215 protein-coding genes, 4 tRNA genes, 1 rRNA gene and 1 pseudogene (1 of these 221 running past the window's edge) are annotated in these 227819 nt (G+C 68.4%); 68 read left to right on the top strand and 153 right to left on the bottom strand.

Features of this window, described 5'->3' with window-relative positions:
• The 13 genes from leuA to lepA form a co-directional block, all read right to left on the bottom strand.
• Positions 1-411 carry the start of a 2-isopropylmalate synthase gene (leuA, locus tag ACQUSX_RS01105; RefSeq protein ID WP_428905137.1) on the bottom strand. 1350 nt of this gene lie to the left of the window's left edge, so only the first 411 of its 1761 coding nucleotides appear in the window; the start codon lies at positions 409-411; its stop codon lies off the left edge, out of view.
• A 167-nt stretch (positions 412-578) separates the two neighbouring features.
• Entirely contained in the window at positions 579-1511 is a 933-nt protein-coding gene (locus tag ACQUSX_RS01100; RefSeq protein ID WP_428905136.1) for an NADP-dependent oxidoreductase, read from the bottom strand.
• 15 nt (positions 1512-1526) lie between these two features.
• A complete protein-coding gene (gene era / locus ACQUSX_RS01095; RefSeq protein WP_428905135.1) occupies positions 1527-2495 on the bottom strand; it encodes a GTPase Era in 969 nt (322 codons plus the stop codon).
• The gene (locus ACQUSX_RS01090) at positions 2488-3783 is read right to left on the bottom strand and encodes a hemolysin family protein (RefSeq protein ID WP_428905134.1); all 1296 of its coding nucleotides are present in this window, start codon (positions 3781-3783) and stop codon (positions 2488-2490) included. The genes era and ACQUSX_RS01090 overlap by 8 nt, the downstream gene beginning before the upstream one ends.
• Entirely contained in the window at positions 3780-4241 is a 462-nt protein-coding gene (gene ybeY, locus ACQUSX_RS01085; RefSeq protein ID WP_428905133.1) for an rRNA maturation RNase YbeY, read from the bottom strand. The genes ACQUSX_RS01090 and ybeY overlap by 4 nt, the downstream gene beginning before the upstream one ends.
• Before the next feature lie 33 nt (positions 4242-4274).
• Entirely contained in the window at positions 4275-5300 is a 1026-nt protein-coding gene (locus tag ACQUSX_RS01080; RefSeq protein ID WP_428907565.1) for a PhoH family protein, read from the bottom strand.
• Positions 5301-5367: 67 nt separating this feature from the next.
• Entirely contained in the window at positions 5368-5715 is a 348-nt protein-coding gene (locus tag ACQUSX_RS01075) for an HIT domain-containing protein (RefSeq protein ID WP_428905132.1), read from the bottom strand.
• A 24-nt stretch (positions 5716-5739) separates the two neighbouring features.
• Positions 5740-6468, bottom strand: coding sequence for a 16S rRNA (uracil(1498)-N(3))-methyltransferase (locus ACQUSX_RS01070; RefSeq protein ID WP_428905131.1), 729 nt, complete (start codon positions 6466-6468; stop codon positions 5740-5742).
• Between the two features lie 31 nt (positions 6469-6499).
• A complete protein-coding gene (dnaJ, locus tag ACQUSX_RS01065; RefSeq protein ID WP_428905130.1) occupies positions 6500-7609 on the bottom strand; it encodes a molecular chaperone DnaJ in 1110 nt (369 codons plus the stop codon).
• 49 nt (positions 7610-7658) lie between these two features.
• A complete protein-coding gene (gene hrcA / locus ACQUSX_RS01060; protein ID WP_428905129.1) occupies positions 7659-8702 on the bottom strand; it encodes a heat-inducible transcriptional repressor HrcA in 1044 nt (347 codons plus the stop codon).
• Between the two features lie 104 nt (positions 8703-8806).
• On the bottom strand, positions 8807-10027 hold the full coding sequence (gene hemW, locus ACQUSX_RS01055) for a radical SAM family heme chaperone HemW (RefSeq protein ID WP_428905128.1): 1221 nt from the start codon (positions 10025-10027) through the stop codon (positions 8807-8809).
• Positions 10028-10040: 13 nt separating this feature from the next.
• Positions 10041-10691 (bottom strand): DUF1990 domain-containing protein, encoded by a 651-nt coding sequence (locus tag ACQUSX_RS01050; protein WP_428905127.1) that lies wholly within the window; start codon positions 10689-10691, stop codon positions 10041-10043.
• Between the two features lie 43 nt (positions 10692-10734).
• Entirely contained in the window at positions 10735-12585 is a 1851-nt protein-coding gene (lepA, locus tag ACQUSX_RS01045) for a translation elongation factor 4 (protein WP_428905126.1), read from the bottom strand.
• A gap of 251 nt (positions 12586-12836) precedes the next feature.
• Here lepA and ACQUSX_RS01040 point away from each other — a divergent pair, with 251 nt between their 5' ends.
• From ACQUSX_RS01040 to ACQUSX_RS01020, 5 genes are all read left to right on the top strand, one after another.
• On the top strand, positions 12837-13820 hold the full coding sequence (locus ACQUSX_RS01040) for an ABC transporter permease (RefSeq protein ID WP_428905125.1): 984 nt from the start codon (positions 12837-12839) through the stop codon (positions 13818-13820).
• A 1-nt stretch (position 13821) separates the two neighbouring features.
• On the top strand, positions 13822-14754 hold the full coding sequence (locus ACQUSX_RS01035; protein WP_428905124.1) for an ABC transporter permease: 933 nt from the start codon (positions 13822-13824) through the stop codon (positions 14752-14754).
• A complete protein-coding gene (locus ACQUSX_RS01030) occupies positions 14751-16709 on the top strand; it encodes an ABC transporter ATP-binding protein (protein ID WP_428905123.1) in 1959 nt (652 codons plus the stop codon). Before ACQUSX_RS01035 ends, ACQUSX_RS01030 begins: the two co-directional genes overlap by 4 nt.
• A 151-nt stretch (positions 16710-16860) precedes the next feature.
• Entirely contained in the window at positions 16861-18573 is a 1713-nt protein-coding gene (locus ACQUSX_RS01025; RefSeq protein WP_428905122.1) for an ABC transporter family substrate-binding protein, read from the top strand.
• Between the two features lie 65 nt (positions 18574-18638).
• Positions 18639-19361 (top strand): alpha/beta fold hydrolase, encoded by a 723-nt coding sequence (locus ACQUSX_RS01020; protein WP_428905121.1) that lies wholly within the window; start codon positions 18639-18641, stop codon positions 19359-19361.
• Here ACQUSX_RS01020 and ACQUSX_RS01015 read toward each other — a convergent pair.
• Positions 19312-20607 (bottom strand): MFS transporter, encoded by a 1296-nt coding sequence (locus tag ACQUSX_RS01015; RefSeq protein ID WP_428905120.1) that lies wholly within the window; start codon positions 20605-20607, stop codon positions 19312-19314. The genes ACQUSX_RS01020 and ACQUSX_RS01015 overlap by 50 nt on opposite strands.
• Before the next feature lie 129 nt (positions 20608-20736).
• Here ACQUSX_RS01015 and rpsT point away from each other — a divergent pair, with 129 nt between their 5' ends.
• Complete coding sequence (gene rpsT, locus ACQUSX_RS01010; RefSeq protein ID WP_428905119.1) at positions 20737-20997, top strand: 30S ribosomal protein S20; 261 nt, start codon at positions 20737-20739, stop codon at positions 20995-20997.
• A 74-nt stretch (positions 20998-21071) separates the two neighbouring features.
• On the opposite strand, the gene holA is transcribed toward rpsT, so the two are convergent.
• The 6 genes from holA to pabB all read right to left on the bottom strand — a co-directional run bounded on the left by holA (position 21072) and on the right by pabB (position 29717).
• On the bottom strand, positions 21072-22130 hold the full coding sequence (holA, locus tag ACQUSX_RS01005) for a DNA polymerase III subunit delta (RefSeq protein ID WP_428905118.1): 1059 nt from the start codon (positions 22128-22130) through the stop codon (positions 21072-21074).
• A 37-nt stretch (positions 22131-22167) separates the two neighbouring features.
• Entirely contained in the window at positions 22168-22641 is a 474-nt protein-coding gene (locus ACQUSX_RS01000; RefSeq protein ID WP_428905117.1) for a hypothetical protein, read from the bottom strand.
• Positions 22638-24902, bottom strand: a complete 2265-nt coding sequence (locus ACQUSX_RS00995) for a ComEC/Rec2 family competence protein (protein WP_428905116.1) — start codon at positions 24900-24902, stop codon at positions 22638-22640. Before ACQUSX_RS00995 ends, ACQUSX_RS01000 begins: the two co-directional genes overlap by 4 nt.
• Positions 24899-25555 carry a ComEA family DNA-binding protein gene (locus ACQUSX_RS00990; protein ID WP_428905115.1) on the bottom strand — a complete coding sequence of 219 codons (657 nt, stop codon included), beginning with the start codon at positions 25553-25555 and terminating at the stop codon, positions 24899-24901. Before ACQUSX_RS00990 ends, ACQUSX_RS00995 begins: the two co-directional genes overlap by 4 nt.
• 94 nt (positions 25556-25649) lie before the next feature.
• On the bottom strand, positions 25650-28175 hold the full coding sequence (gene leuS / locus ACQUSX_RS00985; protein WP_428905114.1) for a leucine--tRNA ligase: 2526 nt from the start codon (positions 28173-28175) through the stop codon (positions 25650-25652).
• 177 nt (positions 28176-28352) lie between these two features.
• Entirely contained in the window at positions 28353-29717 is a 1365-nt protein-coding gene (pabB, locus tag ACQUSX_RS00980) for an aminodeoxychorismate synthase component I (RefSeq protein ID WP_428905113.1), read from the bottom strand.
• 42 nt (positions 29718-29759) lie between these two features.
• On the opposite strand from pabB, the gene ACQUSX_RS00975 reads away from it, so the two are divergent.
• Genes ACQUSX_RS00975 through ACQUSX_RS00930 form a run of 10 tightly spaced genes read left to right on the top strand, consistent with a single transcriptional unit; the run spans position 29760 to position 37986 of the window.
• Entirely contained in the window at positions 29760-30446 is a 687-nt protein-coding gene (locus tag ACQUSX_RS00975) for a DedA family protein (protein ID WP_428905112.1), read from the top strand.
• 48 nt (positions 30447-30494) lie between these two features.
• Positions 30495-31523, top strand: coding sequence for an App1 family protein phosphatidate phosphatase (locus tag ACQUSX_RS00970; RefSeq protein WP_428905111.1), 1029 nt, complete (start codon positions 30495-30497; stop codon positions 31521-31523).
• Entirely contained in the window at positions 31520-32416 is an 897-nt protein-coding gene (locus ACQUSX_RS00965) for a 3-methyladenine DNA glycosylase (RefSeq protein ID WP_428905110.1), read from the top strand. The genes ACQUSX_RS00970 and ACQUSX_RS00965 overlap by 4 nt, the downstream gene beginning before the upstream one ends.
• A 23-nt stretch (positions 32417-32439) precedes the next feature.
• Complete coding sequence (locus ACQUSX_RS00960) at positions 32440-33270, top strand: hypothetical protein (RefSeq protein WP_428905109.1); 831 nt, start codon at positions 32440-32442, stop codon at positions 33268-33270.
• Entirely contained in the window at positions 33263-34048 is a 786-nt protein-coding gene (locus tag ACQUSX_RS00955) for a hypothetical protein (RefSeq protein WP_428905108.1), read from the top strand. Before ACQUSX_RS00960 ends, ACQUSX_RS00955 begins: the two co-directional genes overlap by 8 nt.
• A 10-nt stretch (positions 34049-34058) precedes the next feature.
• Complete coding sequence (locus ACQUSX_RS00950; protein WP_428905107.1) at positions 34059-35681, top strand: AAA family ATPase; 1623 nt, start codon at positions 34059-34061, stop codon at positions 35679-35681.
• A gap of 34 nt (positions 35682-35715) precedes the next feature.
• Positions 35716-35925 (top strand): DUF2997 domain-containing protein, encoded by a 210-nt coding sequence (locus tag ACQUSX_RS00945; protein WP_428905106.1) that lies wholly within the window; start codon positions 35716-35718, stop codon positions 35923-35925.
• Positions 35922-36647: a 4Fe-4S single cluster domain-containing protein gene (locus ACQUSX_RS00940; RefSeq protein ID WP_428905105.1), complete on the top strand. Its 726-nt coding sequence runs from the start codon at positions 35922-35924 to the stop codon at positions 36645-36647. The genes ACQUSX_RS00945 and ACQUSX_RS00940 overlap by 4 nt, the downstream gene beginning before the upstream one ends.
• Complete coding sequence (locus tag ACQUSX_RS00935) at positions 36644-37156, top strand: hypothetical protein (protein WP_428905104.1); 513 nt, start codon at positions 36644-36646, stop codon at positions 37154-37156. Before ACQUSX_RS00940 ends, ACQUSX_RS00935 begins: the two co-directional genes overlap by 4 nt.
• Positions 37156-37986 (top strand): ComEA family DNA-binding protein, encoded by an 831-nt coding sequence (locus ACQUSX_RS00930; protein ID WP_428905103.1) that lies wholly within the window; start codon positions 37156-37158, stop codon positions 37984-37986. The genes ACQUSX_RS00935 and ACQUSX_RS00930 overlap by 1 nt, the downstream gene beginning before the upstream one ends.
• A gap of 16 nt (positions 37987-38002) precedes the next feature.
• Here the strand turns inward: ACQUSX_RS00930 and ACQUSX_RS00925 are convergent, their stop codons facing one another.
• Both ACQUSX_RS00925 and ACQUSX_RS00920 read right to left on the bottom strand, forming a co-directional pair.
• Positions 38003-39160, bottom strand: a complete 1158-nt coding sequence (locus tag ACQUSX_RS00925) for a glycoside hydrolase family 3 N-terminal domain-containing protein (protein WP_428905102.1) — start codon at positions 39158-39160, stop codon at positions 38003-38005.
• 35 nt (positions 39161-39195) lie between these two features.
• Positions 39196-40305 (bottom strand): NAD(P)-binding domain-containing protein, encoded by a 1110-nt coding sequence (locus ACQUSX_RS00920; RefSeq protein WP_428907564.1) that lies wholly within the window; start codon positions 40303-40305, stop codon positions 39196-39198.
• 147 nt (positions 40306-40452) lie between these two features.
• Here ACQUSX_RS00920 and ACQUSX_RS00915 point away from each other — a divergent pair, with 147 nt between their 5' ends.
• Both ACQUSX_RS00915 and ACQUSX_RS00910 read left to right on the top strand, forming a co-directional pair.
• On the top strand, positions 40453-41589 hold the full coding sequence (locus ACQUSX_RS00915) for a calcium:cation antiporter (protein WP_428905101.1): 1137 nt from the start codon (positions 40453-40455) through the stop codon (positions 41587-41589).
• Positions 41590-41654: 65 nt separating this feature from the next.
• Positions 41655-42350: an alpha/beta fold hydrolase gene (locus ACQUSX_RS00910; protein WP_428905100.1), complete on the top strand. Its 696-nt coding sequence runs from the start codon at positions 41655-41657 to the stop codon at positions 42348-42350.
• Positions 42351-42372: 22 nt separating this feature from the next.
• Here the strand turns inward: ACQUSX_RS00910 and ACQUSX_RS00905 are convergent, their stop codons facing one another.
• From ACQUSX_RS00905 to ACQUSX_RS00885, 5 genes are all read right to left on the bottom strand, one after another.
• A complete protein-coding gene (locus ACQUSX_RS00905; RefSeq protein ID WP_428905099.1) occupies positions 42373-43056 on the bottom strand; it encodes an ABC transporter ATP-binding protein in 684 nt (227 codons plus the stop codon).
• Positions 43053-44012 (bottom strand): ABC transporter ATP-binding protein, encoded by a 960-nt coding sequence (locus ACQUSX_RS00900; protein ID WP_428905098.1) that lies wholly within the window; start codon positions 44010-44012, stop codon positions 43053-43055. The genes ACQUSX_RS00905 and ACQUSX_RS00900 overlap by 4 nt, the downstream gene beginning before the upstream one ends.
• Positions 44013-44034: 22 nt before the next feature.
• On the bottom strand, positions 44035-46752 hold the full coding sequence (locus ACQUSX_RS00895) for an FtsX-like permease family protein (RefSeq protein WP_428905097.1): 2718 nt from the start codon (positions 46750-46752) through the stop codon (positions 44035-44037).
• Positions 46749-49106: a hypothetical protein gene (locus tag ACQUSX_RS00890; protein ID WP_428905096.1), complete on the bottom strand. Its 2358-nt coding sequence runs from the start codon at positions 49104-49106 to the stop codon at positions 46749-46751. The genes ACQUSX_RS00895 and ACQUSX_RS00890 overlap by 4 nt, the downstream gene beginning before the upstream one ends.
• A gap of 97 nt (positions 49107-49203) precedes the next feature.
• A tRNA-Ala gene (locus ACQUSX_RS00885) sits at positions 49204-49276 on the bottom strand.
• A gap of 192 nt (positions 49277-49468) precedes the next feature.
• Here ACQUSX_RS00885 and ACQUSX_RS00880 point away from each other — a divergent pair.
• Positions 49469-49639 carry a hypothetical protein gene (locus ACQUSX_RS00880; RefSeq protein ID WP_428905095.1) on the top strand — a complete coding sequence of 57 codons (171 nt, stop codon included), beginning with the start codon at positions 49469-49471 and terminating at the stop codon, positions 49637-49639.
• Positions 49640-49651: 12 nt separating this feature from the next.
• Here the strand turns inward: ACQUSX_RS00880 and rsfS are convergent, their stop codons facing one another.
• The 9 genes from rsfS to rplU all read right to left on the bottom strand — a co-directional run bounded on the left by rsfS (position 49652) and on the right by rplU (position 56234).
• Positions 49652-50029 (bottom strand): ribosome silencing factor, encoded by a 378-nt coding sequence (gene rsfS, locus ACQUSX_RS00875; RefSeq protein WP_428905094.1) that lies wholly within the window; start codon positions 50027-50029, stop codon positions 49652-49654.
• Entirely contained in the window at positions 50029-51075 is a 1047-nt protein-coding gene (locus tag ACQUSX_RS00870; protein WP_428905093.1) for a hypothetical protein, read from the bottom strand. The genes rsfS and ACQUSX_RS00870 overlap by 1 nt, the downstream gene beginning before the upstream one ends.
• Positions 51072-51677 carry a nicotinate-nucleotide adenylyltransferase gene (gene nadD, locus ACQUSX_RS00865; RefSeq protein ID WP_428905092.1) on the bottom strand — a complete coding sequence of 202 codons (606 nt, stop codon included), beginning with the start codon at positions 51675-51677 and terminating at the stop codon, positions 51072-51074. Before nadD ends, ACQUSX_RS00870 begins: the two co-directional genes overlap by 4 nt.
• 6 nt (positions 51678-51683) lie before the next feature.
• Entirely contained in the window at positions 51684-51896 is a 213-nt protein-coding gene (locus ACQUSX_RS00860) for a hypothetical protein (protein WP_428905091.1), read from the bottom strand.
• A gap of 49 nt (positions 51897-51945) precedes the next feature.
• Positions 51946-53223 (bottom strand): glutamate-5-semialdehyde dehydrogenase, encoded by a 1278-nt coding sequence (locus ACQUSX_RS00855; RefSeq protein WP_428905090.1) that lies wholly within the window; start codon positions 53221-53223, stop codon positions 51946-51948.
• Between the two features lie 55 nt (positions 53224-53278).
• The gene (gene proB / locus ACQUSX_RS00850; RefSeq protein WP_428905089.1) at positions 53279-54067 is read right to left on the bottom strand and encodes a glutamate 5-kinase; all 789 of its coding nucleotides are present in this window, start codon (positions 54065-54067) and stop codon (positions 53279-53281) included.
• On the bottom strand, positions 54064-55563 hold the full coding sequence (obgE, locus tag ACQUSX_RS00845; protein ID WP_428905088.1) for a GTPase ObgE: 1500 nt from the start codon (positions 55561-55563) through the stop codon (positions 54064-54066). The genes proB and obgE overlap by 4 nt, the downstream gene beginning before the upstream one ends.
• Positions 55564-55648: 85 nt before the next feature.
• Positions 55649-55906 (bottom strand): 50S ribosomal protein L27, encoded by a 258-nt coding sequence (gene rpmA, locus ACQUSX_RS00840; protein ID WP_428905087.1) that lies wholly within the window; start codon positions 55904-55906, stop codon positions 55649-55651.
• 19 nt (positions 55907-55925) lie between these two features.
• Complete coding sequence (gene rplU / locus ACQUSX_RS00835) at positions 55926-56234, bottom strand: 50S ribosomal protein L21 (RefSeq protein ID WP_311255660.1); 309 nt, start codon at positions 56232-56234, stop codon at positions 55926-55928.
• Positions 56235-56448: 214 nt separating this feature from the next.
• On the opposite strand from rplU, the gene ACQUSX_RS00830 reads away from it, so the two are divergent.
• A complete protein-coding gene (locus ACQUSX_RS00830; protein ID WP_428905086.1) occupies positions 56449-56715 on the top strand; it encodes a DUF4031 domain-containing protein in 267 nt (88 codons plus the stop codon).
• Here ACQUSX_RS00830 and ACQUSX_RS00825 read toward each other — a convergent pair.
• On the bottom strand, positions 56680-59094 hold the full coding sequence (locus ACQUSX_RS00825) for an Rne/Rng family ribonuclease (RefSeq protein ID WP_428905085.1): 2415 nt from the start codon (positions 59092-59094) through the stop codon (positions 56680-56682). The genes ACQUSX_RS00830 and ACQUSX_RS00825 overlap by 36 nt on opposite strands.
• Positions 59095-59361: 267 nt before the next feature.
• Between ACQUSX_RS00825 and ACQUSX_RS00820 the strand changes: the two genes are divergently transcribed.
• Positions 59362-59973 carry a vitamin K epoxide reductase family protein gene (locus tag ACQUSX_RS00820; protein WP_428905084.1) on the top strand — a complete coding sequence of 204 codons (612 nt, stop codon included), beginning with the start codon at positions 59362-59364 and terminating at the stop codon, positions 59971-59973.
• A 140-nt stretch (positions 59974-60113) separates the two neighbouring features.
• Here the strand turns inward: ACQUSX_RS00820 and ndk are convergent, their stop codons facing one another.
• The 9 genes from ndk to ACQUSX_RS00775 form a co-directional block, all read right to left on the bottom strand.
• On the bottom strand, positions 60114-60527 hold the full coding sequence (gene ndk, locus ACQUSX_RS00815; RefSeq protein WP_428905083.1) for a nucleoside-diphosphate kinase: 414 nt from the start codon (positions 60525-60527) through the stop codon (positions 60114-60116).
• Position 60528: 1 nt separating this feature from the next.
• Positions 60529-60927: a DUF4233 domain-containing protein gene (locus ACQUSX_RS00810; protein WP_428905082.1), complete on the bottom strand. Its 399-nt coding sequence runs from the start codon at positions 60925-60927 to the stop codon at positions 60529-60531.
• Complete coding sequence (locus tag ACQUSX_RS00805; protein WP_428905081.1) at positions 60924-62279, bottom strand: bifunctional folylpolyglutamate synthase/dihydrofolate synthase; 1356 nt, start codon at positions 62277-62279, stop codon at positions 60924-60926. Before ACQUSX_RS00805 ends, ACQUSX_RS00810 begins: the two co-directional genes overlap by 4 nt.
• On the bottom strand, positions 62272-65631 hold the full coding sequence (ileS, locus tag ACQUSX_RS00800; protein ID WP_428905080.1) for an isoleucine--tRNA ligase: 3360 nt from the start codon (positions 65629-65631) through the stop codon (positions 62272-62274). The genes ACQUSX_RS00805 and ileS overlap by 8 nt, the downstream gene beginning before the upstream one ends.
• A gap of 244 nt (positions 65632-65875) precedes the next feature.
• Positions 65876-66601 (bottom strand): VOC family protein, encoded by a 726-nt coding sequence (locus ACQUSX_RS00795; protein WP_428905079.1) that lies wholly within the window; start codon positions 66599-66601, stop codon positions 65876-65878.
• Positions 66598-66750, bottom strand: coding sequence for a ribbon-helix-helix domain-containing protein (locus ACQUSX_RS00790; protein ID WP_428905078.1), 153 nt, complete (start codon positions 66748-66750; stop codon positions 66598-66600). Before ACQUSX_RS00790 ends, ACQUSX_RS00795 begins: the two co-directional genes overlap by 4 nt.
• 47 nt (positions 66751-66797) lie before the next feature.
• On the bottom strand, positions 66798-67739 hold the full coding sequence (locus ACQUSX_RS00785) for an ArsA family ATPase (RefSeq protein WP_428905077.1): 942 nt from the start codon (positions 67737-67739) through the stop codon (positions 66798-66800).
• A gap of 17 nt (positions 67740-67756) precedes the next feature.
• The gene (locus tag ACQUSX_RS00780) at positions 67757-68041 is read right to left on the bottom strand and encodes a cory-CC-star protein (RefSeq protein ID WP_428905076.1); all 285 of its coding nucleotides are present in this window, start codon (positions 68039-68041) and stop codon (positions 67757-67759) included.
• Positions 68042-68044: 3 nt separating this feature from the next.
• A complete protein-coding gene (locus ACQUSX_RS00775) occupies positions 68045-69772 on the bottom strand; it encodes a carbon starvation CstA family protein (RefSeq protein WP_428905075.1) in 1728 nt (575 codons plus the stop codon).
• Between the two features lie 111 nt (positions 69773-69883).
• Between ACQUSX_RS00775 and ACQUSX_RS00770 the strand changes: the two genes are divergently transcribed.
• The 3 genes from ACQUSX_RS00770 (at position 69884) to ACQUSX_RS00760 (ending at position 73447) form a co-directional block, all read left to right on the top strand.
• Positions 69884-70534 (top strand): pentapeptide repeat-containing protein, encoded by a 651-nt coding sequence (locus ACQUSX_RS00770; protein WP_428905074.1) that lies wholly within the window; start codon positions 69884-69886, stop codon positions 70532-70534.
• Positions 70535-70625: 91 nt separating this feature from the next.
• Positions 70626-73217 (top strand): valine--tRNA ligase, encoded by a 2592-nt coding sequence (gene valS, locus ACQUSX_RS00765; protein WP_428905073.1) that lies wholly within the window; start codon positions 70626-70628, stop codon positions 73215-73217.
• Complete coding sequence (locus tag ACQUSX_RS00760; protein ID WP_428905072.1) at positions 73217-73447, top strand: hypothetical protein; 231 nt, start codon at positions 73217-73219, stop codon at positions 73445-73447. The genes valS and ACQUSX_RS00760 overlap by 1 nt, the downstream gene beginning before the upstream one ends.
• Before the next feature lie 25 nt (positions 73448-73472).
• On the opposite strand, the gene ACQUSX_RS00755 is transcribed toward ACQUSX_RS00760, so the two are convergent.
• From ACQUSX_RS00755 to tdh, 4 genes are all read right to left on the bottom strand, one after another.
• Entirely contained in the window at positions 73473-73691 is a 219-nt protein-coding gene (locus ACQUSX_RS00755; RefSeq protein ID WP_428905071.1) for a hypothetical protein, read from the bottom strand.
• Positions 73688-74290, bottom strand: coding sequence for an ArsR/SmtB family transcription factor (locus ACQUSX_RS00750; protein WP_428905070.1), 603 nt, complete (start codon positions 74288-74290; stop codon positions 73688-73690). Before ACQUSX_RS00750 ends, ACQUSX_RS00755 begins: the two co-directional genes overlap by 4 nt.
• 66 nt (positions 74291-74356) lie before the next feature.
• Positions 74357-75535: a glycine C-acetyltransferase gene (locus ACQUSX_RS00745; RefSeq protein WP_428905069.1), complete on the bottom strand. Its 1179-nt coding sequence runs from the start codon at positions 75533-75535 to the stop codon at positions 74357-74359.
• Positions 75535-76578: an L-threonine 3-dehydrogenase gene (tdh, locus tag ACQUSX_RS00740; RefSeq protein ID WP_428905068.1), complete on the bottom strand. Its 1044-nt coding sequence runs from the start codon at positions 76576-76578 to the stop codon at positions 75535-75537. Before tdh ends, ACQUSX_RS00745 begins: the two co-directional genes overlap by 1 nt.
• Before the next feature lie 87 nt (positions 76579-76665).
• On the opposite strand from tdh, the gene ACQUSX_RS00735 reads away from it, so the two are divergent.
• Both ACQUSX_RS00735 and ACQUSX_RS00730 read left to right on the top strand, forming a co-directional pair.
• Positions 76666-77574: a LysR family transcriptional regulator gene (locus tag ACQUSX_RS00735; protein WP_428905067.1), complete on the top strand. Its 909-nt coding sequence runs from the start codon at positions 76666-76668 to the stop codon at positions 77572-77574.
• Between the two features lie 22 nt (positions 77575-77596).
• Positions 77597-79651 carry a M3 family metallopeptidase gene (locus tag ACQUSX_RS00730; RefSeq protein WP_428905066.1) on the top strand — a complete coding sequence of 685 codons (2055 nt, stop codon included), beginning with the start codon at positions 77597-77599 and terminating at the stop codon, positions 79649-79651.
• Positions 79652-79711: 60 nt separating this feature from the next.
• Here the strand turns inward: ACQUSX_RS00730 and clpX are convergent, their stop codons facing one another.
• From clpX to ACQUSX_RS00685, 9 genes are all read right to left on the bottom strand, one after another.
• Complete coding sequence (gene clpX, locus ACQUSX_RS00725; protein WP_428905065.1) at positions 79712-80980, bottom strand: ATP-dependent Clp protease ATP-binding subunit ClpX; 1269 nt, start codon at positions 80978-80980, stop codon at positions 79712-79714.
• 132 nt (positions 80981-81112) lie between these two features.
• A complete protein-coding gene (locus ACQUSX_RS00720) occupies positions 81113-81982 on the bottom strand; it encodes an aldehyde dehydrogenase family protein (protein WP_428905064.1) in 870 nt (289 codons plus the stop codon).
• Positions 81979-83421, bottom strand: a complete 1443-nt coding sequence (locus ACQUSX_RS00715) for an aldehyde dehydrogenase family protein (RefSeq protein WP_428905063.1) — start codon at positions 83419-83421, stop codon at positions 81979-81981. The genes ACQUSX_RS00720 and ACQUSX_RS00715 overlap by 4 nt, the downstream gene beginning before the upstream one ends.
• A gap of 36 nt (positions 83422-83457) precedes the next feature.
• Positions 83458-84444 (bottom strand): deoxyribose-phosphate aldolase, encoded by a 987-nt coding sequence (gene deoC / locus ACQUSX_RS00710; RefSeq protein ID WP_428907563.1) that lies wholly within the window; start codon positions 84442-84444, stop codon positions 83458-83460.
• A gap of 11 nt (positions 84445-84455) precedes the next feature.
• Entirely contained in the window at positions 84456-85391 is a 936-nt protein-coding gene (locus ACQUSX_RS00705; protein ID WP_428905062.1) for a sugar-binding transcriptional regulator, read from the bottom strand.
• A 277-nt stretch (positions 85392-85668) separates the two neighbouring features.
• A complete protein-coding gene (locus ACQUSX_RS00700; protein ID WP_428905061.1) occupies positions 85669-86331 on the bottom strand; it encodes an ATP-dependent Clp protease proteolytic subunit in 663 nt (220 codons plus the stop codon).
• Positions 86332-86344: 13 nt separating this feature from the next.
• Positions 86345-86935, bottom strand: a complete 591-nt coding sequence (locus ACQUSX_RS00695) for an ATP-dependent Clp protease proteolytic subunit (protein WP_428905060.1) — start codon at positions 86933-86935, stop codon at positions 86345-86347.
• 164 nt (positions 86936-87099) lie between these two features.
• Entirely contained in the window at positions 87100-88554 is a 1455-nt protein-coding gene (gene tig / locus ACQUSX_RS00690) for a trigger factor (protein ID WP_428905059.1), read from the bottom strand.
• Between the two features lie 59 nt (positions 88555-88613).
• Positions 88614-88690 (bottom strand) — tRNA-Pro (locus ACQUSX_RS00685).
• A 123-nt stretch (positions 88691-88813) separates the two neighbouring features.
• Here ACQUSX_RS00685 and ACQUSX_RS00680 point away from each other — a divergent pair.
• Both ACQUSX_RS00680 and ACQUSX_RS00675 read left to right on the top strand, forming a co-directional pair.
• A tRNA-Gly gene (locus ACQUSX_RS00680) sits at positions 88814-88887 on the top strand.
• Positions 88888-89025: 138 nt separating this feature from the next.
• Complete coding sequence (locus ACQUSX_RS00675) at positions 89026-90252, top strand: hypothetical protein (RefSeq protein ID WP_428905058.1); 1227 nt, start codon at positions 89026-89028, stop codon at positions 90250-90252.
• A gap of 48 nt (positions 90253-90300) precedes the next feature.
• Here the strand turns inward: ACQUSX_RS00675 and ACQUSX_RS00670 are convergent, their stop codons facing one another.
• The 16 genes from ACQUSX_RS00670 to ACQUSX_RS00595 all read right to left on the bottom strand — a co-directional run bounded on the left by ACQUSX_RS00670 (position 90301) and on the right by ACQUSX_RS00595 (position 106230).
• Positions 90301-90657 carry an RNA polymerase-binding protein RbpA gene (locus tag ACQUSX_RS00670; RefSeq protein WP_428905057.1) on the bottom strand — a complete coding sequence of 119 codons (357 nt, stop codon included), beginning with the start codon at positions 90655-90657 and terminating at the stop codon, positions 90301-90303.
• The gene (gene secG / locus ACQUSX_RS00665) at positions 90657-90905 is read right to left on the bottom strand and encodes a preprotein translocase subunit SecG (protein WP_428905056.1); all 249 of its coding nucleotides are present in this window, start codon (positions 90903-90905) and stop codon (positions 90657-90659) included. Before secG ends, ACQUSX_RS00670 begins: the two co-directional genes overlap by 1 nt.
• A 78-nt stretch (positions 90906-90983) precedes the next feature.
• On the bottom strand, positions 90984-91790 hold the full coding sequence (gene tpiA / locus ACQUSX_RS00660) for a triose-phosphate isomerase (RefSeq protein WP_428905055.1): 807 nt from the start codon (positions 91788-91790) through the stop codon (positions 90984-90986).
• Entirely contained in the window at positions 91787-93007 is a 1221-nt protein-coding gene (locus ACQUSX_RS00655; RefSeq protein WP_428905054.1) for a phosphoglycerate kinase, read from the bottom strand. The genes tpiA and ACQUSX_RS00655 overlap by 4 nt, the downstream gene beginning before the upstream one ends.
• A gap of 3 nt (positions 93008-93010) precedes the next feature.
• A complete protein-coding gene (gene gap / locus ACQUSX_RS00650; RefSeq protein ID WP_428905053.1) occupies positions 93011-94021 on the bottom strand; it encodes a type I glyceraldehyde-3-phosphate dehydrogenase in 1011 nt (336 codons plus the stop codon).
• 100 nt (positions 94022-94121) lie between these two features.
• Positions 94122-94748, bottom strand: a complete 627-nt coding sequence (locus ACQUSX_RS00645; protein WP_428905052.1) for a superoxide dismutase — start codon at positions 94746-94748, stop codon at positions 94122-94124.
• A gap of 131 nt (positions 94749-94879) precedes the next feature.
• The gene (gene whiA, locus ACQUSX_RS00640) at positions 94880-95872 is read right to left on the bottom strand and encodes a DNA-binding protein WhiA (protein ID WP_428905051.1); all 993 of its coding nucleotides are present in this window, start codon (positions 95870-95872) and stop codon (positions 94880-94882) included.
• Positions 95873-95960: 88 nt separating this feature from the next.
• A complete protein-coding gene (gene rapZ / locus ACQUSX_RS00635) occupies positions 95961-96833 on the bottom strand; it encodes an RNase adapter RapZ (protein ID WP_428905050.1) in 873 nt (290 codons plus the stop codon).
• Positions 96834-96862: 29 nt separating this feature from the next.
• Positions 96863-98773 (bottom strand): excinuclease ABC subunit UvrC, encoded by a 1911-nt coding sequence (gene uvrC / locus ACQUSX_RS00630; protein ID WP_428905049.1) that lies wholly within the window; start codon positions 98771-98773, stop codon positions 96863-96865.
• Entirely contained in the window at positions 98773-101667 is a 2895-nt protein-coding gene (uvrA, locus tag ACQUSX_RS00625) for an excinuclease ABC subunit UvrA (protein WP_428905048.1), read from the bottom strand. The genes uvrC and uvrA overlap by 1 nt, the downstream gene beginning before the upstream one ends.
• A 78-nt stretch (positions 101668-101745) precedes the next feature.
• Entirely contained in the window at positions 101746-102279 is a 534-nt protein-coding gene (locus tag ACQUSX_RS00620) for a hypothetical protein (protein WP_428905047.1), read from the bottom strand.
• Positions 102276-103568 carry a DUF58 domain-containing protein gene (locus ACQUSX_RS00615; protein WP_428905046.1) on the bottom strand — a complete coding sequence of 431 codons (1293 nt, stop codon included), beginning with the start codon at positions 103566-103568 and terminating at the stop codon, positions 102276-102278. Before ACQUSX_RS00615 ends, ACQUSX_RS00620 begins: the two co-directional genes overlap by 4 nt.
• Before the next feature lie 3 nt (positions 103569-103571).
• Entirely contained in the window at positions 103572-104537 is a 966-nt protein-coding gene (locus ACQUSX_RS00610; RefSeq protein WP_428905045.1) for an AAA family ATPase, read from the bottom strand.
• A complete protein-coding gene (locus ACQUSX_RS00605; RefSeq protein ID WP_428905044.1) occupies positions 104534-105043 on the bottom strand; it encodes a hypothetical protein in 510 nt (169 codons plus the stop codon). Before ACQUSX_RS00605 ends, ACQUSX_RS00610 begins: the two co-directional genes overlap by 4 nt.
• Positions 105040-105783 carry a DUF4129 domain-containing protein gene (locus ACQUSX_RS00600; RefSeq protein ID WP_428905043.1) on the bottom strand — a complete coding sequence of 248 codons (744 nt, stop codon included), beginning with the start codon at positions 105781-105783 and terminating at the stop codon, positions 105040-105042. The genes ACQUSX_RS00605 and ACQUSX_RS00600 overlap by 4 nt, the downstream gene beginning before the upstream one ends.
• Before the next feature lie 9 nt (positions 105784-105792).
• Entirely contained in the window at positions 105793-106230 is a 438-nt protein-coding gene (locus ACQUSX_RS00595; protein ID WP_428905042.1) for a MarR family winged helix-turn-helix transcriptional regulator, read from the bottom strand.
• Between the two features lie 44 nt (positions 106231-106274).
• On the opposite strand from ACQUSX_RS00595, the gene ACQUSX_RS00590 reads away from it, so the two are divergent.
• Positions 106275-106517: a hypothetical protein gene (locus tag ACQUSX_RS00590; RefSeq protein ID WP_428905041.1), complete on the top strand. Its 243-nt coding sequence runs from the start codon at positions 106275-106277 to the stop codon at positions 106515-106517.
• Between the two features lie 16 nt (positions 106518-106533).
• Here the strand turns inward: ACQUSX_RS00590 and uvrB are convergent, their stop codons facing one another.
• From uvrB to rpsA, 3 genes are all read right to left on the bottom strand, one after another.
• Positions 106534-108603, bottom strand: coding sequence for an excinuclease ABC subunit UvrB (uvrB, locus tag ACQUSX_RS00585; protein ID WP_428905040.1), 2070 nt, complete (start codon positions 108601-108603; stop codon positions 106534-106536).
• Positions 108604-108690: 87 nt separating this feature from the next.
• On the bottom strand, positions 108691-109290 hold the full coding sequence (gene coaE, locus ACQUSX_RS00580; RefSeq protein ID WP_428905039.1) for a dephospho-CoA kinase: 600 nt from the start codon (positions 109288-109290) through the stop codon (positions 108691-108693).
• 124 nt (positions 109291-109414) lie between these two features.
• Positions 109415-110869, bottom strand: a complete 1455-nt coding sequence (gene rpsA, locus ACQUSX_RS00575) for a 30S ribosomal protein S1 (RefSeq protein WP_428905038.1) — start codon at positions 110867-110869, stop codon at positions 109415-109417.
• Between the two features lie 180 nt (positions 110870-111049).
• Between rpsA and ACQUSX_RS00570 the strand changes: the two genes are divergently transcribed.
• Positions 111050-111973, top strand: a complete 924-nt coding sequence (locus ACQUSX_RS00570) for a 5'-3' exonuclease (RefSeq protein ID WP_428905037.1) — start codon at positions 111050-111052, stop codon at positions 111971-111973.
• Between the two features lie 10 nt (positions 111974-111983).
• Here the strand turns inward: ACQUSX_RS00570 and ACQUSX_RS00565 are convergent, their stop codons facing one another.
• Positions 111984-112973: a PHP domain-containing protein gene (locus ACQUSX_RS00565; RefSeq protein ID WP_428905036.1), complete on the bottom strand. Its 990-nt coding sequence runs from the start codon at positions 112971-112973 to the stop codon at positions 111984-111986.
• Between the two features lie 12 nt (positions 112974-112985).
• Entirely contained in the window at positions 112986-114050 is a 1065-nt protein-coding gene (gene trpD / locus ACQUSX_RS00560; protein ID WP_428905035.1) for an anthranilate phosphoribosyltransferase, read from the bottom strand.
• A gap of 213 nt (positions 114051-114263) precedes the next feature.
• Here trpD and ctaE point away from each other — a divergent pair, with 213 nt between their 5' ends.
• The 6 genes from ctaE (at position 114264) to ACQUSX_RS00530 (ending at position 120325) form a co-directional block, all read left to right on the top strand.
• A complete protein-coding gene (gene ctaE, locus ACQUSX_RS00555) occupies positions 114264-114917 on the top strand; it encodes an aa3-type cytochrome oxidase subunit III (protein ID WP_428905034.1) in 654 nt (217 codons plus the stop codon).
• Positions 114918-114937: 20 nt separating this feature from the next.
• Complete coding sequence (qcrC, locus tag ACQUSX_RS00550; RefSeq protein WP_428905033.1) at positions 114938-115771, top strand: cytochrome bc1 complex diheme cytochrome c subunit; 834 nt, start codon at positions 114938-114940, stop codon at positions 115769-115771.
• A gap of 36 nt (positions 115772-115807) precedes the next feature.
• Complete coding sequence (gene qcrA, locus ACQUSX_RS00545; RefSeq protein WP_428905032.1) at positions 115808-116884, top strand: cytochrome bc1 complex Rieske iron-sulfur subunit; 1077 nt, start codon at positions 115808-115810, stop codon at positions 116882-116884.
• Positions 116881-118692: a cytochrome bc1 complex cytochrome b subunit gene (qcrB, locus tag ACQUSX_RS00540; protein ID WP_428905031.1), complete on the top strand. Its 1812-nt coding sequence runs from the start codon at positions 116881-116883 to the stop codon at positions 118690-118692. The genes qcrA and qcrB overlap by 4 nt, the downstream gene beginning before the upstream one ends.
• Positions 118693-119581: 889 nt before the next feature.
• A complete protein-coding gene (locus ACQUSX_RS00535; protein WP_428905030.1) occupies positions 119582-119851 on the top strand; it encodes a hypothetical protein in 270 nt (89 codons plus the stop codon).
• A 54-nt stretch (positions 119852-119905) separates the two neighbouring features.
• Entirely contained in the window at positions 119906-120325 is a 420-nt protein-coding gene (locus ACQUSX_RS00530) for a rhodanese-like domain-containing protein (RefSeq protein ID WP_428905029.1), read from the top strand.
• Positions 120326-120397: 72 nt separating this feature from the next.
• Here the strand turns inward: ACQUSX_RS00530 and ACQUSX_RS00525 are convergent, their stop codons facing one another.
• The 5 genes from ACQUSX_RS00525 to ACQUSX_RS00505 all read right to left on the bottom strand — a co-directional run bounded on the left by ACQUSX_RS00525 (position 120398) and on the right by ACQUSX_RS00505 (position 125428).
• Positions 120398-120820, bottom strand: a complete 423-nt coding sequence (locus ACQUSX_RS00525; RefSeq protein ID WP_428905028.1) for a cytochrome c oxidase subunit 4 — start codon at positions 120818-120820, stop codon at positions 120398-120400.
• Positions 120821-120823: 3 nt separating this feature from the next.
• Positions 120824-122560, bottom strand: coding sequence for an aa3-type cytochrome oxidase subunit I (gene ctaD, locus ACQUSX_RS00520; protein WP_428905027.1), 1737 nt, complete (start codon positions 122558-122560; stop codon positions 120824-120826).
• Between the two features lie 3 nt (positions 122561-122563).
• The gene (gene ctaC, locus ACQUSX_RS00515; protein WP_428905026.1) at positions 122564-123463 is read right to left on the bottom strand and encodes an aa3-type cytochrome oxidase subunit II; all 900 of its coding nucleotides are present in this window, start codon (positions 123461-123463) and stop codon (positions 122564-122566) included.
• A gap of 89 nt (positions 123464-123552) precedes the next feature.
• Positions 123553-123915 carry an iron-sulfur cluster insertion protein ErpA gene (erpA, locus tag ACQUSX_RS00510; protein WP_428905025.1) on the bottom strand — a complete coding sequence of 121 codons (363 nt, stop codon included), beginning with the start codon at positions 123913-123915 and terminating at the stop codon, positions 123553-123555.
• A gap of 97 nt (positions 123916-124012) precedes the next feature.
• A complete protein-coding gene (locus ACQUSX_RS00505) occupies positions 124013-125428 on the bottom strand; it encodes a dipeptidase (RefSeq protein ID WP_428905024.1) in 1416 nt (471 codons plus the stop codon).
• Positions 125429-125473: 45 nt separating this feature from the next.
• On the opposite strand from ACQUSX_RS00505, the gene ACQUSX_RS00500 reads away from it, so the two are divergent.
• Entirely contained in the window at positions 125474-126037 is a 564-nt protein-coding gene (locus tag ACQUSX_RS00500) for a DUF3043 domain-containing protein (RefSeq protein ID WP_428905023.1), read from the top strand.
• Here ACQUSX_RS00500 and ACQUSX_RS00495 read toward each other — a convergent pair.
• The 7 genes from ACQUSX_RS00495 to ACQUSX_RS00465 form a co-directional block, all read right to left on the bottom strand.
• Complete coding sequence (locus tag ACQUSX_RS00495) at positions 126012-127061, bottom strand: quinone-dependent dihydroorotate dehydrogenase (protein WP_428905022.1); 1050 nt, start codon at positions 127059-127061, stop codon at positions 126012-126014. The two genes, ACQUSX_RS00500 and ACQUSX_RS00495, sit on opposite strands and share 26 nt — an antisense overlap.
• 10 nt (positions 127062-127071) lie before the next feature.
• Positions 127072-127548: a transcriptional regulator NrdR gene (gene nrdR, locus ACQUSX_RS00490; RefSeq protein ID WP_428905021.1), complete on the bottom strand. Its 477-nt coding sequence runs from the start codon at positions 127546-127548 to the stop codon at positions 127072-127074.
• A 24-nt stretch (positions 127549-127572) separates the two neighbouring features.
• Positions 127573-128892, bottom strand: a complete 1320-nt coding sequence (gene hisD / locus ACQUSX_RS00485; protein WP_428905020.1) for a histidinol dehydrogenase — start codon at positions 128890-128892, stop codon at positions 127573-127575.
• A 4-nt stretch (positions 128893-128896) separates the two neighbouring features.
• Positions 128897-130183, bottom strand: a complete 1287-nt coding sequence (locus ACQUSX_RS00480) for a hypothetical protein (protein ID WP_428905019.1) — start codon at positions 130181-130183, stop codon at positions 128897-128899.
• A 109-nt stretch (positions 130184-130292) separates the two neighbouring features.
• The gene (dnaE, locus tag ACQUSX_RS00475; protein WP_428905018.1) at positions 130293-133811 is read right to left on the bottom strand and encodes a DNA polymerase III subunit alpha; all 3519 of its coding nucleotides are present in this window, start codon (positions 133809-133811) and stop codon (positions 130293-130295) included.
• Between the two features lie 72 nt (positions 133812-133883).
• Entirely contained in the window at positions 133884-134909 is a 1026-nt protein-coding gene (locus ACQUSX_RS00470) for a hypothetical protein (RefSeq protein ID WP_428905017.1), read from the bottom strand.
• The gene (locus tag ACQUSX_RS00465) at positions 134884-135486 is read right to left on the bottom strand and encodes an RNA polymerase sigma factor (RefSeq protein WP_428905016.1); all 603 of its coding nucleotides are present in this window, start codon (positions 135484-135486) and stop codon (positions 134884-134886) included. The genes ACQUSX_RS00470 and ACQUSX_RS00465 overlap by 26 nt, the downstream gene beginning before the upstream one ends.
• A gap of 72 nt (positions 135487-135558) precedes the next feature.
• Here ACQUSX_RS00465 and ACQUSX_RS00460 point away from each other — a divergent pair, with 72 nt between their 5' ends.
• On the top strand, positions 135559-136041 hold the full coding sequence (locus ACQUSX_RS00460) for an NUDIX hydrolase (RefSeq protein WP_428905015.1): 483 nt from the start codon (positions 135559-135561) through the stop codon (positions 136039-136041).
• Between the two features lie 10 nt (positions 136042-136051).
• Here ACQUSX_RS00460 and ACQUSX_RS00455 read toward each other — a convergent pair whose 3' ends face one another.
• From ACQUSX_RS00455 to ACQUSX_RS00360, 20 genes are all read right to left on the bottom strand, one after another.
• Complete coding sequence (locus ACQUSX_RS00455) at positions 136052-136633, bottom strand: GNAT family N-acetyltransferase (protein ID WP_428905014.1); 582 nt, start codon at positions 136631-136633, stop codon at positions 136052-136054.
• Between the two features lie 46 nt (positions 136634-136679).
• Positions 136680-137603 (bottom strand): RluA family pseudouridine synthase, encoded by a 924-nt coding sequence (locus ACQUSX_RS00450; RefSeq protein WP_428905013.1) that lies wholly within the window; start codon positions 137601-137603, stop codon positions 136680-136682.
• Positions 137604-137605: 2 nt separating this feature from the next.
• Positions 137606-138163 carry a signal peptidase II gene (gene lspA / locus ACQUSX_RS00445; protein WP_428907562.1) on the bottom strand — a complete coding sequence of 186 codons (558 nt, stop codon included), beginning with the start codon at positions 138161-138163 and terminating at the stop codon, positions 137606-137608.
• Between the two features lie 67 nt (positions 138164-138230).
• Positions 138231-138809: a DivIVA domain-containing protein gene (locus tag ACQUSX_RS00440; protein ID WP_428905012.1), complete on the bottom strand. Its 579-nt coding sequence runs from the start codon at positions 138807-138809 to the stop codon at positions 138231-138233.
• 145 nt (positions 138810-138954) lie between these two features.
• Positions 138955-139254 (bottom strand): YggT family protein, encoded by a 300-nt coding sequence (locus ACQUSX_RS00435; RefSeq protein WP_428905011.1) that lies wholly within the window; start codon positions 139252-139254, stop codon positions 138955-138957.
• Between the two features lie 3 nt (positions 139255-139257).
• Positions 139258-139728, bottom strand: coding sequence for a cell division protein SepF (locus tag ACQUSX_RS00430; protein WP_428905010.1), 471 nt, complete (start codon positions 139726-139728; stop codon positions 139258-139260).
• Between the two features lie 43 nt (positions 139729-139771).
• Positions 139772-140467 carry a YggS family pyridoxal phosphate-dependent enzyme gene (locus ACQUSX_RS00425; protein ID WP_428905009.1) on the bottom strand — a complete coding sequence of 232 codons (696 nt, stop codon included), beginning with the start codon at positions 140465-140467 and terminating at the stop codon, positions 139772-139774.
• Positions 140464-141603 (bottom strand): cell division protein FtsZ, encoded by a 1140-nt coding sequence (gene ftsZ, locus ACQUSX_RS00420; RefSeq protein WP_428905008.1) that lies wholly within the window; start codon positions 141601-141603, stop codon positions 140464-140466. The genes ACQUSX_RS00425 and ftsZ overlap by 4 nt, the downstream gene beginning before the upstream one ends.
• A 150-nt stretch (positions 141604-141753) precedes the next feature.
• Entirely contained in the window at positions 141754-142749 is a 996-nt protein-coding gene (locus ACQUSX_RS00415; protein ID WP_428905007.1) for a cell division protein FtsQ/DivIB, read from the bottom strand.
• Position 142750: 1 nt separating this feature from the next.
• On the bottom strand, positions 142751-144151 hold the full coding sequence (murC, locus tag ACQUSX_RS00410) for a UDP-N-acetylmuramate--L-alanine ligase (protein ID WP_428905006.1): 1401 nt from the start codon (positions 144149-144151) through the stop codon (positions 142751-142753).
• 47 nt (positions 144152-144198) lie between these two features.
• Positions 144199-145278: a UDP-N-acetylglucosamine--N-acetylmuramyl-(pentapeptide) pyrophosphoryl-undecaprenol N-acetylglucosamine transferase gene (locus tag ACQUSX_RS00405; RefSeq protein WP_428905005.1), complete on the bottom strand. Its 1080-nt coding sequence runs from the start codon at positions 145276-145278 to the stop codon at positions 144199-144201.
• The gene (locus ACQUSX_RS00400; protein WP_428905004.1) at positions 145275-146489 is read right to left on the bottom strand and encodes a peptidoglycan glycosyltransferase FtsW; all 1215 of its coding nucleotides are present in this window, start codon (positions 146487-146489) and stop codon (positions 145275-145277) included. Before ACQUSX_RS00400 ends, ACQUSX_RS00405 begins: the two co-directional genes overlap by 4 nt.
• 16 nt (positions 146490-146505) lie before the next feature.
• Positions 146506-148008, bottom strand: coding sequence for a UDP-N-acetylmuramoyl-L-alanine--D-glutamate ligase (murD, locus tag ACQUSX_RS00395; RefSeq protein WP_428905003.1), 1503 nt, complete (start codon positions 148006-148008; stop codon positions 146506-146508).
• Positions 148005-149105 (bottom strand): phospho-N-acetylmuramoyl-pentapeptide-transferase, encoded by a 1101-nt coding sequence (gene mraY / locus ACQUSX_RS00390; RefSeq protein WP_428905002.1) that lies wholly within the window; start codon positions 149103-149105, stop codon positions 148005-148007. Before mraY ends, murD begins: the two co-directional genes overlap by 4 nt.
• Positions 149102-150514: a UDP-N-acetylmuramoyl-tripeptide--D-alanyl-D-alanine ligase gene (locus ACQUSX_RS00385; protein ID WP_428905001.1), complete on the bottom strand. Its 1413-nt coding sequence runs from the start codon at positions 150512-150514 to the stop codon at positions 149102-149104. The genes mraY and ACQUSX_RS00385 overlap by 4 nt, the downstream gene beginning before the upstream one ends.
• Positions 150515-150544: 30 nt before the next feature.
• Positions 150545-152344, bottom strand: a complete 1800-nt coding sequence (locus ACQUSX_RS00380) for a peptidoglycan D,D-transpeptidase FtsI family protein (protein WP_428905000.1) — start codon at positions 152342-152344, stop codon at positions 150545-150547.
• 18 nt (positions 152345-152362) lie between these two features.
• A complete protein-coding gene (gene ftsL / locus ACQUSX_RS00375) occupies positions 152363-152929 on the bottom strand; it encodes a cell division protein FtsL (RefSeq protein WP_428904999.1) in 567 nt (188 codons plus the stop codon).
• The gene (gene rsmH, locus ACQUSX_RS00370) at positions 152926-153864 is read right to left on the bottom strand and encodes a 16S rRNA (cytosine(1402)-N(4))-methyltransferase RsmH (RefSeq protein WP_428904998.1); all 939 of its coding nucleotides are present in this window, start codon (positions 153862-153864) and stop codon (positions 152926-152928) included. The genes ftsL and rsmH overlap by 4 nt, the downstream gene beginning before the upstream one ends.
• 99 nt (positions 153865-153963) lie before the next feature.
• Positions 153964-154395: a division/cell wall cluster transcriptional repressor MraZ gene (gene mraZ / locus ACQUSX_RS00365; protein WP_428904997.1), complete on the bottom strand. Its 432-nt coding sequence runs from the start codon at positions 154393-154395 to the stop codon at positions 153964-153966.
• 230 nt (positions 154396-154625) lie between these two features.
• Positions 154626-155012 carry a DUF3040 domain-containing protein gene (locus ACQUSX_RS00360; RefSeq protein ID WP_428904996.1) on the bottom strand — a complete coding sequence of 129 codons (387 nt, stop codon included), beginning with the start codon at positions 155010-155012 and terminating at the stop codon, positions 154626-154628.
• A 92-nt stretch (positions 155013-155104) separates the two neighbouring features.
• Between ACQUSX_RS00360 and ACQUSX_RS00355 the strand changes: the two genes are divergently transcribed.
• Positions 155105-156187, top strand: coding sequence for a polyprenyl synthetase family protein (locus ACQUSX_RS00355; RefSeq protein ID WP_428907561.1), 1083 nt, complete (start codon positions 155105-155107; stop codon positions 156185-156187).
• 30 nt (positions 156188-156217) lie between these two features.
• Here the strand turns inward: ACQUSX_RS00355 and ACQUSX_RS00350 are convergent, their stop codons facing one another.
• Positions 156218-156562, bottom strand: coding sequence for an Rv2175c family DNA-binding protein (locus ACQUSX_RS00350; RefSeq protein WP_428904995.1), 345 nt, complete (start codon positions 156560-156562; stop codon positions 156218-156220).
• A 137-nt stretch (positions 156563-156699) separates the two neighbouring features.
• Here ACQUSX_RS00350 and ACQUSX_RS00345 point away from each other — a divergent pair, with 137 nt between their 5' ends.
• From ACQUSX_RS00345 to sufU, 4 genes and pseudogenes are all read left to right on the top strand, one after another.
• Positions 156700-157896, top strand: a complete 1197-nt coding sequence (locus ACQUSX_RS00345; protein WP_428904994.1) for a LysM peptidoglycan-binding domain-containing protein — start codon at positions 156700-156702, stop codon at positions 157894-157896.
• A 100-nt stretch (positions 157897-157996) separates the two neighbouring features.
• On the top strand, positions 157997-159937 hold the full coding sequence (gene pknB / locus ACQUSX_RS00340; protein ID WP_428904993.1) for a Stk1 family PASTA domain-containing Ser/Thr kinase: 1941 nt from the start codon (positions 157997-157999) through the stop codon (positions 159935-159937).
• A 45-nt stretch (positions 159938-159982) separates the two neighbouring features.
• A pseudogene (locus ACQUSX_RS00335) lies at positions 159983-161248 on the top strand (aminotransferase class V-fold PLP-dependent enzyme); the annotation flags it as partial.
• A 31-nt stretch (positions 161249-161279) separates the two neighbouring features.
• The gene (gene sufU / locus ACQUSX_RS00330) at positions 161280-161720 is read left to right on the top strand and encodes a Fe-S cluster assembly sulfur transfer protein SufU (protein WP_428907560.1); all 441 of its coding nucleotides are present in this window, start codon (positions 161280-161282) and stop codon (positions 161718-161720) included.
• A gap of 13 nt (positions 161721-161733) precedes the next feature.
• Here sufU and ACQUSX_RS00325 read toward each other — a convergent pair whose 3' ends face one another.
• Positions 161734-163071, bottom strand: coding sequence for a class II 3-deoxy-7-phosphoheptulonate synthase (locus tag ACQUSX_RS00325; protein ID WP_428904992.1), 1338 nt, complete (start codon positions 163069-163071; stop codon positions 161734-161736).
• Between the two features lie 48 nt (positions 163072-163119).
• On the bottom strand, positions 163120-163818 hold the full coding sequence (locus ACQUSX_RS00320) for a lysophospholipid acyltransferase family protein (protein WP_428904991.1): 699 nt from the start codon (positions 163816-163818) through the stop codon (positions 163120-163122).
• Between the two features lie 117 nt (positions 163819-163935).
• Here ACQUSX_RS00320 and ACQUSX_RS00315 point away from each other — a divergent pair, with 117 nt between their 5' ends.
• Positions 163936-165762 carry an AMP-dependent synthetase/ligase gene (locus tag ACQUSX_RS00315; RefSeq protein ID WP_428904990.1) on the top strand — a complete coding sequence of 609 codons (1827 nt, stop codon included), beginning with the start codon at positions 163936-163938 and terminating at the stop codon, positions 165760-165762.
• A 128-nt stretch (positions 165763-165890) separates the two neighbouring features.
• On the opposite strand, the gene def is transcribed toward ACQUSX_RS00315, so the two are convergent.
• From def to ACQUSX_RS00300, 3 genes are read right to left on the bottom strand one after another with little or no spacing between them, the layout of a single operon-like run.
• Positions 165891-166382, bottom strand: coding sequence for a peptide deformylase (def, locus tag ACQUSX_RS00310; protein WP_428904989.1), 492 nt, complete (start codon positions 166380-166382; stop codon positions 165891-165893).
• Positions 166382-168337 carry a MinD/ParA family ATP-binding protein gene (locus ACQUSX_RS00305; protein ID WP_428904988.1) on the bottom strand — a complete coding sequence of 652 codons (1956 nt, stop codon included), beginning with the start codon at positions 168335-168337 and terminating at the stop codon, positions 166382-166384. Before ACQUSX_RS00305 ends, def begins: the two co-directional genes overlap by 1 nt.
• A gap of 43 nt (positions 168338-168380) precedes the next feature.
• Positions 168381-171788, bottom strand: coding sequence for a pyruvate carboxylase (locus ACQUSX_RS00300; RefSeq protein ID WP_428929941.1), 3408 nt, complete (start codon positions 171786-171788; stop codon positions 168381-168383).
• Positions 171789-171881: 93 nt separating this feature from the next.
• Here ACQUSX_RS00300 and ACQUSX_RS00295 point away from each other — a divergent pair, with 93 nt between their 5' ends.
• Positions 171882-172694, top strand: a complete 813-nt coding sequence (locus ACQUSX_RS00295) for a ParA family protein (protein ID WP_428904986.1) — start codon at positions 171882-171884, stop codon at positions 172692-172694.
• A 77-nt stretch (positions 172695-172771) separates the two neighbouring features.
• Here the strand turns inward: ACQUSX_RS00295 and ACQUSX_RS00290 are convergent, their stop codons facing one another.
• The 3 genes from ACQUSX_RS00290 to ACQUSX_RS00280 form a co-directional block, all read right to left on the bottom strand.
• Positions 172772-173317, bottom strand: coding sequence for a MerR family transcriptional regulator (locus ACQUSX_RS00290; RefSeq protein WP_428904985.1), 546 nt, complete (start codon positions 173315-173317; stop codon positions 172772-172774).
• A gap of 98 nt (positions 173318-173415) precedes the next feature.
• Positions 173416-174105: a transcriptional regulator FtsR gene (gene ftsR / locus ACQUSX_RS00285; protein ID WP_428904984.1), complete on the bottom strand. Its 690-nt coding sequence runs from the start codon at positions 174103-174105 to the stop codon at positions 173416-173418.
• Positions 174105-174581 (bottom strand): FHA domain-containing protein, encoded by a 477-nt coding sequence (locus tag ACQUSX_RS00280; protein WP_428904983.1) that lies wholly within the window; start codon positions 174579-174581, stop codon positions 174105-174107. The genes ftsR and ACQUSX_RS00280 overlap by 1 nt, the downstream gene beginning before the upstream one ends.
• Positions 174582-174709: 128 nt before the next feature.
• Here ACQUSX_RS00280 and lpdA point away from each other — a divergent pair, with 128 nt between their 5' ends.
• Complete coding sequence (gene lpdA, locus ACQUSX_RS00275; protein WP_428904982.1) at positions 174710-176107, top strand: dihydrolipoyl dehydrogenase; 1398 nt, start codon at positions 174710-174712, stop codon at positions 176105-176107.
• A 55-nt stretch (positions 176108-176162) separates the two neighbouring features.
• On the opposite strand, the gene ACQUSX_RS00270 is transcribed toward lpdA, so the two are convergent.
• The 6 genes from ACQUSX_RS00270 to ACQUSX_RS00245 all read right to left on the bottom strand — a co-directional run bounded on the left by ACQUSX_RS00270 (position 176163) and on the right by ACQUSX_RS00245 (position 180573).
• The gene (locus ACQUSX_RS00270; RefSeq protein WP_428904981.1) at positions 176163-177317 is read right to left on the bottom strand and encodes an FAD-dependent oxidoreductase; all 1155 of its coding nucleotides are present in this window, start codon (positions 177315-177317) and stop codon (positions 176163-176165) included.
• Positions 177304-178026: a methyltransferase domain-containing protein gene (locus tag ACQUSX_RS00265; protein WP_428904980.1), complete on the bottom strand. Its 723-nt coding sequence runs from the start codon at positions 178024-178026 to the stop codon at positions 177304-177306. The genes ACQUSX_RS00270 and ACQUSX_RS00265 overlap by 14 nt, the downstream gene beginning before the upstream one ends.
• Positions 178023-179180 (bottom strand): type III polyketide synthase, encoded by a 1158-nt coding sequence (locus ACQUSX_RS00260; protein WP_428904979.1) that lies wholly within the window; start codon positions 179178-179180, stop codon positions 178023-178025. Before ACQUSX_RS00260 ends, ACQUSX_RS00265 begins: the two co-directional genes overlap by 4 nt.
• A 77-nt stretch (positions 179181-179257) precedes the next feature.
• The gene (locus tag ACQUSX_RS00255; RefSeq protein ID WP_428904978.1) at positions 179258-179875 is read right to left on the bottom strand and encodes a CYTH domain-containing protein; all 618 of its coding nucleotides are present in this window, start codon (positions 179873-179875) and stop codon (positions 179258-179260) included.
• Positions 179865-180080, bottom strand: coding sequence for a response regulator (locus ACQUSX_RS00250; protein ID WP_428904977.1), 216 nt, complete (start codon positions 180078-180080; stop codon positions 179865-179867). The genes ACQUSX_RS00255 and ACQUSX_RS00250 overlap by 11 nt, the downstream gene beginning before the upstream one ends.
• A 4-nt stretch (positions 180081-180084) precedes the next feature.
• Positions 180085-180573, bottom strand: a complete 489-nt coding sequence (locus ACQUSX_RS00245) for a prepilin peptidase (RefSeq protein ID WP_428904976.1) — start codon at positions 180571-180573, stop codon at positions 180085-180087.
• A gap of 125 nt (positions 180574-180698) precedes the next feature.
• On the opposite strand from ACQUSX_RS00245, the gene ACQUSX_RS00240 reads away from it, so the two are divergent.
• From ACQUSX_RS00240 to ACQUSX_RS00190, 11 genes are all read left to right on the top strand, one after another.
• On the top strand, positions 180699-181412 hold the full coding sequence (locus ACQUSX_RS00240) for a hypothetical protein (RefSeq protein WP_428904975.1): 714 nt from the start codon (positions 180699-180701) through the stop codon (positions 181410-181412).
• On the top strand, positions 181412-182989 hold the full coding sequence (locus tag ACQUSX_RS00235) for a DNA polymerase Y family protein (protein WP_428904974.1): 1578 nt from the start codon (positions 181412-181414) through the stop codon (positions 182987-182989). Before ACQUSX_RS00240 ends, ACQUSX_RS00235 begins: the two co-directional genes overlap by 1 nt.
• Positions 182989-186420 (top strand): error-prone DNA polymerase, encoded by a 3432-nt coding sequence (locus ACQUSX_RS00230; protein WP_428904973.1) that lies wholly within the window; start codon positions 182989-182991, stop codon positions 186418-186420. The genes ACQUSX_RS00235 and ACQUSX_RS00230 overlap by 1 nt, the downstream gene beginning before the upstream one ends.
• Before the next feature lie 155 nt (positions 186421-186575).
• Positions 186576-188771, top strand: a complete 2196-nt coding sequence (locus ACQUSX_RS00225) for an MMPL family transporter (RefSeq protein ID WP_428907559.1) — start codon at positions 186576-186578, stop codon at positions 188769-188771.
• Positions 188768-189202, top strand: coding sequence for a pyridoxamine 5'-phosphate oxidase family protein (locus ACQUSX_RS00220; protein ID WP_428904972.1), 435 nt, complete (start codon positions 188768-188770; stop codon positions 189200-189202). Before ACQUSX_RS00225 ends, ACQUSX_RS00220 begins: the two co-directional genes overlap by 4 nt.
• A gap of 26 nt (positions 189203-189228) precedes the next feature.
• Positions 189229-190692, top strand: a complete 1464-nt coding sequence (locus ACQUSX_RS00215; protein ID WP_428904971.1) for a SulP family inorganic anion transporter — start codon at positions 189229-189231, stop codon at positions 190690-190692.
• Between the two features lie 22 nt (positions 190693-190714).
• Positions 190715-191422 carry an NADPH-dependent F420 reductase gene (locus tag ACQUSX_RS00210; RefSeq protein WP_428904970.1) on the top strand — a complete coding sequence of 236 codons (708 nt, stop codon included), beginning with the start codon at positions 190715-190717 and terminating at the stop codon, positions 191420-191422.
• Positions 191423-191512: 90 nt separating this feature from the next.
• On the top strand, positions 191513-192361 hold the full coding sequence (locus ACQUSX_RS00205) for a nitrilase-related carbon-nitrogen hydrolase (protein WP_428904969.1): 849 nt from the start codon (positions 191513-191515) through the stop codon (positions 192359-192361).
• Positions 192358-193794 (top strand): dihydropyrimidinase, encoded by a 1437-nt coding sequence (gene hydA / locus ACQUSX_RS00200; RefSeq protein WP_428904968.1) that lies wholly within the window; start codon positions 192358-192360, stop codon positions 193792-193794. Before ACQUSX_RS00205 ends, hydA begins: the two co-directional genes overlap by 4 nt.
• Before the next feature lie 4 nt (positions 193795-193798).
• Positions 193799-194833 (top strand): TIGR03842 family LLM class F420-dependent oxidoreductase, encoded by a 1035-nt coding sequence (locus ACQUSX_RS00195; RefSeq protein ID WP_428904967.1) that lies wholly within the window; start codon positions 193799-193801, stop codon positions 194831-194833.
• A gap of 69 nt (positions 194834-194902) precedes the next feature.
• Positions 194903-195136: a hypothetical protein gene (locus ACQUSX_RS00190; protein ID WP_428904966.1), complete on the top strand. Its 234-nt coding sequence runs from the start codon at positions 194903-194905 to the stop codon at positions 195134-195136.
• Positions 195137-195178: 42 nt separating this feature from the next.
• Here ACQUSX_RS00190 and msrA read toward each other — a convergent pair whose 3' ends face one another.
• The 4 genes from msrA to ACQUSX_RS00170 all read right to left on the bottom strand — a co-directional run bounded on the left by msrA (position 195179) and on the right by ACQUSX_RS00170 (position 197738).
• Positions 195179-195733, bottom strand: a complete 555-nt coding sequence (msrA, locus tag ACQUSX_RS00185; protein ID WP_428904965.1) for a peptide-methionine (S)-S-oxide reductase MsrA — start codon at positions 195731-195733, stop codon at positions 195179-195181.
• Positions 195734-195829: 96 nt separating this feature from the next.
• Positions 195830-196624, bottom strand: coding sequence for an ABC transporter permease (locus ACQUSX_RS00180; protein WP_428904964.1), 795 nt, complete (start codon positions 196622-196624; stop codon positions 195830-195832).
• Positions 196621-197382, bottom strand: coding sequence for an ABC transporter ATP-binding protein (locus tag ACQUSX_RS00175; protein ID WP_428904963.1), 762 nt, complete (start codon positions 197380-197382; stop codon positions 196621-196623). Before ACQUSX_RS00175 ends, ACQUSX_RS00180 begins: the two co-directional genes overlap by 4 nt.
• Entirely contained in the window at positions 197379-197738 is a 360-nt protein-coding gene (locus tag ACQUSX_RS00170) for a hypothetical protein (RefSeq protein ID WP_428904962.1), read from the bottom strand. Before ACQUSX_RS00170 ends, ACQUSX_RS00175 begins: the two co-directional genes overlap by 4 nt.
• A gap of 92 nt (positions 197739-197830) precedes the next feature.
• Here ACQUSX_RS00170 and ACQUSX_RS00165 point away from each other — a divergent pair, with 92 nt between their 5' ends.
• From ACQUSX_RS00165 to ACQUSX_RS00150, 4 genes are all read left to right on the top strand, one after another.
• Complete coding sequence (locus ACQUSX_RS00165; RefSeq protein WP_428904961.1) at positions 197831-198373, top strand: helix-turn-helix domain-containing protein; 543 nt, start codon at positions 197831-197833, stop codon at positions 198371-198373.
• A complete protein-coding gene (locus ACQUSX_RS00160; RefSeq protein WP_428904960.1) occupies positions 198370-199113 on the top strand; it encodes a phosphotransferase enzyme family protein in 744 nt (247 codons plus the stop codon). Before ACQUSX_RS00165 ends, ACQUSX_RS00160 begins: the two co-directional genes overlap by 4 nt.
• A complete protein-coding gene (locus tag ACQUSX_RS00155; RefSeq protein WP_428904959.1) occupies positions 199110-199532 on the top strand; it encodes a DUF3224 domain-containing protein in 423 nt (140 codons plus the stop codon). Before ACQUSX_RS00160 ends, ACQUSX_RS00155 begins: the two co-directional genes overlap by 4 nt.
• Before the next feature lie 71 nt (positions 199533-199603).
• Positions 199604-200002: a VOC family protein gene (locus ACQUSX_RS00150; protein WP_428907558.1), complete on the top strand. Its 399-nt coding sequence runs from the start codon at positions 199604-199606 to the stop codon at positions 200000-200002.
• Between the two features lie 49 nt (positions 200003-200051).
• Here ACQUSX_RS00150 and ACQUSX_RS00145 read toward each other — a convergent pair whose 3' ends face one another.
• Complete coding sequence (locus ACQUSX_RS00145; protein ID WP_428904958.1) at positions 200052-200561, bottom strand: hypothetical protein; 510 nt, start codon at positions 200559-200561, stop codon at positions 200052-200054.
• Positions 200562-201749: 1188 nt separating this feature from the next.
• On the opposite strand from ACQUSX_RS00145, the gene ACQUSX_RS00140 reads away from it, so the two are divergent.
• Positions 201750-203204, top strand: a complete 1455-nt coding sequence (locus ACQUSX_RS00140; protein WP_428904957.1) for an SIR2 family protein — start codon at positions 201750-201752, stop codon at positions 203202-203204.
• 207 nt (positions 203205-203411) lie between these two features.
• On the opposite strand, the gene ACQUSX_RS00135 is transcribed toward ACQUSX_RS00140, so the two are convergent.
• Positions 203412-204092 carry a hypothetical protein gene (locus ACQUSX_RS00135; RefSeq protein ID WP_428904956.1) on the bottom strand — a complete coding sequence of 227 codons (681 nt, stop codon included), beginning with the start codon at positions 204090-204092 and terminating at the stop codon, positions 203412-203414.
• Positions 204093-204180: 88 nt separating this feature from the next.
• Here ACQUSX_RS00135 and ACQUSX_RS00130 point away from each other — a divergent pair, with 88 nt between their 5' ends.
• Positions 204181-205020, top strand: a complete 840-nt coding sequence (locus ACQUSX_RS00130) for a hypothetical protein (protein WP_428904955.1) — start codon at positions 204181-204183, stop codon at positions 205018-205020.
• 51 nt (positions 205021-205071) lie between these two features.
• A complete protein-coding gene (locus tag ACQUSX_RS00125) occupies positions 205072-206253 on the top strand; it encodes a hypothetical protein (protein ID WP_428904954.1) in 1182 nt (393 codons plus the stop codon).
• 475 nt (positions 206254-206728) lie between these two features.
• Here the strand turns inward: ACQUSX_RS00125 and ACQUSX_RS00120 are convergent.
• Positions 206729-206802, bottom strand: a tRNA-Pro gene (locus ACQUSX_RS00120).
• Between the two features lie 145 nt (positions 206803-206947).
• On the opposite strand from ACQUSX_RS00120, the gene ACQUSX_RS00115 reads away from it, so the two are divergent.
• The 4 genes from ACQUSX_RS00115 to ACQUSX_RS00100 are packed head-to-tail and all read left to right on the top strand — an operon-like array spanning position 206948 to position 209075.
• Positions 206948-207532 carry a GNAT family N-acetyltransferase gene (locus ACQUSX_RS00115; RefSeq protein ID WP_428904953.1) on the top strand — a complete coding sequence of 195 codons (585 nt, stop codon included), beginning with the start codon at positions 206948-206950 and terminating at the stop codon, positions 207530-207532.
• 31 nt (positions 207533-207563) lie between these two features.
• Complete coding sequence (locus tag ACQUSX_RS00110) at positions 207564-208016, top strand: hypothetical protein (RefSeq protein WP_428904952.1); 453 nt, start codon at positions 207564-207566, stop codon at positions 208014-208016.
• Between the two features lie 13 nt (positions 208017-208029).
• Complete coding sequence (locus tag ACQUSX_RS00105; protein ID WP_428904951.1) at positions 208030-208695, top strand: lysoplasmalogenase; 666 nt, start codon at positions 208030-208032, stop codon at positions 208693-208695.
• Positions 208692-209075, top strand: a complete 384-nt coding sequence (locus ACQUSX_RS00100; protein ID WP_428904950.1) for an RNA-binding S4 domain-containing protein — start codon at positions 208692-208694, stop codon at positions 209073-209075. The genes ACQUSX_RS00105 and ACQUSX_RS00100 overlap by 4 nt, the downstream gene beginning before the upstream one ends.
• Positions 209076-209147: 72 nt before the next feature.
• Here the strand turns inward: ACQUSX_RS00100 and ACQUSX_RS00095 are convergent, their stop codons facing one another.
• The 19 genes from ACQUSX_RS00095 to rrf all read right to left on the bottom strand — a co-directional run bounded on the left by ACQUSX_RS00095 (position 209148) and on the right by rrf (position 227817).
• Positions 209148-210080, bottom strand: coding sequence for an NUDIX domain-containing protein (locus ACQUSX_RS00095; protein ID WP_428904949.1), 933 nt, complete (start codon positions 210078-210080; stop codon positions 209148-209150).
• 108 nt (positions 210081-210188) lie between these two features.
• A complete protein-coding gene (locus ACQUSX_RS00090) occupies positions 210189-211259 on the bottom strand; it encodes a Glu/Leu/Phe/Val dehydrogenase family protein (protein ID WP_428904948.1) in 1071 nt (356 codons plus the stop codon).
• Between the two features lie 99 nt (positions 211260-211358).
• Positions 211359-212882, bottom strand: a complete 1524-nt coding sequence (der, locus tag ACQUSX_RS00085; RefSeq protein ID WP_428904947.1) for a ribosome biogenesis GTPase Der — start codon at positions 212880-212882, stop codon at positions 211359-211361.
• A gap of 2 nt (positions 212883-212884) precedes the next feature.
• A complete protein-coding gene (gene cmk / locus ACQUSX_RS00080) occupies positions 212885-213571 on the bottom strand; it encodes a (d)CMP kinase (RefSeq protein WP_428904946.1) in 687 nt (228 codons plus the stop codon).
• A complete protein-coding gene (locus ACQUSX_RS00075; protein ID WP_428904945.1) occupies positions 213564-214688 on the bottom strand; it encodes a prephenate dehydrogenase in 1125 nt (374 codons plus the stop codon). The genes cmk and ACQUSX_RS00075 overlap by 8 nt, the downstream gene beginning before the upstream one ends.
• Positions 214685-215458, bottom strand: a complete 774-nt coding sequence (locus ACQUSX_RS00070) for a pseudouridine synthase (protein ID WP_428904944.1) — start codon at positions 215456-215458, stop codon at positions 214685-214687. Before ACQUSX_RS00070 ends, ACQUSX_RS00075 begins: the two co-directional genes overlap by 4 nt.
• A complete protein-coding gene (gene scpB, locus ACQUSX_RS00065; protein ID WP_428904943.1) occupies positions 215455-216063 on the bottom strand; it encodes an SMC-Scp complex subunit ScpB in 609 nt (202 codons plus the stop codon). Before scpB ends, ACQUSX_RS00070 begins: the two co-directional genes overlap by 4 nt.
• 28 nt (positions 216064-216091) lie before the next feature.
• Positions 216092-216916 carry a segregation and condensation protein A gene (locus ACQUSX_RS00060; RefSeq protein WP_428904942.1) on the bottom strand — a complete coding sequence of 275 codons (825 nt, stop codon included), beginning with the start codon at positions 216914-216916 and terminating at the stop codon, positions 216092-216094.
• On the bottom strand, positions 216900-217790 hold the full coding sequence (locus ACQUSX_RS00055) for a ParA family protein (protein WP_428904941.1): 891 nt from the start codon (positions 217788-217790) through the stop codon (positions 216900-216902). Before ACQUSX_RS00055 ends, ACQUSX_RS00060 begins: the two co-directional genes overlap by 17 nt.
• Positions 217791-217885: 95 nt before the next feature.
• On the bottom strand, positions 217886-218788 hold the full coding sequence (gene xerD / locus ACQUSX_RS00050) for a site-specific tyrosine recombinase XerD (protein WP_428904940.1): 903 nt from the start codon (positions 218786-218788) through the stop codon (positions 217886-217888).
• 1 nt (position 218789) lies between these two features.
• Entirely contained in the window at positions 218790-219446 is a 657-nt protein-coding gene (locus tag ACQUSX_RS00045; protein ID WP_428904939.1) for an NUDIX domain-containing protein, read from the bottom strand.
• Between the two features lie 5 nt (positions 219447-219451).
• Positions 219452-221149, bottom strand: a complete 1698-nt coding sequence (pyrG, locus tag ACQUSX_RS00040; protein WP_428904938.1) for a CTP synthase — start codon at positions 221147-221149, stop codon at positions 219452-219454.
• Between the two features lie 14 nt (positions 221150-221163).
• Positions 221164-222870 (bottom strand): DNA repair protein RecN, encoded by a 1707-nt coding sequence (gene recN / locus ACQUSX_RS00035; protein ID WP_428904937.1) that lies wholly within the window; start codon positions 222868-222870, stop codon positions 221164-221166.
• The gene (locus ACQUSX_RS00030) at positions 222852-223757 is read right to left on the bottom strand and encodes an NAD kinase (protein WP_428904936.1); all 906 of its coding nucleotides are present in this window, start codon (positions 223755-223757) and stop codon (positions 222852-222854) included. Before ACQUSX_RS00030 ends, recN begins: the two co-directional genes overlap by 19 nt.
• A complete protein-coding gene (locus ACQUSX_RS00025) occupies positions 223754-224551 on the bottom strand; it encodes a TlyA family RNA methyltransferase (protein WP_428904935.1) in 798 nt (265 codons plus the stop codon). The genes ACQUSX_RS00030 and ACQUSX_RS00025 overlap by 4 nt, the downstream gene beginning before the upstream one ends.
• Positions 224548-224742: a hypothetical protein gene (locus ACQUSX_RS00020; protein WP_428904934.1), complete on the bottom strand. Its 195-nt coding sequence runs from the start codon at positions 224740-224742 to the stop codon at positions 224548-224550. The genes ACQUSX_RS00025 and ACQUSX_RS00020 overlap by 4 nt, the downstream gene beginning before the upstream one ends.
• A gap of 43 nt (positions 224743-224785) precedes the next feature.
• A complete protein-coding gene (locus ACQUSX_RS00015) occupies positions 224786-225823 on the bottom strand; it encodes an HAD-IIA family hydrolase (protein ID WP_428904933.1) in 1038 nt (345 codons plus the stop codon).
• Complete coding sequence (locus ACQUSX_RS00010) at positions 225823-226671, bottom strand: hypothetical protein (protein ID WP_428929940.1); 849 nt, start codon at positions 226669-226671, stop codon at positions 225823-225825. The genes ACQUSX_RS00015 and ACQUSX_RS00010 overlap by 1 nt, the downstream gene beginning before the upstream one ends.
• Positions 226672-227700: 1029 nt before the next feature.
• Positions 227701-227817: ribosomal RNA gene (rrf, locus tag ACQUSX_RS00005) — 5S ribosomal RNA — on the bottom strand.
• Positions 227818-227819 lie beyond the last annotated feature (2 nt).

Here is a 227819-nt window from a genome sequence, read left to right as displayed (position 1 = left end):
GTAGAAGTGCACGATGGCCTGCTTGGCGCCGACGATCGACTCGTACGTGCGGGCGATCAGGTGCTCGCGCGCCTGCGTCAGCACCTGGATGGTCACGTCATCGGGGATCAGGTCCTCTTCGATCAGCTGGCGCACGAAGTCGAAGTCGGTCTGGCTCGCGGAGGGGAACCCGACCTCGATCTCCTTGTAGCCCATGCTGACGAGCAGCTCGAACATGACGCGCTTGCGCTCCGGCGACATCGGGTCGATGAGCGCCTGGTTTCCGTCGCGGAGGTCGACGGCACACCAGCGGGGCGCCTGGGTGATGCGCTTGGAGGGCCAGGTGCGGTCAGGCAGCTCGACGGCGATCTGCTCGTGATACGGGCGGTACTTGTGCACCGGCATCGACGAGGGCTTCTGAGTGTTCTTCATGATCAGGCTTCTTCTTCGTCAGGAGATGTGTCAGGCCAACACGAGCGCCGCGACGAGGAAGGCCCGGAGTGTCAGGCCTCGTCGCGGCAGCTAAGAAGAAGCACGGCGCCGAAAGGCATGGCTCGATGCTAACAGCATCCGCGCGTGTGTCGCACGCCGTTTCACTTTCACGGGACGAGCGCGAGCTTCCCACCCGGATGCCCGCCGGCGAGCAGCCGCAGCGCCTGCGGCGCCTGATCCAGCGGGAACTCCCCCGCCATCGGCACGACGAGCCGGCTGGTCTCGGCCAGCTCGACGAGTCCGGCGCGCGCTTCGTCGCGGAAGCGGGTGCTGTCGGGCTGTGAGCCGACGATCCACCGGAATCCCTCCGTCTGCGCGCGCGACGCGGCGGCGATCGTGACGATCCGCGATCGGTCGGCGACGAGTTCCAGCGACACGTCGACGGCCTCGTCGGTGCCGACGGCATCCAACGCGGCATCGATCCGCGAGACGCCCTCGGATGCCAGTGCCGCGGCGATTTTGGCATCCAGGCCTTCCCCGTACTCGACCGGCGTGCCGCCGAAACGGCGCACCTCGTCGAAGCGGGCGCGGCTCGCCGTCCCGATGACGCGGATGCCGCGCAGCGCCGCCTGCTGCAGGACACTCACCCCAACCGCGCCAGAGGCACCGTGCAGCAGCACCGTCTCGCCCTCACTCGCGTCCGTCACCGCCAGCATCTGCGTGGCGGTGGTCCCGGCGAGGAGCAGATTCGCCGCCTCGGGGTGTGTGAGCGTCGAGGGCTTGCGCAGCACCTTCTGCCGGGGCACGGTGAGCTCGGTCGCGTAGCCGCCGCGCACCCGGAAAGCGATCACCTCGTCGCCGACCTCGAATCCGGATTCACGACCCACCGCAGCGACCACACCGGACACCTCGTACCCGATCGGAACCGGAAGCTCCGTCGAGGGGCGCGGCGCCGCCACGTGCTTGGCGTCGGCGGGGTTCACGCCGGCTGCGAGCACCCGGATCGTGACCTCATCGACGTCCGGCGCGGGCACCTCGTACTGCTCGAAGCTCCAGCCCTCGGGCGGACCCCACTGCCTCGCCACCCAGCGCCATGCCATGTCGTCCCCCTCGCGTCAGAAGCCCAGTCGCCCGAGCTGCTTGGGGTCGCGCTGCCATTCCTTCGCGACCTTGACGTGCAGTTTGAGGAAGACGCGGGTGCCGAGCAGCTCTTCGATGCCGGCGCGTGCTACTGCGCCGACGTCGCGCAGTCGCGCGCCCTTGCGGCCGATGATGATCGCCTTCTGGCTGTCGCGCTCCACGACGATCGATGCGTACACGTCAGTGAGGTCGCTGTCCTCCCGCGGCGCGACGTCATCGATGACGACGGCGATCGAGTGCGGCAGCTCGTCGCGCACGCCCTCCAGTGCGGCCTCGCGGATCATCTCAGCGATGCGGTCCTCATCCGACTCGTCGGTGACGACGCCGTCCTCGTAGAGCCGCGGGCCCTCCGGGAGCAGCTTCAGGATCTCGCCGGCGAGCACGTCGAGCTGCTCGCTCGTGAGCGCCGACAGCGGGATGACCGCGGCCCAGTCCTCGCGCAGCGAGTCCACCTCCATCAGCCGCTCGGTGATCTCGTCGCGGGACGCGGCGTCCGTCTTGGTGACGATCGCGACCTTCTTCGCCCGGGGATAGCCGTCCAGCGATGCGGCGATGCGGCGGTCGCCCGGGCCGACCTTCTCCGTCGCCGGCACGCAGAAGCCGATCACGTCGACATCGCCGAGCACCTGCTCGACGAGGTCGTTCAGTCGCTCGCCGAGGAGCGTGCGCGGCTTGTGGATGCCAGGGGTGTCGACGATCACGATCTGGCCGTCCGGCCGGTTCAGGATGCCCCGGATCGCCCGCCTGGTCGTCTGCGGCTTCTCGCTGGTGATGGCGATCTTCTCCCCCACCAAGGCGTTCGTCAGCGTCGACTTGCCGACGTTCGGTCTGCCGACGAACGTCACGAAGCCGCTGCGTGTCTGCTCGCGCTCTTCGGATTGCTCGCGCTCTTCGGATTGCTCGCGCTCTTCGGATTGCTCGCGCTCTTCAGACTGCTCAGTCATCCTGTTCTCCTCCATCGCGAACTTCGATCTCGTACGTGAACGGCGCACGCTCTACGAACACCGTGGCGATGCCGCGCCCGCGGCCGCGGGATGCTCCGCCGGTGAGCACGAGACCGTCAACGGTCGCCGTGGCTCCCGGCTGCGGCACCTGACCCAGCGCCTTGCCCAGCAGTCCGCCGATCGAATCGACGTCCTCGTCGTCGAGCTCCAGCCCGAACAGGTCGCCGACGTCCTCGAGCGGAAGGCGGGAGTTGACCTTGAAGCGCCCGTCGCCGAGGTCGACGAAGTCCGCCGGCCCGCGATCGTACTCGTCGGCGATCTCGCCGACCAGCTCCTCAATCAGATCCTCCAGCGTCACGAGGCCCGAGACCCCGCCGTGCTCGTCGATCACCATGCACACGTGCACGGCGTCGCGCTTCATCTGCTGCAGCAGGCTCTCCGCGCGCATCGACTCCGGCACGAAGACGGCGGGGCGCGCGATCGGGCGCACCGGGCGGCCCCGCCACGCGCTCTCATCGCGGTAGGCGAACTGCACGAGGTCCTTGAGATACAGCACGCCGACGACGTCATCGGCATCGTCGTCGACGACGGGCATCCGCGACACCCCGGTGCGCAGGAACAGTGCCATCGCCTCGGTCGTGGTCGCCGCGGCATCCACCGTCATCATCTCGGTGCGCGGCACCATCACCGCACGCACGAACTGATCGGTGAAGTCGAACACCGAGTGGATCAGGTCGCGGTCGTCCGCTTCGATCAGCGCATTCGACGCCGCCTCGTCGACCATGCTCAGCAGCTGCTCCTCCGAGGCGAACGAGCTGCGTCCGACATCCGGCGTGACGCGCTGGCCCGCGTTGACCAGAGCCTGCGCGAGCGGTCCGAGCAGCATGCGCATGCCGCGCACGGTCGGCGCCCATGCGCGCAGCATGCGCGCCGCGTGCAGGCGCCCGAAGGAGCGCGGGCTCGCCCCGACCAGCACGAAGGTGATGCCGGTCATCAGCACCGCGGCAGCGAGCATCGCCCACCAGATGCTGGGCAGCAGCGAATCCAGCGCCACGGTGACGAGCACCGCCGACGTGGTCTCCGCCAGCACGCGCATGAAGGCGACGGCGTTGACGTGCGGTGCGGGGTCCTCGGCGATGCGCTGCAGGGCAGAGGCATTGCGGCCCTCGGATGCCATGGCCTCGATGTCGGAGGTTGAGCTGACCGAGAACGCGGCGTCCACGGCCGCCATCAGACCGCCGAATGCCACCAGCAGCACGGCGGCCGCGAGCAGTATGGCAGGTGTCATCGCCGTCGTTCGGCCAGCGCGAACGCCTCGATCAGCGACCGCTGAAGCCCGAACATCTCACGCTCCTCTTCGGGCTCGGCGTGATCGAATCCCAGCAGGTGCAGGAGCCCGTGTGTGGTGAGCAGGATGAGCTCGTCCATCAGCGAGTGACCCGCGGTCTGCGCCTGGCCCTCTGCAACCTGCGGGCACAGCACGATGTCGCCGAGCAGCCCGGGCGGCGTCGGGTGCTCGGGGGTGCCGGGGCGCAGCTCATCCATAGGGAAGCTGAGCACGTCGGTCGGGCCGGGCTCGTCCATCCACTGCACGTGCAGGGACTCCATGGCGCCCTCGTCGACCAGGACGATCGCCACTTCGGCGTCCGGGCTGACGTTCAGCTGCGCGAGATTGAAGTCGGTGAGCCGCTGCAGCACCGTCTCGTCGACGTCGATGGCCGATTCGTTGTTGATCTCGATCATCACAGCACCCGTTTCATCAGGAGAGAGCTCGTTTCATCAGGAGAGGCCTCGCTTCGGCATCCGGTCTCTGGGGTTCTGGCGCGCACCGCCGCGGCGGTCGGCGCGATTCGCGAACTGGTGCGCCTGCTCGCGCTCGGTGCGCGCGGCAGTGCGCTGCTCGTCGTACTCCGTGTACGCATCGACGATGCGACCGACCAGCGAGTGGCGCACCACGTCGTCGCTGGTGAGACGGGAGAAGTGGATGTCGTCGATGTCGTCGAGCACCCTCGTGACGAGCCGCAGACCGGACGCACCGGTCGGCAGGTCGACCTGGGTGATGTCACCGGTGACGACCATCTTCGTGCCGAATCCGAGCCTGGTCAGGAACATCTTCATCTGCTCGGGCGAGGTGTTCTGCGCCTCGTCGAGCACCACGAACGAATCGTTCAGGGTGCGGCCGCGCATGTACGCCAGCGGGGCGACCTCGATCGTCCCTGTGGCCATCAGCCGTGGCACGACCTCCGGATCCATCATCTCGTTGAGGGCGTCGTACAGCGGACGCAGGTACGGGTCGATCTTGTCGGTCAGGGAACCCGGCAGGAAGCCGAGGCGCTCTCCCGCTTCGACCGCGGGACGAGTGAGGATGATGCGCTGCACCTCTTTGCGCTGCAGCGCCTGCACGGCCTTCGCCATCGCCAGGTAGGTCTTGCCCGTTCCGGCAGGGCCGATGCCGAACACGATGGTGTTCTGCTCGATCGCGTCGACGTACTCCTTCTGTCCAAGTGTCTTGGGACGGATCACCCGACCTCGGGTCGCCAGGATCGCCTCGCCGAGCACCTCGCTCGGGCGAGGCCCGTCGTCGCGGCGCATGATGCGGGCAGACTGCTCGACGTCGCTCGGTGCGAGGTCGTGGCCGGAGCGGGTCATCTCGATCAGCTCGTCGACGAGCTTCCTGGCGTCGGCGACGTCGGCGCGCGAACCGCCGAGCATGATCTCGTTGCCTCGGACCATGACCTGCACCCGCGGATGCTGCTTCTCGAGCATCCGCAGCAGACGATCCTGCGGCCCGAGCAGCTGCACCATCGCGACTCCGTCGACCGAGATGCGCTCGGTGTGCTCCGGCTGCGCCGGGAACTGCGGTGTCTGTTCGTCAGAATCCAACGAGCTTGCCCTTCTCGATGTCGCCGAGCAGATGCGCGTGCACATGGAAGACCGACTGTCCGGCGCTCGCGCCGTTGTTGAAGATGAGCCGGTACTCGCCGTTGGCATGCTCTTCGGCGAGCTGCTTGGCCATGGCGACCATCTCAGCGAGCAGCGCGGGTTCTCCCGCCGCGAGCTCGGTGACATCGCGGTACTGCTCGGTCACCGGGATGATGAGCACGTGCAGCGGCGCCTGCGGATCGATGTCGCGGATCGCGAAGACCCGGTCGGTGCGGGCGAGGAACTCACCGGGGATCTCCCCGTTCAGGATGCGCGTGAAGATCGAGGGCTCGGTCATGGGTACCAGCTTACTTACCGGGGACTACCAGCGGCCGAGGATGCCGGAGAGCACCGCGATCGCCGCCGGTCCCGCCGTGGAGGTGCGCAGCACCGTGTCACCGAGGCGGACGCGCTCGGCGCCGGCATCCGACAACCTCTGCAGCTCCTCGGGGCTGATGCCGCCCTCCGGTCCCACCACGAGCAGGATGTCGCGGTCGTCGGCCTGGATGCCCGAGAGCCGATTCGTCGCGGTGGGATCGAGCACCAGCATCCGCTGCGTGCTGGTGCGCGTCGCGAGCTGGGCGGTGGTGACCACCTCGGTGACCGACGGCACCCAGGCACGATGCGACTGCTTGGCCGCCTCTCGAACGATCGTCGCCCAGCGCTCTCGGCCCTTCTCGGCCTTCGGACCCTCCCAGCGCGAGATGCTTCGCGCGGCCTGCCACGGCACGATCTCGTCGACCCCGAGCTCGCAGGCGGCCTGCACGGCGAGCTCATCGCGATCGCCCTTGGCCAGCGCCTGCGCGAGCACGATTCGGGTCCGCGGCTGCTCCTGCATCACCCGCTCGGTGACGCGCACCGAGACCTGCGCCGCCGAGACGTCCTCGACGGTGCCCTCCAGCCAGACGCCGGAGCCGTCGCCGATCGTCACCGCCTCGCCCACCCGCACCCGCCGCACGACGGAGGCGTGCTTCGCCTCGGCGCCGGTGAGCGTCAGCAGCTCGCCCGCCTCGAGGTCGGAGCAGGTCGGGACAATGAAGTGCAGGGCCATGGCGATCCGATCGACGGGTGCGGAGGATGTGTCAGTGGTTGCGGAAGCGGTCGCGCAGCTTCGAGAACAGCCCCTGCTGGAACTGCGCCAGCTTCGGAGCCGGGGCCTTCGCCTTCTTCGCGAAGTCTTCGATCAGCCTGCGCTGCGCGGAGTCGAGCTTGGTCGGGGTGACGACCTGCACGCCGACCCGCAGATCGCCGCGCTGGCTGCCGCGCAGCGGGGTGATTCCGCGCCCGCCGATCGTGAGCACGTCACCGGACTGCACGCCGGGTCGCAGCTCGAGGTCGACCGTGCCGTCGAGTCCGTCGATGGTCGTGGTTGTGCCGAGGATGGCATCCGTCATCGAGACGTCCAGCGTCGCGAGCAGGTCGTCCCCCTCGCGGCTGAACACGGGATGGGGCGCCACCGAGATCTCGACGTACAGGTCGCCGTTCGGTCCGCCTGCGCGGCCGACCTCGCCGGAGCCCGGCAGCTGCAGACGCAGTCCGGTCTCGACGCCGGCCGGGATGTCGAGCGCCACGGTGCGGCGAGAGCGCACGCGCCCCTGGCCGGCGCAGGTGCCGCACGGGTACGGAATCGTGGTGCCGAAGCCCTCGCAGCTGCCACAGGGCTGCGTCGTGACGACGTTGCCGAGCAGGCTGCGGACCTGACGCTGCACGTGCCCGCTTCCGCCGCACACGTCGCAGGTGACCGGAGAGGTTCCGGGCTGGCAGCAGCTGCCCTCGCAGGTCTCGCAGAGCACGGCCGTGTCGACCTCGATATCGCGGTGCACGCCGAAGACGACGTCGCCGAGGTCGAGGTTGATGCGGACCAGGGCATCCTGTCCGCGCTCTCGGCGCGAGCGCGGGCGCGCTCCGCGACCGCCGCCGGCGGCGCCGAAGAACGTCTCGAAGATGTCGCCGAAGCCGCCGAAACCGCCACCGAAGCCGCCGCCTGCGTCTCCGCCCATGTCGTAGCGGCGACGGGAGTCCTCGTCGCTGAGCACGTCATAGGCGTGCGTGACGAGCTTGAATCGCTCGGAGGCGTCCTCACCGGGGTTCACATCCGGATGCAGCTGGCGCGCCAGCTTGCGGTAGGCCTTCTTGATCTCGTCCTGCGAGGCGTCCCGGGACACCCCGAGAATCTCATAATGGTCCGCCACGATCACCTTTCTGCGTGTGCGTGCGTGATTGCAATTGCGTCGGCCGGCCTCAGCGGGCGGCCTCGTCCTCTTCGAGCATCCGCGACAGGTAGCGGGCGACGGCCCGCGCAGCTGCGAGGTTGCTCGGGTAGTCCATGCGCGTCGGGCCCATGACCCCGACCCGCGCTGTGCCGCCGGGCGCGGCGTAGTTGCTGGCGACGATGGAGGCCTCGCCGAGCCCGAACGGAGCGTTCTCGGTGCCGATGCTGGTGGCCAGCCCCTGCTCGTCGGTCACCATCTCGCTCATCAGCCGAAGCAGGGTCACCTGCTCCTCGATCGCCTCGAGCAGCGGATGGATGCTGCCGCGGAAGTCGTGTTCGCGACGGGCGAGTGTCGCAGCGCCCGCCATGACCAGGCGCTCCTGACGGAACTCGGCGAGCTCCTCGGCGATCACCCCGGCCAGCGCGCTGAGCGCAGGCTGCAGGCGGACCCCGGGCGGATCGGCCTCCGGCCCGCTCAGCGACTGCATCCGCTCCGAGGCGTCCCCCACCGCGCGCCCGACGATGAGCGACAGCAGCTGCGCACGGAGCACGGCGACGTCGGCCTCATCGAGGTCGATCGGAAGCGGCGCGATGCGCTGCGAGACACCGCCCGCGTCGGTGACCAGGATCACGAGCATCCGGTTGGGCGCGAGAGCGACGAGCTCGACGTGCGTGATGCTCGCACGGGCGAACGAGGGGTACTGGGCGAGCGCGACCTGTCCGGTGAGCTGGGTGAGCACCCGCACGGTCCGCGCCATCAGGTCGTCGAGATCGCTCGGTGCGCCCAGGAAGGACTCGATGGCGCTGCGCTGGCCGCTCGAGAGCGGGCGCAGCTGCGCGAGATGATTGACGAAGACGCGGTAGCCCTTGTCGGTCGGCACCCGGCCGGACGAGGTGTGCGGCGCGACGATGAGATCCTCGTCCTCGAGCAGCGCCATGTCGTTGCGGATGGTCGCGGCGGAGACGCCGAAGGCGTGCCGCTCGACGATCGACTTGCTGCCGACCGGCTCGCGGGTCGCGACGTAGTCCTGCACGATCGCGCGGAGCACCTCAAGCCCTCGCTCTGTGACCATCGTCCCTCCCGCTGGCACTCGTACCTGTCGAGTGCCAATCCTACCCGCTCGCCTTGACAGGGTGTCTCAGCAGAGCGGAGCGCCGATCAGTCCGTGAGCGCCGATCAGTCCGTGAGCGCGCGCACGACGGCATCCGCCAGCAGTCGCCCGCGCAGGGTGAGGCGCACGCGCTTGTCGCGCAGAGCGGATGCCGGGTCGACGAGCCCGTCCGAGATGAGCTCCGCGACGCGCGGGCGGTGGCTCTCGGCGATGTCGGCGATCGGCATGCCCTCGGCGACGCGTGTCTGCAGCAGCACCCGCTCGAGGGTGCGCGCCTCTTCGTCGGGCTGCTCGCGTCCGGCGGCGGGAGAATCGCCCGTGCTGAGGCGCTGCGCGTACGCCGCGGGGTGCTTGACGTTCCACCAGCGCAGGCCGGCGACGTGGCTGTGCGCGCCGGGGCCGAAGCCCCACCAGTCCGAGCCGCGCCAGTAGGCGAGGTTGTGCCGGGAGGCCTGCTCTGGCGAGCTGGCCCAGTTGCTGACCTCGTACCAGTCGAAGCCCGCGGCGGCGAGCCGCTCGTCGGCCAGCTCGTACATCTCGGCCTGAAGGTCGTCGTCTGGCGCCGGCACCTCGCCACGGCGGATCTGACGGGCGAGCTTCGTGCCGTCCTCGATGATGAGCGCGTAGGCCGAGATGTGATCCGGTTCCAGCTCGAGGGCCGCGTCGAGCGACTGCGCCCAGTCGGCGAGCGACTCCCCCGGCGCGCCGTAGATCAAGTCGACGCTGACATCGAGCCCCGCATCGCGCGCCGCGTGAACAGCCGTGCGGACGTTCTCCGGACGATGAGTTCGATCAAGCGCCGCGAGCACGTGCGGCACAGCGGACTGCATCCCGATCGACAGCCGGTTCACGCCGGCATCCACCAGCGTCCGCACGACCTCGTCGGTCACGGTGTCGGGGTTCGCCTCAACGGTCACCTCGGCGCCGTCGCGGATGCCGAAGGCAGCCACCGCGGCGTGGAGCATCCGCCCGAGCTCGCCTGCCGGCAGCAGTGTGGGAGTGCCGCCGCCGAAGAAGACCGTGTCGAGCGGACGCAGCGGCCCCTTCGCGGCGAGCACTTCGCGGGCGAGCTCGATCTCACGAATCAGCGTGTCGGCGTATTGATCCTGTCTGGCGCCGTGCAGCTCGGTCGCGGTGTACGTGTTGAAATCGCAGTACCCGCAGCGCACCCGGCAGAACGGCACGTGCAGGTACGCCGAGAACGGCACGGCCGGATCCACGCCGAGTTCGGAGGGAAGCCGGCCGTCGGCGGGCGCCGGATCACCCAGCGGGAGCGCTCCGGCCATCAGATCGCCGCCATCAGATGGGCGTCGCGTACAGCGGGGAGATCGCCCGCAGATAGCGGGCGAACAGCTCACGACGGCGACGGCGCACCATGCCGGGCAGACGGTAGGCCAACGACGCCGGCGCATCGAAGGCGCGCACGGTGAACCAGACCTCGTCGGTGTCCTCGCGCCACTGCACGTCGAACGACTCCTCGCCGCTGACGACGGATCCTCCCACGGTGCCGAGCACGAAGCCGACATGACGGCGCTCCTCGGTGACCGAGATGACCCGCAGCTCGCCGTCGGCGCGCATGCCCTTGACCCGCCCGCGAAGTCGCAGGGTCATGCCGGGTGCGGCGAAGGGGGTGCCCTCGGCGTCGAAGCGCTGTTCGGGCTCGCTGCGGTTCGGGGCGATCGGAGCGCCCTCCGCGTCGAAGCTGATGCCGGTGTACGCCGTGCCGGCCGCGGGGCGCACGTCCGAGAGCTCGAGACCGGCGGCACGCTGCGCCGTCCAGGACAGAAGCGCCTCGGCCGCCGTGCGGAACCGCTCCTCACCGCTGCCGATGCGCCAGGACTCCTCGGCGGGGATGCTGCGCTCCGGCGGATACTGCATCAGGTCCGGGGCATGGGTGGCCCCGACCGCTGCATAGTCGACCGTGCCTTCTCGGAATGTCCCGCGACGCATGATTTCCAGACTACCCAGGCGAACCTGGATGATCGCCTGCTCCCTACTTCTTTTCCTTGCCCTCGACATCACCCGACAGCGCGGCGATGAACGCCTCCTGCGGAACCTCGACGCGTCCGACCATCTTCATCCGCTTCTTGCCTTCCTTCTGCTTCTCAAGCAGCTTGCGCTTGCGGCTGATGTCACCGCCGTAGCACTTGGCGAGCACGTCCTTGCGGAGCGCGCGGATGGTCTCACGCGCGATGATGCGAGCGCCGATGGCGGCCTGGATCGGCACCTCGAAGTTCTGTCGAGGGATGAGCTTGCGCAGCCGCTCGGTCATCAGCGTGCCGTACGCGTACGCCTTCTCACGGTGCACGATGGCGCTGAACGCGTCGACCTTGTCGCCCTGCAGCAGCACGTCGACCTTCACCAGATCCGCGGTCTGCACGCCGGCCGGCTCGTAGTCCAGCGACGCGTATCCCTGCGTCTTCGACTTGAGGTGGTCGAAGAAGTCGAACACGATCTCGCCGAGCGGCATCATGTAGCGCAGCTCGACCCGCTCCTCGCTGAAGTACTCCATGCCCAGCAGCGATCCGCGGCGCGACTGGCACAGTTCCATGACCGCGCCGACGTAGTCCTTGGGCAGCAGGATCGCCGCCTTCACCATGGGTTCGGCAACGGATGCCACGCGACCGTCGGGGTACTCGCTCGGGTTCGTCACGGTGACCGTCTCGCCGGTGTCGGTGGTGACCTCGTAGATCACGCTCGGGGCCGTGGTGATGAGGTCCAGGCCGAATTCGCGTGAGAGCCGCTCGGTGATGATCTCGAGATGCAGCAGACCGAGGAAGCCACAGCGGAAGCCGAAGCCGAGTGCCACGGAGGTCTCCGGCTCGTACTGCAGCGAGGCATCCGAGAGCTTCAGCTTGTCGAGCGCCTCGCGAAGGTCGGCGTAGTCGCTGCCGTCGATCGGGTAGATGCCGGAGAACACCATCGGCTTGGGATCCGTGTAGCCCGGAAGGGCTTCGGACGCGGCGCCGCGGGCGGTCGTGATCGTATCGCCGACCTTCGACTGGCGCACATCCTTCACACCGGTGATCAGGTAGCCGACCTCGCCGACTCCCAGGCCCTTCGACGGAATGGGCTCCGGACTCGACACACCGATCTCGAGCAGGTCGTGCATGGCCTTCGTCGACATCATCTGAATCCGCTCACGCGGGCTGAGCCGACCGTCGACCATGCGCACGTACGTCACGACGCCGCGGTACGAGTCGTACACCGAGTCGAAGATCATTGCGCGGGCGGGAGCGTCGGGATCGCCCACAGGAGCGGGGATCTCCTCGACGATCCGATCGAGCAGGCCCTCCACGCCCAGGCCGGTCTTGCCCGACACGCGCAGCACGTCCTCGGGCTTGCCGCCGATGAGGTCGGCGAGCTCCTTGGCGAACTTGTCGGGGTCTGCCGCCGGCAGGTCGATCTTGTTCAGCACCGGGATGATGTGCAGGTCGTTCTCGAGTGCGAGATACAGGTTCGCGAGCGTCTGGGCCTCGATGCCCTGCGCGGCGTCGACCAGCAGGATGGCGCCCTCGCAGGCCGCGAGCGAGCGGGACACCTCGTAGGTGAAGTCGACGTGGCCAGGGGTGTCGATCATGTTGAGCGCGAAGGTCTCGTCGTCGATCGACCAGGGCATCCGCACCGCCTGGCTCTTGATCGTGATGCCGCGCTCGCGCTCGATGTCCATGCGGTCCAGGTACTGGGCCCGCATGTCACGATCGGACACCGATCCGGTGATCTGCAGCATCCGATCGGCAAGCGTCGACTTGCCGTGATCGATGTGGGCGATGATGCAGAAGTTACGGATCTGCGTGGCCGGTGTCGCGGCGGGAGACAGCGGAGTGAGAGCGCGGGGTGACATGTGGTCCTTGGTGCGTCCGAAAGGGTTCCGACAAGTCTACGTTCAGGGTGGCCTAATCCCCCATTCGCGTGGAGCGGTGATAGTCTCGCGAAGTTGCCTCGACAGTATTTCCCGACTGCGGGCGAACCACTCCGTCACAGCCACCGGCGCTGTCGGCGTGCGCTGTTCCGCGGATGATGATTGAATGTCTTCCCGACTCAGCGTTGCGTCGGAGATCCCGCGCGTGCTGTAGAAGAGAAAGAATCAACACCTTGATCAAGTATCTCGTGCGCCGGGCACTCGGCTGGCTGCTGATGATCGTGGTCGCGACCAATGTCACCTACTTCCTGGCCTGGTCCTTCCTCGATCCGCGCAGCAACTACGTCGCCCGAAAACCACCACTCTCCCCCGAGCAGATCGAAGGTCTGCTCGGGCCTCGAAACCTCAGCGAGTCCACTCCGCTGATCGAACGGTGGTGGAACTGGTTCTCGGGAATCATCTTCCGGTGGGACTGGGGTGTGAGCCCGACCGGCGGCTCGGTGAACGACGAGATCGCGTACCGCATGTGGGTCAGTGCCGAGCTCGTGCTCGGCGCCACGATCATCGCGACCGTCCTCGGAATCTGGGTCGGTGTTTACACGGCATCGCGCCAGTACAAGCTCGGCGACCGCATCTGGCAGGGTGTGTCGATCGTCACGATGAACATCAACATCATCGTGGCAGGCCTCGCCATCGTCATCCTGGCGATCAACTTCAACAACTGGGTCGGCACTCGCGTCTTCTACGTGACCGGTTCTTCGAGCCCTGGTGTCACCGGCTTCTTCCCGGTCCTGATCGACACTCTGCAGCACCTGATCCTCCCCACGATCGCGCTGGTCATCATCAGCTACGCAGGAACGCACTTCCTGCAGCGCTCGCTGCTGCTCGACAACATCAACGCCGACTACGTGCGCACTGCACGAGCCAAGGGCCTGACCAAGCAGCAGGCGATCCGCCGGCACGCACTGCGCACCTCGCTGATCCCGGTCGCGACGCAGGTGGCCTTCTCCATTCCCGCGATCTTCACCGGCGGCATCCTGACCGAGACGATCTTCGCGTGGCAGGGCATGGGCCGTTACTTCCTGACGACCATCAACACCAACGATGTGCACGGCGTCGTCGCCGTCGCGGCCTTCGGCGCCGTGCTGACCGCCATCGGCGCGATCCTCGCCGACATCGCCGTCGTGGTACTCGACCCGCGAGTGAGGGTGAGCTGATATGAGCACCGACACCATCGATCCGTCCGTGCAGCCCCCGGTCGGCCCCGACACCACCGCAGAGCGCATCCCCGCCAAGCAGCTGTCCAAGTGGACGCTGTACACGCGCCGGTTCATGCGCAACAAGCCGGCGGTGGGCGGCATCTTCATCTTCGTGATCCTGGCGGTGTGCTCGATCATCGTGCCGCTCATGTCGCCGTACTCCGCCACGGACATGGACTTCCTGAACCTCTCGACCGGCCCGTCTGCCGAGCACTGGTTCGGCACCAACGCCTCCGGCAATGACACCTTCACGCAGACCTTCATCGGTCTGCAGCGCTCGCTGATGATCGCCGTCATCGTCTCGGTCGGCGTCACGGTGATCTCCGCGATCGTCGGAACGGCGGCGGCGTACTTCGGTGGTCTCGTGGAACGCGTGACGCTGATCATCATCCACTTCTTCATGGTCGTCCCGACCTTCCTGATCCTCGCCCTGGTGTCGAACGACTCGGGTGGTGACTGGCGGGTCATCTCGCTCGCGCTGATCTTCGTCGGCTGGTTCTTCCCGGCGCGCGTGATCTGGACCATGGCGCTCTCGCTGCGCGAGCGCGAATACATCGACGCGGCCCGCTACATGGGCGTTCCCGGGATGAGGATCGTGATGCGTCACCTGCTGCCGAACATCGGCTCGCTGCTGGTGATCAACTTCACCCTCGGAGTCGTGGCGGCCGTGATGACCGAGACCGGCCTGTCGTTCATCGGCATGGGCGTGAAGATCCCGGACGTCTCGCTCGGCTCCCTGATCGGCGAGGGCGCGGCCAGCGTCACCAGCGCGCCGTGGCTGTTCTACTTCCCCGCCGCCGCTCTGACGCTCCTGACCGTCTCGATGGCCCTGGTCGCCGATGGTCTGCGCGATGCCCTCGATCCCACCTCATCGGCAGGAGGCCGCGCATGAGCACCTCAGCGAACACGAGCACCGACGCACGCACCGTCCTGTCCGTCCGCGATCTCAAGGTCAGCTTCGCCTCCGAAGCGGGCCGGGTGGATGCCGTCCGCGGCGTCTCCTTCGACCTCGAGGCAGGCAAGACGCTCGGCATCGTGGGCGAGTCCGGCTCGGGCAAGTCCGTCACGTCTCTCGCCATCATGGGCCTGCTCGACGAGAACGCGCGCATCACCGGGTCGATCCAGTTCGAGGGCCAGGAGCTGCTCGGCAAGAGCGACAAGCAGATGTCGGTGATCCGCGGCAACGGCATGGCCATGGTCTTCCAGGATCCGCTGACCTCGCTGACGCCCGTGTTCACGATCGGCGACCAGCTCATCGAAGCCCTCACCGCGCACCGCGGGCTGTCGAAGCAGGATGCGTGGAACCGCTCGCTCGAGCTGCTCACGCTGGTGGGCATCAGCGAGCCCGAGAAGCGCATGAAGTCCTTCCCGCACGAGTTCTCGGGCGGAATGCGCCAGCGCGTCGTGATCGCGATCGCGATGGCGAACAATCCGCGGCTGATCATCTGCGATGAGCCGACGACCGCGCTCGATGTGACCATCCAGGCGCAGATCCTCGATCTGATCGAGAAGGCGCAGCACGAGTCCGGCGCCGCCGTGATCATGATCACGCACGACATGGGAGTCGTCGCCCGCACCGCAGACGACGTCATGGTGATGTACGCCGGCAAGCCCGTCGAGCACGCCCCGGCGCACGAGCTGTTCCACCGCACCCGGATGCCGTACTCGATCGGCCTGCTCGGTGCGATCCCCCGGGTCGACAAGGCAGAGAAGGAGCCCCTGATCCCCATCAAGGGCAACCCGCCGCTGCTGATCGGCCTGCCGGACGCCTGCCCGTTCGCGCCGCGCTGCCCGATCGCGATCGCGGCGTGCACCGCACGCGAGCCCGATCTCGACCCGGTCGCCACCGGCAGCGGCGAGCCGCACCTCGCGGCCTGCATCCGCGCCGAGGAGATCGACGACGACGGCCGCATCGGCGGACTTCCCGTCTACCCGATCGAGAAGGCGCCGGAGAGCGAACTGACTCGCACGCCGCGCGAGGAGCGTCCCGTCACCCTCGAGGTGCGCAACATGGTCAAGACCTTCCCGCTGACCAAGGGCGCATTCTTCAAGCGCAAGGTCGGCGAGGTGCACGCCGTCAAGGGCATCAGCTTCGACGTCCGCGAGGGCGAGACCATGGCGATCGTCGGCGAGTCCGGATCGGGCAAGACCACGACGCTGCTGCAGATCATGGACTTCGAGAAGCAGCACGACGGTGACATCATCATCGCCGGCACCAGCGTCAACGGACTGAACGATCACAAGCTGGAGCGCACGCTCCGCCGCGACATCCAGATCGTCTTCCAGGACCCGATGGGCGCCCTCGATCCCCGCATGACGGTGACGGACGTCATCGCCGAGCCGATGCGCGCGATCGGGATGCCGAAGGCGCAGGTGCTCAGCCGCGTGCAGGAGCTGATGGATCTCGTCGGCCTGAACCCTGCGCACCGCGATCGCTTCCCCGGTGCGTTCTCGGGCGGTCAGCGTCAGCGCATCGGCATCGCACGTGCGCTGTCGACGAACCCCAAGATCGTCGTGCTCGACGAGCCGGTCTCGGCGCTCGACGTCTCGATCCAGGCGGGTGTCATCAATCTGCTCGACGAGCTGAAGGCGAAGCTCGGCCTGTCATACCTGTTCGTCGCGCACGACCTGTCGGTGATCCGTCACATCGCCGATCGCGTCGCCGTGATGTACCTCGGCGAGTTCGTGGAGCATGGTGACGTCGACGATGTCTTCGACAACCCCCAGCATCCGTACACTCAGGCTCTTCTGTCGGCGATCCCGGTGCCGGACCCGGACATCGAGCGCACCCGCCAGCGGGTCGTCTTCGACCCGGAGACCATGTCGACCAGGCCTGCCACCGTCTGACGGTCACCTTCGGGTAACGGTCGATCACCATCGCATAACGGTCGATCACCGTCCGATAACAGTTAGCCGTCATTCACTCGTGAGTGCCGCGGATGCGGTGAAACGAGAACTATCCTCCCCTTATGACACGCCGAAAGGCGAAAGGAGCACCATGAAGCAGCAGAAGCTGATGGGGGCACTCGCGATCAGCGGGGCCTTCGCACTCGTTCTCACCGGGTGTGCCACCGACTCCGGCAACACCGGTGACGGCGGCGACAATGGCGGCACGCCCACCGAGACCTCCGCGGCGGACTACAACCCCCAGCCGCGCGAGAACCTGAAGGAAGGCGGCACTGTCAACTTCCCGATCAACGAGATCCCGGAGCAGCTGAACGCGTTCCACGGCGACGGCAGCGCCGACACCGCACGCGTCGCCGCATGGTACATGCCCCAGATCCTCCTGCAGGAGCCGGACGGCACGCCGTACAAGCACGACGCATACCTCGACGCCTGGGACATCGACACGGTCGATGGCAACACGCAGATCACCTTCACCTTCACCGAAGAGGCCACCTGGAACGACGGCACCCCGATGGACTGGACCGCCATCGACGCCACGTGGAAGGCCAGCCGCTCGACTGAAGAGGGCTTCGTCCCGAACGCCACCGACGGCTACAAGGAGATCGAGAAGGTCGAGCAGGGCGACACGCCCAAGACCGCCATCGTGACCTTCAACGGCGAGTTCGCCTGGCCGCAGATGCCGTTCCTGACGGGCGTCATCCACCCGGCGCTGGCCGACCCGGACAAGTTCAACACCGCCATGATCGACAACCCGCACGCAGAGTGGGGCGCCGGTCCGTACACGATCGACGAGTTCGACGCCAACAAGGACTACGTCTCGTTCAAGCCGAACGAGAAGTGGTGGGGCGACAAGCCCATGCTCGACAAGGTCACCTTCACGGGCATGGACGCGCAGGCCTCGATCAACGCGTTCAAGAACGGCGAGGTCGACACCGTCGGCGTCGGCACCAAGGACCGTCTGGCGCAGGTCGCCGACATGGACGGCATCTCGATCTACCGCGCCCAGCAGACCGCGAACACCCTGCTCGAGGTCGACGCCGAGAAGCCGCAGTTCGCTGACGTCAAGGTGCGCGAGGCGTTCTTCAAGGCCATCGACATCGACCAGCAGAAGAAGATCGCCTGGAACGGTCTGGACTACGAGGAGGAGCCGGCCGGCTCGTTCACGCTGTTCGAGTTCCAGCCCGGCTACAGCAATTCGCTGGAGAAGGCCGGCTACGAGTTCGATGTCGAGGGTGCCAAGGCCCTCCTCGATGAGGCCGGATGGGCCGAGGGCGAGGACGGGATCCGCGAGAAGGACGGCGTGAAGCTCTCGGTCACGTACCCGATCCACAGCGACGACCCGACCCAGAAGGCGCTCGCGCAGTCGATCCAGGCCATGGAGAAGGCTGTCGGCATCGAGGTCAAGGTCGATGTGCGTCCGTCGAACAAGTTCGCCGAGGACTACAACACGAAGAACTGGGACATCTTCAGCCTGCGCTTCACCTCCTCCGACCCGTTCGGCGCGGCCTGGTTCTGCCAGCTCTACTGCCAGGACATGGGCCTGAACCTCTCGGGTGTGCAGACGCCTGAGATGGATCAGCGCATCAAGGATGAGGTCGAGTCGATCAAGGACCCCGAGAAGCAGACGGCTGCCGCCATGGAGCTCGAGGCCGAGATCTTCCAGGAGTGGGGCCTGATCCCGCTCTACAACGGCCCGTCGATGACCGCTGCCAAGGACGGTCTGGCGAACATGACGCCCGAGCCCTACGTGGGTCTCGACCTGTTCGGCGTCCAGCCGGTCGAGAACGTCGGCTGGGAGAAGTAAGCACTTCTGTCGCTGAGGCGGGGTCGGTGGTTCATCCACCGGCCCCGCCTTTCTATGCTGGAGTGATGACTGCACAGGTCGTCCTGGTCCATGGCATCCGCACCTCGGCGACGATGTGGCGCTCACAGCTCGCCTGGCTCGCTGAGCGCGACGTTCCCGCGCGAGCAGTCGATCTGCCCGGTCATGGCGCGCGCATCGACGAGACGTTCACCCTCGACGGCGCCTTCCGCACGATCGACGAGGCCGTGCAGGATGCCGCGACGCGCGGGCCGGTGCTGCTGGTCGGCCACTCCATGGGCGGACTGCTGAGCCTCGAGTACACCGGCGCGGAACAGGCGCCGCCGGTGGCCGGGCTCATCGCCGCGTCGTGCACGGCGCTCCCGCGTGGCGCCGCCCTGCGCACCTACCGCACGCTCGCCGGGGCGCTGGACCGGCTGCCCGATCGCGGACTGTGGCTCTCGGAGCGGATGCTGACGGCGACCATCCCGCTCGAGACTCGTGGTGACTTCGCTGCCGGCGGCTATGCGCTGGACGCGCAGGCTGTGGCCCTGAAGAGCCTGTCGTCACTGGATCTGATGAAGGCGGTCGCGCGCATCGAGACCCCGCTGTGGTTCGTGAACGGTCAGTTCGATCAGCTGCGCGCGCAGGAGGCACTGTTCACACGCCTGGCACCGCACTCCGAGCTGATCGTCGTGCCGCGGACCTCGCATCTGGTCACGGCGATGCGACCCCAGGTGTTCAATGCGGTGCTGCAGCTGGCTCTGGCTGTCGTGCACGACCGGTCATGACGCCTCCGGCGACCGAGAGGATCGCCGCCATCAGGAACACCAGCCAGAACCCGCCGACCACGGCGACGAGCAGCGCACCCAGCATCGGACCGATGAGCTGACCGAGTGCCGCCGTCACGTTGACGATGCCGAGGTCACGGCCGTGGTCCTGCTCGTCGGGAAGCAGGTCGGTCGCGAAGGCGAGTCCGGCCGTCGAGAATGCGCCGTAGCCGACGCCCATCAGCGCTGCGGCGACCATGGTCGTCTCGAACGTCGGCATCAGCACCACGACGATGCCGGACAGCGCCTGCACGAAGGCGGCGAGCACGGTGAGCCCGCGTCGCCGACCGGTGCGATCGGAGACGATGCCGACGAGCACCGACGCGATCACGACGAACACCGTATAGATGACGATCAGCAGCAGCAGGTTGTCCTGCGCCTGCGCGGTGGGTTGTCCGAGCCCATGCAGCAGGAAGAACAGGAACAGGGCTGTGCCGAGGGCGTTGCCGATGTTGGCGACCAAACGGCCGCCCAGCACCCACGCGAAGTCGCGATCGCGCAGTGACGCGAGTCGAGGTCGGCTCGAGGTGCGCTGCGGCGGGATCTCGCCCACGCCGGCGGGTGGATCCGGCAGCAGCAGGGCGGCCGAGGTTCCGAGGACGGCGAGGATCGCGGCGAGCAGCAGGTAGCCGGCGGGGACGCTGAGGCCGAGCAGCACGACGAGTCCCACGCCGAGCACGATGCCGACTGCCTGCGCCGAGCTGATCACCGACGAGGCGGCACCGCGCTGCGAGACCGGAAGCTGGTCGGCGATGAGGGCGGTGAAGGCGGCGGATGCCACGGCGATGCCGACCGATACCCCGACCCAGCACGCGCCGACCGCCCATGGACCCTCGGCGGAGCCGGTCAGCACCAGGCAGACCACGGCGAGCCAGACACCGCCCAGTGCCCACGGCCTGCGGCGTCCGCGGGCGCTCCTGGAGCGATCCGACAGCGCGCCGGCGGCTGGGGCGGCGAGCACGCCGGCCAGTCCCCCGACGCCGAGCACGAGACCCGATGAGACCACCCCGCGGATCCAGTCGTCTGCGGGTGTGTCGAGCTGCAGCGGCAGCAGCAGCTGCACCGGTGTCAATTGGACGGTCCAGATGGCGAGCCAGGCGAGGGTGAACACGATCATCCAGCGCGGGCTGACGCGATCCGTGATGGTGTGGGAGGTCATCGGGCTCCTATGACGTCGTCGTCGTTCGGGTACTGTCGATGCTGGCACAGGATCGCCCGTAGTGCTGGTAACATTGACTCTTGGCTTGCGTGTGGGTTCGTCCCTCACGACCGCTGTACGGCGCCCTCTCTCGTCTGCAGCATCCGATCACTCCATCCAGACAGAAAGCGTCCACACGTGGCAAACATCAAGTCGCAGATCAAGCGCAACAAGACCAACCTGAAGGCTCAGGAGCGCAACCGCGCCGTCAAGAGCGAGCTGAAGACCGTCGTCCGCAAGACCCGCGAGGCCGTCGTCGCCGGCGACAAGGAGGCCGCTGAGGCCGCCCTCAAGGTCGCGTCCGTCAAGCTCGACAAGGCCGTCAGCAAGGGCGTCGTGCACAAGAACCAGGCGAACAACCGCAAGTCGGCCATCGCCAAGCAGGTCGCCGCTCTCTGAGTCGCAGTTGTCAGGCCCGTCCCGTTCTCGGGGCGGGCCTTCTGCGTTTGCGGGCGTCGCGGGCCGTGCGCGGGTCAGCGGGACGGGGCGAAGGGCTCGCGGGTGGCGATGACGGTCACCATCCTCTCGAGGGCGAAGATCGGGTCGCGGGCGGCGCCCTTCACCTCCGCGTCGGCGCGGGCGGTCGCCTGGATCGCCATGCTGAGGGAGCGCTCGTTCCAGCCCGCGAGGTCGCGGCGGGCCCGATCGACCTGCCAGTCCTTCATCCCCAGTCGCTGCGCGAGCTGACGGCTCGGCTCCCGGTTGCCCGCGACGCGTGCCATGGTGCGCAGCTTCATGGCGAAGGCGGCGACCATCGGCACCGGGTCGGCTCCGGATGCCAGTGCGTGCCGCAGCGCCACGAGGGCCTCGCCGTAGCGCCCGGCGATCGCGGTGTCGGCGACGACGAAGGCCGAGACCTCGACGCGCCCGCCGTAGTACTTGGCGACGACGTCGTCGGTGATGTCCCCGGCCACATCGCCGATCAGCTGCTGACAGGCCGCGGCGAGCTCGGTGAGATCGTCGGCGAACGCCGAGACGAGCGAGCGCAGCGCCGACGGCTGGATGCGCTTGCGGGCGGCCTTGAACTCCCCCGCCGCGAAGTCGACGCGGTCACTGTCGCGCTTGACGGCGGCGCACGCGATCTCGATGCCGCCGCCGGTGCCGGCACGGATGCCGTCCAGCAGCTTCTTGCCGCGCATGCCGCTGCTGTGCCGCAGCACGACCGTCGCGCCCTCCTGAGGGTTCTCGATGTACTTCAGCGCCTCCTGCAGGAAGGCGTCGGAGCACTTCTCGACGCCGGAGACGCGCACCAGACGCGCCTCGCCGAACAGCGAGGGCGAGGTCACCGCGAACAGCGTGCCGGCTTCGTAGTCATCGGCCCGGATGTCGCTGACCTCGAGCCCGGGGTCCTCGGCTCGAAGGTACTCGCGCACGCCGGCGATGGCGCGCTCGGCGAGCACCTCCTCTGGACCCGAGACGAGCACGATCGGGGCAGGACGCGGCTCCCGCCAGGACACCTGTGCGATCTTCGCGCCCTTCACCGCGCTTGCGCGCGCACCGGAACCTCGTGCGGATGTACGGGCGGCAGGCATGGCATCCAGCCTACCGGCGGCCACCGACGGCGCCCGCTCACAGCCCGAGCAGCAGCGCGAACCGCGGCCCGATGGCCCACACGCATGCACGACGGTCATCCACCCGCACGATGACATCGGGCAGCGACACCCGCGCCCCCGCGCCGCCTCTGCTCGCCTGGCGAATCGAGGCGAGGTGGAACTCCGCCGCCGGATCCGGATCCGTGTACTGCGAATCCGACAGATCCAGCGGCTCGGCCTCGCCCATCTCGATCGAGAGCGGCAGCGAGACGGCCTCGTCGAGCTGGTCCTCGCGCGGCAGCTCGATGTATCGAGGCTCTTCGCACTGCAGCTCCTCGATCGCGGACGCATCGAACGACGCCACAGCGTCCGCCACCTGCGTCAGCTCCTCCTGCAGCGCGCCCGCCCGCAGCTCCGGAGTGTCGAGGGTCTGCACGGGCGTGCATCCGCTCAGCACCAGGGCGGTCACAGCGACGGCTGCCACGCACAGCATCTTCTCGGTCGTTGTCATCCTTCGTCCTCCTCGGTCCAGATGGCGATGCGGTCGTTCCGCTCGCCGAGCAGTATCAATCCGTGCCTGTCGGTGCGCAGCACCCGAGCGCCGTTCGTCTCGAGAAGCCGCAGGGTCTCGGCGGTCGGATGCCCGTAGTCGTTGTCCTCGCCGACGCCGATCAACGCGACCGGCGCCCGCACCTGCGCATACAGCGATGGCTCCTGATCATGGCTGCCGTGGTGCGAGACCTTGACGACGCCGTAGCCGCCGGCGATCCGGCCGCCGGCGAGCAGTCGACGCTGCGGCGCGGCCGAGAGGTCGCCGAGCATCAGCATCCGCGGCACTCCCCCGCCGCCGACCTCGAGCACGACGCTCGCGCCGTTGCCCTCCGGGAACGCGGCCGAATCCCGTTCGGGCCACAGCACGCGCCAGTCAGTCTCGCCCAGGGTCCCGTGCACGCCCACTGCGCCCTCGACGAGGCGCGCTCCCCCGGATGCCAGCTGCTGCAGCACCCGCTCGTCCTGTGCCTCGGCCGGCGGACCGTGCAGCACGGTGCCCACGCGCCCGAGCACGGCGGAGGCGCCGCCGACGTGATCGAGATCGAAGTGCGTCAGCACGAGCAGGTCGATGTGTCCGACGGCCGTGGTCGTGAGGCACTCCTGCAGCGCCGCCGGGTCGGGCCCGGTGTCGATCAATGCCGTCCGCTCCCCGGATCTGATGAGCACGGCATCGCCCTGCCCGACATCGCATGCGGCGATGGTCCACTCCCCTGGCGCCGTCATCGGCGCGAGCGGGCCGATGAGCAGCATCCGCCCGCCGGCGAGTCCGAGCGCGACGACCACGACGAGCTGCGATGCACATCGCAGGCGCCGCGAAGCGGGTTGCACCAGCACGATGGCGATCGCGGCGCTCAGCACGCCGACGACGAGGGCCGCGAGCGGTCCGGCGACGACGGGCATGGTCGCGCCGGGCAGCGCGGCGGTCACCGTCGCGGTCGTCTCGATCCAGGCGGCCGGCAGCCATGCCGCAGCCGCGAACAGGTCGGCGACCACGGGCAGCGGTGCCGAGAGGCACGCCAGCAGCCCGATCACCGTCGCGATGGGCGCTGCAGGAGCGGCGAGCAGGTTCGCGACGACACCGATGATGGACTGCTGATCCGAGAACAGCGCGACGATCGGCCCGCACACCACCTGGGCGGCCAGTGGCACCGAGAGCGCCAGGGCCAGCGGCGCAGGCATCCATCGGCCGAGGCCGCGCAGCAGCGGACGCGAGAGCACCAGCAAGGCCGCCGTAGCCGCCGCCGACAGCGCGAAGCCGGGAGTGGCCGCCAGCCATGGGTCGACGATCAGCAGCGCGCACACGGCGAGCGAGAGCATCGCCAGTCCCGCACTCGGGCGCCCGAGCAGCACCGTGAGCATCGCGAGCGCGGCCATCACGGATGCCCGGACGACGCTCGGCTCGGGTGTGACCAGCACCACGAAGGCGCCGAGCGCGAGCAGCGAGAGCACAACTCGCATTCCGCGACCCCCGCCGGCCAGCGACACCAGCCAGAACACCGCCGCGACCACGATCATGCAGTTGGCCCCGGACACGGCCGTCAGATGGCTGAGACCGGATGCCAGCATCGCCGCGTTGAGATCGGCGGACACCGCCCTGGTGTCTCCCACGGCGAGGCCGGGAAGCAGCCCGGCCCCGGGTTCGGGCAGCCGGGTGGCGCGGTCGATGAAGTCCGCGCGGGTCGTCGCGGCGACGGCGAAGACCCCCGATGCGGGGCGTGCGACCTCCGCGCGCTCTCCGAAGACGACGAGGGAGGCGCGCTCCCCGGCATCCGTCCTCTTCGCCTGGCCGGTGACGCGCACCTGCGCCCCGAGATCGGCGCCGTCTATCGGGTCGATGCCGACGCGGATCGGCGCGGAGACGCGCTGCTGCCGACCGGGTGGGCCGATGTCGACCGTCTGCGCATCGAACCAGAGCCGGCCGTCCGAGCCGATGGATGCCGACGAGGTGACCTCGGCGAGGGCTTCCACGACGTGCCCGTCGCTTGCGCCGACCAGGTCGCGCTGCGGCTGCGCCGCGGCGACGGTCGATCCCGCGGCCGCGCAGCACAGCAGCGTGAGCACGATGAGCCCGTGCCCGCCGCGGCGCCGCAGCGCCACGATCACCACCGCCACCGCGCCGAGCGCGATGCTGACCGGAGCCGCGAGTGCGGGGAGGAAGACGAGCAGCAGCGCGGCGCCCCACAGCGCCAGGGCCAGCAGACTCGTGCGAAGGTCGCTCATACGCGCACCTTCTCGCGAAGACCTGCGAGCAGCTTGTCGCCGATGCCCGGCACCGCCAGCAGGTCGTCGACCGAGCGGAACCGCCCGTTCTCGTCCCGCCACTCGAGAATGCGCTGCGCGAGGGCGGGTCCGATCCGCGGCAGCGTCTCCAGCGCGGCCTGATCCGCGGAGTTCAGATCGATCCTGCCGTCGACTGTGGTCCCCGTGCCGCCGGTGCCGCCGGCACCTGCGGCAGGCGGCTGCGCACCCGCCTCGGGAACGAGGATCTGCTCACCGTCGCTGAGCGGGCGCGCCAGATTGACCGCCTGCAGGTCTGCGGTCTCGAGCGTGCCGCCGGCCGCCGCCAGTGCGTCGACGAGACGGGCATCCGGTTCGAGGATGTACAGACCGGGGCTGGCCACCTCGCCCAGCACGTGCACGTAGAGCCCGTCGCCGCCGGAGACGTTCGCGTCGGCATCCGAACGCATCGCACCGTCAGACGACGACCCGCCCGCATCGAACGGGATGCTGTCGATCGGACCCGCCTGCCCGCGCAGGATCCCCCACCCCACGGCGGCCGACAGGACGACCAATCCCAGCGTCACCGCGACGCCGATGCCCATCCTCAGGCGAGGACGCGTCGGGGCTTCCTGCTCTGGGTCGGATGGTGGCACCCCGCCACGCTAGGCGCGCAGGCGCACGCGCACCACGGCCCCTTCGGCGAATGTGGATAACTCGCCGAAGGGGCCGCGATGTGAAGAAGCGGTTTCAGCCCTTGACGGCGAAGTTCACGATCTTCGGGGCGCGGACGATCACGCGGACGATCTCCTTGCCGTCCAGCGCACGCTGCACGCGCTCGTCGGCGCGGGCGAGCGCCTCGAGATCGGCCTCAGAGATCTTCGCCGGCACCTCGAGCGTGGCCCGGACCTTGCCGCCGACCTGCACGGCGCAGGTGATCGTGTCGTCCACCAGCAGCGCGGGATCGGCCGCGGCCCAGGTGACCAGGCCGACCGAGGGCTCGTGGCCCAGCATCTCCCACATCTCCTCCGCGGTGTGCGGGGCGATCAGGTCGAGCATCACGGCGACGGTCTCGGCCGCCTCGCGCACGGCAGGATCGGCTGCACCGTTGCCGGTGTCGATCGTCTTGCGGATCGCGTTGACGAGTTCCATCAGCCTGGCGACCAGCACGTTGAACTTCGTGTGCTCGACCAGCCCTGGTGCCTCGGCGAGCAGATGGTGCGTGATCCTGCGCAGCGCCGCGTCTCCGCCATCGAAGCCGATGCCGGCGGGGCTCTCGACGTCGGCGGCGACGCGCATGGCGCGTGAGAGGAACTTCTGCGCGCCGGTCATCGACACGTCCGCCCAGTCTTTGTCGTCCTCCACGGGGCCCGCGAACGCCATGCCCACACGCAGCGCGTCGGCGCCGTACGCCTTGAGCTCCTCCTCGAACAGCACCAGGTTGCCCTTCGACTTCGACATCTTGTTGCCGTTCAGGATCACCATGCCCTGGTTGATCAGGCTCGAGAACGGCTCGGTGAACTCCACCAGGCCCATGTCGAAGAGCACCTTCGTGATGAAGCGCGCGTACAGCAGGTGCAGGATCGCGTGCTCGACACCGCCGATGTACGAGTCGATCGGCGCCCAGCGCTTCGCCTCTGCCGGATCGAACGCGACGGTGTCGCTCTTCGGCGACAGGAAGCGCAGGTAGTACCACGAGCTGTCGACGAAGGTGTCCATCGTGTCCGGGTCGCGCAGCGCCGGCTCGCCGGTGCGCGTGTCGACGGTGCGCACCCACGATTCTGCGGCGCCGAGGGGCGAGGTTCCCTTGGGCGACAGATCAAGGCCCTCGACGCTGGGCAGCCGCACCGGCAGCTGCGACTCGTCGACGGGGACGACCTCGCCGTCCTCGGTGTGCAGCATCGGGATCGGCGTGCCCCAGAACCGCTGGCGCGAGATCAGCCAGTCGCGCAGGCGGTAGTTCTTCGCGGCGCGGCCGAGACCGTCCTTCTCGAGCTTGTCGATCTGCCGGGCGATGGCGTTGCGCTTGGAGAGTCCGTCCAGCTCGCCGGAGTTGATCATGCGGCCCTCGCCGGTGAGCGCGATGCCCGTCTTCGCCGGGTGCTGATCATCGAGCGTCTCGACCGGAACGCCGTCCTCATCCGTCTCGATCACCGGGATCGTGCCGGTGATCGGCGCGGTCACGTCGACGACGACCTTCACCGGCAGGTCGAAGGCGCGGGCGAAGTCGAGGTCGCGCTGATCGTGCGCGGGCACGGCCATCACAGCACCGTGACCGTAGTCGGCCAGGACGTAGTCGGCCGCCCAGATCGGCATCCGCTCGCCGTTGACCGGGTTGATCGCGTAGCGCTCCAGGAACACACCGGTCTTCGGGCGATCGGTGGACTGCCGGTCGATCTCGCTGGTGCGCTGCACCTGCTCGAGGTACTTCTGGAAGCGCGCACGCACCTCATCGGATGCGCCCTCGACGAGCTCGGCGGCGAGGTCGGCGTCGGGTGCGACGACGAAGAAGGTCGCGCCGTGCAGAGTGTCCGGCCTGGTCGAGAAGACGGTGACGGGTTCGTCGCGTCCCTCGATGCGGAAGTCGACGTCGGCGCCGACGGAGCGGCCGATCCAGTTGCGCTGCATCTGCAGCACCTTGTGCGGCCAGGTGCCCTCGAGCTGGTTCAGGTCATCGAGCAGCCGGTCGGCGTAGTCCGTGATGCGGAAGTACCACTGCGTCAGCTTCTTCTTGACGACCTCGGCGCCGCAGCGCTCGCAGCGCCCGTCGACGACCTGCTCGTTCGCCAGCACTGTCTGGTCGTTCGGGCACCAGTTGACCGGGCTCTTCTTGCGGTAGGCCAGCCCCCGCTCGTGCATCTTCAGGAACAGCCACTGGTTCCAGCGGTAGTACTCCGGGTCGGAGGTGTGCAGCACCCGCGACCAGTCGAACGAGACCCCGTACGACTTGAACGCGGCCTTCTGCTGGTCGATGTTCTGGTACGTCCACTCGCGCGGGTCGGCGCCGCGACGGATGGCGGCGTTCTCGGCCGGCAGACCGAACGAGTCCCACCCGATCGGGTTCAGCACGTTGTGTCCGCGGTGACGCCAGAAGCGCGCCACGACGTCGCTGTACAGGTAGTTCTCGGCGTGCCCCATGTGCAGATCGCCCGATGGGTACGGGAACATCGCCAGCACGTACTTGCGCGGGCGGTTGTCGTCGGCTCCGCCCGCAAGGAACGTCTCGTTCTCGGCCCAGTACTTCTGCCACTTGCGCTGGATGTCGTGTGCAGACATCGCCTCAGTGGGCTCGGCGTGTGATTCGGACGAATGCTCGGACAAGGAACGACCAATCTGACGGTGCGGGACAGCCCGGAGATCGGGCTCTTCCAGGTTATCGCGACTTGCCGCATTGCCCCGCCTCGCGGTCAGCTCGGATACTGTCTCGCGGTCAGCTCGCATGCCGCTCCGCGATCAGCGGATCAGCGCCGCCCATTCGTCCGGAAGGCGGGCTCCGAGCGCCGCCAGCGGCGCACGCGCCTTCGTCGACACCTCGGCGGCCTCAGCCGGCGCCTTCGACAGCCAGGTGATCCCGCCTCCCGCTCCCACCACGGCCTCGTCGTCGGAGACGACGATCGAGCGGATCACCATCGCGAGGTCCACTCGCCCGTCGAGCCCGACGTGCCCGAAGCACCCCGAGTACACCCCGCGCGCGCCCTGTTCGAGCCGATGCAGGATCGTCATCGCGGACAGCTTCGGCGCCCCCGTCATGCTCCCGGCCGGGAACGCGGCGTCGCACAGATCACCGAAGGTGATTCCATCGCGCAGGCGCGCGCTCACGGTGCTGACCAGCTGGTGCACAGCCGGGTACGTCTCGACCTGCCAGAGCCGCTCCACGCGCACGCTGCCCGGCACGCCGATGTGCGAGAGATCGTTGCGCATGAGGTCGACGATCATCACATTCTCGGCGCGCTCCTTGGCATCCGTCTGCAGTTCGGCGGCGAGGCGCGCGTCCTTTTCCGGCGTCGTCCCGCGCGGTCTGGTGCCCTTGATCGGACTGGTCGAGACGGAGCCGCTGCGGACTGTGATGAACTGCTCGGGACTCGCGCTGAGCAGATGCCGCTCGCCGATTCGGAGGTACCCGCCGTGGTGTGCGGGCGTCGCCATGCGCAGCCTGCGGTAGACGGCGAGCGGCTCGACGGGCCGCGCCACGGTGAACCGGGTCGTGAGGCACAGCTGGTACGCATCGCCGCGCTCGATCGCCGCGCGGCATTCCTCGACGAGAGCGATGTACTCCGCGACGCCGTGACGCGCACGAGCGGTGGTCGGGGCGATGGCATCCGGTTCCGTCGATCGGATGCCCGAGCCGAGCGCATCGCGCACGACGGCGCCCCACGCCTCGATCTCGTCCCGTCCTGCGAGTGCGACGATCCGTCCGTTCGCGTGATCCACGGCGACCGCGCGGGTGACCGCGATCCAGCTCGGTGCATGATCGGATGCCGCGATCGGCGCACCACAGGCGCCGGCTCCTGCTTCATAGGGAAGCCAGCCGACCCAGCCGCCATCGAACGGCACGTGCGGGTCGGCTGAAGCACCCGCGCCCTGCGCCGGGGCATCTGCGTCGCCCGCGAGCACCACGGCCCGCACGCGCGACGGATCCGTCTCGATCTCGCCGGCGCCGAGGATGCTCCATCCCGCCACGGCGTCCGCTCCGGCATCCAGCCAGAAGGCCGCCTGCTCACCTGCGAACAGCTGCAGGAATAGATCATCCGGCGCGATGTCGCCGTCCGAGGCGGCCTCGCGCACGGTCAGCGTCGTCAGCGGGAGCGGTGCAGGCACGTTCACAGCGTATGACCCTCGTGGACGCTTTACGCTCATGGGGTGGATGACTTCGTGCTCTGGGCCATCGAGATGGTGCAGTCCGTGGATCCGGTGCTGCGCACCGTGCTCGCTGGCGTCGCGGTCATGCTCGAGACGAGCGTCCTGATCGGGTTGATCGTGCCCGGAGACACCGTCGTGCTGGTGGCCTCGATCGGCGTGGCGTCATGGACGGAGGGCATCATCCTCGGCGTCGCGGTCGTGGTCGGCGCGCTGATCGGCGAATCGGTCGGCTTCTGGCTGGGGCGCTGGGTCGGGCCGCACATCCGCAGCTCCTGGCTGGGCAGGCGGATCGGAGAAGAGCACTGGGTCCGGGCTGAGCGCTATCTGCTGCGGCGCGGCGGTGTGGCCATCTTCCTGTCGCGCTTCCTGCCGGTGCTCCACTCGCTGGTGCCGCTGACGGTCGGCATGAGCGGCTACGCCTACCGTCGCTTCATCGCGTGGACGCTTCCCGCCTGTGTGCTCTGGACCTCCATCTACGTCGGCGTCGCCGCCACCGCCGCGGGCAACTACGAAGAGCTCGCTGACCGCGTGCACAACGCCGGTTACATCTTCGTGGGGATCATCGTGGCGCTGCTGGTGGCGATCGTCGTCGGCAAGAAGGTGCTCGCCCGCATCGAGGACCGGCACATGAGGCAGGATTCTGCTCGCGGAAGCGCCGCCGAGGACGCGAGCGATCCCGAAGCGTGACGCACCGGACGCGTTGGGCTCGGAGCCATCCGTGAAAGACTGGAGGCGATGTCTCCTGCCTCAGCGGCCAAGATCCACTGGTTCGCCCGCCTCGAACACCGCATCCATGTCGCACGCGAACGCCGTGCCCGCCGACGTGGTCGTTCGGCGACCGCGGTTCCGTTTCCAGGCTACGGAGGGACCGGCTGGGTGCGCGTCGTCGGCCGGGTGCTCATCGTCCCGCCGCAGCCGAAGCGTCCCCGCGATGAGAGCGCCGGTGTGCGCGGGTGGCGGTCGTTCGCGAGCATTCCCGTCAGCTTCGCGTCGGTGCGCGTCGACATCGGCGGCCGCTCCCACGATGTGGTGGCCGACCGCGGCGGCGTGATCGACACCGTCATCGAGGCCCAGCTCGCACCGGGCTGGCAGAGCTTCACCATGTCGGTGGAGGGTCAGGAGCCGGTCGAGGCCACCGTCTTCGTCGTCGCGGAGGACGTGCGCTTCGGCGTCATCAGCGACGTCGACGACACGGTCATGGTCACGGCGCTGCCGCGGCCGTTCATCGCCGCCTGGAACTCGTTCGTCGTCAACGAGCACGCCCGCACCCCTGTGCCGGGCATGGCCGTGCTGCTCGAGCAGCTGCGTCGCGACAACCCCGGCGCTCCGGTGATCTACCTCTCGACGGGGGCGTGGAACGTGGCCCCGACGCTGCGTCGATTCCTCGGTCGCCATCTCTTCCCGGACGGCGCCATGCTGCTCACCGACTGGGGTCCCACGCACGACCGCTGGTTCCGCAGCGGACGCGAGCACAAGGCGAGGAACCTGCGCAGGATCGCCGCCGAGTTCCCCGACGTGCGGTGGCTGCTCATCGGCGATGACGGCCAGCACGACGAGGCGATCTACTCCGAGTTCCAGCGGGAGCACCCCTCGTCGGTCGCCGGCGTCGCGATCCGCCGCCTGCTGCCGGCCGAGGCGGTGCTCGCCGGTGGTCGCGCCACGGCCGAGCACGAATCGAGCGATGTGCCGTGGGTGAGCGCCGAGGACGGCGCGGGCCTGCATGAGCGGCTCAGCGAAGTCGGCATCCTCAGCACACCGTCATGACCGCCCGTGCGCTCACCTCCACCGCGCGCCTGGAGCGCGAGGAATGGTCGGTGCGCGCAGCCGCGCACGCCGAGCGAGCGGATGCCCTCACCGCCGCCCATCGCGAGCGCGCGAAGCACGGCGAGAAGCACCCCGTGCACGACTTCCTGTTCACGTACTACTCGTACAAGCCCGCGCAGCTGCGGCGCTGGCACCCGGGCGCCGGGATCACTCTGAAGGATGCCCCGGAGCGTGCCGAGTGGCGCTGGTACTCCCCCGCAGCCGAACCCGGCGATGTCTTCCCGGACCCCGCGGCATTCCGCACGGAGAAGCCGCAGCTCGCCGACCTCATCGAGCGGATGCTGCGGCGAACCGCGTCCAGGCCCGCGCAGTTCGGCTGCTTCGGCCTGCACGAGTGGGCGATGGTCTACCGCACCGCGGAGCATCGGCATCCGATTCCGCTGCGACTCGGCACCGCGGGAACGGATGCCGTCGTCGAGACGAACGAACTGCGCTGCACGCACTTCGACGCGTTCCGCTTCTTCACCGACGACGCCGCGCCGCGCAATCGCCTGCCGCTGACGCGCGACTCCCAGCCTGACCTCGAGCAGCCCGGGTGCCTGCATGCCGGCATGGACGTGTACAAGTGGGCCGTCAAGCTAGGACCTCTGGCCCCCGGTGAGCTGCTGCTGGACGCATTCGAGCTGGCTCGCGACATCCGAATGCTCGACATGCAGGCCGCGCCGTACGACCTCTCGGCGTGGGATGTGCGCCCCGTCGCCATCGAGACGACCGAGGGCAAAGCGGAGTACGTGCGCCGCCAGCGCGCGTTCGCAGAACGCGGCAACGCTCTGCGTGCCGCGCTGCTGCAGGCCTGGCTCGGTGGGCCGGGCACCGTCCCACCTGCCAGCTAGGGTTGACGCGGAGGGATGGCGGAGTGAGTCGTGTGGAAGACGTGAGCGTGCGTGCGCGCACGCGCATGCGGGGCTTCAACGCTGCGGTCACCGTGTGCGGCCTCCTGCTGACGACCGCCATCGGCTGGTCGGCGCTGGCATCAGACGCCGTCGGGCAGATCTCCACCTCGGGCGGTGTCACCACGTCGGAGGATTTCTACGACCCGTGGGAGAACCCCGAAGCGACGGCCGCCACCTCAGACGGCGACACGTGGAGCGGCCGCGGTCAGCAGTACATCCCGCTGAGCGGCCTCACCCCGGGGCAGCCGCTCATGCTCACGCTGCTCGAGGACTCCGAGATCTCGGACGTCTTCCTCACCGAAGGCGCGGCCGGTGACAGTGAGGCCGCCGTGTCGTTCGACAGCTACAGCGATGTGGGGCACTATCTGATCCCGTCCGCATCGGAGACGACCCTGTGGCTGAGGGTGCGCACCGCGGACCCATGGTCGGTGCGCGTCAGGCCGGCCGGTCTCGAGGAGCGCTCCGGCACGGTCTCGGGCACCGCACCGCAGACCTTCGTGTACACCGGCCCCGCCACCACAGCGCGCGTGCGGGTGAGTGGACGCGTCGCCGTAGACATCATCACCGAGAACGGCATCGAGGACAGCTACCTGAGGTTCGAGGACGAGTCGAAGAGCATCGCCTGGGGCGACACCCGCGCCGCGGTCTTCACGATGGACTCCGCCGGTGATTCGAGCTGGTCGATCGAGTTCTTCGAGCCGGCACCCGAACCGACGGCGGATTCGACGCCCGACGCGACGCCGGCGCCGGACGCGACGCCGAATCCGACAACCGGTGAGGTCGCGGATGAGTGATCCGGCGCTGCGGCGCATCCGCGGGTTCTCGCGCGTCATGTGGACGATCGGTGCGGCCGCCATCATGGTGCTCGCCTTCTTCATCGTGCCGCGCATCATGCTGGAGGGCGACAGGATCATCGTCGTCGGCGGTGGCTCCGGCGGTGGTGGAGTCGCGGGCGAGCGCGTCTATCCGTACCTGGAGGACGATCCGGTGGCGCTCGAGCTCGTCGACGGCGTCGTCTCCGGAGGCCGCGATGGCGGCTGGATCCCGTTCGAGGCGGACGCAGAGCCGCTGATGATGCGCCGCCCGGCATCCCACGACGACGCCGACCACGTCGGCAACGACTACATCAACGTCTTCCACACCGCCGACGCGGCGTCCCTCGATGCGGACGGCGACTTCCCGGCCTCGCTGTCGGCACTGTGGGACAGCGACGACGTGGTGTACGCGACGCCTGCGCTCACGGACGGTCGGCTGTGGTTCTCTGCGATCGACGACGACTGGGAGGTGCTGGTGGAGCCGGTGGACGCGACCGCCGTCGTCGATGGAGCCGCGACGGGCTCCGACGACGCGCTGCTGTCGTATCGCGGCGACGCGCTCAGCGCCCGCTTCACGCACACCGGGTCCGGGTTCCTTCGGGTCACCGTCTACTCCCCCGAGTTCGAGTACCGGGGCACGCCGACGGTCAACGATGTGGACGACTTCACGACACGTGCATCCTGGCCGGTGCCCGGCACTGTGCTGTTCATGATCGAATCGAGCGGTGGCGAATGGTCTGTCGCCGTGGACGAATGAGAGAGATCGCATGACCTTCGCTGAGACGCTCGATGAAGCCTTCAAGGCCCGTCTGCCGCTGCTGTACCTGGAGACCGGCGAGGAGGTGCGCGCCATCGAAGCGGTGTCGCAGGCCGCCGCCGCACAGCGTCATCCCCGTCCGGTGTGGACCTGGACGAGCGCACTCGGTCTGATCGATCCGGCAGGCAAGAGCGTCGCGAACACCACCAATCCGGCGCGCGCGCTCTCGCACATCGCCGGCCTGCCGGATGCCGGCGTGTTCATCTTCTGCGACCTGCACGCCTACTTCGGCACCGAACACCGCCAGGGCGAGCCACTGGTCGTGCGCACAGCGCGCGAGACGGCGCTCGAGTTCCGGCACGGCGACGCCTCCCGCGTGCTCGTGCTGATCTCGCCGGTGCGCTCGATCCCGCCCGAGCTGAACGAGCTCACCCACCTGCTGGAGTTCCCCCTCCCGACGCCTGCCGAGGTGCGCGAGCTGCTCGACACGATGATCGAGCGCAACGCGCGGGGCGCGGGACGCATCCGCATCGACGCGGACGACGCCGTGCGCGAGCAGCTGGTGCACGCCGCGCTCGGACTGTCGATGGCCGAGGCCGAGAACGCGTTCGCGCGCGCCATGGTGAACGACGGCACCCTCGGCCAGGGGGACGTGCCGGTGATCCTCGACGAGAAGGCGCAGATCGTCCGCAAGTCCGGGCTGCTGGAGTTCATGGACTCCGACATCGACCTCGACGATGTCGGCGGCCTCAACAACATGAAGCGCTGGCTCTCGCGCCGCAACGGCTCGTGGATGGCCGGGGCGAAGCAATACGGACTTCCCGATCCGAAGGGCGTGCTGATCACCGGCGTCCCCGGCTGCGGAAAGTCCCTCACCGCCAAGGCGACCGCCGCATCGTGGGGCCTGCCGCTGCTGCGCCTGGACATCGGGCGGGTGTTCTCGGGACTCGTCGGCTCCAGCGAGCAGAACCTGCGCAACGCCATCGCCACGGCCGAGGCCGTCGCGCCGTGCATCCTGTGGGTCGACGAGATCGAGAAGGGCTTCTCGAACACCACCGGCGGCGGAGACTCGGGCACCTCGGCACGCGTATTCGGCACGTTCCTGACCTGGATGCAGGAGAAGCAGCGCGCCGTCTTCGTCGTCGCCACGGCGAACAACATCGATGCGCTCCCGCCGGAGTTCCTGCGCAAGGGGCGCTTCGACGAGATCTTCTTCGTCGATCTGCCCACCGCCGCCGAGCGCGAGGTGATCTGGCGCCTGCAGCTGAGCGCGCACGCCTCCGAGGCCAACGGCCTGTCTGCCCTGGCGGACGACGAGGCGGTCATCGACGAGCTCGTGCAGCGCAGCGAGAACCACTCCGGTGCGGAGATCGAGCAGGCTGTCGTCTCGGCGCTGTTCGAGGGATACAGCGCCGATCGGCCGGTCGACCGGGCGATGCTCGACCAGGTCGTAGACTCCACCATCCCGCTCGCCGTCACTCAGGCCGAAGAGGTGCGCCGCATCCGTGAGTGGGCGGCCGAGCGCGCCGTCCGCGCGACGGGCACCGAGGATCTGGATGCCGTCGAATCCGGCACCAGCGAGTCCACCGGGGCGCTGTCCGCGCGCCGCGGCGGCCGCACCGTGGACTACTGACCAGCGCCGTGGATCACTGACGAGAGGAGTCGCGATGACGAAGCAGCTGATCGTGAACCTGCGCCCCGACGGGTCGGTGGCCGCCGAGACGATCGGGATGACCGGTGATGAGTGCCTGAGCTACATCACCGCGCTCGAGGATCTTCTCGATGCGACCACGACGTCGTCCTCGTACACGCCGGAGCACGCCGGCGTGGCCGCCCAAGCGCAGGACACCGTGCTGGACGAGGACCGCGCGGGATGATCGTGCACGCCGAATCAGCGGGCGTCGCCGTGCAGACTCTGCTCGGCGCCGCCGAGCCGGCATACTCCGGCGAGCCGCTGCGCTGGGCACGATTCCTGCCAGCGACCGAAGCCGAGGGTCCCGGGCTCCGCGCCGCGGTGTGGGTGCAGGGATGCCGTGTGCACTGCCCCGACTGCTTCAATCCGCAGCTGTGGGCGCCCCGCGGCGGCGCGCTGGCCGACCCCGTAGAGATCGGCGCGCAGTGGCTGGCGGCCGCACGAGCCGCAGGCGCGACGGGGCTGACCCTGCTCGGCGGCGAGCCGTTCGAGCAGGCCGCGGCCCTGGCCCCGGTCGCGCAGGCATTCCGTGCAGCAGGCCTTTCGGTGATGGCCTTCAGCGGGCACTCCCTTCGCGACCTCACCCGCTGGGCGACCCGACGCGATGACATCGCCGCGCTGCTCGGGGCAACCGACCTCCTCTGCGACGGACCCTACCTGCGCGAGCACCCCGACACCCGTCGTCCGTGGATCGGATCCGCGAATCAGGGCATCCGAGCACTCTCGCCGCGCTACGCGGACGAGGTGCGGCGCATCGACGACAGCGGCCGGCCGGACACGCTCGAGGTGCGCATCGGCGCCGATGGGCTCGTGAGCGTCAACGGCTGGGCATCCGATGCTGCCCTCTCCGCACTTTTCCACGATCTCGGCGTGCGCGCCGACCGACCCCAGGAGCGTGTCGCGTGAGCGTCTCCCTGATCCTCGTCCCCGCAGCCCTCGCCGTCGCCGGGATCGTCGGCGGCATCGGCGTCGCCGGCGTGCAGTCGCAGACCGAGGCCGGTCAGACGGATGCCGCTCAGCGTCCCCGCGGAGGTGCGACCCCGCTGCAGGTGCAGACGCGCATGAGGGACGCGGATCTGCTGGCATCCGCACTGCGCGATCTCGGCGCCGCGAGCGTGCAGACGGTAGCTGGTGAGCTCACAGCAGTTGTCGGCGACCTGGCGCTGCGGATGACCCGTGACGAGGAGGGCATCTGGACGGCGCACGTCGCAGGCTCCGATGGACGAGACGCGGATGTCGCGGACGCGACGGCGCTGATCGAGCGGATGGATGCCGCGTATGCGCGCCGCGTGCAGCAGGAGGTCGCGGCGCGCATCCGCGCCCGCGCCGACGATGCCGGATTCGAGCTGCTCTCCGAGTCGCGCGAGCAGGACGACAGCGTCACGATGGTGCTCAGCGTGCGGGAGCAGCGCTGATGAGCACTGCACGCGCCGACCAGCCCACCGTCGGGTGGATGCTGCTGATGAGCACCTGGATGATCTCGGCCTTCATCCCCGGCTCGATCTTCGCCTGGCTGGGATTCCTCATCGTCGGCATCATCGGACGGATGATGCGCTGGACGGTCGTCGGCGTCGTGCTCGGTGCGCTGGCCATCGTGGTGGCCCTGCCGATCTGGGGTCAATGGCAGTCGCTGATCGCCGCGCTGCTGTACATCGCGGGGATGCTGATGGCGCTGATGGCCAACCCGGGGTGGCTGCGCGCGATGTGGGCCCGGCGCAGCGGCGATGCCGCGCGGCCCGCCATGACCTCGTCTCGATCGACGGCCGCAGCGACCGGCACCCGCGCCTCACGCCGCGCCAAGTCCAGGTCGAGGAGCCAGGCAGCCAAGTCGGAGGCACGCAAGGCCTCGCCGACCAGAACCGAGCCGGCCAGGGATCAGCGTGCCGGGCGGGCTCAGAGACCGGCGCCCGAGCCGACCGAGGCGGAGCAGCTCGCCCGGCGCGCCGGCGCGTCCAGCGCCGGGTTCTTCGCCTCGAGCGGGCAGCGCGACCAGCCCTCTTCCGCAGAGCCGATCGATGTGAACACGGCGGATGCCGACGCCCTCGCCGGCCTGCCGGGGATCACCGCGCGCAAGGCCCGCAAGCTCGTGAAGCAGCGCACCGAGCAGGGCGGTTTCGCCTCGCTGGACGCCTTCGCGACCGCCGCGGGCGTGCAGCCGCACGAGCTGGTGCGGCTTCGTGATGCGGCCACGTGCTCACGGCCGGCCCGCGGTCCGCGCAGGTTCGGGCGCCGCGTCGACTACTGAGCCGCCGGATGCCGGCTCACGCACCGGCGAGCTGCATCCGCAGCGCCATGACGTGCTCGGCGGCATCCTGAAGCCGCGCCGGCGACAGGCGCCCCTCGTCGACGGCGGCGACGATTCCGCTGACCGTCGCCGACGCCGTCTCGGGGGTGGATCCCGCCACCATCAACACCATGTCATTGCCGGCGATCAGCGCGTCCACCGCGTTCTTCACCGGGTCGCGGTACGCCGCGACACCTGACGAGGTCAGCATTCCGAGGTCGTCGGTGATCATCACGCCGTCGAAGCCGAGCTCGTCGCGCACGATGGCGTGCCACCTCGTCGACAGCGACGCCGGTGCCGCATCGACTGCGGTGAAGGCCAGGTGGCCGAACATGAGCAGCTCCGCGCCCGCGTCGATGCCGGCGACGAACGGCTTCGCGTCCGCGGCACGCCACGCGTCGAGTGTCATCGGAGTCGTCGGGATGCTGTGATGCGAATCGCCCGGCGCCGCGCCGTGACCCGGGAAGTGCTTCAGCGTCGACAGCACGACGCCGCTCTCGCCCTCGACCGCCGCGGCGACGCGCGCCGCGGCGGCATCCGGATCGGCGCCGAGAGCGCGGGAGGAGATGAACGATCCCGCATCGGCGGGGACGTCGGCGACGATTCCGAAGTTCACGTTCGCGCCGCCTTCGGCGACCAGCTTCGCCCGCTGGGCGAAGGCCTCACGCGTCTGCGCGGCGTCCGCCTGCTGCAGGGCGCGCCCTGCGGGCAGATCGTCCCAGGGCATCCGAGAGACCACGCCGCCCTCCTGATCGATGGCGATCAGCGGCGGCAGCGCGCGGTCGATCGTCAGCGCCGCGCTCAGCGCGCGAAGCTGCTGCGCGTCGCCCGCGACGTTCGCTCCCATCAGGATGAAGCCGCCGAGACCGGATGCCATGTACGCCCGCACCGCAGCCGGGTCGGTACTCGGGATGTGCCCCATCACGACGCTGGCCGCCCGCTCGGCTGTGCTCATCGCGGTGACGGCCGCCTCTACGGGATCCGTCGTGGTGGTGGGCGTGGGCGTGGCTGTGACGCGCGACGTCGCGGTCGAACCGGGGGCGGGAGTCGAGGTCGTTCCCGCGGGAGCGCACCCGAGCAGGACGGCGGCGGCCAGAAGCGCCGTCGCCGCGACTCGGGTGACGCGGTGACGCATGGGTCGAGGGTACCGGTCGCGGATGGATGCCCGTATCAGCGGGATAGTGCGATGTCGGATGCCGCTGCGAGGGCATCCGGGCCGTGCTGCGTCGCCAAGTATCGCCGCACGCCGTTCGCTGCCGTGCGGCCGGCGCGGTTGGCGCCGATCGTGCTGGCCGACGGTCCGTAGCCGACCAGCTGGATGCGCGGGTCGGCGACGGCAGTCGTGCCGCGGCCTCCTCGGTCGAGCTGGATGCCGCCGTGCGGACTGCGCAGCTTCAGCGGCGCGAGGTGCGTGATGGCGGGGCGGAATCCGGTCGCCCAGAGGATGACGTCGACGTTCTCGAAGCTGCCGTCGCCCCAGCGGACCCCGTCCGGTTCGATCGAGGAGAACATCGGCCGGCGTGCATCGTAGGCGCCGAGCCGCTCGGCCTCGCGCTCCTGCGGGCGCAGCATCAGCCCGGTGACGCTGACCACGCTCCGCGGCGGCAGTCCCTGCGCGACGCGCTGCTCGACGAGCGCGACCGCTGCCGCGCCCGCCTCGGGAGTGAACTCGTCGGTCCGCCAGATCGGCGGGTGACGGGTGACCCAGATGGTGTCGGTGAGCGGTGCGAGCGCGCCGAGGAACTGCACCGCTGAGGCGCCGCCGCCGACGATCAGCACTCGCTTTCCGCGGAAGTGCTCCGGGCCCGGGTAGTCGACGGTGTGCAGCTGTTCGCCGAGGAAGGTCTCCATGCCGGGATAGTGCGGCAGGAACGGCTTGCTCCAGGTTCCCGTGGCGTTCACGATCGTGCGGGCGCGCCACTGCCGATCGCCGTCGCGGGTATCGGCGTCGATGATGAGGATGCCGTCGTCGTCGGTCACGGTGCGCACACTCACCGGACGCATCACCGGGAGAGCGTGACGCCGCTCGTACTCGCTGAAGTAGGCCGGGATCACCTCGTTGGCACGTGCAGTCGAGTGCTGCGGAGGCTCGTCGGCGGGCAGCTCCGCGACGCGGTGCACGTCTTTCATCGTCAGCGCGTCCCAGCGGTGCTGCCAGGCTCCGCCGGGTCGCTCGTCGGCATCCAGCACGACGTGATCGATGCCGAGGCGCTGCAGGTGGTACGACGCTGAGAGGCCGGCCTGGCCGGCCCCGATCACGATGCTGGGAAGGATGTCCACATCTGCTGGAACGCGGAACACGCACAGGATGTTCCGTGGGCGAGGAGACGCGGTTCCGGGCGTTGATAGGATCGAGGCGAAAGCGACCCGCGGGACGACCCGGGGGCGACGTATTGCGCAGGGACGACCCCGCAGAACCGGTGCCTCATGCCCGCGTCCGCACTCCTTCGCGACACCTTCACCCCCGCGTCGATCTTCCGGCTCGCGCTCGGCTGGGGATCCTTCCTCGCGCTCGTCCTGCTGCGCCCGCTGCTGGCCGCACCGCTGGCGACCCCGGTCCTCTGGCTGGTGCTGGCCGCGATCGTCGTGGTCATCACGGTGAGCGCCTTCGGCGTCGTCACAGAGGCCGAGCACCTCGCCCGCCGACTCGGCGACCCCTACGGCACGCTCGTGCTGACACTGTCGATCGTGCTGATCGAGGTGATCCTCATATCCGCGGTGCTGCTGGGCCCAGGCGAGCATCCGACGATCGCGCGCGACTCCGTGATGGCGGTGTCGATGATCATCCTGAACCTCGTGATCGGCGTCGCGCTGATCGTCGGCGGTCTGCGACACGGTGCGCTGCGCGCCAACCGCACCGGCGTCTTCACGTACCTGGCCCTGCTGGTCGTGCTGCTTGCCACGGCGTTCGCGTTCCCTGCGCTTATCGGCGTCGACGGCGAGTACACGCCGGGGCAGGCGATTCCGATCGCGATCCTCACCTTGCTGCTGTACGCCTTCTTCCTGATCAGGCAGATGGGCGCGCAGCGGGAGGATTTCCAAGAGGTCTCCCCCGTCGCAGGCGGTGCCGCCGCAGCGCGTGTCGACATCCGCCTGGTGCTGGTGGAGCACCGTGGCGAGCTGATCGCACGCACCACTCTGCTGGTGGCGACGGTGACCCCGATCGTGCTGCTCTCGCACGACATGGCGGCGCTCCTCGACGATGCGCTCGACCGCGCGGGAGCCCCCGTGGCGCTCTCCGGCATCCTCATCGCGATGATCGTCTTCCTTCCCGAGACGATCACGACGATCCGCGCGGCGTACACCGGCGAGCTCCAGCGGGTCAGCAACCTCTGCCACGGCGCGCTGGTCTCGACGGTCGGGCTGACGATTCCTGCCGTGCTCGTGATCGGGATGCTGACCGGCCAGCCGATCGTCCTCGGGGAGAGCGCTGCGGCACTCACGCTGCTGGCGGTGACTCTGTTGCTGACCTTCGCGACGTTCGCGGGTCGCCGGGTGAGCGCACTGCACGGTGCCGCGCACCTGATGCTGTTCGCGATCTACGGGATCGTGGTGTTCGCCTGACCGGTCGGCGTACGCTGGGCACGGACTCGACGCGCGATGCGCGCGCTCGTCCAGAGAGGTCAGCGGTGGCGACTTTCGCGCTCATCCACGGCGGCGGTGACGTCGCATGGTCATGGCACCTCGTCGAGCGAGAGCTGCGCGCACTCGGCCACGACACCGTCGCGCCCGACCTGCCGGCGGATGATCCGAAGGCCACCCTCGACGACTACGCGGATGCCGTCGTCTCAGCACTCGGCGATCGTACGGAGCCGGTGGTCGTCGGTCACTCTTACGGCGGCTTCACCGCCCCGCTCGTCGCCGCGCGCACGCGGGCCAAGGCTCTCGTGATGCTCGCGGCGATGGTGCCTGCGCCCGGCGAGACCGCGGCGGAGTGGTGGGCGAACACCGGATACGGCGAGGCTGTGGGCGTGCAGTCCGAGCTCGACGGCGGCCTCACCGGCGCTCAAGACCCGTTCGTCGGGTTCTTCCACGATGTTCCGCGGCCTCTCGCTGAGGAGGCGCTTCGGAGGACCGCCGATCGCGGCGAGTCGGAGGCCGCGTACAGCCAGCCGTGGCCGCTTGCCGAGTGGCCGTCCGTGCCGACGACGTTCATCATCTGCACCGAGGATCGGTTCTTCCCGGCCCGGTTCCTGCGGCGGGTGGTCGCCGATCGGCTGGGCATCGTGCCTGACGAGATCGTCGGCAGCCATTGCGTCGCGCTGAGCAGACCTCGAGAGCTGGCGCTGATGCTGCATCGTCACGCGGAGTCAGCGGCCCAATAGGACCGCCTCCCGAAACCGCTCATCACCCTGCGACCCGGGTGCGAAGCATGCCGTCATGCAGCTCGAGCACGCGATCGGCGCGCTCGAGCACAGCCTGATCGTGGGTTGCGACGATCGCGGGCGTGCCGCGCTCGTGCACCAGACGCACGATGAGGTTCATGATCTGCGCTCCCGTCTCGCTGTCCAGTTGAGCGGTCGGCTCGTCTGCGAGCAGGATGCCCGGCGCCATCACCAGCGCACGCGCGATGCCCACCCGCTGCTGCTGCCCGCCCGACAGCTCGCCCGGTCGCTGACGGGCATGATCCTCCAATCCGACATCGCGCAGAGCCTCGGCGACCCGTCGGTCGCGCTCGGCCGGGTCGACGCGGCGGATGCGCAGCGGCACCTCGACGTTCTCGGCGGCGGAGAGCACGGAGATCAGCCCGGAGGTCTGAAAGATCGATGCGATGCGCGATCCCCGCAGCGCGGCGACGTCGGTCGCCGGATCGGCGAGGTCCGCTCCGTCCACGAGCACCCGGCCCGACGTGGGCCGATCCAGACCGCCGAGCATCGTGAGCAGCGTGGTCTTGCCGGCGCCGGAGCGGCCGGCGACGACGACCAGCTCGCCGGCCTCGATCGACAGCTCCGCCTCCCGGACTGCGGTGACGTCGCCCCCGGCACTGGGGAAGACCCGCGACAGCGCCTCTGCGCGCATCACCGCGCTCACGGCGTGTTCTCCGTCGAATCGGTCACATCGTCTCCTGTGTCATCCGCATTGGTGCGCCCCGTCGGTCCATCCAGTCGGTCTTTGTGTTCGCGGCCGGGTGCGACGCGCACGTGATCGGGTTCGAGGGTCAGCCGCACGCGTTCGCTCAGATCGAGCGCCGAGACGAAGTCCGCCGGAAGCTGCATGCGGCCCGCACGATCGAGCACGGCATACTCCTCGGCCGTGCGGATCGCCCGTCCGCCGTCATCTGTGGCAGTGCGTCGCAGCGTCTCTGTCGCCGTGCGCCCGTCCCGGATGCGCACCGTGCGCTCGACATGTTCGGTGACGCCGGCGTCATGCGTGACGATCAGCGTGGTCACGCCTCGCTCGCGGTTGACCGTCTCCATCGCGGCGAGCACTTCGGCACTGGTCTGCTCGTCCAGCTCGCCCGTCGGCTCGTCCGCGAGCAGAGCCCGAGGTCCGTTCGCCAGCGCGACCGCGATGGCCACGCGCTGACGCTGCCCGCCGGACATCTCCGACGGACGCTTGTCCGCAACGTCCGCGGCGCCCAGCAGCTCAAGCAGATCGGCGCCGGTTGCTGCGCGCTCGGAGCGCGGCACGACGCGCGCGACATCGTGGACCATCGCGATGTTCTCGCGCGCGGACAGGTACGGCAGCAGATTGCGTGCGGACTGCTGCCAGACGAATCCGACGCTGCGCCGGCGGTATTCGAGGCGCTCCGCGCCTTTCATGGCGACCAGGTCGTGTCCGGCGACGTGCGCAGAACCGGCGCTGGGACGATCGAGCCCGGCGAGGATGCCCAGCAGCGTGCTCTTGCCCGACCCGGACGCGCCCACCAGAGCGACGATCTCCCCGGCGGCCATCCGCAGATCCAGGCCCTGAAGCGCCTGCACCTCGACACCCTGCGCTGTGAAGATCCGCACGAGACCCTCGCAGACGATCGCGCCATCCGACATGTCAGCCATCCTCTCCCGCCGCTCACCCATCTCGATCGTCACCCGCACGGATCACGTCCGCCGACTCGAGGCGCGACGCCAAGGCGGACGCCATGGTCACCGCGACGGCGGCGACCACGGCGAATCCGATCACGACGACGACGGGCCACATCCCGCCCAGTTCTACCGTCGGCTGCATCGGTCCGCCGACGAAGCCGCGCAGATCGAGCTGCGGGATCATCAGCAAGGCCATCGCGACACCCGTCCCCCAGCCGAACGGCAGGGCGAGCGTCAGCGCCGGTGCGACCTCCCATGCCACCAGGCGCCTGGCGCCGCGCTGCGGATATCCCAGTGTGCGCAGAAGCGCGAGCACGCGCGCTCGCGCCGGCGCGCCGAGCACCAGCGTCGCGATGAGCGCCACTCCCAGCAGCATCACCACGATGGCGCTCGCCATCAGCAGCGCGCCCTGCACGACGCCGAAACCGGGATCCTCCGCATACACGGCAGCCACTCCCGACGGGGTCCGGAACGAGGCGTCGCCACCGATCGCCTCCACTGCTGCCGCTCCGATGTCGTCGGCGTCCGCGCCCGAATCGATGGCCAGGTAGAGCTGTTCGAGGCCGGAGCCGCGCTGCCCGAGAGCCTCGGCATTGGCGCGATCGACGATCACCCACTGCTCGGCGGCGCCGAAGGGGACCTGCGGCGCTGCGGAGCCCACCACGTGCACCGGCACGCCCGAGACCTCCATCTCCTGCGCGTCGGTCGCGTCGACGCCGAGTCGAGCGAGAAGCTTCTCGGATGCCACCACGGGAACGGCATCACCAGCGCTGTCCGTGAGCGCCGGGGGAAGCGGCAGCGCTGTGTCCGCGTCGTGCTGGATGGCGACGAAGTCGTTCCGATCGACGGAGTAGACATGCGTCCGCGTCGCCCGCCCACCGACCGTCGCCTCGACCGATGAGTCGCCGTGCAGCGCGGCCATCGCGATCACGCCGTCGATTGCGGCGACGCTCTCCGCAGCCGACTCGGTGATGTACGCGGCCTCGACGCGCACGTCAGCCCCGACGCTGGCCGTCGCCGAGCGAACGATGCCGCTGGACACCGTCGCGGCGAACGCGACGGAGAACACTGCGACGCCGAGTCCGACCACGACCGCCAGCACAGGTGCCGTCCGCACCACCGGGTCGCGTCGCGCCCGTGCCGGTCCCAGCAGCCCCGCGAGCGACGCTCGACGCGCACCGCGAGCCTCGGCGAACCGCAGCAGCGGGGGAAGCAGACGGAGCACGAGGATGCTGCCTGCGGCGCCCAGCAGGACGGGCAGCGCGAGCAGCAGCGGGTCAGCACCACCGGTGCCGCCGCGCACGAGAACGAGGAACGCCAGCACCCCGGTGACCGCCAGGATCAGAGCCTGCAGCCCCGCACGCCCGACCCCCGCACGCCCGACGCCCGCACGCCCGAAACCCGCGCGACCGCTGTTGCCCAGATCGCGACGTCCGCGACGCTCCGCGTCGGTCAGCGCTCCCCACGGCAGCGCCACCGCGGGCACCCCTCCCAGTGCGGCAGGGAACAGCAGCACCCACCATGCGACCCAGCCCGGCTGCACGGCGGCGACAGCCACCCCGATCGTCACCCCGATCGCTCCGAGCACGGCGCCCTCGCCGGCAAGCAGCGCGATCAGTCGAGGCATGGACGCGCCTCGCGCCCGCAGCACTCGCGCGGATGCTACGCGCCGGACGGCGATCAGCCTGCTGACCAGTGCGAGCACGACCAAAGCGACCGTGATCGGACCAACTGCCGCGACCGTGATCACGGCGGTCATCGCGTCAGCGCGTGCGGCTCCCGTGTCGATCGCGGTCGGCAGCGACGACGAGAACGACATGCCCCGGTCGTAGAAGCCACTGGCGTACATGGGGACGTCCACCGGATCGGCGGAGAGCAGCCGCAGCTGCGCCGCGGCTGCCTCTGCCGAGTCGGCATCCAGCGCGGTTGGGTGGAACGGCATCCATGAGCTGGTCTTGATTCCGTTGAAACGATCGACGAGCACCGCGGCCTGGTCGACGTGCATGAACGCGGCCGCGATGAGCGTGCGATCACCGCTCGCATCGACCTCGACGATGGGGTCGATCGAACCGCCGATGAACGCCCAATCGCCGGCATCGTCCCCGTTCGGCGTCACAATCCCGGTGAGCGTCAGGGTCGAGTCGTCCCATCGGCGCTCACTGCCGAGTGGCCAGGACAGCTGCTCGGCGACCGTGCTGGTGAGCACGATCTCGATGCCGTCGGCCGGATCGGTGATCTCGGGCATCCGACCTTCGACGACGTCGACACGACCGGCGAGGCCGGGGTCGGAGACGAGCGCGACACGGTTGCGCGGCACGGGCGTGGCGCGGGCGGGATCTGCGTCCATCGTGGCGAGCGGGTCCACGGTCATCGCGATCCGCGGGTTTCCCAGCAGACTTCTCAGCGGCTCAGGCTGCTCCTGCCGGTTCCGCTCCAGGACGGCCAGGGCACCACCCCAGACGCCGACGTCGGCGGCCGGAGCACCATCGGGTCGCGGCAGGCCGGGCACCAGCGCTGCAGGCCACGCGGCGAGCTCTGGCAGCGAGGCGATCGCACGCTGGACCGTGGCGGTGCGACCGTCGGCGAGAAGTGCAGGAGCCGCGGCGGCCAGGTAGGACAGCACCGCGATCACGACGACGAGGAAGAGGGACAGCAGCGGGGTCGTCGCTGCTCCCTTGATCATGAGCGAAGGTCTGCGGTTCATGAGCCCGCCCCGAGGACGATCGGCAGCACGGCCGCTGCCACGCCGATACCCACCGCAGCCCCGGCGAGCACCGCATAGCCTGCGAGCCCGGCGCTCTCTCCGATCCGCGATGCGCGCTGATGCGCCGCCCGAAGTCCAAGGGCACGGAGCACGAGCGGCTCGTCGCGGCGCGCCCTTGCCGTCGCCGAGAATGCGGCGAGGAAGCCGATCACGCCGAGTGCAGCGGCCATCAGGGCGCCGACGACCAGCAGTGTTGGAGCGATGGAGGTGACCGGCGCGGCGCTCACCTGCGCGGCGGTGAGGATGCGGACCGGATGCGTTGCTGCTGCGCGCAGCTGCGCCGCCGTCGCATCCGGTGTGCGAGTGCGGACCCAGAGCTCGTTGGCGGGCGTGTCGACGCCGGCATCCTGAAGCGCCGCGGGATCCGCGGCGACTCCCAGCGCGTCGCCCACTCCCGGCAGCGCGTCGACGACGCGGAGGACCTCGAACGAGACCGGCCGCGCGACGGAGCGAACGCGCGCTGTGAACACCGTGCCCTCAGCGGCATCGATACGCTCTGCGAAGGCGCGGGTGATCGCGGCGCCGACCGTCTCGGCAGATCCCAGCGGGATCGGCTCGGCGAAGCCGAGGGCATCCGGAGCGCCGGAGACGAGCCGGACCGCGTCCGAACCCACAGCGAGCGGCGTGCTCAGCACGTCATACGCACTCGCAACGCCCGTCCAAGTCTCGACAGCGACCGCTGTCGTGTCCAGTGGGTCGTCGGAGGCCACCCGGACGTCTCCACCGAGAGCTGCGGCGAGGGTGCGCTGCTCGGCGGTCTGGGCGGCGGAGGGCGCCGCGATCGCGAGCGCGGCGGCGGATGCTGCGAGGGCCAGGCAGAGGATCGCGACGGCGATGCCGCCCATCCTGCGCGCGATCTGCCGGAGGGACAGTATCCCGATGCCACGCGTCCCGCGCAGCAGCCGTTCCAGGAGGGCGGCGAGCGGACCCGCCGCGACCGGCGCGAGCGCACACCCCGCGATGAGCATCAGGGCCGGAGCCGCAGCGGCGAGTGGCTCGGGCGCACCATCCGCCTGTACGACCGTTCCGGTGCTGAACAGCTGCCAGGCGGACAGAGCCGCCAGAGCGACGGCGACTCCAGCGGGCAGCAGCAGCGAGGGAAGCGTGCGCGCGCCCGCATCACTGCGCCGCGCGTCTGCGCGCACGACATCGGCACGGCGGGCGATCATGACCGCGGAGAACGCGGCAGCGAAGACCACCGCGCCGGCACCCGCCGTCATGGCAGCAGAATCGATCCCGACCGTGACCGCGAGCACGAGCGTCGCCGCCAGCACACCCGCGAGGCTGAACACTGCCGCTTCGCCCGCCGCACCGGCTGCGAGCCGTCGCCCGGACGCACCTCTGGCCCGGAGGACCTCGATCTCTTCGCCGCGCGTCGTCGTGACGCTGGTGAGCACGATGCCGAGTACGAGCGCGCCGAGCAGTCCGATGATGAGCAGCGGCGCGACGAGCAGGCCGCGCGTCGCGGAGACGGCGGCCGCCTGTCGGTGCAGAGTGGTGTCGAGTTCGCCGAGAACGCGGGTGTTGTGCTGACGCTGCGGGTCGACGGCTTCTGGCAGGCCGCCGAGTCGATTCAGCGCGCGCTGCAGGACCGCGATGTCTGTCATGGTCTGCCCGACGGGCGCGATCTCCCAGGTGATCGTCGGAGTGCTGACCAGTTGGGCCAGCGCTCCGTGCGCGACGATCGCCGGACCGATGGCGCCGTCGCTCTCACCGGATGCGATCGCGGGGTCGCCGTACCACGCGGGGTCTGTCGGGTCATCGGCGATCCAGGTGCCCACGAGAGTGAGACGAGTGCCGTCACGCGAGAGCACGACAGCGTCGCCGATGGCGAGCTGCTTTCGCTGCGCCGCAGCGTCGGTCAATGCGATCTCGCCCGCGGCCAGCGGCCATCGTCCGCCGGTGAGCGAGGCGATGCCTGGTACACGCTGATCGTCGAGAAGCCGGATGCTCGGCGCATCATCCTTCGCGGCCTGGCCTGCTCCCGACTGCAGTGCGGTCACCGTGGCGAGGCGCGTGACGGCGATCTCGCTTCCTCCGAAGGAGGTCGCGATCGCATCGCGGATCGAAGCGTCCTGAGCGCGCTGGCCGTCACCGGACGCCTCGCTGGCGACGACGCGAACGGTGCGCGCGCCCGGCTCGGCGCCGGTGAGGATGCGTGCTGCGCCCTCGGCGAGCATCCGCTCGGAGACGGCGTGGATTCCGCCGATGCCTGCGACGACCAGAGCCACGACGAGGGCGAGCAGCGACAGCCGGGCGAGGTGCACTCCGGCCCGTCTGGTCGCAAACGTCATCGTTCCCCATTCAGTGGACACACTGCAGAACATCTTCGTCCGACTGGGGCGCGCACGCAACGTCAGAAAAGCCCCCGGTTTCCCGGGGGCTTGTGCGTGGACCTGAGGGGACTCGAACCCCTGACCCCCTGCATGCCATGCAGGTGCGCTACCAGCTGCGCCACAGGCCCATCTGCGTCCGGCGGCTTCCGCCCCGGCAACCTGTTCAGCATACTACGGACCGCGCACGGCTCGCCAATCGCCCCGGGACGCCGGGAGTGTCGCCGACATGCCTAGCGTGCTGGGCATGCCACCGTCAACCCACTGATCGTGCGCGGACACCGGGACGTACATTCGCAGCATCCCAGCGAAAGGATCCGACGATGTCGAACCCCACCCCCAACTTCATTCCGGACGACCCCGACTTCGAGCCGGAGGACGACCTGGCCACTCGCGAGATCGACGGCGAGACCGAGCTCGATCCGGATGCTGATCCCGACCTCATCGACAGTGCAGACGCGGATCGGCTAGCCGCCGAAGGCGACGAGGACTGACCCTCAGCGGTCTTACTCCCCCGCGACGGGTGCGGTGCGCTCGATGGGGACGACCGGGCAGTCCTTCCACAACCGCTCGAGGCCGTAGTAGACGCGCTCCTCCGAGTGGAAGACGTGCACGATCAGGTCACCGAAGTCGAGCAGCACCCAGCGCGCCTCAGCACGGCCCTCTCGGCGAACGCGCTTGTGACCGGCTTCGATGAGCTTGTCCTCGATCTCGTCGGCGATCGCGGCAACGTTGCGCTCGCTGTTTCCGGTCACAAGCAGGAAGATGTCGACGAGCGGGAGGGGACCGGAGACGTTGAGCGCGAGGAGGTCCTCGCCGCCCTTCGAATCCGCCGCGTTCGCGGCGATCTGGAGCATTTCGACAGCAGATTCAGATGATTGCATTATCCAAAGACGTTCGTGGTGAAGGCGAAGATCAGGGCAGCGGCCAACGCGAGCGCGAGACCACCGGCGACGATCGCCAGAGTGAGCATGAGCTTGTTGCCCGAGTCGGGCGCCGGCGGGCGGATGACCTCACCTGCAGGTTTGGAGGTGGCGACCGCCGAACTGGCGGCGATCGGAGTCGGCGAGGATGCCGGCGCGAGCTCACCGTCGATGAGCACCGCGTCAGCGTCCTTTCCGTCCGCGAATCCGATCGCGTGACCCTGCGAGCCGATGCCGGCGGGCAGGGAGTAGCTGCCGGTGACGAGCATCTCGCCCGTGGAGGCGATCGGTCCTGACAGCGAACCGACGCCGGGAGACGGGGTGAAGATCAGGGCACTGCCGCCCCGGTGCGATCCGTGCGCGTCGCCCCCGAGAAGATCGTCGAACGCTGCGGGGATTTTCGGCTGCACGTTCGTCACGCCGATGCCGAACGCTGCGCCGACCATGGGGCGGTCGGCGTCAGCTTCCTGGGGGGCAGGTGCGTCAGCAGACGACGTCGGTTCGGTGGGCGTCGAACCGACGGATGCGGATTCGATGCGCGGATGCTCGGACTTCGAGGGCGGGCGTGTGAACGTCGGGATGCCGGACACGAGCTCAGAGCCCTCGTCGTCAGCCGGAGTCGCGGACGCGGGCTCGGACGGCACGGGCTCGGCGGCAGGGAGTGGTGCGGTGCGAAGCCTCTCCTGCTCGCGCATCTCGCGACGCGTCAGGGGCACCTCACCCGTGGGCACGGGTCCTACGCCGGAATCGGGTGCAGCCGTCTGCTCGGCCGGATCCTCTGCCGCGGGCTCTGCCGTCGCGAGGTCGGTCTCGGTTGCGAGGTCGGCCTCCGTCGAGGAGTCTGCCTCTGTCGAGGGCTCTGCCGGCGCCTGCGGGGCCACCTCGGACTCACTCGCGGCGTCAGCAGCGTCCTGCTCGGTGATGACCGGCGTCGAACCGGTCAGACGGATCTCACGCAGCTGCTTGCGCGTGAGCCGTGCGTGTCCGTCCTGGTCCGATGTGCTCATGTCCTGCTACTCCGATACAGATGATGCTTGGCGATGTACTGGACGACACCATCCGGCACGAGATACCAGACGGGCTGCCCTTCGGCGACTCGCTCACGGCACGCTGTCGACGAGATCGTCAGTGCCGGCACCTCCAGCTGACTCACATCATCAGTGGGCAGTCCATCGGTGCTGAGCACGTGTCCTGGTCGAGAGACCGCGACGAAGTGAGCGAGGTCCCACAGTTCATCATGGTCCCTCCAACTGAGAATCTGCGCCACGGCGTCGGCTCCGGTGATGAAGAACAGCTCGGCATCCGGGCGCTCGCGCTTCAGATCGCGCAGTGTGTCGATCGTGTAGGTCGGGCCGTCGCGGTCGACATCCACACGGCTCACGGTGAAATCCGGGTTCGATGCCGTGGCGATCACCGTCATCAGATAGCGGTGCTCGCTCGGCGATACGTCCTGCTTGTGCCAGGGCTCGCCGGTCGGCACGAACACGACCTCATCGAGATCGAACGAGTGCGCGACCTCGCTCGCCGCCACCAGGTGACCGTGGTGGATGGGGTCGAACGTGCCACCCATCACGCCGATGCGCGGTGCCCGAGCGGAGGAATCGTGCATGAAGTCCTAGTGGCCGTGGCCATCCTTGCCGTGCTTCTGGGCGTATGCCTCGGCCTTGGCCGAATGACGGTTGGCGACGTGACGGTACGACAGAGCGACAACACCCATCGCGGCGAACACGAGCGCTGCGAGCACGCCGAAGATGAAAGTTTCGGCGGCCACGTTCCCGTGGTGCTCCGTCTCGGCCGCAGCCATCGCAATCTGAGCGACGAGGTTCATCCTGACTCCGTTTCTGACCTGACAAGCGAACGCCTGTCCAGTCTAGTCCTCAGCCGCGGGTCTGACCGGACCCGCGCGCCAGCCATTTCGTGCTGGTCAGCTCTGTCAGCCCCATCGGACCGCGGCTGTGCAGCTTCTGAGTCGAGATGCCCACCTCCGCACCGAACCCGAACTCGGCGCCGTCAGTGAAGCGCGTAGACGCATTCGCCATCACCACCGCCGAGTCCACCTCGGCGAGGAAGCGCTCGGCGTTTCGGGAGTCGGTGGTCACGATCGACTCCGTGTGCCCGGTGCTGTAGCGGCGGATGTGCGCGAGTGCGTCGTCGAGCGTGTCGACCACCTTGATCGCGATGTCGAGGCTGAGGTACTCCGTCGCCCAATCCTCTTCGGTCGCCGGGATGACCTGAGTGACAAGACCCTGGACCATGTCGTCGCCATGGATGGCCACCCCTTCGCTCTGCAGGGCGCTGGCGACCACGGGGATCAGCTGCGGAGCGGCCTGGCGCAGCACGAGCACCGTCTCGACGGCGTTGCAGACGCTGGGACGCTGCACCTTGGCGTTCACGACGATGTCGCGCGCCCAGTCGATCGGCGCCGACTCGTCAAGCACGATGTGGACCACGCCGGCCCCGGTCTCGATGACCGGCACCGTGGACTCGGTGACGACGGTCTCGATCAGCGCCGCGCTGCCGCGGGGCACGAGCACGTCGACGAAGCCCCGGCCGTGCATCAGCGCTTTGGCACCTTCGCGTCCGAAGTCGTCCACGGTCTGGATCGCCTCGCGGTCGATGCCCACTGCCTGCAATGCGTCGCGCATGATCTCGACGAGCACCGTGTTGGACTCGCGTGCGGCGCTGCCGCCGCGCAGCACGACGGCGTTCCCGGCGCGCAGCGCGAGAGCGGCGATGTCGACGGTCACATTGGGCCGAGCCTCGTAGATCGCTCCGACCACGCCGAACGGCACGCGCACCTGCTCCAAGGCGACGCCGTTGGGCATCCGATGACCGCCGATGACCTGACCGATCGGGTCTGACAGGGAGGCGACGTCGCGCACTGCGGATGCCAGCGAGGCGACGCGGGCCTCGTCCAACCGCAGCCTGTCGATGAGCGCATCGCCGATCCCGGTCTCACGCCCCCGGTCGATGTCGAGCCGGTTGGCGGCGATGATGCGCGCGGACGAGTTCTCGATCGCCTGTGCGATCGATTCCAGGGCGTCCGCCTTCTCACTGCTGGTGAGCCTGGCGATCGACCGCGAGGCCTCCTTCGCGCGCGCCAGACGATCCTGGGCGGTGTCAACGGGGGCGTCGGATACCGGCACAGTGCTCATCCGGTCAGTGTATCCAGGCCGCAGAGGTCGTGAGGCCGTCGTGACGACCTGGCGGTCAGCCCTGGGCGGCGGGCTCGAACCAGGTGCCGATGTGGGCGCCGTCGAGCGCCTTGCCGACGAGGTCGGCGCTCGTGACGAGCACGCCGATGCCCGTGCCGGCAGCCATGCGCGCCGCGGAGACCTTGGTCGCCGCTCCCCCGGTGCCGACGCTGTTGACGACGGATGCCCCGAACTCGAGGCCCGCCAGATCCGCGTCCGCGGGGACGACGTCGATGGGCTGGGCATCCGGGTCGGTCGGCGGCTTGGTGTACAGCGATTCGACGTCGCTCAGCAGCACGAGCGCGTCCGCATGCACGAGCTGTGCGACGAGCGCCGCCAGGCGGTCGTTGTCGCCGAAGCGGATCTCCTGCGTGGCGACGGTGTCGTTCTCGTTCACGATCGGCAGGATGCGCAGCGCGAGCAGGCGGTCCATGGCGCGACGCGCGTTGCTGCGCGACGTCGGATTCTCTAGGTCACCCGTGGTCAGCAGCACCTGGCCGGCGACGATGCCGAACGGCCGAAGCGCCTCCTGGTAGCGGAACACGAGCACGTTCTGACCGACGGCCGCGGCGGCCTGCTGCGTCGCGAGGTCGTTGGGTCGCGCTTCGAGTGCCAGGTACGGGATGCCGGTGGCGATCGCACCCGACGAGACCAGGATGACCTCGGTGCCGCGCCGGTGCGCGGCGGAGAGCGCCTGCACGATCATCGGAATCCGCCACGACGATTCGCCGCTGATCGACGACGAGCCGACCTTGACCACGATGCGAGTGGCGGACGCGAGGTCCGCTCTGGTCTGGGTCGTCATTCCTCGCCCTCGCGGGAGGCTCGACGCTGGATCTCGAGCTCCTCGCGGGCGGCAGCCTTGGCATCCATTCGCTCGTGGTAGCGCTCACGACGCTCGCTGGTCGTGCGCCGGCTGCCACCGCCGATGCGGACGTCCGTGCCTCGCGGCGAGGTCATCAGCTCTGCGGTGGATGCGATCGAGGGCTCCCAGTCGAAGACGACGCTGTTGTCGCCGGTGCCGATGACGACGGTCGACCCGGGCGTGGCGCCCGCCTTGAACAGTGCGTCCTCGACGCCCAGGCGCTCGAGTCGGTCACCGAGGTAGCCGACGGCTTCCTCGTTCTGGAAGTCGGTCTGCTGCACCCAGCGCACGGGCTTCTCGCCGAGCACGCGGTAGATGTTGCCGTACGTGCCACCCTCGACCTTGATCGTGAACTCGGTCCTGGAGCCCTTCGGGCGGATGACGATCCGCTCCGCGGGAACCTCGACGGCGGCCTCGGCACGGTGGGTGTCGACGAGCTCACCGAGTGCGAAGCTGAGGGGACGCAGACCTTCGCGCGAGACGGTGGAGATCTCGAACACGCGGAAGCCGCGCGCCTCGATGTCGGCGCGCACCATCTCGGCCAACTCGCGCGCTTCGGGAACGTCGATCTTGTTCAGCGCGACCAGCTGCGGGCGCTCGAGCAGAGGCGTCTGGCCCTCAGGCACCTCGTAGGCGGCGAGCTCGGCGAGGATCACATCGAGATCGGAGAGCGGATCGCGCCCAGGCTCGAGGGTCGCGCAGTCCAGCACGTGCAGCAGCGCGCTGCAGCGCTCGACGTGGCGGAGGAACTCGAGTCCGAGCCCGCGGCCCTCACTGGCGCCCTCGATGAGACCGGGCACGTCCGCGACCGTGTACCGGCTGTCGCCGGCCTGGACGACGCCCAGGTTCGGGTGCAGCGTCGTGAACGGGTAGTCGGCGATCTTCGGCCGTGCCGCCGACATCGCGGCGATCAGACTCGACTTGCCGGCGGACGGGTAGCCGACCAGCGCCACGTCGGCGACGGTCTTCAGCTCGAGGACGATGGATCCCTCGTCGCCGGGCGTGCCCAGCAGCGCGAACCCCGGGGCCTTGCGCTTCGGCGAGGCGAGAGCCGCGTTGCCGAGTCCGCCGCGGCCGCCTGCGGCGATCACGTAGCGTTCACCCGGCGTGATCATGTCGTGCAGGACTTCGCCGTCGGTGGATTTCACGACGGTTCCGAGCGGCACGGGAAGGTCGAGTGTCTCGCCGGCGGCGCCGGCACGCAGGTCGCCCATGCCGAACCCGCCGTTGCCACCGGTGCGGTGCGGCGAGTGGTGGTACGACAGCAGCGTCGTGACCTGTGGGTCGGCGACAAGGACGATGTCCCCGCCGTCTCCGCCGTTGCCGCCGTCCGGACCCCCGAGGGGCTTGAACTTCTCACGGCGCACTGAGACGCAGCCGTTGCCGCCCTTGCCCGCGCGCAGATGCAGAGTGACGGTGTCTACGAAAGTGACCATGACTCTCCTCCTCGGGTCCTGTCGAACGTGGTTATACGCGGAAAGGGCGAGCCGAAGCCCGCCCCGTCCGTGAAGTCTGCTGTGCTTACTGCGCGGCAGCGACGATGTTGACGACCTTGCGGCCGCCCTTCGTGCCGAACTGCACTGCGCCCGACTCGAGCGCGAACAGCGTGTCGTCGCCTCCACGGCCGACACCCGCACCGGGGTGGAAGTGCGTGCCGCGCTGACGGACGAGGATCTCGCCGGCGTTGACGGTCTGACCGCCGAAGCGCTTCACGCCGAGTCGCTGTGCGTTGGAGTCACGACCGTTGCGGGTCGAGCTCGCGCCCTTCTTATGTGCCATGTCTGAGCCTCTTCCGTGCTTACTTGATGCCGGTGATCTTGACGCGCGTGAGCTCCTGACGGTGGCCCTGACGCTTCTTGTAACCGGTCTTGTTCTTGTACTTCTGGATGACGATCTTCGGGCCGCGGAGGTCGCCGAGGACCTCTGCCGTGACCTTGACCTTCGCCAGCTTGTCTGCGTCGGTGGTCACCGTGGCGCCGTCGACGAGAAGCACGGCGGGAAGCTCGATCTTCTCACCCTGGTCAGCCTGAACACGGTCGAGCTGAACGATCGTACCGACCTCGACCTTCTCCTGCCGGCCACCGGCGCGCACTACTGCGTAAACCACTTCATACCTGTTTCGTTGGGGAGCGGATCGCTCCGGGAATCTCACGGGAAGACTGTTGCTTGCGTACGTCGCCCGAGCGACGGGTGCGGACGCAAGACTTCTCCTGCAACCGTAGAACGCCGACAGGGGTCTCGCACCAAAGGACAACTTTACCGGATGCTGCCCGATGCCGCAAAGTGAGCCGGGAGGTGTGTCTCACGCCTAGGCTCGCCTCATGACCGTTCTCGTCGATGACGCCGTCTGGCCCGCCCACGGGCGTCTGTGGGCGCACCTCATCAGCGACGACAGCCTGGAGGAGCTGCACGCCTTCGCTGCCGCCCAGGGCATCTCCCGGCGCGCGTTCGACCGAGATCACTACGACGTCCCCGCGGACATCCTCCCGGCGCTCCTCGCCGCCGGTGCTGAGCACGTGGGCGGCAAGGAGCTCACCAGAAGGCTGATCAGATCAGGACTCCGAGTTCGCGCCCGAGACCGGCGCTGAGTCGGACGTCTGCGACGAGCTGCTCGCCTGCCCTGCGCCCGCGGCCTGCTCTGAGCCTGTGGAAGGTTCGGATGCCGTCGGCGTGAGCATGGCCGTCGTCACCCGACGACGGTTGCGGCCCTGACCGGGCGCCTTGGGCTCCGGAAGCGCGTCGAGCACGGAGTCGAGCAGCTGCTCGGCCTCACTCTTCGGTCCCTTGCGCTCGGCGCTGCGCTTCTTGCGCGACTTCTTCGGACGGTCGTGGGCCTGCGGCGCCTCGACCGGCTCAGCGGCGGCCTCCGGTGCCGGGGCATCCCCGACCGGTGCGATGGTGGACGCCGCGATCGCCGCGAGGGCGGACTTGGCCCCCTCGGTGATGCTGTGCGTGCCGCCGTTGGCCGTGGTGGGCTGCGACGAGTTCTGACCCGACTGCTGCTGCGACTGCGAGGACCCGCCGCGCGAGCGTCGGCCCTGGTTGCCGGACTGCCCGTTGCCGCGGTGCTTGACCACCGGGTCGTGGTGCACGATCACACCGCGTCCTGCGCAGACCTCGCACGCCTCGCTGAAGGTCTCGAGCAGACCGAGGCCCAGCTTCTTGCGTGTCATCTGCACGAGACCGAGCGAGGTGACCTCGGCGACCTGGTGCTTGGTGCGGTCGCGGCTCAGGCACTCCACCAGACGGCGCAGCACCAGATCGCGGTTCGACTCGAGCACCATGTCGATGAAGTCGACGACGATGATGCCGCCGATGTCGCGCAGACGCAGCTGACGGACGATCTCCTCGGCCGCCTCGAGGTTGTTCTTGGTGACCGTCTCCTCGAGGTTGCCGCCGGAGCCGACGAACTTGCCGGTGTTGACGTCGACGACCGTCATCGCCTCGGTGCGGTCGATCACGAGCGATCCGCCGGAGGGCAGCCAGACCTTGCGGTCCAGAGCCTTCTCGATCTGCTCGGTGATGCGGTACGCGTCGAAGGGGTCGACTTCGTCGGTGTACGTCTCGACGCGCTCGAGCAGATCGGGCGCAACGCTTTCGAGGTACGCGCGGATGGTGCTGTGCGCGTCGTCGCCCTGGATCGTCATCCGCGTGAAGTCCTCGTTGAAGACGTCGCGGACGATCTTCACGAGGAGGTCGGGCTCGGCGTGCAGCAGGGCGGGAGCCTGCTGGGACTCGACCTGCTTCTGGATGTGCTCCCACTGCGAGGTGAGTCGCTGCACGTCGCGCGTCAGCTGCTCCTCGGTGGCGCCCTCTGCCGCCGTGCGCACGATCACGCCGGACGACTCGGGCAGCACCTCCTTGAGAATGCGCTTGAGTCGAGCGCGCTCGTTGTCAGGCAGCTTGCGGGAGATGCCGTTCATGGATCCACCGGGCACGTACACCAGGTAGCGGCCTGGCAGGGAGATCTGGCTGGTGAGGCGTGCGCCCTTGTGACCGACCGGATCCTTGGTCACCTGCACGAGCACGCGGTCGCCCGGCTTGAGCGCCAATTCGATGCGACGTGGCTGATTGCCGGTGGCGACGCCGTCCCAGTCGACCTCGCCGGAGTACAGCACGGCGTTGCGGCCGCGACCGATGTCGACGAACGCCGCCTCCATGCTGGGCAGCACGTTCTGCACGCGCCCCAGGTAGACGTTGCCAATCAGAGAGGCATCCTGGTTGCGGGCGACGTAGTGCTCGACGAGCACCTTGTCCTCGAGCACTCCGATCTGCGTGCGGCCGTTCTTGGCGCGCACGACCATCATGCGATCGACCGACTCGCGTCGGGCGAGGAACTCCGCCTCGGTCACGACCGCGCGGCGGCGACCGGCGTCGCGGCCGTCCCGGCGACGCTGCTTCTTGGCCTCCAAGCGGGTCGAGCCCTTGATCGCCTTCGGCTCGGTGATGTACTCGACAGTGCGCTGGCGCTGACGAGGCTCGTCCTGGCCGTCGCCGTCGGAACCGCGTCGGCGCCGGCCTCCGCGACGCGAACCGGGGCCGCGGTCGTCATCATCGTCGTCGTCATCGCGCCGCGAGTGCGCCGGGAGCGGCACGATCTCGGGCGCGTAGAAGTGCAGCTGCGTGGATACCTTCGAGACGAACACCTCGGGAAGCAGACCGAGGCTCACTGCGGTGACCGGTTTCGGCTCTTCGGGCTCGACCGGGGCCTCGGGCTTAGCCGGGGTCTCAGGTTCGACCGGGGCTTCAGGCTCAGCCGGGGCCTCGGGCTCGACCGGGGCTTCAGGCTCGGCCGCGGCCTCCGCGGCCGCGTCCTCCTGCGGAGCGTCCGCAACCGCGGCATCCGGATCAGCCGGGGCTTCCTGCGTCTGGTCGACGGGCTCCGTGACCGGAGCGTCCTCGACTACCGGCGGCGCCGGCGTCGTGTCGAGGGTAGGGGTGGTCTTGTCATCGTTCTCATCGGCCATCTCTGGCTTACTCCCTGCGCGGGCACTGGTGCTCCGCGGAAACTCGAGCGGCGAAACTGCGGCCGCGAACTCAATCGGCTTGCGATCCGCACTGTGGCCGGACCGCTAGGGGCATTCGGCCCCGAAGTCTTGTCGATTCGATCACGATTGCTCATGACGTCGTCTTCAGTCATTATCGCACCTCGAGGGCCCGTCCGCGGCATCCGACCTCAGGCGCGCGGGTCGCACTGATACGCAACCCATAGACGCCACTGCCATAATCACGCCATGAACACGCAGCGCCCCCGGCACCTCGGCTACGGAATCTGGCTCGTCGTCGCGAGCGTTCTGGGGTGGTGGGCCGCCTTTCAGCTGACCCTGGAGAAGTTCTTCCTGCTGGAGAATCCCGGCGGCCAGACCAGCTGCTACGTCAGCGTGATGCTGCAGTGCGACAAGAACCTCGGCTCGTGGCAGGGCGAGGTCTTCGGCTTCTCGAATCCGATCATCGGGCTCACGGGCTGGATGGCGGTGCTCGTGATGGGCGTGGCGGTTCTGGGCGGCGTGCGGTTCCCGCGGTGGTTCTGGGGCTTGTTCGGGCTCGGCGTGACCGGCGCGTTCGTTTTCGTGTGCTGGCTGATCTTCCAGAGCATCTACAGCCTCTCGGTGCTGTGTCCCTGGTGCATGGCCACGTGGGCCGTGACCATCCCGACCTTCTTCGCCACCGTGGTGCATCTGCTCCGCAACGGAACCCTCACGAAGTCCGCCGCGGTCCGCCGGCGTGCCGATCGGACGATGGTGTGGGTGCCGCTGGCGACCATCGTCGCTTATGCGATCATCGTCGCAATGGCGCAGCTGGCCGGCCTCGACCTGCTCGGCGAGGTCATGGACATGCTGTTCTGAGCCCATCCCGTCAACAGGAAGGGGGGCGTCCCGCAGGACGCCCCCTTCTGTCACGGGTTCAGGTTTCGACTCGCTGACGCTCGCTCAACCTTGACACGAGCCCGCATCAACGCGGCTTCGCCGCATTGCTCCGGGCCGTGTCAAAACCAGATGCCGAGTTCGCGCGCGGCGGACTCGGGGCTGTCCGAGCCGTGCACGAGGTTCTGCTGCACCGCCAGACCCCAGTCTCGCCCGAGGTCGCCGCGGATCGTGCCGGGGGCGGCCGACGTCGGGTCGGTCGTGCCGGCCAGCGAGCGGAACCCCTCGATGACGCGGTTGCCGGCGAGGCGGATCGCCACGGACGGCCCCGACATCATGAACTCGAGCAGCGGCTCGTAGAACGGCTTGCCCTCGTGCTCGGCGTAGTGGGCGGCAAGACGGTCGCGGTCGGGCTCGACGAGGCGCAGGTCGACGAGGGCATACCCCTTCGCCTCGATGCGGGCGAGGATCTGTCCGGTCAGGCCGCGGGCGACGCCGTCGGGCTTGACGAGGACGAGGGTTTCTTCAGTGGCCATGTCATTCGCTCTCTGTGTGAGGTTCTGCCGGCGAGCCCGCCGGACCGTTTCGGTCGATGCGGGCCCCACCGATCGTCGCATACCCCCACATGGCTCCGAAAATCAGCGCGACGGCGATGATGGCGGGCACCAGGAACGCGGCCAGGGCGATCACGCCCTGAAGCGCCCATCCGGCGGCGAAGGCCCATGGCTTGGTGATGGAGCCGGCGACGACGATCAGTGCGAGCGCGACGACCGCGCCGCCGACGATGCCCCACCACGGCGGGATGCTCTCGGGAACCGCACGGAGTCCGTAGACCGTGAGACCGGCGAGAATGACGACGATCGCCTCCGAGCCGAGCACGATCGAGCCGAGCTTCTGTGCCAGGGTGCGCGCGGGTCGGGCCGTGCGGGCGCTCATGCGCGCCACCCCGACTTCCAGTCCTCGTCTTCGGAGAGCAGCAGCGCCTCACCGGCCAAGACGATCGATCCGGCGATCACGACCGCACGGCGATCCGACGATGCCGCCCATTCGCGTGCGGCATCCGCGGCCTCGGCGAGGGTCGGATGCACGGTGGCACGGCGCCCCTGCGCCTCGACGATGTCAGCGATGGCATCCGCCGACTCGGAGCGGTCGGAGTCGGGAGCCGTAGCGAACACCTCGGTCACGGCCGGCAGCAGCTGGTCGACGATTCCCGCGGCGTCCTTGTCGGCGAACACGCCGAGCACCAGACCCCATTCGTCGAAGTCGAAGCTGTCGTCCAGCGAGCGGGCGAGCGCTGCGGCCCCGTGCGGGTTGTGCGCGGCATCCACCACAACGGTCGGAGCGATGCCGACCAGCTGAAGGCGACCTGGCGATGTGGCGTTCTGCAGACCGTCGGCGAGGATGTCGCCGGCGATGCGCTGAGAGCCGCCGCCGATCAGCGACTCGACGGCGGCGACGGCGAGCGCCGCGTTGTGCCCCTGGTGGGCGCCGTACTGCGGCACGTACTCGTCGGCGTACTCGCCGGCGATGCCCTTGATCGTCAGCAGCTGACCGCCGACCGCGAGCTTCTGCGCCGCGAGGCCGAAGTCCTGGCCTTCGAACGCGATGCTCGCGCCCCTGTCTGCTGCGACCCGGCGCAGCACCTCGGCGACCTCGGCCTGCTGCTCGGACGACACGACGGCCGCGCCGTCCTTGATGATGCCGGCCTTGACCTCGGCGATCTCTGCGAGGGTCTCCCCCAGTCGGTCTGCGTGATCCATGTCGATCGGGGCGAACACCGCCACATCGCCGTCGGCGGTGTTGGTCGAATCCCAGGACCCGCCCATGCCGACCTCGAGCACCAGCACGTCGACTGGGGCATCCGACGCCGCGACGAACGCGAGCACGGTCAGGAGCTCGAAGAAGGTCAGCGGCGCATCGCCCGCAGCCTCCAGCTCGGCGTCGACAATGCCGACGAACGGCTCGATCTCATCCCAGGCGTCGGCGACAGCCGCATCCGCGATCGGCTCGCCGTCGATCATGATGCGCTCGGTGAAGCGCTTCAGGTGCGGGCTGGTGAACAGTCCCGTTCGCAGCCCGTGCGAGCGCAGCAGGCTCTCGATCATCCGGGCGGTGGAGGTCTTGCCGTTCGTGCCCGTGATGTGCACGACCCGATAGGTGCGCTGCGGGTCGTCGAGCAGCGTCAGGATGCGCGCGGTGCGCTCCTTGCGGGGCTGCACCCAGCGCTCCCCCGCCCGAGAGAGCAGCTTCTCGTAGACAGCGTCGGCGCGCTGGACGTCGTCACTCATCGTTCTCTCCGATCCGGCTGACGCCGACGGTGATGGCGCCGGTGTTCGCGTACGTCCCCGCAGCGACCACCGACTCGAACTCCGGCTCGCCGGTGATGTCACCCGACGCTGCATGCTCCGCGACTCCCGAGCGCACAGCGTAGGCGAGGGCGAGCGTCTCATCCGCGACGCCGGCGGCACCGAAGGCGGATGCGACGGCTGCCGCCTCGACGTCGTCGGCAAAGGTGAGCGCGAGTCGGATGCGATCGCTGACGTCGAAGCCGGCGTTCTTCCTGGTGTCCTGCACAGCGCGGATCACGTCTCGCGCGAGACCCTCGGCCTCGAGGTCAGGCGTTGTGGCGGTGTCGAGCAGCATGAATCCGCCGGATGGCACGAGCGCGAGCGCCTCGCCCTCGGGGCGACCGGAGGTCTCGAGCACGAGCTCGTACTCCTGCGGCTCCAGAGCGATGCCGTCGGCGGTGACCACGCCGTCCTGCTCGGTCCAGAATCCTTCCTTGGCGGCGCGGATGACCTTCTGCACCTCCTTGCCCAGGCGCGGTCCCGCGGCGCGGGCGTTCACGCTGAGCCGGTGGCTGATGCCGTACTCGGCAGCGGCCGTGTCGGTCAGCTGCACCAGTTCTACAGCCTTGACGTTGAGCTCCTCGCGCAGGATGCCCTCGAACTGGGCGAGATCCGCCGCGAGCGGCGACACCACGGTGAGGCGTGCCAACGGCAGGCGCACCCGCAGCTTCTCCTTCTTGCGCAGCGCGTTGCCCACGCTGCTGAGCTCGCGCACGGCATCCATGGCGCCGCGCACATCATCGGCGGACGGGAATGCGTCGGCATCCGGCCAGTCCGTCAGGTGCACGCTGCGCCCACCCGTCAGCCCCTGCCAGATGCGCTCGCTGATCAGCGGCACCAGCGGCGCCGCGACCCGCGTGAGGGTCTCGAGCACCGTGTAGAGCGTGTCGAACGCGTTAGTGCTTGTGCCCTCCCAGAACCGGTCACGGGAGCGCCGGATGTACCAGTTGGTGAGCACCTCGGCGAACTCGCGAAGACGAGCGGATGCCGTCGTCGAGTCCAGACCTTCGAGGTCTGCGCGCACCTCGCGGACGAGATCGCCGAGACGGGCCAGGATGTACCTGTCGAGCACGTCGGTGGAGTCCGTGCGCCACGTCGCCTCATAGCCGTCGGACGCATTGGCGTAGGTGGCGAAGAAGTACCAGGAGTTCCACAGCGGGAGCAGGAACTCGCGCACGCCGGCGCGGATCCCCTCCTCTGTCACGGCGAGGTTGCCGCCGCGCAGCACCGAGCTCGACATGAGGAACCAGCGCATGGCATCCGATCCGTCTCGGTCGAGCACCTCGCTGACGTCCGGGTAGTTGCGCAGCGACTTCGACATCTTGTAGCCGTCGGAGCCCAGCACGATGCCGTGGCAGCTGACGCCGGTGAACGCCGGGCGGTCGAACAGTGCCGTGGAGAGCACGTGCATGACGTAGAACCAGCCGCGGGTCTGCCCGATGTACTCGACGATGAAGTCCGCCGGCGAATGCGAGTCGAACCACTCCTGGTTCTCGAACGGGTAGTGCACCTGGGCGTAGGGCATGGAGCCCGAGTCGAACCAGACGTCGAAGACGTCCTCGATGCGGCGCATGGTGCTCTTGCCGGTCGGGTCGTCAGGGTTCGGCCGGGTCAGGTCATCGATGTACGGGCGGTGCAGGTCGACCTCGCCCTCGGGGTTGCGCGGCAGCGTGCCGAAGTCGCGCTCGAGCTCCTCGAGTGAGCCGTACGCGTCCACGCGCGGGTGCTCGGGGTCGTCGCTCTTCCAGATCGGGATCGGCGAGCCCCAGTAGCGGTTGCGACTGATCGACCAGTCGCGGGCGCCTTCGAGCCACTTGCCGAACTGTCCGTGCTTGACGTTCTCCGGTACCCAGGTGATCTGCTCGTTGTTCGCGAGCAGGTCGTCCTTGATGTCGGTGACCCGGATGAACCAGCTCGACACGGCCTTGTAGATCAGAGGGTTGCGGCAGCGCCAGCAATGGGGGTACGAGTGCTCATAGCTCTGCTCTCGCAGCATCCGACCGGCGGCGCGCAGCAGCCGCACCAGCGGCGTGTTCGCCTCCATCCACAGTTCGCCCGCGACATCGGTCACGGCCTGCAGGAACCGGCCGCCGTCGTCGAGGGAGATGATCGTCGGGATACCCGCGGCGTTCGTGACCCGCTGGTCGTCCTCACCATACGCTGGCGCCTGGTGCACGATGCCGGTGCCGTCCGAGGTCGTGACGTAGTCGTCGACGAGGATGCGCCAGGCGTTCTCGGTGCCCCACGTCTCGGCATCCGCGTAGTAGTCGAACAGGCGATCGTAGGTGACGTCCTCGAGCTCGGCACCGCGCAGGGTCTGCTCAACGGCGGCGAGCGCGTCGTCGGGCGACTCGTAGCCGAGGTCCTTGGCATAACCGCCCAGCAGCTCACGCGCGAGCAGATAGCGGTGCGCGGCGCTCTCGGCGACGTCGTCTCCCGCGACGATGTCGGCGGCACCGTTCGGGCCCGCCGGGACGACGACGTACTCGATCGCAGGTCCCACGACGAGCGCGAGGTTGGTCGGCAGCGTCCAGGGCGTGGTCGTCCAGGCGAGCGCGCGCACGGCCGTGAGGCCGAGCGATTCGGCCTTGGCGCCCGTGAGCGGGAAGGTGACGGTGACGGAGGGATCCTGACGCATCTGGTAGACGTCGTCGTCCATGCGCAGCTCGTGCGCGCTCAGCGGGGTCTCATCGCGCCAGCAGTACGGCAGCACGCGGTAGCCCTCATAGGCCAGACCCTTGTCGTACAGGGTCTTGAACGCCCACAGCACGCTCTCCATGTAGCCGAGATCGAGTGTCTTGTAGCCGCGATCGAAATCGACCCAGCGCGCCTGACGGGTGACGTAATCCTGCCATTCGCGCGTGTAGGTCAGCACCGAATCGCGCGCCTTCGTGTTGAAGACATCGATGCCCATAGCCTCGATCTCGCTCTTCTCGGTGATGCCGAGCTGCTTCATCGCCTCGAGCTCGGCAGGCAGTCCGTGCGTATCCCACCCGAACACGCGATCGACCTTCTTGCCGATCATGGTCTGGAAGCGCGGGAAGACGTCCTTGGCGTACCCGGTGAGCAGATGACCGTAGTGCGGCAGGCCGTTGGCGAAGGGCGGACCGTCGTAGAAGACCCACTCGTCGGCACCCTCACGCTGCGAGATCGACGCGCGGAAGGTGTCGTCGTTCTTCCAGAACTCGAGGATCTCCTGCTCGATCTCGGGGAAACGCGGACTCGGGGTGACGGCAGCCGGGCCGAAGGCGCTCTGGCTTCCTGAGGCGGCGGAGGTGCGCGGGTAGGTCATCGTCTCTCGCAGTGTTCGTTGGCGGATGCTGCTGCAGGGACGATCTGCTCGTGCGCGGACCGCGGTACCACCCTGCGTGCTCGGGCATGAAACCTGCCGGTCACGAGCCGAACCACTCTCACTGCGGCGATGACGGGCCTGCCCCGCTCGGTTCTAGTTCCTCTGACGCGCTCGCCCTGAGCTTGTCGAAGGGTTCTTCCGAGAGCTCCCCGGTGATGGCCGGATCACAGCTGGTCGCACCAGTCTACGCGCCTTCTTCGTGCTCTGCGGCGACCCTGCGGTAGCCGTACAGGTCTTCCTGTACGCCGTTGATCCAGACCTCGGGTTCCGTGATGTGAACGGTGCGACCATAGGCCTCGTCGATGACGGATGCTGCGAAGCCGGCATCCGTCAATCGCGCGGCGAGCGCGTCGAGGTCGCCGTGCGCGAGCAGGCTCAGGCCGATGCCCGCTTCTGCTCCTTCGCTGCGACCGGATGCCGTGTGGACGCCGACCGATCCTCCGCCGTCCGCGTGCATCTCGACCCATCCGCTTCGGTCCGCCACGATCTCGGCGCGGAGTCCGAGCGCTTCGAGTAACTCTCGTGCTTCCGCGATATCGTCCTGGAACCAGATCGGCTGCATCACGATGTCGCCTGCACTGCGGCGAGCGCCGGCGGAGACGGTGAGGGCGACTCCGGATGCAGCCCGCACGGTGAGCATGTCCCCCACGCCCGCCATCGCGCTGCGTATCACGTCGCGGCCGATCAGTGCGCGCTCGGCGGCATCCAGGTCGTCGACGAGCAGGTGCAGGTCGGTCGTGCCCTCGCGCTGCTCCGCGGTCTCGGCGTGGACGGCGAGCACTCCGCCGCCTTCGAACTCTGCCCACTCCGGCTCTGGCGGGAACGGTGCGAACAGCCCGAGCGCCTCGGCCAGCGCGTGCCAGCGCTGCGGATGCCCCGCGTAGACGATCTGCTGCACGGTCACATTCATGACGCCGCTCCGTCCAGATACTCCCGCAGGGCGCGCTCGACGAGCGATGAGAGGCTGGATTCCTCGTCGATTGCGCGGTGCTTCACAGCGCGCACCAGCTCCTGGGGCAGGTAGACGTTGAACTGCACCTTCGACTCGCTTGACGGCATGCTAGCAATCTACCATGCCTGCCTTGGCGCTGACAGAATCGTCTTCGTCAGAGGGCTGGGACCAGGACATCGGCCAGGCGCTCGAGAGCATCCGATCCGGTCAGCTCCCCTGGCATGAGAGGCACTTCGACCAGGCCGACGCCGCGCACTCGATCGCGCACGATCGACATCTGAGCATCTTCGTCGGCTCGCCGTGCGCGCAGCACATCGCCGTCGTCTGCGGGCGACCGGCGGTTCGCGATCAGAGCCGCCACGTCGACATGCATGGCGCGGAGGCTCTCGACGACCTCGAGCGTCTCTGCGACCGGCAGCGCCTCCGCGGTGAACACCACGACGAAGCCGGTCTGCTTCGGGTCGACGATCGCCTGCTGCAACGCGTCGAATCGATCCCGGCGCAGCTGCAGCGCGCGCTTCAGGTCCCCCTGCGCCGCTGCCTCCGGATCATCGCGTCCGGTCAGGCCGCGCATCGCGGCCGAGAAGCGCTCCGAGCGGTCGCGATTGCGCAGCAGCGTGTCGGTCCATCCGGCGAGCTGCCCGGGCAGCGCCAGCAGTCGCAGCGTATGACCAGACGGAGCCGTGTCGAAGATGACTGCGTCGTACTCGCCCCTACCCCGTTCGGCGAGCTCAGCGATCCGTTCCAGCACAGCCGATTCGTGACTGCCGGGGGCGTCGCGTGCACGATCCAGGTGCGCTCTCGCTGGGGCGTGCTGACGCTCTGGCAGCAGCCGCAGCATCGTCCGCTCCACGGCCGCCAGGTGACGCTCGATCGTCGCCTGCGGATCGATCTCCACGCCGTCGAGGTGCCCGTGCTCGAACTCGATGAGCCGTCGCGGCTCGTCACCGACCTCGCGACGCCACAGGTGACCGAGGTTGTGCGCCGGGTCGGTCGAGACCACGAGCACCTTCTCGCCGGCGCGCGCCCGCGAGAGAGCGATGGCGGATGCCAGTGACGTCTTGCCCACACCGCCCTTCCCCCCGACGAACAGCATCCGATGACGAAGGGCGTCTAGCAGCATGTCACGTGGTCCAGTGGGGAACGGGGCATGCCCATGCGGCGATGCCAGTCGTGGAAGTCGGTTGCGAGCAGCGGCATCAGCTCGGCACTGTAATACGCGGCAGGATCCGGCACGCCCAGCGCCTCGCCGAGCACGATCATGGCGAACAGGTCGTCCTCATCTCGCCGCTCCCGTGCGAGGGTCTGCCGGTAGGGGCCCGCGTAGTACTCCTCGAGCCCCTGCCGGATGGCGGTCCAGCGCCGTCGCAGACGCTGGACCGCCTCGGTGTCGAACATCGATCAGACCTCTTCGCGAACCGCCTGCAGTTCGGCGTCCTCGTTCTCGTGCTCCGGCGGAGCCGTCGCCGCCTTGCGCATCGCGATGACCGCCTCGACCGCCACCCACACGCTGGAGGCGATGATGATGACATCGAGCGCGAACAGCAGCCAATCCGGCTGTGCGGGGTTGGCGAATGCGGCGAGCTGCTCGATCGCCGCCCAGAACGAAAGCGCGAACACCAGCACCAGCGGGATCATCGCCGGGAGCGGGTTGCGACGCTTGCGGATCAGCATCACCGCGATGATCGACAGCGTCAGGGATGCCATCAACTGGTTGGTCGTGCCGAACAGCGGCCAGATGCGAAGACCACCGTCGCCGCCGAGCCCCTGCGAGAACGTCAGTCCGAGCCCGACGACCACGACGATGATCGTCGCCGGGAGCTTGGTGATGCGCAGCTTGACCGAGTCGCCGATCTCCTGCACGACGAACCGCAGCAGGCGCATGCCGGTGTCCATGGTGGTCGCTGCGAACAGCACCGCCATCGTGGCCAGCACCGTGGCGCTCAGCGACGCCGGCAGTCCGAGACCGGCCTCCATGATCGCGCCGCCGCCCTGCACGAATGCCGTCACACCGCCGGCGCCGAATGCGCTGTACACGCTCTCCCACTCGGCTACCGTGCGGAAGCCCGCGATGACGGCGAGGATCGTGCCGAGCGAGAGCAGGCCCTCACCGACGGCTCCGAAGTAGCCCACGAAGCGGGCGTCGGGCTCCTTGTCGAGCTGCTTCGAGCTGGTGCCGGACGACACCATGCCGTGGAAGCCCGAGATCGCGCCGCAGGCGATGGTCACGAACAGCAGCGGCACCATGCTCGGCGTGCCCTCGGGCACGGCCGTGTTGATCGCCGGCGCCACGATCTCGAGCCCGTCCGCCGAGAACAGCGTCGCGGTGAGCACCGACCCGAACAGCAGGATGAGACCCACGAACAGCTGGACGCCGTTGATGTAGTCGCGCGGCTGCAGCAGCACCCACACCGGCAGCAGCGAGGCGATCGCGCCGTAGATGAACAGGGCGAGGATCCAGAAGGTCGCAGGTCCCATACCCAGGAAGTCATCCGGCAGCACGACCGGAACCTGATCCCCGAGCACGATCAGTCCGTACAGCGCCGTGACGCCGACGATGGTCACCCACAGCAGCGGCCAGCGCAGCCGGTACACCGCGACGCCCACCAGCAGCGCCACGAGGATCGCACCCCACGTGGGGATCACCGCGCTCGGCGTGCTGATCAGCAGGTTCTTGATCACCACGGCGAAAGCCGCGATCACCATCAGCAGCAGCAGGAAGATGACCACCAGGAACAGGCTGGCACCGCGCTTGCCGATGTAGCGCTCCGAGAGCGCGCCGATCGAACGACCCTTGTTGCGGTTCGACGCCCAGAGCGCGCCGAGGTCGTGCATGCCCGCGAAGAACACGGTTCCGATCGTGACCCACAGGAAGGCGGGCACCCAGCCCCAGATCACGGCGATCGCGGGACCTACGATCGGAGCAGCGCCGGCCACCGACGTGAAGTGGTGTCCCCAAAGGATGAATTTGTTGGTGGGGACGTAGTCGACGCCGTCGTTCAGCTCGTGGGCGGGGGTCTTGAACGCGGGATCGAGTTTGAACACGCGCCTGGACAGATATCGGGAGTAGAAGATGTACCCGGCGGCGAAGATGGCCAGCCCAATGAGCATCAGAAGGACAGGGGACATGGGAGCTCTTCCTTTCCTGCGGCGACGTCATCGTCACCGCCGCCTCCACGCTAGCAAGTCTGAGAGATCGCTGATAGTTTCCACGTCGGCGGGTGGCGATATTCTCACCGCATGGCTCGCACCGCGGACTCGCTCATCGCCCCTCGCATCTCGCCGCCGGATCTGCCGGATGTCCTCGGCACGGCCGCCCCGACGCGCGCGGCCGACCTGCTGGCCGTCGAGCTCGCGCTGCACGGAGACGCCGATCTGGCGCACTCGTCGCTCGAGCAGTGCCGGATGAGCGCCGACGCCGACTCCGTCGACCTCACCGGTTCGACGCTGATGGATGTCGAGATGGACGCGCCACGCGTCGCGTCGATGACGATGCGGGATGCGACGATCCGCCGTCTTCGAATCATCGGCGGCCGGATCGGGACGCTCGATCTGAGCAGTGCGCGCATCGCCGAACTCGAACTCGCCGACGTCCGCATCGACTACCTCTCCTTCGGCGGAGCACGCGGCGAGGACGTCCTGGTGCGCGACTGCGCACTGCGCAGCCTCGACATGCCGCAGGCCGAGCTCACGCGCCTGCGCTTCGAGAACTGCCGCGCCGGCGAGGTCGACCCGCGCGGCATGCGCGCGACGCACGTCGACCTGCGCGGCCTGGATGCGGAGGCGTTCCTCGATGTGAACAGCCTTCGCGGCGTGACCATGTCGCCGTTCCAGGTGCAGCTGCTCGCTCCCGTGATGGCGGCCGGCCTCGGCATCCGACTGCTCGACTGAGCGGGCGATCGCCCGCGCCGGTAGACTGGGCCGACACACCACACTCAGGCACGCTCACACAGTGCCGCACACATCGCTCGAGGAGACCTTCATGTCCAGCATTCCTGACAAGCCCGCACTCGAAGGTCTCGAAGCGAAGTGGGGTGAGCGCTGGTCCGAACAGGGGACGTTCCTGTTCGATCGCACAGGCGCCGCGGCATCCGGACGCGACGGTGTCTACTCGATCGACACTCCTCCGCCGACGGCCTCCGGCAGCCTGCACATCGGCCATGTGTTCTCGTACACGCACACCGACGTCAAGGCGCGCTTCGAGCGCATGCGCGGAAAGAGCGTCTTCTACCCGATGGGCTGGGACGACAACGGCCTGCCCACCGAGCGCCGCGTGCAGAACTACTACGGCGTCCGCTGCGACCCCTCTCTCCCGTACGACCCGGAGTTCACTCCCCCGTTCGAGGGCGGCAGCAACAAGTCGTCCCGGGCTGCGGACCAGCTGCCGATCAGCCGCCGCAACTTCATCGAGCTGTGCGAGAAGCTCACCGTCGAGGACGAGAAGCAGTTCGAGGCGCTGTTTCGTCAGCTCGGGCTGAGCGTCGACTGGACGCAGACGTATCGCACGATCTCCGACGACACGATCCGTCAGAGCCAGCTCGCCTTCCTGCGCGGGCTGGAGCGCGGCGAGGCGTATCAGTCGCTCGCGCCGACGCTGTGGGACATCGACTTCCGCTCCGCGATCGCGCAGGCCGAGCTCGAGGATCGCGAGCAGCAGGCGGCGTACCACACCATCGAGTTCCCGTTCGCGGACGGCTCAGGCTCGATCGCGGTCGACACGACCCGTCCCGAGCTGCTCCCGGCGTGCATCGCGATCGTGACGCATCCCGACGGGCCGCACAAGCACCTGATCGGCACGAAGGTGCGCACGCCGTTCTTCGGCGCCGAGATCGAGATCCACGGTCACCACCTCGCGCAGCCTGACAAGGGCACCGGCGCCGCGATGGTCTGCACCTTCGGCGACGTGACCGACATCGTGTGGTGGCGCGAGCTGCGCACGACGGCCGGCGACTCCCTGCCGAACATGACGACCATCGGACTCGACGGCCGGTTCCTGCCCGACGCCCCCGAGATGGTGGCAGACGCGCACGCGCGCGACTGGTACGCGGAGAGCGTCGGCGGCAAGACCGTGTTCAGTGCGCGCAAGGCGATCGTCGAGAAGCTGCAGGAGACCGGCGACATGACGGCGGTCGGCAAGCCGTTCAACCACGCGGTGAAGTTCTTCGAGAAGGGCGACCGCCCGCTCGAGATCGTCTCGACGCGGCAATGGTACATCCGCAACGGCGCGCGTGATCAGGATCTGCGCGACGAGCTGCTGAAGAACGGACGCGACGTCGCCTGGCATCCCGAGTTCATGCGCGTGCGCTACGAGAACTGGGTGGGCGGGCTGACCGGCGATTGGCTGGTTTCGCGCCAGCGCTTCTTCGGCGTGCCGATCCCCGTCTGGTACGGGCTGGACGAGAACGGCGAGCGCGACTACGACCGCGTGATCACTCCTTCGCACGACGTTCTGCCGATCGACCCGACCAGCGACGTGCCGGCCGGCTACACGGCGGAGCAGCGCGGCGTGCCCGGCGGGTTCGAGGCCGAGCAGGACATCTTCGACACCTGGGCCACCTCGTCGCTCACGCCCCAGCTGGCCGGCGGATGGCAGCGCGACGAGGAGCTGTGGAACCTCGTCGCACCGTTCGACGTGCGCCCGCAGGGCCAGGACATCATCCGCACCTGGCTGTTCTCGACCATGCTGCGCTCGACCCTCGAGGACTCCCGCGCTCCGTGGCGCAACGCCGCGATCTCGGGCTTCATCGTGGATCCCGACCGCAAGAAGATGTCGAAGTCGAAGGGCAACGTCGTCACCCCCGCGGACATCCTCGACAAGCACGGCTCGGACGCGGTGCGCTACTGGTCGGCTTCCAGCCGCCTTGGCATGGATGCCGCCTTCGACCCGCAGAACCCGACGCAGGTGAAGATCGGCCGCCGCCTGGCGATCAAGATCCTCAACGCCGCGAAGTTCGTGCTGTCCTTCCCCGTTCCCGAGGGCGCGCACGTGACCCACGCGCTGGATGCCTCGATGCTCACCGCCCTCGACGCGGTTGTGCGCGAAGCGACCAAGGCGTTCGAGAACTACGACCAGGCGAAGGCGCTCGAGGTGACGGAGGCCTTCTTCTGGACGTTCTGCGACGACTACCTCGAACTCGTCAAGGAGCGCGCCTACGATCAGACCGACCTCGGGCAGGCATCCGCCGCGCTCGCACTGCGTCTCGCGCTTTCCACTCTGCTGCGCCTGCTCGCGCCGATCGTGTCGTTCGCGACCGAAGAGGCCTGGTCGTGGTTCGAGGAGGGCTCGATCCACACGGCATCGTGGCCGGTGCCCCTCGGCATCGAGGGCGACACCGCCGTGCTGGCCGCCGCCAGCGAGGCGCTGATCGGCATCCGCCGGGCGAAGACCGAGGCCAAGGCCTCGCAGAAGACGCCGGTGGCCCGCGCGACGATTGCCGCTCCGGCGCAGAAGGTCGAGGCGCTGCGCGCGGCAGCCGATGATCTGCGCGCAGTCGGCCGCATCGCCGAGCTCGATTTCGCGGATGCCGACGAGCTGAGCGTCACGGCGATCGAGCTCGTCCCGGTGGAGAGCTGATGCAGCTCGGCACGCGGTGGGCGAAAGGCGCGCGTCCGCCGGCATCCGTGCCGGCGGAGCTTCACGCCGCGATCTCCGAGGTTGAGGCGGATGAGTCCGTCAGCACATCGCAGGGCGGACACTGGACGCTCACCTGGCTCGAGGGCCGCCCTCTCGCAGAACTGGATCTCGGCTGGGAGGTGCTGATCACCGCATCCGGTGACGTCATCGCCCGCCCCTTCGAGGACTGACTCTCGCGCCACGCGGAACGTGCGATCAGCGCCGAGGCAGACCGAGCTGCGCCAGGGCGTGCTCGATCGCGCGAGGGTCGTGCTTGCGTGCTTGCTGCTCGCGGAGCATGTCGAGGGCGATCTCACGACGCTCGGCGCGCACGGCACTGCGGCGTGCGACGAACGCGGTGATCGCGTCGGCGATGCGCAGCAGCGAGCGCTCGATGATCGTCGGTGCGGCGATGTGCAGTGTGGCGGCGGTCATGAATCCTCCTCGGGGGTGTTGGCGGTCGTCGGGAGATCGAACAGGTCGAGGCGCAGTGTGACGCGACGGGTGCTCGCGGACTTCTGCCCGCGGTAGCGCTCGACCGCGGCATCGACGACGTCGAGCACTTCCTGCCTGAGTGCGGTCATCTGCTCGATGGTGATGTCGAAGTTCGTCGAGACGATGAGGCTCGCGTCGCGCCAGGGATCGGATGCGGCATCGTTCGGCCGGTTCAGATACTCGAGCAGCGTCTCATGCCTGCGTGCGAAGAACTCGGCGTTCACGATCTGCGAGGCGGCGCGCTCTGCGGCGGATGTCGCGTCGCTCGGTGCCGGCAGATTGACCCGACCCTTTGGACGCTCCCACCAGCGCTCTCGTCCCGTGCCCTTGCCGGGAACCTCGCGGATGAGATCGTGCGCGGCGAGCGCTCGCAGGTGATAGCTGGTGGAGCCAGAGGTCTCGCCGATCAGCGATGCGAGCGTGCTTGCCGTCTGAGCGCCTCGCTCACTGAGCAGGTCATAGATGCGCACCCGCAGCGGGTGCGCGAGTGCCTTCAGCGCGCCTGCGTCGAGGGTGCGTCCCGCTTCGTGGTTCGTCATGCATGCAAAGATACCCTTGCAAAGAAATCTTTGCAAGCAGTCCTTTGCAAAAAGATCTCTGCGGTTTCAGCTCACTGCGGCGCGGGCCGCGACGAAGGCCGCGACGCACCGCTCGACCTGCTCGGGCGTGTGTGCCGCCGACAGCTGCACGCGGATGCGCGCACGTCCGCGCGGCACGACGGGGAAGCTGAACGCGGTCACGTAGACGCCCTCCCGTTGCATCTCGTCGGCGATCCGCGCGGTCAGTGCTGCGTCGCCGAACATGACGGGCACGATGGGGTGCTCCCCCGGCAGCAGTTCGAATCCCTCTGCCGCCATCAGATCGCGGAACAGCGCGGCGTTCGCGCGCAGTCGTGCACGCAGCGCGCCGGACCCCTCGACCAGGTCGAGCGCCGTCAGCGTGCCGGCGACGATCGATGGTGCGAGAGTGTTCGAGAAGAGGTAGGGGCGCGAGCGCTGACGCAGCAGCGCGACGATGTCGCGGTGCGCGGCCACGTACCCGCCGGACGCCCCGCCGAGCGCCTTCCCGAATGTGCCGGTGTAGATGTCGACGCGCCCTTCCACGCCGCACAGCTCGGGCGTGCCCCGCCCGTTCTCCCCCACGAAGCCGACCGCGTGCGAGTCATCGACGAAGACGAGCGCGCCATAGCGCTCGGCGAGGTCGCAGATCTTCTGCAGGGGCGCGATGTACCCGTCCATGGAGAAGACGCCGTCGGTGACGATGACGCGAAATCGCGCGTCGGATGCCGACTTCAGCTGCTCCTCGAGATCGGACATGTCGCGATTGCGGTAGCGAAGGCGGCGGGCCTTCGACAGTCGGATGCCGTCGATGATGGATGCGTGGTTCAGCTCATCCGAGATGATGGCGTCCTCGGCCGAGAACAGCGTCTCGAACACCCCGCCGTTCGCGTCGAAGCAGGAGGAGTACAGGATGGCGTCTTCCGTGCCGAGGAAGGCGGCGAGGCGTCGCTCAAGTTCGAGGTGCTGGTCCTGCGTGCCGCAGATGAACCGGACGCTCGCGAGACCGTAGCCCCAGTCGTCGAGAGCACGCTTCGCGGCCGCCAGGATGCGCGGGTCGTCGGCGAGGCCCAGGTAGTTGTTCGCGCAGAAGTTCAGCACCCGGGTGCCGCCCGTGGTGATCTCGGCCTGCTGAGGACCGGCGATTCCGCGCTCGCGCTTGGTGAGCCCGGCCTTCTCGATCTCGGCGAGCTCGTCAGCGAGGTGGTCTTTGAATGTCGTGTACATCAGAGTTCCGTCCAGTCGAGGATGATCTTTCCCGTGCCTGCCGATTCCGCGGCCTCGAAGCCGCGCTCCCAGTCCCGGGCGGGGATGCAGTCGGCGATGACGCGGCCGATCGCGTCGCGCAGCGTCGCGCTGGTGTGCAGCATGGCCCCCATCGCGTTCCACGTCTCGAACATCTCGCGTCCGTAGATGCCCTTGATGGTGAGCATGTGGGTGACGAGCTTGCCCCAGTCGATGTCGAAACCGCTGCTGGGCAAGCCGAGCATGGCGATCTGCCCGCCGTGCTTCATGTTGTCGATCATCGCCGGCAGCGCCGTGGGCGCCCCGCTCATCTCGAAGCCGATGTCGAAGCCCTCGCGCATACCCAGGGACCTCTGCGCCTCGTGGATGTCGTGCTGCGAGACGTCGACGACCTCGTCGGCGCCCATGAGCCCCGCCATCTCGAGCCGCGGCGCGCTGACATCGGTGGCCACGATGTACCGAGCGCCCGCATGTCGTGCGACGGCGATCGACATGAGGCCGATGGGCCCGCAGCCGGTGACGAGCACGTCTTCGCCGACGACGCGATAGGTGAGCGCGGTGTGCACGGCGTTGCCGAGCGGGTCGAAGATCGCGCCGAGCTCGGGAGTGACGTCGTCATGGTGCACCCAGACGTTGGTCGCGGGCAGCGACAGGTACTCGGCGAACGCTCCATCGCGCTGCAGCCCGAGCCCGATCGTGCGGATGCACATCTGCCGACGCCCCGCGCGACAGTTGCGGCACGTGCCGCAGACGATGTGCCCCTCGCCTGAGACCCGATCGCCCACGGAGATGTCGTGCACGAGGGGGCCCACCTCGACGACCTCGCCGTAGAACTCGTGTCCGGGGATCAGCGGCGTCGAGATGGCGGAGGCAGCCCAATCGTCCCATCGACGGATGTGCAGGTCGGTGCCGCAGATGCCGGTGCGCATCACCCGGATGACCACCTCGCCGGTGCCGGCTGCCGGATCCGGCCGATCGACCAGTTCGAGACCGGCGCGCGGACCGTCTTTGAACAGCGCTTTCATACTTCGATCACACTCCACTCGATGATGAAGATCAATGCCTACATTCTGCAGCAACACTTCAGATCTGCTTCATGGTTGGATGAGAGAGTGAACCTCCAGCAGCTGCAGCTCCTGCGCGAACTCGCCGCCCTCGGCAGCGTCACCGCCGTCGCCGAGGCCCTGCGCATCTCACCCTCGGCCGTGTCGCAGCAGCTTGCCGCACTGCAGCGCGGGATCGCCACCCCGCTCACCCGCAAGCAGGGGCGCACGCTCGTGCTGACGCCCGCCGGCGAGGTGCTTGCCGAAGCAGGCGCCGATGCGCTCGACGCCATGGCGGCCGCCCGCAGCGCCGTGGACAGATTCGAGACCGCGCCCTCGGGCGTCGTCACAGTCAGCGGGTTTCTCAGCGCCGCGCAGGCGCTGTTCGGACCGCTGATCCGAGAACTCGGCACCGGTGACCACGTACCGACCGTCAGATTCACCGATGAGGACGTCGCGCAGAGCGAGTTCCCCGCTCTCACCGGACGTTACGACCTGGTCCTCGCGCACCGCATGGAGCACAGCGCCCGGTGGCCGCAGAACGGCATCCGCTCCGTGCCGCTCGCGACCGAGCCGCTCGACATCGCACTCGCGCCATCGCATCCGCTCGCGCCGCTCGCCGTGCTCACTCCTGAACAGGTCGTCGGCGAGCGCTGGGTCACGAGCCGCGCAGGCTACTCCCCCGACGACGTGCTGCGCACCATCGCCGCCGTGACGAACTCGCCGGTCGAGATCGTGCACCGGATCAACGACTACGGTGTCGCGGCGACGGTCATCGCCGCCGGCGGCGTGATCGGGATGCTGCCGCGGTACACCTCGGTCGTCGCCGACGCGACCGGCGTGGTGCGCCGCCCGCTGCTGGGTGTGAGCACGAACCGGATGATCGACGTGCTCACCAGGCCCGAGAACCTGCGCCGCCGCTCGGTGCGGCTCGTCGCAGAGGCTCTCGAGCGCGTCATGGCGACTCTGACCGGATGAAGCCGGCCCATAAACTCGGAGCATGACTGTGGACGCCAACCCGCTCTTGTCCCCCTCATCGCTCCCGTACGCGCTGCCCGACTTTGCGGCGATCCGCCCGGTGCACTACCTGCCCGCGTTCCGGCAGGCGTTCGACGATCACCTCGCCGAGATCCGCGCGATCACGATGGTGCGGTCGATGCCGACGTTCGAGAACACAATCGAGGCGCTCGAACGCAGCGGCGAGCTGCTCGACCGGATCGCTCACACGTTCTACACGGTCAGCTCGGCGGATGCGACACCCGAGATCCAGGCTGTGGAAGAAGAGCTCGCGCCGCTGATGTCCGCTCACCATGACGCGATCCAGCTCGACTCACAGCTGTACTGGCGGGTCTCGCAGGTGCACGAGCGCCTCGGCGATCGCCCCGACCTCACCGACGAGCAGCGCTACCTCGTGCGCCGGCACTTCCGTGAGATGACCCACGCAGGCGCTGCCCTCGACGCCGAGGACAAGCAGAGGCTGAAGGCGCTGAATCAGCGCCTGTCGACGCTGAGCACGACGTTCGAGAAGAACCTGCTCGGCGACACGAACGACCTCGCCGTCGTCTTCGGGGACGTGGCGGAGCTCAACGGCCTTGCCGCGGGTGAGGTGAGCGCCACCGCACGCGCCGCCGCCGAGCGAGGAATGGAGGGCAAGTACCTGGTCTCGCTGCCGTTGTTCAGCGGGCATCCGTACCTCGCATCTCTCACGGTGCGCGAGAGCCGGCAGCGCATCATGGCGGCGTCACTGTCCCGCGCTTCCCGCGGAGAGGAACACGACAACCGCGCCGTGCTCACCGAGATCGTGACCCTGCGCGCCGAGCGCGCGGCACTGCTCGGCTACGACTCGCATGCCGCGTACGTCACCGATGACGAGACGGCCGGCTCCCCCGAGGCAGTGGAGCGGATGCTGCGCGAGCTCGCCGCCCCGGCTGCTCGCAACGCGGAAAGTGAGCGCGCCGCGCTGCAGGAGATCATCGATGCCACCGAGCCGGAGCCGTTCAGCCTTGAGGCGCACGACTGGGCGTTCTACACCGAGAAGGTTCGACGCGCACGCTACGACATCGACGCTGCTGCCCTGCGCGCGTACTTCGAGGCGGAGCGCGTTCTGCGGGACGGTGTGTTCTTCGCGGCGACGCAGCTTTACGGCATCCGATTCACCGAGCGCACCGACCTGCCCTCGTACCACCCCGGCGCGCGCATCTTCGAGGTGCACGACGAGGACGGCGCACCCGTCGGACTGTACGTGCTCGATCTGTACACGCGCGACTCCAAACGCGGCGGCGCCTGGATGAACCCGATCGTCAGCCAATCCGCGCTGCGCGGCCAGCTTCCGGTGGTCGTCAACAATCTCAACGTCTCGCAGCCCGGTGACGGCGAGCCGACCCTCCTCACCCTCGACGAGGTGACGACGCTCTTCCACGAGTTCGGCCATGCGCTGCACGGGCTGTTCGCGCGGGTCGGCTACCCGCACTTCGCGGGCACCAACGTGTTCCGTGACTTCGTCGAGTTCCCCAGCCAGGTGAACGAGATGTGGATCCTCTGGGACGAGGTCCTTGAGAATTACGCGCGCCACCACGAGACGGACGAACCGCTGGATGGCGCGATCGTCGATCGACTGCGCTCGTCCGAGACATTCAACCAGGGGCATGCGACGAGCGAGTACCTGGCTGCGGCATGGCTGGATCAGGCCTGGCACAGGATCGGCGCTGAGACGGAGATCGCCGACGTCGCCGAGTTCGAGAGGGCGGCCCTGGCCGATCTCGGGCTGCTGAACCCCGTAATTCCCACCCGGTACTCGTCGGCCTACTTCGCACACGTGTTCTCGGGCGGCTACAGCGCCGGTTACTACTCGTACATCTGGAGCGAGGTGCTCGACGCCGACGCCGTCGAGTGGTTCCGCTCGAACGGCGGCCTCACCCGCAGGAACGGCGACCGCTTCCGACAGCGCCTGCTGGGCGTCGGCGGATCGAAGGATCCGCTGGACGCCTACCGAGACTTCCGCGGGCGGGATGCCGAGATCGCACCGCTGCTGAAGCGGCGCGGACTCGAATCCTGACTCGCGGGCAGCGATCCGCGCAGCGTTCGACGAACGCTGGGCGCTAGCCTCTTCGCAGGGTCAGGCGCTCTTGCGCTTGCGAGCCATGACGATCGTGGGGGCGGCGCCGTCTTCGACGGCGGCCTTGGTGACGACGACCTTGGAGACGTCCTCAGCCGAGGGGATCTCGAACATGATCGGCCCCAGCACGTCCTCGAGAATCGCTCGGAGGCCACGGGCGCCGGTCTTGCGTTCCACTGCGAGATCCGCGATAGAACGCAGGGCATCCTCGTCGAACTCCAGCTGGACGCCGTCCAGCTCGAACATGCGCTGATACTGCTTGACCAGTGCGTTGCGAGGTCCGGTGAGGATTTCGATCAGCGCTTCCTGATCGAGCGGTGAGACCGAGGTCACGACAGGCAGACGGCCGATGAACTCGGGGATCAGTCCGAACTTGTGGAGATCCTCGGGCAGCACCTCGCTGAACAGATCGAGGTCTTTGCCCTTGTCATGCAGCGGGGCGCCGAAGCCCACACCGTGCTTGCCGACGCGCGCCGAGATGATGTCCTCAAGGCCCGCGAACGCACCGGCCACGATGAAGAGCACATTGGTGGTGTCGATCTGCAGGAACTCCTGATGAGGGTGCTTTCTGCCGCCCTGCGGTGGCACGGAGGCGACCGTTCCCTCGAGGATCTTCAGCAGCGCCTGCTGAACGCCCTCACCGGAGACATCCCTGGTGATCGAGGGGTTCTCCGCCTTGCGCGCGATCTTGTCGATCTCATCGATGTAGATGATGCCGGTCTCGGCGCGCTTGGTGTCGTAGTCGGCGGCCTGCAGCAGCTTCAGCAGGATGTTCTCGACGTCTTCGCCGACGTAGCCGGCCTCAGTGAGCGCCGTGGCGTCGGCGACGGCGAACGGCACGTTGAGTCGCTTGGCGAGTGTCTGCGCGAGATAGGTCTTGCCGCATCCGGTGGGACCGAGCATGAGGATATTGCTCTTGGCGACCTCGACCTCTTCGGCCTTCTGCTCGGCCGGCTGGAGGGTGCCCCGGGCACGCACCCGCTTGTAGTGGTTGTAGACAGCAACTGCGAGGGCCTTCTTCGCCGGATCCTGCCCGACGACGTACTCCTCGAGGAATGCGAAGATCTCGCGAGGCTTGGGCAGCTCGAAGTCGACGACGGGACCGCCTCCGGCTTCGGCCATGCGCTCTTCGATGATCTCGTTGCACAGCTCGACGCATTCATCGCAGATGTACACGCCGGGACCAGCGATCAGCTGCTGGACCTGCTTCTGGCTCTTTCCGCAGAATGAGCATTTGAACAGATCAGCGCTTTCACCGATGCGTGCCATGCGCGTCCTCCTCGGGGGATCAAGAGATCGTCTTCCGAGCCTAACCTCCAGCGCCGACACCGGGCCGCATTGGCACGCAGACATGAGAAAGGTCCGGGCGCACGACGCGCGCCCGGACCCCTCCGCTGCAGATCACACCATCGACTTGGTGTGCCAGACGGTCTTCGTCTCGGTGAACGCCGCGATCCGATCGAGGCTCGGCTCGGAGGCGCCCGGACGCAGCACGCGCTTGAGCGTGTCGGCCGCGGCGATCTCCAGTTCGATCCAGTCGACCTGAGCCGCGCCGGTGAGATCGAGCGCGTTGACGTCCGCGTGGGATGCCAGCCACGGGCCCATCTCGGCAGGCGAGCCGGTCAGCACGTTCACCACTCCCCCGGGAACGTCGCTGGTGGCGAGAACCTCCGCGAGGGTGATCGCCGAGAGCGGGAAGCGCTCGCTGGCGATGACGACCACCGCGTTCCCGGTGACCAGCGCAGGTGCGATGACCGACACGAGCCCGAGCAGCGCGGAATCCTGCGGAGCGATGGTCGCGACGACGCCCGTGGGCTCGGGGACCGAGATGTTGAAGTACGGTCCGGACACCGGGTTGGCGTTTCCGGCGACCTGCGCATATTTGTCGCACCATCCGGCGTACCAGACCCACAGGTCGATGGCGGCATCCACCTGCGCACCCGCGGCGGCGGCGCTCACGCCCTCCTGCAGGGCGATCTCGTCGATGAACTGCGCGCGACGACCCTCGAGGATCTCCGCCACGCGGTACAGCACCTGCCCGCGGTTGTACGCGGTGGCACCGGACCAGCCCTTCACCGCCGCGCGCGCGGCGACGACGGCATCCCTGGCATCCTTGCGCGACGCCTTTGCTGCGTTCGCGATGAACGCGCCCTTCGCGGAGACGACCTCATAGGTGCGACCGGACTCGCTGCGAGGGAACGCCCCGCCGATGGCGAGCTTGTACGTCTTCGGAATGCTGAGCCGGTTGGAGTCAGTCTGTCGCTTGCTCATGCCGAAGCTCCCTTCAGGTATGCGGTGAGGCCGTGGCGTCCGCCCTCGCGGCCGTAGCCGGATTCCTTGTAGCCGCCGAACGGGCTGGCCGGGTCGAAGCGGTTGAATGTGTTCGCCCACACCACACCGGCACGCAGCCGGTCTGCAACCGCGAGGATGCGGGAGCCCTTGTCGCTCCAGATGCCGGCCGACAGCCCGTACGGGGTGTTGTTCGCCTTCGCGATGGCCTCGGCCGGGGTGCGGAAGGTCAGCACCGACAGCACAGGTCCGAACACCTCGTCGCGTGCGATGCGGTGCGATGCCTCGACGCCGGTGAAGATCGTCGGGGCGAACCAGAAGCCCTTCTCCGGGATGGCGCAGTCCGCAGTCCAGCGCTCGGCACCTTCGGCTTCGCCGATGTCGCTCAGCTCGCGGATGCGCTCGAGCTGAGCGGCGGAGTTGATGGCGCCGATGTCGGTGTTCTTGTCGAGCGGGTCGCCGAGGCGCAGCGTCGACAGCCGGTGCTTGAGCCGATCGATGACCTCGTCATGGATCGACTCCTGCACCAGCAGGCGGCTGCCTGCGCAGCACACATGTCCCTGGTTGAAGAAGATGCCGTTGACGATCCCCTCGACGGCCTGATCGATCGGCGCGTCGTCGAAGACGATGTTCGCGGCCTTGCCGCCCAGTTCGAGGGTGACCTTCTTATCGGTGCCGGCGATGGCCTTGGCGATGTTGCGCCCGACGCCTGTGGAGCCGGTGAAGGCGACCTTGTCGACGTCCGCGTGCCGCACGAGCGTGGCGCCCGTGGAACCGGCGCCGGTGACGATGTTGACGACGCCGGCGGGCAGATCGGCCTGCTGGACGATCTCGGCGAAGATCAGAGCAGTCAGCGGAGTGGTCTCGGCGGGCTTGAGCACCACGGTGTTGCCCGCAGCGAGAGCGGGCGCGATCTTCCATGCCAGCATCAGCAGCGGGAAGTTCCACGGGATGATCTGGCCGGCGACTCCCAGTGCCTTCGGGTTCGCGCCGAGTCCGGCGTAGTCGAGCTTGTCGGCCCACCCGGCGTAGTAGAAGAACCAGGATGCCACCAGCGGCACATCCACGTCGCGGCTCTCCTTGATCGGCTTGCCGTTGTCGAGGCTCTCGGCCACCGCGAGCTCGCGGGCCCGCTCCTGAACGAGGCGCGCGATGCGGAACAGGTACTTGCCGCGGTCGCGTCCGCTCATCTTCGACCACACCTTGTCGTGTGCGCGGCGAGCTGCGGCGACGGCGCGGTCGATGTCCTCGTCCGATGCCGAGGCGACCTCGGCGATGCGGCTCTCGTCGGCCGGGGAGATGGTGTGGAAGCTCGACCCCGTCCCGTCGACGAACTCGCCGTCGATGAACAGCCCGTAGCTGTCCTTGAGGTTGAGGATCGCCTTCGACTCGGGGGCCGGTGCGTATTCCAGGAATGACATGTTCTTTGTCCTTGGTCTGCTGAGCTTGTCGAAGTGTCAGTCGATGGTGACGTAGTCGGCGCCGGAGTAGTGCCCGGTGTTGAGCTTCTGTCGCTGCAGGAGCACGTCGTTGAGCAGGCTCGAGGCACCGAAGCGGAACAGGTGCGGCTGCAGCCACTCCTCGCCCGCCGTCTCGGCGACGGTCACGAGGTACTTGATGGCGTCCTTGGAGGATCGGATGCCACCGGCCGGCTTCACACCGATCTTCTCGCCCGTCGCGCGATGCCAGTCGCGCACCGTCTCGAGCATGAGCAGCGTGGTCGGCAGGGTCGCCGCGGGCGACACCTTGCCCGTCGAGGTCTTGATGAAGTCTCCGCCGGCGAGGATCGACAGCCACGACGCGCGCTTGATGTTGTCGTAGGTGTTCAGCTCGCCGGTCTCCATGATGACCTTCAGCGAGGCGTACGTGCCGTCCTCACGACGGCAGGCCTCCTTGACGCGGGCGATCTGGTCGAAGACGAGCCCGTAGCGTCCCTCGAGGAACGCGCCGCGGTCGATGACCATGTCGATCTCGTCGGCACCGGCCGCGACGGCATCGGCCGTGTCCGCGAGCTTGATCTCGAGCGACGAGCGCCCCGATGGGAATGCAGTCGCCACCGCGGCGACGGCGATGCGGCCGTCATCGGGATCGCCGTGCATGGCGCCGAGCGCCTCCACCGCGTGGCCGACCATGTCGCCGTACACGCAGACGGCGGCGACCAGCGGGGTGCTGGGGTCCGCGGCATCCGGAGTCTTCGCCTTCGCGACGAGCGAGCGGACCTTGCCCGCCGTGTCGGAGCCCTCGAGCGTGGTCAGGTCGATGAGCGAGATGATCTTGTCGAGCGCCCATGCCTTGGACGTCGTCTTGATCGAGCGGGTGCCGAGACCGGCCGCCCGCTGCTCCAGGCCGACGGCGTCGACGCCGGGCAGACCGTGCAGGAAGCGCCGCAGCGTCTGATCGTCGGGGTCACCGCCGAGCACGTCAACCGCCGTGCGGCGGACCATTTCCGTGGTCGTCACATCTCCTCCAAGAGTGCTTGTGCTGTGGATTCATCGGTCACCAGGACGCTGCACAGCCCGTTGCTGACGACTGTACGCGCGATGTCATGCTTGGGGGCACCCGCGGTGACGTAGATGGAGCGAGGCGCATCGCGCACCTGCTTCAGTGCGACGCCGACCGTGCGGGCGTCGAGTTGGGGGTCGACGATGTTGCCGTCGGCGTCGATGTAGCGGCCGAGCACGTCGCCGACGGCGCCGCGACCGGCGAGTTCGGCGATGTCGTCGGTGCTGAGGTAGCCGTTCTCGACATGAGCGGATGCCGGATCGCACGGGCCCGCCGTGAACAGAAAGGTGTTCGCGCTGGCCGCCTGATCGAGGATCGCCGCGATGGTGCGGTCGGACTCGATGGCCTGCTTCGTCTCGATGCGCTCGAGGATGGCGGGGCTCGGCAGCAGGACCGCCTGTCCGCTGCCACGCTGCGCCATGGTGACGGCAACTGAAGCGGCCCCGCCGGAGCGGCGGTTGAGGCTCACTCCCCCGTTGGCCTGCACGACGGTGACGCCGGTCGCCCACCCCTGGGGCAGCGCATCGGCGACGGCAGTGAGGGTGCGCCCCCAGCTGACCGCCAGCACGCGCGGGACGGGTCGCAGCGCCGTGAGCAGATCGGCGGCTGCGGCGGCGACCCGGTGCAGCAGGGCATCCGGCTCGTCGGCAGTCGGGACCACGACGGCATCCGTCAGTCCGAATCGCTCGATGAGTGCTCGCTCGACGCCGAGCCTGCGGGCTCGGGGATGCACGATCTCGATGCGGACGATGCCCCGCTCGCGAGCCTGCACCAGCAGCCTGCCGACCTTCCAGCGGGAGATGCCGAGCAGCGCGCCGATCTCGTCCTGTGTCCTGTTCTCGTCGTACGAGAGCTCAGCGACACGCACCATCAGCAGTTCGTCGTCCACGGCATCCTCCTCTCGGATTCAGCCTACGTCGCGACCGACGTGCGCGCATTACTCTGCTCACATGAGCAGCGCAGCGTGGTTGCAGTGCACATCTGCGGGCGGGTTCGGGGTTTCAGCATCCGCCGTCCGCGCGCTTCGCGCGGATTTGTGCGCTTCGCGCGGACGGATCCGCCCCTTCGATCCGCGCGAAGCGCGCATTCCCGCGGCAGGTGCCGGCGCGCACACGCACGAGGGGCGGCCCGGCAGATGCCGGACCGCCCCTCGGGACGCGACTGACTCAGCTGCTGCGCTTGCGCGAGCTGAGCACCTGGTCGACGATGCCGTACTCGAGCGCTTCCTGCGCCGAGAGGATCTTGTCGCGGTCGATGTCCTTGTTGATCTGCTCCACCGGCTTGCCGGTGTGCTTGGCCATGGTCTCCTCGAGCCAGGTGCGCATGCGCAGGATCTCGGCAGCCTGGATCTCGATGTCGGACGCCTGGCCGTGGCCGGCCTCGCCCATCGCCGGCTGGTGCATCAGCACGCGAGCGTTGGGCAGCGCGAGGCGCTTGCCGGGCGCGCCGGCGGCGAGCAGCACGGATGCCGCGGATGCCGCCTGGCCGAGCACGACGGTCTGGATGTGCGGCGCGACGTACTGCATGGTGTCGTAGATCGCCGTCATCGCCGTGAACGAGCCACCGGGCGAGTTGATGTACATCGTGATGTCACGCTCGGCGTCCTGACTCTCCAGGACGAGCAGCTGCGCCATGACGTCGTCGGCCGACGCGTCGTCGACCTGCACGCCGAGGAAGATCACGCGGTCCTCGAACAGCTTGTTGTAGGGGTCCTGGCGCTTGAAGCCGTAGGCGGTGCGCTCCTCGAACTGCGGGAGGACGTAACGGCTGGAGGGCATCTGCTCATTGGCCAGCAGAGAGCCGGCGGCACGGAAGGTGGGGGTGTGCATGTGTGTTCCTGCCTTACTTGTCCGCGCCGGTGCCGCCGCCGCCGTGCACGTCACTGGCGTGCTCGCGGATGTGGTCGACGAAACCGTACTCGAGGGCCTCATCAGCGGTGAACCAGCGGTCGCGGTCACCGTCCTCGTTGATCTGCTCGACACTCTTGCCCGTCTGACCGGCCGTGATCTCGGCGAGACGGCGCTTCATCGAGAGGATGAGCTGCGCCTGGGTCTGGATGTCGCTCGAGGTTCCGCCGAAGCCGCCGTGCGGCTGGTGCAGCAGCACGCGGGCGTTCGGGGTGATGTAGCGCTTGCCCTTGGTGCCGCTGGTCAGCAGGAGCTGACCCATCGACGCGGCCATGCCGATGCCGACGGTGACGATGTCATTCGGGACGAACTGCATGGTGTCGTAGATCGCCATGCCCGCGGTGATCGAGCCGCCGGGCGAGTTGATGTAGAGGTAGATGTCCTTCTCGGCGTCCTCGGCGGCGAGAAGGAGGATCTTCGCGCAGATCTCGTTCGCGTTCTCATCGCGCACCTCAGAGCCCAGCCAGATGATGCGATCCTTCAGCAGCCTGTCGAAGACGCTCGTCGCCATCAGAGGTTCAGCCATGTCAGCTCCTGTTTCCGTGTTTCGGTGATTCGAATCTACCGGCGGGCGGATGAGGCTTCGCCCGTGTTCGCCGTCGGCATATCAGCGTGGCGGGCGCAGCGGCGCCCGCAGACCGAAGAGGGGCGGATGCCAGCGGCATCCACCCCTCTGTCAGCGATGTGCGATCACTCGGCCTTGTCGGCGTCGTCCTTCTTCTTCGCCGGAGCCTTCTTCTTGGCCGGAGCCTTCTTGGCGGGCTTCTCCTCGGCGGCTGCCTCCTCGGCGGGCGCCTCGTCGGCGGGCGCCTCGTCGGCCGGAGTCTCGTCGGCGGCGGAAGCCTCGTCGGCGGCGTCGTCGTCCTCGGCGTCGCCGATGAACTCGGACAGATCAACGGCCTTGCCGTTGCTGTCGACGATGTTCACCTTGCCGAGCGTGGCGGCAAGAGCCTTGTTGCGGGCGACCTCACCGACGAGAGCCTGCAGCTGTCCTGCACCCTGCAGCGCCTCGACGAACTCCTGCGGCTGCATGCCGTACTGGGCTGCCGACTGGATGAGGTACTGGCTGAGCTCCTCCTGCGAGACCTGCACGTTCGCGTTCTCGGCGATCGTGTCGAGCAGCACCTGCGTGCGGAACTGCTTCTCGCTGGCCTCGGTGACCTCGGCGCGGTGCTCGTCGTCCTCGAGACGGTTCTCGGACTCGAGGTGGTTGTGCACCTCGTCCTCGATGAGCTTGGCCGGAACGGGGATCTCGATCTTCTCGAGAAGAGTGTCGATCAGCTGGTCGCGCGCGGCGGCGCCCTGCGTGAATACCCCCTGCTGGCCGACGCGCTCGGCGAGGCTGTCGCGCAGCTCGGCGATGGTGTCGAACTCGGATGCCATCTGTGCGAAATCGTCGTCCGCCTCCGGCAGCTCGCGCTCCTTGACGGACTTCAGGGTGACGGACACCTCGGCCTCTTCACCGGCGTGGTCGCCGCCGACCAGCGTCGATCGGAAGGTGGTCTCCTCGCCGGCGGTCAGCGACTCGAGTGCCTCGTCGATGCCCTCGAGCAGCTGGCCGGAGCCGATCTCGTACGAGACGCCGTCGGCGCGGTCGATCTCAGCGCCGTCGATGCTGGCGACGAGGTCGAGGTCGACGAAGTCGCCCTTCGATGCGGGACGGTCGACGGGGATCAAGGTGCCGAAGCGAGCACGCAGCTCGTCGAGCTCGCTGTCGAGAGCGGCGTCATCGACCTCGACGGCGTCGACGGTGACCGTGATGTCCTCGAGCTTCGGCAGCTCGATCTCGGGCCGCACGTCGACCTCGATGTCGACCAGCAGGTCGCCGGAGAAGTCCTTCTCGTTCGGCCACTGGGTGATCTCGGCGGCCGGGCGACCGACGACGCGCACGCTGTGCTCAGCGGCAGCCTCACGGAAGAAGCGGTCGAGCGCCTCGTTGACGGCGTGCTCGATGACTGCGGTGCGACCGACGCGCTGGTCGATGATCGGAGCCGGGACCTTGCCCTTGCGGAAGCCAGGGATCTGCACGTCCTGAGCGATGTGCTCGTACGCGTGGTCGATGCTGGGCTTGAGGTCCTCAGGGGAGACCGTGATGGTGAGCTTGACCCGGGTCGGGGAAAGCTTCTCGACGGTACTGTTGGCCATGCTGGTGTTTCTCCTTGTGGTTTCCGCACGAACGGCGCGGTCGTGAAGTCTGGATGCCGTGGTCGGGGCGACAGGATTTGAACCTGCGACCTCCCGCTCCCAAAGCGGGCGCTCTACCAAGCTGAGCTACGCCCCGGCTTGAACCCGCGCGCGGGAACGGCCTCCACGAGTCTAACGGACGAGAAGGCCCCGACTGTCCGCTATGCTTTACGAGGCGCTCCGCTCAACGGACGTCCGAGAGGGCGAGAGCCTCGCTTGCGGGGATGTAGCTTAATGGTAAAGCCTTAGTCTTCCAAACTAATGACGCGGGTTCGATTCCCGTCATCCCCTCCATCGAGAAGGCCCCCACCGTCTGGTGGGGGCCTTCTCTCCTTCCGGTCGAATCGAAGGCCACGCGAATACGATTCGACGTATTCTCCCTCGCCATGCGCCTCCGATATGCCAGTATCCCAGCACGCTGACGATGGTCGAGTGCGCCACCTGCGAACCATCGAGACGTGGGATGATCTCGCCATGGATCAGATCGCGCCGGAGCACGCGACCGCGTCGGAGACCGAACCACGGGTGGAGCCCACAGTCCTCGTCCGCCGACGTCGCCGCTGGCCGTGGATCGTCGGCGCGATCGTGCTCATCGGCCTCCTCTGCGGCGCCGCGCAGGTGTGGGCGAATCTGTCCTACGACGACGCGGCTGACGCGTTCGGCCAGGCGCGCACTTCCTCCGAGCCCGCCACGACGACACTGATCGCGACGCTGGATCACGCGGATGAGACAGCCGCGGCCGCGAAGTCCGTCGAGGCCGTGACGACGCCGGAGCTCTTCAGCGACGAGAACCGCACGGCGCTCGCGGCTGCGACGGACGATCTGACGGAGGCGCGTGCGGACGCGGACGGGATCGGAGTCACTCCCCCACCCGCAGCCGGAGACAAGCCGGTCGTGCCGTGGGAGCTGTTCCTGCAGGCATCCGATCTGCAGCAGCGGACGGCAGAGCTCCACGCCCGCACCGACGACCAGGAGGCTGCGGCACGATCGCTGAGCACGGCGATCGCCGACATCGATGCCCTGGGCGGTGACATCCTCCGCACTGCGCGCGAGGCTGTGCCGGCGATCGAGGCAGCGGCGGTCCACGCCCGGGTCGCTCCCATCCTCGCGCTGCGCAAGGCCGCGGACACGGTGAAGCGCACGGAGTCCGACTTCGACGGCGAGGCCGCGACGAGCCTCCTGGAACTCGACGAGGCGGTCGCGGCAGTTCGCGCATCGGCGAAGTCCGAGCTGGCAGCGAAAGCCGGGCCGCTCTACGATGCGCGCCTCAAAGCGGAGGACTATGCGCGATCCATCTCTGGCGGTGTGCTCCTCGAGTTCGACTGGACGGACCGGCTCCTCGGCCAGGGCGCCGGTCAGTCCGGAGCCGGCACGGCCACCTGGAACAGCGAGGACGGCGGAACCTCGCTGATCACGCTCACGGACTCGATCGCGAGCTACTGGCCCGCCGACTGGACCCGATCACTCGTCGCACACGAGGTGGGCCACTCCATCTCGGCCAAGTGCTACGAGATGTTCGACTGGGAGGACGAGCACGCCAACGAGCAGTGGGCGACGGCCTGGGCCATGAGCTGGGGGTACTCCGCATTCGACTCCGGTGCGGATCAGTACGGCGTGCCCTCCGCCGAGATGCAGAAGGCCGCGGCGTCCTGCCGCTGAATGCACGAGGGGCCCGGGACGTGTCGTTCCGGGCCCCTTCGCACGATCTCAGCTGCCGCCGCGCCGCTCGCGCAGCTGGGTGAGCGCATCCTCAAGAAGCTGCTCGGCCTCTTCATCGGTGCGACGCTCCTTCACATAGGCGAGGTGCGTCTTGTACGGCTCGGCTTTCGCGAGCGCCGGCGGATTGTTCTGATCGCGCCCCGCGGGCAGACCGCTCTGCGGGTGATCGATCGTCTCGGGGATCTCCTCGTCCGGGAGCCCCGCGGCGAAGTATCGAACGGTCTCGTTGCCGAGCCCGTCCCAGTACGACACGGCGATGCGGTCGGCGTGGTACCCGTGATCCTGCTCGCCCATCGGGCCCGATCCGACACGCGTGCCGCGGATCGCGTTTCCTCCGGTAGCCATCAGATCACCTGGAACTTCGTGATCAGGCCGAGGGCGACGATCGACACGAACCACACCAGCGCAAGCACGATCGTGAACCTGTTGAGGTTCCGCTCGGCGAGCCCGGAGGATCCGACGGCAGCGGACATGCCGCCGCCGAACATGTCGGAGAGGCCGCCACCGCGACCTTTGTGAAGAAGGATGAGGAGCGTCAGCAGCACGCTGGTGATACCCATCAGCACCTGCAGAACGAACTCGAGAACCAGCACTAAGAAGCCTTTCGCCGGGGCCGACAGGCCCACCTAGCGGTCAATTATAGGATGAGGCGCTCGCGGAGCCCGCCCAGGTCACACGCCGACGTGCTTCTCGAACCGGACGATTGCTGCGAACTCATCCACGACGAGGCTAGCACCGCCCACGAGAGCGCCATCGACGTCCGGCTCGCGCAGGAAGCTCGCGATGTTGCCGGACTTGACCGATCCGCCGTACAGCACGCGGGTGCGTGCGGCGGCATCCTCGTCGAGAACGCGACCGAGCACACCGCGCAGCGCGGCGCAGACATCCTGAGCCTGTGTCGGCGTCGCGGCCTGTCCGGAGCCGATGGCCCAGACCGGCTCGTAGGCGACGACGATGTCGGCGGACGCCGGCACGCCTTCGAGCGCCTTCTCGAGCTGACCGGCCGGTACGGCGCTGGCACCGAACTTCTCCAGGTCCTCCGCGGTCTCGCCGACGCAGATGACAGGCACCAGTCCGTGCTTGAGAGCGGCCTTCACCTTCGCATTCACGAGCTCATCGCTCTCGCTGTGGTATTCGCGGCGCTCCGAGTGGCCGATGATGACATACCCGACATTGAGCTTCGACAGGAACGCGCCTGACACCTCTCCGGTGTAAGCACCCGAGTCGTGCGCCGACAGGTCCTGCGCGCCGAGCGCGAACGGGATCTTGTCTGCGTCGATCAGCGTCTGAACGCTGCGGATGTCGGTGAACGGCGGGAACACGGCGACTTCGACCGTGTCGCCCTCGTGGCCGGCGTCCTTGAGAGTCCAGTGCAGCTTCTGCACCGTCGCGACCGCCTGCAGGTGGTCGAGGTTCATCTTCCAGTTTCCCGCGATCAGCGGGGTGCGCTTTCTGCTCTGCGCAGCAGGCGAATTCATTGAGCTTGCCATCCGAGTACCTCCAGACCTGGGAGCTTCTTGCCCTCGAGGAACTCGAGGCTTGCGCCTCCGCCCGTCGAGATGTGTCCGAACTGATCATCGTCGAAGCCGAGCTGACGCACGGCGGCCGCCGAGTCTCCGCCGCCGACCACGCCGAGACCGTCGACGTCGGTGAGCGCCTCGGCGACGGCCTTGGTGCCCGCCGCGAACGCGGGGAACTCGAACACGCCCATCGGGCCGTTCCAGAACACGGTCTTCGAGCCGCGGACCACCTCGGCGAACGCCGCCGCGGTCTCCGGCCCGATGTCGAGGCCGATGCCGGAGGCGCCGAAGGAGCTCTGCTCGATGGCATCCGCTGCGACGATCTCGTGTGCGGCGTCGGCGGCGAATCCCGACGCCACGACGACGTCGGTCGGCAGCACGAGGTCGACGCCACGCTCCTTCGCCTCGGCAATGTACCCGCGCACGGTGTCGAGCTGGTCCTTCTCCAGCAGGCTGGATGCCACGCCGTGGCCCTCCGCCGCGAGGAAGGTGAACAGCATCCCACCGCCGACGAGCAGCCGGTCCACGCGCGGCAGCAGGTGCGAGATCACGCCCAGCTTGTCGCTGACCTTCGATCCGCCGAGCACCACGGTGTACGGCCGCTCAGGGTTCTCGGTGAGGCGGTCGAGCACGTCGAGCTCGGTGGCGATGAGCAGTCCGGCCGCGGACGGCAGCAGCTCGGCCAGGTCGTAGACGCTGGCCTGCTTGCGATGCACCACTCCGAAGCCGTCGGACACCATGGCATCGCCGAGGGCCGCGAGCTCGGTGGCGAAGGCGCGGCGCACTTCGTCGTCCTTGGAGGTCTCCCCCGCGTTGAAGCGAAGGTTCTCGAGCACGACGACATCGCCGTCCGAGAGGGCCGCGACCGCCTGCTGAGCGGATGCGCCGACGGCGTCGGACGCGAACGCGACCGGCGCGTCGAGCAGCTCGGACAGCCGGTCGGCGACCGGCTCAAGGCTGTACTGCGGGTCGGGGGCGCCGTCCGGGCGGCCGAGGTGCGAGCACACGATGACTCGTGCGCCCGCGCCTACAAGCGCCTTGATGGTCGGAACCGAGGCCCGCACGCGACCGTCGTCGGTGATCTCGCCGTCCCGCAGCGGGACGTTCAGATCACACCGGACGATGACGCGCTTGCCGTCGAGCGGCCCCAGTGAATCGAGGGTGCGCAGGCTCATCGATCAGAGACGCTCGGCGACGTACTCGGTCAGGTCGACGAGGCGGTTGGAGTAGCCCCACTCGTTGTCATACCAGCTGGACACCTTGACCAGGTTGCCGCTGACGTTGGTCAGCTCGGCGTCGAAGATCGACGAGTGCGGGTTGAGCTGGATGTCGCTCGAGACGATCGGGTCCTCGGTGTACTCGAGGATGCCCTGCAGACGACCATCTGCGGCGGCCTCGCGGTACGCGGCGTTGATCTCGTCGACGGTGAGGTCCTCACGGTCGGAGATGATGGTGAGGTCGACGATCGAGCCGGTGGGGACGGGCACGCGGTACGACGAGCCGCTCAGCTTGCCGTTGAGCTCGGGCAGCACGAGGCCGATCGCCTTGGCGGCGCCGGTCGAGGCGGGGACGATGTTGATCGCTGCGGCGCGTGCGCGGCGCAGGTCGCTGTGCGGGCCGTCCTGCAGGTTCTGGTCGGCGGTGTAGGCGTGCGCGGTCATCATGAAGCCGCGCTGGATGCCGAACTTGTCGTTGAAGACCTTCGCCAGCGGGGCGAGGCAGTTCGTGGTGCACGACGCGTTCGAGATGATGTTCATGCTGGTCGCGTCGTAGGTGTCCTCGTTCACTCCCATGACGAAGGTGCCGTCGACGTCGGTGCCCGGTGCCGAGATGATGACCTTCTTGGCGCCGCCGGCGATGTGCTTGCCCGCGTCGGCCGCCTTCGTGAAGCGTCCGGTCGACTCGATGACGATGTCGACGCCGAGCTCGCCCCAGGGAAGAGCTGCGGGGTCGCGCTCTTCGAAGACCTTGATGGCCTTGCCGTCAACGGTGATGACGTCGCCTTCGTGCGAGACCTCGACGCCCAGCGGGCCGCCGACCGAGTCGTACTTCAGCAGGTGCGCGAGCGCCGCGTTGTCGGTGAGGTCGTTGACCGCGACGATCTCGAGGTCCGCGTTCTGTGCGAGAGCCGCACGAAGGAAGTTTCGTCCGATACGACCGAAGCCGTTGATACCGATCTTGACAGACACGAAAGTCTCCTGGTTCTTAATCGAGGAAATGCGGAAATATCGCAGATTACGCGGACAACGGCGTCCTGACGGGCATTTCGCCCATCAGGACGCCCATCTTTTACGACAGTACCAGCAGTCCGGAGGTCTTCTCACGCGCTGTTTCAAAGCGCTGCGCGACGTTCTGCCAGTTGGCGATGTTCCACGCGGCCTTGATGTAATCGGCCTTCACGTTGAGGTAGTCCAGGTAGAAGGCGTGCTCCCACATGTCCAGCTGGAACAGCGGCACGGTGCCCTGCGCCGTGTTGGAGTGTTGGTCGAACATCTGCTGGATGATCAGGCGGGCGCCGATCGGGTCCCAGCTGAGCACCGCCCAGCCCGAACCCTGAATGCCCGCCGCCGCAGCGGCGAAGTGGGCCTGGAACTTCTCGAACGAGCCGAAGAACTCGTCGATGGCGGCCTTCAGCTCGCCCTCGGGCTGTCCGCCGCCCTCGGGCGACAGATTGGTCCAGAAGATGGAGTGGTTGACATGTCCGCCGAGATTGAACGCCAGGTCCTTCTCGAGCTTGTTCACGTTGGCGAGGTTGCCGCTCTCACGGGCCTCTGCGAGCCCGTCGAGGGCGGCGTTCGCACCGGCGACATAGGCCGCATGGTGCTTATCGTGGTGCAGCTCCATGATCTTGCCGCTGATGTGCGGCTCGAGCGCTGCGAAGTCGTAAGGAAGGTCGGGGAGCGTATAGGTCGCCATGTCGAATTCATCCAATCCGCGCCGCGCCGCGGCGCTTTCCGGTCCCCTGCGATGCCGAAGTGCATCGCAGGGCAGACTTAACTCATCCTACTGACGGCAACGCCCTATGCGGAGGGATCCTTCCGCGGGGATCATTCGTCGAGGCCGGCGGGCACCGCCGCCTCGGTCCCGGGGATCCCCTCCTGCTGGGCGCGCTTGTCAGCCATCGCGAGCAGACGTCGGATGCGGCCGGCGACGGCATCCTTGGTCAGGGGAGGATCTGCGTGGTGTCCGAGTTCGTCGAGGCTCGCGTCGCGGTGGGCAAGGCGCAGGCTGCCCGCGGTGCGCAGGTGGTCGGGGACGTCGTCACCGAGGATCTCCAGTGCGCGCTCGACGCGCGCGCATGCAGCCACCGCAGCCTGTGCGGAACGACGCAGGTTCGCGTCGTCGAAGTTGACGAGGCGGTTCACGCCGGCACGCACTTCCCGGCGCTGACGCATCTCCTCCCAGGCGATCGCCGTGCGACGGGCGCCCATGTTCGTCAGGATCTTCTGGATCGCCTCGCCCTCGCGCACCACGACGCGCGGCAGGCCGCGCACCTCACGGGCCTTCGCCGTGACACCGAGTCGATGTGCGGCGCCGACGAGCGCCATCGCGGCCTCGCCGGACGGGCAGGCCACCTCGAGCATGGCCGAGCGTCCCGGCTCGCTGAGCGACCCGGCCGCCAGGAAGGCACCGCGCCAGATGCCGGCGAGCTCCTCGGGCGAGCCCGTGGTCAGACGGTTCGGCAGACCGCGCACCGGACGACGACGAGCGTCCAGCAGACCTGTCTGGCGGGCGAGCGTCTCGCCTGCGGAGATGACGCGCACGGCCCAGCGGGCACCGTCGCCTGCCCCGCCGGTCTGCGCGGAGCTCGACTTGACCTGCGCGATCTCAGGGCGCACCCCGTAGATCTCGGCGAGGTCGCGGCTGACGCGGCGTGCCAGCGTCTCAGCGTCCACCTCGGCCTCGACGGCCACACGACCGGCGATGGAGTGCAGCCCACCCGCGAAACGCAGGATGGTCGTCACCTCCGCCACGCGCACCGTCGGGGGTGCGTTGCGAACGCTGACGAGCTCAGCCTTGACGTCGGTGGTTAGTGCCACGGGACTCCTTAACGATCCGTGCGTCGGATCGCGACGCGAAGGACAAGCCTACAAGGCCGACGGCTCCCGCACCGCCCGCCTCCGAGTCTCATTCGCGTCCGAGATCGCGGTGTCGGACGTTCACTGCGACGCCCGGCACGTCTGCGAGGCGCCGAGCGAGTTCTTCGGAAAGTGCGACGGACCGGTGCTTTCCTCCGGTGCAGCCGATCGCGATCGTCGAGTGGCTCTTGTTCTCGCGCTGGTAGCCCTCCAGGACAGGCCTGAGGGTCTGCGCGTAGGCGTCGAGGAATTCGGTGGCTCCGGGGCGGGAGAGGACGTAATCGCGGACGTCATCGTCCTGCCCCGTGTGCGGGCGCAGCTCGGGCTGCCAGAACGGATTCGGCAGGAAGCGCATGTCGGCGACGTGATCGACGTCGGTGGGCAGGCCGTACTTGAAGCCGAAACTGAGGATGGTGAGGCGATGACGGGCCGCCCCCTCCTCGGAGAACATCTCGGACACCTGCATGGCGAGCTGGTGGATGTTCAGCGCCGACGTGTCGATGAGCAGGTCGGCAGCCTCGCGGATCGGCGCGAGGCGCCCGCGCTCGGTGCGGATGCCGTCGAGCAGCGTGCCGTCCCCCTGCAGCGGGTGCGGTCGACGGACCGACTCGAAGCGCCGGACGAGCACGTCGTCGGAGGCGTCCAGGTAGAGCACCTTCACGCCGCCGCGGGCGCGGAGCGCACGCGCCACCCCGGGAAAATCGTCGAACAGACCGCGACCGCGCACGTCCACGACGGCGGCGACCTTCGGCAGGTTTCCCGCGCCCATGTCGGTCAGCTCGAGCAGCGGTCGCAGGATCTGCGGCGGCAGGTTGTCCACGACGTACCAGCCGAGATCCTCGAGGGCGTTCGCGGCTGTCGTCCGTCCCGCCCCCGACATACCGGTGACGATCAGGAACTCGCCCTCTTGTGCGGCCGCCATTCTGGGACTCCCTTCCGCTGGCGTCCAGCCTATCGACTCGAGAGGGCCCGATCGTTCGTCAGGTGCGCGTGGATGTTCGCGGCGAGCGTCGGACCGATGCCGCTGACCTCACCGATCTGCTCGGGCGTGGCGGCGCGCAGCCGCGTGACGGAGCCGAAATGGGTCAGCAGCGCTTTGATGCGCGCCGCGCCGAGACCGGGGATCTCGCTGAGGATCGAATTGATGTCGCGGCGACGGCGGCGACGCTGATGCGTGATCGCGAAGCGGTGCGCCTCGTCGCGGAGCCGCTGCACCAGGTACAGCGCCTCGCTCGTGCGGGGCAGGATCACGGGGTAGTCGTCGTCCGGAACCCAGATCTCTTCGAGTCGCTTCGCGATGCCGCACAGCGCGATCTCGGTGCGCCCGCTGTCGCGCAGGGCCCGCGCCGCGGCCTGCACCTGCGGCTGCCCTCCGTCGACGATCAGCAGCTGCGGCCGGTAGGCGAACCGGGGCTTGCGCCGCGGAGCGCCATCCTCCTGCGCCTCGTCGTCCTCGCCGTCCGACTGCTCCGAGCCTCTCGAGGAGTCCACCCGCGCCAGGCGTCGCATCAGCACCTGATACATCGAGTCGGTGTCGTCAGTGGTCTCCGAGATGTTGAACGAGCGGTACTGATCCTTGCGCGGCAGGCCGTCCTCGAACACGACCATCGACGCGACGACGTTCGTGCCGCCCAGATGCGAGATGTCGAAGCACTCGATGCGCAGGGGCGCCTCGTCCATGCCGAGCGCCTCCTGCAGGTCGGTGAGCGCCTGTGTGCGCGCCACGTAGTCGCTCGTGCGCCGTGTCTTGTGCCGCAGCAGAGCCTGCTGCGCGTTCAGCGTCGCCGTGCGCATCAGCTCGGCTCGCTGCCCGCGCTGCGCGACCGCGATCTCCACCCGGCGGCCGCGTCTCTCGCGCAGCCACAGCTCCAGTTCGGCGGCGTCGTCGGGCAGCGTGGGCACCAGCACGCGGCGCGGGATGTCGGATGAGTCGCCGTACACCCGCTGCAGAACCTGATCGACCAGTTCGCCGCCGGTGATGTCGAGTTCCTTGTCGAGGGCGATCGATCGCACACCGCGCACGCGTCCGCCGCGGATCACGAAGTGGTGCACGGCGGCCGACAGCTCGTCCTCGGCGATGCCGAACAGGTCGGCGTCCTCTTCGGCGGGCAGCACCAGCGCGCTCTTGCCGAGCACTGCCTCGATCGCCGCGAGCTTGTCGCGGTGCTTGGCGGCGGCCTCGTAGTCCATGGCTGCGGATGCTGCGTGCATCCGCTTCGTCAGTTCACGGGTGAAGCGCTCGTCACCGCCGGCCATGAAGGCGACGAAGTCGTCGACGACGGCGCGGTGCTCCTCGATCGTGACGGTCATCGAGCACGGGCCACCGCACTTGCCGATCTGGCCGGGAAAGCAGGGCCGGCCGGTCTGCATCGCCCGTCGATAACTGGCATCACTGCACGTGCGGATCGGGAACGCCTTGACCATCAGATCGATGGTCTCGTGCACCGCCCACACCTTCGGATAGGGACCGAAGTACCGCGCGCCCGGGATCTTGCGGTTGCGGGTGACCATCACCCGCGGCGCCTCGTCCGCGAGCGTGATCGCCATGAACGGGTAGGACTTGTCGTCCTTGTAGCGCACGTTGAACGGCGGATCGTATTCCTTGATCCACATGTACTCGAGCTGCAGCGAGTCGACGTCGGTGGCGACGACCGTCCATTCCACGGATGCCGCGGTCGTGACCATCCGGCGGGTGCGCTCGTGCAGCGTGCGCAGCGGTGCGAAGTAGTTCGACAGCCGCTGGCGCAGGTTCTTCGCCTTGCCGACGTACAGCACACGCCCTTCGGCATCACGGAAGCGGTACACACCCGGGTCGGTGGGTATCTCACCCGCCCGCGGCTTGTAGGGCAGGACGTCGGCCATCAGCCCGCCTTGCGGATTGCCGCGTCACCGCGCCCGTCGAGGATCTCGGCGAGGAAGCGCCCCGTGTGGCTCTCCTGCACGCGGGCGATCTGCTCCGGCGTTCCCGTCGCGAGGATCTCACCGCCGCCGGATCCGCCCTCCGGACCGAGGTCGATCACCCAGTCAGCCGACTTGATGACGTCGAGGTTGTGCTCGATCACGATCACGGTGTTGCCCTTGTCGACCAGGCCGTTCAGCACTTCGAGGAGCTTGCGCACGTCTTCGAAGTGCAGTCCGGTGGTCGGCTCGTCGAGCACGTAGATGCTGCGGCCGTTGCTGCGCCGCTGCAGCTCAGTGGCGAGCTTGACGCGCTGCGCCTCGCCGCCGGAGAGCGTGGTCGCGGCCTGCCCGAGTCGGACGTAGCCGAGGCCCACGTCGACGAGGGTCTTCATGTACCGGTGGATCGCCTGGATCGGCTCGAAGAACTCGGCGGCCTCGGCGATCGGCATCTCGAGCACCTCGGCGATGTTCTTGCCCTTGTAGTGCACGGCCAGGGTGTCGCGGTTGTACCGCTTTCCGTGGCAGACCTCGCAGTCGACGTACACGTCGGGCAGGAAGTTCATCTCGATCTTGATCGTGCCGTCGCCGGAGCATGCGTCGCAGCGGCCGCCCTTGACGTTGAAGCTGAAGCGTCCGGGCAGATAGCCGCGCACCTTGGCCTCAGGCGTCTCGCTGAAAAGCGTGCGGATGCGGTCGAACACACCGGTGTAGGTCGCGGGGTTCGAGCGCGGCGTGCGCCCGATCGGCGCCTGGTCGACGTGCACCACCTTGTCGAGGTTGTCGAGACCCGTGACGCGGGTGTGCTTGCCCGGCACGGTGCGGGCACCGTTCAGTCGCCCGGCGAGCACCTGGTAGAGGATGTCGTTGACCAGCGACGACTTGCCCGAGCCGCTGACACCGGTGACGGCGGTCAGCACTCCCAGCGGAAAGTCCGCCGTGACGTTCTTGAGGTTGTTCGCCCTGGCGCCCACGACGCTCAGCATCCGCGTCTTGTCGATCTTGCGCCGCTTCTTCGGCGTCGCGATCTCGCGACGTCCGGCGAGGTAGTCGCCGGTCATCGAGGCGGTCTCATCGAGCAGCGCGGAATACGGCCCGGAATGCACCACTGCTCCCCCGCCGACACCCGCGCCGGGGCCGATGTCGACGACCCAGTCTGCCGCCTCGATCGTCTCTTCATCGTGCTCGACGACGATCAGCGTGTTGCCGAGATCGCGCAGCTTGAGCAGCGTCTCGATGAGGCGCCGGTTGTCGCGCTGGTGCAGGCCGATCGACGGCTCGTCCAGCACGTACAGCACGCCCGTCAGACCGGATCCGATCTGGGTGGCGAGCCGGATCCGCTGCGCCTCACCGCCGGAGAGCGAGCCCGCGGAGCGACCGAGGTTGAGGTATGAGAGGCCGACCTGAAGGAGGAAATCGAGTCGCAGCCGGATCTCACGCAGCACTTGAGCTGCGATCTTCGCCTCGCGGTCGGTCAGCTCGAGCGTGTGCATGAACGCACTCGCGTCGGCGAGACTCAGGCCGGAGACCTCGGCGATCGAGTGCCCGTGCACCTGCACGGCGAGCACCTCGGGCTTCAGTCGCGCTCCGTCGCAGACCGGGCATGGCACCTCTCGCAGGTACTCGCCCCACCGGCTGCGCTGCGTGTCCGACTCGGCCTGCAGGTACTGGCGCTCGATGTACGGCACCACGCCCTCGAAACCGGAGGTGTAGCGCATCTCGCGTCCGTAGCGGTTCTTCCACTTGACGCTGACCTTGTAGTTGTCGCCGCGCAGCACGGCCTCGCGCACATCCGAGTGCAGCTGGTTCCACGGGGTGTCCAGCGAGAAGTCCAGGTCGCGGGCGAGTCCCTCGAGCAGCCGCTCGTAGTACTGGAACAGCCCCTTGCCCTGCGTGGTCCAGGGCAGGATGACGCCCTCGCGGATCGAGAGATCCTCATCGCCGAGCATGAGATCGACGTCGACGGACATCCGGGTGCCGAGGCCGGCGCAGGCGGGACACGCGCCGAACGGCGCGTTGAACGAGAAGGTGCGCGGCTCGATCTCGGTGAGCGTGATCGGGTGTCCGTTCGGGCACGCCAGCTTCTCTGAGAACGACTGCCAGGCGTCGTCTCCCTCCGCGTCCACGAAGTTGACCTGCATGATGCCGCCGGCCAGACCGAGCGCCGTCTCGACCGAGTCGGTGACGCGACCGAGGATGTCGCCGGATGCCACGAGCCGGTCTACGACCACTGCGATGTCGTGCTTGTAGCTCTTCTTCAGCTTCGGCGGCTCGGCGAGCTGGATGAGCTCGCCGTCGACGATGGCGCGGGAGTACCCCTTCGCGCCGAGCTCTTTGAAGAGGTCGACGAACTCGCCCTTCTTCTGGGTGACGACCGGGGCGACGATCTGGTAGCGCGTGCGCTCGGGCAGGTCGATGAGCTGATCGGCGATCTGCTGCACCGTCTGACGCTGGATGCGCTCACCGCACTCCGGACAGTGCGGAATGCCGATCCGCGCCCACAGCAGGCGCATGTAGTCGTGGATCTCGGTGATCGTGCCGACAGTCGATCGCGGGTTGCGGTTGGTCGACTTCTGATCGATCGAGACCGCGGGACTCAGCCCCTCGATGAAATCGACGTCGGGACGATCGACCTGGCCGAGGAACTGGCGCGCGTAGGCGCTCAGCGATTCGACGTAGCGGCGCTGGCCCTCGGCGAAGATCGTGTCGAACGCCAGGCTGGACTTGCCCGATCCGGAGAGGCCGGTGAAGACGACGAGTGAGTCGCGTGGGATGTCGATGTCGACGTTCTTGAGATTGTGCACGCGGGCACCGCGAACGCTGAGCGTGGCGGACGAGACGACGGGGACGATAGGCACCAGACAAGTCTAAGAGCGGCCACCGACACTGGCTCTCAGGTCCGCTCTCAGCGGACCTCGGCGGGGTCAGGGTCGCATTCAGCGGCGGATCGCTGAAGGGAATGCGCTCTGGCGGCGCAGCCGCAGCATCCGGACGCCGACGGCCGCGATCAGGAGGACGGCAGCAGCACCCTCGATGACCGCGAACGGCACCTGGCCCGCGCCGGCGAGGCCGGCGACGGCCAGCGCAGCGAGCTGTCCCGCGGTCTGGCAGAGGAGGAATCGGATGCCAGTGGGCCGAAGCGCGCGCAGTGCCACCCTGCCGCGCGGCGGCACGACCAGGAGCAGCGATGCGAGGACATGCAGCAGGTGGACGGCCGCGATGGCGACCGCTGCCCTCCAGGGCTCGGCCGGTTCGATCGCCAGCACGACGACGATCGCCCCCGCCGCCGCCCACAGACCGCCGAGGTGGGGCAGAGCGGCGCCGAAGAGGGCGGCGACCGCGATGACGATCAGCCATCCGGTCGGCGCGTCGAGCAGCACCCCGGCGCCGGTGGCGGTCAGCACGGCGAACGCGAGCAGCGCGAGGCCGGAGATGCTCGCACCGATCGAGAGCCGATCCTCGCGCGTCATCGGCCGTCGCCGATCACTCCGCGTGCACCGATCCTGCGCAGAGCGGTCAGCTCCGCGTCGGGGTCTTGCGTCCAGTGGACGATCTCGACGCCGGACTCCCTGAGTCCGTGCAGCATGTCCTGCCGCTCGGCGAGCAGCACCCGCAGCGCGAGGCGGCGCTCTTCGCTGAGGCGGTGCCGGTCCAGGGCCGGAAGGGTGTCGACGGCGACGACACGGTGTCCGCCCGCCCTCCATCGCACGGCGATCTCGGCGGCGGCCCCGTCGAAGAACGTGGACAGCACGTAGATGATCGAGCCGTGCGGCACCGGCGGTGTGCGCCGGAAGCGCGAGTCGTCGCCGGCGCGGCCGCTCGCGGCGATCTCGGCGACCACTCGGGCGAGGTGCCGGGTGCCGCCGCCGCTGCGCACCGAGCGGCCGCCCTGCGCCAGCGTGTGGAACGCGACGCGGTCGCCCTGCGCTGTCGTCGCCTCCGCGATCGAGCGAGCCGCGCTTCGGGCCTGATCGAGCGACGTGATGCCGCTGCGCTCGAGATCGGTCGCGCCCCAGGTCGCGACCACGGCGCCCAGGTCGTCGGCGGTATCCATCATGATGACGGCGGATGCGTCGCTGAGCGTGTTCGTCCGGCGGATCAGCAGCTCGCCAGGGCGCCTGGCCGCTCGCGCGGTGGCCTTCCAGTCCACCCGGCGCAGCTCGTCTCCCGGCGCGAACGGATGGATGTCACGGAAGTCGCCGCCCTGGCCTGGGCGGATGCCCTCGTGCGCCCCGTGCAGGCCGGTGAGCCGCGGTGCCAGCGGCATCCTCGGCAGCCTGCGGGCGACCGGTGGCACCGCTCTCTCCATCACGACCGGCCGATCAGGGGCTCCGAGTGCGCCTGCGTCGGCGTCGATCGCCCTCGCCGCCGCCTCGACGGTGCGGAGCGGTCCGGAATGCAGCGGTCGCGTGACGGCGTGCAGTCGAGCACGGCCGGGAACGAACACTCGTCGGCGGAAGCGCTCGGCCTGATTCACGGCGACTTCGACCATCTCGGCATCCGATCGCACCACGATGTCGTCGTGCAGCGCGCCGTCGGGCGCATCGGGCATCCGCTCGATCTCGACGCCAACGTGTGCGTCCGCACGACGCGCGACCAGCGCGGACGCGAGCCACAGCGCCACCGGCAGCGCGACGGCGATCACGTCGGGACGCGACAGCATCGTGCCGAGCACGAGGAGCCCGATCACGCAGACGAGCCCGAAGAACACCGAAGGGCTCGGCCGCCGGTGGACGGTGCGCGCTGGCGAGGACGACATGAGTCAGCTCCGAGCTGCGGCGACACTCGGCGGCACGGCGACCGTCGTCACGAGCGCGCGAATCAGATCGGCCGGGTCGACTCCCTGCGCCCATGCCTGCGGGGTGAGGGTCAGACGGTGGGCGAGCACCGGAACGGCGATGCGCTTGACGTCGTCGGGGCGCAGATAGTCCCTGCCGTCGAGTGCCGCGAGCGCTCGACCGACCAGCAGCAGCCCCTGCGAGCCGCGCGGAGACGCGCCGACAGCCACGTGCTGCGCGGTGCGGGTGGCGGCGGCGAGCGCGACACAGTACGCGGCGACGTCCGGGTCGACGTGGATCTCTTCGATCGCCTTCTGCAGGGCGATCAGCTCCCCCGCCGCGAGCACCGGCTCGACGCGAGTGGCCTCCTCCCGACGGCGCACGCGCCCGAGCAGGATCTCCGTCTCGCCCCGGCTGTCCGGGTAGCCGACCGACAGACGCACCATGAAGCGGTCGAGCTGAGCCTCGGGAAGCGCGTAGGTGCCCTCGTACTCGATCGGGTTCGCGGTCGCGATGACGTGGAACGGCGCCTCGAGCGGGAAGCTGTTGCCCTCCACCGTGACCTGGCGCTCGGCCATCGCCTCCAGCATCGCGGACTGCGTCTTGGGCGTGGTGCGATTGATCTCGTCGGCGAGCAGCAGGCCGGTGAAGATCGGACCGGGACGGAACACGAACTCGCCGCTGTCCGGGGCGTACACGTACGATCCCGTGACGTCCCCCGGCAGCATGTCGGGCGTGCACTGCAGGCGGCGGAACGACAGTCCGAGGGCGGATGCCAGGCTGCGCGCCGCGAGGGTCTTGCCGAGTCCCGGCACGTCCTCGAAGAGCACGTGACCGCCGGCGAGGATCGTCGCGAGGGCGATCTCCAGCGGGTCGTCCATGCCGACGACGACCGTGGCGACGGCCGCCCGGATGCGACGCCCGGTCTCGGCGATGTCCTCGAAGTTCATGGTGTCTGCTCCCTCTGGATCGCGTCCCTCTGGATTGCGTCGTGCGTGTCGGGCGGCACGAGGCGCTCAGCGGCGGCGAGTGCCTCGCGGATGTCCCGGATGCTGGTGACGCGACCGTTCAGGCGTGCCCAGACGCCTGACCCGAGTCGCTCTTCGACGGCCTCGGCCTGTGTCGCATCGTCGAGATCGATGCCGTGGCGTGCGAGCCTGCGCCGCAGTGTCGCACGCACGCGGCGCGTCACCGCCTCGCTGACCGAGTCGCCGTGCAGGTTGATCGCCCAGGCGAGTCGCGACACGTCCGAGCCGACGTACGACCTCTCCAGCGCGCGACCCGGCGCGTCGGCGCGCGCGTCGTCGGGCATCTGCAGGCTGAAGATCGGAGTTGCGGCTGCGACCAGCACACCCCACCCCCACGCGAACTCGGTCTGCACGCCGAGCACCGACAGCAGAAGTGCCGCGATCAGGCCCGCGCCTGCAGGCATCGCGAGCCTGCGGAGAACGCTCATCGCCAGCCCTCCTCGATGTCGGCGAGGGCGCGCGCCGCGTCCTCGCGCATGGCCTCGTCGGCGCGATGGCCACCGAATCGGACACTCTCGTACAGCCGCAGCAGTCGCCGCGCCGGGTCCTCGATGCCGGGACGGTGCAGCAGAATGCGGAGCGTGAACTCACCCGGCGTCTCGCTGCGGCCACGCCCGACGCCGGAGTCGACGGCGGTCTCCTCCAGCCCGATCCATGCCGCGATGATCGCGTCACCGGCATCCGACGGCAGATCGATCGTCGCACGGGCGGCGGCGATCCCGCGGCGCACGGTCGATGCGTCAGGGATGGACTCGGCAACCGTCTCGGCGTTCATCGCGACGTCCGTGGCGACGCCCGCGGTTCGCCGCAGCGGGCGGGAGCGCCAGTACACGAGCACGGCGCGGATCACCAGAACGAGCGCGGCCAGGGCTGCTGCGACGACGAGGACCACCATGACGATGCTGATGATCAGCAGCAGAGTGTCGTCAGCTTGCTGCCGCTGCGGGTCGCCGAGGCCGATCGGCGGCAGCGTCTGCTGCTCGGTCGGCTGTGGCAGAGGCTCCGGGGCCGCTTCGCCCGGTGCGAAGACGGGGTGGCCGGCCACCGCGGAGGCGAGCATGGCGATCACGAACAGGAGGATCACGCCCGAGGGGAGAGCCCATCGGCTCACCCGGGAGGGGATGACGGATGCCGGCGCAGCGCTCTCCTGGTCAGCATCCACCGGCATGCATACAGCCTAGGGGCGGGCAGCGCCCGCGAACGGCTTCAGCGCTTCACGCAGCGCGATCACCGACGAGATGTCGGCGCCGACCTCGGCCATCACCGCGCGCGGCACGTCGACCGCGCGCTCGCGCAGAGCACGGCCGGCGTCGGTCAGCCCGATCTCCAGCCGGCGCTCGTCGGCGGCGCTGCGGGTCCGCTGGACGAGCCCGTCCTTCTCGAGTCGTTTGACCAGCGGGGACGCACTCGCCGGTTCCAGCGAGAGTTCGGCGGCGAGGTCGTTGAGCGCACGCGGCTCCCGTTCCCAGAGCGCGAGCATGACGAGGTACTGGGGGTGTGTGAGACCGAGTGGTTCGAGGATCGGCCGGTACACCGCCACCACGTTGCGCGCGGCGGTCACCATCGCGAAGCAGAGCTGGTTCTCGAGCAGCAGCAGCTCGTCGTCGGTCGTCATGCCCCGATTATACGCATGCACAAATAGTTAGTACACTAAGGAATATGGCGAAGAACCCCGACCGCGTCCCCCTGCGCACCCGCATCCGCGAAGCCGGAGGACTCTACGCATGGTTCAACACGAATCTGATCCGTTTCGCAGGCCCCGCCTCGGTGGGTCCATACGAGAGCACCCTGCCGCCGAGCGCTGAGGAGCGCGCCGAGCGCGCCTGCCCACTGTGCGGCAAGCCGATGAACCAGCACGCCATCGACCGCACGGGCCCCAAGCCGCTGATGTACTGCCCCTGACATTCGTTCTGCACGCTCATGCGTGGCCGGCGCGTTCCATCGCGCGCAGCTCCTTCTTGAGGTCCTGCACCTCGTCGCGCAGGCGCGCAGCCAGCTCGAACTTCAGCTCGGATGCTGCAGCCAGCATCTGGTCGGAGAGGTCTGAGATCGTCTCCTCCAGCTGCTGTGCGCCTTCTGCGGCGATGCCGGTGCGGCGCAGGTTCGGCGTCGGCGACTTGCCCTTGCCGGTGCGATTGCGCGCGGCTCGCATGTCGGCGGTGTCCGCGGCCTCGCGCGCGAGCACCTCGGTGATGTCGGCGATCCGCTTGCGCAGCGGCTGAGGGTCGACGCCGTTGGCCTTGTTGTATGCGATCTGCTTCTCGCGGCGCCGATCCGTCTCCTCGATCGCCTTCGTCATCGAGTCGGTCATGTTGTCGGCGTACATGTGCACCTCGCCGGACACATTTCGCGCCGCGCGGCCGATCGTCTGGATCAGCGAAGTGCCCGATCGCAGGAACCCCTCCTTGTCGGCATCCAGGATCGCCACCAGCGACACCTCGGGAAGGTCGAGGCCCTCGCGCAGCAGGTTGATGCCGACGAGCACGTCGTACACGCCTGCGCGCAGCTCGGTGAGCAGCTCGACGCGTCGCAGCGTGTCCACGTCGGAGTGCAGGTACCGCACACGGACGCCGTGCTCGCCGAGGAAGTCGGTGAGCTCTTCTGCCATCTTCTTGGTGAGAGTCGTCACCAGGACGCGCTCATCGCGCTCGACGCGCAGACGGATCTCCTCGAGGAGGTCGTCGATCTGCCCCTTCGACGGCTTGACGATGATCTCCGGATCGACCAGGCCGGTCGGTCGGATGATCTGCTCGACGACGCCCTCCGCGATCCCCATCTCGTACTTGCCGGGCGTCGCCGAGAGGTAGACCGTCTGCCCGATCCGGTTCTTGAACTCGTCGAACCGCAGCGGCCTGTTGTCCATGGCGCTGGGCAGGCGGAAGCCGTGCTCGACGAGGGTCCGCTTGCGCGAGGCATCACCTTCGTACATCGCGCCGATCTGCGGCACGGTGACGTGCGACTCGTCGATGACCAGCAGGAAGTCATCGGGGAAGAAGTCCAGCAGGGTGTGCGGCGGCTCGCCCGCGGCACGTCCGTCCATGTGGCGGGAGTAGTTCTCGATGCCCGAGCAGAATCCGAGCTGCTGCAGCATCTCGAGGTCGAACGTCGTGCGCATGCGCAGTCGCTGGGCCTCGAGCAGCTTCCCCTGTCGCTCGAGCTCGGCCAGCCGCTCTTCGAGCTCGGCCTCGATCGTGCCGATGGCCCGCTGCACGACGTCGGTTCCGGCGACGTAGTGGGATGCCGGGAAGATCGGCACCGAGTCGAGCTTCTCGATCACCTCGCCGGTGAGCGGATGCAGCGAGTAGAGCGCCTCGATCTCGTCGCCGAAGAGCTCGATGCGGATGGCGTGCTCTTCGTACACCGGGATGATCTCGATCGTGTCGCCGCGCACCCGGAAGTTGCCTCGGGAGAAGTCGACGTCGTTGCGGTTGTACTGCATAGCGATGAACTGCCTGATCAGGGCGTCGCGGTCGTACCGCTCCCCCACCTGCAAGGCGACCATGGCACGCAGGTACTCTTCGGGCGCGCCGAGGCCGTAGATGCACGACACGGTCGAGACCACCACCACGTCGCGGCGGCTCAGCAGGGAGTTGGTCGTCGAGTGGCGGAGCCGCTCGACCTCGGCGTTGACCGAGGAGTCCTTCTCGATGAACGTGTCCGTCTGCGGCACGTACGCCTCAGGCTGGTAGTAGTCGTAGTACGACACGAAGTACTCGACAGCGTTGTTCGGCAGCAACTCGCGGAACTCGTTCGCGAGCTGCGCGGCGAGCGTCTTGTTGTGCGCCATCACGAGGGTGGGGCGCTGCACCTGTTCGACGAGCCACGCGGTGGTCGCCGACTTTCCCGTTCCCGTCGCACCGAGCAGGACGACATCGGTCTCGCCGGCGTTGATGCGCGCGGCGAGCTCGGCGATGGCCTGCGGCTGATCGCCGGCGGGCATGTACTCGCTGACGACCTCGAAGGGACGAACGCTGCGTGTGGGTTGCATCCGTCAAGCCTACGAGCCCCCACCGACGTTGTGCTGCCGGCAGCAGCTGACCCCGCGCGCGGCTCCACCAGCGATATGCGGGTCGGATCAGACTCTGCTGATCCGCGGCCAGACCTCGTCCACCTGCCGGAGGGTGTCCGCAAGGGGGCCGGAGGTGTCGATCACGACGTCCGCGACGGCCCGGCGCGCAGCGTCCGACACCTGCGATGCGACGCGCGCCCGCGCTTCGTCCGCGCTCATCCCGCGCAGCTCGATCAGACGCTGCTCGCGGATCTCGGCCGGTGAATCAGCGACGACGATGACGTCCCACCGGTCTCCGACGCGCGCCTCGACCAGCAGCGGCACGTCATACACGACCACGGCCTCGGCATCCGATGCGAAAGCCGCCGCGAAGCGGCGGGCCGACTCCTCGCGCACGGCAGGATGCACGATCTCATTGAGCCGCGCGAGGGCATCCGCGTCACCGAACACGCGCGCACCGAGAGCCCCGCGGTCCAGGGTGCCGTCGGCGAGGATCAGCTCATCTCCGAACTCTGCGGCGATCCGATCCAGCACCGGCATCCCGGGCCCCTGCACTTCGCGAACGATGGCGTCCGCGTCGACGATGACAGCGCCGTGCTCTGCCAAGCGCCGGGCGATGGTCGACTTGCCGGATGCGATGCCGCCGGTGAGCGCGATGAGAGGCATCCCCCAATCCTGCCACGAGCACTCGCGCGTCCCGGAGCGGCCGGGCGCCCGCACAGGCGGACCCCCGCAGACGCGGAACGGGCCGCCACCCGAAGGTGACGACCCGTTCCGTTCAGCGTGATGCTTACGCGTTGCCGCCCGAGAGCTTCTCGCGCAGAGCGGCGAGAGCCTCGTCGTCGGCGAGCGTGCCGGCGCCGGTGTCGGTCGTGAAGGACTGCGATGCGGCGAAGTCGTCGCCCGCAGCGGCCTCGGCCTCGGCGGCCTTGACGACGGCGGCCTTGTGCGCCTCCCAGCGAGCCTGGGCTGCAGCGTACTCCTGCTCCCATGCCTCGCGCTGAGCGTCGAAACCTTCCTTCCAGGCACCCGTCTCGGCGTCGAAGCCCTCGGGGTACTTGTACTCGCCGTTCTCGTCGTACTCGGCGAGCATGCCGTACAGCGCCGGGTCGAACTCGGTGCCGTTGGGGTCGACCGACTCGTTGGCCTGCTTGAGCGACAGCGAGATGCGACGACGCTCCAGGTCGATGTCGATGACCTTGACGAAGACCTCTTCGCCGACGGAGACGACCTGCTCAGCCAGCTCGACGTGCTTGCTGGAGAGCTCGGAGATGTGCACGAGGCCCTCGATGCCGTCTGCGACGCGGACGAACGCACCGAACGGGACGAGCTTGGTGACCTTGCCCGGTGCGATCTGGCCGATCGCGTGGGTGCGGGCGAAGACCTGCCACGGGTCCTCCTGCGTCGCCTTCAGCGACAGGGAGACGCGCTCGCGGTCCAGGTCCACCTCGAGGATCTCGACGGTGACCTCCTGGCCGACCTCGACGACCTCGGATGCGTGCTCGATGTGCTTCCAGGACAGCTCGGAGACGTGCACGAGGCCGTCCACGCCGCCCAGGTCGACGAACGCGCCGAAGTTGACGATCGACGAGACGACGCCCTTGCGGACCTGACCCTTGTGCAGGTTGTTCAGGAACGTGGTGCGCGACTCCGACTGCGTCTGCTCGAGCAGCGCACGGCGGCTGAGAACCACGTTGTTGCGGTTCTTGTCGAGCTCGAGGATCTTCGCCTCGATCTCCTGGCCGAGGTACGGGGTGAGGTCGCGGACGCGGCGCAGCTCGATGAGCGATGCGGGCAGGAAGCCGCGCAGGCCGATGTCGACGATGAGGCCGCCCTTGACGACCTCGATGACGGTGCCGGTGACGACGCCGTCGTTCTCCTTGATCTTCTCGACGTCTCCCCACGCGCGCTCGTACTGCGCACGCTTCTTGGAGAGGATCAGACGGCCTTCCTTGTCCTCCTTCTGGAGGACGAGGGCCTCGACCTGGTCGCCGACGGCGACGACCTCGTTGGGGTCGACGTCGTGCTTGATGGAGAGCTCACGGGAGGGGATGACGCCCTCGGTCTTGAAACCGACGTCGAGCAGAACCTCATCGCGGTCGATCTTGACGATCGTCCCCTCGATGATGTCGCCGTCGTTGAAAGACTTGATGGTCAGTTCGACCGCGGCCAGGAAGTCCTCGGCAGATCCGATGTCGTTGATCGCGACCTGCTTGGTGGCCGGGGCGGTCGTTGCGCTAGTCATGTAGTGGGTTGTCCTTGTGAATGGATAGTCAGGCCTCGGCGCTCGGCATGCCAGCATGGAGCTCGAAGCAGTTGGATGTGGGATTGCGAGTCACGAGGGCACGCGGGTGCCTGCCACGAGTGACACTTCAGATTATCAGAACCCGGGCGCGTCGCGCGCCCCCTGTTCTAGGCTGATCCCGTGACGGACCGACTGATGCTTCTCGACACCGCCTCGCTGTACTTCCGGGCATTCTTCGGCGTCCCTGACAAGGTGAAGGCCCCGGACGGCTCTTCGGTGAACGCGGTGCGCGGACTACTCGACATCGTCGCGAAGCTGATCACGCTGTATCAGCCGACTCAGGTGATCGCGTGCTGGGACGACGACTGGCGCCCTCAGTGGCGGGTCGACCTGATCCCGAGCTACAAGGCGCACCGGGTCGTCGAGGTCGTTCCCGCGGGTCCCGATGTCGAAGAGGTGCCAGATCCGCTGGAGCAGCAGATCCCGCTGATTCGCGAGGCGCTCGGTGCGATCGGCATCCCGATCATCGGCGTCGCCGAGCACGAGGCCGACGACGTGATCGGCACACTGGCCACCCGATCGACGATGCCGGTGGATATCGTCACCGGCGACCGAGACCTGTTCCAGCTGGTCGACGACGCTCGCGGCGTGCGCCTGATCTACACCGCCCGCGGCATGAGCAACCTCGAGATCGTCACGGATGCGTCCATCGTGAGCAGGTACGGAGTGCTCCCCTCGCAGTACGTCGACTTCGCGACGATGCGCGGGGACGTCTCGGACGGCCTGCCCGGGGTCAAGGGCGTCGGCGAGAAGAGCGCCGCGACACTACTGCAGGCGCACGGCGATCTCGATGCCATCCGCGCGGCCGCCGCGGACGGGCGGCTCACGGCTGCTGCATCGGCTCGCTTCGCCGCGGCATCCGATTATCTCGACGTCGCCCCGACCGTCGTGCGCGTCGCGACCGACCTCGACATCTCAGCCCCCGGGACCGTGCTGCGCGCGCGCGACGAGACGGAGTCGGATGCTGCGCACGACCTCGCGGAGAGGTGGAATCTCGGCACGTCGATGACACGCGCGCTCACCGCAGTCGCCTCGGCCGGCTGACGCTGACGGGTCAGCCGCCCGCCCAGGCACGCAGCCGGTCGATCCCCCACGTGGTCACGATGCGCTCCGCAGGCACCCCTGCTGTCTCGGCCCGCTCGGCGCCGTGATCCAGCAGCGAGAGCTGCCCGGGCGCATGAGCGTCGGAGTCGATGGCGAAGAGGCACCCCTCGTCCATCGCGATCGCGATCAGCTCATCGGGCGGATCCTGACGCTCGGGACGCGAGTTGATCTCGACGGCGACGCCGTGCTCGGCGCAGGCTGCGAACACCGCCCGTGCGTCGAACTCCGACGGGGGCCGCGTGCCGCGCTCGCCCTGCACGAGACGACCGGTGCAGTGGCCGAGCACGTCGACGTGGGGGTTGCGGACCGCAGCCAGCATCCGACGCGTCATGGGGCCGGCGTCCATGCGCAGCTTGGAATGGACGGATGCCACGACGATGTCGAGCTGCGCGAGCAGCTCCGGTGTCTGATCGAGCGCGCCGTCCTCGAGGATGTCGACCTCGATGCCGGCGAGCACGGTCAGCGGATCGTCCGACTGCCGGCGCACGAGCGGGATCTGCTCACGCAGCCGCTCCGCCGACAGCCCGCGTGCGACGCGCAGTCGCGGCGAGTGATCCGTGATCGCGAGGTACTCGTGACCGAGCGCACGGGCCGCTGCCGCCATCGTCTCGATCGGGGTCGTGCCGTCCGACCAGTCCGTGTGACTGTGCAGGTCGCCGCGCAGCCGCGCGCGCAGCGCAGACATGCGCTCGGGCTCCACGTCACCGCGCAGCTCGACGAGATACTCCGGCACTTCGCCCTGCTGGGCCTGTCGGATGACCTCGAACGTCGACGCGCCGATGCCCTTCTGCGCACGAAGGCGCGTCGGATCCTGCAGGATCTCCTCGGACAGCCCTTCCACCACGGCCGCCGCCTGACGGAATGCCTTCGCGCGATAGCGCGACGCCCGCTCCCGCTCCAGAAGCGAGGCGATCTCGAGCAGAGCTGCGGCGGCATCCATGACGACCTCCGGTCAGGCCGGGAGCGGCTCCTGCGTCGCGCGCACCCACGCATCGAGCTTGGTGGCCGCGCGGCCGTCGTCGACGGCTTCGGATGCCCGCGCGTACGCATCGCGGAGGCGGTCGACGATCGGCACCTGCGTGAGGGTCGAATCGTGCGAGAGCTCGAAGGCGACGATGCCTGCGGCCGCGTTCAGGAGCACGATGTCGCGCACGGCGCCCTTGTCGCCGGCGAGCGTCTGACGCAGGATGCGCGCATTGTGCTCTGGAGGACCGCCTAGCAGGTCGGACAGGTCCGCGATCGGGATGCCGAGGTCGCGAGGGTCGAGATCGTGCTCATGGATGTCGCCGCGCGCGACCTCCCAGATGCGGCTGTGGCCGGTGGTGGTCAGCTCATCGAGTCCGTCGTCGCCGCGGAACACCAGCGCGGTCGCTCCGCGCGTGCGGAAGACGCCGGCGATCAGCGGCACGCGGTCGAGCTGTGCGACGCCGACCGCGTTCGCCTCGGCACGCGCCGGGTTGCAGAGCGGGCCGAGCATGTTGAACACCGTCGGAACGGCCAGTTCCGACCGCGCGGCACCGGCATGCTTGAAACCCGGGTGGAAGGCCGCCGCCCACGCGAAGGTGATGCCGGTGCGATCGAGGACCGCCGCCACGCGCTCCGGATCGAGGGAGATGTCGAGGCCGAGCGCGGCGAGCACATCCGACGAACCGGAGGACGAGCTTGCCGCGCGATTGCCGTGCTTGACGACCGGAATGCCTGTCGCGCCGATGATGATCGCCGCGGTGGTGGAGACGTTGACGGTCCCGATGCGGTCACCTCCCGTGCCGACGATGTCCAGCACGTCCGAGGAGACCGGCAGCGGCACCGCTGCCTCGAGGATGGCATCGCGGAAGCCGACGACCTCGTCGATCGTCTCGCCTTTCGCCCGCAGCGCGACGAGGAAGCCGGCCAGCTGAGCGTCGGAGACCTTCCCGTTCATCACCTGGCGCATCGCCCACGTGGATTCCCAGACGCTGAGATCACGTCGCTCCAGCAGAGTGGCGAGCAGATCGGGCCAGGTGAGGGAGTCGGGCATGACAGCGATCCTAATGGCGCGAAGAAAGATGCTGTTTCGAGATGACGAGCCAGGCGGATGCCCTTTGCGCGCGGGAGCGGCGTGCCACCTGGGAGATTCACAGGCGATCCAGGCAGATTCGCAGGTGCTTCTTAGGTTCCCCTAAGTGCGGGAACAGCGAAACGGGTGCCGCCGGTGCGAGAATCGGCGCGCGGAATCGGCCATAATGGTCAGGTGACCACCTCAGCGACGTATGCCCCGGCGGCAAGAACCATCAAGCGCCCCAATCCGGTCGCTGTCGGCACCATCGTGTGGCTCGGCAGCGAGGTGATGTTCTTCGCGGGACTCTTCGCGATCTACTTCACCCTCCGCAGCACCTCCCCCGAGCTGTGGGCCGACCGCACCGAACTGCTGAACGTGACGTTCGCCGCAGTGAACACCGCGATCCTCGTCGCGTCGTCGTTCACCTGCCAGATGGGCGTCTTCGCAGCAGAGGACCTGCAGCCCTATCGCATCCCCAAGGGCCAGGTGAACCCGCTCGGTCGCCGCCGCCTGTTCGGCTGGGGCATGGTCGAGTGGTTCTGGCTCACGTTCATCCTCGGCGCGATCTTCGTCAGCGGTCAGGTCTGGGAGTACGCCCAGCTCGTCGCAGAGGGTCTGCCGATCTCCGCGGACTCCTACGCATCGGCGTTCTACATCACCACCGGCTTCCACGCACTGCACGTCACCGGCGGGCTCATCGCCTTCGTACTGGTCATCGGCCGCGCGTACGCCGTGAAGAACTTCGGCCACAAGGAGGCGACCTCCTCGATCGTCGTGTCTTACTACTGGCACTTCGTCGACGTCGTCTGGGTGGCTCTGTTCTTCGTCATCTACTTCCTGAAATAAGAGCGGAGCGATTTTTCGAAATGGCACGAGAGAAGAAGCACCGCTCGCGCGGTCGTCGCAGTCCCCTCGCCGCAGCCGCACTGATCGGTGCCGGTCTGCTGCTCACGGGCGGCGCGTACGCCGGCGCCTCGGCAGCGATGGCGTCGACCACCGACACGCAGTCCGCCGCGACGGCTGAGCTGACCGTCGAGGACGGCCAGAAGCTGTTCACCGCCAACTGCGCCACCTGTCATGGCTTGAACCTCGAGGGCTCCCCCGAGGGCCCCAGCCTCATCGGCGTCGGCGAGCTGTCGGTGGAGTTCCAGCTGGCCACCGGTCGCATGCCGCTGCAGATGCAGGGACCGCAGGCTCCGCAGAAGCCCGCGCAGTTCACCGAGGCGCAGATCCGAGCGATGGCCGCCTACGTGCAGTCGGTGGCGCCCGGCCCCGGCTACCCCGAGGACTGGGTGACCAGCGGCGAGACCAACCCTGACAACGCGCAGGACGAGGTCAGCCTCGCGCACGGCGCGGAGCTGTTCCGCATCAACTGCGCGATGTGCCACAACGTCGCCGCCGCCGGTGGCGCCCTGACCGAGGGCAAGTACGCTCCGGCGCTGACGTCGACGAGTGCTCTGCACATGTACGCCGCCATGGTCACCGGCCCGCAGAACATGCCGGTCTTCGGCGACATGAACCTGAGCACCGAGGACAAGCGCGACATCATCGCCGCCCTCGTCTGGCAGCAGGAGACGGTGCAGATCGGCGGCTTCACGCTCGGATCGCTGGGTCCCGTCTCAGAGGGCCTGTTCATCTGGATCTTCGGAATCGGCGCGCTGGTCGCCCTCACCGTGTGGATCACGGCGAAGTCCAACTGACGCACTTTCATCGAAGAGTTACGTACGAGGAGCACCATGGCACACGACGACGACACGCAGGCTCTTGAAAGGGCCTACCAGCCCTCACCGGGGCTGGGCGTCGCAGTCAGCGATCCTGCGGAGAATCCGGGTCTGCCACCGCATCGCGAGCGGATGACCGACAAGGACCCGCGCGTCGAGAAGACGGCGGAGCGCACCGTCTACACCCTCTTCTACCTGTCGCTGGCAGGAAGCATCTGGGCAGTGGCCGCGTACATGCTGTTCCCGATCGAGAGCGGCATGCCGATCGACATCCGGCAGAACAACATGTACATCGGCATCGGCATCGCGCTGGCGCTGCTGGCCATCGGCCTCGGAGCCATCCACTGGTCCAAGGCGCTGATGTCCGACAAGGAATACATCGAGCACCGCCACCCCACCCGTGGCCGTGACGCAACGCGTGAGGCATCTGTGCAGGCCTTCGCGGACGCCGACCAGGACTCGGGCTTCGGTCGCCGCAAGATGATCCGCAACTCGCTGATCGTCGCCGTCGTGGCATCCGTCGTTCCCGGCATCACGCTCTTCCGCGGTCTCGCACCGCACAACACCCCGGAGAACCCGATCGCCGGCGAGCCCGTCGCACTCCTGAGCCACACCATGTGGAAGGAGGGCATGCGCCTTGCCCGTGACCCCGAGGGCACGCCGATCCGCGCAGCCGACGTCACGCTCGGCTCGGCCTTCCACGTGATCCCCGAGCCGATCAAGGAGCTCGGTCACAGCGACGGTTACCTCGAGGAGAAGGCCAAGGCCATCGTGCTCCTGATGCGCCTGCGTCCCGAGCAGCTGATCGAGTCGGAAGAGCGCAAGACGTGGTCGTACGACGGCATCGTCGCCTACTCCAAGGTCTGCACGCACGTCGGCTGCCCCGTCGCACTCTACGAGCAGCAGACGCACCACCTGCTCTGCCCCTGCCACCAGTCGCAGTTCGACGTCACCGACCACGCGAAGGTCATCTTCGGCCCGGCAGCTCGTCCGCTGCCGCAGCTGCCCATCGCCGTCGACGATGAGGGCTACCTCATCGCGCAGAGCGACTTCACCGAACCCGTCGGCCCGAGCTTCTGGGAGCGTCATTGAGCACCGCAACTCTTAAAGAGGAAACCAAGCAGAAGCCACTCGGCGGACGCTTCATCGGAGCGACGGCGAACTACATCGACGAGCGCACCAGCCTGTCGGGCCTCGTCAAGGAGCTCGGCCGCAAGATCTTCCCCGACCACTGGTCGTTCATGCTGGGTGAGATCGCGCTGTGGAGTTTCGTGGCGGTGTTCCTGTCCGGAACGTTCCTCACGTTCTTCTTCCAGGCGTCGATGGTTCCCACGCACTACACCGGTGCCTACGCCCCGATGCGCGGCGTGGAGATGTCGGCCGCGTTCGAGTCGGCTCTGAACATCTCGTGGGATGTCCGCGGTGGTCTTCTGGTTCGCCAGATCCACCACTGGGCTGCGCTGGTGTTCATCGCCGGAATCGGCATCCACATGCTCCGCGTGTTCTTCACCGGCGCCTTCCGCAAGCCGCGCGAGCTCAACTGGGTGATCGGCTACGTGCTGTTCATCCTCGCTCTCGCCGAGGGCTTCACGGGATACTCCCTTCCGGACGACCTGCTCTCGGGCAACGGCCTGCGCATCATCGACGGCATGATCAAGGGCATCCCGCTGATCGGCACCTGGACCTCGTTCCTGCTCTTCGGCGGCGAGTTCCCCGGCACCGACATCGTCGGCCGCCTGTACACGCTGCACATCCTGCTGCTGCCGCTGATCCTGATCGGTCTGCTGGTCGTGCACCTGATGCTGATGGTGATCAACAAGCACACCCAGTTCGCGGGCCCCGGCCGCACGAACGACAACGTCGTCGGCTACCCGATGATGCCGGTGTACATGTCGAAGATGGGTGGATTCTTCTTCATCGTCTTCGGTGTGATCGTGCTGATCGCCTCGTTCTTCCAGATCCTGCCCTTCTGGGATTACGGCCCCTACGACCCGTCCCCGATCTCCGCAGGAACGCAGCCCGACTGGTACATCGGCTTCGCCGACGGCGCGCTGCGCCTGGCGCCGCCGCACCTGGACGTCGTGTTCCTCGACCGCACCTGGTCGTTCGGAATCCTCATCCCGGTGGCTGTCCTCGGACTGTTCATCGTCGTCGTCGCCCTGTACCCGTTCATCGAGGCGTGGATCACCGGCGACAAGCGCGAGCACCACATCGCGGACCGTCCCCGCAACGCCCCGACCCGCACCGCGATCGGCGCAGCCGGCGTCATCTTCTACGCCGTGCTGTGGGCCGCGGCATCGTCCGACCTCATCGCGACCCACTTCATGCTCACGATGGAAGGCGTCATCCACGCCCTCCAGGCGCTGCTGTTCGTCGGTCCCGTGCTCGGTTACTTCATCACCAAGCGCATCTGCATCGCGCTGCAGAAGAAGGACCGCGAGATTGTGCTGCACGGATACGAGTCCGGTCGCATCGTGCGTCTTCCCGGTGGCGAGTTCGTCGAGGTGCACCAGCCGGTCGATGTGTACGACCGCTGGAAGCTGATCGACTACGAGGTCTACGAGCCGCTCGTCGTGCGTCCGAACGCCAAGGGACGCATCCCGTGGCACCAGAACCTGCGCTCGTCGCTGTCGCGCTGGTTCTACGAGGACCGCCTGCTGCCGCTGACCCAGGCTCAGATCGAAGAGGCCGATGCGCACCAGCACCACACGCTGGCGCACAACGAGGAGATCGAGGCCCAGGAGATCGCCGGTGCGCACGAGCGTGCAGGTGTCACCTCGGACGAGCAGATCGCCCCGGCCGACCCGGCCATCGAAGAGACGCCGAACACCCCGAGCTCGGTGATCGCCCAGGAGCCGGTCAAGAAGCCGCGCAGGAAGAAGTCGGAGGACGGCGAGTAACACCGCCCCTCCCCCACGCAGAAGGTCCCGTCCATCTCGGACGGGACCTTCTGCGTTCCGCGCCGAGCGGGTTATCCACAGCCATCTCCGGCCTCCTTCCGCCTTCATTAGAGTCGTCGCGTGCTCTCCTCTTCTCGCCCTGGCGCTCATCGCCCGCTTGCTGCCGTCACTGTGCTGCTGGCCGCGCTCGCTGTGCTCAGCGCGTGCGCTGTCGCACCCCGGGACGATTGGCAGACGACTCACGAAGCCGTATGGACCGTGCAATCCGAGCTGCTCAGCGAACCGGTGATCGCCGGTGATGTGGTGCTCGCCTACGTCGCGGCCGGCTCGGGCACTGAAGCGATCGTCGCCTGGGACATCGAGAGCGGTACGCAGCTGTGGCGTCGCAACACGCTTCCCGGGCGCAACCCTCGGGGCGTCGCTCATCGTGTGGCCGCCCTCAAGGCGTCAGACGGCTGGCAGGTGTCGGTGCCTGGACATATCGCCCCTCGGTGTGCGGCAGCGACTCGGATCGCTTCTGCCTGGAAGGCATTCTGCGGCCCGAGACCGACAATGCAAACGATCGGGTGTACGAATACTCGACCGCCGCACCCGAGCTCGCAGAGCTGTCGGGCATGGACTCCGGATACATCGACGGTGGATTCTCGCTCACCCGACGCGTGTCGATCAGTGATGAGGGACAGCTGCGCTATGGGGAGCACGGGGAGATGATGTGGTCGCGTCCATACGAGGAGGTGCTCGGTGAGGGCAGCGGCACCGGCGGCGGATGGGCTTGGCACGATCGGTCGGCAGACGGAGCGCTCCTGCTCGGCATGGGTTTCCAGAGATCGAGGATCTCGATCTCTCCAGTCCGCAGGAGGTCGTCCGTGCTCTCAACCGCGGACGAACCGTGCGACTGGATCGCGAGACCGGCCGCACGATCTGGTCGGTCGTGCGCTGCGCTCGCCCTCTCGGCAATGTCGAGCTCGACTCGATCTGGGAGAACCAGATCTATCCGCTTGCTCCGGCGTATGAGCTGTGCGGTCCGGACGGCGAGGTCGTGCCTGGTGCGCTTCCCCAAAGCGCCACGCTCGCGATCGCCGGCTACGACACAGCCGAAACCGTCGCGATCAACACCGCAGACGCACTCACGCTGTTCGAAGCGCACGCGGGCGAATAGCGACACCAGACACATTCGGCTCGGGGCCACCGCACGCGAGAGTAGCCTGAACGCATGATCGATCGCCAGGACTTCTTCGCCGCAAAGCTCGCCTACGAAACGGATGCCAGCGACCTGTACGCCGCTCGACGGTCCGGCACCGAAGTCGTGGTCATCGATGTGCGCTCCGACGAGGCGTGGGCGCAGGGACGTGTTCCGGGCGCCGTGCACATGCGCTACAGCGAGATCGCAGAGCGCGCCCCTCAGGAGATCCCTGCGGACAGCGAGGTCGTGGTCTACTGCTGGAGCCCCGGATGCAACGCTGGCGCCAAGGGTGCCCTGGAGTTCGCGAAGCTCGGCTACTCGGTGCGTGAGCTGATCGGGGGCTTCGAGTACTGGGTGCGCGAAGGCTACCCGGTCGAAGACTATGACGGCGCGCACCGTCGACCCGTCGATCCGCTGACCGGTATCCCCCGCATCCGCAGTCGCGCCTGACGAACCCTTCTGTCTTTACGCAGAAAAGGACCCCTGCAGCGAGTGCTGCAGGGGTCCTCGAACTCTGTGTGATCAGCGGGCGAAGTGCCCGCGGTAGTACTCGTACACCCAGCCGACGATCGCCACGACGAACAGCGCGACACCGATCGGGAGCAGGAAGTGACCGACCGCCAGTCCCGTGAGGAAGACCATCGCCGAGCCGGCCAGAACGATGGGCCACCACGACCACGGGCTGAACTCGCCCAGCTCGGGATCACCGTCATCGATGTCGGCCGTGAGCACGTCCTCAGGCAGCTCGCCACCCTGCGCGCGGTAGGTCTTGCGCAGGTAGATGGCGATCATGGCGCCCATGAAGGCGACGAAAAGCAGTGCGACGGTGCCGACCCACTCGACGTACCCGTGGAACGGGTCTGTCAGGCTCCATCCCGTGTAGATCACCGCCACGACGGCGAAGAAGACGGTGATGATCCACCAGAGGACGATATTGCTGCGCATGGCTTACTTGGCCTCTCCTGCTGCGGCGTGGCTCGGTGCTGCCACCGGGTGCTCCGCGGCCTCGGGGTGGTTCAGATCGAATGCGGGCCGCTCGCTGCGGATGCGCGGGATCGACGTGAAGTTGTGACGCGGCGGCGGGCAGCTGGTCGCCCACTCGAGCGACGAGCCGTAGCCCCACGGGTCGTCGACGGTGACCTTCGGCGCCTTGCGCGCCGTGATCCAGACGTTCAGGAAGAACGGCAGCATCGAAGCACCGAGCAGGACGGCGCCGATGGTCGAGACCTGGTTGCCCCACTCCCAATTGTCATAGCTCGCGTAGTCCGCGTAGCGGCGCGGCATGCCGTCCACTCCCAGCCAGTGCTGGACGAGGAACGTCATGTGGAACCCGATGAACAGCATCCAGAAGTGGATGTAGCCGAGACGCTCGTTGAGCATCCGTCCGGTCCACTTCGGCCACCAGAAGTAGAAGCCGGCGAACATCGCGAACACGACCGTGCCGAACACCACGTAGTGGAAGTGGGCGACCACGAAGTACGTGTCACTGATGTGGAAGTCCAGCGGCGGCGCCGCGAGGATCACACCGGTCAGCCCACCGAAGACGAACGACACGAGGAATCCGAGCGAGAACACCATGGGCGTCTCGAACGTGATCGATCCGCGCCACATCGTGCCGATCCAGTTGAAGATCTTCACGCCGGTCGGCACTGCGATGAGCATCGTCATCAGTGCGAAGAACGGAAGCAGGACGCCACCGGTGACGTACATGTGGTGGGCCCACACCGACACCGACAGGGCCGCGATGGCGATCGTCGCGTAGACGAGGGTCTTGTAGCCGAAGATCGGCTTGCGGCTGAACACCGGGAAGATCTCCGACACGATGCCGAAGAACGGCAGCGCGATGATGTAGACCTCAGGGTGTCCGAAGAACCAGAACAGGTGCTGCCACAGCAGCACGCCTCCGTTGGCGACGTCGTAGACGTGCGCTCCGAGCACACGGTCGGCGGCGGCGGCCAGGATCGCGGCGGCGAGCACAGGGAACGCCATCAGGATGAGCAGGCTGGTGATCAGCGTGTTCCACGAGAAGATCGGCATGCGCCACATCGTCATGCCGGGCGCGCGCATCGTGATGACGGTGGTGATGAAGTTGACCGCACCGAGGATGGTTCCGAAACCGGACATGCCGAGTCCGAGCATCCACAGGTTGCCGCCGACACCCGGCGAGAACGAGGCGTTCGCGAGCGGCTGGTACGCGAACCATCCGAACGATGCCGCGCCCTGCGGGGTGAGGAATCCGGCCACGGCCATGATCGAGCCGAAGGTGAACAGCCAGAAGGCGAACGCGTTCAGTCGCGGGAAGGCGACGTCCGGTGCGCCGAGCTGCAGCGGCAGGATCGCGTTGGCGAATCCGGCGAACAGCGGCGTCGCGAACATCAGCAGCATGATCGTGCCGTGCATCGTGAACAGCTGGTTGTACTGCTCCTTCGTGGGCACGATCTGCATGCCCGGCGCGAAGAGCTCTGCGCGGATGATGAGGGCCATCACGCCGCCGAGCAGGAAGAACAGCACGGAGGCGATCAGATACATGTATCCGATCGTCTTGTGGTCGGTGGACGTGAGCCACTTCACCACGATGTTGCCCTTCTGCTCCACGCGGGTGGAGGAGAGCAGCGCAGCCTGACGCGGCGGGATCGTGTTGGGACGAGAGCCCTGCGTCGTGGTGGGTTCAGCAGTGGTGGTCATGGCTTACTCCTCTTCCTCGGCACCCGTGCTCGCGCCGGTGCCGGGGAGGTTGCTGAGTCGGTCGTAGGCGTCGTTGATGTCGCCCGTGTTGCCCTTCTCGCGGAGGGACTCGAGGTAGGCGTCGTACTCGTCCTGCTCGACGACCTTGACGTTGAAGAGCATCATCGAGTGGTACTCGCCGCAGAGCTCGGCGCACTTGCCGTCGTACTCGCCCACGCGGGTCGGCGTGAAGGACCAGGTGTTGTCCTTGCCGATGTACATGTCCTTCTTGTAAAGGAAGTCGATGATCCAGAACGAGTGGATGACGTCGCGCGACTGCAGGTGGATCGTGACGTCCTGGTCGACGGGCAGCACAAGCGTCGGGAGCTTCTCGCGGTCGATGTCGCCCTGCTCGTCGGGGTGAGCCTGGACGCCCATCGTCCAGACGGCGTCGGAGTTGTCCTCCTCTTCGCCGTCGTACTGGAAGTCCCACGCCCACTGCTTGGCGATCGCGGTGATCTCGACGTCGGGGTCGTCCCACTGGGTCTCGATGGACGTCTGGTCACGCGCCGTGAAGAAGAACATGCCGAGCACGAGGATCAGCGGGATCACCGTGTAGAGGATCTCGATCGGCATGTTGTAGCGAAGCTGGACCGGCAGTCCGGTCTGGCCCTTGCGCCGGCGGTACATGACGACCGCCCAGCCCATCAGACCCCACGTGATGAGGCCGACGACGAGAAGCACCAGCCACGACGTGACCCAGAGGCCGGCGACTCGCTCGGTCTGGTTCGTGGCGGCCGTGCCGTCTTCTACGAAGCCCGGAAGGAACCCATGAAGTTCGGTGGGAGTACATCCCGCCAGAACCACAGCTGCCGCGACTCCCAACGGGAGTGCGGCCCAACGAAGGCGGCGTTTCGAGGGCACGATGCACCTTTCAGATCTCGGACAGGAGCAAACTCAAGTCTAGGGCAACCTCACACCTGATTCATGCCAACCACGCAGGTTGGCCGGGCTCAGTGGAAGCTGTCTCCGCATGCGCAACTGCCCGCAGCCTGGGGATTGTCGATCGTGAAGCCCTGCTCCGAGATCGTGTCCTTGAAGTCGATCGACGCGCCGTCGAGGTAGGGGACGCTCATGTTGTCGATGATGACCTCGACACCGTCGAAGTCGACGGTCTCGTCGCCCTCGAGGAAGCGCTCGTCGAAGTAGAGCTGGTAGATCAGGCCGGAGCAGCCTCCGGGCTGGACGGCGACGCGCAGACGCAGGTCGTCGCGTCCCTCCTGCTCGAGCAGGCTCTTCACCTTCTGCGCGGCGGCGGCGGTCAGGGACACGCCGTGCGCGGCGGTCTTCTCCGGGGTCAGGGTGGTGTCGCTCATCTCAACTCCTTGCACGTGCAGCACGGACTGCTGCTCATGCTCGATCCTACCGCCGGTCGCGCGCGCGGGGGCAGATCCTGCGCGCGCGGCGATGGCCTCAGGATGCTGCGTCGCGACCGTTCATGCGGGCGAGCAGCAGCGCCTCGGTGCGCACGGCGTTGCGGAACGTCTCGAGGTGCAGCGACTCGTTCGGGCTGTGCGCGCGCGAGTGCGGATCCTCGACGCCGGTGACGAGGATCTGCGCGCCGGGGAACTCGCGGACGAGATCCGCGATGAACGGGATGGATCCGCCGACACCGAGATCGACGGGGTCAGCACCGTAGCCGTCCGCCATCGCGCCGCGGGTCATCTCCACGGCCCAGCCCGAGGTGTCGACGAGGAACCCGTCGCCGAGATCGACATCGGCGAAGGTCAGCTCGGAGCCGAATGGCGCGTGCGCTCGGAGGTGTGCCTCCAGCGCCGCATAGGCGTCGGCGGCGCTCTGCCCAGGCGCGACGCGTGCGCTGATGACGACGCTGACCTCGGGCAGCAGGGTGTTGGACGCCTGTGCGACGCTGGTCGCGTCGATGCCTGTGATGGTGATTGCGGGCTTGTTCCAGATCCGGCCGAGGATGTCGTCGCGCCCGATGGGCGACGTGCCTTCGAGCAGGCCGGTCTCCTCGCGCAGCGTCTGCTCGCTGTAGTCCGGCGTCTGTCCTTCGCGAGAGATCATGCCCTCCACCGCCACGGCGCCGTCCGAGTCCCACAGGGTGGCCAGGAGTGTGACGGTCGCCATCATGGCATCCGGAACGGCTCCGCCGAACATGCCGGAGTGCGAAGCGTGCTCCAGCGTGCGCACCGTGAGCGTGAAGCGGGCGTTGCCGCGCAGCGACACGGTGAGCCCCGGAGTACGGGAGTCGAGGTTGCCGGAGTCGGCGACGACGATGGCATCCGCGCGCAGCGCATCCGCGTTGTCGCGCAGGAACCGGGCGAACGAGCGGGAGCCGTACTCCTCCTCCCCCTCGATGAACAGCGCGACGCCGAGGTCGAAGTCGTCGCCGAGCACCTCCGCGACCGCGCGCAGCGCGGCGATGTGCGCCATCACGCCCGCCTTGTCATCGGCTGCGCCTCGCCCGTACATGCGTCCGTCGCGCACAGTCGGCTCGAACGGTGGCGTCGACCAGAGCTCGTCGTCGCCAGGAGGCTGCACGTCGTGGTGCGCATAGAGCAGGATCGTGGGCCGTCCGCCGCGTGCAGCGCGCGTGGCGAGCACGGCGGGCTGGCCGAATTCGTCGGTGTCGTCGACGTGCGCGCGCAGCACCCGCACCTCGTCGAAGACGCCGGTGTCGCGGGCGAGCTCGGCGATGGCATCCGCACTGCGCTCCAACTGCGTCTGGTCGAAGGCCGGCCACGCGATGCCGGGTATGCGGACCAGCCGGCCCAGATCGGACAGCGCCGCGGGGATGCCGAGGGCGACCGCCTCGACGACGGCGGATTCGGATGCGGACAGTGCCGACGATGCTGACGAGGTCATGCGAGTAATCTTAAGGGTGAACCCGAATCCGAACTGAGGTCGAACGTGTCCAACCACACCCCCGCAGCCAACGACGACGCCTCCCAGACGCCCGCCGTGGGCAAGGGACGCGCGACGCCGACTCGCGCCGAGCGCGAGGCCGCGAACCGCCGCCCGCTCGTCGCCAACACGAAGGAGGCCCGCGCCGCCGCGAAGGCCGATCTTCAGGCTCGTCGCGAGCGCGCCCGTGTGGGCATGGAGAATGGCGAGGACAAGTACCTTCCCGCCCGCGACAAGGGTCCCCAGCGCCGCTGGGTGCGGGACTACGTGGATGCCGGATGGCACATCTCGGAGTGGCTGATGGCCGCCATGCTGCTGGTCATCCTGCTCAACCTGGTGCCGATCCCCTCGGTGCAGCTGTGGGCCATGGTCGCCCTGTGGGGTTACATGCTCCTGACCATCGGCGACATGGTGCTGCTGAACTTCCGCGTCAAGCGCAAGATCGACGCCAAGTTCGGCGCGGAGCGCCGCGAGAAGGGTCTGGGCTGGTACGCGGCGATGCGCGCGCTGCAGATGCGCTTCATGCGTCTGCCCAAGCCGCAGATCAAGCGCGGCCAGTACCCCGAGTGAGGCTCTGCCGCGACAGACCGCGGTTGATCTGACGCGCCCACAGCGGGCCGCGGTAGAGGAACCCGGTGTAGCCCTGCACGAGGGTCGCACCGGCATCGAGACGCAGCTGCACGTCCTCAGCGTCTTCCACTCCCCCGACGGCGATCACGCAGAAGTCGGCCGGAACGGCCGATCGCACGACGGCGAGAACCTCCAGCGAGCGATCCTTCAACGGTGCGCCGGACAGACCACCTGCGCCCGCAGCATCGACGACGGCCGGGTCGGTGCGCAGGCCATCGCGGCTGATGGTGGTGTTGTGCGCGATGATGCCGGCCAGTCCCTCGTCCACGGCGAGGCGGGCGATCGCGGCGATCTCCTCATCCGGCAGGTCCGGGGCGATCTTCACCAGCAGGGGCGTCGCACCTGCTGCATCCTTCACCGCTCGCAGCAGCGGAGCGAGCGTCTCGACCGCCTGCAGGCCGCGAAGACCGGGGGTGTTCGGCGATGACACGTTCACCGCGAGGTAATCGGCGAGCGGAGCGAGCCTCGTCGCAGACGAGACGTAATCGCCGATCGCGTCCTCGACGGCGACCACACGGCTCTTGCCGATGTTGACGCCGATCACCGCGCGGGGCGCGCGACGTCGCAGCGCCTCGAGGCGTCGGGCCGCGGCATCCGCACCGTCGTTGTTGAAGCCCATCCGGTTGATGACGGCGCGATCGGGTACGAGGCGGAACAGCCGCGGCTTCGGATTGCCCTCCTGGGCGATCGCGGTGATCGTGCCGATCTCGACGTGACCGAATCCGAGTGCATCCAGACCACGCACGCCGACGGCGTTCTTGTCGAATCCGGCGGCGACGCCGAATGGCGAGGGGAACGTGAGTCCGAGCGCATGCACCTGCTGCTCCGGACGGGCCGCGGTCAGCGGACGCACCGCCCAGGAGAGCGGCCGGACGCCGAGGACGCGGATGACTGCCATGGCGGCGTGGTGCGCGAACTCGGGATCGAAGCGCGTCAGGACGTGGCGAAAGAGCAGTGAGTACATCACTGCCAGGCTACCGGTCGGCGCGTTCCGCTTCCGCCGCGGCGTGATCCGCCCGGAGGTCGCCGATGGCCTGCTCGAAGTCCTCGAGCGAGTCGAACTCCTGATAGACGCTCGCGAAACGCAGGTAGGCGACTTCGTCCAGTTCGCGCAGCGGTCCCAGGATCGCCAGCCCGATCTCGTTGGTGTCGAGCTGCGAGACGCCGGTCTGACGCACGGCCTCTTCCACCTTCTGCGCGAGCACGGCGAGATCGGCCTCAGTCACGGGCCGTCCCTGGCACGCCTTGCGGACGCCGGAGATGACCTTCTCGCGGCTGAACGACTCCAGCACGCCGGAGCGCTTGATCACCATGAGGCTCGCCGTCTCCGTCGTCGAGAAGCGTCCTCCGCATTCAGGGCACTGCCTGCGGCGACGGATCGACAGTCCGTCGTCGCTCGTGCGCGAATCGATGACGCGTGAGTCAGGGTGACGGCAGAAAGGGCAATGCATGATCCCTCAGCGTACCCGTTCGCCTCAGAGCGAGCCGGGAGTCGGCCGGAAGCGCGCTTCGACGGCGTCGCCGTGCGCCGGCAGCACCTCGGCGGCCGAGAGGGAGACCACCCCGGCGCGCACTCGCGCGAGTGCGTCGCGGTCGTACTCGATGACCTGCTGCGGGCGCAGGAACGTGTATGCGCCGAGTCCGGGCGCGTAGCGCGCCTGTCCTCCGGTGGGCAGCACGTGATTGCTGCCGGCCATGTAGTCGCCGAGGCTGACCGGCGTCTGATCTCCGACGAACACGGCACCAGCGCTCGTGAAGCGCTCCGCGGCCTCAGCCGCGTCTTCGAGATGCAGTTCCAGGTGCTCGGGCGCGTAGGCGTTGCTGAAGGCCTCGGCCATCGAACGGTCATCGACCAGCACGATCGCGGACTGCGGACCGGCGAGGGCCGTCGCGACGCGCTCGGCGTGCGTCGTGGACTCCGCACGGGCAGCGACCTCGGCAGCCACGCGCTCGGCGAGTTCAGGCGCATCGGTGACGAGCACGGCGGATGCCTGCTCGTCGTGCTCCGCCTGGCTGATCAGATCGGCGGCGATGAGCACCGGATCGGCCGCGGCGTCGGCGACGATGAGGATCTCGGTGGCGCCGGCCTCGGAGTCGGTGCCGACGACACCGGCGACGGCGCGCTTCGCCGAGGCGACGTAGTTGTTCCCGGGGCCGGTGACGACGTCCACCGGGTCGAGGCAGATCTCGGCGACGCCGTATGCGAGGGCGCCGATCGCTCCGGCGCCGCCGATGGCGTACACCTCGTCGATGTCCAGCAGCGCCGCGGCCGCCAGAATGGTCGGGTGCACCCGGCCGCCGTGCGCGGCCTGCGGCGGCGAGGCCAGCGCGATGGCGGTGACGCCGGCGACCTGGGCGGGGACGACGTTCATGACGACGCTGGATGCCAGGGGGGCCTTGCCGCCCGGGATGTAGACACCCGCGCGTGTGACCGGCTGCCAGCGCTGGGTGATGCGCGCACCGGGACCGATCTCGGTGGTCTGCCCCGCCGGCACCTGCGCCTCCGATCCACGGCGAACGCGCTCGATCGCCTCGACGAGGGCGGCGCGGACATCCGGATCAACGGATGCCGCGGCCTCGTCGATGTGCTCAACGGGCACGCGGATGGCGTGGTCGCTGACTCGGTCGAACTTCTCGGCCTGCTCGCGCAGTGCGGCCTCGCCCTGCGTGCGCACGGCATCGACGATGCGCGCGGCGGTCTCGAGCGCCTCGGCGCGTGCCTGAGTGGCCCGCGGCACTGCGGCCAGCATGTCAGCCGGTGCGGGGCTCTGCCCGCGGAGATCGATGGTGCGCACGCACTCAGCCCTTCGTGATGTCGGTGATGTCGTGGAGATAGCCGATGCGTCCGTCCTCATGGCGGACGACGTATGCGCCGCCGCGGTCCTCGATGACCAGCGTCCACGCGTGCGGTCCGATGCGGAACAGCGGCTGGCCGTGCTCGTCCAGCACGTCGCGCTCGGTCATCGCGAGAATCCAGAACGGCTGCGGAGCGATGTCATGCCGCGGCCGTGTCCGGTCGGGGTCGTCATCCGGGGCGTGAGGCTGCTCACCCACGACGGGGAGTCGAGTGGTGGCGTCGCTGTCGTCCGCGAAGATCTCCTCGAGCACGCCGACCGGATCGGTGTGGTGATCCTTCTCCGGTGCGGCGCCCGCGGCATCGGGCTCCGCCCCCGCCTGCACCTCGCCGGTCACAGCGGGAAGGTCCGACTCGACGATCGGCATCGCGCGAGCGTCGTCGGCAGAATCGACCGCCTCGGCCCTGGGCGCGCTCGCATCGGCACCCGCTTCGGCATCCGCAGCGCCTGCCGTTTCGGCATCCGCAGCGGGATCCGCGACGGCGCCGCGATCCGGGGCGGGTCGGGCGGGGCGCGGCCGCGCGATGACGGGTCGCACCGGATTCGCGTTGCGGTGCGCGAGCGTCTCCATGCGCCCCTCGAAGTCGTCGCGCAGACGAGGGATCAGCGGGGCCGCCACTGTCGCGGCGACGAGCACCAGCGTCGCCAGCAACGAGACGATCGTCACCCACGTGATCAGGAACATCCCCGTCTCGATGGTGGCTGCGGTCTGCGACCAGAGCACCTGCGCCCAGCTGACAGCAGCCACTGCGGCCGCGACGGAGGCGAACTGGTCGATGCCGAGCGAGCCCACCCGGCGGATGCCCTCCGGCGAGAATCTGCGGAGGACGACGAGGAAGGTGGCGGCCGTCGGCACGCCGACCGGGAGGATCCAGCCGATTCCGCTCGTCCAGATCGAGCCGCCCACGACGCCGACGGGGAAGAAGGACACGATGAACGCGACGAGCCATGCCCCCACGATCACGAGCTCGCGGAGTGTGAACCCGAGGATGCCGGTCTCGGGCTGAACCTGATCCTCGTAGAACACCGCATCGTCGGCTGCGTCGAACACCGATGGCGCGGATGCCGGGGCATCCGAGGTCTCGTTCGACGAAACACCGGCGGAGCCGAACGGCGACGGCTTCGCACCGGCGCTCCCGAGCCAGCCGAGTTCGCGATCGATGCGACCGGCATCCGGGACGTCGGTGTGCGGCTGCTCACCGGGGGTGGCGTTCGCGTTGTCGAAGCTCATCGAGCGGGTCCTTTCGTCGCTGTCATGTCGTCGTCACGGTCAGATCGCGCGAGTCACGATCCTACCGATCCGGCCCGAGTAATCCGTGGGACGCCTCTCCTCGTGCCGATCAGCCGAGGCAGGTGGGCCCCAGCAGCGATTTCAGATCACCGAACAGGTCCGCTGAGACCCTGACCGGCATCGGCACCTCGAAGACCTTCGCGGAGCCGCCGCGATGCACCCTCAGCAGCACCTCCGTCTCACCGGCGTGGCGCCGCAGCACCTCGGCGAGCTCGTTCATCACGCGCTCGGTGGCGCGCTGCTCCGCCACCAGAAGCGCCAGCGGCCCTGAGGCGTCGAAGGAGCCCACGTCGGGAGCGAACGTCGACTGCGCATGGAGGTTCAGCCCGTCATCGCGCCGAGAGACGCGCCCGCGCACAGCCAGGATGGCATCCTGCTGCAGCGTGTGCTGGAACTCGGTGTAGGTCTTGCCCATGAACATGACCGTCACCTCGCCGTTGAAGTCCTCGACGGTGATCATGCCGTAGGGGTTGCCGCTGGCCTTCGCCACACGATGCTGCACACTCGTCACGAGCCCGGCGACGGTGACCTGATCGCCGTCCTGAAGATCCTCGGAGGTCAGCAGATCGTTGATCGAGATCGAGGCGTGCTTCGCCAGCGGCACCTCGAGCCCGGCGAGGGGGTGGTCGGAGACGTACAGCCCCAGCATCTCTCGCTCGAAGGCGAGCTTGTCCTTCTTGATCCACTCCGGACGATCGGGAACCTTCGCCGGCGGCGCCTCCTCCGTCCCGTCGTAGAGGCTGTCGAAGTCGAATCCGATGGCGCCCTGTGCCTCGTTGCGCTTGCGATCCACCGACGCCTCGACGGCATCCTCATGGATCTCCATCAGCGCACGTCGCGTGTCACCCATCGAGTCGAAGGCGCCTGCCTTGATGAGCGACTCCACGGTGCGCTTGTTGGCCACGTGCAGCGGCACCTTGGTCAGGAAGTCGTGGAACGACGTGAACTTGTCGTCCTCGCGGGCGGCGATGATGCCGTCGACGACGTTGCTGCCGACGTTGCGCACCGCTCCGAGGCCGAAGCGGACGTCCTCGCCGACTGCGGCGAAGAAGTTGATCGACTCCGAGACATCCGGCGGCAGCACCCGGATGCCCATCCGGCGGCACTCGTTCAGGTACAGCGCCATCTTGTCCTTGGAGTCGCCGACGCTGGTGAGGAGGGCCGCCATGTACTCGGCCGGGTAGTGGGCCTTCAGGTAGGCCGTCCAGTACGAGACCATGCCATAGGCGGCGGAGTGCGCTTTGTTGAACGCGTAGTCCGAGAAGGGCAGCAGGATGTCCCACAGCGCCTTGACCGCGCCTTCACCGTAGCCGCGCTCCTTCATGCCTCCCGAGAAGCCCTCGTACTGCTTGTCGAGCTCGGACTTCTTCTTCTTGCCCATCGCGCGTCGCAGGATGTCGGCTTGGCCGAGACTGAAGCCGGCGACCTTCTGAGCGATCGCCATGACCTGCTCCTGGTAGATGATCAGTCCGTAAGACTCTTCCAGGATCTCGGCAAGCGGTTCTTCCAGTTCGGGGTGGATCGGCGTGATCGGCTGCTGGCCGTTCTTGCGCAGCGCGTAGTTGGTGTGCGAGTTCGCCCCCATCGGGCCCGGGCGGTACAGGGCGATCAGTGCCGAGATGTCGCCGAAGTTGTCTGGTTTCATCAGACGCATCAATGAGCGCAGCGGCGGGCTGTCGAGCTGGAAGACGCCGAGCGTGTCGCCGCGGGCGAGCAGGTCGTACACCCCCCGGTCGTCGAGTTCCAGGTGCTCGAGGTCGAGCTCCTGACCGCGGTTCGTCCGGATGTTGTCGAGCGCGTCCGAGATGATCGTGAGGTTTCGCAGCCCCAGGAAGTCCATCTTGATCAGGCCGAGCGACTCACAGGACGGGTAGTCGAACTGCGTGACGATCTGGCCGTCCTGCTCGCGCTTCATGATGGGGATGATGTCGAGCAGCGGCTCGGACGACATGATCACGCCCGCTGCGTGCACACCCCACTGCCGCTTCAGGCCTTCGAGTCCGAGTGCTCGGTCGAAGACCGTCTTCGCCTCCGGGTCCGTATCGATCAGCGCGCGGAACTCGCTGGCCTCCTTGTACCGCGGATGGGCGCTGTCGTACATGCCGCTGAGCGGCATGTCCTTGCCCATCACGGCCGGCGGCATGGCCTTGGTCAGCCGGTCTCCCATGCTGAACGGGAAGCCCAGGACGCGCCCGGCGTCCTTCAGCGCCTGCTTGGACTTGATCGTGCCGTAGGTGACGATCTGCGCGACGCGCTCGGAGCCGTACTTCTCGGTGACGTACTCGATCACCTCGCCACGGCGCCGGTCGTCGAAGTCGACGTCGAAGTCGGGCATCGAGACGCGATCGGGGTTGAGGAAGCGCTCGAAGATGAGTCCGTGCTCGAGCGGGTCGAGGTCGGTGATCTTCATGGCGTACGCCACCATCGACCCAGCGCCGGAACCGCGCCCCGGACCGACCCGGATGCCGTTGTCCTTGGCCCAGTTGATGAAGTCCGCGACGACCAGGAAGTACCCGGGGAAGCCCATCTGCAGGATGATCCCGGTCTCGTACTCGGCCTGCTTGCGCACCTTGTCGGGGATGCCGTTCGGGTAGCGGTAGTGCAGCCCTGCCTCGACCTCCTTGACCAGCCAGCTGTCCTCGGTCTCGCCCTCAGGCACCGGGAAGCGCGGCATGTAGTTGGCGGAGGTGTCGAACTCGACGTTGCAGCGCTCGGCGATAAGCAGCGTGTTGTCGCACGCCTCAGGGTGGTCGCGGAACAGCTGGCGCATCTCCTGCGCGGTCTTGATGTAGTAGCCGTCGCCGTCGAACTTGAATCGGTTCGGGTCGTCCATGGTCGAGCCGGACTGCACGCACAGCAGCGCCTCGTGGGCATCGGCCTCGTGCTGATGGGTGTAGTGCGAGTCGTTCGTGGCGACCAGCGGAATGTTCAGGTCCTTCGACAGCCGCAGCAGATCGCTGATGACCCGTCTCTCGATAGACAAGCCGTGATCCATGATCTCGGCGAAGTAGTTCTCCTTGCCGAAGATGTCCTGGAACTCGGCTGCGGCCGCGCGCGCCGCGTCGTACTGCCCCAGTCGCAGGCGGGTCTGGATCTCGCCCGACGGGCATCCGGTCGTGGCGATGAGCCCCTTGCCGTAGGTCTGCAGCAACTCGCGATCCATGCGCGGCTTGAAGTAATAGCCCTCGATGCTGGAGAGCGAGCTCAGCCGGAACAGGTTGTGCATGCCCGCGGTGGTCTCGCTCCACATCGTCGTGTGGGTGTAGGCGCCGGAGCCCGAGACGTCATCGCTCTTCTGGTCGGGTGATCCCCACGCGACGCGCGAGCGGTCGCTGCGGTGAGTTCCGGGCGTGACGTAGGCCTCGAGACCGATGATCGGCTTGACCCCGGCGGATCTGGCCGCGTTGTAGAACTCGAAGGCGGCGAAGGTGTTCCCGTGGTCGGTGACGGCGATCGCCGGCATCTCGTAGTCGGCGGCGGCCTTGGTCATCGACGCGAGCTTCGCGGCTCCGTCCAGCATCGAGTATTCGCTGTGGACATGCAGATGCACGAAGGAGTCGGATGCCATGTCCTCGAGTCTACGAGGCGGCCCCGACACCGGAGGCCGGTGCGGGGGCCGCTGAGGAATCGGGTGGCGTGGTCACGGCCTCCGGACTGAGGCCGGGATCTCATCGATGACCGTGACGAAGACGCGGCTGGACCAGAGATCGTCGTCCGGGCCGCCGCGACCGACGATGAGCCCCTGAGAGGTGTCGACGTCGACGGTCTGCATCCAGGTGCTCTCCCCGCCCTCCGGGAACGCGATCGTCGTGATGTCCCCATCGACGCGCTCGACGCGTGCACCATCGACTCTGGCCAACGCTTTGAACATCGCCGCACGAAGCTCCGCGGGCGCGAGGTTGAATTCGATCGGCTCCCCCAGTCGCGGCGGAGCGCAGGTCGATTGCGGCGCGTCCTGGTTGTCCTCGAGCCAAGTCACGAGCTCTGCCGGGTCTCTGGGCATCCGGTCGTAATAGCACTCAAGTGCGTTCCGATGAAACTGTGCGTCCGGATCGACGGCGTCCGGCTCGCGGTACAGCCCACCCTCATACACCTGGACGCCGAGACGGTCCGGCTCGAGGGCAACGCGGGTAGCTGCCTGCACGTCAGGTCCGGATGCAGCGAGCACCTTCTTCGACTCGGCATAGTCCTCGATCCAGTCGTCTGAACGATCAGCAGGAACATACAGCGACCGCGAGATCTGAAGAGTCAGTTCGGTCTCCTGTCGCGTGCTGTCCAGAACGCCGCCGTCGGGAGCGGTCGAATCAGGCTTCCAGCCGAGCTTCTGCGTCGACACCTCCTGGATCCTGATGTACTGCCCGGGCGCCGGATCGAGCACGGCCGCCTTGAGGGTTGTCTCGGCGGCAGACTCCAGCACCTGGGCTGCGGACGCACTCGGCGCCGTGGCCGGTGCCAGCACCGACCCCACGACGATCGCAGTCACCGCAGTGCCCGCGACGAGCCCGCCGATGCCGATGCCCGCCCATCTCGGCATCCGTCGACGGCGACCGGGCGGGGCGCTGCGCGCGATCTCGCCGCGCAGAGCGCCCCGCGCCGCCGCGACTGTCCGTTCCTCGACCACCGTCTGATCAGCGCCCAGCTCACGCACCTGTTCCATAAGCGACATCGCTCTCCTCCTTCGCCATCCAGGTCAGTCGGGCCGCGGAGTGCGATCCCGGGGGTGCGAGCTTTCGACGAACGCGGTTCAGGCGCGATCGCACCGTGCCGACGGGCACGTCCAGGGCGAGCGCGATCTGCTCGTAGGTCAGATCCGCCCAGGCGTACAGCAGCAGCGTGTCGCGATCCTTCGCCGACAGCGCGGCGATCCGCGGAGCCAGCGCGCGCAGCGCAGCATCCGCATCCATCCGGTCATCGGCGGCGCCGTGCCCGCCCTCGGCGACCGTGGCAGCCCCGGACGCCGCCTCGAACGAGCGCCACTGACGCGCCTCGTCGGCACGGTGCCGCTTCACGATCCGCGTCGCGATGCCGAGGAGCCACGGCAGCGCCGATCCGGTGCTGCGGTCGAACGACGTGCGCCGCCGGAACGCCACGAGAAACGTCTCGCTGAGGGCGTCGTCCACGGCGTCCGCGCCCACGCGGCGACGGATGTACCCGCCGACTGGCCGGACGTGCCGCTCGAAGATGCCCGAGAAGGCCTCGGGTTCGTCGATCGATCGTTCGATGATCTCGCTGCCTGTGCTCACACCCGGTATTGCCTCTGTGCGCGGATCCGGTTCACGCTTTCTTCCTACCAGCCGCCTTATACGCTGAACGGCATGGCAACTCCTGACTTCGTCCTCGCGCTTCGCGAGCGCATCGGCACCGATCCCCTCTCACTCGTCGGCACGACGGCGATCGTCTTCCGCGATGAGAAGGTCCTGCTCGGCAAGCGCGCCGACAACGGCGAGTGGCAGGCGATCGCAGGGATCGTCGAACCGGGCGAGGAGCCGGCGGATGCCGCGGTGCGCGAGTGCCTCGAAGAGGCCGGCATCGTCGTGCAGGTGGACCGGCTGGCCCTCGTGCAGCAGCTGCCGCGCGTGACCTACGCCAACGGGGATCAGGTCGATTACCTCGATTTGGTCTTCCGCTGCTCGTGGATCTCCGGTGACCCGCATCCGGCCGACGGCGAGCTCACCGAGGTCGGGTTCTACGATCTCGCAGCCATGGGCGACGTCGACCACGCGCACGTGCGCAAGATCGCGCTCGCGATGGCCGAGGACGACCCTGCGCATTTCCGCGGGGGTCGCGTGAAGCGCTGAGCGGGCGACTTCACGCGCTCTCGCGCAGATCCAGTCGCATGAGCACTCGGGGATGACCGTCGAGCACCGAACCGGTCTCGGCCGCCGCCTCGAAGCCGGCGCTCTCGAACAGCGCGCGGGTGCCGACGTACGCCATTGTCAGGTTGACCTTCTCACCGGCGTTGTCGACGGGATATCCCTCGATGGCCGGCGCGCCGGTGCGGCGCGCGTGCTCCACCGCGCCGTCGATCAGCGTGTGCATGATCCCCTGCATGCGATGCCCCGGTCGCACCCGGAAGCACCACAGCGACCAGACGTCGAGATCATCCACGTGCGGGATCAGCCGGTTGCGGGCGAAGCTCGTGTCGCGCCGCGGATGCACCGCCGCCCAGCCGACCGGCTCATCGTCGAGGTACGCGATGACGCCTGGCGCGGGCTCATGCGCGCACAGCTCGCGCACGCGGTCGGCGCGCGCCGGTCCGCGCAGCGCCAGGTTCTCCTTGCTACCGATCCGATAGCTCAGACAGAAGCACACGTTCGACGTCGGCTTCTTCGGACCCACCAGCACGGCGACGTCTTCGAACTCCGTCGCGGCCCGTACGTGCATGCTCATACGGGCAGTCTGACACCGGCATCCGACGTCCGGTGCGGAGCCTGCCTCAGCTGTGCGGATCGAGCACCTGGAGCGCGTGCTGGAAGTCGGCAGGATACGGCGACTCGAACTGCACCCACTCCCCCGTCGCGGGGTGCGCGAAGGCGAGACGGTGCGCGTGCAGCCACTGCCGCGTCAGACCGAGCCGAGCCGACATCGTCGGGTCGGCTCCGTACAGTGGATCGCCGACGCAGGGATGGCGGTGCGCGGCCATGTGCACGCGGATCTGGTGCGTGCGCCCGGTCTCGAGGTGGATCTCGAGCAGGGATGCACCCGGGAACGCCTCCAGTGTCTCGTAGTGCGTCACGGAGGGCTTGCCGTCGGGGACGACGGCGAATTTCCAGGAGTGGTTCGGATGCCGGCCGATGGGGGCGTCGATGGTCCCGGCGAGCGGATCCGGATGCCCTTGCACGACCGCATGGTAGATCTTCTCCACCGTGCGCTCCTTGAACGCGCGCTTGAGGGCGGTGTAGGCGCCCTCGGTCTTCGCGACGACCATCAGACCGCTCGTGCCGACATCGAGGCGATGCACGACGCCCTGGCGTTCCGCGGCACCGCTGGTGGCGATCCGGAACCCGGCGGCGGCGAGGGCGCCGACCACGGTGGGTCCCTCCCACCCGACCGAGGGGTGAGCTGCGACGCCGGTGGGCTTGTCGATCACCACGATGTCTTCATCGTCGTACACGATGCCGAGCTCCGGCACCGCGATCGGCACGATCCGCGGCTCTTCCCTGGGTGCCCAGCTGACATCGAGCCAGGCGCCGGCGCGCAGTCGATCGGACTTCCCCATCGTCGCGCCGTCGAGGGTCACGCCGCCCGCCTCGGCGACTTCGGCCGCGAAAGTTCGCGAGAAGCCGAGCATCTTGGCCAGCGCCGCATCGACGCGCGTGCCGTCGAGGCCGTCGGGGACGGGAAGACTGCGGGACTGCATGTTCAGCTCTCGGGCGTCGACGGCGATGCGGGCGCGGGAGCTTCCGCGCGCTCAGCCTCGGCAGTGCGCTCGGCCTCGGCAGCGCGCTCGGCCTCAGCACGCTCATGGTCGCGCTCGCGCGTGCCGTCGAAGCGCAGGCCGAGGACGACCAGCAGCGCGACCGTGATCATCCCGCAGACGATGAAGATGTCGGCGACGTTGAAGATCGCAGGCATCATCCACGGCATCGAGATCATGTCGACCACCTCGCCGACCGGGAATCCCGGTGCGCGCAGCAGCCGATCGGTCAGATTCCCGAGCACGCCGCCGAGGAGCAGCCCGAGGACCACCGCCCACAGGCGCGAGCGGAGTCCGAAGGCCTTCCAGACGATGACGCACGCCACCACCGCGAGGGCGATCGTGAAGATCCAGGTGTGGTCCTTGCCGAGCGAGAACGCGGCGCCGGGATTGCGCACGTAGATCAGCTCGAGGAACTCGCCGATGACCGGAACCCGCTCACCCTCGGTGAGGTTCTGGACGGTGAGGTGCTTCACAAACTGATCGGCGGCCAGCACGAGAATCGCGAGTATCGCGACTATCGCACCGGCCGCCGACCGACGAAGGGGACGACGTCCTGCCAAGAGTGACCTACAGGCCGATGGCGGAGACGGGCGTAGAGTCCGAGGCCGACTTCTGGTCGAGGTCGCGGAGCTGGCCCTCGATCATCGCCCGCAGCTTGCCGCGGTAGTCGCGCTCGAACTCGCGGAGCTCGGTGATGCGACCCTCGAGAGTGTTGCGCTCGCGCTCGAGACGTGCCGATTCCTCGCGCTGCTTGGCCTGAGCCTCGGTGCGGATGCGCGCGACCTCGGTCTCGGCCTCGGAGATCAGCTGACGGCGCTTGGCCTCGCCCTCGGCGATGTGCTCGTCGTGCAGGCGCTGGGCAAGTTCGATGATGCCCGCCGAGGTGCCCGTGGGCGAGCTGCTCGCTGCGGTGGCCTCTGCCGGCGCCGCTGCGGGAGCTGTTTCGCCTGTCGCGGCGACCGGAGCGTTCGCGCCGGATTCGAACGCCGCGAGCTTCGCCTTGAGGTCGTTGTTCTCCTCGATGGTCTTGCGCCACTCAACGACGATCTCGTCGAGGTAGTCGTCGACCTCTTCGGGGTCGAAGCCGTCCTTGAATCGGACGTGCTGGAACTCCTTGTGAACGACGTCATCAGGGGTCAGTGCCATGTGTGGCTCCTCTTTCGATGAGTTCGGCTGCCAGTCGTTGAGAGCCGGCCCGGTGGTTCTTCCGACGTGCATCCGAAGCGCGCGTCTGGGAGCCAAGCATAGCCCCCCAGGCTGAGCGACGCGACGCAGCGACGTCAGATTCGTCTCAGGTCAGGGCGCGCACGATCGCCATCAGGATGAGCACGGACAGCATGGTCAGCATGAAGCCGAAATCGAGCGAGATCGTGCCGAGACGCAGCGGGGGCACGAGTCTGCGGAAGAAGCGGATCGGCGGATCGGTGACCGTGTAGATCAGCTCAGCGGCGACCAGTCCCGCGCCCTTCGGGCGCCACTGCCTGTTGAACAGCGGAATGTATTCCAGCACCAGCCGTGCGATCAGGACGAGCACGTAGAGAGTCAGCACCAGCTCGACGATGCCGCCGACGATGCTGAGAGCGGTTCCCACGGATCAGGCGTGGTCGAACGCGGCGGACTCCGCCTGCGCGATCCCACCCTGCCCGGAGACGGCGATGTTCTCCGGCGAGAGCAGGAAGACCTTGCTCGTGACGCGTTCGATGCGGCCGTACAGCCCCAGCGACAGACCGCTCGCGAAGTCGATCAGCCGGCGTGCGTCGGCGTCGCTCATCTGCGAGAGGTTGATGATCACCGGAACGCCGTCGCGGAAGTTCTCGGCGATGATCTGCGCATCGCGGTACTGCTTGGGGTGCACGGTGAGAATCTCGTTCACCGCGCCGGCAGCAGGCTGACGCACCGCGGTCGGGCGACGCAACGGCGTGACGGGAGCCGGTGCCGGCTCCTCGCGCTCGCGCTCACGCTCGCGCGTGGCACGGACGGGAGTCTGCGCAGGCTCTTCCTCGTAGACCTCTTCCTCATCGGCGAGGCCGAGATACACCATGGTCTTCTTCAGCGGGTTACCCATCGTGTCCTCCGGTTCGAACGTGTCGGGCTGGTCTGGTCAAAGGTTAACCCCGGTCGGGGCGGGGCCCTGTGATTGCCGAGCCGATCCGCAGGTGTGTCGCGCCCGCGTCGATCGCCTCGACGAAGTCTCCGGTCATGCCGGCTGATATCCATGTTGCGTCCGGCGCCAGGCGAAGGACGCCGTCTGAGACCGCGCGCAGCCGAGCGAACGCGGCGGCGGGCTCCTCATCGAGTGGGGCGACCGCCATCACGCCGCGCAGACGCAGCGTGTCCAGGCCCAGCACGTGCTCAGCAAGTCGCTCTGCGTCGGCGGCGGACGTGCCGCCGCGCCCTTGGTCCTCGGTGAGGTTCACCTGCACGAGAACGTCGAGCACGTCGGGGTCATCCGCTGCCCGGTGCAAGGCGTCGGCCAGGCGCTCACGGTCGACGGAGTGGACGACGTCAGCATCGCGACGGATCGCCGCTGCCTTGTTCGTCTGAGCCTGACCGATGAAATGCCACCTCAGCTCGTCCAGGGCGGGTTCGCGACCTTCTCGAAGAAGCGCGCGCTTGGCGGTCAGCTCCTGCTGCCTGTTCTCGCCGACCTCGCGCACGCCGAGCGCGTGGAGTTCGCGCACGAGAGACGCCGGGTGGAACTTGGTGACCACGATCCGGGTGATCTCACCCGGATCGCGGCCTGCTGCGCGCGCGGCATCGGCGATCTGCTCATCGATCGCCGACAGCCGCGCCCCGAGGGTCACTTGAGGAACTCGGGAATGTCGATGTCGTCGTCAGAGAAGGCCGGCTCGAGGCTGGAGGCGATGGGAGCGGATGCCGTCGGCTTCACGGGCTCGGGCTTCACCTCTTCTTCGGACTCCTCCAGACGAACCTCGGGCAGAGGCGATGCCGCGGGGCGCTCGACGATCATCGGCTCGAGGCGGGCCGAGGGCTCTCCTCCGTCGAAGCCTGCCGCGATCACGGTCACGCGCACCTCGTCGCCGAGAGTGTCGTCGATGACGGTGCCGAAGATGATGTTGGCCTCGGGGTGCGCCGCCTCCTTGACGAGATCCGCTGCGTCATGGATCTCGAAGATGCCGAGGTTCGAGCCACCCTGGATCGAGAGCAGCACGCCGTGCGCACCCTCGATGGAGGCCTCGAGCAGGGGCGACTCGACGGCGAGCTCCGCAGCCTTGATGGCACGATCGGCGCCGCGAGCGGAGCCGATGCCCATGAGAGCGGAGCCGGCACCCTGCATGACGGATTTCACGTCCGCGAAGTCGAGGTTGATCAGTCCGGGGGTCGTGATCAGGTCGGTGATGCCCTGCACACCGGCGAGAAGCACCTGGTCTGCGGTCGCGAACGCCTCGATCATCGAGATGCCGCGATCGCTGATCTCGAGCAGACGGTCGTTCGGCACCACGATGAGGGTGTCGACCTCTTCCTTCAGCTTGGCGACGCCCGCCTCGGCCTGGCTCTGGCGCCGGCGACCCTCGAACGAGAACGGCTTGGTCACGACGCCGATGGTCAGAGCGCCGATGGACTTCGCGATGCGGGCCACGACGGGCGCGCCGCCGGTGCCGGTGCCGCCGCCCTCTCCGGCGGTGACGAAGACCATGTCCGCGCCGGTCAGCGCCTGCTCGATCTCCTCTGCGTGGTCTTCAGCGGCGCGACGGCCGACTTCGGGGTCGGCACCTGCGCCCAGACCCCTGGTCAGCTCGCGTCCGACATCGAGCTTGATGTCGGCGTCGCTCATCAGCAGCGCCTGCGCATCGGTGTTGACTGCGATGAACTCGACTCCGCGGAGCCCGAGATCGATCATCCGGTTGACGGCGTTGACGCCGCCACCGCCGACGCCGACGACCTTGATCACGGCGAGGTAGTTCTGGTTCTGGCTCATGGCCGGCCTCCGTTATTCGAGCCTGACGTGGGGTAAACCTTAAACCTCAACGAGAGGGTTAAACTATTTCCCGGTATTGCGTTCTCGACATCGACGGTATGCGCAAGCGGCGTCCGCGAGCGCAACGACACGGCGTGTCGCCGCGATCTCTCAGCGCACCACCGGAACGGTCGGAGAGGATACATCGAACGTGGTCGAACCAGGTGAAGTGGCGATGAGCCTGACGAGCACGGCCGCCTTGCGCACCGAGTCGCTCTCACTCCCCCAGACCACCGTCTTCCCGTCCGCGAGCTTCAGGGTGACGTCGTCGGCCGACGTCGCGCGCACCTCGGTCACGCCCGTGCGGAAATCGGCCGGCAGCGAGCGCATCACGAGGCCGGCGCTGCGGAACGCGGGAGAGTCGATGCCCCCCGCGATGTCCAGCAGCGGGCTGCCTTCCGGCGGCTGCGGCGTCGTCGACAGCACCACGCCCGCCGCGTCGACCAGCGAGTAGCCCGCATCCGAGCCGATGACGCCGATGGGAGTGCGCTCGACGATGCGCACCAGAAGCTCATGCGGCGGACGCGCTTCGAGAGCGTACGTCTCGATCATCGGGAACTCCGTGAGTGCGGATTTCACGCCGCTGGCATCCACCAGCGCGAGCGGCTTGCCGATCTGACTCTGCAGCGCCTGCTGCACGGCGGCGGTGTCGACGCGCGATGCGCCGGCCACGGTGATCTCCCTCACCGCGAACAGCGGGCTGTAGGCGGCGATCACGCTGCCGAGGATCAGCGCCGCGATTGCGCCGACCGATCCCCACAGGATGATGCGACGCCGTCGAGAACGCTGTGTGAAGCGACGGATCTCCGCCCGCAGCGCCTTGCGCCGGGCTCGGGCCGCTCGCCAGACCTCGCTGGTGCGCACTGCCGACGCGGGCAGGTCGGCATCGTCGATCGCCGCGGTGATCGAGTCCGCCTCCGGCGAACCCGCGGACGAATCCCACATGGACGGGACCGCGGCATCCGATGCGACCGCGGCGCCCGATCCGACCGCGTCCAGGGCATCGGACTCCGGCGCATCCGTCCCGGCTCGTCGGGCAACGCGCCGCTCCCGCGTGCTGCGGGCAGGTTCATCCGCCGCAGCCGGAAGCGGTGCCGGACGTCGCATCTCAGGCCTCGGGCGCGCGCCGCAGCGACTCGAGGACCTGCGGGATCATCTGGTAGACGTTGCCGCAGCCGAGCGTCACGACGTAATCGCCGTCCCGGGCGATCCGCGCGGTGTAGTCGGCGGCGTCCTGCCAGTCCGGCACGTAGTGCACGTTCGCCTGGTCGGCGAATGCTCCACTGACCAGCTCGCCCGTGACCCCCGGAACCGGATCCTCGCGGGCGCCGTACACGTCGAGCACGACGGTGTGGTCGGCGAGCTCCTCGAGCACCTCGGCGAACTCGCGGTACATCTGCTGGGTGCGCGAGTACGTGTGCGGCTGCTGGATCGCGATGACCCGGCCGCCCCCGGCGATGCCGCGCATCGCTTCGAGAGCGGCGCGCACCTCCGTGGGATGGTGCGAGTAGTCGTCATAGACGTGCACGCCGCGGGCCTCGCCATGCAGCTCCAGTCGGCGCACGGTGCCCGCGAACCCCTCGACAGCGCGCACGGACGCCGCGAAGTCGTGGCCGAGCGTGACCAGCACTGCGACGACGCCCGCCGCGTTGACCGCGTTGTGCGCTCCGGGAACGGCGAGCTGCATGCGCTCGGATCGCCCCTCGTGAACCAGGGTCGCCGCAGCGCCGCCGGAGGTCGAGATGTCGTCGATGCGCAGGTCGGCATCTGCCGCCTGACCGAACGTGATCACGTTCCGGTGGCTGAGCCCGGCGTGCACCCGCTGGGCGCCGGGGTCGTCGCTGGAGATGACCACGGCTTCGCGCGCCTCGTCGCCGAAGCGCACGAAGGCGTCGTAGAAGGCGTCCTCGGAGCTGAAGAAGTCCAGGTGGTCGGGATCGACGTTCGTGATCAGCGCTATCGACGTCTCATACAGCAGGAAGGTGCCGTCCGACTCATCCGCTTCGATGACGAAGAGCTCGTCGGCACCGGACGAGCTCGAGGTGCCGAGCTGCTCGATCACGCCGCCGTTGACGAAGTTGGGGTCGGCGCCCAGCGCCTGAAGCGCCGTCACCAGCATCCCGGTCGAGCTGGTCTTGCCGTGCGCACCGGCGACCGACACCAGACGACGCCCGCCGATCAGCCAGAACAGCGCCTGCGAGCGGTGGATCACGTGCAGGCCGCGTTCCTTCGCCGTGACGAACTCGGGGTTCTCCGGCCAGATGGCTCCGGTGTGGATCACGGTGTCGGCGTCGCCGAGGTGCGCGGCGTCGTGGCCGACGTGCACCGTCGCTCCCGCGGCCGCGAGGGCGCGCAGGTTGTCGCTGTCGGCGCGGTCGGAGCCGGATACGCGGATGCCCGCATCGAGGAACATCCTGGCGAGTCCGCTCATGCCCGAGCCGCCGATGCCGATGAAGTGGGCGGAGGTGATGGACTCGGGAATGGGAAGGGTGAGGTCGGGTCTGATCATTTGGGCTCCAGTTTAGGCGGTGGCATTTCGACTCGCCTGCGGCTCGCTCAACGACCGGAGGTGCCCAGCGCCCGATCGATGAGCGCGGCGACGTTCTCCGTGCCGGTCCGGGTCCCGACCTGCTGTGCGGCATCGGCCATCGCGGCGATGCGCCCGGCGTCGGCCAGCAGCGGGATGATGTTCGCGCGCACGGCGTCGCCGTCGAAGGTCTCGTCATCGAGCAGCAGCGCGGCACCCGCCGCGACCGCTGAGGCCGCGTTGAGTCGCTGCTCGCCGTTTCCGACCGAGTACGGCACGTACACGGCCGGGATGCCGAGGGCGCTGACCTCGCTGACCGTCGCCGACCCGGATCGCGAGACGATCAGGTCGGCCAGCGCGAAGGCGAGGTCCATCCGGTCGATGTAGCGGCGCTGCACGTATCCCGGAGCACCGGGGTCGGTGAGGTCGCTCCGGTCGCCGGTGGCGTGCAGCAGCTGCCATCCCGCGGCCAGGACGTCGCTCCAGGCGTCGCCGAACGCCCTGTTCAGCCGCAGAGCGCCGAGGGATCCGCCGAAGACGAGCAGCACGGGCTTGTCTGGGTCGAGCCCGAACGCCTCCGCAGCCTCGCCGCGCGAGGCTGCGCGGTCGAGTTCGACGATCTCGCGTCGCAGCGGCATCCCGACGACCTCACTCCGCTTGAGCGGGGTGCCCTCGAAGGCGACCCCCACTCCGGCCGCCCGACGCGCGCCGAGCACGTTGGCCAGACCAGGCTTCGCGTTCGCCTCGTGCACCACGAACGGCACCTTCTCGCGACGCGCGGCGACGTATGCGGGGGCTGCGGCATAGCCGCCGAAGCCGACCACGACGTCCACCGAGTTGTCGCGGATGTGCGCGCGCACCTGGTTCACCGCACGTCGGAACCGCACGGGAAAAGCAGCGGCGGCGCGATTCGGGCGACGCGGGAACGGCGCCTTGTCCACGATCAGCAGCTCGTAGCCGCGCTCAGGCACCAGACGCGCTTCCAGCCCCTCCTTCGTGCCCAGCACGAGGACCTCGGCGTGGTCGCGCTGACCGAGGAGATCGGCGACGGCGAGCAGGGGGTTGACGTGGCCGGCGGTGCCTCCGCCGGCGAGCAGGTACGTGGTCACTTCGCGACCCTACCCCCTGCGGGTGAAAGGTGTCGCGAGGCCGGCATGGTACGCGCGAAGGCCAGCAGCACGCCGCACGCCAGCAGCACCGACAGCAGCGCGGTGCCGCCCTGGGACATGAACGGCAAGGGAACGCCCATCACCGGGAACACCCGCAGCACGACGCCGATGTTGATCAGCGCCTGACCGATGACCCAGACGACGATGCCGCCGGTGGCGACTCGGATGAAGGGGTCGTCGGTCTTGCGGATGATGTGGAACGCGCCGACCGCGAAGAACGCGAACAGTGCCAGCACCAGCAGGCAGCCGATCAGCCCGAGCTCCTCGCCGACGATCGCGAAGATGTAGTCGTTCGCCGCGGCCGGCAGCCAGCCGTACTTCTCCTGTGAGTTGCCGAGCCCGACACCGAAGATGCCGCCGTTGGCCATGCCCCACACGCCGTGTGCGGCCTGGTAGCACTCATCGGTGATGTCGCAGGCATCGGGATTGAGGGCGGCGAGGATGCGCTTCATGCGGTTCTCGCTCGAGAGCGCGTACACCAGCACGCCGACGATGCCGGCGATCACCGGGAGGAGGAACAGTCGCAGCTTCACGCCCGAGAAGAACAGGCAGCCGAGCACGATCATGACGATCACCATTGCGGTGCCGAGGTCATGACCGCCGATCACCGTGCCGGTCACCAGGATCGAGACCGGCACCACCGGGATGAACACATGATGCCAGATACCCAGTCGAGCCTGCTTGCGTAGCAGCACGAACGCGATCCACAGGGCGAGGGCCAGCTTGAGGAACTCCGAGGGCTGCAACTGGAATCCGGCGATCCTGATCCAGTTGGTGTTGCCGTCCGACGACACCCTCAGGCCCGGCACGAAGATCAGCAGCTGCAGCGCGGTCGCCGCGATCAGCGCGGGCCAGGCGATCCTGCCGAGGAACCGCACTGGCAGTCTGCTCACCAGCAGCATCATCGGGATGCCGATGAGCGCGAACACACCCTGCTTCAGCGCATCGTCGTAGGGCACGTCCGGGTTGGCGCTCGTCGCCGAGAGGACCATCACCAGCCCGAACAGCGTCAGCAGGATCGCCGTCGAGGCGATCATCACGAACTCCGTCGACGGGGGCGTGAACAGGCGTCCGAGCGAGACCCGCGCGGCCAGACCCCGGCCTGTCGAGGCCGCGGTGTCAGCGCTGGGTGGGCGAGCCGTCTGCGTCATCCGCCCACTCCTTCGCCTAAGACCCGTCCCGCTCGATCCATGCGCGCACCGCCTGTGCGAAGCGCTCTCCCCGGTCCGCGTAGCTGGCGAACTGGTCGAAGGATGCCGCGGCGGGAGCCAGCAGCACCGTCCCCTCGCCATCGACGATTCCCGCCGCCAGTTCCACGACGCGATCCATGACATCTCCAGTGTCACCGGGGGTGACCTCGAAGACCGGCACGAGCGACGCGTGTCGTCGGAATGCCGTGAGAACCGGCTCGCGGTCCACGCCGATCACGATCGCCGCGCCGGCCGTGGTGCCGGCCCCCGCGACCAGCTCGGCGAGATCGACGCCCTTCAGGTCGCCGCCGACCACCCAGACGGCACCCGGGTGCGCGCGAAGCGACGACGCCGCGGCGTGCGGGTTGGTCGCCTTCGAGTCGTCGATCCAGCGGATGCCCGCGTACTCGGCGATCAGCTGGATGCGGTGTGCATCCAGCGTGAAGCCCTGCAGCGCCTCATGGATCGCCGCCGGCTCGACGCCGATCGATCGCGCCAGCGCCGATGCGGCGAGGATGTTCTGCACGATGTGCGGAGCCGACAGCCCGACCGAGCGCAGCTCGTCGACGGTCGTGAGCTCGAGCGCGCTGTTGCGCCGATCGTCGTGGAATGCCCGGTCGACGAGGATGCCGTCGACGGCGCCGAGATCGCTGGGGCCTGGCGTGCCCAGGTCGAAGCCGATCGCGCGGGCGCCTTCGATGACGTCCGCCTCCTCGACCATCTGCCGGGTGGCGACATCGGCCTTGTTGTACACGCACGCGACCTTCGTATTGCGGTACACGACGGCCTTCGCCGCACGGTAGGCGTCGGCGCTGCCATGCCAGACCAGGTGGTCGTCGGCGAGGTTCAGGCAGGTCGAGGCATACGGGACCAGCTGCCCTGCCGCCTCCGAGCGGCCGATGTACCAGAGCTGATGGCTGGAGAGCTCCACGACCAGCACATCGAATCCGCCGGGGTCACGGACGGCGTCGAGCACCGGCACGCCGATGTTGCCGCATGGCGCTGCGCGCAGGCCGCCGGCGGTGAGCAGCGTGGCGGTGAGCTGGGTGGTGGTCGTCTTGCCGTTCGTGCCGGTGATCAGCATCCACTCGGCGGGGGTGCCGTCCGCTCGCACGACCTTGTCGCGCACGCGCCAGGCCAGCTCGATGTCGCCCCACAGGGCGACATCGGCTTCCTGCGCCCATCGGATGACCGGATGCGAGGGCGCGAACCCCGGCGAGGCGATAATCACCTCGGGGGCGAACTTCGTCAGCGCCGTCGGGACCTCATCGAGCGGGCCGAGCTCGAGCCGTGCGCCGACGACGGGCACCAGGCGGGCGTACTCCTCCGAGGCGCTCTCCGAGAGCACGAGCACCTCGGCGCCCAGCTCGGTGAGCGTGTCGGCGGCCGAGAAGCCGGTGACCGACAGCCCGAGCACCGCTGCACGCAGTCCGGACCAGTCCGCGTGCCAGCTGGTCAGGGCATCCAGCCGTCCGCTCATACCTGGATCAGCCAGTCGACGTAGAAGAGCCCCACCGCCGACACCGCGAGCAGCCCCGCGATGATCCACAGGCGCACGACGATCGTGACCTCAGCCCATCCGCGCATCTCGAGATGGTGATGGAACGGGCTCATCAGGAACAGCCGCTTGCCGCGCGTGATCTTGAAGTAGGCGCGCTGCAGGATGACGGATCCCGACGACAGGACGAAGATGCCGGCGATCACCAGCAGCAGCAGCTCGGTGCGGGTCAGGATCGCCATCGCCGTGATCACGCCGCCGATGGCCATCGAGCCGACGTCGCCCATGAACACCTTCGCCTTGGGCGCGTTCCACCACAGGAATCCGATCAGACCGCCGGCGAAAGCCGCGGACACGGTGGCGAGGTTGAGCGGTTCGCGCACCTCGTAGCATCCGGCGAGAGCCATCGCCTCGCCGACACAGGACTGCTTGAACTGCCAGAACGCGATGAGGCTGTATGCGCCGACGACGAACACGCCGGCGCCGGCCGCAAGGCCGTCAAGACCATCCGTCAGGTTCACGCTGTTGGAGGTGGCGACGCCGATGACCGAGATCCAGATCAGGTAGAGGATCCAGCCCAGCACCGCGCCGAAGGCGAACAGGTTCAGCCAGGAGATGTCGCGGAACAGCGAGACGTATCCGCTCGCGGGATACTGACCGAGCCGGTTGGGGAAGTTCAGCGCGACGATCCCGAACGGGATGAGCACGAGCAGCTGGCCAACCACCTTGCGCCAGCCGGACAGGCCGAGGCTGCGCTGACTGCGCACCTTCATGTAGTCGTCGATGAAGCCGACGACACCGAAGCCGACCATCAGCCACAGCACCAGCACGGCGGAGAGCGCTGGCGTGGTGCCGCCGAAGTAGGTTCCCGCGAAGTAGCCGACGACGGTGCCGATGATGAAGATCACGCCGCCCATGGTGGGGGTGCCGCGTTTGGCCTCGTGGCTGGGGTTGGCGATGTCTTCCGGGGTGCGGATGACCTGCCCCCAGCCGATCCTGCGGAACACCTTCAGGAAGACGGGGGTCAGGAAGAGCGAGAAGGCGAGCGATATCGCCGTCGCCATTAGCAAGGACCTCACGAGAACAATTCTCCCAGACGATCGCCGAGATGCCGGAGCCCTGCGGAATTGGACGACTTCACCAGCACGCGGTCTCCCTCGCGCAGCTCGGTCTTGAGGTATTCGAAGGCGGCGTCCTGATCCGGCAGGTGCACCGCTTCGCTGTCCCACGAGCCCTCGCCCACGGCGGCGAGGTACAGGCGCCGAGCCTCTGGGCCGACGACCACGATGCGCTGGATGTTCAGCCGCACGGCGAGCAGGCCGATCCGGTCGTGCTCCTCCCCCGCGGTCTCGCCGAGTTCGCTCATCGCGCCGAGGACGGCGACCGTGCGCTCACCCGGGCCGGTGATCTGCGCGAGGGTGCGCAGGGCTGCAGCCATGGAGTCCGGGCTGGCGTTGTAGGCGTCGTTGATGATGCGCACCCGGTCGTCGCCCATGGGCTGCATGCGCCAGCGCTCGGCGATCTCCACAGACTCGAGACGCTGGATGGCCGCCGGCGCCGACACGCCGAGCACGCCCGCTGCGGCGATCGCCGCCAGCGCGTTGCTGACGTGGTGGGCGCCGAGGACGCGCAGGTGCAGCGGCATGCGCTCACCACCGACGATGACGGTGCACTTCGTGCCGGATGCCGAGACATCGAGGTCCTCGGCGCGCACCGTGGCATCCGAGTTCTGTCCGAAGCCGGCGACGGACATTCCGCGCTCCTGAGCGATCTCGCGCATCGCCCAGACTCGCGGATCGTCGGTGTTGAGCACGGCGGTGCCGTCGGAGCGAGCGGCGGTGACCAGCTCGGACTTCGCGCGTGCCGTCGCCTCGATGCCGCCGAAGCCGCCCGCGTGGGCGAGCCCGACCATGAGTACAACGGAGACATCCGGATTCACCAGGCCGGCCAGGTGCGCGATGCTGCCGGCGCCGGCAGCGCCGAACTCGCTCACCAGGTACTGCGTGCTGTCGGTGACTCGGAGCATCGTGAGCGGTGCGCCGACCTCGTTGTTGTACGAGCGCACGGGCGCCACCGTCTCGCCCTCGTCCGACAGGATGCGGGCGAGGAAGTTCTTCGTGGTCGTCTTGCCGTTCGAGCCGGTGATTCCGACGATCTTCAGCCGGCCGCCGGCGCGCACGCGCGCCACGACCTCGCGAGCGAGATCCGCGAGCGCCGCGACGGCGTCGGCGACGACGATCTGGCTGATCTCCGCGTCGACGGTGTGCTCTACGATCGCGAGCACCGCGCCCGCCGCTGCCGCGGCACCCACGAAGCGGTGCCCGTCCGTGCTCTCCCCCGGTTTCGCGACGAAGATCGACCCCGCCGTCATCTCCCGCGAGTCGGTGTCGACGGTTCCGTCGATGACGGTGTCCGGGGAGTGCGCGCCCGAGGGGCGCAGCTCTCCCTGCAGGATCTCTGCGATCTCAGCAAGCGACAGGGCGATCATGTGGCATCTCCATGCGCGGCGAGTCGCCGGCTAGTCGAATTTGGGGAGCAGCGCGTCCATGGGCTGCGACGAGGGTACGACCCGGTAGGTCTTCAGCACCTGGGTCATCGCCTTCTGGAAGGCGTCGGCGGTGGCCGCGGAAGTCCTAATCTTAGTCGGCTCGTCGAGAGTGACCACCACGACGTACTGCGGATCCTCGATGGGCGCGATGCCCGCCATGTTCGTGAAGAAGATGCCGGACTTGTAGCCGCCCTTGCCGTTCGGCTTCTGGGCGGTGCCGGTCTTCATGCCGATCCGGTACCCCGGCACCTCGACGGCGTCGGCCAGGCCGCCCTGCACGGCCACGTTCTCCAGCATCCGACGCACCTCCGTCGCCGTCTTCTCGGTGACGACCTGCTCGCCCTTCGGCTTCGCCGCTTCGGTGACCGTGCCGTCGGCCGAGGTGCAGGACTCCACCAGCGAGAGGTCGAGCTTCTGCCCGTCGTTGGCGAGCGCCTGATACGCGCCGGCGATCTGCGCGGGGGTCACGGTGAAGGCCTGGCCGAAGGTGGTCGTGTAGAGCGTCTGGTTGTCCCATGTGGCGGGGTCGTGGATCACACCCGCCTGCTCGGCGGGGAACTGCACCGCGGTGTCCTGGCCCACACCGAACTTCTTCAGGTAGTCGTAGCGCACCTCGGGCGCGATCTTGGTGCCGAACTTCGACAGCGACACGTTGGACGAGTCGATGAGCGCACCGGCGAACGTGTACTGGTACACCGGGTGGGAGAATGGGTCGTTGACCTCCGCGCCGTTGGGGAAGTGCTCCCGCGACGGCGCCGTGACCGAGGTGAGCGGCGTGGCCGCCCCTTCGTTGAGCACGGCTGCCGCGGTGATGGGCTTGAACGTCGACCCGGGCTCGTAGGCGTCCGCGAAGATCTGCGACCGCCAGTACGTGGACTTCACGCCGTCGATGTCGTTGGGGTCCACCGTCGGATACTCGGCCATCGCGCGGATCTTGCCGGTGGCCACCTCGACGACCGTCACCGACCCCGCCTGCGCCCCCTGCTTCTTCGCCTCTTCGGCGATCATCTGCTGCAGGTACCAGTTCAGATCGCTGTTGATCGTCAGCTGCACCGTGCCGCCGTCGACCGCCGGAGTGCTGCGCTCGCTGCCCGGAATGGTGATCCCGCCCTGACCGCGAAGATAGGTGATCTCGCCGTTCTCGGCTGACAGGCACTGGTTCTGCATCTTCTCGATGCCGTACTGCGCCTCGCCCGCTCCGTTCAGGAAGCCGAGCGCACTGCCGGCGACCGCGCCGTTCGGATAGACGCGCACGGAGCGCGGAGTCATGTGGATGTACGCCAGCCCTTCGCGCTGCAGGTCGCGCAGCTCGAGATACTGCTCGGTCGAGAGTCCCTTGGCCAGCTCGACGTACTGCGAGTTCCTGTCCTCCGCCAGCTTGGCGGCCACGAGTTCGCGGACTTCGTCGCCGCTCTTGCCGACGATGGCGGCGATCCGCTCACTGGCGTCGGTCCACGGCAGGTCCGGCTTGCGCTTCGGGTCGGTCTGGTCCTCGAAGTCCTGAATCAGCTTCGGATCGAGGATCGAGTCGTACACCAGCACGCTCGAGGCGAGCACGGTGCCGTTGTCATCGACGATGTCGCCCCGGGAGCCGGCGATGGTCTCGGTGGTGCCAAGGTTGCCGTCGTTGACCCCCTCGGCGACGTGGTCGTCGGCATGCACGATCTGGATGTCGACGAGGCGGAAGACGAAGGCTGCCAGCACGGCGAGGATGACGGCGAGGGCCGCGACGGTGCGCCGCCTCGGCCCTCGTGTTGCGCGTGTCGTCATTTCTGCTTCTCCGTCCGGCTATCGAGTCGTGGGCGAGGGCAGTCCGTCGGAGACGGTCGGCGGGAGGGCGGGAGCGGTGCTTCCCTGCGCGTCATCGGCGGGTGTCGCGGTCTGCTCGGCGGTCTTCGCCGCAGGCGGGACCAGCAGGGCGTTGCCTACCGAGGTCGAGCCGTTCGGGTTGACCGTCGAGGCCCAGTCGGCCCCGTTGCCGGCGCCGAGCACCTTGCTGTCGCTCAGCCGCAGGTATGAGACGGAGCCTGCGACGACCAGCCCGAGCCTGTCGGCCTTGGTCGCCAGCGACTGCGGCGAGCTCAAGCCGACGACGTTCTCGTGCAGTGCCTGCTTCTCGAGGCCGAGGTCGCGCTGCTGCACGGTGAGGTCGGCGAGCACGAATGCGTCCTGGGTGGTCGCGAGCGAGATTCCCAGCTGCGCGGCGCCGATGACCAGTGCCCCGCCGACCGCGAGGGCGGCGTACGCGAGCTTGGGGCGACGTCGCGGAGCGGGCATCTCGAGCGGCCGCAGACGCCGTGCCGGTGCGGGTTCTGGCGAGGGGTGCGGCTGCACCCGTGCCGACTGCAGGCTCATGCCTTCTCCCTCAGCTTCTCAGCGGCACGCAGCCGCACCGGGATGGCGCGGGGATTGCGAGCCTTCTCTTCTTCGTCCGCCAGTTCGGCGCCCTTCGTGAGCAGCCGGAAGCGCGGCGCATGCTCCGGCAGCTCCACTGGCAGGCCGGCAGGCGCCGTGGAGGCGGATGCTGCGGCGAACGCCTGCTTGACCAGGCGGTCCTCCAGCGACTGGTACGACATCACGGCGATACGGCCGCCGACGTCGAGTGCATCCATCGCCGAGGGAATCGCATCGGCCAGCACGCTCAGCTCGGAGTTGACCTCGATGCGCAGCGCCTGGAACACGCGCTTCGCCGGGTGACCGGCGCGCTTGGCCGCCGCCGGCGTCGCTTCGATGAGCAGGTCGACCAGCTCACCGGAGCGCACCAGCGGCTGGCGGCTACGCGCCTCGACGATGAACCGGGCATAGCGTCCGGCGAGCTTCTCCTCGCCGTACCTCTCGAAGATGCGCCGCAGCTGACCCTCGCTGTACTCGGCGAGGATCGTCGCCGCCGTGCGGCCCTTGGACTGATCCATCCGCATGTCGAGCGGAGCATCCTTCGAGTAGGCGAAGCCACGGTCGGCCTCATCCAGCTGCAGCGACGAGACGCCGAGGTCGAACAGGATCGCCGAGGCGCCCTGGGCGTGCAGCCCGATCTCGTCGTAGACGGTGTGCACGAGGGTGACGCGGTCGCCGAACGGCGCCAGCCGCTCTCCCGCGATGCGCAGCGCGTCGGTGTCGCGGTCGAGGCCGATCAGGCGGATTCCGTCGAAGCGCTCGAGGAAGGCCTCGGAGTGCCCTCCCATGCCGAGCGTCGCGTCGACGAGCACGGCGCCGTCGTGCTGCAGCGCCGGAGCGAGCAGCTCGATGCAGCGCTCGAGGAGCACTGGGGTGTGGATGTCGCGGAGACTCATGATCTTCTTTCCCGTGCCCTCCGACTCTGATTCCTCTCCGCTCGACCCGGCACCGGGGAAGTGTGTCGGGGCTGAGCGGCGAGGCATCACAGCCGGAGGTCAGAACAGTCCGGGAATCACCTCCTGTTCCAGATCTGCGTAGGACTCTTCGTTGCTTTCCAGGTACGCGTTCCATGCGGACGCGTCCCAGATCTCGGCGTGCGCACCGACTCCGGTGACCACCAGCTCCTTCTCGAGACCCGCGTACTGACGCAGGTGGGCGGGAAGGGTGATGCGGTTCTGGCTGTCGGGCATCTCGGCGCTCGCGCCGGAGAGGAACATGCGCAGGAAGTCACGTGCCTGCTTGTTGCTGAGCGGCGCCTGTCGGATCCGCTCGTGCAGGGACTCGAACTCGGCGGTGCTGAACACGTACAGGCAGCGCTCCTGTCCGCGTGTGACGACGATGCCGCCGGCGAGATCCTCGCGGAACTTCGCGGGCAGGATGACCCGGCCCTTGTCGTCGAGCTTCGGCGTATGCGTCCCCAACAGCACCGGTGATCACCCCCCTCCGGGTCCGGCCAACCGAGGTAGGCACCACTTTACTCCACAACCCTCCACTTTCCTACGATCGCGCGCCACCTTTCCCAGGCACCTCACGGCTCGAGCAAGAAAAACCCCCGTGATCGTGCGGATTCACGGGGGTGGAGGACGGTGGAGGAAAAATGGATGCAGAAAGCAAAAAGCCCGGATGCATGGCATCCGGGCTCTGTCAGCGGGTCAGATCAGCGTTCTTCCTGTCGCCGATCCCAGCGATCGCTCATGCGATCCATGAATGAGGCGTCTCGAGGTTTCGTCCCCCGCGGGGACTGGGACGATGCGCCCGCGGAGTCGCGTCGGACGGGGGTGAAGGCGAGGATCACACCGCCGAGCATCGCAAGGAATGCGATCACGCCGATGATGATGCTGCCGACGGAGCCCAGGTTCGAGCCCAGCGCGACCGCGGCGATGAGACCGCCGACACCGACGAGCAGCAGAACGGCTCCGTAGACGAGGTTTCGGTAGCTGAGCGCGCGGTCGCCGGACGGCGCGGTGACGACGTCTGCGTCGTGCTGGAGGAGATGGCGTTCCATCTCATCGAGCATCCGCTGCTCTTGTTCGGAAAGAGGCATGTCCAACCCCCTCGGTTCGGTCGCTCCAGTCTACCCGCGCACGGGGCGGTCGGCTAGCCGGACGAGGACGCAATCCTGCATCTAGGCTGGGAATCGTGTCCCCTTCGCCCGCAGTCGATCCGGTGGCCGCACGCCTCGACCGCTTTCTCGACGACATCCGCATCCGCAGCGCAGAGTACGGCCCTGATGCCGTGCTCTTCCTCGACGCCGCCATCGCCACCCTCAGCGGTGGCAAGCGCCTCCGTGCGCGCTTCTGCCACACGGGCGCTCTGGCGGCATCCGGCGTGGACGACTTCCCCGACGCGGATGCACTCTGGGGCCTCGGCGCCGCGCTGGAGATCTTCCAGTCCGCGGCGCTCGTGCACGACGATCTGATCGACAACTCCGACACCCGCCGAGGCCGCCCGGCCTCGCACCGTGCACTCGAGGCCGCGCATCGCGCCGCCGGCTGGAGCGGTGACGCCGAGGCCTTCGGCCGCTCCGCGGCCGTGCTGCTGGGCGACCTGCTGGTGGCATGGAGCGATGATCTGCTCGAGGAGACCCTCGTCGGGCATCCGCGTGCCGCCGCGGTCCGGAGCGAATACGCGCGCATGCGACGCGACGTGACGGTCGGCCAGATGCTCGACATCGCCGAGGAGTCAGCGTGGAGCGTGAGCGCGCCGGAGGCCCTGCTGGAGCGGGCGCTGCGTGTGGCCGCGCTGAAATCCGCCCGGTACAGCGTCGAGGAGCCCATCGTGCTCGGCGCGATCCTCGCCGGCGCGGATGCCGGTCTCGTCGCAGCGCTGCGCGCATTCGGGCATCCGGTCGGCATGGCGTTCCAGCTGCGCGACGATGTGCTCGGCGTCTTCGGCGACCCGGCCGCCACCGGCAAGCCCGCCGGTGACGACCTGCGCGAGGGCAAGCGCACCGCGCTCATCGCGATCGCGCGCGAGAACCTCGGTATCGAGGAGAGGGCGTGGGTGGATGCCGGGATCGGCGACCCTCAGCTCTCGGACGACGACATCGCGCGGATGCAGGAGCTCATCCGCTCCAGCGGCGCGCTCGCCCGAGTCGAGGAGATGATCGCGGGCTACACCGCCGACGCTGCAGCGGCTCTCGCTGCGGCGGGCCTGAGCGCCGAGGCGACGCAGTCGCTGAGAGCTCTGGCTGAGGCTGCCATCGCGCGCTCGGCCTGAGCGCGGCGATTCAGCGAGGGCAGGCGCGACTCAGGCGAGGGCGCGTGCGACGCGGCGGACCTCGCTCTTGTGCCCGGCCAGCAGCGCTTCGATGGGCGAGCGGCCGAGGGACTCCTCTTCGGCGAGCAGCCAGTCGATGATCTCGTCGTCACTGAACGCGGCGTCCTGCAGCACCATCACGGTGCCGCGCAGCGAAGACAGCGGGCGCGCGTCGACGATGAACACCGCGGGAACCGCGAAGGCGCCGTTGCGACGGGATCCGACGAGATAGTGCTCGTCGAGCAGCCGGCGGACCCGGCCGGGCGTCTCGTCGAGGACTTCGACGAGCTCGGGGATCGTCAGCCAGACAGAGGTTTCAGGGGCGTTCTCAGACACCCCTCCACTATCTCACCCGCGATGCGCCCTCCCTGCCGATGCACGTGAACAACATCAGTCACATCCGTCACTCCAGTTGACATCGGTTTACAACCGTGTCAGCGTGTCTGGAGCGAATCAGGGGAGAACTGATCTATATGCGCACACACAGCAGCAGCAGTGCGGCGGTGCGAATCGGCGCACCGGCGGTGGTCATCGGAACGCTCGCGGCGGTGCTCACCGTCGCTCCTGCCGAGGCCGAGACGCCCGTGAAGGCGACCGCGAACACGGCCGACCTGCATCCGATCCTCGCGCCGGCCACGGCGAAGCCGGCATCGGCAGCGAAACCCGCAGCGGTCGCGCATCCGACAGCCGCACGCGCCACCACCTACACGATCAAGCCCGGCGACACCGTCGGCGCGATCGCGTCCAGGCACGGTCTGCGCACGGCCGACGTGCTGGCCTGGAACGGCTTGAGCTGGCGCTCGGTGATCTACCCCGGCCAGAAGCTGCGCCTGTCCGCACCGGCCGCGCAGCCTTCGAAGCCCGCGGCCGGATCCCCCGCGGCTGCGACGCATGTCGTCGTGCGCGGCGACACCGTGTACGGCATCGCCAAGCGGTACAAGACCTCGGTCGCCGCCATCATCGCCGCGAACGGTCTGAAGAGCTCGGCAGTCATCTACCCGGGCCAGAAGCTGAAGGTCAGCGGCACCGCGGCCGCTGCGAAGCCCAGCGCCTCCGCCGCCACGCCGGCCGCACCGAGCACGAAGCCCGCCGCGGCGCCGGGAACGCACAAGGTGGTCGCCGGCGACACGCTGTTCGGCATCGCGAAGAAGTACTCCACCACTGTCGCGGTGCTGCTGAACGCGAACGGTCTCGGAAGCGGGAGCATCATCTATCCCGGCCAGACGCTGCGGCTCACTCCCCCGGCGAACGCACAGCGCTTCGCATCGCTCGACGCAACGCAGAAGGCGCATGCCGTGCAGATCATCCGGGTGGGGCGCGAGCTCGGCGTCCCCGATCGCGGCATCGCCATCGCGCTGGCGACGGCGATGGTCGAGTCGTCCATGCGCAACCTGGACTACGGCGACCGCGACTCGCTGGGTCTGTTCCAGCAGCGCCCGAGCCAAGGGTGGGGCACCGCCGCGCAGATCGTCGACGCCGATCGCAGCATCCGGGTGTTCTACGGCGGCGCGAAGGACCCCAACGGCCGCACCACGCGCGGCCTGCTGGACATCTCCGGCTGGCAGGGCATGGCGTTCACCGACGCGGCTCAGACGGTGCAGATCTCGGCGTATCCCGACCGGTACGGTCAGTGGGAGCAGCAGGCGCACCGCTGGCTCGCGACCCTGTGATCGCCGGAACCACGACGACACGCCAGTCGTCACCGGATCGAAACGTCCCGACGGTGCGCCGTTGCCCTGGCTCACAGTCGGTTATTCATAGACTTCACCTGTGAGCACTCCACAGGCCGACCCCCTCATCGGGCGGCTTGTCGATGGCAGATACCGGGTGCGCGCCCGCATCGCTCGAGGCGGGATGGCGACGGTGTACGTCGCGACCGACATGCGCCTGGAGCGGCGCATCGCCCTCAAGGTGATGCACGCCCACCTCAGCGACGACTCGGCCTTCCAGAGCCGATTCATCCAGGAGGCGCGTGCGGCGGCGAGGCTCGCCGATCCGCATGTGGTCAACGTGTTCGACCAGGGCCAGGACGGCGAGCTCGCGTACCTGGTGATGGAGTACCTTCCCGGCATCACCCTTCGCGAGCTGATGCGCGAGCAGAAGCGCCTGACGATCGCGCAGACCGTCACGATCATGGACGCCATCCTCTCCGGGCTCGCCGCCGCGCACGGCGCCGGCATCGTGCATCGGGATGTGAAGCCCGAGAATGTGCTGCTCGCCGAGGACGGCCGCATCAAGATCGGCGACTTCGGCCTGGCACGCGCCACGACGGCGAACACCGCGACCGGCGCGCAGCTGCTGGGAACGATCGCGTACCTGGCCCCTGAACTGGTGACTCGCGGCACGGCGGACGCCCGCAGCGACATCTACGCGCTGGGCATCATGCTGTACGAGATGCTCGTCGGCGAGCAGCCGTACAAGGGCGAGCAGCCCATGCAGATCGCCTTCCAGCACGCCACCGAGCAGGTGCCGCGCCCGAGCGTCCGCAACCCCGGTGTGCCCGAGCAGCTCGACGAGCTGGTGCTGTGGGCCACCGAGAAGTCCCCGGACGAGCGTCCGCTGGATGCCAGGGCCATGCTCGACCGGCTGCGTGAGATCGAGCGCGAGCTCGGCGTGACGCCTGTCGTGACGGCGACCACCGCGGCCACCGAAGAGCACGATTCCGGCGCCGTCACCAAGATCCTGCCCGGGGCCGCGCTGACAGCGCAGCCGACGGAGAACGTGGCCGCCGGTGCGGACAACGCGACCAGGCTGCGCCGGCGGACGTCTCGCCGCCGCGCTCGCGGGACGCTGCTGCTTTCGCTCGTGCTGCTGCTGGCAGTGATCGCCGGAGGAGTCGGCTGGTGGTTCGGCTCCGGACCCGGGTCGCTGATCACGGTGCCCGCGGTCGCGGGCATGACCTACGAGGAGGCCGCCGCCGCCATCACCGCGGAAGGGCTCGTGCCGAAGGCCGGCGAACGGGCATCCGTCGATGTCGACAAGGGCGACGTGATCGAGTCCGCCCCCGGCGAGGGCGAGAAGGTCGAACAGGACAGCACCGTCACGCTGGTGGTGTCCACCGGTCCCGCACAGCACACGCTCCCCCATCTCGGCGGCAAGACCGAGCAGGAGGTGCGCGACCTTCTGGCCTCGAACGGCGTGAACGTCGAGAACGACACGCAGAGCTACTTCGCCGACCTCGACAGGGACCTCGTCCTCAACGTGCGGATCACCCCGCGAGGCAGCGACGAGAGCTACCCGTGCGGCACCGGCTGCGAGGTGTTCGAGGATGACACGGCGCTGATCCAGATGTCTCTCGGCCCGGTGCCCGTCGTCACCGGCAAACCGCTCGACGAGGCCACGAAGGCGCTGACGGATGTCGGCCTGCAGGTGGCGGACCACAAGCCCGAGGAGTGGAGCGACTCGGTCGCCAAGGGCAGCGTGATCAGCCAGACGGCCGAGCGCGAGGGCGGCGGCAGCTGGCGCCCCGGCGACACGGTCACGCTCACGGTGTCGAAGGGACCGCAGCTGTTCAAAGTCCCGGAGGTGGCCGGCCTCACGCGTGACGAGGCCGTGAGCACGCTCGAGGAAGCCGGTTTCACCGTTGATTTCGCACCGTTCTGGGGCGGAGTCCCGAACGGCCTGACGAAGGCGCAGGGCACCGACCCCGAGGCCGGCGCGATGCGGACCAAGGGCACCGAGATCTACATCGTCATCAACGTCGTCGGCTGACGTGCTCAGCGCCTGTGGCGTCCTCCGGAGTGAGAGGCTGGAGGCATGAGCATCGGCACCACGACCTCCTCCGGCCTGACAGAAGCCGAGGTCCTCCGCCTGCGTGCGGACTTCCCCATCCTGCAGACCACAGTGAACGGGCATCCGCTCGTCTATCTCGACTCGGGGGCGACCTCGCAGCGGCCGCTGGCCGTGCTGGATGCCGAGCGCGCGTTCGCCACCACGCTGAACGCCGCCGTGCATCGCGGCGCGCACACTCTGGCGGCCGACGCGACCGAGGCCTTCGAGGACGCGCGCGCAGCGCTGGCGGCCTTCATCGGCGCCGACGAGGACGAGGTCGTGTGGACCTCGAACGCCACGGAGGCGGTGAACCTCGTCGCGTACTCGCTCTCGAACGCCTCGACAGGACGCGGCGGCGTCGAGGCGGATCGGCTCCGGCTCGGCCCCGGCGACGAGATCGTCACCACCGAGATGGAGCACCACGCGAACCTCATCCCCTGGCAGGAGCTCGCCGCGCGAACCGGCGCCGCGCTGCGGATCGTGCCGCTGGACGATGACGGCGCACTCCGCCTGGACGAGGCGCAGCGGATCATCGGGCCCCGTACGCGTCTGGTGGCAGTCACCCACGTGTCGAACGTGCTCGGCGTCGTGAACCCGATCGAGGAGCTCGTGAAGGCGGCGCGCGACGTCGGCGCGCTGGTGCTGCTGGATGCCTGCCAGTCGGCGCCGCACCTCCCCCTCGACGTGCACGCGCTCGATGTCGACTTCGCCGTGATCTCCGGGCACAAGATGCTCGGTCCGACGGGCATCGGTGCGCTGTACGGGCGTCGCGAGCTGCTCGAGATCATGCCGCCGTTCCTCACCGGCGGGTCGATGATCACCACCGTCACCACGACGGAGGCCGAGTACCTGCCCCCGCCGCAGCGCTTCGAGGCGGGCACGCAGAAGGTGTCACAGGCCGTCGCCCTCGCCGCAGCCGTACGCTATCTGCAGGAGATCGGGATGCCGCGCATCGCCGCACACGAAGCGGAACTCGGCGCGAGGGCCGTGGAGGGACTCTCCGCGATCGAGGGCGTGCGCGTGCTCGGCGCGGGCATCGACCTGCCGCGGGTGGGCGTGGCGAGCTTCGACGTCGCCGGCATCCACGCGCACGACGTCGGGCAATTCCTCGACGACGCCGGCATCGCCGTGCGCGTCGGGCACCACTGCGCCCAGCCGCTGCATCGCCGTCTCGGGGTCTTCGCCTCGACGCGGATCAGCACCTACCTGTACACCACGAGCAGCGAGGTGGATGCCGCGATCGACGGCGTCGACGCTGCATCGACTTCTTCCGGAGAGCATGATGGCCTCGTCCGACCTGCAGGGGCTCTACCAGGAGCTCATCCTCGACCACTCCCGCACTCCGCACGGCTACGGCCTGCGCGGCGAGGTGGCGGCGCAGTCGCACCAGCTCAATCCCACCTGCGGCGACGAGATCACGCTGCAGGTGCACGCCGCCGACGACGGCACAATCGAAGCGATCGCCTGGGAGGGGCACGGGTGCGCTATCTCGCAGGCATCCGCCTCGCTGTTCGCCGAGCTCGTCGAAGGGCTCCCGGTCGCCGATGCCGAGCACCGGATCGCCGTGTTCCGCGAGGCGATGCGCTCACGAGGGAGGATCGAGCCCGACGCCGAGCTGCTCGGCGACGCGGCGGCTCTCGGCGGGGTGTCGAGGTACGTCGCCAGAGTGAAATGCGCGATGCTCGCCTGGGTCGCGGCGGAGGATGCCCTGCGCAAGCTCTAGCGCTTCTCCAGCTCTAGCGCTTCTCCAATTCCTCCGCCACCAGGAAGGCCAGTTCGAGGCTCTGCATGTGGTTGAGGCGCGGATCGCACAGGCTCTCGTACCGGGTCGCGAGACCGGCCTCATCGATCCGCTCAGATCCGCCGAGGCACTCGGTGACGTCGTCGCCGGTGAGTTCGACGTGGATGCCGCCGGGGAAGGTGCCGACGGCGCGGTGCGCCTCGAAGAAGCCGCGCACCTCGTCCACGACGTCGTCGAAGCGGCGCGTCTTGTAGCCGTTCGGCGTGGTGATTCCGTTGCCGTGCATGGGGTCGGTGACCCACAGCGGCGTCGCACCGGAGTCCTTCACCGCCTCCAGCAGCGGCGGCAGCGCATCACGGATCTTGCCCGCGCCCATGCGAGTGATGAACGTGAGGCGACCGGGCTCGCGGTTCGGGTCAAGCTTGTCGATGAGCGCGAGTGCGGTCTCGGGGGTGGTCGTGGGCCCGAGCTTCACGCCGATCGGGTTGCGGATGCGCGAGAAGTAGTCGACGTGCGCGCCGTCGGGTTCACGAGTGCGCTCCCCGATCCACAGGAAGTGCGCCGACGTGTTGTACGGGGTGTCGGTGCGCGAGTCGATGCGCGTCATCGGCCGCTCGTAGTCCATCAGCAGGCCCTCGTGGCCGGTGAAGAACTCCACCCGCTTGAGCTCTTCGAAGTCGGCGCCGGCCGCCTCCATGAACTTGATGGCGCGGTCGATGTCGGCCGCCATGCGCTCGTAGCGCTGGTTGGCCGGGTTCTGCGCGAAGCCCTTGTTCCAGGAGTGCACCTCGCGCAGGTCGGCGAATCCACCCTGCGTGAACGCGCGGATGAGGTTCAGCGTGGATGCTGCCATGTGGTAGCCCTGGAGCAGGCGCCCTGGGTCGGCCTGACGGGACTTCTCGGTGAAGTCGTAGCCGTTCACGATGTCGCCGCGGTACGCCGGCAGGGTGACGTCGCCGCGCGTCTCGGTGTCGCTGGAGCGCGGCTTGGCGAACTGACCCGCCATGCGACCCATCTTGACCACGGGCATCGAGGCGCCGTAGGTCAGCACGACCGCCATCTGCAGCACCGTCTTGATGCGGTTGCGGATCTGATCGGCCGTCGCCCCCGCGAAGGTCTCGGCGCAGTCACCGCCCTGCAGCAGGAAGGCCTTGCCGGATGCCGCTCGCGCCAGTCGCGTGCGCAGATTGTCGACCTCGCCGGCGAACACCAGCGGCGGCAGCGCGGCGATCTGCGTCGAGACATCGGCCACGTGCTCGGCGTCCGGCCACTGCGGCTGCTGCTTGATCGGAAGAGAGCGCCACACGTCGAGGTCAGAGTGCGAGGGAAGCATCGTCCCAGCTTAGTCGGGCGACCGCCGACTCGATGGCTTCGTGACGGGTCAGCGGCGGCGTCCGGACGGCGCGGGCAGCCGGTCCTTCACCGTCGAGGCGTACACGTCGTCGTACTGCTGAGCGCCGAGCCTCTGCAGCGCGATCATGATCTCATCCGTGACGGCGCGCAGGATGTACCGGTCGTTCTCCATGCCTGCGTAGCGCGAGAAATCCAGCGGCTCGCCGATGACAGCGCCGACGCGCATCACGTTCGGGATCCGCTTGCCGATCGGCATGGCGGTGTCGGTGTCGACCATGACCACGGGGATCACCGGGACTCTCGCCTCGAGCGCCATGCGCGCTATGCCGGTGCGACCCCGGTACAGGCGACCGTCCGGACTGCGGGTGCCCTCGGGGTAGATGCCCAGCAGGTCACCGCGGCCAAGGATCTGCAGGCCGGTGTTCAGCGACGCCTCGGAGGCCTTCCCGCCGGAGCGGTCGATCGGGATCTGACCGGTGCCCTTCATGAACACCTTGGTGAACCAGCCCTTGAGCCCGCGCCCGGTGAAGTAATCGCTCTTGGCCAGGAACGACATCGGGCGCTCGATCAGCAGCGGCAGGAAGATGGAGTCCGCGAAGGACAGATGATTGCTCGCCAGAATGGCCGCACCGCTGGTGGGGACATTGTCCTGCCCCACGATCCAGGGTCGGAAGATCGCCTTGACCAGCGGACCGATCGCGACATACTTCATCAGCCAGTAGAACATCGTCTCGCAGTCTAGCGCCGACGGGGCCGGAGCGACCCAGTTTCACCGTCGTCGCGACTCGATGCCATGCCATAGACTCGGAGGAAAACCCGCCCATCCGGTACCGAAGGAGCTGCCGTGGTTCAGTTCGAAGTCCCCGCGATCATCCCCGCCGACCCCGAGGGGAACGTCGCCGACCTGCTTGTGCAGCGTGTGCAGAAGACCCCCGATCTCGCCCTGTTCGGCGTGCCCGACGGCGACGGATGGCGAGACATCTCGGCGAAGGACTTCGAGACCGCGGTCATCGCCCTGGCCAAGGGCTTCGTCGCCGCCGGCATCCAGCCCGGCGAAAAGGTCGGCTTCGTCGCCCGCACGACCTACGAGTGGACCCTCATCGACTTCGCGCTGTTCTACGCCGGCGCCGTGATGGTTCCGATCTATGAGACCAGCTCCCCCGCGCAGATCCAGTGGATCATGGAGGACTCCGGGGCAACGGCGCTCATCGTCGAGTCCCCCGATCACTTCGCCCGCGTCGACGAGGTGCGCAGCGACCTTCCGCTGGTGCGCGAGATCTGGCAGCTGCACCTCGGCGCGATCGACACGCTGACTGCGCAGGGCGCGGACGTCGAGGACTCCGAGATCGAGCGCCGCCGCAGCATCGCCACAGGCGGAGACATCGCCACGCTGATCTACACCTCCGGTTCGACCGGCCGCCCGAAGGGCTGCGTCCTGACGCACAGCAACTTCGTCGAGCTCTCCCGCAACTCGGCCAAGGCGCTGGATGCCGTCGTGTCGATGCCCGGCGCGTCGACGCTTCTGTTCATCACGACCGCGCACGTGTTCGCGCGCTTCATCTCGATCCTCGCCGTGCACTCCGGCGTGCGCACGGGGCACCAGCCCGACACCAAGCAGCTGCTGCCCGCCCTCGGCTCCTTCAAGCCGACCTTCCTGCTCGCCGTTCCGCGAGTTTTCGAGAAGGTCTACAACTCCGCCGAGCAGAAGGCCGAGGCCGGCGGCAAGGGCAAGATCTTCCGGGCGGCGGCGGCAGCAGCGGTCGAGCACTCCAAGCTCCTCGAAGAGGGCAAGAAGGTGCCGTTCGGTCTGCGCATGAAGTTCGGCATGTTCGACAAGCTCGTCTACGGCAAGCTGCGCGCGGCGATGGGCGGCAAGGTCGTCTACGCCGTATCCGGTTCAGCGCCGCTCGGCCCGCGCCTCGGCCACTTCTTCCACAGCCTCGGCGTCGTGATCCTGGAAGGCTACGGCCTCACCGAGACCACAGCCCCGGCCACGGTGAACCTCGCGGACAAGTCCAAGATCGGAACTGTCGGCCCCGCGCTCCCCGGTGTGGGGGTGCGCCTGGCCGAGGACGGCGAGATCGAGGTCAAGGGCATCAACGTCTTCAAGGAGTACTGGAACAACCCGGAGGCCACCGCCGCCGCATTCGACGACGGCTGGTTCCGCACGGGCGACCTCGGCAGCTTCGACTCCGAGGGATTCCTGACGATCACGGGACGCAAGAAGGAGATCATCGTCACCGCCGGTGGCAAGAACGTCGCTCCCGCAGCGCTCGAGGATCCGATCCGCTCGAACCCGATCGTCGGCCAGGTGGTCGTCGTGGGCGATCAGAAGCCGTTCATCTCGGCGCTCATCACTCTCGACACCGAGATGCTGCCGACGTGGCTTGCCAACAACGGACTGCCCACCGACATGTCGCTGTCCGAGGCCAGCCGCAACGCCGCCGTGCGCGAAGAGGTGCAGCGGGCGATCGACCGGGCGAACAAGACCGTCTCGCGCGCCGAGTCGATCCGCAAGTTCACGATCCTGCCCACCGAGTGGACCGAGGCCAGCGGACACCTGACTCCGAAGATGTCGATCAAGCGCAACGTCATCCTGGAGGACTTCGCCGGCGACATCTCGGCGATCTACGACGAGCCGGTGCAGACGACGACCACGCCGCTGGGCTGATCCCCCTGCGCAAGAGAACGGCCCCGCTCAGCGGGGCCGTTCTTGTTCTCACCACATTTCGACTCGCATAGCGGATCCTGAGCGAGCGAAGCGAGACGAAGAGCGCTCAATGTTGATACGCGACCGCATCAAAACCAGTCGCTCTCGCGCACCTGCCGCATCGCCGTCTTACGGGTCTCGCCCTGCAGCCGGCTCAGGTACACGCGTCCGTCGAGGTGATCGGTCTCGTGCTGCAGCGCCTGAGCGAGCAGCCCCTCCCCCTCGAGGACGACGGGCCGGCCGTCGAGGTCGATGCCCTCGACACGCGCCCACGGATGCCGTGGCGTGTCGTGCCACAGCCCCGGCACCGAAAGGCACCCCTCGCCGATGGGCTCGGCCTCGCCGCGAACCTCGGTCAGCACCGGGTTGATGACGTAGCCGATGTCGCCGTCGATGTTGTAGCTGAAGGCGCGCAGCGCGAAACCGATCTGGTTCGCCGCGACACCGGCGCGTCCGGGCAGTTCGACCGTGTCGACGAGATCGGCGATGAGGGCGCGCACGCCGTCATCGATCTGCTCGATGGGCTCGCACACCGTGCGCAGCACCGGGTCGCCGTACAGGCGGATCTCGCGGACCGTCATCAGGCGGCCTGAGAGCGCAGACCCTCGACGAGGGTCGCGGCGATCTCGCGTGCGGCCTGTCGCGTCGCAGCCTGGAGACTGCTGAAGTCGATGGCGCCGCCACCGGCGATCTGCGGGTCGTACGGAATGCGCAGCACGTGCTTGGCTCGCGTGGAGAAGTGCGCCTCGAGCTCGCTCAGCCGCACCATCGGCGCGCCGGGTGTCGACTGGTTCAGCACCACGATCGCTTCGCGGGCGAGCTCGGCGTAGCCGTTCGTCTCGAGCCAGGTGAGCGTCTCGGATGCCAGTCGCGCCTCGTCGACGCTGAGGCCGGACACGATGACGATCTGATCGGCGAGATCCAGCGTCGCGCCCATCACGGAGTGCACGATTCCCGTTCCGGAATCGGTGAGCACCAGCGAGTAGTACTGCGCTGCGACCGTGGCGACGTCGCGGTAGTCGGCGTCGCCGAAGGCCTCGGACACGCGCGGATCAGCATCCGACGCCAGCACGTCCAGGCGCGTCTCGTCGCGCGCGACGAGCGCGGAGATGTCGTGGAATCCGCGGATGTCGTGCTGCGCCCGCACCATGTCGCGCACCGACTTGGTGTGGCCGCCCACGATGCGCTCGGCGAGCGTGCCGCGGTCCGGGTTCGCGTCGACGGCGATGACGCGGTCTTCACGCGCGTCGGCAAGAGCCATTCCGAGCAGAGCGGTGACCGTCGTCTTGCCGACGCCGCCCTTGCGCGAGAGCACCGGCACGAAGCGCGCCGTACCCGACATCGGAGCGGCGATGCGTGCGCTGAGCTCCTTGCGAGCGCGGGCCCTGCGGCTGTCCCCGACGTTGATGCGCCCGCCCGAGATGGAGTAGAGCAGATGGCTCCAGGTGCCCTCGGGCTCCGGCTTCGAGACCCGAGAGGGCTCGAGCAGACGGTCGGCCGTGAGCAGATCAGCGCTCTCACGCTGCGCGGCCCCCAGGTCGTCCAGTCGCTTCGAGGTGAGCGCGATCTCCGGCGCCGGGCGGGCCGGCTCGACCGAGGTGCGCGCGGGTTCTGCTGCGGGGCGTGCCGCCGGCACGCGGTCGTTCGTCGGCACGGTTGCTGCCTCCTGCGTGGGCTCGGCCGCGGGGGGCCGGGAGTCGGTCTGCTTCTTGGGCGTGGGTGACATCGCATCGCGCAGCTCGGCCTTGGCCGCGGCCACGACCGATTCCAGGTGCGACAGCGCGCTGGCATCCATCTCGGGCTGCGCGGCAGGTTCTGCCGCACGCGCCTCGGAGCCATCGGATCCGTCCTCGACGATGTCCTCGACCGGCTCGACGACCTCGACCGGCTCGACGTCCTCGACCGGCTCGTCGACGCTGCCAGCGTCGAGTTCGGCATCGCCCTCAAGCGGCGCGTCAGTCTCGATCTCCGCGTCGGTCTCGATCTCCGCGTCGGTCTCCACCTCGGCGTCAGCCTCGATCTCCGCGGCATCGTCGACCTGAACAGCGTCGACGTCCACCTCGCGTGCCCCGTCTTCAGGCTGCTGGGCGTGGGCATCCGCCGCGACGGGCTCGCGCTCGTCGGCATCCGACTCGATGACGATCTCGGCATCCGGCTCGGATGCTGCGGGCTCAGAAGCTTCGGCCTCGTCGACCGTGTCGACCTCGGCCGTTGCCGGCTCTTCCTCGGCCGGTGCCCGATCGGGCATCTGGTCCGCAGGCAGCTCGATGATGATCTCGGGCGACTGCTGCTCGATCCGGGCGACGGTATCGGCGTCGGCGACGGACGAGGTGTCGATGATGAGGTCTGAGACGACCTCGCCGTCCACGATCTCGGCGTCGACGAGTTCGTCGTCGTCATCGCCCTTCGGCATTGCGACGTTCACCTGCGCGGTGCCGCCGAGCAGGCTCAGTCCGGTGGTATCCGACGACGGCGAGTCGTCGAGCACTCCCAGCGAATCGTCCCCTTCGGGATCGACGTTGTTCTTCGGGGTCACGGTTCAACTCCAAGCTCGGGCGCAGACATGCGCCCGCCCAAGATTAGTGCTCCACCCTGACGACGACCAAAAGGTCGCCTGCGTCGACCTGCTGCGTCTCGCCGATCGCGAGCCGTTCCACGACGCCCCCGACGGACGTGGTGATGGCCGCTTCCATCTTCATCGCCTCGATCGATGCGACCGGATCTCCGGCGCGCACCGTGTCGCCGACCGCGACCTTCAGGGTCACCGCTCCCGAGAACGGGGCGGCGATCTGACCTGCCTTGGACGTGTCGGCCTTCTCCACCTGGTGGCTGTCGACAGCCACCGAGCGGTCGCGCACCGACACCGGACGAAGCTGACCGTTCAAGGTCGTCATCACCGTGCGCATGCCCTTCGGGTCGGCCTCGCCGATCGCCTCGAGGCCGACGTACAGCCGGACACCGCGCTCGATGTCGACGGCGTGCTCGGCACCGGGCACCAGTCCGTAGAGGTAGTCGCCGGTCTCCAGCGCCGACAGGTCGCCGTAGTCCTCGCGCCGCTGACGGAACGCCGCGGTCGGCGCGGGGAACAGCAGCTCGTTCAGCATGTCGCGACGCTCCTCGGACGAGCCGTCCAGCGCTGTGCGCTGCGCGGCGGTGATCGGCGTGATTCCGGCCTTGGCCGCGCGACCCGCGAGCACCTTGCTGCGGAACGGCTCCGGCCAGCCGCCGGGCAGATCGCCCAGCTCGCCGGACATGAAGCCGACGACCGAGTCCGGGATGTCGTACTTCTCAGGGTTGGCCTCGAAGTCGGCGGGATCCGCCTTGACCGCCGCGAGATGCAGCGCGAGGTCTCCCACGACCTTCGACGATGGCGTCACCTTCGGCACGCGACCGAGGATGCTGTCGGCGGCGGCGTACATGTCCTCGATGAGCTCGAAGTCATCGGCGAGCCCCAGCGCGATCGCCTGCTGGCGCAGGTTGGAGAGCTGGCCGCCGGGGATCTCGTGGTGGTACACGCGGCCGGTGGGGCCGGGCAGGCCCGACTCGAACGGACGATACAGGTGGCGCATCGCCTCCCAGTAGGGCTCGAGATCGGATGCCGCCTGCAGGTCGATCCCGGTGTCGCGCTCGGTGTGCGCGAGCGCCGCGATCAGCGCCGACAGCGACGGCTGACTGGTGGTGCCGGACATCGGCGCGGATGCCACATCGACGGCATCCGCCCCGGCGGCACTCGCCGCGAGCAGCGTCGCCAGCTGACCGCCCGCGGTGTCGTGCGTGTGCACGTGCACCGGCTGGTCGAAGCGCTCGCGCAGCGCGGTGACGAGCTTCACGGCGGCGGCCGGGCGCAGCAGGCCCGCCATGTCCTTGATGCCGATCACGTGCGCCCCGGCGTCCACGATCTGCTCGGCGAGGCGCAGGTAGTAGTCCAGCGTGTACAGATCCTCCGCCGGGCTCAGCAGATCGCCCGTGTAGCACAGCGCTCCCTCGGCGACGGCGGTGCCGGTGGCGAGGACGGCGTCGATCGCCGGGCGCATCTGCGAGACGTCGTTGAGGGCGTCGAAGATGCGGAAGATGTCGACGCCGGTCTCTGCAGCCTCTCGCACGAAGGCATCCGTCACCTCGGTCGGGTACGGCGTGTACCCGACGGTGTTGCGTCCGCGCAACAGCATCTGGATGTTGACGTTCGGCAGCGCTTCGCGCAGCGCCGCGAGCCGCTCCCACGGGTCCTCGCCGAGGAAGCGCAGCGCGACGTCGTATGTGGCGCCGCCCCAGGCCTCCACCGACAGCAGCTGGGGTGTCATCCGTGCGACGTACGGAGCGACCGCGACGAGATCGCGCGTGCGCACGCGCGTCGCCAGCAGCGACTGGTGCGCGTCTCGGAAGGTCGTCTCGGTGACGGCCAGTGGTCCCTGTGCGCGCAGGGCGGCCGCGAAGCCGGCGGGGCCGAGTTGCTGCAGCTGCTGGCGCGAGCCGTCCGGCGCAGGCTCCGACAGGTCGATCGGCGGCAGCTTGTGCGCGGGCGGGATCGTCAGCGGGCTGTCGCCGTGCGGCTTGTTGACGGTCACGTCGACGAGCCAGTTCAGGATCTTCGATCCGCGGTCCTTCGACACCCGTCCGCGCAGCAGCTCCGGGCGCTCGTCGATGAACGAGGTCGACAGGTCGCCCGCGGCGAACGCCGGGTCGTCGAGCACGGCCTGCAGGAACGGGATGTTCGTCGACACGCCGCGGATGCGGAACTCAGCCAGTGCCCGGCGCGCGCGAGAGACGGCGCTGTCGAACGAGCGCCCACGGCAGGTGAGCTTGGAGAGCATCGAGTCGAAGTAGGGGCTGATCTGCGCGCCCGCGGCGGTAGTGCCGCCATCGAGCCGGATGCCCGCGCCGCCCGGCGAGCGGTACGTGGTGATCTTGCCGGTGTCCGGACGGAAGCCCTGGGTCGGGTCCTCGGTGGTGATGCGGCACTGCAGCGTGGCGCCGCGCAACCGGATGTCGTCCTGCTCGAGGTGCAGCTCGGCCAGCGTCGCGCCATCCGCGATCTGCATCTGCGCACGGACGAGGTCGACGTCGGTGACCTCCTCCGTGACGGTGTGCTCGACCTGGATGCGCGGGTTCATCTCGATGAAGACGACCTCGCCGGTGCGGGGACCCGCGGTCTCGAGCAGGAACTCGACGGTGCCGGCGTTCTGGTAGCCGATCGACTCGGCGAACGCGATGGCGTGGCGGTGCAGATCGGCGCGGATGCCGTCGTCCAGGTTCGGCGCAGGCGCGATCTCGATCACCTTCTGGTGACGACGCTGCACCGAGCAGTCGCGCTCGAACAGGTGCACAGTGCTGCCGTGGGCGTCTGCAAGGATCTGCACCTCGATGTGACGCGGTCGCAGCACGGCCTGCTCGAGGAACATGCGGGCGTCGCCGAAGGCAGCTCCGGCTTCGCGCATCGCCTCGGCCAGAGCCGGGGCGAGCTCGTCCTTCGTCTCCACTCGACGCATGCCTCGCCCGCCGCCGCCGGCGACGGCCTTGGCGAACAGCGGGAAGCCGATGTCGTCGGCCTGTGCGACCAGCGCGTCGACATCATCGGATGCCTCGGTCGAGCGCAGCACGGGAACGCCGGCCTCGATGGCGTGCCGCTTGGCCTCGACCTTGTTGCCAGCCATCTCCAGCACCGATGCCGGCGGGCCGATGAACGTGATGCCCGCGGCCGCGGCCTTCTCCGCCAGCTCCGGGTTCTCGGAGAGGAATCCGTATCCGGGATAGATCGCGTCCGCTCCGGCGTCCAGCGCCGTCCTGATGATCTGGTCGACGTCGAGATACGCCTGCACGGGATGCCCGCGCGCGCCGATCTCGTAGGCCTCGTCGGCCTTCAGCCTGTGCAGCGAGCCCCTGTCCTCCCAAGGGAACACGGCGACTGTGCGCGCACCCACCTCGTATGCCGCGCGGAACGCTCGGATGGCGATCTCACCGCGGTTGGCCACCAGGATCTTCTGAAACATGCACACCTCTGCGGAGGTCAAAGCACGCAGTTATGTGCGCGCTGGGCGGGGGCTGAGTGTCCCCCCAGACTAGGGCACGGTAACGTGTAGCTCGTGCACGTACTCAGCGTCAGCTCCCTCAAAGGAGGCGTCGGAAAGACGACCGTGACCCTCGGTCTCGCTTCCGCGGCCTTCGCCCGCGGCATCCGGACCCTCGTCGTCGACCTCGACCCGCAGTCCGATGTCTCCACCGGCATGGACATCCAGATCGCCGGCCGACTCAACATCGCCGACGTGCTCGGGAACCCGAAGGAGAAGGTGGTCCGCCAGGCGATCACCACCAGCGGCTGGGCGAAGGTGCACCCCGGAACCATCGACGTGCTCATCGGCAGCCCCTCGGCCATCAACTTCGACGGACCGCACCCGAGCGTGCGCGACGTGTGGAAGCTCGAGGAGGCGCTGGCGACCGTCGAAGGCGAGTACGACCTCGTGCTGATCGACTGCGCCCCGTCGCTGAACGCGCTCACGCGCACCGCCTGGGCCGCCAGCGACCGCGTCATGGTCGTCACCGAACCCGGTCTGTTCTCCGTCGCCGCCGCCGACCGCGCGCTGCGTGCGATCGAGGAGATCCGTCGCGGTCTCTCCCCCCGTCTTCAGCCCCTCGGCATCGTCGTGAACCGGGTGCGGCCGCAGTCGATCGAGCACCAGTTCCGCATCAAGGAGCTGCGCGACATGTTCGGCCCGCTGGTGCTGAGCCCCCAGCTGCCCGAGCGCACGTCGCTGCAGCAGGCTCAGGGCGCGGCGAAGCCGCTGCACATCTGGCCCGGCGACTCCGCGCAGGAGCTGGCATCCGACTTCGACCTGCTGCTGGACCGCATCATCCGCGCCGGTCGCGTCCCCGTTCCGGAGACCGGCGCTCAGGTCTGATCGCGCCGATCGCCAGCCGGTCGCGAGCACAGCGAAAAAGAGCCGCACCTTCGGGTGCGGCTCTCTTTGTCGAAGGATCAGGCGGTGCGCTTGGAACGTCGCGCAGCGAGCTCGTCGACGGGATCCGGCGCGGTCGGGTCGAACTCCACGAGCGTGGACTCCACCTCGCGCAGCACCTTGCCCACGGCGATGCCGAAGACGCCCTGCCCGCGGCTCACGAGGTCGATGACCTCGTCGTTCGAGGTACACAGGTAGACCGATGCGCCGTCGCTCATGAGCGTGGTGCCGGCCAGATCGCGGATGCCGGCAGCCCGCAGCTGCTCGACCGCCGTGCGGATCTGCTGCAGCGAGATGCCGGTGTCGAGGAGGCGCTTGACGAGCTTGAGCACGAGGATGTCACGGAAGCCGTAGAGCCGCTGCGATCCGGAGCCGCTCGCACCGCGCACCGTCGGCACGACCAGCTCGGTGCGCGCCCAGTAGTCGAGCTGTCGGTAGGTGATCCCGGCGGCGCGTGCGGCGACGGCGCCGCGGTAGCCGACCTCGTCATCCATAGCCGGGAGCCCGTCGGTGAAGAGGAGCTCGGTCACGAACCGCGGGTCACCCGCAAGCCCATTCGCATCCATCTCTGTCCCCTCCTGATCGACTACTTCAACGCTAGAGCAGACCCCGCGCCCCGGCAATCACATCCGACTCACCGCGAAGGTGTGTCGCAACCGGTTCGTTACGAAAGCACTCGCTCGATCGACTGCTTCACCAGCAGGCGCCGCACCTCGTCGATGCGCGTGGCCAGCTCTGGTGCGAGCTCGGCCGCGCGCTCGCGCGATGCGGCATCCGTGCGGCGCAGCAGGGTCGACAGCGCGGACTCGATCAGCGCCGCCTCTCGCTCTGCGTTCTGCCGCATGCTGCGCAGATGGCGCGGCTCGATGCCGTGCCGTGCGAGCGTGACGAGTCCCGACAGCAGCGACGAGACGTGCTCGGGATAGGCATCGGATGCGTTGATGAGACCAGCGCTGATCGCGTCGTTGAGCAGCTGCGGGGTGGCACCGGTGCGCAGCAGCAGCTCGTCACGGCGGTGGCGACGTGCCGGCGGCGAGATCGAGGGCGGAGCGACCACGCTCCATCCCTCCCCCTTCGCCTCAGCTTCGTCGAGCTGCTCGCGGATGACGCTGAGCGGCAGGTAGTGATCGCGCTGCAGAGTCAGCGCTGCGCGCAGCCGCTCCACATCCGACGATGAGAACTTGCGGTACCCGGACTCGGTGCGCGACGGCGTGACGATGCCCTGGACCTCGAGGAAGCGCAGCTTGCTCGAGGTGAGCTGGGGGAACTCCGGGGTGAGTCGGGCCAGGACCTGGCCGATGCTGAGAAGACCCGCCGGCGCAGAGCGCTCTCTGGCGGCGCCGGCCGCCGCCATCAGTTGTTCGCCGCGAGATCGGTCGGGGACGCGAAGAAGTTCATCCGGAACTTGCCGACGCGCAGTTCGTAGCCGTTGGCCAGCTCGGAGCGGTCGACGCGCTCACCGTTGACGTAGGTGCCGTTCAGCGAGCGCTGGTCGATGATCTCGAACACCGAGCCGGTGCGGGTGATCTCGGCGTGACGACGCGAGACCGTCACGTCGTCGAAGAAGATGTCTGCCTCGGGGTGCCGGCCTACCGTGGTGACGTCGGCATCGAGCAGGTAGCGCGCACCGGCCAGAGCTCCTGCGCGCACCAGCAGGATCGCGGAGCCCGCCGGCAGTGCGGCGATCGCGGCGGCCTCGACCTCGGTGAGATCGGCCCCGAAGGGCACGAAAGAGAGGTCCGACTCGTGGCCGAACGTCTGCGTCACATCGTGGCGCTGCTCGCCGCTGCGGTGAATCGCGCCTCCGGCGCCGTTCGTGTCGTCTGTCACGGTGCTCCCTCCTCCGGCACTCCAGCCTATCGGATGCGGTCGGTCGCACGGGAGGCCGATATCGATCTTCTCGGCATCCTGGCACCCGACGGGGAGACCCTGTGCGGCGCAGGCGATAGGCTGAATCCATGCCACATTACGATGTCGTCATCCTCGGTGCGGGCCCTGGCGGATACGTCGCCGCCGTCCGCAGCGCTCAGCTCGGACTGTCCACCGCGATCATCGAGGAGAAGTACTGGGGCGGTGTGTGTCTGAACGTCGGATGCATCCCCTCCAAGGCTCTCCTGAAGAACGCCGAGCTCGCGCACACGCTGAAGCACAAGGCCGACTTCTTCGGCATCTCCGGCGAGGTCACCATGGACTTCGGCCGCGCCTGGGACCGCTCGCGCGAGGTCGCGGACGGCCGCGTCAAGGGCATCCACTTCCTGATGAAGAAGAACAAGGTGACCGAGTACAACGGTCGCGGCACCTTCACCGGCCCGAAGGCCATCTCGGTCGCGAAGGCCGACGGCCAGGTCGAAGAGGTCACGTTCGACAACGTCATCATCGCCACCGGCTCGAAGGTGCGCCTGCTGCCGGGGGTGACCCTGAGCGAGAACGTCGTCACCTACGAGGAGCAGATCCTCTCGCGCGAGCTGCCCGAGTCGATCGTCATCGTCGGCGCCGGAGCGATCGGCATGGAGTTCGCCTACGTGCTGACGAACTACGGCGTGAAGGTCACCATCATCGAGTTCCTCGACCGCGCACTCCCCAACGAGGATGCGGACGTGTCGAAGGAGATCACCAAGCAGTACAAGAACTACGGCGTCGACATCCTCACCTCGACCAAGGTCGAGACGGTCGTCGACAACGGCTCCTCGGTCACGGTCACCTACACCGGCAAGGACGGCAACAAGGCGTCGATCGAGGCCGGCAAGGTGCTCATGTCGGTCGGCTTCGCCCCGAACGTCGAAGGCTTCGGTCTCGACAAGACCGGTGTGAAGCTCACCGAGCGCGGCGCGATCGAGATCGACGACCACATGAAGACCAACGTCGACGGCATCTACGCGATCGGCGACGTCACGATGAAGCTGCAGCTCGCGCACGTCGCCGAGGCGCAGGGCGTCGTGGCGGCCGAGACCATCGGTGGCGCCGAGACGCAGACGCTGGGCGATTACCGCATGATGCCGCGCGCGACCTTCTGCTCGCCGCAGGTGGCCTCGTTCGGTCTCACCGAGCAGCAGGCCAAGGACGAAGGGCACGACGTCAAGGTCGTCACCTTCCCGTTCATGGCCAACGGCAAGGCGCACGGATTGGGCGAGCCGGTCGGCTTCGTCAAGATGATCGCGGACACCGAGCACCTCGAGCTGCTCGGCGCGCACATGATCGGCCCGGATGTGTCCGAGCTTCTGCCCGAGCTGACTCTCGCGCAGAAGTGGGACCTCACGGCTCTGGAGCTGGCGCGCAACGTGCACACGCACCCGACGCTGTCGGAGGCACTGCAGGAGGGCTTCCACGGCCTCGCAGGGCACATGATCAACTTCTGACATACCTGAACGATGAAGGTCCGATGCGCGCGCAGCGCCTCGGACCTTCGTCGTCTCAGATCCCGCGCATGGTGATCAGGCCGGCGGCGGACCCGCGCAGCGGTGCGAGACCGAGAACCCGGATGACCGCGTTGCGCGCGTGCAGCGGCAGCCCGTGCGACGGGCGTCCCATCGACATGTAGAAGCGCGACCGTCGCTGTGCCGCTGACGCTGCACGCCGCGTGCGCCCCTCGATCCCCCTGAGGTCCGCACGGCCGCCGCGCAGCATCCGATCGATCGCCGACGCGACCCGCAGCGCATCCGACCACCCGAGATTCATGCCCTGCCCGCCGATCGGGCTGACCTCGTGGGCGGCATCGCCGAGCAGGATGACCCGTCCCTGGACCGTCCGCGCGGCCAGATGCTGCCGAGCCCGGAAGGCGACGGGTCGTTCGCCGTCCGGGATGTCCGGTGTGATCCCGGTGCGCGCGCGGATCGCATCCCGGAACATCTCAGCTGCAGGCGCGCTCCGATCGCGTTCCTCCCGGCCGTCCAGCGCCACCCAGCGCCGTCTTCCGCCCGGCAGCGGGAAGGACTCGACGAGCCCGCCAGGTGCGCAATGCAGCTGCGCCCGCGCGCCACCGGACGCGTCCGGAACATCGATCATCAGATACCGCGCCGTGCCGGCTCGCGCGCGCCATCCGATGCCCAGGGAATCGCGGATGCCGCTGCGCACCCCGTCCGCCGCCACGACGACCGACGCAGTGAGCTCGCGCTGCGCGCTCACCATGTCGGGACCTGACGCGTCGTCGACCGCGACCGTGAGGTGAACGCGGTCGTCGTCGGGTCGGATGCCGCGCACCGTGTGCCCGCGGCGGAGGGCATCCCCGCTGAGCTCCGCCAGCCGCCCCCTCAGCAGCGCATCCGTCCGATCCTGCGGCAGGATCAGCACCCGCCGCGCCGGCGGGAAGTCCAGCGAGGCGAGCGTCCGCCCGTCGCAGAGCACCTCTCCGCCGTCCAGCTGCAGGCCCTGCGCCCGTGCCCGCTCCCCCAGGCCGACGGCATCCAGCGTCTGCAGGCCGGGCGGGTGGATGCCGATCGCCCTGGATCGGTCATCGACGTCGAGCCGCCGTTCGCAGACGACGACGTCGATCCCCTCCTGCGCGAGCAGGCACGCCAGCAGCAGCCCGACCGGCCCCGCCCCGACGATGACGACGTCATGGTCGGACACGACGGCCCTCCCATCGCAGCTGCAGACGCGCCGGCATCCGCGTGCGCACGGTCCATCCCTCCGGTGCGAGCGCCGCCAGTTCGCTCGCCGTGTACGAACGTCGAATGCTGGTCAGCCCGTCCTCCCGGATGAACGAGCCGGACAGGAGGTTCCTCGAGAACGGCAGCGTACCCGCGGCGAACAGCCGATAGGCGGCGGCGCTGCGCGCGATGTCGTGGTGGGCGACGAGCCCCGTGGCCGGCACCAGGCTGCGCGAATCCGTCAGGAATCGGGGCAGCTCCGCCGAATCGAGGTGATGCAGCAGGTGGTTCGAGAGCACGATGTCGAAGACCTCGCCGGCCGTGACGAGATCCCCGAGAAGCGCGCAGCGGTAGGTCACATCGCCCTGCTCGTCATGATCGACCGCCCACCGGATCGCGCGCTCGTCGGCATCCAATGCGGTGATCTCACCCGCCACGCCGTCGCGTCGCATCCATCCGGCGAGGGCGCGCGGAAGGTCTCCCCCGCCTGCTCCCACGTCGAGGATGCGCAGCGGGCGCTTCATCGCGCGCGGGCGGATGTCCTGCCGATACGCCTGGTGCCATCGCGTCACCACGGCGTTGATCAGCTCGAACTGCTCGTACGTGCGCGCGAGCATTCCGGCATCCGCGTTCGAGTCGTCCATCAGCTCGCGCGCGTCGACGGCGCGCGCCGACAGATCGGGCGTCATCTCTCCCCGCCCGCGATGACCGTCATCAGGGCGCTCTCGGCGGTCAGACCGGGCCCGAACGCCATCGCCGCCACGCGCTCGCCCTCACGTGCGCCGGCCTGCTCCAGGATCCGGCGCATGACGAACAGCACTGTGGCGCTGGACATGTTCCCGTACTCGCGCAGGGTCTCTCGGGCGGGAATCAGCTGGTCGTCGCTGAGGTGCAGCCGCTCCTGGACCTTGTCGAGGATGCTCCGTCCGCCGGGATGGATCGCCCAGTGCGCGACCTGCGCACCGATCGTCCCGTCGTCGAACGCCGCAGCCATGCCCTCCGATTCCGTGAACAGCGGTCGCAGCGCCGTCTGGATGCTGTCGCCGATGATCTGCGGGACGGCGGTCGAGAGGATCATCTCGAAGCCCTCGTCCCCGATCGTCCAGGCCATGTCCTGCTCTCCCTCGGTGGCCAGCGCCGTGTGGAAGCCGTCGAGTGCCAGCGCGGGCGTCTCGGCGGGGCGCGGACGCGCGGTCACCAGGCCGGCCGCCGCGCCGTCGGCGAACAGCGAGGAGGCGACGATCATGTCCGGATCCTCCGAGGAGCGCAGGTGCAGCGTGCACAGTTCGACGCTGACGACGAGGACGACGGCTTCCGGGTCGGCTTCGCAGAACTGAGCCGCGGCGCGCAGCGCCGGCATCGAGGCGTAGCAGCCCATGAAGCCGAGGTGATAGCGCTGCACGCTGTCGGCGAGTTCGAGCGCTCGCACGATGGCGTAGTCGGGGCCCGGCGCGTGGAATCCGGTGCAGGAGACCGTGATCACGTGCGTGATGTCTGCGGCGTCGAGCTCGGGATCGGCATCGATCGCGCGCCGCGCCGCCTCGACGAACAGCTTCGTCGCCTCGCGGACGTAGAGCTCGTTGCGCGTCTTCGTGCCCGGCGAGAGAAGAAGCCCCGATGCGCTGTCGAAGAAGTTCGGCGAGTCGGATGCCGCATGGGTGAGCTCGCCGAGCACCGTGTAGCGGGTGTCGATGCCGGAGCCGTTGAAGGATGCGCTCACGATCCGCTTCGCGAGGCGTCCCAGATCAGGCTGTGCGGCGAAGACGTCTCGCACGTCGTCCTGGGTCAGCTCCGTGTCGGGGACGATCGTCTGCAGGGAGCGGAGGTGCGCGCGAGGGGTCATCGCCCCACTGAATCACGCCGACGCGCGGTGAGAAAGGGCTTGCGCGCTGCCGTCTTGTCCGGGTACGCCTCGCGCTGTCAGAAGCCGAGGGCGCGCGCGAGCTTCGAGCCGGACGACGGCGCTCGTCCACCGGATGCCAGAATCGCCCGCTCCACGGCGGCGAAGAACGCCTCGCGTGCGACCGCGTCCGAGGGGGCTGCCGGACCCAGCTCCACCTCCCACTCCCGCCACCCGCGGCGGGTACCGGTGCGCAGGTCGGTGGCGCGCACGCGGTCGTCGACGAACTCGGCGATCACACCTCCTTCGCCGCTCAGCAGATACGCGGTGCGGAGGTTCTCGATGCGCGCCAGCGGCATCAGGTCGGCGTCGGTCCACTGCGAGATGACGGCCGACACGGCATCCGGCATCCGTCCGTCCTCATCCAGCGGCCAGCCGAGCTCGAGGCGACCATCGCCCTGACGCGGGCCCTTGATGTGCCAGCCGGCGTCCGGCCCGCCGGTGCGGCGCCGCAGGGCGACGCCGTGGCGCGCCAGGGTGCTGTCGGCGGTGTCGAAGTACCTGGCATCCAGTTCGCGCACCTCGCCGGCGCTCACCGCGCTCACTCCGGGCACCTCATCCCAGATCGGCAGCGCCGTGTCGGCGTCGGCGTCGTACTTGCGCTCGACCTCGAAGGTGCGGTGCGGCTCAGTCGTCACTGGGGTTGATGTCGTCGCCGGCCTCGACGAACCAGAAGGCGACCTCGGTGGGACCGTCGCTGGCGCCCGTGTTGCTCGCCTCGCCCTCGCGTCGGTACGTCACCTGCGTCTCGCTGTAGGGGACGATCAGGGACTGCCTCTCGACGTCGTCGAGCGGAATGATCTGCCCGTCGAGCGGGCCGCCGTGAAGTCGCGCAAGTGCCATGTGCTCACCATAGTCCGGTGTAGCGGGTCAGGGCGATCGCGAGGGCCGCGCCGATGATCATCCAGGGGCCGAAGGCGATGCGGGTGCTCCTGTCCGCCCGGCGCAGCAGCATGAGCACGAGCGCGTAGAGCGCGCCGAGCAGGAAGGCCGCGGCCGCACCGAGCACGAGGGTCTGCCAGCCGTGCCAGGCGAGCACCAGGCCGATCACCGCGGCGAGCTTCACGTCTCCGCCGCCCATCCCCTGCTTCGAGGCCAGATGCATGACGGCGTAGAACGCGCCGAGCGCGAGAGCGCCGAGCAGCGATCTCAGCATCCGATCCGCCGCTCCGGTCGCGATGGCCTCGATGAGGACGAGGAGCACCAGCGCCCCCAGCGTCGGCAGCACGATGCGGTTGGGCAGCCGGTGGGTGCGGGCGTCGATGACGATCAGCCACACGCCGATCCCGAGCAGCGCGAGGTGGACGATCGCCACGGAGGCGGAGTGGAAGGACACCATCGCAGGTTAGGCGATCGGCGTCGCTTCGCGGGTCGGGCTGTGGATAACCATCGATGTCAGATGTGCGAACTAGTGTTCACAGTGGACTTGAACTATTCGAATATCTCTTCGAGGATGTATGTATGGCTGACGGAGCGTTCGCGACGCTCTCCCCCGCTGACCGGCGTGCGGGAGAGGTGCTTCGTCTGCGCCGCGAAATAGGACGCATGCAGCGGCGCCGCAGCGACGACGCCGTGCTGCCGGTGGATGCCGTGCTGCAGACCATCCTGCCGGAGCAGGGGCTGCACACCGGCACGGTCTACTCGGTGTCCCCCTCACCGAGCCTGATCTTCGCGCTGATGAGCGCCGTCTCCCGCCGCGGAAGCTGGTGTGCGGCGGTCGGCATGCCCACCCTCGGTCTCGAGGCCGCGGCGGCCTTCGGCATCGATCTGTCCCGGCTGATCCTGGTGCCGTCCCCCGGTGAGAGGTGGCTGGCGGTCGTGTCGGCTCTGGCCGAGGTGGTCCCGCTGATCGCGATGAGCCCGGGCACGGCGGTGCGCGATCAGGATGCCGCGCGGCTCGCGGCCCGGCTGCGCGATCGCGGATGCACGCTGCTGAGCACCTCGCAGTGGCCGCAGAGCGAGGGGATGATCAGCCTGCACGATCCGCACTGGGAGGGCATCGGCGAGGGCTGGGGCATGCTCTCGGATCGCACCGTGACGGTGACGGCGCAGACCCGCTCCTCACCGCGTCCGCAGAGTCTGCGCGTACGGCTGCCCGGCAGTCTGGGCGGCGTCGAGCGAGTCGCCGAGCTTCTCGAAGAGCTGCCCACCCATCCGAGCTGGGCGGTGGCCTGATGGACGCCCCGGCGCGGATGCACGTGCTGTGGTTCCCGGACTGGCCGCTGCGCGCGGTGCTGGGGTCGGCCCCGCCGCATCCGCCGACGGCTCTCGTGCACGGGAACACCGTGGTGGCCTGCACCGGATCCGCACGCGCCCTCGGCGTGCGCATCGGTCAACGACGACGGCTCGCCCAGGGCCGAGCGCCGTCGCTGCGGATGCTTCCGCATGATCCCGCTCAGGACGAGCGCGCCTTCCTCCCCGTGCTGCGGCTCATCGAGGCGCATGCCCCCGGTGTGCACCTGCTGCGCCCCGGACTCGCCGCTCTGCGCTCCCGCGGAATCTCGCGCTATCACGGCGGAGAGGCCGAGGCGGCGTCCGCGCTGCTCGCGCTGCTCGCCGAGGCGGGCTTCCCCGAGACGCGGATCGGCGTCGCCGACGGCGTGTTCACCGGCGAGCTGGCGGCGCGGACCGCACCGCCCGACGCGCCGCCCTGGTCGGTCGTGCCGTCCGGTGATTCACAGGCCTTCCTCGCTCCGCTGCCCGTGTCGGTGCTCGGCGACGAGGAGCTCGCCGACCTGCTGCGCCGGCTCGGCATCTCGACCCTCGGCGAGTTCGCCGAACTGGATGCGATCGCAGTGCGCGATCGGCTCGGCGAGCAGGGCGCCCGCCTGCTCGCGCTGGCGCGCGGCGCCGACTCCCGGCCGCTCTCGCCGCGACCGCCCGATCCCGAGCTGTCCCGCGAGGTCGAGTTCGACAGTCCGCTGGGCCAGTCGGATCAGATCGCGTTCGCCGTGCGGCAGATGGCGGATGCCGTGCTGCTCGCCCTCGCCGACGCCTCGGCCGTGTGCACCGAGGTGCGCATCGATCTCACCGACGATGACGGCGGTGTCTTCTCGCGCTCCTGGCTGCATCCGACCTGCTTCGATGCGAGTGACCTCGTCGACCGGGTGCGCTGGCAGGTCGAGACCCTCGTCGAGCGCAATCCCGCCTCGGCGGGGGCCGCCGGTCACGCAGCGGCGGATGCCGATGCCGCGCACTCCTTCCGCGGGATCATCGGGGTGCGGATCGCGCCGGTCGCGGTGGACGACGCCGCTCACCATCAGCCCGGTCTGTTCGGCTCAGGCAGCGATGAGCGGCTGCATCACGCCGTCTCGCGGGTGCAGACGCTGCTCGGGCATCGCGCCGTAGTCACCGCCGCGGTCGCCGGCGGGCGGATGCTGACCGACCGGCAGGTGCTGACGCCGTGGGGCGAGCGAGCCGTCGTCGAGCGCGACCCTTCGCAGCCCTGGCCGGGGAGCCTGCCGGGTCCGCTGCCCGCCGAGGTGTTCTCCGAGCTGCATCCGATCACGGTGACGGGGGCGGGCGGCCTTTCGGTCGATGTCGACGAGCGCGGAGAGCTCTCCTGCGCGCCCACCGTGATCGACGGCAGCGAGATCGTCGCCTGGGCCGGCCCCTGGCCCCTGCACGAGCATCGCTGGGACAGCGAGCGCGCCCGCTCCGGGCATCGCTTCCAGCTGGTGGACGCCCAGCATCGCGCCTGGCTGGCCTTCTGCACCGAGGGCAGCTGGTGGGCGGAGGGGAGGTACCGCTGATGGGCGGCTGGCACAACCCGAAGCTCTCCTGGGCGGAGCTCGAGCGCACGCTCAGCGCCCCGACGGATCCCAGCCTTCCGGCATCCGCCGAGCCCGACCCGAATCGCGTCGATCCGGGTCCGCTGAGCAGGCACCGCCCTCCCGTGGCATCCCCGCCGCGTGCGCGGCCCGAGAACGCCGTGCCGTACGCCGAGCTGCACGCGCACACCTCGTTCTCGTTCCTCGACGGCGCCTCCTCACCCGAGGAGATGCTGGCCGAGGCGGAGGCGCTCGGGCTCACAGCCCTGGCGATCACGGATCATGACGGGTTCTACGGAGCGGCGCGCTTCGCCGAGGCGGCCGAGCTCACCTCGGTGCAGACTGTGTTCGGCGCCGAGCTCTCGCTCGATCTGCCCGCACCACAATCGGGCGTGCCCGATCCGGTGGGCGATCATCTGCTCGTGCTGGCCCGCGGGGTCGAGGGCTATCACCGGCTCTCCGGCGCGATCACCCGCGCCCAGCTGCGCGGCGGCGAGAAGGGCAGGCCGCTGTACGACCTGGACGATCTGGCCTCCAGCGCCGACGGGCACTGGACGATCCTGACCGGCTGCCGGAAGGGCGGTGTGCGTCGCGGACTCGCACGGGGAGATGCCGAGACGCCGCTGCGCCGCCTGATCGACCTGTTCGGCCACGATCGGGTCAGCGTCGAGCTCATCGACCACGGCGACCCGCTCGACACCCGCCGCAACGACACGCTCGCCGAGCTCGCGCACCGGCTGGATCTGCCCGTGCTCGCCACGAACAACGTGCACTACGCCGCCCCCGAGCGGGCGGGTCTGGCCGAAGCCGTGGCGGCGGTGCGCGCCACGCGCAGCATGGACGAGCTCGACGGCTGGCTGCCGTCGCACGGCGGCGCGCATCTGCGCAGCGGAGCGGAGATGACCCGTCGCTTCCAGCGCTATCCCACAGCGCTGGAACACGGGCTGCAGCTCGCCGAGGAGTGCGCCTTCCCCCTGCGCCGGGCACGTCCGGCGCTGCCGCAGGTCCCGGTGCCGGAGGGGCGCACGACGATGAGTCACCTGCGTGCCCTGGTATGGGAGGCGGTGCCGCACCGCTACCCGAACCTCGACGACGAGGGGCGGGCGCGGATCGAGCGCGAGCTGAACGTCATCGAAGAGAAGGACTTCCCCGGCTACTTCCTCATCGTGCACGAGATCGTCGACGAGGCGAAGCGCCGTGGCATCCTCTGTCAGGGCCGTGGCTCGGCCGCGGCGAGCGCGGTCTGCTATCTGCTGGGCATCACCGCCGTCGACCCGATCCTGTACCGGCTCCCGTTCGAGCGGTTCCTCGCGACCACCCGCGAGGAGGAGCCGGACATCGATGTCGACTTCGACTCCGGTCGACGCGAGGAGATCATCCAGTGGGTGTACCAGCGGTACGGGCGCGAGCGAGCCGCCCAGGTGGCGAACGTCATCCAGTACCGGCCGAAGAACGCGGTGCGCGACATGGCGCGCGCTCTCGGGCACTCCCCCGGTCAGCAGGATGCCTGGTCGAAGCAGGTCGACGGGTGGGGCTCTGGCATCGAGGCATCCGTCGACACCGACATCCCCGCCGATGTGCTCAGCTATGCGGGTGAGCTGCTGAAGGCGCCCCGGCATCTGGGCATCCACTCCGGCGGCATGGTGCTCACCGCCCGCCCCGTCGGCGAGGTGGTGCCCGTCGAGAACGCCCGCATGGCGAATCGCACGGTGATCCAGTGGGACAAGGACGACGCGGCGTGGATGGGGCTGGTGAAGTTCGATCTGCTCGGGCTCGGGATGCTGTCAGCGCTGCAGTACAGCTTCGATCTGATCGCCGAGAGCACCGGCGAGAACTGGACGCTGCAGACGCTGCCCAAGGAGGAGCCGGCGGTGTACGACATGCTGTGCCGGGCGGATTCGATCGGGGTCTTCCAGGTGGAGTCCAGGGCGCAGATGGGCCTGCTGCCGCGACTGCAGCCACGGGAGTTCTACGAGCTGGCGATCCAGATCGCTCTCATCCGCCCCGGTCCGATCCAGGGCGGTGCCGTGCACCCCTTCGTCCGCCGCAAGCTCGGTCGCGACGAGGTCACCTACGCGCACCCTTCGCTGGAGCCGGTGCTGCGGCGCACCATGGGCATCCCGGTGTTCCAGGAGCAGCTGATCCAGATGGCGACGGTGCTCGGCGACTGCACGGCCGACGAGGCCGATCTGCTGCGCCGGGCGATGGGCTCCAAGCGGGGTCTGGAGAAGATCGAGCGCATCCAGAAGTCGCTGTACCGCGGCATGGCCGAGAAGGGTCTGGTCGGCGAGGCGGCCGACCGCATCTACGCGCAGATCCAGGCGTTCTCGCACTTCGGCTTCGCCGAGTCGCACTCGCTCTCGTTCGCCCTGCTCGTCTACGCCAGCTCGTGGGTGAAGCTGCACTATCCCGCGGCGTTTCTGGCGGGGCTGCTCCGAGCGCAGCCGATGGGGTTCTACTCGGCATCATCCCTGACCTCGGATGCCCGCAGGCACGGCGTGCGGGTGCTGCGTCCCGATCTGCACGCCTCCGCAGCGACGGATGGTCTGGAGCTCCTCGACGACGGTGGTGACGAGGGCCCTGCCGCGGGTCATGGCACCGGCCCCACCGGTCTCGACTCCTGCCTGCGCACCGATGAGACGCCGCATCCGCTCCCCTTCGACCGGAACGCGCCCGATGAGTCGGCGGCGCACCGCAGGGACGGCAGGTTCGCCGTCCGGCTCGGCCTGTCCGGCGTCCGGGGCATCGGCCTGGCGCTCGCGGAGCGCATCGTCACGGCACGGGAGCAGCACGGTCCCTTCCGCGATCTTCCCGACCTGGTGCGGCGGACGGATGCCACGGCGGCGCAGCTGGAATCGCTGGCCACCGCGGGCGCTTTCGACTGCCTGGGGATCAGCCGTCGTGAGGCGATCTGGACGGCCGGCGCGGCCGCCACCGATCGCGCCCGGTTCCTTCCGGGCACGACCATGGCCGTGCAGCCGCCGCTGTTCGCGGATCAGAGCAGTCATGAGCGCCTGGCCGCTGATCTGTGGGCCACCGGCATCTCGACCGATGACCACCCGATGGCGCACTTCCGCACGGTGCTGAGCGAGCGCGGAGTGCTGTCATCGGACCGGCTGCGCGCACACGAGGAGGGGCGGCGCATCGAGGTCGCCGGTCTCGTCACCCACCGGCAGCGTCCTGCGACGGCCGGGGGCATCACCTTCCTCAACCTCGAGGATGAGCACGGCCTGGTCAACGTGGTGTGCTCCGCCGGTGTGTGGAGCCGCTATCGCCGCGTCGCCCGCGACTCGCCCGCGCTCGTCGTCCGCGGCATTCTGGAGCGCTCGGCCGAAGGTGTCGTGAACGTGCTGGCCGATGCGTTCGAGGATCTGCGCACCGGCGTGATCCACCGCTCGCGGGACTTCCGCTGACGTCCGGTCAGCCCCCTCGTCTCCACCAGAGGTTCTGCAGCCACATCAAGCTATGAACTCGCCCTGGTCTCGCGGTGTAGCGTGGTTGCCGCGACGAGAGGACTGGCGTGACCACGAGAGCTGAGCTGCGACAGGAACACCAGCGGAAGCGGCCCCTGCTGCGCGGCATCCTCTCCGGCATCCTGATCCTGCTCTGGCTGGCCGGCGCCTCCTTCGGCGGGCCGCTGTTCGGCAAGGTCAGCGAGGTCTCCTCCAACGAGCGCACGGCGTATCTGCCCGACTCCGCGCCGGCCACCGAGGTGCAGAACGCGCTCGACGGCTTCCTCGGCTCCGACACGCTCCCCGCCGTCGTCGTCTTCGAATCAGATGCCGAGATCGATGACGCCCTGCAGCAGCAGCTCACCGAGGCGCTCGAGGATGCCACCGCCGCCGAGGGCGTGCAGGAGGACGTGTCTCCTGTCCTCGTCTCCGAAGACAGTCTGGCCGCGCAGGCGTTCGTTCCCATCGACGCGGACGCCGACATCAGTGACGTCTCGACCGCCCTCTCCGCCGACCTGAACGAGTCCATGCCGGACGGTGTCACGGTGCACATCACCGGACCTGCCGGCTTCACCGCGGATCTCGTCGCCGGATTCGCGGGCATCGACGGCATCCTGCTGCTCGTCGCGCTGCTCGCCGTGCTGGTGATCCTCGTGATCGTGTACCGGTCGCTGCTGCTTCCGGTCGTCGTGCTCAGCACGAGCCTGTTCGCGCTGTGCGTCGCGCTGCTGGTGGTGTGGTGGGCTGCGAAGTTCGACATCCTGCTGCTGAGCGGCCAGACGCAGGGCATCCTGTTCATCCTCGTGATCGGCGCGGCGACCGACTACTCGCTGCTGATGGTCGCGCGCTTCCGTGAGGAGCTGCGCAACGTCGACGACAAGTGGACGGCTCTGCGTCGCGCCTGGCTCGGCTCCTTCGAGCCGATCCTCGCCTCGGGCGGAACGGTGATCGCAGGACTCCTGTGCCTGCTGCTGAGTGACCTGAAGTCGAACAGCACCCTGGGGCCTGTGGCGTCGATCGGCATCGTGTTCGCCATGCTCGCCGCGCTCACTTTGCTGCCGGCCCTGCTCGGCCTGTTCGGGCGCGCCGCGTTCTGGCCCAAGCGGCCCGAGTTCGACCCCCAGCACGCGGCCGACGAGAACCCGCTCCACGACCCCGGCATCTGGCCGCGGCTGGCGCGCCTCATCCGCCGCCGCCCTCGGCTGATCTGGATCACCACCACGGTCGTGCTGGCGATCGCCGCACTCGGCGTGACGCAGCTCCAGGCGACCGGTGTCGCCCAATCCGATCTGGTGCTCGGCGCCTCGGAGGCGCGCGACGGACAGCAGGTGCTCGGCGAGCACTTCCCCGGCGGGTCGGGCAGCCCCGTGTATGTGCTGGTCGACGAGGCGCAGTTGGAGGACGCCGCCGACGTGCTGCTGTCGAACGATGGCATCGATGCGGTATCCGTGACGGCATCCGATTCGCCCTCCGGCACCGCTGTGATCACCGAGGACGGCGTGCAGCCGCTCGGCCCTCCCGGCACCCCGGCGCCCGAGCCCACCGTCGTCGACGGCCAGGTGCTGCTGCAGGCCACGCTTGCGGATGCTGCGGACTCCCCCGCCGCCGAGCAGACCGTCAACGATCTGCGTGCCGAACTCGACCCGATGGGCGCGCTCGTGGGCGGCGTCACGGCGACCTCGATCGACACGAACACCGCGTCGATCCACGATCGCAACCTGATCATCCCGGTGATCCTGGTGGTCATCCTGCTGATCCTGATGCTGCTGCTGCGGGCGATCCTCGCCCCGGTGCTGCTGATCCTCACCACCGTGCTGTCGTTCGGATCCGCACTCGGCGTCGCGGCGCTGCTCTTCAACGGCGTCTTCGACTTTCCCGGCGCCGATCCCGCCGTGCCGCTGTACGGCTTCGTGTTCCTGGTCGCGCTCGGCATCGACTACAACATCTTCCTGATGACGCGCGTGCGCGAGGAGTCCACGCGGCACGGCACCCGGGAGGGCATCCTGCGCGGGCTCTCGGTGACGGGCGGCGTCATCACCTCGGCCGGTCTCGTCCTCGCGGCGACGTTCGCCGCCCTGTCGGTGATCCCGATCCTGTTCCTCGTGCAGATCGCGTTCATCGTGGCATTCGGCGTCCTGCTCGACACGTTCGTGGTGCGCTCGCTGCTGGTGCCCGCGCTGAGCTACGACATCGGCCGGGCGATCTGGTGGCCGTCCAGGCTCTCGCGCGCCGAGCAGCCGCGTGCAGCATCCGATGCGAAGTCGGAGAACCCGTCGCCGGACGGGGCTGAGGCGCGTAACGTCGAAGTATGAGCATCAATGCCGCCGACCGCACCGCCGTCGCGCACTTCCTGCGGGTGTGCGGCTCCGGCGTCGTCGCGAGCGTCGCGGACGACGGCGCCCCGCAGGCCGCGTACGTCGGACTGACCGCGCTCGACGACGGCACCGTCGTCTTCGATGCCGCGATGGGCTCGCGCAAGGTCGGCAACATCGCCCACCGGCCGCGGGTCGCGATCGCCGTGACCGGCGCGGACATGACGGTGCAGCTCGAAGGCAGCGCGCGGATCACGCGGGATGAGGAGCGCCGGCGCCTCGGCGAGGAGTACTGCCGGCGCTTCCCAGGATCGCGCGCGCTGGATACCGGATTCGCCGTGCTCGCGGTGAGCGTCGACTGGGTGCGGGTGTATGACGCGGGGGTCCATCCTCCGCACGTGACGGAGGCGAGCTGGGCCGCGACCGAGTGACCCTCGCGCTCCCGTAGGGTGGATCGGTGACCGCTTCCCCCACCACCCTTCAGGCTCTGCGCAGGCCGCGACTGCTGACGACCGAGGTTCTCGCCGGCATCGTCACCACCCTGGCGCTGATCCCCGAGGTGATCTCGTTCTCGGTGATCGCCGGTGTCGACCCGAAGGTGAGCCTGATCGCCTCGGTGGTGCTCGCGATCTCGATGTCGGTCCTCGGCGGCCGGCCCGCGATGATCACCGCCGCGGCCGGCGCGGTGGCGCTGGTGGTCGCTCCTCTGGTGCGCGAGCACGGTGCCGAGTATCTGCTCCCCACCGTGATCCTCGCCGGCATCGTCCAGATCCTGTTCGGCGTCACAGGCCTCGCGCGTCTGATGCGGTTCATCCCGCGCTCGGTCATGATCGGGTTCGTCAATGCTCTCGGCATCCTGATCTTCGCCGCCCAGGTGCCGCACCTGCTCGGCGTGCCCTGGCTGGTCTACCCGCTGTTCGCCCTGACGCTGCTGATCGTGATCGGGCTGCCGCGGCTGACGAAGGCCGTGCCCGCGCCTCTCGTGGCGATCGTCGTCGTCACGGCGATCACGATGATCTTCCACGCCACCGTGCCGACCGTCGGCGACCAGGGCGCCGTCGCCGGCGGCCTTCCGGGCATCACTCCCCTGCTGGTGCCGCTGAATCTCGAGACGCTGGGCATCATCGGGCCGACGGCGCTGAGCGTCGCCTTCGTCGGGCTGATGGAGACGCTGCTCACCGCGAAACTCGTGGACGATCTCACCGACACCCGCTCGCACAAGGGCCGGGAGTCCTGGGCCCTGGGCGTGGCGAACATCCTCGCCGGTTTCTGGGGCGGCATCGCCGGCTGCGCCATGATCGGGCAGACCGTGGTCAACGTGAAGCTGGGTCGTGCGCGCACCCGCATCTCCACCTTCGTGGCCGGGCTGTTCCTGCTCACGCTCGTCACCGTTCTCAGCGACGTGATGGAGCAGATCCCGATGGTCGCGCTGGCAGCCGTGATGATGGTGGTCGCCGTGTCGACGGTGAACATGCACAGCATCCGTCCCTCCACGCTCCGGCGGATGCCGCTGTCGGAAACGGCCGTCATGGTCGTCACGGTCGCGGTCGTCGTCGCGACCGGCAACCTGGCGATCGGCGTCGGAATCGGGGTGATCCTGGCCATCGTGCTGTTCGCGCGGCGCGTCGCGCACGTGGTGAACGTGCGGCGCACGCAGGGACCGGACGGCGTCGTTTACCGGGTGCACGGTCCGCTGTTCTTCGGCAGCAGCAACGACCTGGTCGAGCAGTTCTCGTACGCCGATGATCCCGCCGACGTGACGGTCGACTTCTCGGCCGCGCAGATCTGGGATGCGTCGACGGTGGCGGCTCTCGACTCGGTGCAGACGAAGTACGCCGACCACGGCATCACTGTGCGCTTCGTCGGGCTGGATGACCGATCGTCGCGGTTCCACGGGCGCCTCAGCGGGACGCTGGGGTGACGGCGCGTCCTACGATGACGACATGAGCGCCGCGGAGAGCACGACGGAGCCCGAGATGCCAGGGATCAGAACCCTCGGCATCCTCGGCGCAGGACGCCTCGGCACCGTGCTCGCCCGCCTCGCGGCGGACGCCGGGCTGCGCGTGCTGGTGGCGTCTTCGCGGGAGCCGGCGCTGATCGCGCGCCCGATGGCCGCGATCGGCGCGGAGGCTGCGGCGTCGGCATCAGTGATCGATGCGTCGGATGCCATCGTGCTGGCGCTCCCGCTCGGGCGGCTCCAGGAGCTGCCGGCCGACGCCATGCGGGGGAAGCTCGTGATCGACGCCATGAACTACTGGTGGGGCGCCGACGGCGACCGCCCCGATCTGAATGACCCGCGCACCTCGACGAGTGAGATCGTGCAGCGGCACCTGGCGGGCTCGCACGTCGTGAAGGGCCTCGGGCACATGGGCTATCAGGACCTCGAGGACGAGGCGCGGCCGTCAGGTGCGCCGGAGCGCAAGGCGATCGCGATCGCCGGCGACGATCCCGGCGACCTGCGGACGGTGGCGCAGCTGGTCGACCTGCTGGGGTTCGATCCGGTGGTCGCGGGGCCGCTGGCATCCGGCATCATGCTCGAACCCGGCGCGGAGGCGTTCGGCGCCGACGTCGAAGCCGGCGAGCTGCGCGAGATGCTCGAGCGCTTCCCCAGCTCGCAGCGCGGCATCGTCGTGGCGAGGGCGCGCAGCTGACCTCTTGCCGCTTTCGCGACTCTGCAATAGTGTCCGGTCACAGGCCCTTTTCCGGGGCCGAACAGCCACGACGACGTGACGGAGATACCCATGACGACGGTGAAAGCGGCCATCAGCCAGACCACCTGGACCGGCGACAAGCAGTCGATGCTCGACAAGCACGAGCAGTTCGCGCGGGATGCTGCGGCGCAGGGCGCACAGGTGATGAGCTTCCAGGAGCTCTTCTACGGCCCGTACTTCGGCATCACACAGGATCAGAAGTACTACCGCTTCGCCGAGCAGGCCGACGGGCCGATCGTGCAGCGCTTCGCGTCGGTGGCGAAAGAGCTCGGCATGGTGATGGTGCTGCCGATCTACGAAGAGGCGCACACCGGGGTCTACTACAACACGTCGGTGCTGGTCGACGCCGACGGCAGTGTGCTCGGCATTTACCGGAAGAACCACCTGCCGCATCTCGAGAAGTTCTGGGAGAAGTTCTACTTCCGTCCCGGCAACCTCGGCTACCCCGTCTGGGACACGGCCGTCGGCCGCGTCGGCATGTACATCTGCTACGACCGGCACTTCCCCGAGGGCTGGCGCGAGCTCGGACTGAACGGCGCCGACATGGTGTTCAACCCGAACGCCACCAAGCCGGGGCTGAGCAACCGGCTCTGGGAGGTCGAGGGGCCCGCGGCGGCGGTCGCGAACGGCTACTTCGTGCTGCAGCCGAACCGCGTCGGACGTGAGGACAACGAGTACGGCGACGACGCGGTCACCTTCTACGGCACCAGCCAGGTGATCGATCCGCGCGGCAACTTCGTCGGCGAGCGCGGCAGCGACGCGAGCGAGGAGGTGCTGGTGCGCGAACTGGACATGGAGATGGTTCGGCAGATGCGCGACGACTGGCAGTTCTACCGAGACCGCCGACCGGACACCTACCGAGGGATCGTCGCGCCATGACCACCACACTGATCACAGGTGGCACCGTCGTCTCGGCCACCGGCCGCGGCGAGGCCGATGTGCTCATCGACGGCGAGCGCATCGTCGCGGTGCTGGAGCCGGGCTCGCAGCTGCTGGGCAGCGATCTGAAGTCGTCGGTCGACACCGTCATCGACGCATCCGGCAGGTTCGTCATCCCGGGTGGGATCGACGCGCACACGCACATGGAAATGCCGTTCGGCGGCACCGAGGCATCCGACACATTCGAGACCGGCACGCGCGCCGCGGCGTGGGGCGGCACCACGTCGATCATCGATTTCGTCGTGCAGCGGCAGGGCGAGCGGGTGCAGGACAGCCTCGCCGAGTGGCACGAGCGCGCCGGCGGCAACTGCGCTGTCGACTACGGCTTCCATCAGATCATCGGCGGCGTCGACGACGACTCGCTCGCGGCGATGCGGGGGCTGCTGGATGAGGGCGTGTCGAGTTTCAAGCTCTTCATGGCCTATCCGGGGGTGTTCTACTCGGACGACGCGCAGGTGCTGAAGGCCATGCAGGTGTCGGCTGACACCGGTCTGATGACGATGATGCATGCCGAGAACGGGCCCGCGATCGACGTGCTCGCCGAGCAGCTGGTCGCCCAGGGCAAGACCGATCCGTATTACCACGGCATCGCCCGCGCCTGGCAGATGGAGGAGGAGGCGACGCATCGGGCGATCATGCTCGCCGATGTCGCCGGTGCTCCGCTGTACGTGGTGCACGTCAGCGCGAAGCAGGCGGTGGCGCAGATCGCCACCGCACGCGACGGCGGGAAGAACGTGTTCGGGGAGACCTGCCCGCAGTACCTGTACCTGTCGCTGGAGGATCAGCTCGGCGCACGCAGCGACGAATGGGGCGAGTTCGAGGGGGCGAAGTGGGTGTGCTCCACTCCCCTGCGCTCGCGCGCAGAGGGTCACCAGGATCACATGTGGCAGGCACTGCGCACCAACGATCTGCAGATGGTCTCGACCGATCACTGTCCGTTCTGCATGAAGGATCAGAAGGAGCTCGGCCGCGGTGACTTCCGCGCCATCCCGAACGGGATGGGCTCGATCGAGCACCGCATGAACCTGATGTACCAGGGTGTGGTCGCGGGGCATCTGACGCTGGAGCGCTGGGTCGAGCTGACCAGCACGACGCCTGCGCGCATGTTCGGTCTGTATGGACGCAAGGGCGTGATCCAGCCGGGGGCGGATGCCGACATCGTCGTCTACGACCCGAACGGGCACACCTCGATCGGCATCGACAAAACCCACCACATGAACATGGACTACTCGGCGTGGGAGGGGTTCGAGGTCGACGGGCACGTCGACACCGTGATCTCGCGCGGCCGGGTCATCGTCGACGGCGGCGAGTACCGCGGACGGCCCGGCGACGGCCGGTTCGTCAAGCGCGGCCTGTCGCAGTACCTGGTGTAGGGCCATGGACTTCGGTGTGGTCCTGCAGACCAATCCGCCTGCCGCTCGCGTCGTGCAACTGGCCCAGCTCGCCGAGGCGCACGGCTTCGGTCACGTGTGGACCTTCGACTCCCATCTGCTGTGGGAGGAGCCCTACGTCATCCACTCCGCGATCCTCGCGAACACGCACCGCGTGAGCGTCGGGCCGTTCGTTACGAATCCCGCCACCCGGGACTGGACGGTGACAGCATCCGTCTTCGCAACACTCAACGAGATGTACGGCAACCGCACCGTATGCGGGATCGGCCGGGGCGATTCGGCGGTGCGCGTCACCGGCGGCAGGCCGACCACGCTGCGCGAGCTGCGCGACGCGATCCACGTGATCCGCGAACTCGGCAATTCGCGCGCCGTGGAGTACAACGGCACGACGCTGCAGTTCCCATGGAGTCACGGGTCATCGCTGGAGGTGTGGGTGGCCGCCTACGGTCCGCTCGCGCTGAAGCTCGCGGGTGAGGTCGGCGACGGGTTCATCCTGCAGCTGGCCGATGTCGACATCGCGGCGTGGATGATCAGGACCGTGCGGGATGCCGCGGAAGCGGCCGGCCGCGATCCGGACTCTCTGTCGTTCTGCGTCGCAGCTCCGATGTACATCGGCGACGACACGACGCACATGCGCGAGCAGTGCCGCTGGTTCGGCGGAATGGTCGGCAATCACGTCGCCGACATCGTCGCGAAGTACGGTCAGGGCGCGGATTCGCCGGGCGGCGGCGTCGTGCCCGAGGCGCTGACCTCGTACATCGCGGGCCGGACCGGCTACGACTACAACACCCACGGGAAGGCCGACAACGATCACGTCGACTTCGTGCCCGATGAGATCGTCGACCGCTTCTGCGTGCTCGGGTCGGCCGAGGAGCACATCGCCAAGCTCACGCAGTTGAAGGACCTGGGAGTGACGCAGTTCGCGGGCTACCTGCAGCACGATTCGAAGGAGGAGACCCTGCGGGTGTACGGCGAGACGGTGATCCCCGCGCTGCGCGAGCATGTCACGGCGAAGCGCTAGATCATACTCGCGGCAGCGCGCTGCGTCACGGCCCTACCGTGTGAGGAGCGGCTCGGGTTTACTCGCGCCATGACTACTGACAAGCATCACGACGCATCCGCAGACATGGACGAGGTCTCCGACGGGTCGAAGCAGAATCCCCCGCCGGCCCAGGAGGCGGCGCCGGACGGCCAGTTCGACGATCAGCGCATGCCCACCACCGACGGCGAACCCGCCGACGACAACTCCGCCGCCAGCGCCGGCGCCGAATCCCCGGAAGAGGGCGACGCCGCGATGGAGGCCGCGGAAGAGGCGACCGAGTAGAGCACGGAGCCTGGGTCAGGCTGTTGGGTCAGGCTGCCTGGGTCAGGCGCTCTCGGTCTCGCGCTTGGGCAGCACCCAGTCCGGGCGGACGAAGTGGCAGGTGTAGCCGTTCGGGTAGTTGATCAGGTAGTCCTGATGCTCGGGCTCGGCCTCCCAGAACGGACCCGACGGCTCGATCGTGGTGACGACCTTTCCGGGCCACAGCCCTGAGGCATCCACATCGGCGATCGTGTCGCGCGCCACCTGCTCCTGCTCGATGCTGAGCGGGAAGATCGCGGAGCGGTAACTGGTCCCGATGTCGTTGCCCTGCCGGTTCATGGTCGAGGGGTCGTGTACCTGGAAGAAGAACGCCAGAATGTCGCGGAACGTGGTCTTCGCCGGATCGAACACGATCTCGATCGCCTCGGCGTGGCCCGGGTGGTTGCGGTAGGTGGCGTGGTCGTTCTCACCACCGGTGTAGCCCACGCGGGTGGAGAGCACGCCGGTCTGCTTGCGGACCAGGTCTTCCAGCCCCCAGAAGCATCCGCCGGCCAGGACGGCCGTCTCCGTGCCGGGGCTGCGCGTGACAGCGCCGGTGTCGTCGATTCCACTGGTCATGTTGTCTCCTCCTCGGACCGCTCGGGCGGCATGTCCATTCTCTCGCTGTTCGGGCCCGGCGGCTCCCGCTGTTCGACGTCGCCCGCTTTCCGATCGTCAGCGGAGGTCGCGACGGAGAGGAACGATCACCGCCACGAGGCCTGCGACGCCGGCATAGGCGAGCAGGATGACTGCACCCATCGCGGGCGAGGCGAGCGAAGCGGAGCCGAGAGAGGTCTGCTCGGCCATCGCGTCTGTGAGGAACGAGAAGCTCGTCAGTGACGCCGTCGCCCCGCCGGGGAGGAACGGGTACACGGCGTTCACGCCGGGGATCATCATGAGCACGAACTCGAGCAGGTAGAAGTATCCGAGCACGATGGCGATCGCGATGAGCTGGCTGCGGGCGAGCGCTCCGATGCTCACCCCGAGCACCATGTACACGGCGGCCGCGAGTGCCAGCTGGATCAGCGGCAGCACGATCTCGCCGATCGGGACCGGGATCGATACTCCGCGCGCCGCGGCTCCCGCGAAGAGTGCCGCGCCGGATGCCACCGAGCAGACGATCCCGTACGTCAGGCCGAGAAGCGTGTAGACGACGAGCTTCGCGCCGAGCACCCGCCCGCGTCTCGGCACGGCGAGGAACGTCGTGCCGATGGTCCGGTGCCGGTACTCCGAGGTCACGGCGATGGTGCCGATGAGCGCGGGGACGAACAGCATCACAGTGGGGAGTCCGAGGACGATCGCGACACCGTCCGCAGTGTCGAGACCCGGCATCGGCGGGGTCGCGTTCTCGGGCCCGATGAAGGCGAGCGCGTCCGTCAGCAGGGCGCCGCAGGCCGCCGCGAGGAGGACCGTCCAGAGGACGAGACGAAGAGATGAGAGCTTGATGAGTTCGCCGCGGATCACGTTCACTGCGACACCCCTTCCTGTGTGGCGCGGACCTGCGTGGCTTCCTGCGTGGCGTCTTCGTGTGTGGCGCGGAGGAACACGTCTTCGAGCGAGTCCCCGCTGGAGCGGATCTCGGCGAGCGTCCCGGTTCGCGTCACTCGCCCGCGGTCGATGAGCACCACGTCGTCGGCGGTCTGCTCCACTTCACCGAGAACGTGGCTGGACACCAGGACCGTGCGGCCCGAGGCGGCGAAGTGGCGCAGGAACGTCCTCAGCCAGACGATTCCCGCGGGGTCCAGTCCGTTGGAGGGCTCGTCGAGCACGAGGATCTCCGGGTCGCCGAGCAGCGCGGTCGCGAGCGCGAGGCGCTGGCGCATCCCGGTCGAGAACGCGCCGATGCGCCGATCGGCGAAGGCGGTGGCTCCGGTCTGCTCGAGCACCGCGTCGACGCGCGCCGGGGAGAGCCCGGACAGCGCGCTGTACGTGCGGAGGTGCTGCCTGGCAGTCATCCTCGGGTGGGCGCCGGCGATGTCGACCACCGCGCCGATGAGTCGGGCGGGGTGCGGGTGATCCCGGTACGGCTTGCCGTGTACGAGCGCTGTTCCTGCGGACGGGCGCATCAGGCCCAGCAGGATGCGCAGTGTGGTGGTCTTCCCGGCGCCGTTCGGCCCGAGGAACCCCGTCACACGGCCGGCGGCCGCACCGAATGTCGCGTCCGTCACGGCGGCGAAGGCGCCGAATCGCTTGCCGAGGCCGTGGATCTCGATCGCTGTGTGGCTCATCGTGCGACGCCTCCCTGTATCGCGTGTGCGATGCGCTCTGCGTCGACGGAGCTGAGCAGGATCTCATCGAACCCGGTCTCGTTCCGATTCGTGCGGAGCCGCAGCAGTGGCATCCCCCGCCTCATCGACACCAATCGCCGCATCCCGGAGGGTTGCGTGAAGGTGCCGAGTTTGCGATACCCGGACACGACGAGTCCGGAGCGCATGCCGAGGATCTCCGAGGTCCAGCCGGGCTCGACCCGAGCCGACAGGATCGCGCGTGCCGGTACGTGAAAGGAGCTCCGGCCGACCATCGCGGCTTCCCAACCCGGGAAATGGATGTCGACTCCTTCCGGCCCGTAGTTCGTCTGTGTCATCGCGCTCACCTCTGCTTCAGTGCTGATCTGCTTCAATAGTTGATATCTCGATGAGAACATTATCAGAGTGATAATGGTTAGGTGAAGAGCCCATGACTGAAGAGCGTCCGATCGCGGATATCGTGCTCCACCCCGTGCGCATGAAGATCATTCAGCAACTCGGGGGGCGCAGCATGACGACGACCGAGCTGCGCGAAGCGCTGCCCGAGGTGAAGCAGGCCACTCTATACCGGCATGTTGCGGCGCTGCTCGAGGCCGACATCCTCGCCGTCGTCGAGGAGCGGCAGGTGCGCGGTGCCGTCGAGCGCACGCTCGCGCTGGGTGAGCGGATGGCGCACGTGGGTCAAGGCGAGCTGCAGGCGATGGATGCTGTGCAGCTGCGCTCGGCATTCGCGATGTTCGTCAGCGGCCTCTCGAACGACTTCGAGGAGCTGCTCGAAGACGACCGCACGGAGATGCGCGGACTCCTCGGGTTCTCGCGTGCGCCGCTCTATCTCGACGCTCAAGACCTTGAGCAGCTGCAGTCGGAGTTCATGCAGGTGCTCACCCCTTACCTGCAGCCACGCAGGGACGGACAGCACCGCATCAGCCTCGCCACTGTTCTCATCCCCGAAATCGATGGAAGGAATCCATGAACGACATGCAGCAGGTGATGGCAGGAGGGAACATGAACGCCGTCGTGCGGGACGGTGACACAGTCCGGCGCATAGGCGGCGAGTGGACGCCGACCGTGCATCGCTACCTGCGCTACCTCCGTCGCGGCGGAGTCGACTGGGGTCCGGAGCCACTCGGCTTCGACGGCACGCATGAAACGCTGAGCTTCATCGACGGCATCGTCCCCGCTTATCCCCTGCCGAGCTGGGTCTGGACGGACGCCGTGCTCGAGCAGGGAGCGCGGATGCTGCGCCGGCTCCACGACGCATCGATCGGGTTCCCGCTCGACGAGGCAACTTGGCAGTCTACGACCAAGGCGCCGATCGAGGTGATCTGCCACAACGACTTCTCGCCGCACAATCTCGCCTTCCGCGACGGCGCGATCATCGGCGCGATCGACTTCGACATGTGCTCCCCGGGCCCGCGCATCTGGGATATCGCGTACTACGCCACGCGCATGGTGCCGCTCACCGGCGAGCCACCGCGCGGCGCCCCGTCGGGAGCCGACGTGCCACGACGGATCCAGCTGCTGCTGGATGCCTACGGGCCGGATGCAGGCAGCATCCCGCTCACTGTCGAGGCCGTGATGCAGGTGGCGATCCGCCGGCTCTACGGACTCGCCGAGTTCTCGCGCGAGAAGGCCGTCGAACTGAACAAACCCGAGCTGCGCCTCGAAGCCGACGAGTACGAGCGCGATGCCGAATTCCTCTCGAGAAAGTGACCACCACCATGCACGCATCTGGAACATTCACTGTGGCGGCATTCGCCCCCGTCGACCCGCCCCTGGACACCGGAGTGGAGACTGCTGTCTCCGTGGCGGTCGTGAGGATGGAGAAGCATTTCACGGGAGAGGTGGCGGGACGTTCGACCACGGTGTTCACGTATGCACTGGACCACGGCACCGAGATCGGCGGCTACGTCGCGATGGAGTCCTTCGACGGAGTGCTCGGCGGGCGGTCGGGCACGTTCAATTTCTCACATTCGGCGACGACGGTCGGTGAGGACCGGAGCGATGAATCGTTCACGATCATCCCGTCCAGCGGCGCCGGGGAGCTGGCCGGGATCTCGGGCAGCGGCGGCATCGCCGTCGATGCGGACGGCACCCATCGCATCTGGTTCGACTACCGTCTGCCTGAGTGAGCGGATCCGTCGGCGGGCAGCTGCATGAATACCCGTGGACGGCGCGCGATCCGAGGCGGATCATTGTCTACATGTCCTCCTTCTATTCCACTCAGACCTTCAGCAGTTTCAGCGTCGACGACATCGACGCTGCACGCGCCTTCTACGGCGAGACGCTCGGAATGGTGGTCTCGACCAACCCGATGGGGTTCCTCGACATTCACTTGCCCCAGGGCGGCTCGATCTTCGTCTACTCCAAACCGGATCACACGCCGGCGAGCTTCACGATCCTGAACTTCAGCGTTCCCGATGTCGAAGCCGCGGTCGACGATCTCAATGCCCGCGGCATCGTCACCAAGATCTACACCGACCCTGACCTCGACACCGACGAGCGGGGCATCGCACATGCCGGCCCCGACGGCGGGCCGAGCATCGCCTGGTTCAAGGATCCGGCCGGCAATGTGCTGGCTGTCATGGAGGCTATGGAGTGAGCAGGGGCGGGGCGCCCGCATGGCCGCCGGCGGGGTTTTGCCAGACGTACTAGGCCACAGGACTGTCCACCCGCTGGCTATACGAGCGCACAGCGATCAGCACGAAGAACGTGACGAGCAGTCCGATGCCGATCGGCAGCGCGCCTCCCGAGAACACGGAGAACAGCACAAACTGGTGGAGAGCGATCCACTCGATCCACATCCCGCTCACGAGCTGGAGTCCCAGGGTCAGAAGCGCTCGTGCGAGGATCACCCAGGCAACGCTGATGAGCAGAGGCAGCGCCCTGAGCGCGAGCCTGGCATTCTCGTTGCTGCTGCGCCCGAGCCTCCATCCTGCAGGAAGCGCCACAGCCAGCGCGACCAGTAAGCAGAACACTCCGATGGCGACTGCGATCCCCTCTTCACCGATGTTGTCGGCGCGTGGGGCGGAGCTCTCGAAGCCCGAGAAGCTCCCCATCATGAACAACGCAGCCAGTGCGGTCGCCGCGCCGACTCCGGTCCACGTGATAGCCCGGTCGAGGCGGGTGGGCTCGTCCGTCTGCGCGACGCTGTCCATCATGAGCCCACAGTAGCCAGACCCGAGCACGATTGGCACTGCCTCGCCAGAAGGCCGCCAAGGCCTACTACGGCAGAGCTTCCCAAACGGAGCGGACCTTAACGGCCGCCCACTCGGAGGTCATCGCGGAGGTCGAGGAGCGCCGGCGCAAGGCGCTGCACGCCGGGATCCGGAAGGCCGCTTAGTCCGCGACGGTCGTGCGCCATGTGGACTGAACGTGGACTGGCCCGGTTTCAGCCCTTCCCCAAGGAACGACAAGAGCCGCGGATGTCCACCTAGTTCCGCGCTTCCACGTGGTTTCTGGTCGGGCTGCATCCCCACAGCGCCCTTCACGCACCGCTCGCTATCGAGATCGGCTCGCCCTCCAGCGCACGCGGCGCGCGGAGCCTCTCGGCGCTGCGTGGCCCCGCTTGACGAGCGCGACTAAACGCAGGGCTGACAGGATTTGAAGACCGGAAAACGACCGGATCCTCCAAGGGGTCGCAGGTTCACCGCCGATCGACTCGAGAACTCGCGGATTCCCTTGTGTTTACAGGGAACCGGGCGGTTCGCTTAGTACGAGTGTAGCCGGTTGGTGGCGGGTCGTGGCGGGTAATTTCGGTGGGTTTCTGATGAGTCGAGCCTCGGACTCGCGCCAAGAACAATTGACGGGCTCGAGCGGGATCCGGATCGAGTAGCGGATCACTAGTCGGTGGCCGGCGCGCACGATCTCAAGCTGCGTGGACTCGTTCGGGTTCAGGAGGTTGACAGACGCCTCAGCGCGTTTGGAAGCCTCGACCCGACGAAGCGTCGGTGGCCGGGCTCATAGGGAGCCGCTATCGCGCAAAGCATCGAGCGGTGCATACGTGCACTAGACGCCACGCACGACTCGTTCTGTCCGTGCAATGACAGCCCAGGGCTCACGACGCGATTCCGCGCACGCTCAGCCACCGTCATTAGGGCGGGGCGGCCAGCTGCATCTTTTGTCCAGAAGGTTGCTTCGCGCCGTTTGACGAGCGTGCCGCTACGGCGCGGCATCAGCCACCAGGTGAGTGAGCGAATCATCCCGCGAGTAGAGCGCTGCCGAGCGAATGTCCTCCGACACGATCTCGTCGAGCGACGTACAAACGGGCCAGGCTGACCCTCTCCTCCCGAACGGAATATGAGGTATGGATAGATAGTCCTCTTCACTCCTAGCCGAATGGCTCCATCGTGTCGCTTGCATCCGCTCCGTTCCATGAAGGTTGCGCCGTTTGTGGTAGTCACTACGCCGTCGACCTGCCTGATGACCTCGTTGAAGCGGCCCGTCGCAGAGAGCTTGTGGTGTTCGCGGGCGCTGGCATCAGCACTGAGAAGCCAGGACTCTTCCCGGAAACGTTCTACGAAGAAATCGAGGCTAGGTTGCGGGAGACCGCATCAGGTGATCCGTTTCCCGCAGTGATGCAGGACTTCGAGGATCAGTTCGGGCGCGGCGAGTTGATCCGCACCCTGCTCGAGCGGCTCGATTACGTTTCGACGTTTCAGTCGCTACAGAATCACACCACCGCGTTTCATCAAGAGATCGCAACCATTTCGCAACTAGATGCCATATTCACGACGAACTGGGATGACTTCTTCGAGCGGTTCTCCGGCGCGCGGCCGTTCGTCCTGGATGAGGACTTCGCCTTCTTTGACGTCCCCGGGCGGCGTGTGATGAAGCTCCACGGCTCGATCTCGAACCTATCGAGCATCGTCGCCACGTCCGACGACTATCGGAGGCGCGAGGCGGATCTTGCACAGTCAGTGATGGGAGCGAAGCTGCGTGACTACCTGTCCACGCGGACCATCGTGTTCGTTGGATACTCCCTCTCGGACTCCGACTTTCAGAATATCTACCACAACGTGATCGAACGGATGGGGCGGCTCCGGCGGCGTGCCTACCTCGTCACACCAGTCGATCCGGCAGTTTCGCCGACCATCGAGTTGACCCACCTCAAGACCGATGGCGGCCACTTCGCTCACCTCCTAAAAAAGGATCTCGAAGCGACGGGCCAACATGTCCCAGATGTGCGGCTCGCGCGAGCGGAATGGCTACATCGAGTGATCCTCGACGCTCACACCGCATCGGAGGTACTCCTAACCCAGAAAGGCACCCTTGGTGCCTTCACACAGTCGTATCAAGACGGGATGCTTGCCGCGTTGGGGAGAATGCGCCTCCTAAAGCATCGGGGGGTCTACTCAGATCCGCGGGCCGTAGAGGAGGTCGTTCACTCGTACGGGCACCACTTCGTCACCGCCGTCGAGCGGCGGCGCTATTTTGACGCCAGCTATGTCGAGGGGTACATGATCGCGACTCGCTGCCTGCTACTCGACGACGATGACCTAAAGCGAGTGCCAATCGTTGCGACGTTCAGGGACTCAGCATATCGATCAAGGCGCCCCGACCCCCACAGAGTCCTGGAGTCACCATGGTGGATGTCGATCGAAGATGCGAGCCTGCACCAGTACCTCGAAGCGGCGCACGACTCATCGGGCCCACCAACCCAGTGGCTGATTGATCGATCTACTGACGCCGCGTCACGGGCGAAGCGTTCGCCCGGGCTGGCGTCAGAGCACTCTGAGATCATGGCAACGCTGAGGCCGGGCCAGGTGCCGCAGCACTCGGAATTCCTCGACGGCGTGCTGTAAAACGTACTACCCACTCGGATGTAGGCGGTGCGGTGGCTCTGGCACGCGCGTCGTCCGAGTCAGCTGGCGCGAGATCACGCAGGTGAGCGCAGGCAAAGCTCAACGCCTGGCTTCGCGCTCGTGCCCTCACACATGTTGACCCTATCGGGACCGTCATTCGTCCAGGTAACCGGTGCGCGGCTCCCTTCCCGAGGGCCGAGATCTTCCTCAGGAGCGAGGTGAGCGGCTCCGGTTCACTGCCGTCTCGTCAACTGTCACCATCCCAAGCTCCTCGAGGCCCATCAAGTACTCGGTCCCGCGCTCGCTCAGCTCAGATGCGACCGCGGTCTGCGCCTCGGCGAGGCGCGAATCGATGTCCTCCATCTGCGACTCGCACATCCTTACCATCTGCAACGCACGCGCACGAGAGAGCCGCGCGAGACTCGCGTGCTGCGTCCCCACTCCCTCGACGCAAAGTTCCCCGTCAGTCTCACCGCTGATTATCGCGAGCACCACCGCCTGCTCGAACGCGTTCACCGAATGCGCGATGTACTTGTTTCGCATCGCGATCAGATAGTCGTGGGCTAAGCGGTCGTCAGCGTCGTAGAGTGCGGCTGAAGCTCTCGCTGAGTGTCGCAAACCCGTGGTGCTGAATGCGCGACCGTACATGGCTACCGCTGCTATCCACAGCGCCTGGTGGGGCGAGCCCGGCTCGACTTCGCTCCTGGGAAGCCCCGCGAACGTCGAGATGAACTGGTGCGCCATCTCAAAGTCTCTTCGAAGGCTCGCGAGGTCGGCAAGTATCAGGGCCGGAGGACCTCCACTGGTCACTTTGACGACGCGTTGACCCGGCTGTAGGCCCATCACCCGGCGAACCCGGTCCCGGCCCGCCTCTGCTTCTTCGCTCACGGTCAGTACCGTACGCGAGCGTCATTGCGCACGCTAATCGACCGGCCCACGGGCGGCATACTCGATCGGAAGGCGCTCACAGACTCCGATGCCGCGCACCCTCAGTAAGATCCGCGGCATGCCAGAATCTGTTAGCAACCTCGAGCCGCTCATACCTCCGCACGAACCCGCGTCGGAGGCGCTCATCACGGTTGCAGGGATCGCTCTCGACGCAATTCCTATTGTCGGACCGATGGGCGCCCGTGCCCTTGACCACGCACTCGCCACGCGCGACCGAGAGCGTCGCTCGGAGTTTGATCACGCGGTGATCACTGAACTGCGGCGGCAAGCGGATTCGTCGCTCACTGTCGGTGACGTCATTGCCTCCGACGACTTTCTCGCCGCCCTGGCCCGCGGGCAGCGAGTTGCTGCCGAGACAACAAGCGCACTCAAGCGGAACCGCCTCGTCGCGGCAGTGGCAAACACAATCACCGCCCAAACACTGTCTGCTCACGAGCGCAGCAGCTTCTGGCAATACGTCGAGCGTTACGAAGATCTGCACATCTGGCTCTTGAGTTTCTTCTCTAGTCCGATCGAGTGGCTCGACGCTCACGGACTGAGCGCAGCCCATGAACGCATCGTGGGTGGCGCTATCGCGGAGCCGCTTTCTGCCGCTCTCGGTTTCGATCCTCGATTGGCTCCTGCTGTGCGCGATGCCATCGAAGAACTACAGCGGGACATGATGCTCGGAGTTTTCGACCTCAACACCGTCCGAAGCGAACGCGGGCAGTTCAACTCGCAGACCACCGACCGCGGACGCCGCTTTCTGGCGTTCCTCCTCGAGAACGAACCTCATTCACTGGACGCGCCGGAGCGACCTCGCGGCACGCCCTGTTGGTCCATGCCCGCGCGGACCGCCTCGCGGGCGGCAAGCTGGGCGGGCGCTTAGCCGGGAGCACCTGACCGAGCGCGGCAGGTGTTGAAGGATACGATCGTCATCGTGACTGTGCCCAAAGACTCGCCCATCTGGTTCGGCATTGGCTGCTACTCGTTCGAAGCTCCCGGCGAGGACCTGTTGCTGATGCAGAACCGCAAGGGCTCCTACAACGTGTATCGGTGGGCTGAAGACGTTGAAGCAGCGCTAAAGATGCTCCCTAGTCTCGATAACATCACGCTCGAAGGGTTCCGCTACGTCCGAGGCGACCACAAACCGACGTGGTGCGACAACTTCGCCCTGATGATGCGCGAGGACTCGACTGATGGGGGACGGCATGAGGGTGGAGACCTGAAGCCTCACCCGTCGTCGGGACGTATCCGCTTCACGGTCACCATCCCGCAGCACGTCCAACAGTCAGTGCTGCCCCTCGCAGAGTCGTACAAGGGCACCGTGTTCGAGGTCGATATCTGGTACGGCGATGGCATGCCGGTGGCGTTCGTGCGAAGCGTCGAGCGCACCGATGACCCGGCTATCGGCGTTGCCATCGTCCGTGAATTCCTGCGCTCCGAGTTCGAGCAGCGCGTGAACGCCAACAGCCCCATCCGGTTCGTCTTCATGGGGCCGAGCCCGATGTGGACGCAGTGCGCGGTCGGCCCGCCCAAAGAGGGCGCAGAACAGCCGTTGGAAGTCACCCGCCACGATGCTGTGAGGTACGAGTTCGCCGCGTTCACACTCCAGAAGACTGTCGAGATTGCGACCACAGCAGACGCTTACGAGGCTGTGAAGCGCACGCTTGAGGAGCCAGTGGGGCGATACTACGACTTGGTGTCGCAGACCACTCTGCTGCGCAGCCATCGACGCTTCATCGAGTTCGCGTTGGAAGATCTCGTGGAGGCGCATCGCTCGCGCAGCTTCCGCGCCTGGTCGAAGCGACTGTTTCGAGGCGGCACTGACGTGAACGACCTCATGCTGGAAGTCCTCGCCGCTGATGTCGAGCGGCAGCGTGTAGAGGCGTTCGCTGCGGACAGATGGGCGGGCAGCGAGGACGCAGCGAGCGCCTTCGGTGATCTTTGGGAGCGGGAGGGCTCCAATCAGAACTACACGGATCACGTGAAGTCAGTGGCCGAGATGCTTGGCGCTCGTCAGTCCCGGTCGATTGAACTTATGACCGTGCTCGGAGCCTCGCTACTTGGTGGCGTAGCGGGCGCGGCGCTCACCGCGCTCGTGCAGGCAGCTCAAGGCTGATGCGTACTGCTGTGCAGCTCCCAAGACAGGATTGAGACTGGCTGTGCAGCTAGCAGCGTGGGACGTTGTGACAGCAGCGGCTCCAAGCCCCAGGGGTTGCCGGTAGGGCTGTGTTCGGTGTCCATACCGAACAGGTGCGTCCTGCTCCCACCCACGAACCGGGAGCAACCGGCACGGTCGCTCCCCTACCGGAGCGCGGCGGCCCCAGCGGGCCGTGAGCGCGTCAAAGTGATGGGTTTCCGATGGCCGGATCACATCTCACCAACTAGAAAGTCCCGGAAACCTTGAGTTTCCGGGACCTCTCGGTCGGGCTGCGTCCCCACAGCGCCCTCCACGCGCCGCCCGTCACCGAGATCGGCTCGCCCTCCAGCGAAGCGCGGCGCGCGGAGCCTCTCGGCGCTGCGTGGCCCCGCTTTACGAACGCGAGTAAACGCCAAAGGGCCGATCCTGGCGGATCGACCCTTTGGCGTTTACGTCGGGCTGACAGGATTTGAACCTGCGACCCCTTGACCCCCAGTCAAGTGCGCTACCAAGCTGCGCCACAGCCCGTGGACGACCACGCTTTCGCGCGGGCAACTCCACTATCCTAGCCGACCCGAACAGCGCTCGCGAACCAGCTCGCTCGGGCGTGGCGCGCCCGAATCCGCCCGCACACCGTTGCCGATGTCGGTGCCTCGGCGTAGCCTTGCGGCCCATGGCGACGATCACGACGGAACCGGCCACCATCACCCGGTGGGACGACGTGCAGCACTCCCTCTCCGGCGGCGGCGACGGGCGCAGCTGCCAGTGCATCTGGCCCATCGTGCGCAACAAGGACTGGCAGGCGACGAACTTCGACGAGAGAAGCAACATGCTCCACGACGAGATCGCCACCGGTCCCCCACCCGGACTCATCGCCTACATCGACGGCGAAGCCGCCGGATGGATCCGCGTCGGACCCCGCACCGACCAGCTGCGCATCGTGCACACGCGATCCATCACCGCCGCGACCACCGAGCCACTCGACGACGACTCCGTGTGGGCAGTCACCTGCTTCGTTGTCCGCCGAGAGCACCGCGGCAAGGGACTGAACGCGAAGCTGCTGCAGTCCGCGATCCAGTACGCTCGCGATTCCGGCGCCCGGATGCTCGAGGCGTATCCGGTCGACACCACGCGCGGCATGCACCGTGTGAACGACCTGTTCCACGGAGCGGTCTCGACCTTCCTGACCGCGGGCTTCGAGCGGGGCCCTGCGATCTCCGGCGGTCGCGTCCTCGTGACGCGCCCGCTCAGCGACTGATCCCCCGCCGCCTGCGCGCTACGGTGACGCTATGAGCACCGTGCATCCGATCATCGAAGACCCGCAGCTCGGCCCACTGACGCGCGCCGAGACGACGCTCGACGACGGCGACACGGTCACCCACGACTGGTACGCGGGCAGCTTGGGCGTCGGCGATCACGAAGTCGAACTGATGATCGACGGCTCCGACCCCGCCACCATCGAGCGGCTCCTCCCCCGCGCACGCGCGGTCATCGCCGAGCTCGACAGCATCCGACGTCGAGCGACGAATGCCATCATCACCCACTTCAGCGACGGCGAACCCACCGCCGGTGACCTCGACGAGGGCGCCGCAGACCTGCAGCTCGACGCGATCGAGACGACCACCGACGAGACGGTCCTGCACTTCACCGATTCATGCGGCGAGCACTTCCCCGACGGCTACTGGCCGGCAGTCCACATCGACACCGAGGGCGGCGTGGCCGAGGTCACCGTCGAGTCCTGAATACGATGGAGGGATGCAGCGCAGCATCCGCCCTCTCGATCTTGCCGTCTGGGCACCTTATGTCATCCTCTCGATCATCCACGTCGTCGCCCTCGCGATGCAGAGCCCCGTTGCGGCGCCCACCAAACTGATGCTGATGCCGCTCCTCGCCGTGCCGGTGCTCGCCGCCGCGCCGCGACTCCGCCCGCGCATCACCATCGCCCTGCTGCTGGTGGCACTGCTGTTCTCGTGGCTCGGCGACGGGGCGGGCACGTTCTTCCCGGGTGGACCCGAGCTCCCCCTGATGATGCTCTTCTTCGGCCTCGCGCACATCGCCTACATCGTGCTGTTCCTGCGTTTCACGCCGGTGCGCCGGATGCCCTGGTGGACGCTCATCTACGTCGTGTGGTGGTTCGGGATGCTGGTCTTCCTCGGCCCGCACACCGGCGGCCTGTTCTTCGCCGTCGCCGCCTACGGGCTGGTGCTCGCCGGCACCGCCGCGACGTCGGCGCGCGGCAACATCGTGATCACACTCGGCGGCGCATTCTTCCTCGCGAGCGACTCGATCCTCGCGTTCCGGCTGTTCCTCGACGGGATGCCCGCCTGGACCAGCCCGGCGGTCATGCTCACCTACACACTGGGCCAGGGCCTGATCATCGCGGGTGCGATCCAGGCGCTGCGAAGGAAAGAGAAGAGATGACGGATGCCACGGCGCCGGGCTCCGTGAAGCCGGTGCGCATCGACAGCTGGCTGTGGGCCGTCCGGATCTACAAGACGAGGTCCGCCGCGACGACCGCATGCCGTGCGGGGCATGTACGGGTGAACGGCGAGCGGACCAAGGCCGCGCAGACGGTCAAGCCGGGAGATGAAGTCCGAGTGCGGATCTCCGGTTTCGACCGGATCCTCGTTGTGCAGAAGACGCTCGCGAAGCGTGTCGGCGCACCCGTCGCGGTCACGGCATACGCGGACCGCACGCCACCTCGCGAACCCACGGCGATGCTCGCGGTGCGCGACCGTGGGGCTGGTCGTCCGACGAAGCGCGAGCGCCGAGACATCGATCGCCTGCGCGGACGGGACTGACCCAGACGCCGACGTCAGCGCAACCTCTCTGAGCGCGCACGCGCCGAAATCAGCGATGCCGTTTCGGGACGGTCAGTCGCTCACTTCTCGCAGCAGGTCCAGCAGCCAGCCCGCCGACTCGGTGCGCGCTCCAGCCTCGTCGGCGCGACTGCGCAGTTCACGATCGCTCGTGACGACGACGGGCGCCTGCCCCTCCGCGACCAGGCGCTTCGCCTCGTCGACGATCGCGTCATCGCCATGCCCTTCGGCGCGGACGATGGTCACCTCGCTGCGGTCTGAAGCATCGCCTCGGGCATCCGACATCGAGCGCGCCGCACCCTCGACGACCACCGTCACCCGCGGGAACCAGCGATCCGCGTCCAGACCGAAGTCCGACCCCGCGACACCTCCGCGCGCCCACGTCGAGAGTCGATCTCGCAGCCGCTCGGCCGCGCCCGCGCGATCCTTCCACCAGCCGTCCGGCACCGAGCCGACGACGTTGGCGGCGTCTACGACGACCGCCGGACGCACCGCGAACAGCGCCTGCAGCTCGGGCCACGCCGCGGCGAGTCCGGGATGCAGCGGACGCTGCGCGACCTCATCGATCGGCACCCACTCCAGTGCGACGCTCTCGGGGTCGCTGATCACCGGCTCGAACGGCACGATGACATCCGCCACGACCGTCGTGTACGACCAGATCTTCAGATCCAGCACGCGGGCGAACCTCGCCCGCACCGAATCGTCCGGAACCCCGGCCTCCTCCTGCGCTTCGCGCAGCGCGCCATCCAGCGACGACTCGCCTTCATGCAGCGCGCCACCTGGCAGCCCCCAGGTGCCGCCGAAGTGGCTCCACGAGACACGATGCTGCAGCAGCACGCCACGCTCCGGATCCACGGCGAGCAGCCCGGCCGCACCGTAGCGGCCCCAGTACTTCTCACCCGAATCGGCGACGACCCACGCGTCACCGCTGTCACGCGGACCGAGCGGACGACGCGGCTCACCAGGAGCGGGAGGGACGATACTCACCCCTCCACCCTTTCACGTCCCGCGTCGACGGCGCACGAAAAGCGCACCGAAAAGCGAACCGGCGGCTCACCGAGAAAAACGCGAGAAGACGCGTCGACGGCAGAACTGTCAGCGCACTCCGGCATCCGCTCCCGCGCGCAGACGCGACGCCGCGAGCTCCTCGGCGGCCTGCAGCGGAGTCACACCGCGAGCACTCGCGTCGTCGAGGATGCCGCCCACGGTGTCGCCGATCCCTGCGACGCGCGCCATGATCTCATCGCTCGTGCCGATCTGCTTGGCCTCGAGATCGAGGTAGATCACACCGCCCGCGTTCACCACGAAGTCCGGCGCGTACAGGATTCCGCGATCCGCGAGGCGCTGCGCGCCCGAGTGCTCCGCCAGCGGGTTGTTCGCCGGCCCGCAGACGGCCTTCACATCGAGCGCGTCGATGACGTCATCGGTCAGGATGCCGCCGATCCCGGCGGGCACGAACACATCGCCCGTGATCAGGTGCTCGCCGCCCGGCTCCACCCAGGTCGCGCCGATCGAATCTGCGAACTCGCGGCGCGATGGATTGATGTCGGTCACCGTCAGCCGCGCGCCATCCTCAGCCAGCCGCGACGCCAGGCGCCCTCCGACCTGGCCCAGGCCCGAGATGACGATGTGCCGATCCCTGGCATCCGACGATCCAGCCACCCGCTCCAGCACCGCGCGCAGCGAGGCGTACACGCCGACGCTCGTGGGTCCGGCCGGCTCGCCCGAGCCGCCGACGGTCGACGGCAGACCCACCACGTGCGCGGTGCGCTCGCTGACCGTCAGCATGTCGTCGGTCGTCGAGCCGACGTCCTCCGCCGTGCGATACAGCCCGCCCATCAACTCCACCGCGTCCCCGAGATCGAGGAAAGCGGCGCGGCGCTGCTCGGCGTCCAGCGCCGTACCCGGAGGCAGGCAGATCACCGACTTGCCGCCACCGGCATCCAGCCCCGCCGCCGCGTTCTTCAGCGTCATCGCGGCCGACAGACGCAGCGCGTCACCGAGTGCGTCGCTCCAGTGCGGGTACGTCCACAGCCGTGCGCCGCCGAGCGCGGAGCCCAGCACGGACGAATGCAGCGCCACGGCGATGAACAGTCCGCTGCGCGGCCCCGTCATCACCTCCACGCGCTCGTGGCTGAAATCGGGCAGGGGCAGGGTGTGCGTCATCGCGTCCTCGAATCAAGCGGGCCTTTTGGGCAATGTGCGGTGGACGCCGCGGGTTGCGGCATCCACCTCCATTGTGCCCGAGGACTCGAGGTTCGAGGGCTAGCGCTTGCGCCGCTCCCGCACGCGCATGTTGATGACGATCGGGGTGCCCTGGAAGTCGTACAGCTCGCGCAGGCGACGCTGCACGAACCGGCGGTAGCCGGGGTCGAGGAATCCGGTCGTGAACAGCACGAACGTCGGCGGACGCGTCGAAGCCTGCGTGCCGAACAGGATGCGCGGCTGCTTGCCACCGCGCAGCGGGTGCGGGTGCGCGGCGACGAGTTCGGTGATGAACGCGTTGAACTTGCCGGTGGGGATGCGGCGATCCCAGTTCTCCAGCGCGAGCTCCAGCGCCGGCACCAGCTTGTCGAGGTGACGACCGGTCTTCGCCGAGATGTTGACGCGCGGAGCCCACGCGACGTGAGCCAGATCCTGCTCGATCTCGCGCTCCAGGTATCGGCGACGGTCGGCGTTCTCCATGTCGTCGTCGGACAGACGATCCCACTTGTTGAACGCGAGCACGAGCGCGCGGCCCGACTCGAGCACCATGTCGATGATGTTCAGGTCCTGGACGCTGATCGGCTGGCTGACATCGAGGACGACGACGGCGACCTCGGCCTTCTCCAGCGCCGCCGAGGTGCGCAGCGACGCGTAGAAGTCGGCGCCCTGCTGCAGGTGCACGCGACGGCGGATGCCGGCGGTGTCGACCAGCCGCCACATCTTGCCGCCCATCTCGACGATCTCGTCGACCGGGTCGCGCGTGGTGCCGGCGAGGTCGTTGACGACGACGCGCTCCTCCCCCGCCGCCTTGTTCAGCAGCGAGGACTTGCCCACGTTCGGCCGACCGAGGATGGCCACGCGACGGGGCCCGCCGATCTCGGCCTTGGCGACCGCCGAGACCTCGGGCAGTTTCGCCATGACCAGGTCCAGCAGGTCGGCGACGCCGCGCCCGTGGATCGCCGACACCGGGTGCGGCTCACCGAGGCCAAGGTTCCACAGGGCCGCGGCCTCGGGCTCCTGACGGGCGTCGTCGATCTTGTTCGCGACGAGGAACACCGGCTTCCCGCTCTTGCGCAGCAGCTTCACGACGTACTCGTCGGTCGAGGTCGCCCCCACCTTCGCGTCGACGACGAACAGCACGAGGTCCGACAGATCGATCGCGATCTCGGCCTGCGCTGCGACGGAGCGGTCGATGCCCTTGGCATCCGGCTCCCATCCGCCCGTGTCTACCAGCGAGAATCGGCGATCCATCCACTCGGCCTTGTACGTGACGCGGTCGCGCGTGACACCCGGGGTGTCCTCCACGACCGCCTCGCGGCGACCCAGGATGCGATTCACCAGCGCGGACTTGCCGACGTTCGGCCGTCCGACGATCGCGACGACCGGCAGCGCCGGCGAGTACTCGATCGCATCCACGCCGAACTCGAGACCGGCCAGCAGCTCGGCGTCGTCCTCTTCGAGCTCGTAATCGGTCAGCGTGGCGCGCATCACACCGGCGCGGTGCTCGGCGTCCTGCTCGTCGATCTCGGCCAGCTTCTCGGCGAGATGGTCGGGGGCGCCTTCGTATTCTTCTTCGTCAGCCATGTTCACGCTCCTCTGTCAGCATCGCGCGACCGGTCGATCACCGCGAGTACGGCGTCGATGGTCTGCGCGAAGTCAAGTTCTGTCGAATCGACGACGTCGACGCCGGGCGCGGCGTTGAGGAAGTCGACGACGCTGCTGTCGGACGCGTCGCGCTTGTGCAGCGCCTCCGCGACGGCAGCGGCGTTCTCGCCGGCCAGTTCACCCGCGCGGCGCGCGGCGCGCACCTCGGGAGCTGCGGTCAGCAGGATGCGCACCGGGGCATCCGGTGCGACGACGGTGGTGATGTCACGACCCTCGACGACGACCGCCGGGTAGTCGGACTCGGCGACGATGCTGCGGAACAGCTCGTTCACCTGGATGCGCACCTCCGGAACGCGGGCGACGCCGCTCACCGCGGCAGAGACGCGCGGCTCGCGGATCGCCGCGGTCACATCGTTCTCGCCGACGCGCACCAGCCGATCGTCGGGGTCGAGTCCCTGCGTGAACGGGAAGTCGGATGCCGCAGCGCGGACGGCATCGGCGTCGTCCGTATCCGCCCCTCGATCGAGCACGTGCCAGGCCAGCGCGCGGTACGCCGCCCCCGTGTCGAGGTAGCCGTAGCCGCGCCGGCGGGCGATCTCCTTCGAGACGCTGGACTTGCCGGAGCCTGCCGGTCCGTCGATCGCGACGACCTTCTGCGCATCAGTCATTGGTGTTCCCCGCTATCCGCCAGCCGCGCTCTTCCAGCCCCTCGACCGCCCCGCGCAGCGCCGCGGGCGCCACGCTGATCTCGGCGAGACCGAACTGGGCGCCCGGAGAATGCTCCAGGCGCAGGTCCTCCACGTTGACGCCCAGCTCCCCGAGCTCGCCGAACAGGCGGCCCAGCTGGCCGGGGGTGTCGTCGACCATGACGACCAGCGTCTCGAATCGCTTGTTCTGCCCGTGCTTCCCGGGCAGTCGCTCGACTCCCTCGTTGCCCTGGCGGATGGCATCCGCCACCGTCCGACGCGAGCCGGGCGCATCGGGCGCCCGCATGGCATCCGAGACGGCCTTGAGGTCCGCGGCGAGTGCGTCGAGCACCTCGACGACGGGCTCGGCGTTCGCGCCGAGGATCTGCACCCACAGCTCGGGAGCAGACGCAGCGATGCGCGTGGTGTCGCGCACGCCCTGCCCGGCGAGGCGCAGCGCGCCCTCGTCGGCCTCGGCGAGGCGCGCGGCGAGCAGGCTCGCGACCACCTGCGGCACGTGCGAGGTCAGCGCGACCGCGCGGTCGTGCTCCTCGGGCGTCATCTCCAGTGGCATCGCACCGACCTCGAGCGCGAGCGCCTCGACGAGCGCAAGATCGGATGCCCGGGTCTCGCCATCGCGGCAGACCACCCAGGGTCGGCCGATGAACAGGTCGGCGCGGGCCGAGATCGCCCCGCCGCGCTCGCGCCCGGCCAGCGGGTGCGAGCCGATGTAGCGGGTCAGGTCGACGCCGCGCGCACGCAGCTCGTCGAACGGCTGCAGCTTCACACTCGCGACGTCGGTGACGACGGCATCCGGATATGCATCCAGCTCCGCCTGGATGACGTCGGCGACGACATCCGGCGGGACGGCGACGACGACCAGCGACGGCTGATCGCCCTCGCGGGCGGGGCGACCGGCGCCGTAGTCTATGGCGAGCCGCAGCTGTGACGGCGAGGCGTCGGCGAGCACGACGTCGAGACCCTTGGCGCGCAGGGCGTGTCCGATGCTCGAGCCGAGCAGGCCGGCACCGACGACGCGAACGGTCCCCTGGAGTCGCGCAGCGACCTGCGTCGCGCGCACGCCGATGGAATCGCTCACTCGTTCTCCTGGGAATCCCGGCGCGACAGGGTCAGCAGCGCACCTCGTTCGATTTTAGTCAGCTCGCGGGTCTTCCCGACCGGGAGCGTTCCCAGGTGCAGCGGGCCGAACTGGCGACGCACGAGCTCCTCGACCGGATGCCCCACCGCCGCCATCATCCGGCGCACGATCCGGTTGCGGCCGGAGTGCAGCGTCAACTCGACCAGGCTCGAGCCCCGGGACGCGTCCAGCAGCCGCGCCTTGTCGGCCTTGATGGGCCCGTCCTCGAGCTCGATGCCCTTGATGAGCGTCGAGATCGTCTGCGCCGTGACGAGACCCTCGACCTTCGCGATGTACACCTTGGTCACCCCGAACGAGGGGTGCGCGAGCACGTGCGCGAGGTCGCCGTCGTTGGTGAGGATCAGCAGGCCGCTGGTCTCGGCGTCCAGCCGTCCGACGTTGTACAGTCGCTCGTCCCAGTCCTCGGTGAAGCGGCGCAGGTCCGGTCGGCCGCTCTCGTCCTTCATCGTGCTGACCACGCCGGTCGGCTTGTTGAGCATGACGTAGCGCTTCGACACGTCGAGCTGCACGGCGGTGCCGTCGACGTCGATGAGGTCGTTCTCGGGGTCGATGCGGGTGCCGAGTTCGGTGATCGTGCGGCCGTTGACGCGGATGCGCCCCTCGACGATGTACTGCTCGATCACGCGACGCGAGGCGACGCCGGCGCCCGAGAGCACCTTCTGCAGCCGGATGCCCTCGGGGGCAGCTCCCTGGTTCATTCCGTCGCTCATCGCAGTGCTCCTTCGTCAAATCCGTCGGCGCCGTCGTCGAGGAGGGGTGAGATCGGCGGAAGCTCGTCGATCGAGTTGATGCCGAGATGCTCGAGCAGCGCGTCGGTGGTGCCGTAGTTGATGGCGCCGGTCTCGGAGTCGGCGAACAGCTCGGTGATCAGCCCGCGTGCGAGCAGAGTGCGCACCACCGAGTCGACGTTCACGGCGCGGATGGATGCCACCTGACCGCGGGTGACCGGCTGCTTGTACGCGATCACGGCGAGCGTCTCCAGCGCCGCCTGCGACAGCCGTGCGGGCGCCTGCCCGCCGATGAACTCGGCGACGAGGTCGTCCTGATCCTCGCGCACGTAGAGCCGCCAGCCGCCGCCGACCTCCCGCAGCTCGAAGCCGCGCCGCGGTCCGGCGCCGCGCCCGTCGTAGTCCTCCACGAGCGATTCCAGCGTCTGCCGCACCGCGGGTACGGGCGCGTGCACCGCCGCGGCCAGGGCGACGAGTGCGATCGGCTCGTCGATGATCAGCAGGATCGCCTCGACCCGCTCGGCCAGCGGCGCCTCGAGCACAGGCCCGTCATCCACGGCCTCGTCATGCACGGCCTCGTCATCCATCGTGACTCCTTCAGCAGTCGTACTCGGCTCAGCGGTCATAGTCGGCTCCAAGCGTCGCGAGCTGCTCATCCGACCAGCTCTCGGCGGACCACCGCAGCGTCAGCTCGCCGAGCGGCTCGAGCTGCTCGAACGACAGCGCGGCGTGGCGGTACAGCTCGAGCACCGAGATGAAGCGCGCCACGACGATGCCGGGCTCGCTGATCCCCGAGACCAGCTCGCGGAACGTCAGCGACTCGGTGCTGCGCAGCAGTGTGACGACGACGGCCGCCTGTTCGCGGATGCTGACCAGCGGCGCGTGCAGGTGGTCGAGGCCGACGCTCGGGATCTCCTTGGGCGCGAAAGCGAGCAGCGCCAGGGCGGCGAAGTCCTCTGCGCTCAGCGACCAGACCAGCTCGGGAGTCTTTCGGCGGTGCTTCTCATCGAGCGGCACCGCGCGGACGTGACGCCGGTCCTCGCGCTGCAGGCAGCGAGAGAACCACGTCGAGACCTCCTTGAACGCGCGGTACTGCAGCAGCCGGGCGAACAGCAGATCCCGGGCCTCGAGCAGGGCGACCGCTTCGGCATCCACCAGCTCGCCCTGCGGGAGCAGCCCCGCCACCTTCATATCCAGCAGGGTCGCGGCCACGACGAGGAACTCGGATGCCTGATCGAGCTCCTCATCGCCGTCGAGATCCTTCAGGTAGGCGATGAACTCGTTGGTGACCTTGCTCAGCGACACCTCGGTGATGTCGAGCTCGTGCTTCGAGATGAGGTTCAGCAGCAGATCGAAGGGGCCGTCGAAGTTCGACAGCGAGATGCGGAACCCGCTCTCAGCGGTTCCTTCCGCGGGCTCGACCTCAGGCGACGGCGCCACGGGCGACCAGCTCCCGCGCCAGTCGCAGGTAGGCCTGGGCTGCGGCGTGCTCGGGCGCGAACTCGGTGATGGGCACACCCGACACCGACGCGTCGGGGAACTTCACGGTGCGCCCGATGACGGTCTCGAGCACGTCGTCGCCGAAGGCCTCGACGACGCGCTCCAGCACCTCACGAGAGTGCAGCGTGCGGGGGTCGTACATCGTCGCCAGCAGGCCGTCGAGCGTGATCGACGGGTTCAACCGGTCGCGCACCTTGTCGATGGTCTCGATCAGCAGTGCGACACCGCGCAGCGCGAAGAACTCGCATTCCAGCGGGATGACCACGCCGTGTGCGGCCGTCAGCGCGTTGACGGTGAGCAGCCCCAGCGACGGCTGGCAGTCGATGAGGATGACGTCGTACTCGCCGGCGACCTGGCGCAGCACGCGCGCCAGGATCGTCTCGCGGGCGACTTCGTTGACCAGATGCACCTCGGCGGCCGACAGATCTATGTTGGCCGGCAACACGTCGAGGTTCTCGACCGCGGATGCCACGATCACCTCGTGCGCGTCGCGTTTGGTGTCCAGCAGCAGGTCGTACACGGTGGGAACGTCATGGGTGGGGATGCCGAGGCCGGCCGACAGCGCGCCCTGCGGGTCGAAGTCGACGGCGAGCACCCTGCGTCCGTACTCCGCGAGCGAGGCGGCCAGGTTGATCGCGGTGGTCGTCTTGCCGACGCCGCCCTTCTGGTTGCACAGCGCGATGATCCGCGCGGGGCCGTGCGATTCCAGGGTGGCCGGAGTGGGGAATCCCCGGTAGGGACGACCGGTCGGTCCGATGGGTGTGTCGTCACCCTTGGCCGTCTTCGACCTGGACTTCGTCGCCTTCTCCGTCACCGTTTCCGCCTTCCGTGCTTGGTCGATTGTATCGGCAGGGCGGGTGTGCACCATCTCGGCACGCGGCGCGGGTGCGCCACCGCCGGCGGCGGGCCTCAGCGGGCCCGCGGGTGGGATGTGGCGTAGATGTCGCGCAGGGTGTCGACAGACACATGGGTGTAGATCTGCGTGGTGGCGACGGATGCATGCCCGAGCAGCTCCTGCACGACGCGCACGTCGGCGCCGCCCTGCAGCAGGTGGGTCGCGAACGAGTGCCGCAGCGTGTGCGGCGAGACGTCGGCGGTGATCTGCGCCCGTTCCGCGGCCGACGTGATCACCAGCCACGCGCTCTGCCGCGACAGCGGGGCGCCGCGGGCCCCGAGGAATGCGCGGGCGCTCGCCCTGCCCTTCGCCGCCAGCGCGGGCCGCACGCGCGTCAGGTAGGCGTCGACCGCCGCCCGCGCGTACGAGCCGATCGGCACGATGCGCTCCTTGTCGCCCTTGCCGCGCAGGCGCAGCACATCGCCGTGAGCGAGGTCGTCGACATCGAGCGCGACCGCCTCCGAGACGCGCGCGCCGGTGGCGTACAGCAGCTCCAGCAGGGCACGATCCCGGATTCCCAGCGGCTCGTCCGCCGACGGTGCCGCGAGCAGCCGCTCGACCTGGTCGATCGTCAGAGCCTTCGGCAGCCGCTGCGGCGTCTTCGGGGGCCGAAGGCGAGCGGACGGGTCGTCCTGCTCGACGCCCTCTCGCGCGAGGAAGCGATGCCACCCCCGCACGGATGACTGCAGCCGGGCGAGGCTCGTCGCCGCCGGAGCGGGCGCCGCGCTCGAGCGCTCCGCAATGAACTCCGAGACGATCGCGGCGCTGATCCCACCCGTCTCGGTGATCCCTCGGGCGGCGAGCCATTCGACGTATCCCGAGAGGTCGCGGCGGTACGCGGCGATCGTGTGCTCGGACAGGCCTCGCTCGATCGTGACGTGGCGGAGGTACGTGTCCAGCGCCCGATCGATCAGCACGTCAGCCTCTCGCGCGCAGTCGCCGCTCTGCGGCGAGCACGCCGATCGAGAGGATGCCGTTGTGCATGCGGCCCTCGAGCACGGCATCCGCCGCCTCTGCCAGCGGCACCCACTCGACGCGGATGTCCGCCTCTTCGGCCTCGCGGGCGTGAGCGGCCTCCGCAACCGAGATGCCGGTGGCGAGGTACACGTGGATCATCTCGTCGTTTCCGCCGGGGGTGGTCCACGACGAGACGAGGTGCTCCCAGTGGTCGGCGATGATGTCGGCCTCTTCGGCGAGCTCGCGCTGCGCCGCGAGCAGCGGGTCCTCCCCCGGCACATCGAGCAGCCCGGCGGGCAGTTCCCAATCGCGGTGGCGGATCGGATGCCGGTACTGCTGGATCAGCAGCACGCGCTCCTGCTCGTCGATCGCGACGACCGCGACAGCGCCGGTGTGCGCCACGTACTCGCGGATGATCTCGCCGTCACCGTACGCCACCCGGTCGGAGCGCACGTCCCACACCCAGCCGTTGTAGACGACGTCGCTGCTGAGCACCTCCGGCTCGAACGGCTCGTCCCCTAGTGGCTCGTCGGCGGGATCCAAAGACTTGTCTCCGCCGGAAGGGGCCCCGTGCCCGGAGGCTCCGGGCGACGCGTCAGCGGCGGCTGGAGTGGGCATGGGGATCAGTCATCTTCGCTGAACAGCTCGCTGGCGCGGTGGCGCTCGATGGCGGCGCCGACCAGGCCGCGGAACAGCGGGTGCGGTGTGGTCGGACGCGAGCGCAGCTCGGGGTGCGCCTGCGTGGCGATGTAGAACGGGTGCACGTCGCGCGACAGCTCCACGTACTCGACCAGGTCGAGGTCGGGATTCACACCCGAGAACACCAGGCCCGCGTCGGCGAGCTGCTCGCGGTAGGCGTTGTTGACCTCGTAGCGGTGGCGGTGACGCTCGGATGCCGTCTCGGACTCGTACAGCTCGCGCGCGAGCGAGCCCTCGGCCAGCGCGGCCTCGTACAGGCCGAGTCGCATGGTGCCGCCCAGGTCGCCGCCGTCGAGGATCTCGACCTGCTCCGCCATCGTGGCGATGACCGGCTCAGCGGTGTCAGGGTCGAACTCGGTGGACGAGGCGCCGTCGATGCCGGCGACGTGGCGCGCGTACTCGACGACCATCATCTGCAGGCCGAGGCACAGGCCGAGTGCCGGGATGCCCTGCTCGCGCGCGAACTTCAGCGCGCCGACCTTGCCCTCGATGCCGCGGATGCCGAAGCCGCCGGGCACGCAGATGGCGTCGAGGTCGCCGAGCTCCTTCGCCGCGCCCTCAGGCGTCTCGCACGAGTCGGACGTCACCCAGCGGACGTTGACCTTGGTCTCCTGGGCGAAGCCGCCGGCCTTGAGCGCCTCGGTCACCGACAGGTATGCGTCCGGCAGGTCGATGTACTTGCCCACCAGGCCGATGGTGACCTCGAGCTTGGGGTTGTGCACCGCGTGCAGCACCCGGTTCCAGCGCGACCAGTCGACCTCGCCGGCCTTCTGGTCGAGGCCGAGGCGGCGGATGATGTACGCGTCGAGTCCCTGCTCGTTCAGCGTCGAGGGGATGTCGTAGATGCTGGGCAGGTCGACCGTGTTGATGACGCCCTCGTTGTCGACGTCGCACATCAGCGCGATCTTGTTGCGGTTGCTCGCGCTGACCGGACGGTCGCTGCGCAACACGAGCGCGTCGGGCTGGATGCCGACCTGTCGAAGGGCGGCGACCGAGTGCTGGGTGGGCTTGGTCTTCTGCTCGCCGGAGGCGCCCATGAACGGCACGAGCGAGACGTGCACGAAGAACACGCTGTCGCGGCCGAGCTCGTGCCGCAGCTGGCGCGCCGACTCGAGGAAGGGCTGCGACTCGATGTCGCCGACGGTTCCGCCGACCTCGGTGATGATCACGTCGGGGCGGGGCTCTTCGGTGGCCTGCAGTCGCATGCGGCGCTTGATCTCATCGGTGATGTGCGGGATGACCTGCACGGTGGCGCCGAGGTAGTCTCCGCGGCGCTCACGGGCGATCACCTGCGAGTAGATCTGGCCGGTGGTGACGTTAGCCGACTGCGTCAGGTTGATGTCGAGGAAGCGCTCGTAGTGGCCGATGTCGAGATCGGTCTCCGCACCGTCGTCCGTGACGAAGACCTCGCCGTGCTCGAACGGGTTCATGGTGCCCGGATCGACGTTCAGGTACGGGTCCAGCTTCTGCATCACGACGCGCAGACCGCGGGCGGTGAGCAGGTTGCCGAGGCTTGCCGCCGTGAGGCCCTTGCCCAAAGAGGAAACGACACCGCCTGTCACGAAGATGTGCTTCGTCGTGGACTGGGTGCCGTTCGCGTGCCCCGCGCTGGAAGAGTTCATCACGGGCTTCGATCCTAACAGGTCGCGCTCGAGCCGAGGCTCAGGAGCTCGCGGGCGTGGGTGAGTGCGGCGTCGGAATCCGCGAGTCCGGAGAGCAGTCGCGCCATCTCGGCCTCGCGCTGCTCGCCCTCGAGTCTGGTGACGCTCGAAGCGGTGACGGCGCCGTCGCTGGCCTTCACGACGGAGAGATGGTTCGTGGCGAATGCCGCCACCTGGGCGAGATGCGTGACGGCGATGACCTGGGAGGTGCGCGCCAGCTGCGCAAGCCGGCGGCCGACCTCGATCGCCGCTGCGCCGCCGATGCCGGCATCCACCTCGTCGAAGACGAACGTCGGGACCGGATCCGTTCCGGCGATGACGACCTCGATCGCGAGCATCACGCGCGACAGCTCGCCGCCGGATGCGCCCCGTGAGACCGAGCGCGGCTCGGCGCCGGGATGCGCGGCGAGCAGGATGGCGACCTCGTCGCGTCCGTGCGCGGACTCCGCACCCGTCGACACCTGCACCTCCAGCCGAGCATCCGGCATGGCCAAGGCGTGCAGCTCTTCGGTGACGGCGTCGGAGAGTCGGGTTGCTGCCTCGGTGCGTGCCTCGGTGAGCGTGGCGGCGGCGTCATCCAGCGCTGTGCGGGCCTGCTCGGCCTCGGCTCTCAGCCGCTCGATGCGGTCGCCGTCGTCGTCGAGCTCGGCCAGACGCAGCGATCCAGTGCGCCACACCTCGAGGGCCTCTTCCAGCGAGCCGTGCTGCCGGATCAGTCCGCCGATCGCCGCGCGGCGCTCCTCGACGGCGGCCAGTTCGTGCGGGCCTGACTCGTCGAGGTCGGCCAGGTAGCCGGACAGCTGCAGGGCGAGATCGGCGGCGCGGTAGCCGAGGTCGGTGATGCTCTCGGATATCTCGGTCAGCTGCGCGTCGGCGACCCGCTCCAGCGCGCGGCGCGCCTCGGCGAGAAGCGCCGCGACATCCTGCTCGCCCTCTTCGCTCGAGAGCGCGGAGCGGGCGACGGATGCCGCCAGCCGCAGCTCCTCGGCGTTCGCCAGCCGCTCGGCCCGCTCGTTCAGCGCGACGTCCTCACCGGCTTCCGGCTCGAGCTGCTCGATCTCAGTGAGCTGCTCCCGCAGCTGCGCGGCCTCGGCCGCACGGCGGTCGCGGTTCTCGGTGAGCTCGGTGATCTCGGCATCCAGCTCACGCCAGGTGCGGAATCGCTCGGCGTAGCGGGCGACGGCGTCGGCGATGGGCTGCCCGCCGAAGCGGTCGAGGGCGTCGCGCTGCGCGGCAGCGGAGCGCAGCCGCAGCTGCTCCGACTGCCCGTGCACGACGACGAGCTCCTGCGCGAGCGACGACAGGACGGCGGCGGGCGCCGGGCGCCCGCCGACGCTCGCGCGGCTGCGTCCTTCTGCGCTGAGGGTGCGCGAGACATACAGCTCGGCGGCGTCGCCGGCCGGCTCGAGCTCGCCTCCGGCATCCGTCACGATGTCGGCGACCGTGCCCTGCTCCGGCACGAGCCAGACTCCGGCGACGGATGCCTGCGCCGCGCCCGCACGGATCGCCGAGGTGTCGGCGCGTGCGCCGAGCAGCAGCCCGAGTCCCGTGACGACCATGGTCTTCCCGGCTCCGGTCTCGCCGGTGACGGCGGTGAATCCCGGGCCGAGCGGCAGCACGGCGTCGTCGATGACGCCGAGTCCGCGGATGCGCATCTCGTCGATCACGATGCCCCTCGCCATCCGGCCACCGGCAGCTGGAATTTGCGCACCAGGCGGTTCGTGAAGGCCGTCGGATGCAGTCGCGCCAGCCGCACCGGCTGCGCGGAGCGGCGCACCACGACGCGCGCACCAGGAGGCAGCTCGTGGGAGCGGCGTCCGTCGCACCAGAGGATGCCCGTGCCGTCGGTGCGGTCGAGCATCTCGATCGCGACGGATGCCTCGGGCCCGACGACGAGCGGCTTGGCGAACAGCGCGTGCGCCGACAGGGGCACGACTGCGATCGCCTCGACGGTCGGCCAGATGACCGGACCTCCGGCCGAGAAGTTGTAGGCGGTGGATCCGGTGGGCGTGGAGACCACCATGCCGTCGCAGCCGAAGCTCGACAGCGGCCGTCCATCGATCTCGATGACCACTTCGATCATGCGCTCGCGACTGGCCTTCTCTACGGTGGCCTCGTTGAGCGCCCAGGTCTCGTAGACGACTGAGCCTGCGGCATCCTTCACCCGGACCGACAGCGCGAGCCGCTCCTCGACCTCGTAATCGCGCGCGATGACGCGGTGCACTGCGGCATCCATGTCATCGCGCTCGATCTCGGCAAGGAAGCCGACGTGCCCCATGTTGATGCCCAGCACTGGAGCGTCCGAGTCGCGCACGAGCTCTGCTGCGCGCAGGATGGTGCCGTCGCCGCCGAGCACGATGGCGAGCTCGATCTCCTCGAGGGCGACGTCGGCGCCGAGCAGCGCGATGTCCGCGAAGCGCGGGTCGGCTGCGGCGAACTCGTCGCGATCGGGGGCCGGCAGCACCGCGGTCGCACCGGCGTCGCGCACGGCCTCGACGACGCGAAGCGCCGCGGCGACGGTGTCCTCTCGTCGAGCGTGAGCAACGACCAGGATGCGGCGCTCGTTCATCGTCCTCCTGCCACGTGCGCGATCTGCTCCGACCATTCTGACGGATCGGTGCCCCGGCCGGGCGCGAGATGCGCCAGGTACTCGGCATTGCCGTGCGTGCCGAGCAGAGGCGAGGGCAGGATGCCGAGGGTGCCGAGGCCGGAGTCGTGCGCGCTCCACAGCATCCGCTCGATCGCGTCGATGCGCGAGGTCGGATTGGTGACGAGCCCGCCCCGGACGGCGGTGCGCCCGACCTCGAACTGCGGCTTCACCAGCAGCAGGATGTCGGCGTGCGGAGCCGCCGTCTCGGCCACGGCGGGCAGCACCAGCGCGAGCGAGATGAATGAGAGATCGCCGACGATCAGGTCGGGCCTGGTGGCCTCGCCCGTGGCATCCGCCAGTGCGTGAGCCGTCATGTGGCGGACGTTGAACCCCTCCACCGACGTGACCGCGGGATCGGCGGCGAGCTGAGGGGCGAGCTGGTCGTGCCCGACGTCGACCGCGAGCACGCGGCGGGCGCCGCGCTCGAGAAGAACCTGGGTGAAGCCGCCGGTCGACGCGCCCATGTCGAGCGCGAGTCGCCCTTCGACCGGGACGCCGAAGCCGTCGAGCGCGGCGATGAGCTTGTGCGCGCCTCGGCTGACGTAGTGATCGCCACCGTCGACGGCGATCCGGGTCTCATCGGTGACGGACGTGGACGCCTTCACCACCGGACGGCCGTCGACGCTCACGAGACCGCCCGCGATGAGCGTCGCCGCGTGGGTGCGCGAGCGGGCCAGGCCCCGGGCTGCGAGGGCGGCGTCGAGGCGGGTCATCGAGGGCCCGGCGCGGGAGTGTCGGTGGATGATGCGCGCGGTGCATCCGTGCGCGGAGCGCTCTCGAGTCGCTTCATCAGCTCGTCGTGCAGCGAGCCGTAGGCATCGGCGCGGGCTGCGAGCGGCTGTCCTTCGATGAGGCGCAGTCGACTCCAGAGCGCGTCAGTCGGCTCGTCTCGCGTATGCTCCATCCGACCACTGTATCCCGAGGCGGTCCGCGTGGCGGGGCGACGCTCAGGGCCTGTGGAAAGGGTCCGCGTAGAGACGCTCCGGCACGCGGAAGGCGTAGATCGCGAGCCCGGTGGCCCAGATCGCGGCCGCGCCGGCGCGCAGCAGATCGATCTGCGCGGAGCCTGCGGAGAGGATCTGCACGTCAGCCTCCACCACGCGCACAGCGGCGCCGTTGACGGTGAACACCCCGTCTTTCTCAACCGTCTGCGGGTAGGGCTCATGGAGCTGCCGCAGGTCGGCGAGGATGTAGTCCGGACGCGAGCCCTTGGGGGCCGCGAGCACGTGCTTGGGCCGGTCGATGCCCGTGAGCACCAGCGCGGAGTCGATGCCGGCTCGCACGGAACCGGAGATGTCGGTGTCGAGCCGGTCGCCGAGGAACAGCGGGCGCCGAGCGCCGAAGCGGTCGACGGCTTCCTCGAAGATCGGCGTCTCCGGCTTTCCGGCGACGGTGGACAGGCGTCCGATAGCGGTGTGCACCGCCGAGACGAGCGTGCCGTTGCCGGGGGCGACGCCCCGGTCGCGCGGGATCGTCCAGTCGGTGTTCGTCGAGATCCACGGGATGCCGCCCTCGTCCTCGGGGACCTTCAGGGCGAAGGCGGCCTCCGCGAGGTCGGTCCAGGCGACGTCGGGCGCGAAGCCCTGCACGACGGCGGCCGGGGAGTCGTCCGCACTGCGGGTGACGACGTAGCCCGCCTTCTCCGTCTCGTCGACGAGGCCCTCTCCCCCGACGATCAGGATCGTCGCGGGCGCGGGCACCATCGTGGCGAGCAGACGCATCGCCGCCTGTGGGCTGGTCACCACGTCCCGCGGCGCGACGGTGAGCCCCAACTCGGTGAGGTGCGCCGCGACGGCCGCATCGGTGCGTGAGGCGTTGTTCGTGATGTAACCGAGCCGCATCTGCTCCGCGGCGCGGTTGAGGCTCTCGACCGCGTGCGGGAGAGCACCCGGGCCGGCGTAGACGACGCCATCGAGATCGGCGAGCAGTGCGTCACGGTCAGTCAGCGGTGTGGATGCCGGCTTCGAGCGGCGGAACAGAGCCATCAGTGATCGGGATCCTCTTCAGGGTCGGCGGATTCGGCGGCGTCGGACTCGAGCTCGGCGCCGGAGTCGGTCTCGGCGCCAGTGTCGGAGGTGGTGTCGGCGTCAGCTGGCTGATCGTCGGCTTCGACGTCCTCGTCTTCGACGTTCTCGTCTTCGAAGTCCTCGACGAGGCCGTCCTCGACGAAGATCTCGTCGTATTCGCCGTCGAGTCCGAGGGCGGATGCTGCCACCTCGGCGCGCTGCGTCCAGAAGGCTGCTTCCTCGGTGCGCCCGAGGTCGTCGAGCACGGCGGCGCGGGCCGAGAACAGCGCGGGGCTCCAGTCGAACGCGCGGTCGGGATCGAGCTCGGGGATCTCGAGCTCGCCGAGAGCGAGTTCAGTCTCACCGCGATCGAGGCGTGCGCCGGACATCGCGATCGCAAGCGCGACCCGCACGGCGGGGGTGAGAGCCGCACGGTCGACGCCGCGGCCCTCTTCGAGCGCGCGGTCGGGGCGTCCGACGCCGCGCTCGCTGTCGACGATGAGGGCGATCTGGTCGTCGCTGCCGGAGATGCGGCGGTACGTGCGCAGCTCGCGCAGCGCGAGCGCGAAGTCGCCGACGCCGTAGGCGGTGATCGCGAGGGTCTCGCGGACGACGGCGACGCGGCCGGCGCGACGGGATGCCGCAAGTGCGTGCTCATGCGCGCGGGCAGGGTCGTCGTCGACGAGCTGAGCGACCATGGCGAGGTGACGCGCCACCTGTTCGGCGTTCTCCTTGCTGAGGGTCTTCAGCTCGTTGCGAGCGGCCGGGTGGAGATCCTTCGCCGTGATCTCGTCGGGCAGTGGCGGCTCCGGGACGCGCTCGCGCACGGGCGCGTACTCGTTGACCGGACGGTCGGCGCCGCCACGCGGGCGATCGCGGTACGAATCGCGCGGGGAGTCAGAACGGCGGTCGCCGCGGTCCCGGTCTCGGTCACCGCGATACGGACGGTCACCCTGAGACCGGTCGCCGTAGGGACGCCGCTCACGTCCCCTGTTGTTCCGGTCACCGTACGGACGACGCTCGCCCTGCTGCCGGTCACCATACGTGCGACGCTCACCGCTCTGGTTGCTCCGGTCACCGTACGGACGACGCTCGCCACTCTGGTTACTCCGGTCACCATATGAGCGACGCTCACCGCCCTGGTTCCGGTCGCCATATGAGCGACGCTCGCCACCCTGGTTCCGGTCACCATACGGACGACGCTCGCCACCCTGGTTCCGGTCACCATACGGACGACGCTCACCAGCCTGGTTCCGGTCACCATACGGACGACGCTCACCAGCCTGGTTCCGGTCACCATACGGACGACGCTCGCCACCCTGGTTCCGGTCGCCATATGGGCGACGCTTGCCACCCTGGTTCCGGTCACCATACGGACGACACTCACCAGACTGGTTGTTCCGGTCACCATATGAGCGACGCTCGCCGCTCTGGTTGTTCCGGTCACTATATGACCGGCGCTCACCGGACTGGTTCCGGTCACCATACGGACGACGCCCACCAGACTGGTTGTTCCGGTCACCATAAGAGCGACGCTCGCCACCCTGATTGCGGTCACCGTACGGACGACGCTCACCGGACTGGTTCCGGTCACCATACGGACGACGCTCACCAGACTGGTTCCGGTCACCGTACGGACGGCGCTCACCGTCGCGGCCGGTTCCCTTGTTGTCGCGGCGCGGAGCGCGCGACGAGGAGTCCGAGTACCGCGGCTTGCGGTCGGAGCCCGAACGTCGGTCGTGCGCGCCGTCGCCATCATTTCGGCGGTCTCGCTGCTCTTCTGACATTCTGACTCCCTGTATTGCTGTTAACGCAAAATGGCCACCCAACCTTGGGTGGCCATTTTACTAAGAGAAGTCCGGCGGTGTCCTACTCTCCCACAGGGTCCCCCCTGCAGTACCATCGGCGCTGTGAGGCTTAGCTTCCGGGTTCGGAATGTGACCGGGCGTTTCCCTCACGCTATGGCCGCCGTAAC

This window comes from Microbacterium alcoholitolerans (genome assembly GCF_050408615.1).
Taxonomy (GTDB): domain Bacteria; phylum Actinomycetota; class Actinomycetes; order Actinomycetales; family Microbacteriaceae; genus Microbacterium.
This window is presented reverse-complemented; position numbering and strand designations above follow the sequence as displayed.

Excerpts from the sequence above, each read along its gene's own strand:
- ACQUSX_RS00750 (WP_428905070.1), bottom strand. The coding sequence starts at position 74,290 with ATGACGAACCACGAAGCGGGACGCACCCTCGACGCAGGCGCGCTGAAG.
- ACQUSX_RS00775 (WP_428905075.1), bottom strand. The coding sequence starts at position 69,772 with ATGTCCCCTGTCCTTCTGATGCTCATTGGGCTGGCCATCTTCGCCGCC.
- ACQUSX_RS00945 (WP_428905106.1), top strand. The coding sequence starts at position 35,716 with ATGACGAAGCAGCTGATCGTGAACCTGCGCCCCGACGGGTCGGTGGCC.
- hemW (WP_428905128.1), bottom strand. The coding sequence starts at position 10,027 with ATGGCCGGAGCGCTCCCGCTGGGTGATCCGGCGCCCGCCGACGGCCGG.
- ACQUSX_RS00770 (WP_428905074.1), top strand. The coding sequence starts at position 69,884 with ATGGCTCGCACCGCGGACTCGCTCATCGCCCCTCGCATCTCGCCGCCG.
- ACQUSX_RS00205 (WP_428904969.1), top strand. The coding sequence starts at position 191,513 with ATGACGACGGTGAAAGCGGCCATCAGCCAGACCACCTGGACCGGCGAC.
- ACQUSX_RS00615 (WP_428905046.1), bottom strand. The coding sequence starts at position 103,568 with ATGTCGTCCTCGCCAGCGCGCACCGTCCACCGGCGGCCGAGCCCTTCG.
- ftsL (WP_428904999.1), bottom strand. The coding sequence starts at position 152,929 with ATGAGCCTGCAGTCGGCACGGGTGCAGCCGCACCCCTCGCCAGAACCC.
- ACQUSX_RS00760 (WP_428905072.1), top strand. The coding sequence starts at position 73,217 with ATGCAGCTCGGCACGCGGTGGGCGAAAGGCGCGCGTCCGCCGGCATCC.
- ACQUSX_RS00700 (WP_428905061.1), bottom strand. The coding sequence starts at position 86,331 with ATGCACACCCCCACCTTCCGTGCCGCCGGCTCTCTGCTGGCCAATGAG.
- qcrA (WP_428905032.1), top strand. The coding sequence starts at position 115,808 with ATGGCACACGACGACGACACGCAGGCTCTTGAAAGGGCCTACCAGCCC.
- sufU (WP_428907560.1), top strand. The coding sequence starts at position 161,280 with ATGGCCTCGTCCGACCTGCAGGGGCTCTACCAGGAGCTCATCCTCGAC.
- ACQUSX_RS00150 (WP_428907558.1), top strand. The coding sequence starts at position 199,604 with ATGTCCTCCTTCTATTCCACTCAGACCTTCAGCAGTTTCAGCGTCGAC.
- ACQUSX_RS01080 (WP_428907565.1), bottom strand. The coding sequence starts at position 5,300 with ATGGTGCAGCTGCTCGGGCCGCAGGATCGTCTGCTGCGGATGCTCGAG.
- ACQUSX_RS01070 (WP_428905131.1), bottom strand. The coding sequence starts at position 6,468 with ATGGCCCTGCACTTCATTGTCCCGACCTGCTCCGACCTCGAGGCGGGC.
- ACQUSX_RS00045 (WP_428904939.1), bottom strand. The coding sequence starts at position 219,446 with ATGCCCACTCCAGCCGCCGCTGACGCGTCGCCCGGAGCCTCCGGGCAC.
- ACQUSX_RS00620 (WP_428905047.1), bottom strand. The coding sequence starts at position 102,279 with ATGACGCGCGAGGATCGGCTCTCGATCGGTGCGAGCATCTCCGGCCTC.
- ACQUSX_RS00160 (WP_428904960.1), top strand. The coding sequence starts at position 198,370 with ATGAACGACATGCAGCAGGTGATGGCAGGAGGGAACATGAACGCCGTC.
- ACQUSX_RS00695 (WP_428905060.1), bottom strand. The coding sequence starts at position 86,935 with ATGGCTGAACCTCTGATGGCGACGAGCGTCTTCGACAGGCTGCTGAAG.
- rsfS (WP_428905094.1), bottom strand. The coding sequence starts at position 50,029 with ATGCAATCATCTGAATCTGCTGTCGAAATGCTCCAGATCGCCGCGAAC.
- ACQUSX_RS00530 (WP_428905029.1), top strand. The coding sequence starts at position 119,906 with ATGATCGATCGCCAGGACTTCTTCGCCGCAAAGCTCGCCTACGAAACG.
- lepA (WP_428905126.1), bottom strand. The coding sequence starts at position 12,585 with ATGTCACCCCGCGCTCTCACTCCGCTGTCTCCCGCCGCGACACCGGCC.
- ACQUSX_RS00015 (WP_428904933.1), bottom strand. The coding sequence starts at position 225,823 with ATGGCTCTGTTCCGCCGCTCGAAGCCGGCATCCACACCGCTGACTGAC.
- ACQUSX_RS00940 (WP_428905105.1), top strand. The coding sequence starts at position 35,922 with ATGATCGTGCACGCCGAATCAGCGGGCGTCGCCGTGCAGACTCTGCTC.
- ACQUSX_RS00890 (WP_428905096.1), bottom strand. The coding sequence starts at position 49,106 with ATGACGTTTGCGACCAGACGGGCCGGAGTGCACCTCGCCCGGCTGTCG.
- ACQUSX_RS00715 (WP_428905063.1), bottom strand. The coding sequence starts at position 83,421 with ATGTCATTCCTGGAATACGCACCGGCCCCCGAGTCGAAGGCGATCCTC.
- ACQUSX_RS00265 (WP_428904980.1), bottom strand. The coding sequence starts at position 178,026 with ATGACGCCCGATCTGTCGGCGCGCGCCGTCGACGCGCGCGAGCTGATG.
- rpmA (WP_428905087.1), bottom strand. The coding sequence starts at position 55,906 with ATGGCACATAAGAAGGGCGCGAGCTCGACCCGCAACGGTCGTGACTCC.
- ACQUSX_RS00130 (WP_428904955.1), top strand. The coding sequence starts at position 204,181 with ATGCCGCGCACCCTCAGTAAGATCCGCGGCATGCCAGAATCTGTTAGC.
- ACQUSX_RS00240 (WP_428904975.1), top strand. The coding sequence starts at position 180,699 with ATGGCTGACGGAGCGTTCGCGACGCTCTCCCCCGCTGACCGGCGTGCG.
- ACQUSX_RS00600 (WP_428905043.1), bottom strand. The coding sequence starts at position 105,783 with ATGCCGGTGGATGCTGACCAGGAGAGCGCTGCGCCGGCATCCGTCATC.
- valS (WP_428905073.1), top strand. The coding sequence starts at position 70,626 with ATGTCCAGCATTCCTGACAAGCCCGCACTCGAAGGTCTCGAAGCGAAG.
- ACQUSX_RS00730 (WP_428905066.1), top strand. The coding sequence starts at position 77,597 with ATGACTGTGGACGCCAACCCGCTCTTGTCCCCCTCATCGCTCCCGTAC.
- rapZ (WP_428905050.1), bottom strand. The coding sequence starts at position 96,833 with ATGGCGGCCGCACAAGAGGGCGAGTTCCTGATCGTCACCGGTATGTCG.
- ACQUSX_RS00300 (WP_428929941.1), bottom strand. The coding sequence starts at position 171,788 with ATGTTTCAGAAGATCCTGGTGGCCAACCGCGGTGAGATCGCCATCCGA.
- ACQUSX_RS00455 (WP_428905014.1), bottom strand. The coding sequence starts at position 136,633 with ATGAGCATGCACGTACGGGCCGCGACGGAGTTCGAAGACGTCGCCGTG.
- ACQUSX_RS00115 (WP_428904953.1), top strand. The coding sequence starts at position 206,948 with ATGGCGACGATCACGACGGAACCGGCCACCATCACCCGGTGGGACGAC.
- ACQUSX_RS00820 (WP_428905084.1), top strand. The coding sequence starts at position 59,362 with ATGAACACGCAGCGCCCCCGGCACCTCGGCTACGGAATCTGGCTCGTC.
- ACQUSX_RS00025 (WP_428904935.1), bottom strand. The coding sequence starts at position 224,551 with ATGACCCGCCTCGACGCCGCCCTCGCAGCCCGGGGCCTGGCCCGCTCG.
- ACQUSX_RS00210 (WP_428904970.1), top strand. The coding sequence starts at position 190,715 with ATGAGCGCCGCGGAGAGCACGACGGAGCCCGAGATGCCAGGGATCAGA.
- trpD (WP_428905035.1), bottom strand. The coding sequence starts at position 114,050 with ATGCCCGACTCCCTCACCTGGCCCGATCTGCTCGCCACTCTGCTGGAG.
- ACQUSX_RS00670 (WP_428905057.1), bottom strand. The coding sequence starts at position 90,657 with ATGGCTACCGGAGGAAACGCGATCCGCGGCACGCGTGTCGGATCGGGC.
- ACQUSX_RS00290 (WP_428904985.1), bottom strand. The coding sequence starts at position 173,317 with ATGGATGCGAATGGGCTTGCGGGTGACCCGCGGTTCGTGACCGAGCTC.
- ACQUSX_RS00320 (WP_428904991.1), bottom strand. The coding sequence starts at position 163,818 with ATGTTCTACTGGCTGATGAAGTATGTCGCGATCGGTCCGCTGGTCAAG.
- ACQUSX_RS00830 (WP_428905086.1), top strand. The coding sequence starts at position 56,449 with ATGACCGTTCTCGTCGATGACGCCGTCTGGCCCGCCCACGGGCGTCTG.
- ACQUSX_RS00955 (WP_428905108.1), top strand. The coding sequence starts at position 33,263 with ATGAGTGATCCGGCGCTGCGGCGCATCCGCGGGTTCTCGCGCGTCATG.
- ACQUSX_RS01090 (WP_428905134.1), bottom strand. The coding sequence starts at position 3,783 with ATGACACCTGCCATACTGCTCGCGGCCGCCGTGCTGCTGGTGGCATTC.
- ACQUSX_RS00170 (WP_428904962.1), bottom strand. The coding sequence starts at position 197,738 with ATGACACAGACGAACTACGGGCCGGAAGGAGTCGACATCCATTTCCCG.
- ACQUSX_RS00855 (WP_428905090.1), bottom strand. The coding sequence starts at position 53,223 with ATGAGCACTGTGCCGGTATCCGACGCCCCCGTTGACACCGCCCAGGAT.
- ACQUSX_RS00720 (WP_428905064.1), bottom strand. The coding sequence starts at position 81,982 with ATGAGCAAGCGACAGACTGACTCCAACCGGCTCAGCATTCCGAAGACG.
- ACQUSX_RS00385 (WP_428905001.1), bottom strand. The coding sequence starts at position 150,514 with ATGATCGCCCTGTCGCTTGCTGAGATCGCAGAGATCCTGCAGGGAGAG.
- ndk (WP_428905083.1), bottom strand. The coding sequence starts at position 60,527 with ATGGCCACTGAAGAAACCCTCGTCCTCGTCAAGCCCGACGGCGTCGCC.
- ACQUSX_RS01000 (WP_428905117.1), bottom strand. The coding sequence starts at position 22,641 with ATGACAACGACCGAGAAGATGCTGTGCGTGGCAGCCGTCGCTGTGACC.
- ACQUSX_RS00860 (WP_428905091.1), bottom strand. The coding sequence starts at position 51,896 with ATGAACCTCGTCGCTCAGATTGCGATGGCTGCGGCCGAGACGGAGCAC.
- tdh (WP_428905068.1), bottom strand. The coding sequence starts at position 76,578 with ATGAAAGCGCTGTTCAAAGACGGTCCGCGCGCCGGTCTCGAACTGGTC.
- ACQUSX_RS00950 (WP_428905107.1), top strand. The coding sequence starts at position 34,059 with ATGACCTTCGCTGAGACGCTCGATGAAGCCTTCAAGGCCCGTCTGCCG.
- ACQUSX_RS00880 (WP_428905095.1), top strand. The coding sequence starts at position 49,469 with ATGTCGAACCCCACCCCCAACTTCATTCCGGACGACCCCGACTTCGAG.
- rsmH (WP_428904998.1), bottom strand. The coding sequence starts at position 153,864 with ATGAGTCTCCGCGACATCCACACCCCAGTGCTCCTCGAGCGCTGCATC.
- ileS (WP_428905080.1), bottom strand. The coding sequence starts at position 65,631 with ATGACCTACCCGCGCACCTCCGCCGCCTCAGGAAGCCAGAGCGCCTTC.
- ACQUSX_RS00900 (WP_428905098.1), bottom strand. The coding sequence starts at position 44,012 with ATGTCGGATGGCGCGATCGTCTGCGAGGGTCTCGTGCGGATCTTCACA.
- ACQUSX_RS00925 (WP_428905102.1), bottom strand. The coding sequence starts at position 39,160 with ATGCGTCACCGCGTCACCCGAGTCGCGGCGACGGCGCTTCTGGCCGCC.
- ACQUSX_RS00195 (WP_428904967.1), top strand. The coding sequence starts at position 193,799 with ATGGACTTCGGTGTGGTCCTGCAGACCAATCCGCCTGCCGCTCGCGTC.
- murC (WP_428905006.1), bottom strand. The coding sequence starts at position 144,151 with ATGATCAGACCCGACCTCACCCTTCCCATTCCCGAGTCCATCACCTCC.
- ACQUSX_RS00100 (WP_428904950.1), top strand. The coding sequence starts at position 208,692 with ATGACGGATGCCACGGCGCCGGGCTCCGTGAAGCCGGTGCGCATCGAC.
- dnaE (WP_428905018.1), bottom strand. The coding sequence starts at position 133,811 with ATGGCATCCGACTCCTTCGTGCATCTGCATGTCCACAGCGAATACTCG.
- ACQUSX_RS00460 (WP_428905015.1), top strand. The coding sequence starts at position 135,559 with ATGGCAACTCCTGACTTCGTCCTCGCGCTTCGCGAGCGCATCGGCACC.
- ACQUSX_RS01025 (WP_428905122.1), top strand. The coding sequence starts at position 16,861 with ATGAAGCAGCAGAAGCTGATGGGGGCACTCGCGATCAGCGGGGCCTTC.
- ACQUSX_RS00110 (WP_428904952.1), top strand. The coding sequence starts at position 207,564 with ATGAGCACCGTGCATCCGATCATCGAAGACCCGCAGCTCGGCCCACTG.
- ACQUSX_RS00605 (WP_428905044.1), bottom strand. The coding sequence starts at position 105,043 with ATGAGCGTTCTCCGCAGGCTCGCGATGCCTGCAGGCGCGGGCCTGATC.
- qcrC (WP_428905033.1), top strand. The coding sequence starts at position 114,938 with ATGGCACGAGAGAAGAAGCACCGCTCGCGCGGTCGTCGCAGTCCCCTC.
- murD (WP_428905003.1), bottom strand. The coding sequence starts at position 148,008 with ATGAGCGGACGGCTGGATGCCCTGACCAGCTGGCACGCGGACTGGTCC.
- ACQUSX_RS00020 (WP_428904934.1), bottom strand. The coding sequence starts at position 224,742 with ATGGAGCATACGCGAGACGAGCCGACTGACGCGCTCTGGAGTCGACTG.
- uvrB (WP_428905040.1), bottom strand. The coding sequence starts at position 108,603 with ATGCAACCCACACGCAGCGTTCGTCCCTTCGAGGTCGTCAGCGAGTAC.
- ACQUSX_RS00590 (WP_428905041.1), top strand. The coding sequence starts at position 106,275 with ATGGCGAAGAACCCCGACCGCGTCCCCCTGCGCACCCGCATCCGCGAA.
- ACQUSX_RS00965 (WP_428905110.1), top strand. The coding sequence starts at position 31,520 with ATGACCGCCCGTGCGCTCACCTCCACCGCGCGCCTGGAGCGCGAGGAA.
- leuS (WP_428905114.1), bottom strand. The coding sequence starts at position 28,175 with ATGTCTGCACACGACATCCAGCGCAAGTGGCAGAAGTACTGGGCCGAG.
- ACQUSX_RS00190 (WP_428904966.1), top strand. The coding sequence starts at position 194,903 with ATGACTACTGACAAGCATCACGACGCATCCGCAGACATGGACGAGGTC.
- recN (WP_428904937.1), bottom strand. The coding sequence starts at position 222,870 with ATGGCGAGGGGCATCGTGATCGACGAGATGCGCATCCGCGGACTCGGC.
- ftsZ (WP_428905008.1), bottom strand. The coding sequence starts at position 141,603 with ATGAGCCAGAACCAGAACTACCTCGCCGTGATCAAGGTCGTCGGCGTC.
- ACQUSX_RS01030 (WP_428905123.1), top strand. The coding sequence starts at position 14,751 with ATGAGCACCTCAGCGAACACGAGCACCGACGCACGCACCGTCCTGTCC.
- ACQUSX_RS01035 (WP_428905124.1), top strand. The coding sequence starts at position 13,822 with ATGAGCACCGACACCATCGATCCGTCCGTGCAGCCCCCGGTCGGCCCC.
- ACQUSX_RS00345 (WP_428904994.1), top strand. The coding sequence starts at position 156,700 with ATGCGCACACACAGCAGCAGCAGTGCGGCGGTGCGAATCGGCGCACCG.
- ACQUSX_RS00610 (WP_428905045.1), bottom strand. The coding sequence starts at position 104,537 with ATGAACTTCGAGGACATCGCCGAGACCGGGCGTCGCATCCGGGCGGCC.
- ACQUSX_RS00165 (WP_428904961.1), top strand. The coding sequence starts at position 197,831 with ATGACTGAAGAGCGTCCGATCGCGGATATCGTGCTCCACCCCGTGCGC.
- ACQUSX_RS00870 (WP_428905093.1), bottom strand. The coding sequence starts at position 51,075 with ATGAGCACATCGGACCAGGACGGACACGCACGGCTCACGCGCAAGCAG.
- obgE (WP_428905088.1), bottom strand. The coding sequence starts at position 55,563 with ATGGTCACTTTCGTAGACACCGTCACTCTGCATCTGCGCGCGGGCAAG.
- ACQUSX_RS01050 (WP_428905127.1), bottom strand. The coding sequence starts at position 10,691 with ATGCGTCGCGGGACATTCCGAGAAGGCACGGTCGACTATGCAGCGGTC.
- ACQUSX_RS00805 (WP_428905081.1), bottom strand. The coding sequence starts at position 62,279 with ATGAGTGACGACGTCCAGCGCGCCGACGCTGTCTACGAGAAGCTGCTC.
- ACQUSX_RS00970 (WP_428905111.1), top strand. The coding sequence starts at position 30,495 with ATGTCTCCTGCCTCAGCGGCCAAGATCCACTGGTTCGCCCGCCTCGAA.
- ctaD (WP_428905027.1), bottom strand. The coding sequence starts at position 122,560 with ATGACCACCACTGCTGAACCCACCACGACGCAGGGCTCTCGTCCCAAC.
- era (WP_428905135.1), bottom strand. The coding sequence starts at position 2,495 with ATGACTGAGCAGTCTGAAGAGCGCGAGCAATCCGAAGAGCGCGAGCAA.
- ACQUSX_RS00915 (WP_428905101.1), top strand. The coding sequence starts at position 40,453 with ATGCCCGCGTCCGCACTCCTTCGCGACACCTTCACCCCCGCGTCGATC.
- ACQUSX_RS00360 (WP_428904996.1), bottom strand. The coding sequence starts at position 155,012 with ATGCCTCTTTCCGAACAAGAGCAGCGGATGCTCGATGAGATGGAACGC.
- ACQUSX_RS00930 (WP_428905103.1), top strand. The coding sequence starts at position 37,156 with ATGAGCACTGCACGCGCCGACCAGCCCACCGTCGGGTGGATGCTGCTG.
- ACQUSX_RS00525 (WP_428905028.1), bottom strand. The coding sequence starts at position 120,820 with ATGCGCAGCAATATCGTCCTCTGGTGGATCATCACCGTCTTCTTCGCC.
- nrdR (WP_428905021.1), bottom strand. The coding sequence starts at position 127,548 with ATGCATTGCCCTTTCTGCCGTCACCCTGACTCACGCGTCATCGATTCG.
- ACQUSX_RS00645 (WP_428905052.1), bottom strand. The coding sequence starts at position 94,748 with ATGGCGACCTATACGCTCCCCGACCTTCCTTACGACTTCGCAGCGCTC.
- hrcA (WP_428905129.1), bottom strand. The coding sequence starts at position 8,702 with ATGGTCACAGAGCGAGGGCTTGAGGTGCTCCGCGCGATCGTGCAGGAC.
- ACQUSX_RS00810 (WP_428905082.1), bottom strand. The coding sequence starts at position 60,927 with ATGAGCGCCCGCACGGCCCGACCCGCGCGCACCCTGGCACAGAAGCTC.
- ACQUSX_RS00795 (WP_428905079.1), bottom strand. The coding sequence starts at position 66,601 with ATGAATGTGACCGTGCAGCAGATCGTCTACGCGGGGCATCCGCAGCGC.
- ACQUSX_RS00175 (WP_428904963.1), bottom strand. The coding sequence starts at position 197,382 with ATGAGCCACACAGCGATCGAGATCCACGGCCTCGGCAAGCGATTCGGC.
- ACQUSX_RS00995 (WP_428905116.1), bottom strand. The coding sequence starts at position 24,902 with ATGAGCGACCTTCGCACGAGTCTGCTGGCCCTGGCGCTGTGGGGCGCC.
- ACQUSX_RS00380 (WP_428905000.1), bottom strand. The coding sequence starts at position 152,344 with ATGACGACACGCGCAACACGAGGGCCGAGGCGGCGCACCGTCGCGGCC.
- ACQUSX_RS01075 (WP_428905132.1), bottom strand. The coding sequence starts at position 5,715 with ATGACCGAGCCCTCGATCTTCACGCGCATCCTGAACGGGGAGATCCCC.
- ACQUSX_RS00825 (WP_428905085.1), bottom strand. The coding sequence starts at position 59,094 with ATGGCCGATGAGAACGATGACAAGACCACCCCTACCCTCGACACGACG.
- rpsA (WP_428905038.1), bottom strand. The coding sequence starts at position 110,869 with ATGACTAGCGCAACGACCGCCCCGGCCACCAAGCAGGTCGCGATCAAC.
- ACQUSX_RS00755 (WP_428905071.1), bottom strand. The coding sequence starts at position 73,691 with ATGACCGCCGCCACACTGCACATCGCCGCACCGACGATCATCGAGCGC.
- ACQUSX_RS00450 (WP_428905013.1), bottom strand. The coding sequence starts at position 137,603 with ATGCAGTCCCGCAGTCTTCCCGTCCCCGACGGCCTCGACGGCACGCGC.
- ACQUSX_RS00030 (WP_428904936.1), bottom strand. The coding sequence starts at position 223,757 with ATGAACGAGCGCCGCATCCTGGTCGTTGCTCACGCTCGACGAGAGGAC.
- der (WP_428904947.1), bottom strand. The coding sequence starts at position 212,882 with ATGGCTGACGAAGAAGAATACGAAGGCGCCCCCGACCATCTCGCCGAG.
- ACQUSX_RS00230 (WP_428904973.1), top strand. The coding sequence starts at position 182,989 with ATGGGCGGCTGGCACAACCCGAAGCTCTCCTGGGCGGAGCTCGAGCGC.
- msrA (WP_428904965.1), bottom strand. The coding sequence starts at position 195,733 with ATGACCAGTGGAATCGACGACACCGGCGCTGTCACGCGCAGCCCCGGC.
- ACQUSX_RS00505 (WP_428905024.1), bottom strand. The coding sequence starts at position 125,428 with ATGACCTCGTCAGCATCGTCGGCACTGTCCGCATCCGAATCCGCCGTC.
- ACQUSX_RS01020 (WP_428905121.1), top strand. The coding sequence starts at position 18,639 with ATGACTGCACAGGTCGTCCTGGTCCATGGCATCCGCACCTCGGCGACG.
- ACQUSX_RS00235 (WP_428904974.1), top strand. The coding sequence starts at position 181,412 with ATGGACGCCCCGGCGCGGATGCACGTGCTGTGGTTCCCGGACTGGCCG.
- ACQUSX_RS00495 (WP_428905022.1), bottom strand. The coding sequence starts at position 127,061 with ATGTACTCACTGCTCTTTCGCCACGTCCTGACGCGCTTCGATCCCGAG.
- ACQUSX_RS00220 (WP_428904972.1), top strand. The coding sequence starts at position 188,768 with ATGAGCATCAATGCCGCCGACCGCACCGCCGTCGCGCACTTCCTGCGG.
- pyrG (WP_428904938.1), bottom strand. The coding sequence starts at position 221,149 with ATGAACTCTTCCAGCGCGGGGCACGCGAACGGCACCCAGTCCACGACG.
- uvrC (WP_428905049.1), bottom strand. The coding sequence starts at position 98,773 with ATGGCCGACGTCCTGCCCTACAAGCCGCGGGCGGGTGAGATACCCACC.
- ACQUSX_RS00780 (WP_428905076.1), bottom strand. The coding sequence starts at position 68,041 with ATGTTCGACACCGAGGCGGTCCAGCGTCTGCGACGGCGCTGGACCGCC.
- def (WP_428904989.1), bottom strand. The coding sequence starts at position 166,382 with ATGACGGTCCGCGAGATCCGCCTGTACGGCGACCCGGTGCTGCGCACG.
- proB (WP_428905089.1), bottom strand. The coding sequence starts at position 54,067 with ATGACGACCCAGACCAGAGCGGACCTCGCGTCCGCCACTCGCATCGTG.
- deoC (WP_428907563.1), bottom strand. The coding sequence starts at position 84,444 with ATGGTCCGCCGCACGGCGGTTGACGTGCTCGGCGGTGACCCCGACGAT.
- ACQUSX_RS00105 (WP_428904951.1), top strand. The coding sequence starts at position 208,030 with ATGCAGCGCAGCATCCGCCCTCTCGATCTTGCCGTCTGGGCACCTTAT.
- ftsR (WP_428904984.1), bottom strand. The coding sequence starts at position 174,105 with ATGGCGGCGGCCGGCGCCGCCAGAGAGCGCTCTGCGCCGGCGGGTCTT.
- ACQUSX_RS00470 (WP_428905017.1), bottom strand. The coding sequence starts at position 134,909 with ATGTCGCTTATGGAACAGGTGCGTGAGCTGGGCGCTGATCAGACGGTG.
- nadD (WP_428905092.1), bottom strand. The coding sequence starts at position 51,677 with ATGCACGATTCCTCCGCTCGGGCACCGCGCATCGGCGTGATGGGTGGC.
- ACQUSX_RS00480 (WP_428905019.1), bottom strand. The coding sequence starts at position 130,183 with ATGAGCTTCGACAACGCGAACGCCACCCCCGGTGAGCAGCCGCACACC.
- ACQUSX_RS00400 (WP_428905004.1), bottom strand. The coding sequence starts at position 146,489 with ATGACGCAGACGGCTCGCCCACCCAGCGCTGACACCGCGGCCTCGACA.
- ACQUSX_RS00430 (WP_428905010.1), bottom strand. The coding sequence starts at position 139,728 with ATGGGTAACCCGCTGAAGAAGACCATGGTGTATCTCGGCCTCGCCGAT.
- ACQUSX_RS00325 (WP_428904992.1), bottom strand. The coding sequence starts at position 163,071 with ATGCTTCCCTCGCACTCTGACCTCGACGTGTGGCGCTCTCTTCCGATC.
- ACQUSX_RS00090 (WP_428904948.1), bottom strand. The coding sequence starts at position 211,259 with ATGACGCACACCCTGCCCCTGCCCGATTTCAGCCACGAGCGCGTGGAG.
- ACQUSX_RS00440 (WP_428905012.1), bottom strand. The coding sequence starts at position 138,809 with ATGGCACTGACCCCTGATGACGTCGTTCACAAGGAGTTCCAGCACGTC.
- coaE (WP_428905039.1), bottom strand. The coding sequence starts at position 109,290 with ATGCCTCTCATCGCGCTCACCGGCGGCATCGCATCCGGCAAGTCGACC.
- cmk (WP_428904946.1), bottom strand. The coding sequence starts at position 213,571 with ATGACTGATGCGCAGAAGGTCGTCGCGATCGACGGACCGGCAGGCTCC.
- ACQUSX_RS00250 (WP_428904977.1), bottom strand. The coding sequence starts at position 180,080 with ATGGCACTTGCGCGACTTCACGGCGGCCCGCTCGACGGGCAGATCATT.
- ACQUSX_RS00595 (WP_428905042.1), bottom strand. The coding sequence starts at position 106,230 with ATGACGACCGACGACGAGCTGCTGCTGCTCGAGAACCAGCTCTGCTTC.
- ACQUSX_RS00785 (WP_428905077.1), bottom strand. The coding sequence starts at position 67,739 with ATGCTGTTCGTCGGGGGGAAGGGCGGTGTGGGCAAGACGTCACTGGCA.
- scpB (WP_428904943.1), bottom strand. The coding sequence starts at position 216,063 with ATGGATGACGAGGCCGTGCATGACGAGGCCGTGGATGACGGGCCTGTG.
- ACQUSX_RS00895 (WP_428905097.1), bottom strand. The coding sequence starts at position 46,752 with ATGAACCGCAGACCTTCGCTCATGATCAAGGGAGCAGCGACGACCCCG.
- ACQUSX_RS00745 (WP_428905069.1), bottom strand. The coding sequence starts at position 75,535 with ATGTACACGACATTCAAAGACCACCTCGCTGACGAGCTCGCCGAGATC.
- ACQUSX_RS00415 (WP_428905007.1), bottom strand. The coding sequence starts at position 142,749 with ATGCGACGTCCGGCACCGCTTCCGGCTGCGGCGGATGAACCTGCCCGC.
- holA (WP_428905118.1), bottom strand. The coding sequence starts at position 22,130 with ATGCCTGCCGCCCGTACATCCGCACGAGGTTCCGGTGCGCGCGCAAGC.
- erpA (WP_428905025.1), bottom strand. The coding sequence starts at position 123,915 with ATGAGCGACACCACCCTGACCCCGGAGAAGACCGCCGCGCACGGCGTG.
- ACQUSX_RS00790 (WP_428905078.1), bottom strand. The coding sequence starts at position 66,750 with ATGCCGTCAAGCGAGTCGAAGGTGCAGTTCAACGTCTACCTGCCCCAG.
- lpdA (WP_428904982.1), top strand. The coding sequence starts at position 174,710 with ATGCCACATTACGATGTCGTCATCCTCGGTGCGGGCCCTGGCGGATAC.
- clpX (WP_428905065.1), bottom strand. The coding sequence starts at position 80,980 with ATGGCACGCATCGGTGAAAGCGCTGATCTGTTCAAATGCTCATTCTGC.
- ACQUSX_RS00260 (WP_428904979.1), bottom strand. The coding sequence starts at position 179,180 with ATGACCCCTCGCGCGCACCTCCGCTCCCTGCAGACGATCGTCCCCGAC.
- ACQUSX_RS00070 (WP_428904944.1), bottom strand. The coding sequence starts at position 215,458 with ATGAGCGACGGAATGAACCAGGGAGCTGCCCCCGAGGGCATCCGGCTG.
- tig (WP_428905059.1), bottom strand. The coding sequence starts at position 88,554 with ATGGCCAACAGTACCGTCGAGAAGCTTTCCCCGACCCGGGTCAAGCTC.
- hydA (WP_428904968.1), top strand. The coding sequence starts at position 192,358 with ATGACCACCACACTGATCACAGGTGGCACCGTCGTCTCGGCCACCGGC.
- tpiA (WP_428905055.1), bottom strand. The coding sequence starts at position 91,790 with ATGAATTCGCCTGCTGCGCAGAGCAGAAAGCGCACCCCGCTGATCGCG.
- ACQUSX_RS00565 (WP_428905036.1), bottom strand. The coding sequence starts at position 112,973 with ATGGATGCCGCCGCAGCTCTGCTCGAGATCGCCTCGCTTCTGGAGCGG.
- ACQUSX_RS01100 (WP_428905136.1), bottom strand. The coding sequence starts at position 1,511 with ATGGCATGGCGCTGGGTGGCGAGGCAGTGGGGTCCGCCCGAGGGCTGG.
- ACQUSX_RS00145 (WP_428904958.1), bottom strand. The coding sequence starts at position 200,561 with ATGATGGACAGCGTCGCGCAGACGGACGAGCCCACCCGCCTCGACCGG.
- ACQUSX_RS00655 (WP_428905054.1), bottom strand. The coding sequence starts at position 93,007 with ATGAGCCTGCGCACCCTCGATTCACTGGGGCCGCTCGACGGCAAGCGC.